Origin of the sequence: Rhodococcus sp. 15-2388-1-1a (genome assembly GCF_002259145.1) — a bacterium.
Taxonomy (GTDB): domain Bacteria; phylum Actinomycetota; class Actinomycetes; order Mycobacteriales; family Mycobacteriaceae; genus Rhodococcoides.
Genome location: NZ_NPFP01000008.1, coordinates 288358 through 518484 on the forward strand (window position 1 = coordinate 288358; position 230127 = coordinate 518484).

Annotated in this window: 223 protein-coding genes and 4 tRNA genes (2 of these 227 cut by a window edge); 134 read left to right on the top strand and 93 right to left on the bottom strand. The window is 65.3% G+C overall.

Going from position 1 to position 230127, the window contains the following annotated elements; genetic code table 11:
- Nucleotides 1–484, top strand: the final stretch of a protein-coding gene (locus CH302_RS05855) for a cobyric acid synthase (protein WP_037189616.1). The gene continues 1052 nt to the left of window position 1, outside the view; only the last 484 of its 1536 coding nucleotides appear in the window; its start codon lies off the left edge, out of view; it ends in the stop codon at nt 482–484.
- Here CH302_RS05855 and CH302_RS05860 read toward each other — a convergent pair.
- The 3 genes from CH302_RS05860 to CH302_RS05870 are packed head-to-tail and all read right to left on the bottom strand — an operon-like array spanning nt 468 to nt 2436.
- A complete protein-coding gene (locus CH302_RS05860; RefSeq protein WP_037189615.1) occupies nt 468–1163 on the bottom strand; it encodes a hypothetical protein in 696 nt (231 codons plus the stop codon). The two genes, CH302_RS05855 and CH302_RS05860, sit on opposite strands and share 17 nt — an antisense overlap.
- Nucleotides 1160–2077, bottom strand: a complete 918-nt coding sequence (locus CH302_RS05865) for an ABC transporter ATP-binding protein (RefSeq protein WP_037189614.1) — start codon at nt 2075–2077, stop codon at nt 1160–1162. The genes CH302_RS05860 and CH302_RS05865 overlap by 4 nt, the downstream gene beginning before the upstream one ends.
- Nucleotides 2074–2436, bottom strand: coding sequence for a GntR family transcriptional regulator (locus tag CH302_RS05870; protein ID WP_037189613.1), 363 nt, complete (start codon nt 2434–2436; stop codon nt 2074–2076). Before CH302_RS05870 ends, CH302_RS05865 begins: the two co-directional genes overlap by 4 nt.
- Before the next feature lie 106 nt (nt 2437–2542).
- Between CH302_RS05870 and CH302_RS05875 the strand changes: the two genes are divergently transcribed.
- On the top strand, nt 2543–3109 hold the full coding sequence (locus tag CH302_RS05875; protein ID WP_037189612.1) for a hypothetical protein: 567 nt from the start codon (nt 2543–2545) through the stop codon (nt 3107–3109).
- 6 nt (nt 3110–3115) lie between these two features.
- Here the strand turns inward: CH302_RS05875 and mtr are convergent, their stop codons facing one another.
- Together mtr and CH302_RS05885 are read right to left on the bottom strand one after the other, a co-directional pair.
- Nucleotides 3116–4501, bottom strand: coding sequence for a mycothione reductase (mtr, locus tag CH302_RS05880; RefSeq protein ID WP_037189611.1), 1386 nt, complete (start codon nt 4499–4501; stop codon nt 3116–3118).
- The gene (locus tag CH302_RS05885; RefSeq protein WP_037189610.1) at nt 4498–5538 is read right to left on the bottom strand and encodes an alpha/beta hydrolase; all 1041 of its coding nucleotides are present in this window, start codon (nt 5536–5538) and stop codon (nt 4498–4500) included. The genes mtr and CH302_RS05885 overlap by 4 nt, the downstream gene beginning before the upstream one ends.
- A gap of 191 nt (nt 5539–5729) precedes the next feature.
- On the opposite strand from CH302_RS05885, the gene mqo reads away from it, so the two are divergent.
- From mqo to CH302_RS05940, 11 genes are all read left to right on the top strand, one after another.
- Entirely contained in the window at nt 5730–7250 is a 1521-nt protein-coding gene (gene mqo / locus CH302_RS05890) for a malate dehydrogenase (quinone) (RefSeq protein ID WP_037189608.1), read from the top strand.
- A gap of 11 nt (nt 7251–7261) precedes the next feature.
- Nucleotides 7262–7738 (top strand): GNAT family N-acetyltransferase, encoded by a 477-nt coding sequence (locus CH302_RS05895; protein ID WP_037189606.1) that lies wholly within the window; start codon nt 7262–7264, stop codon nt 7736–7738.
- A 242-nt stretch (nt 7739–7980) separates the two neighbouring features.
- Nucleotides 7981–9921 carry a magnesium chelatase subunit D family protein gene (locus CH302_RS05900; RefSeq protein ID WP_176460648.1) on the top strand — a complete coding sequence of 647 codons (1941 nt, stop codon included), beginning with the start codon at nt 7981–7983 and terminating at the stop codon, nt 9919–9921.
- Nucleotides 9922–9931: 10 nt separating this feature from the next.
- Nucleotides 9932–10552, top strand: coding sequence for a cob(I)yrinic acid a,c-diamide adenosyltransferase (gene cobO / locus CH302_RS05905; protein ID WP_037189604.1), 621 nt, complete (start codon nt 9932–9934; stop codon nt 10550–10552).
- On the top strand, nt 10546–11940 hold the full coding sequence (locus CH302_RS05910) for a cobyrinate a,c-diamide synthase (RefSeq protein WP_037189602.1): 1395 nt from the start codon (nt 10546–10548) through the stop codon (nt 11938–11940). Before cobO ends, CH302_RS05910 begins: the two co-directional genes overlap by 7 nt.
- Nucleotides 11941–11952: 12 nt before the next feature.
- On the top strand, nt 11953–12339 hold the full coding sequence (locus CH302_RS05915; RefSeq protein WP_052047520.1) for a cobalamin biosynthesis protein: 387 nt from the start codon (nt 11953–11955) through the stop codon (nt 12337–12339).
- Between the two features lie 2 nt (nt 12340–12341).
- Nucleotides 12342–13358, top strand: a complete 1017-nt coding sequence (locus CH302_RS05920; protein ID WP_037189600.1) for a zinc-binding alcohol dehydrogenase family protein — start codon at nt 12342–12344, stop codon at nt 13356–13358.
- A gap of 57 nt (nt 13359–13415) precedes the next feature.
- Nucleotides 13416–15083, top strand: coding sequence for a DUF7800 domain-containing protein (locus CH302_RS05925; RefSeq protein ID WP_037189599.1), 1668 nt, complete (start codon nt 13416–13418; stop codon nt 15081–15083).
- Nucleotides 15084–15136: 53 nt separating this feature from the next.
- The gene (locus CH302_RS05930) at nt 15137–16819 is read left to right on the top strand and encodes an ABC-F family ATP-binding cassette domain-containing protein (RefSeq protein WP_037189598.1); all 1683 of its coding nucleotides are present in this window, start codon (nt 15137–15139) and stop codon (nt 16817–16819) included.
- The gene (cobA, locus tag CH302_RS05935; protein WP_052047519.1) at nt 16786–18066 is read left to right on the top strand and encodes a uroporphyrinogen-III C-methyltransferase; all 1281 of its coding nucleotides are present in this window, start codon (nt 16786–16788) and stop codon (nt 18064–18066) included. Before CH302_RS05930 ends, cobA begins: the two co-directional genes overlap by 34 nt.
- Nucleotides 18067–18073: 7 nt before the next feature.
- A complete protein-coding gene (locus tag CH302_RS05940; protein WP_037189596.1) occupies nt 18074–19561 on the top strand; it encodes an MFS transporter in 1488 nt (495 codons plus the stop codon).
- A 13-nt stretch (nt 19562–19574) separates the two neighbouring features.
- On the opposite strand, the gene mgtE is transcribed toward CH302_RS05940, so the two are convergent.
- The 3 genes from mgtE to yaaA are packed head-to-tail and all read right to left on the bottom strand — an operon-like array spanning nt 19575 to nt 22915.
- Nucleotides 19575–20921, bottom strand: a complete 1347-nt coding sequence (gene mgtE / locus CH302_RS05945) for a magnesium transporter (protein ID WP_094649900.1) — start codon at nt 20919–20921, stop codon at nt 19575–19577.
- A gap of 42 nt (nt 20922–20963) precedes the next feature.
- A complete protein-coding gene (locus CH302_RS05950; protein ID WP_037189595.1) occupies nt 20964–22175 on the bottom strand; it encodes a DUF2786 domain-containing protein in 1212 nt (403 codons plus the stop codon).
- Complete coding sequence (gene yaaA / locus CH302_RS05955) at nt 22172–22915, bottom strand: peroxide stress protein YaaA (protein WP_037189594.1); 744 nt, start codon at nt 22913–22915, stop codon at nt 22172–22174. Before yaaA ends, CH302_RS05950 begins: the two co-directional genes overlap by 4 nt.
- A 69-nt stretch (nt 22916–22984) precedes the next feature.
- Here yaaA and CH302_RS05960 point away from each other — a divergent pair, with 69 nt between their 5' ends.
- Together CH302_RS05960 and CH302_RS05965 are read left to right on the top strand one after the other, a co-directional pair.
- Nucleotides 22985–24736 carry a proline--tRNA ligase gene (locus CH302_RS05960; RefSeq protein ID WP_037189593.1) on the top strand — a complete coding sequence of 584 codons (1752 nt, stop codon included), beginning with the start codon at nt 22985–22987 and terminating at the stop codon, nt 24734–24736.
- A 60-nt stretch (nt 24737–24796) separates the two neighbouring features.
- Nucleotides 24797–26536 carry an acyl-CoA dehydrogenase family protein gene (locus CH302_RS05965; protein WP_037189592.1) on the top strand — a complete coding sequence of 580 codons (1740 nt, stop codon included), beginning with the start codon at nt 24797–24799 and terminating at the stop codon, nt 26534–26536.
- 9 nt (nt 26537–26545) lie between these two features.
- On the opposite strand, the gene CH302_RS05970 is transcribed toward CH302_RS05965, so the two are convergent.
- Entirely contained in the window at nt 26546–27154 is a 609-nt protein-coding gene (locus CH302_RS05970; RefSeq protein WP_037189591.1) for a TetR/AcrR family transcriptional regulator, read from the bottom strand.
- An 82-nt stretch (nt 27155–27236) separates the two neighbouring features.
- Between CH302_RS05970 and CH302_RS05975 the strand changes: the two genes are divergently transcribed.
- Nucleotides 27237–28691: an MFS transporter gene (locus CH302_RS05975; RefSeq protein WP_037190152.1), complete on the top strand. Its 1455-nt coding sequence runs from the start codon at nt 27237–27239 to the stop codon at nt 28689–28691.
- Here CH302_RS05975 and CH302_RS05980 read toward each other — a convergent pair.
- Entirely contained in the window at nt 28654–29094 is a 441-nt protein-coding gene (locus CH302_RS05980) for a ferritin-like domain-containing protein (protein WP_037189590.1), read from the bottom strand. The genes CH302_RS05975 and CH302_RS05980 overlap by 38 nt on opposite strands.
- Complete coding sequence (locus CH302_RS05985) at nt 29091–29594, bottom strand: hypothetical protein (RefSeq protein ID WP_037190151.1); 504 nt, start codon at nt 29592–29594, stop codon at nt 29091–29093. Before CH302_RS05985 ends, CH302_RS05980 begins: the two co-directional genes overlap by 4 nt.
- A gap of 168 nt (nt 29595–29762) precedes the next feature.
- Here CH302_RS05985 and rimP point away from each other — a divergent pair, with 168 nt between their 5' ends.
- The 8 genes from rimP (at nt 29763) to CH302_RS06025 (ending at nt 38245) form a co-directional block, all read left to right on the top strand.
- Entirely contained in the window at nt 29763–30338 is a 576-nt protein-coding gene (rimP, locus tag CH302_RS05990; protein ID WP_037189589.1) for a ribosome maturation factor RimP, read from the top strand.
- Nucleotides 30335–31342 (top strand): transcription termination factor NusA, encoded by a 1008-nt coding sequence (nusA, locus tag CH302_RS05995; RefSeq protein WP_037189588.1) that lies wholly within the window; start codon nt 30335–30337, stop codon nt 31340–31342. Before rimP ends, nusA begins: the two co-directional genes overlap by 4 nt.
- A 96-nt stretch (nt 31343–31438) precedes the next feature.
- On the top strand, nt 31439–31771 hold the full coding sequence (locus CH302_RS06000; protein ID WP_176460650.1) for a YlxR family protein: 333 nt from the start codon (nt 31439–31441) through the stop codon (nt 31769–31771).
- Between the two features lie 97 nt (nt 31772–31868).
- Entirely contained in the window at nt 31869–34772 is a 2904-nt protein-coding gene (gene infB, locus CH302_RS06005) for a translation initiation factor IF-2 (RefSeq protein ID WP_037189587.1), read from the top strand.
- Nucleotides 34773–34926: 154 nt separating this feature from the next.
- Nucleotides 34927–35217, top strand: coding sequence for a DUF503 domain-containing protein (locus CH302_RS06010; RefSeq protein ID WP_032377081.1), 291 nt, complete (start codon nt 34927–34929; stop codon nt 35215–35217).
- A gap of 103 nt (nt 35218–35320) precedes the next feature.
- Entirely contained in the window at nt 35321–35920 is a 600-nt protein-coding gene (gene rbfA / locus CH302_RS06015) for a 30S ribosome-binding factor RbfA (protein WP_082323619.1), read from the top strand.
- 1 nt (nt 35921) lies between these two features.
- Nucleotides 35922–36920, top strand: coding sequence for a DHH family phosphoesterase (locus CH302_RS06020; RefSeq protein ID WP_037189586.1), 999 nt, complete (start codon nt 35922–35924; stop codon nt 36918–36920).
- Nucleotides 36917–38245 (top strand): MATE family efflux transporter, encoded by a 1329-nt coding sequence (locus CH302_RS06025; RefSeq protein ID WP_037189584.1) that lies wholly within the window; start codon nt 36917–36919, stop codon nt 38243–38245. Before CH302_RS06020 ends, CH302_RS06025 begins: the two co-directional genes overlap by 4 nt.
- On the opposite strand, the gene CH302_RS06030 is transcribed toward CH302_RS06025, so the two are convergent.
- From CH302_RS06030 to CH302_RS06045, 4 genes are read right to left on the bottom strand one after another with little or no spacing between them, the layout of a single operon-like run.
- Nucleotides 38246–39346, bottom strand: coding sequence for a sulfate/molybdate ABC transporter ATP-binding protein (locus CH302_RS06030; protein ID WP_094649901.1), 1101 nt, complete (start codon nt 39344–39346; stop codon nt 38246–38248).
- Nucleotides 39343–40173: an ABC transporter permease gene (locus tag CH302_RS06035; protein ID WP_037189583.1), complete on the bottom strand. Its 831-nt coding sequence runs from the start codon at nt 40171–40173 to the stop codon at nt 39343–39345. The genes CH302_RS06030 and CH302_RS06035 overlap by 4 nt, the downstream gene beginning before the upstream one ends.
- Nucleotides 40170–40967, bottom strand: a complete 798-nt coding sequence (gene modA / locus CH302_RS06040) for a molybdate ABC transporter substrate-binding protein (RefSeq protein ID WP_037189582.1) — start codon at nt 40965–40967, stop codon at nt 40170–40172. Before modA ends, CH302_RS06035 begins: the two co-directional genes overlap by 4 nt.
- A gap of 10 nt (nt 40968–40977) precedes the next feature.
- On the bottom strand, nt 40978–41376 hold the full coding sequence (locus CH302_RS06045; protein ID WP_037189581.1) for a TOBE domain-containing protein: 399 nt from the start codon (nt 41374–41376) through the stop codon (nt 40978–40980).
- Between the two features lie 242 nt (nt 41377–41618).
- On the opposite strand from CH302_RS06045, the gene CH302_RS06050 reads away from it, so the two are divergent.
- The 3 genes from CH302_RS06050 to truB are packed head-to-tail and all read left to right on the top strand — an operon-like array spanning nt 41619 to nt 44172.
- Entirely contained in the window at nt 41619–42542 is a 924-nt protein-coding gene (locus CH302_RS06050; protein ID WP_032397841.1) for a metallophosphoesterase family protein, read from the top strand.
- Nucleotides 42539–43204 carry a 4'-phosphopantetheinyl transferase family protein gene (locus tag CH302_RS06055; protein ID WP_037189580.1) on the top strand — a complete coding sequence of 222 codons (666 nt, stop codon included), beginning with the start codon at nt 42539–42541 and terminating at the stop codon, nt 43202–43204. Before CH302_RS06050 ends, CH302_RS06055 begins: the two co-directional genes overlap by 4 nt.
- 35 nt (nt 43205–43239) lie before the next feature.
- Complete coding sequence (truB, locus tag CH302_RS06060; RefSeq protein WP_037190147.1) at nt 43240–44172, top strand: tRNA pseudouridine(55) synthase TruB; 933 nt, start codon at nt 43240–43242, stop codon at nt 44170–44172.
- A gap of 14 nt (nt 44173–44186) precedes the next feature.
- On the opposite strand, the gene CH302_RS06065 is transcribed toward truB, so the two are convergent.
- From CH302_RS06065 to CH302_RS06080, 4 genes are read right to left on the bottom strand one after another with little or no spacing between them, the layout of a single operon-like run.
- On the bottom strand, nt 44187–44939 hold the full coding sequence (locus tag CH302_RS06065) for a metal-dependent transcriptional regulator (RefSeq protein WP_052047518.1): 753 nt from the start codon (nt 44937–44939) through the stop codon (nt 44187–44189).
- Between the two features lies 1 nt (nt 44940).
- Nucleotides 44941–45813: a metal ABC transporter permease gene (locus CH302_RS06070; RefSeq protein WP_037189579.1), complete on the bottom strand. Its 873-nt coding sequence runs from the start codon at nt 45811–45813 to the stop codon at nt 44941–44943.
- 3 nt (nt 45814–45816) lie between these two features.
- On the bottom strand, nt 45817–46644 hold the full coding sequence (locus CH302_RS06075) for a metal ABC transporter ATP-binding protein (protein ID WP_052047517.1): 828 nt from the start codon (nt 46642–46644) through the stop codon (nt 45817–45819).
- Nucleotides 46641–47603 (bottom strand): metal ABC transporter substrate-binding protein, encoded by a 963-nt coding sequence (locus CH302_RS06080; RefSeq protein WP_037189578.1) that lies wholly within the window; start codon nt 47601–47603, stop codon nt 46641–46643. Before CH302_RS06080 ends, CH302_RS06075 begins: the two co-directional genes overlap by 4 nt.
- Before the next feature lie 103 nt (nt 47604–47706).
- Here CH302_RS06080 and CH302_RS06085 point away from each other — a divergent pair, with 103 nt between their 5' ends.
- The 4 genes from CH302_RS06085 to CH302_RS06100 all read left to right on the top strand — a co-directional run bounded on the left by CH302_RS06085 (nt 47707) and on the right by CH302_RS06100 (nt 53078).
- A complete protein-coding gene (locus tag CH302_RS06085; RefSeq protein WP_170946035.1) occupies nt 47707–48675 on the top strand; it encodes a bifunctional riboflavin kinase/FAD synthetase in 969 nt (322 codons plus the stop codon).
- Nucleotides 48676–48797: 122 nt separating this feature from the next.
- Nucleotides 48798–49067: a 30S ribosomal protein S15 gene (rpsO, locus tag CH302_RS06090; protein ID WP_027496764.1), complete on the top strand. Its 270-nt coding sequence runs from the start codon at nt 48798–48800 to the stop codon at nt 49065–49067.
- A 395-nt stretch (nt 49068–49462) separates the two neighbouring features.
- Complete coding sequence (locus CH302_RS06095; protein ID WP_037189574.1) at nt 49463–51724, top strand: polyribonucleotide nucleotidyltransferase; 2262 nt, start codon at nt 49463–49465, stop codon at nt 51722–51724.
- A 67-nt stretch (nt 51725–51791) separates the two neighbouring features.
- Entirely contained in the window at nt 51792–53078 is a 1287-nt protein-coding gene (locus CH302_RS06100) for a M16 family metallopeptidase (RefSeq protein ID WP_052047575.1), read from the top strand.
- Here CH302_RS06100 and CH302_RS06105 read toward each other — a convergent pair.
- Entirely contained in the window at nt 53059–53286 is a 228-nt protein-coding gene (locus CH302_RS06105; RefSeq protein WP_037189573.1) for a WHG domain-containing protein, read from the bottom strand. The genes CH302_RS06100 and CH302_RS06105 overlap by 20 nt on opposite strands.
- A 6-nt stretch (nt 53287–53292) precedes the next feature.
- Between CH302_RS06105 and CH302_RS06110 the strand changes: the two genes are divergently transcribed.
- A complete protein-coding gene (locus CH302_RS06110; protein WP_217903108.1) occupies nt 53293–54060 on the top strand; it encodes an SDR family NAD(P)-dependent oxidoreductase in 768 nt (255 codons plus the stop codon).
- Here the strand turns inward: CH302_RS06110 and CH302_RS06115 are convergent.
- Nucleotides 54003–54746 carry a polyprenol monophosphomannose synthase gene (locus tag CH302_RS06115; RefSeq protein WP_037190141.1) on the bottom strand — a complete coding sequence of 248 codons (744 nt, stop codon included), beginning with the start codon at nt 54744–54746 and terminating at the stop codon, nt 54003–54005. The genes CH302_RS06110 and CH302_RS06115 overlap by 58 nt on opposite strands.
- Nucleotides 54747–54843: 97 nt before the next feature.
- Nucleotides 54844–55608: a 2-phosphosulfolactate phosphatase gene (locus CH302_RS06120; RefSeq protein WP_037189571.1), complete on the bottom strand. Its 765-nt coding sequence runs from the start codon at nt 55606–55608 to the stop codon at nt 54844–54846.
- Between the two features lie 66 nt (nt 55609–55674).
- Between CH302_RS06120 and CH302_RS06125 the strand changes: the two genes are divergently transcribed.
- Nucleotides 55675–56106 carry a hypothetical protein gene (locus CH302_RS06125; protein ID WP_037189569.1) on the top strand — a complete coding sequence of 144 codons (432 nt, stop codon included), beginning with the start codon at nt 55675–55677 and terminating at the stop codon, nt 56104–56106.
- Nucleotides 56107–56111: 5 nt separating this feature from the next.
- Here the strand turns inward: CH302_RS06125 and CH302_RS06130 are convergent, their stop codons facing one another.
- On the bottom strand, nt 56112–56387 hold the full coding sequence (locus tag CH302_RS06130) for a hypothetical protein (protein WP_037189568.1): 276 nt from the start codon (nt 56385–56387) through the stop codon (nt 56112–56114).
- 100 nt (nt 56388–56487) lie between these two features.
- Between CH302_RS06130 and CH302_RS06135 the strand changes: the two genes are divergently transcribed.
- Together CH302_RS06135 and CH302_RS06140 are read left to right on the top strand one after the other, a co-directional pair.
- Entirely contained in the window at nt 56488–57141 is a 654-nt protein-coding gene (locus CH302_RS06135) for an AMIN-like domain-containing (lipo)protein (protein WP_037189567.1), read from the top strand.
- A 79-nt stretch (nt 57142–57220) separates the two neighbouring features.
- The gene (locus tag CH302_RS06140) at nt 57221–57670 is read left to right on the top strand and encodes a hypothetical protein (RefSeq protein ID WP_052047516.1); all 450 of its coding nucleotides are present in this window, start codon (nt 57221–57223) and stop codon (nt 57668–57670) included.
- Between the two features lies 1 nt (nt 57671).
- Here the strand turns inward: CH302_RS06140 and CH302_RS06145 are convergent, their stop codons facing one another.
- Nucleotides 57672–58385, bottom strand: coding sequence for an aquaporin (locus CH302_RS06145; protein ID WP_037190139.1), 714 nt, complete (start codon nt 58383–58385; stop codon nt 57672–57674).
- A 289-nt stretch (nt 58386–58674) separates the two neighbouring features.
- On the opposite strand from CH302_RS06145, the gene CH302_RS06150 reads away from it, so the two are divergent.
- The 14 genes from CH302_RS06150 (at nt 58675) to nuoN (ending at nt 74280) form a co-directional block, all read left to right on the top strand.
- The gene (locus tag CH302_RS06150; RefSeq protein ID WP_032397854.1) at nt 58675–59034 is read left to right on the top strand and encodes an NADH-quinone oxidoreductase subunit A; all 360 of its coding nucleotides are present in this window, start codon (nt 58675–58677) and stop codon (nt 59032–59034) included.
- A gap of 72 nt (nt 59035–59106) precedes the next feature.
- A complete protein-coding gene (locus CH302_RS06155; protein ID WP_032397855.1) occupies nt 59107–59661 on the top strand; it encodes a NuoB/complex I 20 kDa subunit family protein in 555 nt (184 codons plus the stop codon).
- Nucleotides 59658–60320 carry an NADH-quinone oxidoreductase subunit C gene (locus CH302_RS06160; RefSeq protein ID WP_037189566.1) on the top strand — a complete coding sequence of 221 codons (663 nt, stop codon included), beginning with the start codon at nt 59658–59660 and terminating at the stop codon, nt 60318–60320. The genes CH302_RS06155 and CH302_RS06160 overlap by 4 nt, the downstream gene beginning before the upstream one ends.
- Complete coding sequence (gene nuoD / locus CH302_RS06165) at nt 60320–61618, top strand: NADH dehydrogenase (quinone) subunit D (RefSeq protein ID WP_037189564.1); 1299 nt, start codon at nt 60320–60322, stop codon at nt 61616–61618. The genes CH302_RS06160 and nuoD overlap by 1 nt, the downstream gene beginning before the upstream one ends.
- On the top strand, nt 61615–62508 hold the full coding sequence (nuoE, locus tag CH302_RS06170; RefSeq protein ID WP_037189562.1) for an NADH-quinone oxidoreductase subunit NuoE: 894 nt from the start codon (nt 61615–61617) through the stop codon (nt 62506–62508). Before nuoD ends, nuoE begins: the two co-directional genes overlap by 4 nt.
- A 1-nt stretch (nt 62509) precedes the next feature.
- Entirely contained in the window at nt 62510–63811 is a 1302-nt protein-coding gene (nuoF, locus tag CH302_RS06175) for an NADH-quinone oxidoreductase subunit NuoF (protein ID WP_037189561.1), read from the top strand.
- Nucleotides 63808–66375 carry an NADH-quinone oxidoreductase subunit G gene (locus CH302_RS06180; RefSeq protein ID WP_082323589.1) on the top strand — a complete coding sequence of 856 codons (2568 nt, stop codon included), beginning with the start codon at nt 63808–63810 and terminating at the stop codon, nt 66373–66375. The genes nuoF and CH302_RS06180 overlap by 4 nt, the downstream gene beginning before the upstream one ends.
- Nucleotides 66372–67682 (top strand): NADH-quinone oxidoreductase subunit NuoH, encoded by a 1311-nt coding sequence (gene nuoH / locus CH302_RS06185; RefSeq protein ID WP_037189560.1) that lies wholly within the window; start codon nt 66372–66374, stop codon nt 67680–67682. Before CH302_RS06180 ends, nuoH begins: the two co-directional genes overlap by 4 nt.
- Nucleotides 67675–68232, top strand: a complete 558-nt coding sequence (gene nuoI / locus CH302_RS06190; protein WP_037189559.1) for an NADH-quinone oxidoreductase subunit NuoI — start codon at nt 67675–67677, stop codon at nt 68230–68232. Before nuoH ends, nuoI begins: the two co-directional genes overlap by 8 nt.
- On the top strand, nt 68229–69005 hold the full coding sequence (locus tag CH302_RS06195) for an NADH-quinone oxidoreductase subunit J (RefSeq protein WP_037189558.1): 777 nt from the start codon (nt 68229–68231) through the stop codon (nt 69003–69005). The genes nuoI and CH302_RS06195 overlap by 4 nt, the downstream gene beginning before the upstream one ends.
- Nucleotides 69002–69301, top strand: a complete 300-nt coding sequence (gene nuoK / locus CH302_RS06200) for an NADH-quinone oxidoreductase subunit NuoK (RefSeq protein ID WP_008717020.1) — start codon at nt 69002–69004, stop codon at nt 69299–69301. The genes CH302_RS06195 and nuoK overlap by 4 nt, the downstream gene beginning before the upstream one ends.
- Nucleotides 69302–69314: 13 nt before the next feature.
- The gene (gene nuoL / locus CH302_RS06205; RefSeq protein ID WP_176460651.1) at nt 69315–71186 is read left to right on the top strand and encodes an NADH-quinone oxidoreductase subunit L; all 1872 of its coding nucleotides are present in this window, start codon (nt 69315–69317) and stop codon (nt 71184–71186) included.
- Between the two features lie 35 nt (nt 71187–71221).
- Nucleotides 71222–72721: an NADH-quinone oxidoreductase subunit M gene (locus CH302_RS06210; protein WP_052047574.1), complete on the top strand. Its 1500-nt coding sequence runs from the start codon at nt 71222–71224 to the stop codon at nt 72719–72721.
- A complete protein-coding gene (nuoN, locus tag CH302_RS06215; RefSeq protein ID WP_037189555.1) occupies nt 72718–74280 on the top strand; it encodes an NADH-quinone oxidoreductase subunit NuoN in 1563 nt (520 codons plus the stop codon). Before CH302_RS06210 ends, nuoN begins: the two co-directional genes overlap by 4 nt.
- A gap of 11 nt (nt 74281–74291) precedes the next feature.
- On the opposite strand, the gene CH302_RS06220 is transcribed toward nuoN, so the two are convergent.
- On the bottom strand, nt 74292–74771 hold the full coding sequence (locus CH302_RS06220; protein ID WP_037189554.1) for a DUF4188 domain-containing protein: 480 nt from the start codon (nt 74769–74771) through the stop codon (nt 74292–74294).
- Between the two features lie 79 nt (nt 74772–74850).
- On the opposite strand from CH302_RS06220, the gene CH302_RS06225 reads away from it, so the two are divergent.
- Nucleotides 74851–75444 (top strand): TetR/AcrR family transcriptional regulator, encoded by a 594-nt coding sequence (locus tag CH302_RS06225; RefSeq protein ID WP_037189553.1) that lies wholly within the window; start codon nt 74851–74853, stop codon nt 75442–75444.
- Here the strand turns inward: CH302_RS06225 and CH302_RS06230 are convergent.
- Together CH302_RS06230 and CH302_RS06235 are read right to left on the bottom strand one after the other, a co-directional pair.
- Nucleotides 75438–76316 carry a YdcF family protein gene (locus tag CH302_RS06230; protein WP_141216604.1) on the bottom strand — a complete coding sequence of 293 codons (879 nt, stop codon included), beginning with the start codon at nt 76314–76316 and terminating at the stop codon, nt 75438–75440. The genes CH302_RS06225 and CH302_RS06230 overlap by 7 nt on opposite strands.
- Before the next feature lie 168 nt (nt 76317–76484).
- Nucleotides 76485–76739 carry a hypothetical protein gene (locus CH302_RS06235; protein ID WP_032378219.1) on the bottom strand — a complete coding sequence of 85 codons (255 nt, stop codon included), beginning with the start codon at nt 76737–76739 and terminating at the stop codon, nt 76485–76487.
- Between the two features lie 266 nt (nt 76740–77005).
- On the opposite strand from CH302_RS06235, the gene CH302_RS06240 reads away from it, so the two are divergent.
- The 6 genes from CH302_RS06240 (at nt 77006) to CH302_RS06265 (ending at nt 87384) form a co-directional block, all read left to right on the top strand.
- Entirely contained in the window at nt 77006–78484 is a 1479-nt protein-coding gene (locus CH302_RS06240; protein WP_371828437.1) for an aldehyde dehydrogenase family protein, read from the top strand.
- Between the two features lie 24 nt (nt 78485–78508).
- The gene (locus CH302_RS06245; RefSeq protein WP_037190132.1) at nt 78509–80020 is read left to right on the top strand and encodes an APC family permease; all 1512 of its coding nucleotides are present in this window, start codon (nt 78509–78511) and stop codon (nt 80018–80020) included.
- A gap of 12 nt (nt 80021–80032) precedes the next feature.
- Entirely contained in the window at nt 80033–81580 is a 1548-nt protein-coding gene (locus CH302_RS06250; protein ID WP_037189552.1) for a GMC family oxidoreductase, read from the top strand.
- Nucleotides 81581–81650: 70 nt separating this feature from the next.
- On the top strand, nt 81651–83492 hold the full coding sequence (locus tag CH302_RS06255) for a putative nucleotidyltransferase substrate binding domain-containing protein (RefSeq protein ID WP_176460666.1): 1842 nt from the start codon (nt 81651–81653) through the stop codon (nt 83490–83492).
- Between the two features lie 24 nt (nt 83493–83516).
- Entirely contained in the window at nt 83517–86195 is a 2679-nt protein-coding gene (locus CH302_RS06260; RefSeq protein ID WP_230596222.1) for an MGH1-like glycoside hydrolase domain-containing protein, read from the top strand.
- An 82-nt stretch (nt 86196–86277) separates the two neighbouring features.
- Nucleotides 86278–87384, top strand: a complete 1107-nt coding sequence (locus tag CH302_RS06265; RefSeq protein WP_037189550.1) for an alcohol dehydrogenase catalytic domain-containing protein — start codon at nt 86278–86280, stop codon at nt 87382–87384.
- 24 nt (nt 87385–87408) lie between these two features.
- Here the strand turns inward: CH302_RS06265 and CH302_RS06270 are convergent, their stop codons facing one another.
- Nucleotides 87409–88197 (bottom strand): ABC transporter ATP-binding protein, encoded by a 789-nt coding sequence (locus CH302_RS06270; RefSeq protein WP_037189549.1) that lies wholly within the window; start codon nt 88195–88197, stop codon nt 87409–87411.
- A gap of 94 nt (nt 88198–88291) precedes the next feature.
- On the opposite strand from CH302_RS06270, the gene dapB reads away from it, so the two are divergent.
- From dapB to CH302_RS06290, 4 genes are read left to right on the top strand one after another with little or no spacing between them, the layout of a single operon-like run.
- A complete protein-coding gene (dapB, locus tag CH302_RS06275) occupies nt 88292–89050 on the top strand; it encodes a 4-hydroxy-tetrahydrodipicolinate reductase (RefSeq protein WP_037189548.1) in 759 nt (252 codons plus the stop codon).
- Nucleotides 89051–89100: 50 nt separating this feature from the next.
- Complete coding sequence (locus CH302_RS06280) at nt 89101–89520, top strand: hypothetical protein (RefSeq protein WP_052047573.1); 420 nt, start codon at nt 89101–89103, stop codon at nt 89518–89520.
- 5 nt (nt 89521–89525) lie between these two features.
- Nucleotides 89526–89978, top strand: a complete 453-nt coding sequence (locus CH302_RS06285) for a flavodoxin family protein (RefSeq protein WP_052047509.1) — start codon at nt 89526–89528, stop codon at nt 89976–89978.
- Nucleotides 89979–89994: 16 nt separating this feature from the next.
- Nucleotides 89995–90900, top strand: coding sequence for an alpha/beta hydrolase (locus CH302_RS06290; RefSeq protein ID WP_037189544.1), 906 nt, complete (start codon nt 89995–89997; stop codon nt 90898–90900).
- Between the two features lies 1 nt (nt 90901).
- On the opposite strand, the gene CH302_RS06295 is transcribed toward CH302_RS06290, so the two are convergent.
- Complete coding sequence (locus tag CH302_RS06295; protein WP_230596221.1) at nt 90902–91345, bottom strand: hypothetical protein; 444 nt, start codon at nt 91343–91345, stop codon at nt 90902–90904.
- A 136-nt stretch (nt 91346–91481) separates the two neighbouring features.
- Between CH302_RS06295 and CH302_RS06300 the strand changes: the two genes are divergently transcribed.
- The 4 genes from CH302_RS06300 to zwf all read left to right on the top strand — a co-directional run bounded on the left by CH302_RS06300 (nt 91482) and on the right by zwf (nt 95721).
- Complete coding sequence (locus tag CH302_RS06300; RefSeq protein ID WP_037189540.1) at nt 91482–92843, top strand: OFA family MFS transporter; 1362 nt, start codon at nt 91482–91484, stop codon at nt 92841–92843.
- Nucleotides 92840–92956 (top strand): MFS transporter small subunit, encoded by a 117-nt coding sequence (locus CH302_RS30975; RefSeq protein ID WP_441347073.1) that lies wholly within the window; start codon nt 92840–92842, stop codon nt 92954–92956. Before CH302_RS06300 ends, CH302_RS30975 begins: the two co-directional genes overlap by 4 nt.
- Nucleotides 92957–92991: 35 nt before the next feature.
- On the top strand, nt 92992–94200 hold the full coding sequence (locus tag CH302_RS06305) for a winged helix-turn-helix domain-containing protein (RefSeq protein WP_037189538.1): 1209 nt from the start codon (nt 92992–92994) through the stop codon (nt 94198–94200).
- Between the two features lie 66 nt (nt 94201–94266).
- Nucleotides 94267–95721: a glucose-6-phosphate dehydrogenase gene (zwf, locus tag CH302_RS06310; RefSeq protein WP_037190126.1), complete on the top strand. Its 1455-nt coding sequence runs from the start codon at nt 94267–94269 to the stop codon at nt 95719–95721.
- A 6-nt stretch (nt 95722–95727) separates the two neighbouring features.
- Here zwf and CH302_RS06315 read toward each other — a convergent pair whose 3' ends face one another.
- On the bottom strand, nt 95728–96207 hold the full coding sequence (locus CH302_RS06315) for a hypothetical protein (RefSeq protein WP_037189535.1): 480 nt from the start codon (nt 96205–96207) through the stop codon (nt 95728–95730).
- A gap of 140 nt (nt 96208–96347) precedes the next feature.
- Here CH302_RS06315 and thyX point away from each other — a divergent pair, with 140 nt between their 5' ends.
- The 3 genes from thyX to CH302_RS06330 all read left to right on the top strand — a co-directional run bounded on the left by thyX (nt 96348) and on the right by CH302_RS06330 (nt 99971).
- A complete protein-coding gene (thyX, locus tag CH302_RS06320; RefSeq protein ID WP_037189533.1) occupies nt 96348–97100 on the top strand; it encodes an FAD-dependent thymidylate synthase in 753 nt (250 codons plus the stop codon).
- A 100-nt stretch (nt 97101–97200) separates the two neighbouring features.
- Nucleotides 97201–98109, top strand: a complete 909-nt coding sequence (gene dapA, locus CH302_RS06325) for a 4-hydroxy-tetrahydrodipicolinate synthase (protein WP_037189532.1) — start codon at nt 97201–97203, stop codon at nt 98107–98109.
- Nucleotides 98110–98216: 107 nt separating this feature from the next.
- Nucleotides 98217–99971: a ribonuclease J gene (locus CH302_RS06330; protein WP_037189531.1), complete on the top strand. Its 1755-nt coding sequence runs from the start codon at nt 98217–98219 to the stop codon at nt 99969–99971.
- Between the two features lie 31 nt (nt 99972–100002).
- Here the strand turns inward: CH302_RS06330 and CH302_RS06335 are convergent, their stop codons facing one another.
- Entirely contained in the window at nt 100003–100782 is a 780-nt protein-coding gene (locus CH302_RS06335; protein WP_037189530.1) for a sulfite exporter TauE/SafE family protein, read from the bottom strand.
- A 96-nt stretch (nt 100783–100878) separates the two neighbouring features.
- On the opposite strand from CH302_RS06335, the gene CH302_RS06340 reads away from it, so the two are divergent.
- Entirely contained in the window at nt 100879–101502 is a 624-nt protein-coding gene (locus CH302_RS06340; RefSeq protein ID WP_037190125.1) for a TIGR03085 family metal-binding protein, read from the top strand.
- Nucleotides 101503–101571: 69 nt separating this feature from the next.
- Nucleotides 101572–104259, top strand: coding sequence for a DNA translocase FtsK (locus CH302_RS06350; RefSeq protein WP_176460652.1), 2688 nt, complete (start codon nt 101572–101574; stop codon nt 104257–104259).
- A gap of 83 nt (nt 104260–104342) precedes the next feature.
- Here CH302_RS06350 and CH302_RS06355 read toward each other — a convergent pair whose 3' ends face one another.
- Together CH302_RS06355 and CH302_RS06360 are read right to left on the bottom strand one after the other, a co-directional pair.
- Nucleotides 104343–104627 carry a YciI family protein gene (locus CH302_RS06355; protein ID WP_037189527.1) on the bottom strand — a complete coding sequence of 95 codons (285 nt, stop codon included), beginning with the start codon at nt 104625–104627 and terminating at the stop codon, nt 104343–104345.
- Nucleotides 104628–104668: 41 nt separating this feature from the next.
- Complete coding sequence (locus CH302_RS06360) at nt 104669–105256, bottom strand: amino-acid N-acetyltransferase (RefSeq protein ID WP_230596219.1); 588 nt, start codon at nt 105254–105256, stop codon at nt 104669–104671.
- Between the two features lie 140 nt (nt 105257–105396).
- On the opposite strand from CH302_RS06360, the gene pgsA (CH302_RS06365) reads away from it, so the two are divergent.
- From pgsA (CH302_RS06365) to CH302_RS29945, 5 genes are all read left to right on the top strand, one after another.
- On the top strand, nt 105397–106089 hold the full coding sequence (gene pgsA, locus CH302_RS06365) for a CDP-diacylglycerol--glycerol-3-phosphate 3-phosphatidyltransferase (protein ID WP_371828425.1): 693 nt from the start codon (nt 105397–105399) through the stop codon (nt 106087–106089).
- 252 nt (nt 106090–106341) lie between these two features.
- On the top strand, nt 106342–106683 hold the full coding sequence (locus tag CH302_RS06370) for a helix-turn-helix domain-containing protein (protein ID WP_032397883.1): 342 nt from the start codon (nt 106342–106344) through the stop codon (nt 106681–106683).
- A 144-nt stretch (nt 106684–106827) separates the two neighbouring features.
- Nucleotides 106828–107637, top strand: coding sequence for a PspA/IM30 family protein (locus tag CH302_RS06375; RefSeq protein ID WP_037189526.1), 810 nt, complete (start codon nt 106828–106830; stop codon nt 107635–107637).
- Nucleotides 107638–107749: 112 nt separating this feature from the next.
- Nucleotides 107750–108550 (top strand): phage shock envelope stress response protein PspM, encoded by an 801-nt coding sequence (gene pspM, locus CH302_RS06380; RefSeq protein WP_179274655.1) that lies wholly within the window; start codon nt 107750–107752, stop codon nt 108548–108550.
- A gap of 98 nt (nt 108551–108648) precedes the next feature.
- On the top strand, nt 108649–108822 hold the full coding sequence (locus CH302_RS29945) for a hypothetical protein (RefSeq protein ID WP_037190120.1): 174 nt from the start codon (nt 108649–108651) through the stop codon (nt 108820–108822).
- 14 nt (nt 108823–108836) lie between these two features.
- Here CH302_RS29945 and CH302_RS06390 read toward each other — a convergent pair whose 3' ends face one another.
- Nucleotides 108837–109733 carry a diacylglycerol kinase gene (locus CH302_RS06390; protein ID WP_037189525.1) on the bottom strand — a complete coding sequence of 299 codons (897 nt, stop codon included), beginning with the start codon at nt 109731–109733 and terminating at the stop codon, nt 108837–108839.
- A 223-nt stretch (nt 109734–109956) separates the two neighbouring features.
- Here CH302_RS06390 and CH302_RS06395 point away from each other — a divergent pair, with 223 nt between their 5' ends.
- The 5 genes from CH302_RS06395 (at nt 109957) to CH302_RS06415 (ending at nt 113835) form a co-directional block, all read left to right on the top strand.
- Nucleotides 109957–110595, top strand: coding sequence for a TetR/AcrR family transcriptional regulator (locus tag CH302_RS06395; protein WP_230596218.1), 639 nt, complete (start codon nt 109957–109959; stop codon nt 110593–110595).
- A 68-nt stretch (nt 110596–110663) separates the two neighbouring features.
- On the top strand, nt 110664–111836 hold the full coding sequence (locus tag CH302_RS06400; RefSeq protein WP_141216605.1) for a glycosyltransferase: 1173 nt from the start codon (nt 110664–110666) through the stop codon (nt 111834–111836).
- Between the two features lie 10 nt (nt 111837–111846).
- Complete coding sequence (locus CH302_RS06405; protein ID WP_037189524.1) at nt 111847–112038, top strand: DUF3046 domain-containing protein; 192 nt, start codon at nt 111847–111849, stop codon at nt 112036–112038.
- A 195-nt stretch (nt 112039–112233) separates the two neighbouring features.
- Complete coding sequence (recA, locus tag CH302_RS06410) at nt 112234–113271, top strand: recombinase RecA (protein ID WP_037189523.1); 1038 nt, start codon at nt 112234–112236, stop codon at nt 113269–113271.
- A gap of 12 nt (nt 113272–113283) precedes the next feature.
- On the top strand, nt 113284–113835 hold the full coding sequence (locus CH302_RS06415) for a regulatory protein RecX (RefSeq protein WP_037189522.1): 552 nt from the start codon (nt 113284–113286) through the stop codon (nt 113833–113835).
- A gap of 106 nt (nt 113836–113941) precedes the next feature.
- Here CH302_RS06415 and CH302_RS06420 read toward each other — a convergent pair whose 3' ends face one another.
- The 4 genes from CH302_RS06420 to CH302_RS06435 all read right to left on the bottom strand — a co-directional run bounded on the left by CH302_RS06420 (nt 113942) and on the right by CH302_RS06435 (nt 117182).
- The gene (locus tag CH302_RS06420; protein WP_037189521.1) at nt 113942–114814 is read right to left on the bottom strand and encodes an amino acid ABC transporter permease; all 873 of its coding nucleotides are present in this window, start codon (nt 114812–114814) and stop codon (nt 113942–113944) included.
- Nucleotides 114814–115491, bottom strand: a complete 678-nt coding sequence (locus CH302_RS06425) for an amino acid ABC transporter permease (protein ID WP_094649903.1) — start codon at nt 115489–115491, stop codon at nt 114814–114816. The genes CH302_RS06420 and CH302_RS06425 overlap by 1 nt, the downstream gene beginning before the upstream one ends.
- Before the next feature lie 79 nt (nt 115492–115570).
- Nucleotides 115571–116401 carry a glutamate ABC transporter substrate-binding protein gene (locus CH302_RS06430; protein ID WP_037189519.1) on the bottom strand — a complete coding sequence of 277 codons (831 nt, stop codon included), beginning with the start codon at nt 116399–116401 and terminating at the stop codon, nt 115571–115573.
- A 52-nt stretch (nt 116402–116453) separates the two neighbouring features.
- A complete protein-coding gene (locus CH302_RS06435; RefSeq protein WP_176460667.1) occupies nt 116454–117182 on the bottom strand; it encodes an amino acid ABC transporter ATP-binding protein in 729 nt (242 codons plus the stop codon).
- Nucleotides 117183–117446: 264 nt separating this feature from the next.
- Between CH302_RS06435 and miaB the strand changes: the two genes are divergently transcribed.
- Complete coding sequence (gene miaB / locus CH302_RS06440; protein ID WP_082323616.1) at nt 117447–118982, top strand: tRNA (N6-isopentenyl adenosine(37)-C2)-methylthiotransferase MiaB; 1536 nt, start codon at nt 117447–117449, stop codon at nt 118980–118982.
- Nucleotides 118979–119566 (top strand): Rv2732c family membrane protein, encoded by a 588-nt coding sequence (locus CH302_RS06445; RefSeq protein WP_037190114.1) that lies wholly within the window; start codon nt 118979–118981, stop codon nt 119564–119566. The genes miaB and CH302_RS06445 overlap by 4 nt, the downstream gene beginning before the upstream one ends.
- 73 nt (nt 119567–119639) lie before the next feature.
- Here the strand turns inward: CH302_RS06445 and CH302_RS06450 are convergent, their stop codons facing one another.
- A complete protein-coding gene (locus CH302_RS06450) occupies nt 119640–121127 on the bottom strand; it encodes a DUF349 domain-containing protein (protein WP_230596217.1) in 1488 nt (495 codons plus the stop codon).
- Between the two features lie 151 nt (nt 121128–121278).
- On the opposite strand from CH302_RS06450, the gene CH302_RS06455 reads away from it, so the two are divergent.
- The 5 genes from CH302_RS06455 to CH302_RS06475 all read left to right on the top strand — a co-directional run bounded on the left by CH302_RS06455 (nt 121279) and on the right by CH302_RS06475 (nt 126544).
- Nucleotides 121279–122001 (top strand): class III extradiol dioxygenase subunit B-like domain-containing protein, encoded by a 723-nt coding sequence (locus CH302_RS06455; RefSeq protein ID WP_037190110.1) that lies wholly within the window; start codon nt 121279–121281, stop codon nt 121999–122001.
- On the top strand, nt 121994–122923 hold the full coding sequence (miaA, locus tag CH302_RS06460; protein WP_037189517.1) for a tRNA (adenosine(37)-N6)-dimethylallyltransferase MiaA: 930 nt from the start codon (nt 121994–121996) through the stop codon (nt 122921–122923). The genes CH302_RS06455 and miaA overlap by 8 nt, the downstream gene beginning before the upstream one ends.
- Nucleotides 122924–122947: 24 nt before the next feature.
- Nucleotides 122948–123817, top strand: coding sequence for a diaminopimelate epimerase (gene dapF, locus CH302_RS06465; protein WP_037189516.1), 870 nt, complete (start codon nt 122948–122950; stop codon nt 123815–123817).
- A 79-nt stretch (nt 123818–123896) separates the two neighbouring features.
- Nucleotides 123897–125447 (top strand): GTPase HflX, encoded by a 1551-nt coding sequence (hflX, locus tag CH302_RS06470; protein WP_037189515.1) that lies wholly within the window; start codon nt 123897–123899, stop codon nt 125445–125447.
- Nucleotides 125448–125452: 5 nt separating this feature from the next.
- Nucleotides 125453–126544: a hypothetical protein gene (locus CH302_RS06475; protein ID WP_037189512.1), complete on the top strand. Its 1092-nt coding sequence runs from the start codon at nt 125453–125455 to the stop codon at nt 126542–126544.
- A gap of 30 nt (nt 126545–126574) precedes the next feature.
- Here the strand turns inward: CH302_RS06475 and CH302_RS06480 are convergent, their stop codons facing one another.
- Genes CH302_RS06480 through CH302_RS06495 form a run of 4 tightly spaced genes read right to left on the bottom strand, consistent with a single transcriptional unit; the run spans nt 126575 to nt 130715 of the window.
- Entirely contained in the window at nt 126575–126832 is a 258-nt protein-coding gene (locus tag CH302_RS06480; protein WP_032377711.1) for an HPr family phosphocarrier protein, read from the bottom strand.
- Nucleotides 126833–126873: 41 nt separating this feature from the next.
- Complete coding sequence (locus CH302_RS06485; RefSeq protein WP_037189509.1) at nt 126874–128931, bottom strand: PTS fructose transporter subunit IIABC; 2058 nt, start codon at nt 128929–128931, stop codon at nt 126874–126876.
- 9 nt (nt 128932–128940) lie between these two features.
- A complete protein-coding gene (locus tag CH302_RS06490) occupies nt 128941–129951 on the bottom strand; it encodes a 1-phosphofructokinase family hexose kinase (RefSeq protein ID WP_037189506.1) in 1011 nt (336 codons plus the stop codon).
- Nucleotides 129948–130715, bottom strand: a complete 768-nt coding sequence (locus tag CH302_RS06495; RefSeq protein WP_037189503.1) for a DeoR/GlpR family DNA-binding transcription regulator — start codon at nt 130713–130715, stop codon at nt 129948–129950. The genes CH302_RS06490 and CH302_RS06495 overlap by 4 nt, the downstream gene beginning before the upstream one ends.
- 172 nt (nt 130716–130887) lie before the next feature.
- Here CH302_RS06495 and ptsP point away from each other — a divergent pair, with 172 nt between their 5' ends.
- The 3 genes from ptsP to CH302_RS06510 all read left to right on the top strand — a co-directional run bounded on the left by ptsP (nt 130888) and on the right by CH302_RS06510 (nt 135206).
- The gene (gene ptsP, locus CH302_RS06500) at nt 130888–132618 is read left to right on the top strand and encodes a phosphoenolpyruvate--protein phosphotransferase (protein WP_052047506.1); all 1731 of its coding nucleotides are present in this window, start codon (nt 130888–130890) and stop codon (nt 132616–132618) included.
- A gap of 21 nt (nt 132619–132639) precedes the next feature.
- Nucleotides 132640–133911, top strand: coding sequence for a uracil-xanthine permease family protein (locus tag CH302_RS06505; protein ID WP_176460653.1), 1272 nt, complete (start codon nt 132640–132642; stop codon nt 133909–133911).
- 152 nt (nt 133912–134063) lie between these two features.
- Nucleotides 134064–135206 carry an acyl-CoA dehydrogenase family protein gene (locus CH302_RS06510; RefSeq protein ID WP_037189498.1) on the top strand — a complete coding sequence of 381 codons (1143 nt, stop codon included), beginning with the start codon at nt 134064–134066 and terminating at the stop codon, nt 135204–135206.
- A 78-nt stretch (nt 135207–135284) separates the two neighbouring features.
- On the opposite strand, the gene lexA is transcribed toward CH302_RS06510, so the two are convergent.
- A complete protein-coding gene (lexA, locus tag CH302_RS06515; protein ID WP_037189497.1) occupies nt 135285–135968 on the bottom strand; it encodes a transcriptional repressor LexA in 684 nt (227 codons plus the stop codon).
- Between the two features lie 385 nt (nt 135969–136353).
- Between lexA and CH302_RS06520 the strand changes: the two genes are divergently transcribed.
- Nucleotides 136354–136764 carry a hypothetical protein gene (locus CH302_RS06520; RefSeq protein WP_037189495.1) on the top strand — a complete coding sequence of 137 codons (411 nt, stop codon included), beginning with the start codon at nt 136354–136356 and terminating at the stop codon, nt 136762–136764.
- Nucleotides 136765–136864: 100 nt separating this feature from the next.
- Nucleotides 136865–137329 (top strand): transcriptional regulator NrdR, encoded by a 465-nt coding sequence (gene nrdR / locus CH302_RS06525; protein WP_008716872.1) that lies wholly within the window; start codon nt 136865–136867, stop codon nt 137327–137329.
- A gap of 12 nt (nt 137330–137341) precedes the next feature.
- On the opposite strand, the gene hrpA is transcribed toward nrdR, so the two are convergent.
- Nucleotides 137342–141238, bottom strand: coding sequence for an ATP-dependent RNA helicase HrpA (gene hrpA, locus CH302_RS06530; RefSeq protein WP_037189494.1), 3897 nt, complete (start codon nt 141236–141238; stop codon nt 137342–137344).
- A gap of 70 nt (nt 141239–141308) precedes the next feature.
- Between hrpA and CH302_RS06535 the strand changes: the two genes are divergently transcribed.
- Entirely contained in the window at nt 141309–141983 is a 675-nt protein-coding gene (locus tag CH302_RS06535) for a Pr6Pr family membrane protein (protein ID WP_052047505.1), read from the top strand.
- 3 nt (nt 141984–141986) lie between these two features.
- Nucleotides 141987–143246: an aminotransferase family protein gene (locus CH302_RS06540; RefSeq protein WP_037189493.1), complete on the top strand. Its 1260-nt coding sequence runs from the start codon at nt 141987–141989 to the stop codon at nt 143244–143246.
- Here CH302_RS06540 and CH302_RS06545 read toward each other — a convergent pair.
- The gene (locus CH302_RS06545; protein ID WP_037189492.1) at nt 143230–143460 is read right to left on the bottom strand and encodes a hypothetical protein; all 231 of its coding nucleotides are present in this window, start codon (nt 143458–143460) and stop codon (nt 143230–143232) included. The two genes, CH302_RS06540 and CH302_RS06545, sit on opposite strands and share 17 nt — an antisense overlap.
- 38 nt (nt 143461–143498) lie before the next feature.
- On the opposite strand from CH302_RS06545, the gene CH302_RS06550 reads away from it, so the two are divergent.
- Nucleotides 143499–144173, top strand: a complete 675-nt coding sequence (locus CH302_RS06550) for a hypothetical protein (protein WP_037189491.1) — start codon at nt 143499–143501, stop codon at nt 144171–144173.
- On the opposite strand, the gene CH302_RS06555 is transcribed toward CH302_RS06550, so the two are convergent.
- From CH302_RS06555 to CH302_RS06565, 3 genes are all read right to left on the bottom strand, one after another.
- A complete protein-coding gene (locus CH302_RS06555) occupies nt 144163–144834 on the bottom strand; it encodes a PhzF family phenazine biosynthesis protein (RefSeq protein ID WP_037189490.1) in 672 nt (223 codons plus the stop codon). The two genes, CH302_RS06550 and CH302_RS06555, sit on opposite strands and share 11 nt — an antisense overlap.
- A gap of 77 nt (nt 144835–144911) precedes the next feature.
- The gene (locus CH302_RS06560; RefSeq protein ID WP_037189489.1) at nt 144912–145451 is read right to left on the bottom strand and encodes a carboxymuconolactone decarboxylase family protein; all 540 of its coding nucleotides are present in this window, start codon (nt 145449–145451) and stop codon (nt 144912–144914) included.
- A 1-nt stretch (nt 145452) separates the two neighbouring features.
- Nucleotides 145453–146040: a peroxiredoxin gene (locus tag CH302_RS06565; RefSeq protein ID WP_037189488.1), complete on the bottom strand. Its 588-nt coding sequence runs from the start codon at nt 146038–146040 to the stop codon at nt 145453–145455.
- A gap of 149 nt (nt 146041–146189) precedes the next feature.
- On the opposite strand from CH302_RS06565, the gene CH302_RS06570 reads away from it, so the two are divergent.
- Nucleotides 146190–147128 carry a hydrogen peroxide-inducible genes activator gene (locus tag CH302_RS06570; protein ID WP_052047504.1) on the top strand — a complete coding sequence of 313 codons (939 nt, stop codon included), beginning with the start codon at nt 146190–146192 and terminating at the stop codon, nt 147126–147128.
- Here CH302_RS06570 and CH302_RS06575 read toward each other — a convergent pair.
- The 4 genes from CH302_RS06575 to sthA form a co-directional block, all read right to left on the bottom strand.
- Entirely contained in the window at nt 147115–149631 is a 2517-nt protein-coding gene (locus tag CH302_RS06575) for a DEAD/DEAH box helicase (RefSeq protein ID WP_037189487.1), read from the bottom strand. The two genes, CH302_RS06570 and CH302_RS06575, sit on opposite strands and share 14 nt — an antisense overlap.
- A 62-nt stretch (nt 149632–149693) precedes the next feature.
- Nucleotides 149694–150677 (bottom strand): alpha/beta fold hydrolase, encoded by a 984-nt coding sequence (locus CH302_RS06580; protein ID WP_082323615.1) that lies wholly within the window; start codon nt 150675–150677, stop codon nt 149694–149696.
- A 285-nt stretch (nt 150678–150962) separates the two neighbouring features.
- Nucleotides 150963–151907, bottom strand: a complete 945-nt coding sequence (locus CH302_RS06585; RefSeq protein ID WP_037190100.1) for a proteasome assembly chaperone family protein — start codon at nt 151905–151907, stop codon at nt 150963–150965.
- 203 nt (nt 151908–152110) lie between these two features.
- Nucleotides 152111–153526, bottom strand: coding sequence for a Si-specific NAD(P)(+) transhydrogenase (gene sthA / locus CH302_RS06595; RefSeq protein ID WP_037189486.1), 1416 nt, complete (start codon nt 153524–153526; stop codon nt 152111–152113).
- A gap of 164 nt (nt 153527–153690) precedes the next feature.
- On the opposite strand from sthA, the gene CH302_RS06600 reads away from it, so the two are divergent.
- The 4 genes from CH302_RS06600 to CH302_RS06615 all read left to right on the top strand — a co-directional run bounded on the left by CH302_RS06600 (nt 153691) and on the right by CH302_RS06615 (nt 157495).
- The gene (locus tag CH302_RS06600; protein ID WP_037190098.1) at nt 153691–154776 is read left to right on the top strand and encodes an S-(hydroxymethyl)mycothiol dehydrogenase; all 1086 of its coding nucleotides are present in this window, start codon (nt 153691–153693) and stop codon (nt 154774–154776) included.
- Nucleotides 154773–155405, top strand: coding sequence for an MBL fold metallo-hydrolase (locus CH302_RS06605; RefSeq protein WP_037189484.1), 633 nt, complete (start codon nt 154773–154775; stop codon nt 155403–155405). The genes CH302_RS06600 and CH302_RS06605 overlap by 4 nt, the downstream gene beginning before the upstream one ends.
- A gap of 112 nt (nt 155406–155517) precedes the next feature.
- Nucleotides 155518–156228: a DUF5642 family protein gene (locus CH302_RS06610; RefSeq protein ID WP_141216606.1), complete on the top strand. Its 711-nt coding sequence runs from the start codon at nt 155518–155520 to the stop codon at nt 156226–156228.
- Nucleotides 156229–156379: 151 nt separating this feature from the next.
- Nucleotides 156380–157495, top strand: a complete 1116-nt coding sequence (locus tag CH302_RS06615) for a DUF4192 domain-containing protein (RefSeq protein WP_037189483.1) — start codon at nt 156380–156382, stop codon at nt 157493–157495.
- A 40-nt stretch (nt 157496–157535) separates the two neighbouring features.
- Here CH302_RS06615 and galE read toward each other — a convergent pair whose 3' ends face one another.
- Both galE and CH302_RS06625 read right to left on the bottom strand, forming a co-directional pair.
- On the bottom strand, nt 157536–158516 hold the full coding sequence (galE, locus tag CH302_RS06620) for a UDP-glucose 4-epimerase GalE (RefSeq protein WP_037189482.1): 981 nt from the start codon (nt 158514–158516) through the stop codon (nt 157536–157538).
- 46 nt (nt 158517–158562) lie between these two features.
- Nucleotides 158563–159249 (bottom strand): metal-dependent transcriptional regulator, encoded by a 687-nt coding sequence (locus tag CH302_RS06625; protein WP_037189481.1) that lies wholly within the window; start codon nt 159247–159249, stop codon nt 158563–158565.
- A 185-nt stretch (nt 159250–159434) separates the two neighbouring features.
- On the opposite strand from CH302_RS06625, the gene CH302_RS06630 reads away from it, so the two are divergent.
- On the top strand, nt 159435–160703 hold the full coding sequence (locus CH302_RS06630) for an acetoin utilization protein AcuC (RefSeq protein WP_052047503.1): 1269 nt from the start codon (nt 159435–159437) through the stop codon (nt 160701–160703).
- Nucleotides 160704–160767: 64 nt separating this feature from the next.
- Complete coding sequence (locus CH302_RS06635) at nt 160768–163425, top strand: bifunctional acetate--CoA ligase family protein/GNAT family N-acetyltransferase (protein WP_094634565.1); 2658 nt, start codon at nt 160768–160770, stop codon at nt 163423–163425.
- A 134-nt stretch (nt 163426–163559) separates the two neighbouring features.
- On the opposite strand, the gene CH302_RS06640 is transcribed toward CH302_RS06635, so the two are convergent.
- The 3 genes from CH302_RS06640 to CH302_RS06650 form a co-directional block, all read right to left on the bottom strand.
- Nucleotides 163560–164531: a sigma-70 family RNA polymerase sigma factor gene (locus tag CH302_RS06640; protein WP_032377730.1), complete on the bottom strand. Its 972-nt coding sequence runs from the start codon at nt 164529–164531 to the stop codon at nt 163560–163562.
- A 178-nt stretch (nt 164532–164709) separates the two neighbouring features.
- Nucleotides 164710–166203: a N5-glutamine methyltransferase family protein gene (locus tag CH302_RS06645; protein WP_037189479.1), complete on the bottom strand. Its 1494-nt coding sequence runs from the start codon at nt 166201–166203 to the stop codon at nt 164710–164712.
- Nucleotides 166204–166236: 33 nt separating this feature from the next.
- Entirely contained in the window at nt 166237–166605 is a 369-nt protein-coding gene (locus CH302_RS06650; protein WP_032397916.1) for a DUF3099 domain-containing protein, read from the bottom strand.
- Between the two features lie 93 nt (nt 166606–166698).
- Between CH302_RS06650 and CH302_RS06655 the strand changes: the two genes are divergently transcribed.
- Nucleotides 166699–166935 carry a DUF3039 domain-containing protein gene (locus tag CH302_RS06655; RefSeq protein WP_037189478.1) on the top strand — a complete coding sequence of 79 codons (237 nt, stop codon included), beginning with the start codon at nt 166699–166701 and terminating at the stop codon, nt 166933–166935.
- Here CH302_RS06655 and CH302_RS06660 read toward each other — a convergent pair.
- Nucleotides 166908–168020 carry a YihY/virulence factor BrkB family protein gene (locus CH302_RS06660; RefSeq protein WP_052047502.1) on the bottom strand — a complete coding sequence of 371 codons (1113 nt, stop codon included), beginning with the start codon at nt 168018–168020 and terminating at the stop codon, nt 166908–166910. The two genes, CH302_RS06655 and CH302_RS06660, sit on opposite strands and share 28 nt — an antisense overlap.
- Nucleotides 168021–168210: 190 nt before the next feature.
- Between CH302_RS06660 and CH302_RS06665 the strand changes: the two genes are divergently transcribed.
- Nucleotides 168211–169950, top strand: coding sequence for a DEAD/DEAH box helicase (locus CH302_RS06665; RefSeq protein WP_037189477.1), 1740 nt, complete (start codon nt 168211–168213; stop codon nt 169948–169950).
- A gap of 113 nt (nt 169951–170063) precedes the next feature.
- Here the strand turns inward: CH302_RS06665 and CH302_RS06670 are convergent, their stop codons facing one another.
- Complete coding sequence (locus tag CH302_RS06670) at nt 170064–170258, bottom strand: DUF7455 domain-containing protein (protein WP_027496884.1); 195 nt, start codon at nt 170256–170258, stop codon at nt 170064–170066.
- A 233-nt stretch (nt 170259–170491) separates the two neighbouring features.
- Between CH302_RS06670 and CH302_RS06675 the strand changes: the two genes are divergently transcribed.
- Both CH302_RS06675 and CH302_RS06680 read left to right on the top strand, forming a co-directional pair.
- On the top strand, nt 170492–171421 hold the full coding sequence (locus CH302_RS06675; protein ID WP_037189476.1) for an EamA family transporter: 930 nt from the start codon (nt 170492–170494) through the stop codon (nt 171419–171421).
- Between the two features lie 28 nt (nt 171422–171449).
- Nucleotides 171450–171809, top strand: coding sequence for a DUF952 domain-containing protein (locus tag CH302_RS06680; protein ID WP_037189475.1), 360 nt, complete (start codon nt 171450–171452; stop codon nt 171807–171809).
- Nucleotides 171810–171885: 76 nt separating this feature from the next.
- Here the strand turns inward: CH302_RS06680 and CH302_RS06685 are convergent, their stop codons facing one another.
- Both CH302_RS06685 and ppgK read right to left on the bottom strand, forming a co-directional pair.
- Nucleotides 171886–173217 (bottom strand): RNA polymerase sigma factor, encoded by a 1332-nt coding sequence (locus CH302_RS06685; RefSeq protein WP_037189474.1) that lies wholly within the window; start codon nt 173215–173217, stop codon nt 171886–171888.
- A gap of 159 nt (nt 173218–173376) precedes the next feature.
- Nucleotides 173377–174198 carry a polyphosphate--glucose phosphotransferase gene (ppgK, locus tag CH302_RS06690; protein ID WP_037189473.1) on the bottom strand — a complete coding sequence of 274 codons (822 nt, stop codon included), beginning with the start codon at nt 174196–174198 and terminating at the stop codon, nt 173377–173379.
- A gap of 202 nt (nt 174199–174400) precedes the next feature.
- On the opposite strand from ppgK, the gene CH302_RS06695 reads away from it, so the two are divergent.
- Entirely contained in the window at nt 174401–175273 is an 873-nt protein-coding gene (locus tag CH302_RS06695) for an inositol monophosphatase family protein (RefSeq protein WP_052047568.1), read from the top strand.
- A gap of 15 nt (nt 175274–175288) precedes the next feature.
- Here the strand turns inward: CH302_RS06695 and cei are convergent, their stop codons facing one another.
- Nucleotides 175289–175969, bottom strand: a complete 681-nt coding sequence (gene cei / locus CH302_RS06700) for an envelope integrity protein Cei (RefSeq protein ID WP_037189472.1) — start codon at nt 175967–175969, stop codon at nt 175289–175291.
- Nucleotides 175970–176516: 547 nt separating this feature from the next.
- Here cei and CH302_RS06705 point away from each other — a divergent pair.
- Complete coding sequence (locus tag CH302_RS06705) at nt 176517–176819, top strand: DUF4193 domain-containing protein (protein ID WP_027496891.1); 303 nt, start codon at nt 176517–176519, stop codon at nt 176817–176819.
- Between the two features lie 72 nt (nt 176820–176891).
- Here the strand turns inward: CH302_RS06705 and CH302_RS06710 are convergent, their stop codons facing one another.
- Nucleotides 176892–177356 carry a DUF3093 domain-containing protein gene (locus CH302_RS06710; protein WP_037190090.1) on the bottom strand — a complete coding sequence of 155 codons (465 nt, stop codon included), beginning with the start codon at nt 177354–177356 and terminating at the stop codon, nt 176892–176894.
- Nucleotides 177357–177576: 220 nt separating this feature from the next.
- Here CH302_RS06710 and dut point away from each other — a divergent pair, with 220 nt between their 5' ends.
- Nucleotides 177577–178029 carry a dUTP diphosphatase gene (gene dut, locus CH302_RS06715; protein ID WP_037190089.1) on the top strand — a complete coding sequence of 151 codons (453 nt, stop codon included), beginning with the start codon at nt 177577–177579 and terminating at the stop codon, nt 178027–178029.
- Between the two features lie 64 nt (nt 178030–178093).
- Nucleotides 178094–178954, top strand: a complete 861-nt coding sequence (locus tag CH302_RS06720; RefSeq protein WP_037189471.1) for a DUF3710 domain-containing protein — start codon at nt 178094–178096, stop codon at nt 178952–178954.
- Here the strand turns inward: CH302_RS06720 and CH302_RS06725 are convergent.
- The gene (locus CH302_RS06725) at nt 178936–179658 is read right to left on the bottom strand and encodes an alpha/beta fold hydrolase (RefSeq protein WP_037190087.1); all 723 of its coding nucleotides are present in this window, start codon (nt 179656–179658) and stop codon (nt 178936–178938) included. The genes CH302_RS06720 and CH302_RS06725 overlap by 19 nt on opposite strands.
- Before the next feature lie 121 nt (nt 179659–179779).
- Here CH302_RS06725 and CH302_RS06730 point away from each other — a divergent pair, with 121 nt between their 5' ends.
- Both CH302_RS06730 and CH302_RS06735 read left to right on the top strand, forming a co-directional pair.
- Nucleotides 179780–180157 carry an OB-fold nucleic acid binding domain-containing protein gene (locus tag CH302_RS06730; RefSeq protein ID WP_032397922.1) on the top strand — a complete coding sequence of 126 codons (378 nt, stop codon included), beginning with the start codon at nt 179780–179782 and terminating at the stop codon, nt 180155–180157.
- A gap of 121 nt (nt 180158–180278) precedes the next feature.
- Nucleotides 180279–180932, top strand: a complete 654-nt coding sequence (locus CH302_RS06735) for a DUF3159 domain-containing protein (RefSeq protein ID WP_037190086.1) — start codon at nt 180279–180281, stop codon at nt 180930–180932.
- On the opposite strand, the gene CH302_RS06740 is transcribed toward CH302_RS06735, so the two are convergent.
- The gene (locus tag CH302_RS06740) at nt 180906–181565 is read right to left on the bottom strand and encodes a potassium channel family protein (RefSeq protein WP_037189469.1); all 660 of its coding nucleotides are present in this window, start codon (nt 181563–181565) and stop codon (nt 180906–180908) included. The two genes, CH302_RS06735 and CH302_RS06740, sit on opposite strands and share 27 nt — an antisense overlap.
- Nucleotides 181566–181614: 49 nt before the next feature.
- On the bottom strand, nt 181615–182280 hold the full coding sequence (locus tag CH302_RS06745; protein ID WP_037190085.1) for a potassium channel family protein: 666 nt from the start codon (nt 182278–182280) through the stop codon (nt 181615–181617).
- A gap of 176 nt (nt 182281–182456) precedes the next feature.
- On the opposite strand from CH302_RS06745, the gene CH302_RS06750 reads away from it, so the two are divergent.
- Both CH302_RS06750 and CH302_RS06755 read left to right on the top strand, forming a co-directional pair.
- Entirely contained in the window at nt 182457–184454 is a 1998-nt protein-coding gene (locus tag CH302_RS06750) for an APC family permease (RefSeq protein WP_037190084.1), read from the top strand.
- A complete protein-coding gene (locus tag CH302_RS06755; RefSeq protein WP_037189468.1) occupies nt 184451–185722 on the top strand; it encodes a class I SAM-dependent RNA methyltransferase in 1272 nt (423 codons plus the stop codon). Before CH302_RS06750 ends, CH302_RS06755 begins: the two co-directional genes overlap by 4 nt.
- Nucleotides 185723–185738: 16 nt before the next feature.
- Here the strand turns inward: CH302_RS06755 and CH302_RS29950 are convergent, their stop codons facing one another.
- The gene (locus CH302_RS29950) at nt 185739–185900 is read right to left on the bottom strand and encodes a hypothetical protein (protein ID WP_176460654.1); all 162 of its coding nucleotides are present in this window, start codon (nt 185898–185900) and stop codon (nt 185739–185741) included.
- A gap of 25 nt (nt 185901–185925) precedes the next feature.
- On the opposite strand from CH302_RS29950, the gene CH302_RS06760 reads away from it, so the two are divergent.
- Nucleotides 185926–186447, top strand: coding sequence for a CGNR zinc finger domain-containing protein (locus tag CH302_RS06760; protein ID WP_037189466.1), 522 nt, complete (start codon nt 185926–185928; stop codon nt 186445–186447).
- A gap of 24 nt (nt 186448–186471) precedes the next feature.
- Here the strand turns inward: CH302_RS06760 and CH302_RS06765 are convergent, their stop codons facing one another.
- Entirely contained in the window at nt 186472–187311 is an 840-nt protein-coding gene (locus CH302_RS06765; RefSeq protein WP_037189465.1) for an ABC transporter permease, read from the bottom strand.
- Nucleotides 187308–188372, bottom strand: a complete 1065-nt coding sequence (locus CH302_RS06770) for an ATP-binding cassette domain-containing protein (RefSeq protein ID WP_082323587.1) — start codon at nt 188370–188372, stop codon at nt 187308–187310. Before CH302_RS06770 ends, CH302_RS06765 begins: the two co-directional genes overlap by 4 nt.
- Before the next feature lie 181 nt (nt 188373–188553).
- Here CH302_RS06770 and CH302_RS06775 point away from each other — a divergent pair, with 181 nt between their 5' ends.
- Nucleotides 188554–189309: a sigma-70 family RNA polymerase sigma factor gene (locus CH302_RS06775; RefSeq protein ID WP_037189464.1), complete on the top strand. Its 756-nt coding sequence runs from the start codon at nt 188554–188556 to the stop codon at nt 189307–189309.
- Nucleotides 189306–190064 carry an anti-sigma factor gene (locus CH302_RS06780; RefSeq protein ID WP_037189463.1) on the top strand — a complete coding sequence of 253 codons (759 nt, stop codon included), beginning with the start codon at nt 189306–189308 and terminating at the stop codon, nt 190062–190064. Before CH302_RS06775 ends, CH302_RS06780 begins: the two co-directional genes overlap by 4 nt.
- A gap of 42 nt (nt 190065–190106) precedes the next feature.
- Here the strand turns inward: CH302_RS06780 and glsA are convergent, their stop codons facing one another.
- Entirely contained in the window at nt 190107–191933 is a 1827-nt protein-coding gene (gene glsA / locus CH302_RS06785) for a glutaminase A (protein ID WP_037189462.1), read from the bottom strand.
- A gap of 178 nt (nt 191934–192111) precedes the next feature.
- Between glsA and dxs the strand changes: the two genes are divergently transcribed.
- A complete protein-coding gene (gene dxs, locus CH302_RS06790; protein WP_037189461.1) occupies nt 192112–193992 on the top strand; it encodes a 1-deoxy-D-xylulose-5-phosphate synthase in 1881 nt (626 codons plus the stop codon).
- Here the strand turns inward: dxs and CH302_RS06795 are convergent.
- Nucleotides 193979–195241, bottom strand: coding sequence for an MFS transporter (locus CH302_RS06795; RefSeq protein WP_052047501.1), 1263 nt, complete (start codon nt 195239–195241; stop codon nt 193979–193981). The genes dxs and CH302_RS06795 overlap by 14 nt on opposite strands.
- 288 nt (nt 195242–195529) lie before the next feature.
- Between CH302_RS06795 and CH302_RS06800 the strand changes: the two genes are divergently transcribed.
- Nucleotides 195530–196903, top strand: a complete 1374-nt coding sequence (locus CH302_RS06800) for a glycosyltransferase 87 family protein (protein WP_052047500.1) — start codon at nt 195530–195532, stop codon at nt 196901–196903.
- Here CH302_RS06800 and CH302_RS06805 read toward each other — a convergent pair.
- The 8 genes from CH302_RS06805 to CH302_RS06840 all read right to left on the bottom strand — a co-directional run bounded on the left by CH302_RS06805 (nt 196873) and on the right by CH302_RS06840 (nt 205899).
- A complete protein-coding gene (locus tag CH302_RS06805; protein WP_037189460.1) occupies nt 196873–197142 on the bottom strand; it encodes a YciI family protein in 270 nt (89 codons plus the stop codon). The genes CH302_RS06800 and CH302_RS06805 overlap by 31 nt on opposite strands.
- A 1-nt stretch (nt 197143) precedes the next feature.
- The gene (locus CH302_RS06810) at nt 197144–198541 is read right to left on the bottom strand and encodes a sugar porter family MFS transporter (protein WP_037189459.1); all 1398 of its coding nucleotides are present in this window, start codon (nt 198539–198541) and stop codon (nt 197144–197146) included.
- Between the two features lie 222 nt (nt 198542–198763).
- Nucleotides 198764–199510: an SDR family oxidoreductase gene (locus CH302_RS06815; protein ID WP_037189458.1), complete on the bottom strand. Its 747-nt coding sequence runs from the start codon at nt 199508–199510 to the stop codon at nt 198764–198766.
- A 94-nt stretch (nt 199511–199604) separates the two neighbouring features.
- A complete protein-coding gene (gene sigJ, locus CH302_RS06820; RefSeq protein ID WP_037189457.1) occupies nt 199605–200465 on the bottom strand; it encodes an RNA polymerase sigma factor SigJ in 861 nt (286 codons plus the stop codon).
- 97 nt (nt 200466–200562) lie between these two features.
- On the bottom strand, nt 200563–202668 hold the full coding sequence (locus tag CH302_RS06825) for a 3-hydroxyacyl-CoA dehydrogenase NAD-binding domain-containing protein (RefSeq protein ID WP_037189456.1): 2106 nt from the start codon (nt 202666–202668) through the stop codon (nt 200563–200565).
- Nucleotides 202665–203891, bottom strand: a complete 1227-nt coding sequence (locus tag CH302_RS06830; protein ID WP_037189455.1) for a thiolase family protein — start codon at nt 203889–203891, stop codon at nt 202665–202667. The genes CH302_RS06825 and CH302_RS06830 overlap by 4 nt, the downstream gene beginning before the upstream one ends.
- Nucleotides 203892–203963: 72 nt before the next feature.
- Nucleotides 203964–205259, bottom strand: a complete 1296-nt coding sequence (locus tag CH302_RS06835; protein ID WP_037189454.1) for an HRDC domain-containing protein — start codon at nt 205257–205259, stop codon at nt 203964–203966.
- Between the two features lie 40 nt (nt 205260–205299).
- Nucleotides 205300–205899: a DUF3000 domain-containing protein gene (locus CH302_RS06840; RefSeq protein ID WP_037189453.1), complete on the bottom strand. Its 600-nt coding sequence runs from the start codon at nt 205897–205899 to the stop codon at nt 205300–205302.
- 125 nt (nt 205900–206024) lie between these two features.
- On the opposite strand from CH302_RS06840, the gene hemE reads away from it, so the two are divergent.
- The 5 genes from hemE to CH302_RS06865 are packed head-to-tail and all read left to right on the top strand — an operon-like array spanning nt 206025 to nt 212169.
- Nucleotides 206025–207098: a uroporphyrinogen decarboxylase gene (gene hemE / locus CH302_RS06845; RefSeq protein WP_037190079.1), complete on the top strand. Its 1074-nt coding sequence runs from the start codon at nt 206025–206027 to the stop codon at nt 207096–207098.
- Nucleotides 207095–208450 (top strand): protoporphyrinogen oxidase, encoded by a 1356-nt coding sequence (locus CH302_RS06850; RefSeq protein ID WP_037189452.1) that lies wholly within the window; start codon nt 207095–207097, stop codon nt 208448–208450. Before hemE ends, CH302_RS06850 begins: the two co-directional genes overlap by 4 nt.
- A 4-nt stretch (nt 208451–208454) precedes the next feature.
- Nucleotides 208455–209150 (top strand): hydrogen peroxide-dependent heme synthase, encoded by a 696-nt coding sequence (hemQ, locus tag CH302_RS06855; protein ID WP_037189451.1) that lies wholly within the window; start codon nt 208455–208457, stop codon nt 209148–209150.
- Nucleotides 209147–209851, top strand: coding sequence for an HAD family hydrolase (locus CH302_RS06860; protein WP_037189450.1), 705 nt, complete (start codon nt 209147–209149; stop codon nt 209849–209851). The genes hemQ and CH302_RS06860 overlap by 4 nt, the downstream gene beginning before the upstream one ends.
- On the top strand, nt 209848–212169 hold the full coding sequence (locus CH302_RS06865) for a molybdopterin-dependent oxidoreductase (protein WP_176460655.1): 2322 nt from the start codon (nt 209848–209850) through the stop codon (nt 212167–212169). The genes CH302_RS06860 and CH302_RS06865 overlap by 4 nt, the downstream gene beginning before the upstream one ends.
- On the opposite strand, the gene CH302_RS06870 is transcribed toward CH302_RS06865, so the two are convergent.
- The 6 genes from CH302_RS06870 to CH302_RS06895 form a co-directional block, all read right to left on the bottom strand.
- Nucleotides 212147–212605 (bottom strand): MaoC family dehydratase, encoded by a 459-nt coding sequence (locus CH302_RS06870; RefSeq protein ID WP_045195371.1) that lies wholly within the window; start codon nt 212603–212605, stop codon nt 212147–212149. The genes CH302_RS06865 and CH302_RS06870 overlap by 23 nt on opposite strands.
- Nucleotides 212606–212691: 86 nt before the next feature.
- Nucleotides 212692–213504 (bottom strand): polysaccharide pyruvyl transferase family protein, encoded by an 813-nt coding sequence (locus CH302_RS06875; protein WP_052047499.1) that lies wholly within the window; start codon nt 213502–213504, stop codon nt 212692–212694.
- Nucleotides 213505–213630: 126 nt separating this feature from the next.
- Complete coding sequence (msrB, locus tag CH302_RS06880; protein ID WP_037189448.1) at nt 213631–214059, bottom strand: peptide-methionine (R)-S-oxide reductase MsrB; 429 nt, start codon at nt 214057–214059, stop codon at nt 213631–213633.
- A gap of 27 nt (nt 214060–214086) precedes the next feature.
- On the bottom strand, nt 214087–215325 hold the full coding sequence (locus tag CH302_RS06885; RefSeq protein WP_037189446.1) for a glycosyltransferase family 87 protein: 1239 nt from the start codon (nt 215323–215325) through the stop codon (nt 214087–214089).
- Nucleotides 215326–215388: 63 nt separating this feature from the next.
- Complete coding sequence (locus CH302_RS06890; protein ID WP_037189444.1) at nt 215389–216951, bottom strand: alpha/beta hydrolase; 1563 nt, start codon at nt 216949–216951, stop codon at nt 215389–215391.
- Nucleotides 216952–216997: 46 nt separating this feature from the next.
- On the bottom strand, nt 216998–217786 hold the full coding sequence (locus tag CH302_RS06895) for a pyrimidine reductase family protein (protein WP_037189443.1): 789 nt from the start codon (nt 217784–217786) through the stop codon (nt 216998–217000).
- Nucleotides 217787–217820: 34 nt separating this feature from the next.
- Between CH302_RS06895 and zapE the strand changes: the two genes are divergently transcribed.
- On the top strand, nt 217821–218834 hold the full coding sequence (gene zapE / locus CH302_RS06900; RefSeq protein WP_037189441.1) for a cell division protein ZapE: 1014 nt from the start codon (nt 217821–217823) through the stop codon (nt 218832–218834).
- A 7-nt stretch (nt 218835–218841) separates the two neighbouring features.
- Here zapE and CH302_RS06905 read toward each other — a convergent pair whose 3' ends face one another.
- From CH302_RS06905 to CH302_RS06920, 4 genes are read right to left on the bottom strand one after another with little or no spacing between them, the layout of a single operon-like run.
- Nucleotides 218842–219369, bottom strand: coding sequence for a GNAT family N-acetyltransferase (locus tag CH302_RS06905; protein WP_037189440.1), 528 nt, complete (start codon nt 219367–219369; stop codon nt 218842–218844).
- Nucleotides 219366–219818, bottom strand: coding sequence for a hypothetical protein (locus CH302_RS29555; protein ID WP_052047498.1), 453 nt, complete (start codon nt 219816–219818; stop codon nt 219366–219368). The genes CH302_RS06905 and CH302_RS29555 overlap by 4 nt, the downstream gene beginning before the upstream one ends.
- 16 nt (nt 219819–219834) lie before the next feature.
- Nucleotides 219835–220542, bottom strand: a complete 708-nt coding sequence (locus CH302_RS06915) for an alpha/beta hydrolase family protein (protein ID WP_037189439.1) — start codon at nt 220540–220542, stop codon at nt 219835–219837.
- A complete protein-coding gene (locus CH302_RS06920; protein WP_230596216.1) occupies nt 220535–220819 on the bottom strand; it encodes a hypothetical protein in 285 nt (94 codons plus the stop codon). The genes CH302_RS06915 and CH302_RS06920 overlap by 8 nt, the downstream gene beginning before the upstream one ends.
- Before the next feature lie 214 nt (nt 220820–221033).
- On the opposite strand from CH302_RS06920, the gene CH302_RS06925 reads away from it, so the two are divergent.
- Nucleotides 221034–221903, top strand: coding sequence for a bile acid:sodium symporter family protein (locus CH302_RS06925; RefSeq protein ID WP_037190071.1), 870 nt, complete (start codon nt 221034–221036; stop codon nt 221901–221903).
- Nucleotides 221904–221982: 79 nt separating this feature from the next.
- Here the strand turns inward: CH302_RS06925 and CH302_RS06930 are convergent.
- The 3 genes from CH302_RS06930 to CH302_RS06940 all read right to left on the bottom strand — a co-directional run bounded on the left by CH302_RS06930 (nt 221983) and on the right by CH302_RS06940 (nt 222254).
- Nucleotides 221983–222057, bottom strand: a tRNA-Val gene (locus CH302_RS06930).
- 37 nt (nt 222058–222094) lie between these two features.
- Nucleotides 222095–222165, bottom strand: a tRNA-Cys gene (locus CH302_RS06935).
- A gap of 17 nt (nt 222166–222182) precedes the next feature.
- Nucleotides 222183–222254, bottom strand: a tRNA-Gly gene (locus tag CH302_RS06940).
- A 243-nt stretch (nt 222255–222497) separates the two neighbouring features.
- On the opposite strand from CH302_RS06940, the gene CH302_RS06945 reads away from it, so the two are divergent.
- The 9 genes from CH302_RS06945 to pdxS form a co-directional block, all read left to right on the top strand.
- Nucleotides 222498–222569: transfer RNA gene (locus CH302_RS06945), tRNA-Val, on the top strand.
- A 116-nt stretch (nt 222570–222685) separates the two neighbouring features.
- Entirely contained in the window at nt 222686–223087 is a 402-nt protein-coding gene (locus CH302_RS06950; protein WP_037190070.1) for a TIGR02611 family protein, read from the top strand.
- Nucleotides 223088–223189: 102 nt separating this feature from the next.
- Complete coding sequence (thrS, locus tag CH302_RS06955; RefSeq protein ID WP_037189438.1) at nt 223190–225250, top strand: threonine--tRNA ligase; 2061 nt, start codon at nt 223190–223192, stop codon at nt 225248–225250.
- 2 nt (nt 225251–225252) lie between these two features.
- The gene (locus tag CH302_RS06960) at nt 225253–225795 is read left to right on the top strand and encodes an HIT family protein (RefSeq protein ID WP_037189437.1); all 543 of its coding nucleotides are present in this window, start codon (nt 225253–225255) and stop codon (nt 225793–225795) included.
- 25 nt (nt 225796–225820) lie between these two features.
- Nucleotides 225821–226504 carry a phosphatidylinositol phosphate synthase gene (gene pgsA, locus CH302_RS06965; RefSeq protein WP_037189436.1) on the top strand — a complete coding sequence of 228 codons (684 nt, stop codon included), beginning with the start codon at nt 225821–225823 and terminating at the stop codon, nt 226502–226504.
- On the top strand, nt 226501–227406 hold the full coding sequence (locus CH302_RS06970) for a phosphatidylinositol mannoside acyltransferase (RefSeq protein WP_037189435.1): 906 nt from the start codon (nt 226501–226503) through the stop codon (nt 227404–227406). The genes pgsA (CH302_RS06965) and CH302_RS06970 overlap by 4 nt, the downstream gene beginning before the upstream one ends.
- The gene (locus CH302_RS06975) at nt 227403–228527 is read left to right on the top strand and encodes a glycosyltransferase family 4 protein (RefSeq protein ID WP_037189434.1); all 1125 of its coding nucleotides are present in this window, start codon (nt 227403–227405) and stop codon (nt 228525–228527) included. Before CH302_RS06970 ends, CH302_RS06975 begins: the two co-directional genes overlap by 4 nt.
- A complete protein-coding gene (locus tag CH302_RS06980; RefSeq protein WP_037189433.1) occupies nt 228527–229552 on the top strand; it encodes an NUDIX hydrolase in 1026 nt (341 codons plus the stop codon). Before CH302_RS06975 ends, CH302_RS06980 begins: the two co-directional genes overlap by 1 nt.
- A 184-nt stretch (nt 229553–229736) precedes the next feature.
- On the top strand, nt 229737–230127 hold the start of the coding sequence (pdxS, locus tag CH302_RS06985; RefSeq protein ID WP_082323586.1) for a pyridoxal 5'-phosphate synthase lyase subunit PdxS. It continues 551 nt past the right edge of the window; 391 of the gene's 942 nt are visible here — the first part of the coding sequence; its start codon is at nt 229737–229739; its stop codon lies beyond the right edge, outside the window.

Here is a 230127-nt window from a genome sequence, read left to right on the forward strand (position 1 = left end):
CGACACCGTCGAATCCGGAGCCGGTGCAGTTCGGGGTCTCGGTCTGCTCGATCTCTCGGTCGAGTTCGCGGCCGACAAAGTGCTCGCGCAGGTGGCCGGGCGATCGATGCAGTTCGGCTCGGATTCGGTGTCGGGCTACGAAATTCACCATGGACGGGTTGCGCGGAACGGCGACGACGCGTTGTTGACCTCCGCGTCGGGTATCTCCGAAGGCAGCCTACGCGGCAGCGTTCTCGGTACCCACTGGCACGGATTGCTCGAGTCCGACGATTTCCGGCGATCGTTGCTCACCTGGGTGGCGGAGAAATCGGGTCGTACGGGATTCGAGGTGGCATCCGACACGTCGGTTGCGGCGTTGAGGGAGCAACAGTTGGACTTGTTGGCGGATCTGGTGGAGCACAACGTGGACGTCGACGCCGTGCTCGACCTCATCGAGCACGGCGTCGATCCCGCGGCGAAAAAGGTTGTCACGCAGATGCTTTGAGGAGACCGAACCAGCTCGCCGCCGACAGTGCGCCGGTGATGGCCAAGGGAATGACAACCAGCAGAAGGATGCGTGGAGTGTCGGTGAAGAAGGTGCCGATGTTGGGCCACCAATTCTGCCAGGTCACCAGAATCGATCCGCCGCCGAAGAATACGAGCGTACCGAGTCCGAGGGTGAACAATCCGTTGACGCGGTACCGCCGATAGACGACGCCGATGAATGCGCCGATGCCGCCGATCACCAGCAGTCCGGTCACGAGTGCCGCCCATTGAAGCACAGGATTGTCGGTGGCAGAGCGGGCAATTCCGAACATTCTGATCTTCTTGCCGAAACCACCCGTCGCGGACTCGATGGTCGACAGCGCGTAGATGATCGTGCCGATCGCGACGGATTGTGCGATGCCCACCAATGCTGTTGCCGTGAGGAATTCGCGCCGAGTGATGCTCAAGCCCAGCGCGTACGGAAACACCTGAGTGATGGCAGAGAGGTAGAAGGCGAGTGCGAAGCCGTACACCGCGAAGACTCCGCCGGTGAAATTGGATTCCGATTCGGTGTCCGGAACAACGGAGAACAGGCCGTACGTGACGACGAACACTATGGCGAGAATGCCCAGCGGCCACGCGAATGTGGTTGCCCAGGAGGTGTTGTGGATTCGTGCGACATTCAGTATTCGTTTCATGACTTTGCCTCCTCGGTTCCGGCTGTGGTGCGTTCGATGATCAACTGCTGCAACGGAATGGCCTCGATGGTGAGGCCCGCTGCGGCACCGTCGGATTTCTGCTGCTCGTCGAGCCGGCCGTCGATGGTCGTCCGTGCGCTGGCTCCGAGTGCGGTGCGGTGCAACGTCCGGTGTTCCGCCGCGAACGAATCAACAGCCCGGGTCGGCCCGGTGATCTCGAATGCGCTCTCGCGCAGGGTATCCGACTCGTCGTTGAGCACGATCCTGCCCTTGTCGATGAGGATCACGTGTTCGATCAGATCGCTGACCTCGTCGATCAGGTGGGTGGACAGGATCACCGTCCTGGGGTTCTCCGAGTAGTCGGCCAGCAATCTGTCGTAGAACAGGTGTCGCGAGACTGCGTCGAGTCCGAGGTACGGCTCGTCGAAGAAGGTCAGTGGCGCCCGTGACGCGAGTCCGATGACGATTCCGAGAGCCGACGTCATTCCGCGGGAGAGCTTCTTGATCTTGCGGCCGAGGGGCAGGTCGAAATCGCGTAGCAATTCGGCGGCGAAGTCACCGTCCCAGTGCGGAAGGATATGCGAGGCATGCGAAACGGCGTGCTTGACCTTCAGGTCGTCGGGGTACTTCTGGCTCTCCTTGACGAAGCACACGTGACTCAGCGCGAACGGGTTCTCCCACGGAGCTCGCCCGAATACCGAGACCTCGCCCGCGCTCTGGCGCATCTGCGCGGTCATCATCTGCATGACGGTGGTCTTGCCTGCGCCGTTGCGACCGAGGAAGCCGTAGATCTTGTTCTGCTCGATCTCGAAGCTCACGTCGTCGACAGCGGTGAACGAACCGAACTTCTTGGTCAGGTGGTTGGCCGACGCGACGACGCGGCCGGGGATCGAATCGAATTCGTGGACGCTCATCGCGGCACCTCCCAGTTGTCGAGCATGGTCTTGAGTTCGTCGACTGTCATGCCGAGCTTGCGCGCCTCGGTGACGAGCGGGTCGATGTACTGACGAGCGAAGAGGTCGCGGCGACGAAATCGAAGAGCGTCCCGAGCGCCTGTGGTGACGAACATTCCGATTCCTCGTTTCTTGTAGACGACTCCGTCGGCGACGAGCTTGGCGAGTCCCTTACCGGCGGTGGCCGGGTTGATTCGATGGAATGCGGCCAGTTCGTTGGTCGACGGGACCTGCTCTTCCTCTGCCAGGGAGCCGTCGATGATGGAGTTCTCGACCATCTCGGCGATCTGCAGGAAGATCGGCCTGCCCTCGTCCATCAGAACCGCCGCCGATGCGTCGAGGTTGTTTGCCTCGCTGGTTCATTACTCATGTAACTAACCATAGAACCGATGCGTGGTCGGCGCAAGAGGCAGTACCGTCGTCCCCATGGAGTTCACGCATGTGAGTGCTGCGGGTGGGCAATGTTCGGTGCGAGTCGCAGGCCCGGACAGCAGGCACGCCGTTCTCTTGCTTCCCGATGCAGGCGATCCGGTGGATGTGTACGACGCGGTCAGCGAACGGTTGCACAATTCTGATCTGAAAACAGTTGCGCTGGAAAGCATCGACGGCGTCGGTGACGAGGCGATCCTGACGGTTCTCGACGAGCTGAAACTGTCGTGGGTGCACCTCGTCGGCAGCGGCGCGGGTGCGGAGTCGGCATGGACGTTGGCTGCCAAGACTTTCGGACGCTTCGCCAGTCTGATCGCGGTGAACCGTTGTCACCCCGCGATCGCGGACGAGCAGGGCACCGTACGCGCGGCGGATTGCCCGCCCGTCGAGTTACCGACGACGCTGATCGTCGGGTCCTCGTTGGGCCGCGCATCCGCCGACGCGAGCGGTCGGTTCGTCTACTCGGACTTCCGCGTGGTCCAACTCGACGGCAGCGCGAATGTCGTCGCCGACGAACCGGCTGCGCTGGCGACGGAAATCGTCCTCCGCACCAGCCCCTGGTAACCGGAACTACAGTTCGAGCCCCAGCAGGGCGTTCTCGACCACCTCGGGCAAGCCGGGGTGAATCCAGTACTGGCCACGTGCCATGTCCTGGGCCGACAACCCGAAGCTCATCGCCTGGATGAGGGGCTGAATCAGGGTCGGGGCCTGCGCACCGATGATGTGCGCGCCGAGGATCTTTCCGGTGCCCTTCTCGGCGATGATCTTGCACAGACCTTCGCTGTCCTCCATGGCCCAGCCGTAGGCGACATCTCCGTAGTTCTGGACCTTGACGGTGATGTCCAGGCCGGCGTCGCGGGCTTGCTCTTCGGTCATGCCCACCTCGGCGATCTGGGGATCGGTGAACACCGCCGCGGGAACGAACCGATGGTCGTTGGTTCGTAGGGCCGAGGTATCGCCGTGCCACGCGTCCTGCAGCAGGTTGTACTGGACGACCCGAGCTTCCTGGTTGGCCACGTGCTTGAGCTGGTACGGAGACGAGACGTCGCCGAGCGCGAACACACCCTCGGCCGTGGTGCGTCCGAATTCGTCGACCACGATGCGGCCGTCGTCGTCGAGCTCGATGCCTGCGGTGCCGAGATCCAGACGGTCACCGTTGGGCTCGCGGCCCACGGCGACGAGGAAGGCGTCGCCGAGAACCTTGGTGCCGTCGGCCAGTTCGACGCCGTGCAGCGCGCCCTCGGACACTGCGCGGGTATCACCGGAGTCGAGATGGACGTCCCACTTGGCGCGGGCGAGATCGGTGAACCGCTTCGAGATGTCGGCGTCCAATGCGCGGAGCAAGGTGTCCTTGCGAGCGACGAGCGAGACCTTCGAGCCGAGTGCCGAGAACACGTGCGCGAATTCTGCTGCGATGTAACCGGATCCGAGAATCACCAGATGCTCGGGGAGCTCGGGCAGACGCATCACATCGCTGTTGGTGTGGTACGTCACGCCCGAATCGGCGATGGACTGCGGCACCACCGGCCGCGATCCGGCGGCGATGACGACCTGGTCGGCGGTGATGACGGAACCGGTGCCGGTGTCGATGGTGCGTGGGCCGACGAAGGTGGCATGCCCCTCGAACAGGGTGACGTTGGGGCTGCCTTCGGCGCGGTAGCGCTTGCCGCCCTCCGAGATGGGGTCGATGCGGCCGAAGACGCGGTCGACGATGTCGGGCCAGCGCACGCCGTCCACGTGGGCGTCGACGCCGTATTTTGCGGAATCGCGCACCGTGCGAGCGACTTCGGCGGCGTAGACGAACATCTTCGTGGGAATGCAGCCGACGTTGAGGCAGGTGCCGCCGAAGGTGGAATTCTCTTCGAGCAGAGCGATCTTCTTGTCCTCGAAGCGCGAATCGGCGATGGAGTTGCCCGATCCTGAGCCGATGATCGCGATGTCGAAATGCTCGGTCATGAAATGTGCCCGCTCTCGGTATGGTCTTTGCCCGACGCGTGGTCGGTGCTCTCGCTTCGATGCAACCACTCGATCCACTCGTCCATTTCCTCGAACGCCCGCGCGCGTGGAGCCTCGGTGGACAGGAAGACGTCGTGCCGAGCACCCTCGATGGGCACGATCGTGGTGCGGTCGCCCAGGCAGCCGGCCCACCGGGCGATCTGGCGAACGTCCAGTACGGCGTCTGCGGCGTCGACTGCGGAACTGTACCGGCGTGAGAAGTGCGTCACTTTCGAGCGCAGAATCAGTGCCGGGATACCGATGTCGAGGCCGCGATGGAGTTCGGCATGACCGTGGCGCACGGCGCGGATCCAGCCGAAGGTGATGGGGAAGCCGGCGAGTGGCTTCCAGTCGAGGTCGTAGTCCCATTCGCCGTTCTCGGACGCAGCGAGCGACAGTCCGTAGGTGTCGAGGCCGCCGCCGGGGACCTGTGTCTTGGACCTGAATCGGCCGATGACGTCGATCGCTGCGGTGCCGACGCTGCGAATGGCGGGTGGGCCCTGCAGGTCGAACCAGGGGCTGTTGAGGACCACGCCTGCCAGGCCGAGACCGGCCGAGCCACCTTCCCGGCGGTTGAGACGGTTGAGCCACAGCGGCAACACGAGACCGCCGGTCGAGTGCGCCATGAGCAGCACCGGGGCACCTGCGCGTTCTGCGCGGACAAGGGCGAGAGCCTCGTTCAGCTCGGTGTCGTACATCGCCAGATCGGTCACGAAGTGCGCGGTCTGACCTTCGCGGCGCGAGCGTCCGCACTTGCGCAGGTCCAGCGCGTAGAACGCGTACCCCTTCGCGGCGAAGTGCTCGGCGATGTGTCGCTGGAAGAAGTAGTCGGTGAAACCGTGGACGTAGATCACCGCGCGCTCGAAGTTCGCGGCGCCCGACGGTTGATATCGCACGAGAGTGGCCTCGACCTGCCCCTCGCCGTCCGGATCGTCACCGAGTGGAATGGTCGTCTGTTCGTAGCCGTCGCCGAGGACATCGGGCACCCAGGTAGTCACAGATCACAACTGTAGTGGGCGCCGCGGACGGCGTCCGAGGAGCACAATCGAGACCGGGTTGACGTGGTGTCCGATGGGGTAGGCCCAGCTAGTAACCTGACCGCATCGGGTGAGTAGCCCTCTACAGCAGAGTTCTCCGGTCGATACCGCCACCGGCCGAGACCTCCACAGACAAGGAAGTCGATTCTCCAGTGTCCAAAGATGAGCAGGGTAAGCGGATCAAGACCGACGTCGTTCTGGTCGGTGCCGGAATCATGAGCGCCACCCTCGGTGCGCTGCTCCGTCAGCTCGAACCGAACTGGTCGATCGACGTCTACGAGCGGCTCGATGCGGCCGCGGCCGAGAGCAGCGACGCGTGGAACAACGCGGGCACCGGCCACTCGGCACTGTGCGAACTGAACTACACGCCGCAGAACAAGGACGGCAGCGTCGATATCGCCAAGGCGCTCAACGTCAACGAGCAGTTCCAGGTCTCGCGTCAGTTCTGGGCACACGGCATCGAGACCGGCGTGCTCTCCGACGCCAAGAACTTCATCAACCCCATTCCGCACGTGAGCTTCGTGCACGGGGCCGAGAACGTGAAGTACCTGCGGGCGCGGTACGAAGCGCTCGTGGGCAACCCACTGTTCGCAGGCATGGAGTACATCGACTCCAAGGACGAGTTCTCGGCGCGACTGCCGTTGATGGCCAAGGGCCGTGACTTCTCCGACCCCGTGGCACTGAACTGGAGTCAGGAGGGCACCGACGTCGACTTCGGTGCGCTCACCAAGCAGCTGCTGAACTACCTGTCGTCCGCGGGCGGCACCGTGCACTTCGGACACGATGTGCGCAACATCACCAAGCAGTCCGACGGCAGCTGGGACGTCAAGGTTGCCAACCAGCGCACCGGCGTCAAGAAGACCGTCAACGCCAAGTTCGTGTTCGTCGGCGCAGGCGGCGGCGCACTGCACCTGCTGCAGAAGTCCGGGATCGCGGAGATCAAGGGATTCGGCGGCTTCCCGGTCAGTGGCGAGTGGTTGCGGTGCACCGATCCCGCACTGATCGAGCAGCACTCGGCCAAGGTGTACGGCAAGGCCTCTGTCGGCGCTCCTCCCATGTCGGTGCCGCACCTCGACACCCGCGTGATCAACGGCCAGCAGGGTCTGTTGTTCGGCCCGTACGCAGGCTGGTCGCCCAAGTTCCTCAAGCAGGGCAAGATCACCGACCTGCCCTCCTCGGTCAAGCCCGGCAACCTGATGTCGATGCTCGGAGTCGGCGTGACCGAGCTCGGACTCGTCAAGTATCTGGTCAGTGAGCTGGCTCAGTCGCAGGCGGATCGTGTCGAGACGCTGCGCGAGTTCGCGCCCTCGGTGCTCGGCGAGAACTGGGAGCTCGTCACCGCGGGTCAGCGCGTCCAGGTGATCCGCAAGAAGGGTCGCGGCGGCGTGCTCGAGTTCGGTACCGCCGTGGTCAATGCTGCGGACGGCACGATTGCAGGTCTGCTCGGTGCCTCTCCCGGCGCATCCACCGCCGTTCCGGCCATGCTGGACGTGCTGCAGCGGTGCTTCGGAGACAAGTACGACGCATGGCAGCCCAAGCTCAAGGAAATGGTCCCGTCGCTCGGGGTCAAGCTGGCTCAGAACAGCTCGTTGTTCGACGAGGTCTGGGGCTGGACGTCCAAGACTCTGGAACTCGAAAATGCTCGTGAGCTCGCACAGCCCACGGGTGTGTGATAGCAAAAGGTATGAATACGCAAGCAGCAGCTCTCAAACGATCATGGGCACTAGACCTGTCCAACAGCACGTTGTACGACCTGTTGAAGCTGCGTGTCGAGGTGTTCGTGGTCGAGCAGGCATGTGCGTACCCGGAGTTGGACGGGCGTGACCTGCTGACCGAGACACGGCACTTCTGGCTCGAACGGGACGGCGAAGTGGTGTGCACACTTCGCCTGCTCGAGGAGCACGACGACGGTGAGAAGGCGTTCCGTATCGGCAGGCTCTGCACGCAGCGCTCGGCCAGGGGACAGGGCCACACCACGCGGATTCTGCGAGCCGCGCTTGCCGAGGTCGGTTCGGCTCCGTGTCGGATCAACGCTCAGAGCTACCTCGTCGACATGTACGCCAAGCACGGCTTCCTGCCCGACGGCGAAGAAGTTCTCGAGGACGGCATTCCGCACACGCCGATGCGTCGTGGCGGCGGCACTGCCTGGAGCGAGGGCTGACCTTCCGCAGTACTCGATCGACGAATGCCACACCCGGTCCATACCGTGTGTGGCATTCGTTCGTTCGGCGGTAGTGTTCGGTTCGAAGTCGGTCGCGGAGAAGTCCTGTGTCAATCAGGCGCGGTCCCGCCACTGTGTTCAGGGGATTCTTCGAGCAGAAGATTCCCCTGTCAGCCAGATCGCCGCTCGGCTTCGCGTATCTCGACCGAACGTCCGGCGCGGAACTCCGGGCACGAAGGGAATTGGCTGTGCAGCGAAGTGGGAGTGTTCCCGAACCGGGATATCCGTTCAGTGCGATCGTCGGTCAGGATCAGCTGAGGTTGTCGTTGATCCTGTGTGCCGTGCACCCCGGTATCGGCGGTGTACTGGTGCGAGGGGAAAAGGGCACCGCGAAATCGACGGTGGTGCGTGCCCTCGCGACACTGCTGCCCGCCGTGGAGGACGACGACGGGTCGCGCCCGGCGAAGCTCGTCGAACTCCCGGTGGGAGCGACCGAGGATCGAGTGGTGGGGTCCATCGACCTCGAGAAGGTTCTGCGCGACGGCGAACGTGCGTTTCAACCCGGTCTTCTCGCCGCTGCGCACCGTGGTGTTCTCTACGTCGACGAAGTGAACCTGCTGCACGATCATCTGGTCGACGTGCTGCTCGACGCGGCCGCGATGGGTCGAGTTCACGTCGAGCGTGACGGTGTATCGCATTCACACCCAGCGCAATTCGTCTTGGTCGGCACGATGAATCCCGAGGAGGGCGAGCTTCGTCCGCAGCTGCTCGACCGGTTCGGTCTCGCAGTGGAGGTGACGGCGTCCCGCGATGTGGACGTCCGCATGAACGTCGTCCGCCGCCGGATGAACTACGAGCGTGATCCGCATGCGTTCGCCGCCCGGTTCCGCGACGACGATATCGCCGTGGCCGAGCAGATTCTGGCCGCCCGGAAAATTCTCGACGACGTGGTGTTGAGCGACAAGGAACTTCGGCGTATCGCTGCGCTGTGTGCGTCGTTCGACGTCGACGGTATGCGCGCCGATCTGGTGCTGGCCCGTACCGCCTCCGCGCACGCCGCGTGGCGGGGCGCGAGCGAGGTGACCGAGGAAGACGTGCGGGTTGCCGCCGAACTGGCTCTGCCGCACCGGCGTCGGCGCGATCCCTTCGACGAGCCGGGCATCGACGACAAGCAGTTGGACGAGGCCATGCGGGACGCGGCCGAGCAGGCCGAGCAACAACCCGACCCGGAGCCCGACCCCGACGGCGGCGGGGGAGCGCCCGATCCCGAGGCTCCCGACGACGCCTCCCAGTCCCCGTCCTCCGACACACAGTCCTCCGATTCGCACGACGAGCCGGCGCAACCACCGCCGTCCTCGGGGACCGGCAGCGAGAAGCAGGCAGGTACTCCAGGAGCGCAGTTCAGAGCGCGATTGCTCGAGGTTCCCGGAGTGGGCGAGGGCGCGCCGGGTCGACGCTCGCGGTCACGGTCCTCGCACGGGCGGTCGGTACGGCCCACCGTCGAGGCAGGTAAGGGTCTGCACCTGGTGGGCACTCTGTTCGCCGCGGCCGAGCAGCAGGTCGTCCGCGGCCGTACCTCCGGCCGGTTGAAGCTCGAGCCTGCGGATCTGCGGGGTGCGATCAAGGAGGGGCGCGAGGGCAACTTGATCGTGTTCGTCGTCGACGCCTCGGGTTCGATGGCTGCGCGAGATCGACTGTCCGCGGTGACCGGTGCGGTGCTGTCGCTGCTGCGCGATGCGTACCAGCGCCGCGACAAGGTCGCCGTGATCACCGTGCGCGGCACGGAAGCCGAGACGGTATTGCCGCCGACGTCCTCGGTTGACGTGGCCGTGACGCGATTGCGAAAGATGAAGACCGGTGGCAGATCCCCACTGGCGCAGGGCTTTCTGCAGGCACGTGAACTCGTTCTGCGAGAGCGTGTTCGGGACCCGCTGCGGCGCGCGCTGGTGGTCGCGCTGACCGACGGACGGGCCACCGGAGGTACCGACCCTGTCGGCCGGGCCCGGATCGCCGCGGGACGCATCGCGTCGGACAAGATCGCCTCCGTGGTCGTCGACTGCGAATCGGGAATGGTCCGCCTCGGACTCGCCGCAGATTTCGCGGCGTGCCTCGGCGGCGGTTACGTGGCCCTCGCGGATCTGTCGGCGGAGCAGGTCGCTGCCGTCGTTCGCGCAGCGGCGTAGGGGGTACGCGATGCCTCAGGGTGTACCTGCTCCCGGAACCGTTCCGCAGGACGGCCTCACGACGCGTCAGCGCCGCAATCTGCCCGTCCTCGCCGTGCACACCGGCCCGGGCAAGGGGAAATCGACCGCCGCATTCGGCATGGCGTTGCGGGCCTGGAATCAGGGTTTCGACGTCGGAGTGTTCCAGTTCGTCAAGAGTGCCAAGTGGAAAGTCGGCGAGGAAGCGGCATTTCGCACCCTCGGCGAACTGCACGAGAGCACCGGGGTCGGCGGAGCCGTCGAATGGCACAAGATGGGCGAGGGCTGGTCGTGGACTCGCAAGAAGGGCAGCGATGTCGACCATGCCGAGGCTGCGGCAGAGGGCTGGCGGGAGATCGCTCGACGAATCGAGCAGCAGTCGCACCGGTTCTACGTGCTGGACGAGTTCACCTATCCACTCAAGTGGGGGTGGGTCGACGTCGCCGAGGTGGTCGACGTCCTGACCCACCGACCCGGCAATCAGCACGTCGTCATCACCGGACGCGACGCACCCCGTGAACTGATCGAGGCGGCCGACCTGGTCACCGAGATGGCCAAGGTCAAGCATCCGATGGACGCGGGACGCAAGGGTCAGCGAGGCATCGAATGGTGAACGCGTCCTGTCCCGCAGTGGTGATCGCGGCCCCCGCGTCGGGCAGCGGAAAGACGACGGTGGCCACCGGACTGATGGGTGCGCTGCGCAATGCCGGTCGCACCGTCGCACCGTTCAAAGTGGGGCCGGACTACATCGACCCCGGATATCACTCGCTCGCGGCCGGGCTCCCGGGCCGCAACCTCGACGCCGTGATGGTCGGTGCCGACCGCATCGGGCCCCTGTTCCGACACGGCAGTCGAGGATGCGACATCGCGGTCGTCGAGGGCGTCATGGGACTGTTCGACGGCAAGATCGACATGACCGGACCGGGGGAGGCCTCCGCCGAGGGATCGACCGCACGAGTGGCCGCGATGCTCGGTGCCCCGGTGATCCTGGTGGTCGATGCCCGCGGACACAGTCAATCGCTTGCCGCTGTGCTGCACGGCTTCTCGACGTTCGACGCCAGCGTCCGCATCGGCGGAGTGATTCTCAATCGCGTCGGCAGTCAGCGGCACGAGGACGTGTTGCGCCAAGCGTGCGAACGGGTGGGTGTTCCGGTACTCGGCGCGTTGCCGCGCATGAGCGAACTGGTCGTCCCGTCACGGCATCTGGGGCTGATCACCGCAGTCGAACACGGTGGTGCCGCAACCGATGCCGTCGACGCGATGAGCGCCCTCGTCTCCCGGTTCGTCGACATCGAGGCAGTGAGCGCCCTGGCTCGATCGTCGGTGACAGCGCCGCAGTGGTCCCCGGAGAACGAGGTACACAGCTCCGATGGATCGCCCGTCGTCGCGGTTGCCGGTGGCCCCGCATTCACCTTCGGATACACCGAACACGTCGAACTGCTCCGCGCAGCCGGGGCCGACGTGGCCGTGTTCGATCCGCTGCGTGACGGATTGCCGCCCGGCACAGCAGGAGTCGTTCTTCCCGGTGGATTCCCGGAGGAGCATGCGGCCGCACTGTCGGCGAACGAACTACTGCTCGCGGACGTTCGAGCAGCGGCGGCCCAGGGATTGCCGATCCACGCCGAATGCGCCGGATTGCTCTATCTGGCACGGCGATTGGACGGCCATGCCATGGCCGGAGTCGTCGACGTGGACGCGGAATTCGGGAACACCCTCACTCTGGGATATCGCGACGCGGTTGCCCTCGAATCGTCGACACTGTTCGACGCGGGCACCCGCGTCACCGGCCACGAGTTCCACCGCACGAAGCTCGTCGCAGTGCGCGAGGCGGCGTCGGCTGCCTGGGGCTGGCACAAGCAGAGCCCCGACGGCAGAACCGCGGCGCGCGAGGGCTTCGTACAGGGCGGCGTCCACGCGTCGTACCTGCACACCCATGCCGCGGGCAATCCCGAGTCGATCACCCGATTCGTCTCCGCTGCCATCGACTACGCGCGCGTGTAGAGCCGGCCCAGAATGCGGGTGGTCGTCGGAATAGGTGCCCGAGCCGGCGTCGATGCCGCCGACGTCGTGGTCGCGATCTCCATAGTGCTGCAACCGGACTGGCATGTCGAGGCCATCGCCTCGATCGACCGAAAAGCAGAACTGGTGGCCGCGGTGGCGTCGAGCATGGGGGTTCGGGGCGTGACCTACTCGGCGAGTGAACTGTCGACCGTCGTCACGCCCACCGTGTCGGTCCGGGTGCTCCGTGCCGTCGGAAGTGCCAGCGTCGCCGAAGCAGCGGCGCTGCTGGCCGGCCGTTCGACGGAGTTGGCGGTACCCAGGTTCGGTCTGGACGGTGTCACCGTTGCCGTTGTCGCGCTCTGCCTTGACGGTGGACCGGGGGTTCGGGCCATCCTGTAGGTATGACCGAGACGATGAAAGCCGTTGCCTACACCCGCTCGCTTCCGATCGACGATCCCGCCAGTCTCACGGATGTGGTCATCGACGTGCCCACCGCGGGGCCGCGAGACCTGCTGGTCGACGTGAGAGCGGTGTCGGTGAACCCGGTGGACGTCAAGGTCCGTGCCGGCAGCGATCCGCAGGGCGTCCCGAAGGTCCTCGGGTTCGACGCCGCAGGTGTGGTGCGCGCCGTCGGTGCCGACGTCACCATGTTCGCACCGGGGGACGAGGTCTACTACGCGGGAGACATCGGCAGACCCGGGACCGACTCGCAGTTCCATGCGGTGGACGAACGCATCGTGGCGAAGAAGCCGACGACCCTCGATTTCGCACAGGCCGCGGCGTTGCCGCTCACCGTGATCACCGCCTGGGAAGGACTGTTCGACAAGCTCCGCATCACTGCCGAGACCACCGGAACATTACTGATGGTGGGAGCCACCGGAGGTGTGGGATCTGTTGTGCTGCAGCTGCTTCGGACCCTCGTTCCCGGCGTACGCGTGATCGCGACGGCAGCGGACGAGGACGCCGTGGAGTGGGTCCGTTCTCTCGGTGCAGCCGACGTCGTGAATCACCGCCGCGATCTTCGCGACGAAGTACGTCGAGTGGCACCGGACGGCATCGACTACGTGTTCACCGCCCATTCCTCCGGGCAGGTCGAGATCTACGCCGACCTGTTGACGCCGTTCGGACAGATAGTCGCGATCGACGATCCCGAGACGCTCGACGTTCTCCCGCTGAAGACGAAGGCGATCTCGTGGCACTGGGAGTTCATGTTCGCGCGTCCGATGCACGACACACCGGATCTGATTCGCCAGCACGAGCTGCTGACCAGGGTGGCCGAGCTCGTCGATGCGGGTTCGGTGCGCACCACCGCCACGACGGTTCTGTCTCCGATCGACGCCGAGCAGCTACGCGAAGCGCATCGGTTGGTCGAGGCCGGGCACGTACGGGGCAAGGTCGTCGTCGCTGCCCGCTCGTGAGAACCGATCCGCGCCACTGACTGGCGAAAGCGGGCCGACGCGGGCAATGTGGAACCAATGACTTCCGACAGCACCGTCCTACTCGGCCCGATCGTTCGGTACGTCGGTACCGAGACGGCGACCCTGTGGTTCGAGATGGCCGAATCGGCGACGATTTCGGTCGTCACCGACGCCGGCGTCCGGGGTTCCGAGCGGACGTGGGGAGTGCACGGCCACCACTACGCGCTGGTGCCGCTCGAGGGACTACCGGCCAACGCCACGGTGACCTACGAGGTGTTCGTCGAGGACCGTCGCGTGTGGCCGCCGGAGGGTCGGACGGCCGCCATCCACACCGTCGACGCCGAGGGACCTGTCACCCTCGCTTTCGGATCGTGTCGACGGGGCGACAACTACAGCGACGAATCCTTGAAGCAGATCGGGGCCGACGCCTTGGCCGGGCTGGGGAACGCGCTGATCGAGCAGGATCCGAGTCGGTGGCCGCAGGCGTTGCTGCTCCTCGGTGACCAGGTCTACGCCGACGACCCGTCACCGGAGATCGTCGAACGGCTCCAGGCGCGCCGACGCTCGGGCGAGGGTCCCTCCAGCGCGATCGGGACCGACGCCGAGAACGAGATCTGCGATTTCGAGGAGTACTCCTGGTTGTACCGGGAATCGTGGGGACTCGAGCCGGTACGGACTCTGATGGCGAGTATCCCGTCGTGCATGATCCTCGACGACCACGATCTGCGCGACGACTGGAACTCGTCCGCCTCGTGGCGTCGCGACATCGTGACACGGCCGTGGTGGAACGATCGCGTGGTCGGCGCATATTCGTCGTACTGGGTGTACCAGCACCTGGGCAACCTCTCGCCCAAGGAGTTGGCGCAGGACGAGATGTACGCCGCGGTTCGGTCGGCCGACACCGACGCCGAACGAGAGAAGTTGTTGTCCGACTTCGCGATACGGGTCGACCGCAAGCCCGAAACCGGACGCTGGAGCTTCTATCGCGACTTCGGCGACACGCGGCTGATCATGATCGATTCGCGCTGCTCTCGAAACCTGGATCCGGACAACAGAGAAATGGTCGACGAGAAGGAGTGGGCGTGGGTACGCGACCGCGCACTCGAAGCCAGCCCCCGGCACCTGCTGTTCGGGTCGTCGTTGCCCTACCTCATGCTGCCCGCCCTGCATTACCTCGAACAGTGGAACGAGGCTGTGGCGCAGGGCAGTTGGGGGTCGATGCCGGCCAAGGTGGCCGAGAAGATGCGGATCGGCCTCGACCTCGAACACTGGGCTGCCTTCACCAACTCGTTCAACGACATGGCGGCGTTGACGCGTGAGCTCTCCCGCGGCGAGAACACACCCGCCTCGATCATGTGGCTCTCGGGCGACGTCCACTGCTCCTATGTGGCGAACGCGGACTTCGGGGTCGGCGGGCGCGCGGTACCGGCCACGTATCAGCTCACCATGTCGCCGTTCCGCAATCCGCTCGATCTGCCGATTCGTGCGGTCAACAAGTTGGCCATCAAGCGTCCCGCCGCCCGAATTCTCTCCAAGCTCGCGCGAGCGGCGCACGTGGGCCCGTCCGGTGTCGAATGGGAGGCCGAGGCCGGTCCGTGGTTCGCCAACGGCGTCATGCTGCTGACCCTGCACGGCGACTCCGCGCGGTTGCGGGTGCACCACGCCCACGTCGACGATGCGGGCAAGCAGGTGCTCACCGAGACGTCGACCCTGGCCCTTGCCTAGTGTTCGAGTAAACGATTGGCCATCGCCGGGCCGATGAGGTTGGCTGGTTCGTTGTGGCCCACCTCGAACTGAACGACATCGTCTACTTCCTGCCCGACGGACGGCAGCTGCTCAACGGTGTCGGGTTTCGGGTCGGCGACGGTGCCAAGACCGCCCTGATCGGGCCCAACGGAACCGGGAAGACGACGCTGACGCGGATCATCGCGGGTGACGAGACCCCCGACGAGGGGGCGGTGTCGAGCTCCGGTTCGCTCGGGGTGATGCGGCAGTTCGTCGGCCAGCTGCGCGACGACTCGACCGTGCGTGATCTGTTGCTGTCGGTCGCGTCCCCGGCCGTGCGAACGGCCGCGGCGGCGCTGGACGCAGCCGAGAACACGATGATCGAGGTCGACGACGAGAAGACCCAGATGAAATACGCACAGGCCCTGTCGGATTGGGGCGATGTCGGCGGTTACGACCTCGAGCCGTTCTGGGACAAGGTCACCACGGCAGCACTCGGAATGCCGTTCGACCGCGCGAAGTGGCGCGCTGCGTCGACCCTCAGTGGCGGTGAGCAGAAACGCCTCGTACTCGAAGCGTTGTTCGCCGGCACCGACAATCTGTTGCTTCTCGACGAGCCGGACAACTACCTCGATGTGCCGGGCAAGCGCTGGCTCGAAGCGACCATTCGCGATTCCGACAAGTCCGTCCTGTTCATCAGCCACGACCGGGAGCTCATCGCCAACGCCGCGAATCGGATCGTGACACTGGAACCGGGCGTCAGCGGTGCCACCTCGTGGGTGCACGGCGGCGGGTTCGCGACGTATCACGCTGCGCGTGAGGACCGGAATGCTCGGCTCGACGAACTGCGACGGCGGTGGGACGAGGAACTGGTCAAACTCCGGGCACTGGTGCTGCGCCTGCGGGAGAAGGCCAAGTTCAACGACGGGGTCGCTGCTCGCTACCACGCGTCCCAGACTCGGTTGGCCAAGTTCGAGGAGGCCGGACCGCCGGAAGCGGTGCCGTTGAAGCAGCACGTCACCGTTCGTCTGCGTGGCGGCCGAACAGCCAAGCGCGCATTGGTGTGTACGGCTCTGGAACTGACCGGACTGATGAAGCCCTTCGACACCGAGATCTGGTACGGAGACCGCGTTGCGGTGCTGGGTTCCAACGGTTCCGGCAAATCGCACTTCCTGCGGTTGCTCGCCAACGGTGGTACGGATCCGGAGAAGGAACACGAGCCGGTCCAGGAACTGGCTCTCGATCCGGTTCCGCACACCGGCACCGCGGTGCTCGGCGCTCGTGTTCGGCCGGGCCTGTTCGCGCAGACTCACACTCGGCCGGATCTCGCGGGCAACACGCTCCTCGACATCTTGCACATGGGCAACGAACACCGCGACGGCATGGGCCGGGAGGCCGCCGGCCGGGCACTGGACCGCTACGGTCTGGCCCGAGCCGCCGAACAGTCGTACGACAATCTCTCCGGCGGCCAGCAGGCGCGCGTGCAGATTCTGCTGCTCGAACTCTCCGGTGCCACCCTGTTGCTGCTCGACGAGCCGACCGACAACCTCGACCTGATGTCCGCAGACGCACTCGAAGACGCGATCTCGGCGTTCGACGGCACCGTCATCGCCGTGACCCACGACCGGTGGTTCGCTCGCAGCTTCGACCGATTCCTCGTGTTCGGCAGCACCGGTCAGGCCTACGAATCCGACGAGCCCGTATGGGACGAAAAGCGGGTGCAGCGCGCGCGGTAGCGTTTCCTCTCGTGAACGCGACTGACTCTCCCTATCTGGTCGGCCTCAATCTGGAAGGTCGACGCGTCGTCGTGGTCGGTGGCGGCACCGTCGCGCAGCGTCGATTGCCGTTGCTGATCTCCTGCGGTGCAGAGGTACACGTCATCACCCGGGAGGCAACGCCCGCTGTGGAGGCGATGGCGACGGCCGGTCAGGTGAGCATGGAGTTGCGCGACTATCGCGAGGGCGACCTCGCCGACGCCTGGTACGCCGTCGCGTGCACCGACGAGGCCGAGACCAACATCGCCATCGTCGCCGAGGCCACCGCGTCCAAGATTTTCTGCGTGCGAGCCGACATCGCCAAGGACGGCACCGCGGTCACCCCGGCGTCGGCCGAATGGGACGGGCTGACCCTCGGTGTCCTCGCGGGCGGCGAACACCGTCGATCGGCCGCGGTACGCAATGCTGTCGTCGAAGCTCTGCAGTCCGGTGTGGTCGCCGACTCGGCCCATGCGCCGTTGACGGGCGTTGCGCTGGTCGGTGGCGGACCCGGCGATCCGGACCTCATCACGGTCCGCGGGCGCAGGCTGCTCGCCTACGCCGACGTCGTGGTGGCCGATCGGCTCGCACCGCCCGAGCTGTTGGCCGAACTGGGCCCGCACGTGGAGGTCATCGATGCCTCGAAGATTCCGTACGGCCGCGCGATGGCGCAGGAGGCGATCAACCAGGCGCTGATCGACGGCGCGAAAGCAGGCAAGTTCGTCGTCCGGCTCAAGGGCGGCGATCCCTACGTGTTCGGTCGGGGATACGAGGAGCTCGAAGCGCTGGCTGCCGAGGGAATCCCGGTGACCGTAGTGCCTGGTATCACCAGCGCCATCTCGGTGCCCTCGTCCGCAGGCATCCCGGTGACGCATCGCGCCGTCACTCACGAGTTCGTCGTCGTCAGCGGCCACGTGGCACCCGACCATCCCGATTCGCTCGTCGACTGGAACGCGCTCGCCAAGCTCAAGGGCACCATCGTGTTGCTGATGGCCGTCGAACGCATCGGGAAGTTCGCCGACGTTCTCATCGCCGGTGGCCGGCCGTCCGACACCCCGGTGATCGTCGTTCAGGAAGGCACCATGCGCACCCAGCGTGAAGTTCGTGCGACTCTGAGCACCGTCGCCGATGCGGTTCGCGATGCGGAGATCAGGCCTCCGGCGATCGTGGTCATCGGAACCGTTGCCGGTTTCTCTGTACACGCCGGTAACGTGAACGCCCGTGCCTGAATCATCGATGTCCGATACCTCCAGTACCGAGGTCAAGTACCCGGTGACGACCCGAGCGTTCGGGTTGGCGATCATCGTCCTGAGCGGCCTGCAGTTGATGGTGGTGCTCGACGGTACGGTCGCCAACCTCGCTCTGGCACCGTTGCAGGCCGATCTTGGTCTGTCCGATGCCGGACGCAACTGGGTGCTCACGTCGTATGCCCTCGCTTTCGGTGGGCTGATGCTCCTCGGTGGCAGACTCGGTGACGCTTTCGGTCGAAAGAAGATGTTCCTGGCCGGCGTTGTTCTGTTCACCGTCGCATCCCTGCTGTGCGGGCTCGCGGTCAACGAGGCGACGTTGGTAGCGGCGCGCGCGCTCCAGGGGGTGGGTGCCGCGGTGGCGTCGCCGACGGCGTTCGCGCTGGTGGCGACCACCTTCGCGCCGGGCCCGGTACGAAACCAGGCCATCGCGATCTATGCGGCCATGACCGGTGTCGGCTCCATCGCCGGGCTCATCATCGGCGGTGCGTTGACCGAGGTGTCCTGGCGGTGGATCTTCCTGATCAACGTGCCGATCGGTGTCGTCATCGTGGTGCTCGCGGTCGTGTCGCTGCAGGAGACGGTGGGGGCGAAGCTACCGCTCGATGTGCCGGGAGCGATTCTGGCGACGCTCGGCTGCACCGGCGTGGTGCTGGCATTGAGCGAGGGCACCGAACTGGGCTGGACCAATCCGATCGTCATCGTCTCGCTGATCGCCGGCCTGCTCTTCCTCGGGCTGTTCCTGATGGTCGAGCGACGCGCCGACAACCCGTTGCTTCCGTTCTCGCTGTTCGGCAGCCGAGACCGAGTGGCGACGTTCGTGGCCATCTTCTTCGCCGGTGGCGTGATGTTCTGCCTCGCCGCGTACGTGGCTCTGTTCGTTCAGGACATCCTGGGATACAGCCCGTTGCACGCGGGCCTGGCGTTCGTGCCGTTCGCCTTCGGGCTCGGTGCCGCCGCATTCCTGGCCTCGCAGCTGGTGACCCGCATCGCCCCACGGTGGCTGATTCTGAGCGGTGCCGTGATCATGGTCGGGTGGCTGATGGTGTCGGTCGCGACGATGAACGCGGATTCGTCGTACTTCCCCGGACTGTTCTTCCCCGTCATCGGCATCGGATTCGGCGTCGGCCTGACGGTCGTGCCACTCCCGCTGTGCGCCATCGCCGGAGTGAGCCCCACCGAGATCGGCCCGTTGACCGCTATCGCCCTGGTTGCTCAGACCCTCGGCGGGCCGCTCGCGCTGGCCGTCATCGGCGCGCTGGTGACCTCGCGCACCCTGTCCCTGGGCGGCATCTCGGGACCGGCGACGCTGATGAACGACACCCAGCTCGATGCGTTGAGCTCGGGCTACATGTTCGCGTTGTTCTGCTGCGCCGTCTGCGCCGTGGTCGCGGGAATCGCTGCGGTGTTCATTCGTTTCACCCCGCAGCAGGTCGCTCAGGCCCAGGCTGCGCAGGAAAGCGCCCAGAAGGGCTGACGAGCAGGGGCGATCACACGCCCAGTACGGCCTTCGCGATGAGGAAGTAGACGATCAACCCCGTCGCATCGCAGAAGGTGGAGATGAAGGGCGTCGAGAAGACCGCCGGGTCCACCCCGATCTTCTTCGCGATCAGCGGCATCGCGCCGCCGACCGTGGCCGCGAGCGTGCAGATCGACAGCAGCGTCGTTCCGATGACGACTCCGAGGTGCCAGTCGTAGACGAGTCCGGCGATGACGAAGCCCAAGGTGCCGAGCATCGCACCCATCGTCGCTCCGACCCGAACCTCGCGAAAGAGCACCGCGGCGATGTCCCGCGGTCGCACGTCACCCAGCGCGAGCGCCCGCGTGACAGTGGTCGCGGCCTGCGAGCCGGTGTTGCCGCCGGTTCCGGTCAGCAGCGGAATGAACAGCGCGAGAGTGACGACTGCGGCGAGCGCGTGCTCGAAGATCTCGAGTACCTGCACCGTGAGGATGGCCGACAGCGCGAGCACCAGCAACCACACCACGCGAGAGCGAACGATGGACAGCACCGGCGTCGACAGATACGGCCGACGCAGCGGCTCGGAGCCACCCGCGCGAGCGGCGTCCTCGTCCTCGGCTTCTTCCAGGATTCGAGAGGACTGCTCGAGTGTGAGAATGCCGATCAGCCGTTGCTCGGAATCGACCACCACCACCGCAGGACTACGGTGCTCGAAGCACAGCCGTGCAGCCTCCTCCGCCGACGAATCGGCCTCGACCACCGGATGATCCGAGTACAGATCGCCGACCGGAGTGCTCGGTGCCGCCGTCGCCAGATCGGCGAGCGTCACCACCCCCAACAGAGTGCGGTGATCGTCGGTGATCGGCAACAGGTACACCGACTCGGCGTCCGAGCCGGTACGACGCACGGCATCGAGGGCGTCGCCGGCGGTCGCAGCGGTCCGTAGCCGAACGAACTCCGGACTCATGCGGCGGCCGACCGATCTGCGGTCGTATCCCAGCATGGGGGCGGTGAGTGCGCGTTCGTCGGGGGACAAGCCCACCAGCAGTCGATGCGCGACGTTGGAGGGGAGTTCGTCGAGCAATTCGACACGGTCGTCCGGGTCGAGTTCCTCGAACAGAGCGATCACATCGTAGCTGCGAAGACTCTCGAACAACTCACCGCGAACGGTGGCGTCGAAGCGCTCGAAGACCGCCACCGCCTCGTCCTTGGGCAGAAGGCGAAACAACACCGCGCGTCGGGACGAGTCGACACGCTCGAGCACGCGCACCGCATCGGTCGTCGACAGCTCGGCCATCAGAGTGGACAGTGCGGCCATGTCACGGTCGGTCAGGAGTTCGGACGTTCGCGTCATGATGTCGTCGAGAGTTTCGGGCACAGAACCATTTTGCCTTGCGAACGGGCGGTCGACTCACATACCTCAGCGCGAGAGATCCGCACGATCCGCCGCGGCCTGGCCCGAATCCCATCCCTCGGCGTCCAGGCGTGGACCGCGCATCGGCTTCGCCGTAGGGAACAATCGATCGAATTCGGCTTCGACGGCGACGGTCTGCGCGGCGAGAATCGGTAGCAGATCACCGGATTCGTGACGCGCCTCCTCCAGCGCGTGCGCGTCGGCGTCGGTCAGACGGTCTCCGATACGGATGGCGTACGCGTACAGGAATGCCTTGCCGAACGCTGCCGATCCGGCCTTCTTGCGCTTCTTCGCCTGCGGCGAATGTCCGAGGGCGCGCGTTGCCTGAACCAGCAGAGAGGTGAACAGCAACTCGGTCTGTTCCACGTCCACCGGAGCTCCGACCAAGGTGGCGACGGCGAACTCCGGATCCCAGATCGCCTTGACGCGGTTGGCGGTTCCGACCACGTGCAACAGCTGCGCCTTGGCCGGGGCATGCGGGCCGTCGACATGAACGCGTCGGCCGTGAATATCGATATGGCCCTGGGAGAGCAACATGGTGTCGATGGAGTAGCGCGTCATCAACTCCTGCGCCTTGGCCGTGAGCGTCTCGGCCTCCTCCTCGAAGTCCGTGGCGTCGGCCTTGGCCAGTAGACCGCGAATCTTGCTCAGCATCTTGGTGTTCGGGGAGTCGGAGCCGGCGACACCCGACACCGTGGGACGAGTGCGCGGCCACTGAGACGGCTTGGGGCCGAGCTGAGGCCACCGGGGGAGTGTCTGCCATTGACCGAGCAGGGTGAGTACGTCGAGCCACTGATCACTGGCCGCGATGTAATCGGTCTTACCGGAGGACGTCAGGTACGCGGTGAGGAAATCGGGCGTGGCCTCGACCCGCGCAGCAACCTTCGGGAACTGCTCACAGACCGTGGACATCTGATCCACCCAGTCCTGTGGGGCCCGAGAGGCGGCGTCGGTGAGATCGGCCTGATGCAGCAATACCGCGGCAGCGAGATTGGTCACGGCCACCGTGTGCTGACGCCGCACGACGTGCACGAGATCCATCGGCTGCCAACCATTTTCGTACATCGTCTCGATCATGTTCGTCAGCGCCCGAGAGCCGAGTTCGGTCGCGTCGAGCGAGACCAGCCGATCTGCGACGTCGTCGGCGACGCGTTGGCTCTTGGTCTTGCCGACCGAGGCGTCGGCACCGCGGCGGAGGAGTCCCGGAATCTCGGTCATTCGGTGAGCACGATCAATTCGGTGCTCGACGCCACTTCGACGCGCAGTCCGGCCTTGGACGCCACGCGCGCAACGGCTTTGACGTCCTTCGGCTCGGCGGTGGTCAGGGTCAACGCGCGCGCGAGCAGGCCCTTGTGATGCTTGTTGAAGTGGCTCACCACCGATCGGCTGCCGTCGGGCTTCTCGGTGAGCACCGTTGCGGTGATCGCGCCGGGGACGGGCCCGAGCTGCTGATAGGTGCCCGATCGGAGGTCGACGACGATCCCCTCGTCCTCGGCGTCGATGGCGTCGGAGAGTTCGGGCTTCCAGTGTGATCGCAGCGTCCCGAAGTTCGGCACGGTCGATCCACCGGAGAGTCGGTAGGACGGAATCGGATCGGAGGCACGGACGGCCCCGAACAGGGCCGAGCCGATCCACAGCCTCGCGTCCGCTCGGGCACGACCGGCCCGGGTGAACGACGCCGCGTCGAGGGCGTCGTAGAGCACGCCGGTGTAGCGCTGCAGCGCAGGTGTGGTGGGTGAGGTCCACAACCGGGCGTTGCGTTCGATCTCGTCCACCTGGGTGGGGCCGAGGCCGAGCGCCGCGATAGACGCGTCGACGTCGCCGGAGAGTTCCACCAGCGCATCGGCGAGCTTTCGGCGGAGCGGTGTCAACGTGGGCAACGACAGTCGGTCCAGATCGAGAGGTGCTCCGGAACCGCCGTCGGACTTCGTCTCGGAGGGAGGCAGCAGAATCAGCACGGGCTCGAGGCTACTCACTGTACGGCCGCCTGCTCACAGGCACTGCGGGAGCGACTAGTCTGACAACCCGTGATCACCCGTCTTTCGCAGTTGTTCCTTCGTACCCTTCGCGACGACCCGGCCGACGCCGAGGTCGACAGCCACAAGCTGTTGGTCCGCGCCGGCTACGTTCGTCGTATCGCTCCGGGCGTCTACTCCTGGTTGCCGCTGGGTCTGCGGGTGCTGCGGCAGGTCGAGCGTGTCGTGCGCGAGGAGATGAACGCCATCGGTGCGCAGGAGATATCTCTGCCCGCGCTGCTGCCGCGCGAGCCGTACGAGACCACCAATCGGTGGACCGAGTACGGCGACGCGCTGTTCCGGTTGCAGGATCGCAAGGGCAACGACATGCTGCTCGGTCCAACCCACGAGGAACTGTTCGCGCTGACGGTCAAGGCCGAATACAACTCGTACAAGGACCTGCCGGTCACGCTGTACCAGATCCAGACCAAGTACCGCGACGAGGAGCGTCCCCGGGCCGGCATTCTGCGCGGCCGCGAGTTCGTGATGAAGGACTCGTATTCCTTCGACATGGACGAGGACGGACTGAAGAAGTCCTACGCCGCCCACCGCGAGGCGTACCAGCGCATCTTCGCCCGCCTCGGTGTCAGCTACGTCATCGTCGCCGCGACGTCCGGTGCCATGGGAGGCAGCGCCTCCGAGGAATTCCTGGCCGAGAGCGACATCGGTGAGGACACCTACGTGCGCTGCATCGAATCGGGATACGCCGCCAACGTCGAGGCCGTCACCACTCCGGCACCTGCACCGCTGCCCATCGAGGGGCAGCCCGCTGCCGTCGATCACGAGACCGGCGACACCCCCACCATCGCGACTCTGGTGGAGTGGGCCAACTCTGCGGATCTCGGACGCACCGTCACCGGCGCGGACACGCTGAAGAACATTCTGCTCAAGGTGCGTAACGCAGAAGGGGAGTGGGAACTGCTCGCCGTCGGCCTGCCCGGTGACCGCGAGGTCGACGAGAAGCGCCTCGAGGCGTCCCTCGAGCCTGCCGAGTTCGCTCTGCTGACCGACGCGGACTTCGCTGCCAATCCCTTCCTCGTCAAGGGATACATCGGGCCTCGCGCATTGCAGGCCAACGGGGTTCGCTATCTCGTCGATCCGCGGGTGGTCGACGGTACGTCGTGGATCACCGGCGCCGATGTCAAGGGCAAGCATGTGGTGAACCTCGTCGCCGGTCGCGATTTCGTTCCCGACGGCACCATCGAAGCAGCCGAGGTGCGTGACGGCGACATGTCTCCCGACGGTCGCGGGCCGCTGGTCAGTGCGCGCGGAATCGAGATCGGGCACATCTTCCAGCTCGGTTACAAGTACACCGATGCGTTCTCGGTCGACGTCCTCGGTGAGACCGGCAAGCCGGTTCGCCTGACTCAGGGTTCCTACGGTGTCGGCGTCTCGCGTCTGGTCGCTGTGATCGCCGAGCAGATGCACGACGACAAGGGTCTGCGGTGGCCGTCGGAGGTTGCACCTGCCGATGTCCACCTGGTGATCGCGAACAAGGACGACGCTGCTCGCGCGGGCGCGGAATCGATTGCGACGCAACTCGATACACAGGGCATCGAGGTTCTGTTCGACGATCGCAAGGCCTCGCCAGGAGTGAAGTTCAAGGACTCGGAACTGATCGGTGTTCCGCTGGTGGTCGTCATCGGCCGCGGCTGGGCCGACGGCAAGGTCGAGATCCGCGATCGTTTCACCGGTGAGAGTCGCGAACTCGACATCGACTCGGCGGTCGAGGAGATCGTGAAGGCTGTGCGGCACACACCGTAGGGGAGTCTCGCGATCTCTCTGCACTGTCGTTTACCCGCTGGTAGCTTCGGGTCAACGACTATGAGAGGTCACCACGTGTCTCACTATGCGCTGTTCGATCCAACAACGTTCGATCCGGCCGAGCTCGACGACGACTCTCGCCGACAGCTGCGCGCCTTGATCGAGTGGTTCGAGAATCGAGGCAAGACCAGGCTGCTCGCGGACGATCTCGATGCAGTCTGGCCCGCGGAGTTCATCGAGTTCGTCGCCGAGCAGAAGCTGTTCGCAACCTTCTCCACGCCCGCTGCCTATGCGGACGGATCGCCGAACACGCGCTGGGACGCTGCTCGTAATGCTGCGCTGAGCGAGGTTCTCGGGTTCTACGGTCTGGCCTACTGGTACACCTGGCAGGTCACCGTGCTGGGTCTCGGCCCCATCTGGATGAGTGCCAACGACGACGCCAAACGCCGCGCAGCACGCGAGCTGGATCGCGGCGGTGTGATGGCGTTCGGTCTGTCCGAGCGCGCACACGGAGCCGACGTCTACTCCACCGACATGCTGTTGACGCCCGCGCCCGAGGACTCCGAGCTCGAGTTCACCGCGTCGGGGGAGAAGTACTACATCGGGAACGGCAACGTTGCCGACATGGTCTCGGTGTTCGGGCGACGCACCGACGTCGACGGACCCGATGCGTACGTGTTCTTCGTGGCCGACAGTGCACACCCCGCGTATCAGCTGCGTGAGAGCGTCGTCCACGGGCAGATGTACGTCAGCACGTTCGCGCTCGAGAACTACCCCGTCCGGCAACAGGACATCCTGCACACCGGTGCCGACGCATTCTCGGCCGCGCTCAACACGGTCAACGTCGGGAAGTTCAACCTGTGCACCGGATCCATCGGCATCTGTGAGCACGCGTTCTACGAGGCGATCACACACGCGAACAACAGGATCCTGTACGGCAATCGCGTCACCGACTTCCCGCACGTCCGCAGTGCGTTCGTCGACGCATACTCCCGGCTGATCGCCATGAAGCTGTTCAGCGCGCGGGCGCTGGACTATTTCCGTGCCGCGGGACCCGAAGACCGGCGCTACCTCCTGTTCAACCCGATGACCAAGGCGAAGGTGACCTCCGAGGGCGAAACGGTCGTCCGTCTGTTGCACGACGTCATCGCGGCCAAAGGGTACGAGAAGAACACCTACTTCCGTGAAGCCGCCCAGCTGATCGGAACACTGCCCAAGCTGGAGGGCACGGTGCACGTCAACGTGGCGCTGATGCTCAAATTCATGCCTGCGTACATGTTCTCGCCCACCGACCACCCGGACGTCGGTACCCGAACCGAGCCGGTCGACGACAGCTTCTTCTTCGCGCAGGGGCCGGCCCGTGGCGCGAGCTCGGTCCGGTTCCACGACTGGAACCCGCTGTACAGCAAGCATTCCGGGATTCCCAACGTGGGACGGTTCTACGAGCAGGCACAGGCGTTCAAGTCGTTTCTCCAGGACTGTGCGCCCGACGAAGCGCAGCAGAAGGATCTCGATTTCCTTCTCGTGGTGGGGCACCTGTTCTCGCTCGTCGTCTACGGCCATCTCGTGCTCGAACAAGCCGACGAGATCTCGGCCGAGATGATGGACCAGATCTTCGACTTCCAGATACGAGACTTCTCCGGCTATGCCGTTGCGCTGTACGGAAAGCCGTCCTCGTCTGCGGCGCAACAGCAGTGGGCCCTGGACGCGATCCGCAAGCCGGTGGTCGATGCGGGTCGATTCGACGCGGTGTGGAACGAGGTCGCCTCCTACGACGGCCGGTACGAGATGCGTCCCTAGCGCCGACGCTCAGCCGGGATCGGCCGGAATCAGATTGGTTCCGAACGCGCACACCGTCATCTCGTGCAGCCCGGCGCTGTCGTTCGGATGCTCGAGCGCCTGCATCGACATCAGGACGTTGAGCAACATCCCGTGCGCGATGAACTGCCGTGCCTGGTCCTCGGAACAACCTGTGCCCTCACGTATCCGGCTGTAGATGGCACCCATTCCCTCCCGGGCCGCCCGGCCTATCTCGGGTACCGAGCCTGCGCCGAATCCGTGCATCATCACCATCAACAGGTCGCGATCGGCCACCAGATCGGCGTAGGCGGAACCGAGATCTGCCCAGGTGCCGTCGTCGTCGGGGTCGAGCGGGCCCGCCGCCAGCACGGCATCGAACGCGGCCATGATGCCGTCGACCGAGCGTTGGAACACCAGTCGAAACAACTCGACCTTGGTGCCGAACATACGGACCACATACGGCTGAGAGACGCCCGCTTCCTTCGCGACGGCGTCGGTACTGGTGCCGGCGTAACCCCCGCGCGCGAACGCGCGCATCGCCGCGTCGAGGACGAGCTCTCGGCGGTCGGCCGCATCCATGCGGGTGGCTTTGGGCTTGGGCGCTGACGGGTCGGACATGTTGACAGGTTATCAGTCGATAACTTACGGTCTCAGATAAGTAATCATTCGATGCTTACAAGCGTGAGACGGGACGACCGCAATGACCGCCACAGCCTCTCCACCAGCAATGCAGGCCGCCACTCGGAACGTTCCCGTGTGGCTCGGCATCCTCGCAGTTTCCCTGCCGATGTTCATGGCAACCCTCGACAATTTGGTGATGACCAGTGCACTCCCGGTCATCCAGCAGGACCTGAACGCCTCCGTCGGACAGCTGCAGTGGTTCCTCAACGCGTACACCCTCAGCTTCGCCACCTTCATGCTGACGGCGGCGACGCTCGGCGACAGATGGGGCAGACGCACGGTGTTCCTCGGTGGGATCACGGTCTTCACCGCCGCCTCCGTGGCCAGCGCGCTCGCTGCGAGTCCAGCGATGCTCATCGCGGCGCGTGCCGTGCAGGGAATCGGTGCAGCCGCGATCATGCCGTTGTCCCTGGCGTTGCTCGCCGCGGTGGTGCCGGTGGGTAAGCGCGCAATGGCGATCGGGATATGGGGTGGAGTCTCCGGACTCGGCGTCGCGCTGGGACCGGTGGTCGGCGGAGCCGTCGTCGACGGGATTTCCTGGCAGGCGATCTTCTGGATCAACGTTCCGGTGGCCCTCGTCGCAGTTCCGCTGGCGTACGTCGCGCTGAAGGAAACAGCAGGGCGCATCCAACCGCTCGATCTGCCCGGCGTTGTCCTCGCAGGCGGCGGTGTCTTCCTCCTGGTGTGGGCGGTGGTCCACGGCAACGACGACGGGTGGGCGTCGGCCACGGTGCTCGCCGGCTTCATCGGCTCGGCGGTGCTGCTCGTCGTGTTCGTGCTGCGCGCCTCGCGCACCCGGCACTCGGTACTGCCGCTCGCACTCTTTCGTTCGCGCAGCTTCACCCTCGCCAACATCATCGGAATCACGTTCTCGCTCGGCATGTTCGGGGCGGTGTTCCTCCTCGCGCAATACCTGCAGATCGTGATGAACTACACGCCGTTCCAGGCAGGCCTACGCACGCTGCCGTGGACTGCAGCACCGATGGTGGTCGCACCGATCGCAGGTCTGCTCGCCGAGCGCGTCGGACTGCGCGGCTTGTTGGTCGGCGGCCTGTCGCTGCAGTCGGTCTCGCTCGTGTGGATGGCGCTGATTCTGGGACCCGACACCGAGTATTCGTCGATGGTCCCGGCCCTGCTGATGGCGGGCGTGGGCATGGGGCTGACGTTCGCTCCGTCCGCCACCGCAGTGCTGCGGGACATGAAGGACGACGATCACGCCACCGCGAGCAGTGCGAACTCCACTGTGCGAGAGGTGGGTATCGCGCTCGGCATCGCGGTACTGACAGCGGTGTTCATCGGAGCCGGTGGATCACTGACACCCACCGGTTACACCGACGCCTTGGCACCCGCTCTGCTCGTCGGCGCTGGCGCAGTGGCGATCGGACTGGTGGCGGCGCTGTTCATGCCGGGGAGTTCCGTCGGACCGGAACAAGCGCTCACGGTTGGCCGGGAAATGCCGTCGACGACGGACTGACGCCCAGAATTTGCTGCCACGTCGCGAGGCGAACCGCGGCGTCGGTCAGCGCCTGCACCCCCATGTCGCGGGTCGCTCCCGACCGGCTGCGTTCGATCAGCGAACGCCACGCGATACTCGTGTCGATCTCGGCCTGTGCGGCCAACTGTGCAGCCGAGATCGCGTCGGTCACCGGGAACGGGGACGCATATGCCGGATCGGGCAGCGGCACTGTGACACTCGCCGCCTGGAGTGCATCGATGGTCGCGTCTCGGCGGGCGCGGTGAGCGGCAGTGTTCGAAGCCACCACGTCGGCGCGCGTGGGGTTGGAGAACGCCGCGACGACGCCGTAGGCGAACACCGCCGCGTACTCGGCATGGAGTGCATCGACGAGGCCTTGCTGTTCCGGGCCGAGATCGCTCATGCCAGAACCACCAGGGCCGAGACCGTGCACGAGGCACTGATGGAACCGAGAAGGCCTGCCCGGTAACCGCTTTCGTTACGAGCGGCATCTGCTGCGCTGCGAGCGGAGGAAGTCAACATCTCCCGTACGGCGGCGAGATCGGGCGGCGGCGTCGTGGGAGCGGGTGTCGTGGTGGCCGGGGCCGACGACGTCTCGGTCGAGGCGCCGGTGGCGCGCGCGATCTCGGTGTCGAGCGCTTCGGCGTGCTCGGTGCGCTGCGCCGCGACGATCCCCAGTGCGGCTGCGTAGTCGGTGATCACCGTCGCGGCCGCGGTGGCATCTGCGGCATCGGCGCGGGCAGCGCGCAACTGCGCTGTGAGGGTGTCGAGGGCAGGACCCGAGATCGTCTCCTGGCCGCAGGCCGCAACAGTCGACACGGTGGCCGCGGACAGAGCAGCGACACCGGCGAGTCGGAACAACCCGCGGCGATTGAGCGCGAAGGGGACGGTCGGCGTTGGCACTCCGATATCGTGCCAGACCGCAGCGCTCGCACGTGCCGTGCCCGCGTGTCGCGTCGGCCGATCGTGGTCACGAGCACTGTCTGCGGGGCGGTAGGCTGTTGGTTCACCAAACGCAGTCCGGCTGTCGTACGCCGGATCGCCCACAACTACACACGAGGAGTTCGCGACATGCCTGTTCCGTCCAAGGAAAGGGTTGTCGAACTGCTCGCCGACCTCGTTCGAGAACGGGGCTACGACCTCGAAGACGTGAACGTCGTCGCCGCAGGCAAGCACAGTGCAGTGCGGATCATGGTCGATCGCGAAGAGGGAATCGACCTCGACGCGCTCCCGGAACTGAGCCGCGAGATCTCCGACGCCTTCGACGCCGTGACGGATTTCGGGGAAGCTCCGTACACGTTGGAAGTCACCACTCCCGGAATCGACCGCCCGCTGACCGAGGCACGGCATTGGCGTCGGGCCCGCGGACGCAAGGTGCGCATCGAACTCGCCGACGCCAAGTTCGACGGTCGCGTCGGTGTACTCGACGACGATTCGGTCACCGTGGTGATCAAGGAGAAGGGTGTGCTGTCGACCCGCTCCGTCGCACTGTCCGATGTTGTGAAAGCTGTTGTGCAGGTGGAGTTCTCGCGGCCCAGCGCCGAAGAGATGGACCTGGCGGGTGGCGTGGTCGGCAGTAGGCCGTCACCCGCGAACACCGATGAGATCGTGGACGTGGAAGCACCGGAAGAAGGGTCGGACAAGTGAATATCGACATCGCCGCATTGCGTGCCATCGAGGCGGACAAGGGAATTCCGATCGAGATGGTGATCTCGACGATTCAGACCGCATTGCTGACGGCCTACCGGCACACCGAGGGGCATCAGTCCAACGCGTGGATCGACGTCGATCGCAAGACCGGCTCCGTTCGCGTGATGGCCAAGGAAATCGACGCCGACGGCAATGTGATCTCCGAGTGGGACGACACCCCGGAAGGCTTCGGACGCATCGCGGCGACCACGGCGCGTCAGGTCATCCTGCAACGCCTACGCGACGCCGAGCACGAGCGATCGTTCGGCGAGTACTCCACCCACGAGGGTGAGATCGTCAACGGTGTCATCCAGCGCGACACGCGGGCCAACGCCAAGGGCACCGTCATCGTCCGCATCGGCAGTGACGCCAACGGAGCCGACGGCCTCCTGCCGCCCGCCGAGCAGGTGCCGGGTGAAAGCTACGAGCACGGCGAACGCATCAAGTGCTACGTCGTCGGAGTCGCCCGGGGCAACCGGGGCCCGCAGATCACGCTGTCGCGCACCCACCCCAATCTGGTGCGCAAGCTGTTCGCCCTCGAAGTGCCCGAGATCGCCGACGGATCGGTCGACATCGTGGCAGTGGCCCGCGAGTCGGGGCACCGCTCCAAGATCGCCGTCGCGTCCACCGTGTCCGGTCTCAACGCCAAGGGCGCCTGCATCGGACCGATGGGGCAGCGCGTGCGCAACGTGATGAGCGAACTGGCAGGCGAGAAGATCGACATCATCGACTTCGACGAGGACCCGGCCACCTTCGTCGGGAATGCTCTGTCCCCATCGAAGGTTGTGTCGGTGACCGTCGTCGACGCAGCTGCTCGTGCGGCCCGTGTCGTCGTTCCCGAGTACCAGCTCTCTCTGGCCATCGGGAAGGAAGGGCAGAACGCTCGACTGGCCGCTCGGTTGACCGGTTGGCGCATCGACATCCGCAGTGATGCGGCGGCACCCGAGACGACCAGCGCGTAGGGCCGGAATGCGGAGTTCGGGGCAATACAGCGGTAGAGTGGTCGATGGTTCGGTAACGACCTCTTCGCTCAGAGGCATGAACGTGAGTATCCGGTAGTGACAAGCCGGCCGATTCGTACATGCATCGGGTGCAGGGAGCGAGTGCCGGCCACCGATCTGTTGAGGATCGTGGTTCGAGAAGCTGGTTCGCACGAATTCGCTCTCGTCCCCGACATCCGGCATTCGATGTCCGGTCGTGGTGCGTGGTTGCACTACAGCCGAGAATGCCTGCACAATGCGGAACGACGCCGAGTCTTCGGTCGTGCGTTTCGGATATCGGGAAATGTGGAATCGTCCGCAGTGACAGCCGTGCTCGACGAGCACGAACAGCTGCAGGCCGAGGACACGACAAGAGCAGCACCCGTCGACAAGAACAGGCAACAGCACTGATGAGCACACCGTGAAGCACCAACGATGAACGTCCATCGGAGATAACCCGAGGTCGTGCGGGCACCAAGCCTCGCTCGGCCTCTCAGTGAGGAGAGCAGTGGCAGGCAAGGCCCGCGTGCACGAGTTGGCAAAAGAACTCGGTGTCACCAGTAAGGAACTACTCGCACGGCTCAAAGAGCAAGGCGAGTTCGTCAAGTCCGCATCATCCACAGTCGAAGCCCCCGTGGCACGTCGACTGCGTGAATCCTTCCCGTCCGAGAACGCGGAGGCGTCGGCACCCGCCGCAGCTGCACCGAACGGTCGCGCAGCGGCCGATCGTGCAGCAGGCAGCACGGCGAAGCCGGGCGCAGCGAAACCGGGCGGACCCCGTCCCGGCCCCAAGCCGGTACCGCGTCCGGCAGAGCCGGAAGCACCCGCAGCACAAGCTCCCGTGGAGGCAGCACCGGCTGCACCCGCAACTCCGGCTGCCGCACCGGCTCCGGCCCCGGCCGCGCCCACCCCGGCGCCTGCAGCTCCGGCCGCTCCGGTCGAACAGGCTCCGGCCGCGTCGGCCACCACCAGCGACGCTGCACCCGCCCCGGCAGCTCCCAAGCCCGCAGGTCCCGGCCCCAAGCCCGGCCCGAAGGCTCCGCGTGTCGGTAACAACCCGTACTCCTCGGCTCCCGTGGAGCGACCGGCTCCCCGGCCCGCTCCCGGTGCTCCGCGTCCCGGTGGCGGACGACCCGCTCCCGGACAGGGTGGGCCTCGTCCCGCAACACCGTCCGGTGGCAGTCGTCCGGCTCCCGGTCAGGGTGGGCCTCGTCCCGCACCGGGCCAGGCCGGACCTCGTCCGAGCCCCGGCTCTATGCCTCCTCGCCCCAACCCCGGTGCCATGCCGACCCGTTCGGCACGTCCCGGCCCCGCAGCAGGTCGTCCCGGTCGTCCCGGTGGCGCTCCGGGCGGACGCCCAGGCGGCGGCGGTGGCGGTGGCTACCGCGGCGGCGGCGCTCCCGGCGCTCCCGGTGGTGCCCCCGCAGGCGGCGCTCCCGCAGGTGGTTTCCGCGGTCGTCCCGGCGGCGGTGGACGCCCCGGTCAGCGCGGCGCAGCAGCAGGTGCATTCGGTCGTCCCGGCGGAGCAGTTCGTCGTGGCCGCAAGTCGAAGCGGGCGAAACGCGCCGAGTACGAGAGCATGCAGGCTCCCGCAGTCGGCGGCGTCAGGCTGCCCCGCGGCAACGGTGAGACCATCCGTCTCGCCCGCGGCGCATCGCTGTCGGACTTCGCGGACAAGATCGACGCGAACCCGGCCGCACTGGTGCAGGCCCTGTTCAACCTCGGTGAGATGGTCACCGCGACGCAGTCCGTCAACGACGAGACGCTGGAGCTTCTCGGCGGCGAGATGAACTACGTCGTTCAGGTCGTCAGTCCCGAGGACGAAGACCGTGAGCTGCTCGACTCGTTCGATCTCACCTACGGCGAGGACGCCGGCGGCGAGGACGATCTGGAACAGCGTCCCCCGGTGGTCACCGTCATGGGCCACGTCGATCACGGTAAGACGCGACTGCTCGACTCGATTCGCAACACCACGGTGCGCGAAGGCGAGGCAGGCGGAATCACGCAGCACATCGGTGCTTACCAGGTGCTGACCGAGCTCGAAGGCAACGAACGTCTCGTCACGTTCATCGACACCCCCGGTCACGAGGCCTTCACGGCCATGCGTGCCCGTGGTGCCAAGGCCACCGACCTCGCGATCCTGGTGGTCGCAGCCGACGACGGCGTCATGCCGCAGACGGTGGAGGCCATCAACCACGCCCAGGCAGCCGACGTGCCGATCGTGGTCGCGGTGAACAAGATCGACAAGGAGGGCGCGAACCCGGACAAGATCCGGCAGCAGCTCACCGAATACGGTCTGGTCGCCGAGGAATACGGCGGCGAGACGATGTTCGTCGACATCTCCGCCAAGCAGGGCACCAACATCGATGCCCTCCTCGAAGCGGTGCTGCTGACGGCCGACGCGTCGCTCGACCTGCGCGCCAACCCGGACATGGACGCTCAGGGTGTCGCCATCGAGGCGCACCTCGACCGTGGTCGTGGCCCGGTCGCGACCGTGCTCATCGCTCGCGGAACGCTCCGCGTCGGTGACTCGATCGTCGCCGGTGATGCATACGGACGTGTCCGTCGCATGGTCGACGAGCACGGCGAGGACGTCACCGAAGCGATGCCGTCTCGTCCCGTGCAGGTCATCGGCTTCACGTCGGTGCCCGGTGCAGGCGACAACCTTCTGGTGGTCGACGAGGACCGAATCGCTCGACAGATCGCCGACCGTCGAAATGCGCGCAAGCGCAATGCTCTGGCAGCCAAGAGCCGCAAGCGCATCAGCCTCGACGATCTCGATGCAGCTCTGAAGGAGACTTCGCAGCTCAACTTGATCCTCAAGGGTGACAACTCGGGAACCGTGGAAGCGCTCGAAGAGGCGCTGCTCGGTATCGAGATCGACGACGAGGTCGAACTGCGCGTCATCGACCGCGGTGTCGGCGGCGTGACGGAGACCAACGTCAACCTGGCGTCGGCATCCAACGCGATCATCATCGGCTTCAACGTTCGAGCGGAGGGCAAGGCCACCGAGCTGGCCAACCGTGAAGGCGTCGACATCCGGTACTACTCGGTGATCTACCAGGCCATCGACGAGATCGAGAAGGCCCTCAAGGGCATGCTCAAGCCGGTGTACGAGGAGGTTGCCCTCGGGCAGGCCGAGATCCGCGCGCTGTTCCGTTCCTCCAAGGTCGGAAACATTGCCGGTTGCCTCGTCACCTCCGGTACGATCCGTCGCAACGCCAAGGCACGACTCATCCGAGACAGTGCCGTTGTTGCGGAAACCGTCACGATCTCCTCGCTCCGCCGCGAGAAGGACGACGCGACGGAGGTCCGTGAGGGCTACGAGTGTGGTTTGACGGTGACGTACTCCGACATCAAGGTGGGCGATGTCATCGAGGCGTACGAACTCCGTGAAAAGCCGCGCGACTAGAACAGGTGCGGAGCCACTCGGCTCCGCATCCGGTCGCGTCGGCTCGGTGGTGAAGCCAGGGGAGTGACACTGCGCTCCGACTTTCGAGCCGGTGGTGGTACGACATATGTACCACCACCGGCTTTGTTGTCGAAGCTGATCGAAGGACGTCAGCGTGTATCTGGGTGCTCTGGAGTTGGACGTGTTGTTGGGGGATGTGCGTTCGCTCGCCGAGAAGCGGTCGATGATGGAACCGGTCCTCGGTGATCTGCAACGGCTGGGTGTCTCCGCTGCCGAAACGGGTGAGCGAGAACGTATTCGGCGATCCCTGCTGGGGGTTGCCGCGGCCGGTACCGATGTCGACCTGTTGCACGACAAACTGGACGAGTGCGAACGGCATGTCGCCGAACGCCACGATCTGGAACTGTTGGCAGTACGCCGGAGAATCTTCGGACCCGAGGATTGATCCGGGATGTCCGCCGAGCACTGCTCGGCAGACGTGAAGTGCACAACCGCCGCTACGTCGTATCGAAATCGACGTTCGGCCATGAAAGAGGAGTGTGATTGTCGTGGTGGATCAGGCCAGGGCTCGTAAGTTGTCCAAGCGAATCGCCGCAATCGTTGCAACGGCGATCGATCACGAGATCAAGGATCCACGGCTGGCATTCGTGACCATCACCGACACCAAGGTGACGGCCGACCTGCACGACGCCACGGTGTACTACACCGTGATGGGTGAAGACCTCGATACGCCGCCCGATCTTCAGGCGGCCGCGGCAGGACTCGAGAAGGCCAAGGGCGTGCTGCGCTCGAAGGTCGGAGCCGGGACGGGTGTGCGGTACACACCGACCTTGACGTTCGTGACCGACACGGTGCCCGACACCGCGCGCCACATGGAAGACCTTCTCGAGCGTGCCCGCGTGGCCGACGAGGAACTGGCCCGCGCCCGTGCGAACGCCAAGCCCGCCGGGGATCCGGACCCGTACAAGGCTCCGCGCGAAGTCGCAGACACGGATGGTCATTCCGCAGGCTCCACTCCTGCACTGGATGGTCATTCCGCAGGCTCCACTCCTGCACTGGATGGTCATTCCGCAGGCTCCACTCCTGCACTGGATGGTCATTCCGCAGGCTCCACTCCTGCAGACGTCGAGCCCGCCGAAGCCGACTGACATGTCCGATGGTTCGGGGTCGGTGCCGGAGACCGACGAGGATTTGGCGCAGGCGATCGAGATGCTCGAACGTGCATCCTCGGTGACCGTGCTGTGTCACGTCCAGCCCGATGCCGACACGATCGGCAGTGGGCTCGCGCTCGGTTCGGTGCTCGAACGTCGCGGCGCGACCGTCCAGGTGGCGTTCGCTGCACCGGCGTCCCTGCCGGAGTCGATGGACGAGTTGCCCGGTAGGCATCTTCTGGTCGACGCCGACCGGGTCACCGAGACCGTCGACCTGGTGGTCACGGTCGACGCCGGAAGTCGGGGTCGGTTGGGTTCGTTGGGCGACCGGCTCGATACGGCGTCGGCCAGCCTCGTCATCGATCACCACCGCAGCAACACTCGCTTCGGAACGCTGAACGTGGTGCATGCATCCGCCGAGTCCACCACCGCCGTGATCGCGCGTCTGCTCGACCGGTGGGGCGTCGAGATCGACGCCGAACTCGCCCACCTGCTGTTCGCGGGCTTGGTCACCGACACCGGTTCGTTCCGCTGGGTTCGCCCGGGTTCTCATCTGCTGGCCGAGAGACTGTTGGCCACGGGGATCGACGGCGCTCACATCGCCCGCAAGCTGCTCGACACCCACCCGTTCGACTGGCTGCCGATGCTCGGGTCCGTGCTCGGTTCGGCATCCTTGATTCCCGACGCAGCCGGCGGACGAGGGCTGGTGTACGCCGTCATCCGGAGCGAGGATTCCGCCGGACTGCGGTCCGAGGAAATCGAGAGCGTGATCGACATCGTGCGCACCACCTCCGAAGCAGAGGTGGCCGCAGTGCTCAAGCAGCAGGACTTCGGCTCGGTCTGGGTGGTCTCCCTGCGCTCGAAGACCGAGGTCGACGTCTCGGCGGTGGCATGCGAACTCGGCGGCGGCGGGCACCGCAACGCGGCCGGCTACACCGCGACCGGCGATCTGCCCGACGTGATCGAGGCGCTGCGCGGGGCACTCTCGGCGTCGTGAGCTCCACTCCGGTCACCGCTCGAAAGATTCTCGGCCTGTCGCTGCCCTCCCTCGGCGTCCTTGCCGCCGAACCCCTCTACCTGTTGTTCGACGCCGCCGTGGTCGGCAGGCTCGGTGCCTTGGCGCTCGCGGGTCTGGCGATAGGCGGACTCGTTCTGGCCCAGGTCAGCACCCAGCTCACTTTTCTGTCCTACGGCACGACCGCCCGTGCGGCTCGTATGCACGGTGCCGGTCGCGAACGTGATGCCGTCGGTGAGGGTGTGCAGGCAACCTGGTTGGCCTTCGCGATCGGCATCGTCATCGTCGCGGTGATGCAGCTCGCGGCCGAGCCCGTGGTGTCGGTGCTGACCGGCGGCGGTGACATCGCCGCCGAGGCCGTCGCGTGGCTGCGGGTGGCTCTGCTCGGTGTGCCGTTCATTCTGGTGTCGCTGGCCGGAAACGGATGGATGCGCGGAGTCCAGAACACGGTGACACCACTGCGTTTCGTCGTGTTCGGCTTCGCAGTGTCGGCGGTGTTGTGCCCACTTCTGGTCCATGGGTTGCTCGGATTCCCACGGCTGGGGCTGGTGGGATCGGCTGTGGCGAACGTGATCGGTCAGGGCGTCGCCGGTGCGCTGTTCGTCGTCGCAGTCGTGCGGGCGAGCACCGAATTGCGACCGCGCTGGTCGGTGATGCGCGCGCAACTGGTGCTGGGCCGCGACCTGATCGTGCGGAGTCTGGCGTTTCAGGCCTGCTTTCTGTCCGCTGCTGCGGTCGCGTCGAGGTTCGGCGCGGCCTCGGTCGCCGCCAACCAGGTGGTATTGCACATGTGGAACCTGGTGTCGTTGATGCTCGATTCGCTGGCAATCGCCGCTCAGACCCTGGTCGGAGCCGCCCTCGGCGCAAGCAGGATCGAGGATGCGCGCGCCCTGGCGTGGCGATTGACGGCATGGTCGACGGTGTTCGCGGTCGTCCTCGCCTGCGTGTTCGCCGTCGGGCGATCGTTCGTCCCGGAGCTGTTCACCACCGACGCGTCGGTCATCGACGAGATGCACGCGATCTGGTGGATCTTCGTCGCGATCATCCCCATCGCCGGGGTGGTGTTCGCGTTGGACGGTGTGCTGCTCGGCAGTGGTGACGCTGCTTTTCTGAGGAACGCCACCATGGCCTGCGCCGTCGTGGGTTTTCTGCCGTTCATCTGGTCGGCTCTGGTGTTCGACTGGGGGTTGGTCGGGATCTGGACAGGGCTCGGCGTCTTCGTTGCCCTGCGCATGCTCGCCGTCGCGGGCCGGGTGCTGTCCGGTAAATGGCTCGTGATCGGCAGCGACCGCCAACTACGCCACTGACTATCGGTCGGGCTGGGACGGCAACGCGGGGTGCAGTGCCACCTCGTGGCTCTTGACGACGAAGAACACCCGGCGTCCGGGCTCGAGCCCGAGATCCGATACCGCTGCAGGGGTGATGTCGGCGGCCATGCCGGGAGACCCGTCGGGTTGCGGACGTGACCTGACACGGATGCCGGAGCCCTGTACCTCCATCTCCTCGATCACCACCTCGAACACGTTGCGGGGGCTGGCGTGTGGGGCAGTCGGGTGTACCGACACAGCGGCGGGGGAGAAGACCGCCACCAGTGGAGTTCCGGTGGCGTGCCGCCCGGAGCCGTGGACCGTCACTCCCCAATTCGTATCCAGGGAGGTCGAGTCGTCGGCGTCGACAGCCCGTCCCGAGAGCAGGTTCACCCCGGCGATGCGGGCACCGAATTCGCTGCGAGGCGCGGTCAGGACCTCGGTGACCGACCCGCGCTCGACGACGCGTCCACCGTCGACGACCACGACGGAATCGGCGAGTGCGACGACGTCGAGCAGATCGTGGGTCACGATCAAGGCCGTACGCCCGCTCTCGCGCAGCACCGTGCGCAGCACTCGCCGAATGCCCGGTGCCGTATCGACGTCCAGTGCAGCCAGGGGTTCGTCGAGCAACAGCAGTCGTGGATCGGCCGCAAGAGCGCGCGCGATGGCGATACGTTGAGCCTGACCGCCGGACAACTGTGCAGGGCGGCGGTCGGCCAGGTGGGAGGCTCCGACCGCGTCGAGCCAGGTATCGGCCACGGCTCGCGCGGTGGCGCGGTTCGCGCCGGTGCTCCGTGGTGCGAAGGCCACGTTCGCGCGAGCGTCCATGTGGGGAAACAACAGAGCTTCCTGAGCCAGGGTCGCGACGCCCCTGGCATGAATGGGCACGACGGTGTTCGAGGCGGTGTCGGTCAACACGTCCTCGCCGAGTCGGACGATTCCGTCGTCGGGTGCCACCACGCCGGCGACGATCTGCAGCAGTGTCGATTTGCCTGCCCCGTTCGGCCCGAGGACCGCGACCGTCTCTCCCTCCCTGGCGTCGAGTTCGAGATCGATTCCGCGGACGCCGAGGGTGGCCCGGAGGTACAGCGAGTTCACAGCGTTCCCGACGATCGAGTGCCGCGCGCGGTCACGACGACGAGTGCCGCGACGAGAATCAGAACCATCGACAGCGCCACGGCGGCATCGGGGTCGCTCTCGCGCTGCAGATAGATCTCCAGCGGCAGCGTCCTGGTCACGCCCTCCAGGGAGCCGGCGAAGGTCAACGTCGCTCCGAATTCTCCGAGTGCGCGAGCGAAGGCGAGAACGGTTCCTGATATCAGTCCGGGAAGTATCAGCGGAACGGTGACTCGCCGTAGGACGGTGGTGGGGGTGGCACCCAGGGTTGCAGCCACCACGTCGTAGCGGTCACCGGCCGTGCGCAACGCGCCCTCGACACTGACGACGAGGAACGGCAACGACACGAACACCTGCGCCAACACGACGGCCGAGGTGGTGAACGCAATCCGAATCCCGAACGCATCGAGATGTTCGCCGAGTAGCCCTTGGCGTCCGAAGGTGTAGAGGAGCGCGATGCCGCCGACCACCGGGGGCAGGACCAAGGGCAGTACGACGAGCGAGCGAAGGATCGAGAGCCCTCTGATCGAGCTGCGTGAGAGCACGACGGCCATCGGCACGCCGAGAAGCACACACACCACGGTGCTTGCCGTCGCCGTCTTCAGGCTGAGAACCAGCGCCGCGACAGCGGATTCGGAGGTGACGAGGCCGAGAAAATTCGACCAATCGATGCGGGTGAACATCGCGGCCAGCGGCAACACGACGAGTAGTGCGCCCACGGCGGCCGGTGCGAATATCCACAGTGGTACTCCGACGGTCGGACGGGGCCCGGCCGAGGACCTTCCGCCTTCGGCGACTCGAGCGGTCACGGTGCGGCGAAGCCGGCTCGACCGAGTACGTCCCGTCCGACGGGTCCGGTGACGAACTCGGTGAAGGCGCGAGCTGTGTCCGGGTTGCCGGAACCGCTCAGTGTCGCGATCGGGTAGGTGTTGACGGCCTCGCTCGACTCCTCGAAGGGCACCGCGGTCACGGCCTCGCCTGCCCCGGCAGCGTCGGTGACGTAGACCAGCCCGGCATCGGCCTGCCCCGAGGTGACCTTGCCCAGCACGTCGGTGACCGAGGATTCTTCGCTCACGGCCGGGACGGAAGTGCCCGTTGCAGTTTCGACCGAGGCCGTCGCCGCGCCGCACGGCACCTGGGGTGCGCAGATCACCGTGAGAAGGTCGGGATTCGCGAGATCGGCGAACGATGTGATGCCGTCCGGGTTTCCGGGGGCGGTCACGATGGTCAGAGTGTTCGACGCGAAGTCGACGGGATCGCCCGCAACCAGGCCCTCGTCGACCGTCTCGGTCATGTTCTTGGTATCCGCGGAGGCGAAGACGTCGGCAGGAGCGCCGGAGATCAGCTGCGCGGCCAGATCGGATGAGCCCGCGAAGCTGAACTCAACCGAGGTGCCGGGGTGTTCGGCCTCGAATCGAGTACCGAGATCGGTGAACGTCGCGCGAAGCGATGCCGCGGCGAAGACCGTGATCTCTCCTCGGACCGCGCTACCGTCCGAGGGTCCATCGGGCGCGGTCGAATCGGACTGCGCACTGCACCCGACCAGAATCAGGGTGGCTGCAACCACGAGCGCGGATACCGAGTGCACTGTCTTCACGAACATCTCCTGCGTTCTAGGGTGTCTCGACGATGACGGTCGTGGCCTTGACAACGGCGGTGGTGACCTTGCCGGGCTCGAGCCCCAGTTCACGAACCGATCGGGTGCTCATCAGGGACACGATCGTGAACGGCCCGCACTGCATGCTCACCTCGCTCATCACTGCGTCCGAGACGACCTCGGTGACCAACCCCACGAGTCGGTTGCGGGCAGAGCTGCCGCCCGGCGAGTTCTCCGGTGGGGGGACGGCGTGTTCGCGTGCGTAGTCGGCGAGGTCGCGGCCGGCGATGACCTTGCGCCCGGTCTCGTCCTCGAGCGCCGGGAGCGCTCCGCTGTCGATCCATCTGCGCACGGTGTCGTCACTGACACCGAGGAGTGCCGCGGCATCTCGAACGCGGACCGGGGGCACCGTCATCGAGACGCCACCCGAGCAATCATCCGCAAACAAGTCATGGACGGCACCATATACCCGAATCTGCGGGTGTTTCGACCCAATCCGGTTTTCGGTGAGCCGTACCGTCCCACCGTCGACCTCGGTGCCACTTCACCCCGCCCGGATACGTCGCGGAATCTGCATGGAGTATTGGACGTTGGTACGTTCTCGGACGGTTCTGGCGATTCGACGCCGGCGGCCGAGCGCATCGGAAGGAATTTTCAGTGGCAGCGAAGCTGTGGGCAGTGAGCGACATTCACGTCGGACATCGGGGCAACCGGCCCGTGACCGAGGACATCTTTCCCGAATCGCCCGACGACTGGCTGATCGTCGCCGGTGACGTGTCGGAGAAGACCGACGACATCAAGTGGGCGCTCGAATTGCTCCGTAGCCGTTTCGCGAAAGTCATCTGGGTTCCCGGAAACCACGAGCTGTGGACGACGGTGAAAGATCCCGTGCAGATCCACGGTGCTGCTCGATACGAGTACCTGGTGAACCTGTGCCGCGAGATCGACGTCGTCACCCCGGAGGACCCGTATCTGCGGTGGGAGGGGGAGGGAGGCCCGGCCACGATCGTGCCGATGTTCCTGCTCTACGACTACACGTTCCTGCCGCAGGGAGCGAGAGACAAGGAACACGGACTGGCGATCGCACGCGAGAAGAACGTCGTTGCCACCGACGAGTTCCTGCTGTCCTCGCAGCCGTACGCGACGCGAGATGCCTGGTGCCACGCGCGGATCGACGCCACCCGGGAGCGTCTCGATGCGTTGGACACCTCCGTTCCGACCGTGTTGATCAACCACTTCCCGATGGTCCGGCAGCCCACCGAGGTGCTGTTCTACCCGGAGTTCGCGCTGTGGTGCGGGTCCACTCTGACGGCGGATTGGCACACGCGGTACAACGCGATCTGCTCGGTGTACGGGCACCTGCACATCCCGCGGACGACCTATTACGACGGCGTTCGCTTCGAGGAGGTGTCGGTGGGCTACCCGCGTGAATGGCAGCGCCGCGGCCTGCCGAAGAACGTTCTGCGCCAGATTCTTCCGGTCCCCGAGTACCCGCCGGGCGCGCTGAACAAGTGGGGCGGGCACTTCACGGTGACGCCCGAGATGGAGGCAGAGGTAGAGAAGATGAGGGCAGGCAAGTGATCGAATACATACTTCCCAACGGTGTCGTCTCGGCCGAATTGTTCGCGGACCCACCGGGTCTGACCCCGCATCCGCTCGAAGCCCCGCTGGTGGCCAAGGCGGTGGACAAGCGCAAACGTGAGTTCACCTCGGCTCGACACTGCGCGCGGGTGGCGATGGAGAAGCTGGGTGTGGAGCCGGCACCGATCATGCGCGGTAAGTCCGGTGCCCCGCAGTGGCCGAAGGGTGTGGTCGGATCGTTGACGCACTGCGACGGCTATCGCGGTGCGGTGTTGGCCTATTCGATGCAGGTGCGTTCGGTGGGAATCGACGCGGAGCCGCACGGGCCCTTGCCCGATGGAGTACTCGGGGCAGTGAGCCTGGAGGCCGAACGCGAGTGGCTCGCGACCGTGGGCCGTGAAGACGTGCACTGGGATCGAGTCTTGTTCTGCGCCAAGGAAGCGACGTACAAGGCCTGGGAGCCGTTGACGGGACGCTGGCTCGGTTTCGAGGACGCACACATCACCTTCGAACGCACCGGCTCCGGTGACGACATTTCCGGAACGTTCCATTCCGAGCTGCTGGTGCCAGGAGACACGGTGTCCGGACCGCCGTTGCGGGCCTTCGACGGTCGATGGATGGTTGCGGGAGGCCTGGTGATGACCGCGATCTCGGTGATGTGACGACCCGTTCCGCGAGCCTGGCACAATGCTCTCTCGTGAGTGCTCGCGAAAAGATTTCGTCCGGTCTCGTCGGTGCCGGCCTGCTTGTGGTCGACAAGGGTCCGGGAGTGACGAGCCACGATGTGGTGGCGTCGTGCCGAAAACTGTTGCGCACCAGAAAGGTCGGCCATGCGGGGACTCTGGATCCCATGGCGACCGGCGTGCTCGTGCTCGGCGTGGAGCGTGCGACCAAGATGCTCGGATTGCTCTCGCTGACCACCAAGTCGTACACCGCAACCATCCGGCTCGGCCGGAGCACGACGACCGACGACGCCGAGGGTGACGTTCTGGCCGATGTCTCGGCCGCGCATGTCTCCGACCCCGAGATCTCGACCGCGATCGCCGCCCTGACCGGCGATATCGAGCAAGTGCCCGCCAGTGTCAGCGCCATCAAGGTCGACGGGCAACGCGCCCACAAATTGTCCCGCGCAGGTGAGGAGTTCACACTCGCCGCCCGCAAGGTCAGCGTCACCCGATTCGACTTGACGGCCAGGCGCGATGTGGCGGAGAACGAAGCCACGTTCGTCGACCTCGATGTCGAGGTGGACTGCACGTCGGGGACGTACGTGCGCGCGCTGGCCCGAGATCTCGGTGCAGCGCTCGGCGTCGGCGGTCACTTGACCGTGCTGCGCCGCACCCGCGTCGGACCCTTCACCCTCGACCACGCCCGGACACTCGAAGAACTGGCCGAGGATCCGGCCGTGAGCCTGGACATCGACCAGGCGGCGCGAACGGCCTTTCCGCACCGGCAGATCGACGCGGGTGAAGCGGAATCGTTGAGCCAGGGACGGTGGCTGGATCCGGTCGGGATCGACGGGGTGTACGCGGCGGTCGATCCCACGGGTCACACCATCGCTCTGCTTCAGGAGAAGGGCAAGCGCGCCAGTTCGGTCATGGTCGTACGGCCCGCGACCTTGCGCGGGCACTGACGCGATCCCGGCGATCAGGTAGCCGGAACCATCCAGATCGCCTCGGCGGCGCGATGGCCCAGGTCGATGGAATCGGTGGCGTCGGTGCGGGCCAGCTCGATGGCGACGGTGCCGGCGTAGTCGCGTCGTTCGACCACCGTGATCGGCAGGTCCAGCGTGATACCCACGGAATCGAAGTAGCGGAGCATCGCCGGGTCGGAGTCGGAAATTCTGGCGACTCGGCCGGACTGTCCGTCGAGGTACTCGCTCAGGCGGGTCGCGGACGGAGTCTCGATCGCACCGTCGACCGACGGAATCGGGTCGCCGTGCGGATCGCGTTCGGGATGGCCCAGTTTGGCGTCGATCCGATCCATCATCAGATCCGAGACGGCGTGTTCGAGGATCTCTGCCTCGTCGTGCACTTCGTCCCAGCCGTAACCCAGTTCGCGAACCAGATAGGTCTCGATCAGTCGGTGCCGACGCACCATGCCGATGGCAGCCAGGCGGCCCTTCTCGGTCAGTGAGATGGCCCCGTAGCGGGCGTGGTCGACCATGCCCTGGTCGGCGAGCTTGCGAATCGCCTCGGACACCGTCGAGGCGGAGACACCGATGCGTTCGGAGAGCATCTTCGTGCTGACGGAGTCCTCGCTCCATTCACTGGCCGTCCAGATGACCTTGAGGTAGTCCTGCGCAACCGCGGACAGCTGGACGCCCTCGTCGGCCGGTGCGGAATCGGTTTTTTGTTGCGCCACGTCGCCGAGCTTAGGCAATCCAATGGAAAAAGACATCTCACCCGGCCGGAGCCACCGGCACCTGTCCGCGTTGCCGCAGGGCGCGAATGACGATGCCCTGTGACGGGCTGAAGAGGTAGGCAAGGACGAAGACCAGGCCCTGGGTGAGCACCACGCTGCCGCCGGAGGACACGTCGAGGTAGAAGCTGGCGTAGATCCCCACCAGCGCGCAACCCACCGAGACGATCGGTGCCAGCACGAGCATGCGGCCGAAGCTGTGCGTGAGCAGATAGGCGGACGCACCGGGAGTGATGAGCATCGCCACCACGAGGATGACGCCGACGGCCTGGAGTGCGACCACGGTCGTCAGGGCGAGCAGAGTCAGCATCACGGCCGAGATCACCGTCGGATTGATGCCGACGGCGCGGGCCTGGGTACGGTCGAACGCGAAGAGAGTGAAGTCGCGACGCTTGACGATCATGACGGCCAGCGCGATACCGCCGAGGACGAACACCTGGACCATGTCGGCCTGCGAGACTCCGAGCAGATTGCCGAACAGGATGTGGTTGAGGTCGATCTGGCTCGGAAACTTGGAGATCAGGACGACGCCGAGCGCGAACAACGTGGTGAAGACGACTCCGATGGCGGCGTCCTCCTTGACGATGGTGGTGTTGCGGACGACTCCGATGGCACCGACCGCGATGAGGGCGAACAGCAGCGCTCCGATCGCGAACGGTGCCCCGAACAGGTAAGACAGCGCGACGCCTGGAAGAACTGCGTGCGAGACGGCGTCGCCCATCAACGACCACCCGATGAGGACGAGCCAGCAGCTCAGGACCGCGCACACGATCGAGGCGGTGACGGTCACCAGGAGGGCTCGCTGCATGAAGGTGTATTCGAGTGGGTCCACCAGAAAATCGATCAGGTACACGGTTCAGCTCGCTTCCGTGGTTCGGGTGGCTGGAGTTCGGGTGCCCGCACCGAGTTGGTCGACCTTCGACGGGTCGATACCGAAGGCCAGCGCCAGGTTCTCCGGGCGCAGTACTTCGGCTGGACTGCCGTGCATGAGCACCCGTTGCTGCAGCAGGATCGCCTCGTCGCACAGCTCCGGTAGGGCATGGAGATCGTGCGTGGACACGAGAACCGACGCGCCGTGTGCTGCGAGTTCGCGGAGCAGGCGGGTGATGGTGGCTTCGGTCTTCTTGTCCACGCCGGCGAAGGGCTCGTCGAGCAACAGCAGCGACGCCTCCTGGGCGATGGCGCGAGCGACGAACGCGCGCTTGCGTTGACCGCCGGAGAGCTGGCCGATCTGTCGGTTCGCGAGTTCGGTGAGGTCGACGCGCTGCAGAGCCTCGTCGACGGCCAGTCGATCGGCTGCCCGTGGAGTGCGGAGAAAATTCTGCTTCCCGTATCGGCCCATCATGACCACGTCGCGCACGCTGATCGGGAATGTCCAGTCGACGGATTCCGCCTGGGGCACGTAGCTGACCGTGCCGGCCTTACGCGCCTGCGCCGGGTCGCCGCCGAACACGGTGATCGAGCCGGAGTTGGGCTTGACCACTCCCATGACGGCCTTGAACAGCGTCGACTTGCCCGATCCGTTCATGCCGACCAACCCGCACACCCGGCCGGGTGCGAGGGTCAGGCTGGCATCGGTGAGGGCCACGACATCGCGGTAGCGGACATTGACGGTATCGACCGTCAGCGCCGCCCCGTTCTCGTGCACGGCCCTGTGGTTCGGGGCCCCAGTGTGCTGGGTCATCGTTCTCCTACCAGTGCGTCGGCGATCAACCGTGCGTCGTAGCGCAGTAGATCCAGGTACGTGGGGACGGGGCCGGCTGCATCGCTCAGTGAATCGACGTAGAGCTGTCCGCCGAACCGAGCTCCGGTGTCCTCGGCGACCTGCAGCTGCGCCTTGTCCGAGACGGTCGACTCGCAGAACACGGCGGGTACGTTGTTGTCACGAACGAAATCGATGGTGCGTACCACCTGCTTCGGCGTCCCCTCCTGCTCGGCGTTGACCGGCCACAGGTAGGCCTCCTGCAGATCGAAGTCGCGGGCCAGGTAGCCGAATGCGCCTTCGCAGGTGACGAGCGCGCGTTGACGAGCGGGCAGCCCGGAGAGATCGGCGGCCAGTTCGGCTCCGACCTCGCGGAGCTGTCCGATGTACGCGGTTGCGTTCGCTCGATAGTCGTCGGTGTTGGCGGGGTCCAGGGCGACGAACGCCTCGGCGATGTTCTCCACGTACGTCTCGGCCACGACGGGGGACATCCACGCATGGGGGTTCGCTTTCCCCGCGTAGGCGTCGTCACGGATGTAGATCGGGTCCACGTTCGCACTCACCACGGCGTGCGGTGCGGGGATGCGCTCGACGAACTTCTCGAACCAGGCCTCCAGCCCCAGCCCGTTGTCCAGGATCAACTCGGCCTGCTCCGCGGTGCGTAGGTCTCCGGGTGTCGGCTCGTAGCCGTGGATCTCGGCTCCGGCTTTTGTGATCGATTCCACTCGAAGGTGGTCACCGGCGACATTGGCTGCCATGTCGGCGAGGACGGTGAAGGTCGTCAGAACCAGGGGTCTGCCGTCGTCGAGCACAGTCGGATCGTCCTCTCCGACAGCCCGCGCGCAGCCGGTCGACGCTGCTACCAGTAGTCCCACCACGGCCCAGCTCGCGAGAATCCGCCGGGCGCGAGATCCGCGCTGGCGAAGAAATAAGTTAGGCACCCCGAAATATTTACCGTGGGGATACCTTTTTGTCCATACCTGCCGCGCGCGACACGCCTGGCCGAGAGTGACCGAGCGGCCGTCGGGCCGTAGGCTTCGCGGTGTGCAGAGATGGCGAGGTCTCGACGATGTACCTGCCGACTGGGGTCGGTGCGTGCTCACGATCGGCGTCTTCGACGGCGTTCATCGCGGACACGCACAACTGATCGGGAGAGCGGTGGCCGCTGCGAAGAAGCGCGGCGTTCCCAGCGTGCTCATGACGTTCGATCCCCATCCGATGGAGGTCGTGCGGCCGGGCAGCCACCCTGCTCAGCTCACGACCCTGACGAGGCGAGCCGAACTCGCCGAGGAACTGGGAATCGACGTCTTCTGCGTGATGCCGTTCACGCCCGAGCTGATGAAGCTCACTCCCGAGCGATACGTGCACGAGATCCTGATCGAACGCCTGCACGTCGCCGAGGTCGTCGTCGGCGAGAACTTCACCTACGGGAAGAAGGCGCTCGGCACCGTGCCCATGCTGCGCAAGATCGGCGAGCGGTCCGGATTTGCAGTCGACGGGGTCAACCTGCTCGCCGAGCATGCCGTGACGTTCTCCTCGACGTACATCAGATCGTGCGTGGACGCCGGTGACGTCGCTGCGGCCACCGCCGCGCTCGGGCGACCGCACCGTGTCGAGGGTGTCGTTGTGCACGGAGACGGTCGAGGTCGCCAAATGGGTTATCCCACAGCCAATGTCGCGCCGCCCATGTACTCGGCCATCCCCGCCGACGGTGTGTACGCGGCATGGTTCACCGTGCTCGGGCCGGGTCCGATCATGGGGACGGTCACTCCGGGGGAGCGGCATCCGGCTGCTGTGTCGGTGGGCACCAATCCCACGTTCTCGGGTCGTACCAGAACCGTCGAGGCGTTTGTCCTCGACGGTGAGGCCGACCTGTACGGGCAGCATGTGGCAGTCGACTTCGTCGACCGACTGCGCGGCATGGAGAAGTTCGACTCGATGGAAGCACTCGTGGAGGAAATGGGGCGCGACGCCGAGCGGGCCCGCTCGATTCTGGCGGCGAGCACGGCCTGATAGGCTGGACCCTCGGTGCTCGCTGCGGTCCGTGGCGGCTGTACCGGCTTCGATTCCGTGGTCTCGACCACAGGGTGCGTTGCTTCCTTTCACGCGGACGTCATTGATCAGGAGTAGTACCAGTGGCATTGACCACCGAACAGAAGAAGGCCGTTCTCGGCGAGTACGGCTTGCACCCCACCGACACGGGCTCGCCCGAGGCGCAGGTTGCAATGCTCACCAAGCGCATCGTCGACTTGACCGAGCACCTCAAGATGCACAAGCACGACCACCACTCCCGCCGCGGCCTGCTGCTGCTGGTCGGACGTCGTCGTCGCCTGCTCAAGTACATCGCGAAGGTCGACGTCACCCGCTACCGCTCGCTCATCGAGCGTCTGGGTCTGCGTCGATAATTCGCATCGACGCGAGGATGTCACCGATGCACGGTTCGACGCGCCGGTGCGCACCCGACTCGCAGCAATAGTGCAGTAGCCAACGAGGCAGTGCTTAGACTGTTCCTCGTTGGCTATCTGTGTTTGTACCGCAAGAACAGTTACGTCAGCACGAGAAAGCGGATGCACGGCATCCGCACACCGCCGTGTATGCCTGTCACGCCGTGGTGACGGTCTTCGGTAGTGGCCTTTCGGATACGAGATCCGATGGGCTTCGATCGATGGCCGCCTCCGCGCAGCCGCGTCCCGAGAGAAGCTCTCGTCGGATGGACGGCACAGGTATGCCGCCACAGCCAGGAGGGCTCGTGGTGTGTCCGCGCGGGCACGGCAAAGACGAGAGGACGAGAAGAGAACCTATGACAGAGACAACGACCGTGGACGTCGAAGAAGGCGTCTACGAAGCAACTGCGATCATCGACAACGGCACGTTCGGCAAGCGGACCATCCGCTTCGAGACCGGCCGCCTCGCACAGCAGGCCGCAGGCGCAGTCGCCGCGTACCTCGACGAGGACACCATGCTGCTGTCGGCAACGACCGCAGGCAAGCACCCCCGTGAGGGATTCGATTTCTTCCCGCTGACGGTCGACGTCGAAGAGCGCATGTACGCCGCGGGCCGTATCCCCGGATCGTTCTTCCGCCGCGAGGGCCGTCCGTCCACCGACGCCATCCTCACCTGCCGCCTGATCGACCGGCCGTTGCGTCCGACGTTCGTCGACGGACTGCGCAACGAGATCCAGGTCGTCATCACGGTGATGAGCCTCAACCCGGCCGATCTGTACGACGTCGTCGCGATCAACGCGGCATCGGCCTCGACGCAGATCGCCGGACTGCCGTTCTCCGGCCCGATCGGCGGCGTCCGCGTCGCACTGATCGACAAGCAGTGGGTCGCGTTCCCGACCAACGAGCAGCTCGAGAAGGCCGTGTTCAACATGGTCGTCGCCGGCCGCATCGTCTCCGGCTCCGGTGCCGACGCAGACGTCGCGATCATGATGGTCGAAGCCGAGGCCACCGAGAACGTCATCGAGCTCATCGAGGGTGGTGCAACCGCCCCCAACGAGTCGGTCGTCGCCGAGGGCCTCGAGGCTTCGAAGCCGTTCATCGCAGCCCTGTGCACCGCACAGCAGGAGCTCGCGTCCAAGGCCGCCAAGCCGACCGGCGACTACCCGGTCTTCCCGGCGTACCAGTCGGACGTCTTCGAGGCCGTCGAGAACGCCGCGAAGATCCCGCTGAACGAGGCACTGACCATCGCAGGCAAGGCCGAGCGTGAGAGCAAGCTCGACGAGGTCAAGGCTCAGGTCCTCACGTCGGTCGGAGACAGCTTCGCCGGCCGCGAGAAGGAGATCGGTGCCGCATTCCGCGCACTGACCAAGAAGTCGGTTCGCCAGCGCATCCTCACCGATCACTTCCGCATCGACGGCCGTGGCATCACCGACATCCGGTCGCTGTCCGCCGAGGTCGCGATCATCCCCCGTACCCACGGATCGGCCCTGTTCGAGCGCGGCGAGACCCAGATCCTGGGCGTCACCACCCTCGACATGGTCAAGATGGCGCAGCAGGTCGACTCGCTCGGGCCCGAGACGTCCAAGCGCTACATGCACCATTACAACTTCCCGCCGTACTCGACCGGTGAGACCGGCCGCGTCGGTTCGCCGAAGCGTCGCGAGATCGGGCACGGCGCACTCGCCGAGCGCGCCCTGCTGCCGGTGCTGCCGAGCCAGGCCGAGTTCCCGTACGCCATCCGTCAGGTCTCCGAGGCACTGAGCTCCAACGGCTCGACCTCGATGGGCTCGGTCTGCGCATCGACTCTGTCGCTGCTCAATGCCGGTGTGCCGCTGCGTGCCCCGGTTGCCGGTATCGCGATGGGCCTCGTGTCCGACGAGGTCGACGGCGAGACCCGTTACGTCGCACTCACCGACATCCTCGGTGCCGAGGACGCGTTCGGTGACATGGACTTCAAGGTCGCCGGAACCAAGGACTTCGTCACGGCGCTGCAGCTCGACACCAAGCTCGACGGCATCCCCTCCAAGGTGCTCGCCGGCGCGCTGTCGCAGGCCAAGGATGCTCGCACGACGATCCTCGAGGTCATGGCCGAGGCCATCGACACCCCGGACGAGATGAGCCCGTACGCACCTCGCGTCACCGCGATCAAGGTGCCGGTCGACAAGATCGGCGAGGTCATCGGGCCCAAGGGCAAGATGATCAACTCCATCACCGAGCAGACCGGTGCCAACATCTCGATCGAAGATGACGGCACTGTCTACGTCGGTGCAGCGGACGGCCCGTCCGCACAGGCCGCGATCGACATGATCAACGCCATTGCCAACCCGCAGCTGCCGAAGGTCGGCGAGCGATTCCTCGGAACCGTCGTCAAGACAACGGCTTTCGGTGCATTCGTCTCGCTGCTCCCGGGCCGCGACGGACTGGTGCACATCTCCAAGCTCGGTAACGGCAAGCGCATCAACAAGGTGGAGGACGTCGTCAGCGTCGGATCCAAGTTGCGCGTCGAGATCGCCGATATCGACAACCGCGGCAAGATCAGCCTCGTTCCCGTCGAAGACGACAACGCTGCTGCTCCCGCCGACGCTCCCGAGGCTCCCGCCGAGGCCAGCGCTGAGTAAGAAGCAACCGAGCCGAACGGTACGTCCCCTCGGGACGTACCGTTCGGCCGTTCCAGAGAGCACCGGCATCGACACGGGCGTGCAACGCACCACTCTGCCCGGCGGTCTTCGGATCGTCACCGAGTTCGTGCCCGGCGTTCGCTCGGCTTCGGTCGGTGTGTGGGTCGGGGTCGGTTCACGGGACGAGCAACCCAGTGTTGCCGGTGCCGCACACTTCCTCGAACATCTGCTGTTCAAGTCGACTCCTACGCGCAGCGCGCTCGAAATCGCCCAGGTGATGGACGGTGTCGGGGGAGAGCTGAACGCGTTCACCTCGAAGGAGAGCACCTGCTTCTACGCGCACGTGCTCGACGAGGACGTGGCGCTCGCCATCGATCTCGTCAGCGATGTGGTGCTTCGTGGCCGGTGCCGCTCGGCAGATGTCGACGTCGAGCGACAGGTGGTCCTCGAAGAGATCTCCATGCGCGACGACGATCCCGAGGATCTGCTCGGAGATGCCTTCCTGGAAGCCATGTTCGGCGATCATCCGATCGGACGCCCGATCATCGGTTCCGTCGAATCCATCGAGTCGATGACCCGTGCGCAATTGCACTCGTTCCACGTTCGCCGCTACACGCCGCAGCGCATGGTCGTTGCCGTCGCGGGCAACGTCGATCACAAGCAGATCGTCTCGCTCGTGCGCCGAGCGTTCTCCGGCCATCTGGTCAAGGGCGCACGGCCGGCCGAACGACGCGGTGGCACAGCGCGATTGCGCAATGCTCCCACGTTGAGCCTGACCACTCGTGACAGCGAGCAGGCGCATCTGTGCCTGGGCGTACGGGCGTTCGGTCGACACGAAGGGCATCGCTGGGCGTTGTCCGTGCTGAACTCCGCAGTGGGGGGCGGGCTCAGTTCTCGTCTGTTCCAGGAGATCAGGGAAGAACGTGGTCTGGCGTACTCGGTGTACTCGTCGGTGGATACGTTTGCCGACAGTGGTGCCTTCTCCGTCTACGCGGGTTGTCAGCCGGAGAACTTGGGCGAAGTGACCACGGTGATCAGGGAAGTGCTGGCCAAGGTTGCCGCCGAGGGGATCACCGACGCGGAGTGTGCGCGGGCCAAGGGTTCGTTGCGTGGCGGTTTGGTTCTGGGACTCGAGGATTCGGGCTCTCGGATGAACCGGATCGGTCGCAGTGAACTGAACTACGGCAATCACCGCGACATCACCGATACGTTGGCGAGGATCGACAGCGTCGGCAACGACGAGGTACGCGAGGTCGCTGCCGTGTTGCTCGACCGTCCTTTCGGTGCCGCGGTGGTAGGCCCCTACAAGAACGTCCGCCAGCTGCCGGCGTCGGTCAAGTCCCTGGTTCGGTAGCGTCGGCGATCACGTCGCGCACTGCGCGGCGGGTCAACTCCGTCACCGCCGACAGGTCGGTGACCGGCTCGAATGCGTGGGTGGAGTTGAGCGCCGCTATTCCGTGCACGGAGGTCCACAGTCGCAGGGCGATGAACTGTGGATTCTCCGGCGCGACGGCACCGACCGCGCATTCGACGTTCGACGTGCATGCCCGTACGGTCGACAATTCAGCATGAACAGTGATGGGCGTACCGTCCTCGTCACCGGTGTGGGTCGACGCCTCGGTATCGGCTATGCCATCACCCGCAGGTTGCTGCAGGACGAGCGCGCCCGCGTCTTCGCGCAATCATGCGATGCCTGCGACGTGAGCGAACCGTGGGGAGCGGGGACGCCGGGAGCAGTGCAGGTACTCGCCGAGTTGTCCACCGCGCCAAGCAGGCTCGGGCATCTGGACATCGATCTCTCCGATGTCGAAGCGCCTGCAGCCCTGTTCGATGCTGTCGAATCCAGGTTCGGTGCCGTCGACTCGTTGGTGATCAACCATGCGCGATCACAGCTGGGCGAACTGGGTTCTCTGACGACAGAGAACCTCGACCTGACGTGGGCGGTGAACGTGCGCGCGTCGTTGCTTCTGGTGCAGGAATTCGCGCAACGGTACGTCGATCATCCTGACGGCGGACGCGTCGTGCTGTTCACGTCCGGGCAGGGAGAGGGGCCGATGCCGACCGAGATTCCCTATGCGGTGACCAAGGGTGCCATCGCCGCGATCACACCGACCGTGGCCGATTCCCTGATCGAACGTGGTGGAACTCACCGGACGAGGCCGCAGCGGTCGTGGCGATGTTGCTGTCGCCCGATTCGGGCTCGATCACCGGTCAGGTCATCGGCGCCGAAGGCGGATTCCGACGCTTCACGCCGTGATCACGGCGTGGCGCGCCTCGGTCAGAGCTTCTTCTTGTTCAGCAACAACTTCCAGGGCACCAATGCCGACTCGAGCTGAACCGACAGGCTCATCTTGGATTCGCCCTCGCTGCGCTCCTCGAAGGTGATCGGCACTTCGGCGAGAGTGAGGCCGTGCTTGACCGTTCGGTAGTTCATCTCCACCTGGAATGCGTACCCGTTGCTCTCGACCGAGGCCACGTCGATGGTGCGCAGGGTGCGCGCGTCCCACGCCTTGAATCCCGCTGTCGCATCCTTGACTCCGAGGCGCAGGATCGTGTTGACGTAGAAGTTCGCCCACGCCGAAAGGGCCTTGCGGTGCCAGGGCCAATCGGCGGCGACCGCTCCGCCGGGTACGTATCGCGATCCGAGCACCACGGCCGCGTCGGTGGCGTTCAGCTTGTCGATCATCGCCGGGATCACCTCGGTGGGGTGCGAAAGATCGGCGTCCATCTGAATGACGATGTCCGCACCCTCGTCGAGCGCTCGCGTCATGCCTGCGACGTATGCGCGTCCCAGCCCGTTCTTCTCGGTGCGGTGCAGAACGCTGACGTCGATGGGGCCGTCGATGGCCAACTTGTCGGCGACGTCGCCGGTGCCGTCGGGTGAATTGTCGTCGACGACCAACACACCGAGCCCCTCCACCTGCAACCCGGCCAGCAGCTCGACGAGCTTGGGGAGGTTCTCACGTTCGTTGTACGTCGGTACAACGACGGTGGTCTTCGGGGCGACTCGTTCCGTACTCACCACCGTATGATCCGTGATTAGGGGTTCCGATCCAAATATCGGACACGGTCGGCCGTGTCGGGTCGGCATCGTGGGTCGTTTTCGAGCGTCCGTCGCCTCATGACCGAGTCGCGTCGACGAATATGCCGTCGCGCAGAATCGGGACGCAGGAGCTCGAATCGACCTCGGCCGCAATGGCCACGTCTTCCGGGTGTCCCATCCCGGCCAGTTCGCGACCGGAGCCACATTGCCGCAGCTCCGAGCCCACGTCTCGCTCGACGGCTCGCCACGCGGCCGCGGCCGTTCTCGCCTCCGGGGAGGCATCGGTAGCTCCGGCATCGACGAGGGCGGCGATGACTGCACCGGCACCCCACAGGTCCTCGACGGCAGGCCGGAGGGATCCGTCCGGCCACCGTTCTCCGGCCGCTATGACGGTCGTCACGGCATTTCGGTTGTCGGCACGTATCCACCGCGCTACCGCGGATGCGTTTCTCAGCGACGCTCCCACACACAGCGGGGCCGTGCTCGCGAGATCGTGGGCGATGGTGGACCCGTTCGGTGACGGCAGCACCAACCGTGGCGGGGCGGGCGCGGCCCGTACGGTGGCCGGGCACAAGCTGATCAGGCCCGGTGACGCGGCCGACCGCCCCACGGCGAGAACCGCGTCGAACTGCTCGGCCAACTGCGCGGCCCGGTCGTCGCGCCACCGACTGGGGATGACGTCGATGCCCGCGTCCACAGCAACCGTCAGAGTCGTCGTGAACGACAGGACGTCCACGACGACGGCGATGTCTGCGCCGTCGACGATGGCGTCGGCTCCACACAGGCCCCAGTCGAAGCGGAGACCGAATGCGTTCTGGGACAGTACGGGGTCGGCCGGCATTGCGGAACGGTATCAAGTCCGGTGCCGGTGATACCTTCGGCGCGGGATCGAGTGGGGGAGTGGGACATGCAGTTGGAGCCGGACACCAAGGTGATCGTCCTCGTGGCCGGTCTACTGCTGCTCTGGGCACTGGGGTTGGGGGTGGTCAAGTATCACCAGATGTCGACATCGGCGGATGGCACCGCGCATCGTTATGTCGACATCGCTCATCGGGCAGCGTTGATGTACTCGTTCGCCGCCCTGGTTCTCGCTGCGCTGGCGCAGTTCAGCGCGTGGTCGGTCACGGTGGATCTGATCGCCGCATCGGTGGTGCTGGTGTTCTTCGTCGCTGCCATCGTGAGCTACACCGTGCACGGGTTTCGTCGAGATACCGAGAACCAGTTCGTGAATCCCGTCCGGGGGACGCACCTGTTCATGGTGTCGTTGATCGTCGGCGAAATCGGCGGTACAGCGGTGCTGGTGGCCGGTTTCGCATTCGCGCAGTTCGGTCCGAGCTGAGAGAGCTACCGAGGATCCAGGTACAGCTCGGCAGTCTCGGTGGCGACCGCCGACACGGCAGCGGCAAGACCGGGCTCGAGGTCCAGCGCGGCTGTGAGTCGATCTCCGCGCAGCCCCTGCGTTCGGAGCAGCTCCCAGGCTTGTTCGACCAGGCGAACCGAGGTGGGATGGTCCAACTCGGGGCGGTTCGAGCGCAATGCGGTCGCAGCCCAGTCCGCGTCGAAAGTCCCGTTGGGCGGCCCGAACACACGCTCACCGGACGAATAGCTCTTCGGCTCCATACCCTCCGACGCTAGCAGGATCGGAGGGCGGCGCAATCGTGACCGAATCGGGTCGAGACAGCACTATCGAACCGATCGGTTTCTTCAGTACGGTATCGCAATGTACGACGGCCACCGCAGAGCTCGAGTCGCGCTCTCGGTCGTCGGATCACTGCTGTTCGGTGTGCTCGCGGGCTGTTCCGGCGCGGACGGCAGCGGCCGGGTCGACGAGGTCCCGGCCGCCGCGAACTACACCACGGTCACGGGGTCGTTGGTGGTCGGTGATCCTCTATCCGGTCCGGGAACGCCCACCGAAGCGCCGACTGCGGTACTGCCGGTGGTACCGGAGCTCCCTGACAGTCTCGACGGTGCGCGGTTCCCGAGCAGGTCGCCGGTCGGCGTCACCGACGTGGTGCTCGAAGGGGCGTCGACGGTCGTATTCAGGTTGGCAGGCAACGGCCCGGTGTCCTTCACGGTCCGGTATGTGGACGAGGCCATTCGCTACGGCACCAGTGAACCGCTGGCAGTGCCGGGGAGATCCGTGTTGCAGGTGGACCTGTCGGGTACGTCGACGGACTCCGACGACACATTCTCGCCGTATGCCGGGCCCGAGCGTGTCCGAGGCGGTGCTGATTCCGCTGTCGCCTCGGTCGATTTCCTGGCCGATCCCGGCGGTATCTCACAGTCCTTCATCGGAGTTGCGGCCGATCGACCCGAGTTCACGGTGACCGCCACCGAAGAACCCGCCGCGGTGATCGTCACCGTCGAGTCCTGACCGGCGCTGGAACGTCGAATGCACTTCGGCCGTGGCTGTTTCGATCCGTTTACCGGGGAACCCGCGGTAGCATCGCGATGTGTCCGACGCCACAGCGGGAGAGAGCCCATCCGGGCGTGTGCGCGTGCTCGTCTACAGCAGCAATGCCGCGACCCGCGCCCAGGTTCGGTCTGCGGTGGGAACTCGACCGGATCCCGCACTCGGTGACATCGAGTACGTCGACATCGCCACGGCAGCCGTCGTCATCGAGCACATGGATGCTGGCGGTGTCGCGTTGGCAATTCTCGACGGCGAGTCCTCGCCCGTAGGCGGGCTGGGCCTGGCGAAGCAGCTGAAGGACGAGATCTTTCACTGCCCACCGGTGTTGGTGCTCATCGGACGTCCGGACGACGCATGGTTGGCCGAATGGTCGCGCGCCGAGGCTGCGGTTCCGCACCCGCTGGATCCGATCCGGCTCGGGCGCGCAGTGGTCGATCTGCTGAAGCAGCATTCGGTACGCGTCGGTGCCCGGGTCACTCGATCGCGGTAGATCAGACCGTTTTCTCCGATGCGGGCACCGTCAGCACGAATCGGTGGATCGAGCCGGCGATGACAGCACCGAGCACGGGGAACACCACGAACACCCACAGTTGTGACAGGGCAGGTCCGCCGGCGACGAGGGCTGGGCCGAGGGACCGGGCAGGGTTGACCGAGGTGGAATCGATTCCGATGCCCAGCAGGTGAACCACAGTCAGGGTCAGGCCGATCGGGATGCCGGCCGCCACGACGGGGTGAACGGTGGGGGCCGTGGTGGCCAGCACGACGAGGACGAGCAAGCCGGTCGCGATGGTCTCGAACACCGCCACCGACACCAGCCCGTATTCTCCGGGCGAGGAGCTGCCGAATCCATTGGTGCCCAGACCGTCCGACGAGATGTCGTATCCGGGACGGCCGGACGCGACGAACAGTACGATCAGCGCGCCGATCACGGCACCGACGGCCTGGGCGGCGATGTAGAACGCAGCCTTGATCGGGGTGATCGCGCGAGCGATCAGGGCTCCGATCGTCACGGCCGGGTTGATGTGGCATCCCGAGATCGGGCCGATCGCGTAGACGAGGGCGAGCAGTGTGAGCCCGAATGCCAGGGCGATGCCCGGGGTTCCGACGGTGTCGCCCGCGATGACGGCGGTGCCGACGCCGAAGATCACGAGCAGGGCAGTTCCCAGTCCCTCGGCGGCGAGCGCCGAGACGGAAATCGACTTCATCATTTCTCCTGTTTCATGTCGGCGGCCTCGTTCGGCCGGCCGGAATCGTCGGGAGGTTTGTCGTTTTCCTCGGAGCGGAGCGTATGGGGCGATCGAGTGATCTGAGTCACAGTTGCCCGGGTGGCCGGGATCGGGTGCCCCATGCGCGTCAACGGATTACGAAACTGGACTCCTCGAAATCCCGCGAGATCGACACCGAACCCATACTGTGTGGTTCAGGTCACATTGGTACGGCCGTCGCATTTATTACGCGCCGGCGCGGTAGTCGATCGAGGGAGCAGATGCCGGGATGAACGCCTACGTTCCGATCCTCGTTCTCGGTGCCATTGCGGTCGTGTTCGCGGTGTTCTCGGTGATGGTCGGAACGATGGTGGGACCCGCGCGGTACAACCGAGCCAAGTTCGACGCGTACGAGTGCGGCATCGAGCCCACGATGCATGCGCCCACGGGCCAACGATTTCCGGTGAAGTTCTACCTGACCGCCATGCTGTTCATCATCTTCGACATCGAGATCGTATTTCTCTATCCGTGGGCCGTCCATCTCGATGTTCTCGGCGCGTTCGGGCTGGTTGCCATGGCGCTGTTCGTCGTCAACGTGTCGGTGGCCTACGTCTACGAGTGGCGGCGAGGCGGGCTCGGATGGGATTGACGTCCGAACACTGATCGGCGACGGCACGATGCACGGTTCTCACCTTCAGCGGATGCGGAAAGAGTGTGATCGATGGGACTCGAAGAGAAGCTACCCAGTGGATTTCTGCTGACCACCGTCGAGGGGCTGGCCGGCTACGCCCGCAAGGGTTCGTTGTGGCCCGCGACCTTCGGTCTCGCGTGCTGCGCGATCGAGATGATGGCCACCACGTCCGGCCGGTTCGATCTCGCGCGATTCGGCATGGAAGCGTTCCGTGCGTCTCCGCGCCAAGCGGATCTGATGATCGTCGCAGGCCGTGTCAGCCAGAAGATGGGGCCCGTACTGCGGCAGGTGTACGACCAGATGGCGGAACCGAAATGGGTCCTGGCCATGGGAGTCTGCGCGTCCTCGGGCGGGATGTTCAACAACTACGCGGTGGTTCAGGGTGTCGATCACATCGTTCCGGTCGACATCTACCTTCCCGGTTGCCCACCCCGACCCGAGATGCTGCTCAACGCAATCCTGGAGCTGCACAAAAAGATTCAGGAGATGCCGCTGGGTGTCAATCGAGAACAGGTGCGCGCGGCTGCCGAGGCTGCAGCGCTGGCCTCCACCCCGACCATCGACTTGAAGGGGCTGCTGCGATGACAGCGGACGGAACCCGTGGGATGTTCGGTGTCCGGGGGAGCGGTGACACCTCCGGCTACGGCCGGTTGCAGCCGCCGTTGGCATCGGCGGACACGGCTGTTCGGCCCTACGGCAGCTACTTCGACGCCCTGGTCGATCGATTGGCCACGGTTCTCGACACCGGTGACGTGGCCGTGCCGTTCGAGGACGCCGTCGAGCGTGCCGTGATCTTTCGTGGGGAACTGACGCTGCATCTCTCGCGGGAGCACGTGCCCGCCGTGGCCCGTGCTCTCCGTGACGACGAGGAACTGAGATTCGAATTGTGCACGGGGGCATCGGGTGTGCACTATCCGGATCAGGTCGGCCGGGAATTGCGTGCGGTCTACCATCTGGTGTCCATCACCCACGGACGCCGCCTCCGACTCGAAGTGGCTGTACCCGATGCAGATCCACACACACCCTCGCTCTGCGCGGTGTATCCGACCAACGACTGGCACGAGCGCGAGGTCTACGACTTCTTCGGCATCGTGTTCGACGGTCATCCGGCACTCACGCGGATCGAGATGCCCGACGACTGGGTCGGTCACCCGCAACGCAAGGACTATCCCCTGGGCGGAATTCCCATCGAGTACAAAGGCGCTCGGGTCGCGCCTCCCAACGAGCGCAGGTCGTACAACTGATGAGCGCAACGGACGAAACCATCTATGCAGTGTCGGGCCAGGACTGGGACGACGTGGTCGAACTGGCGCGCGGGTCGACCACGGAACGCATCGTGGTCAACATGGGTCCGCAACACCCGTCCACCCATGGTGTGCTGCGGTTGATTCTCGAGATCGAAGGCGAGACCGTCACCGAGGCCCGATGTGGAATCGGCTACCTGCACACCGGAATCGAGAAGAATCTCGAATATCGCAACTGGACTCAGGGCGTCACGTTCGTCACTCGGATGGACTATCTGTCGCCCTTCTTCAACGAGACCGCGTACTGCCTGGGGGTGGAGAAGCTACTCGACATCACCGACGACATTCCCGAGCGCGCGACGGTCGTCCGGGTGATGTTGATGGAGCTCAATCGGATCTCGTCGCACCTCGTGGCATTGGCCACGGGTGGAATGGAATTGGGTGCCGTGACGGCGATGCTGTTCGGCTTCCGGGAACGCGAACTGATTCTCGACGTCTTCGAGGCCATCACCGGACTTCGCATGAACCACGCCTACATCCGTCCCGGTGGTTTGTCTCAGGATCTGCCCGCCGACGCGATCGACAAGGTCCGCGAGCTGCTGCGGGTTCTTCCCGGACGGCTACGCGATCTCGAACTCATGCTCAACGACAACCCGATCTGGAAGGCCAGAACCGAGAACGTCGGCTACCTGGACCTCACCGGGTGCATGGCCCTCGGCGTCACCGGGCCGGTGCTTCGATCGACCGGACTTCCCTACGATCTGCGCCGGTCCGATCCCTACTGCGGGTACGAGAACTACGAGTTCGATGTCGTCACCGACACCGGATGCGACTGCTACGGGCGCTATCTGATTCGCGTCGAAGAGATGAAGGAATCGCTCAAGATCGTCGAGCAGACTCTCGATCGTCTGCGGCCAGGACCGGTGGTCATCGACGACAAGAAGATCGCCTGGCCGGCCGAACTGGTCTCCGGCCCCGATGGTCTCGGTAATTCTCAGGACCATGTGCGCACCATCATGGACACCTCGATGGAGTCGTTGATCCACCACTTCAAGTTGGTGACCGAGGGGATGCGGGTACCGGCAGGGCAAGTGCTGTCCACGGTGGAATCGCCGCGAGGCGAACTGGGTGTGCACATCGTCAGCGACGGCGGAACCCGGCCGTACCGAGTGCACTTCAGAGACCCCTCCTTCACCAACTTGCAGGCGGTCGCCGCCATGTGCGAGGGCGGCATGATCTCCGACGTCATCGCTGCCGTCGCGAGTATCGATCCGGTGATGGGCGGGGTGGACCGATGACCGCGCCACGCTCGGAGCCGGTGCTCGTCCAACTCGGAGCACGCCCCGAGGAAGCCGTGCAACTTGTCGGCCCCGACGCACGCGCGTCCTATCCCGCCGACGTCCGTGCCCGCCTACGCGCCGACGCCGACATCGTCCTCGCTCGTTATCCGCAGGCCCGATCGGCGTTGCTACCGCTGCTGCACCTGGTGCAATCCGAGGACGGCTATCTGACGCCGGCCGGAATCGAATTCTGTTCCGACGTACTCGATCTCACCGGTGCAGAGGTGACCGCGGTCGCGACCTTCTACTCGATGTACCGCCGCGAGCCCACCGGCGACTACCGCGTCGGAGTGTGCACCAACACCCTGTGCGCCGTCATGGGCGGCGACGCCATCATGGACGCTCTGCGGGATCACCTCGAGATCGACCACGGCGAGACCACCGCCGACGGCAGCATCACCCTCGAGCACATCGAATGCAACGCCGCGTGCGATTTCGCGCCGGTGATGATGGTGAACTGGGAATTCTTCGACAACAGAACACCGGCGTCGGCGCGGGATTTGGTCGACGCGCTTCGTTCCGGTGCGCAGGTGACCCCGACCCGCGGCGCTCCGTTGTGCACGTTCCGCGAGACCGAGCGCATTCTGGCCGGGTTCGCCGACGACCGATCTGGGGCACTCGAATCGTCCGGCAGCGCAGGCGAAGCCAGTCTCGTCGGCCTGAGGTACGCCCGAGAGCACTCGATGTCTGCTCCCCAGGTCGTCACCGGCTCCCCGGACGGGCATCCCGACCTGGGTGCCGAGGCCGTGGCGGAGACGGTGCGCGAGAAACCGGCTCCGGCTCCCTCTGCGACCGTTCCACCGCAGCCGAACACCACCGAAACCGATCCATCGACGAAGGGGAAGTGACATGGCCCTGACGCCGGTGCTGAGCGAGTTCTGGGACGAGAAGGACTCGTGGACACTCGACACCTACCGCAGTCACGACGGATACCGGGGGCTCGAGAAGGCCCTTGCCATGGACCCCGACGATCTCATCGCATTCGTCAAGGATTCCGGCCTGCGCGGCCGTGGCGGCGCGGGATTCCCCACCGGAACGAAATGGAGCTTCATTCCTCAGGGTGACGGGAAAGCTCACTATCTGGTGGTCAACGCCGACGAGTCGGAGCCGGGCACCTGCAAGGACATGCCCTTGATGATGGCGAGCCCGCACACGTTGATCGAAGGAATCGTCATCGCGGCCTACGCAATACGTGCATCGCGCGCATTCGTCTACGTTCGCGGCGAAGTGGTACCGGTGCTGCGCAGACTGCAGGCCGCGGTTGCCGAGGCATACTCCGCGGGCTACCTGGGCAAGAACCTGCTCGGATCGGGGTTCGACCTCGAGCTGGTGATCCATGCCGGGGCCGGGGCCTACATCTGCGGCGAGGAGACGGCGCTACTCGATTCGCTGGAAGGGCGACGAGGTCAACCCCGACTGCGTCCACCGTTTCCCGCGGTTGCAGGCCTGTATGCGCGCCCAACGGTGGTCAACAACGTGGAATCGATAGCCAGCGTCCCGGTGATCCTGCGCAAGGGAATCGAATGGTTCCGATCGATGGGAAGCGAGAAGTCACCCGGCTTCACCCTCTACTCGATGTCCGGCCACGTGTGTCGGCCCGGCCAGTACGAGGCCCCGCTTGGCATCACCCTGCGGGAGCTGCTGGGCTACGCGGGTGGCATCCGTCCCGGCCACGAGCTGAAATTCTGGACACCGGGAGGATCGTCGACGCCGATGTTCACCGGCGAGCACCTGGACGTGCCACTCGACTACGAGGGCGTCGGCGCCGCCGGATCGATGTTGGGTACCAAGGCCTTGCAGATCTTCGACGACACGACGTGCGTCGTGCGAGCGGTGCTGCGATGGACGGAGTTCTACGCACACGAATCCTGCGGCAAATGCACGCCGTGCCGCGAAGGAACCTACTGGCTGGTGCAGATACTGCGTCGCCTCGACGGCGGAACCGGCACCGAGGCGGACCTCACCACACTGCTCGACATCGCAGACGGCATCGCTGGAAAGTCGTTCTGCGCGTTGGGAGACGGAGCCGCAAGCCCGATCGTGTCCTCGCTGAAGTACTTCCGCGACGAATACATCCGACATGTCACCGAACAGGGATGCCCATTCGATCCACACCGATCGACCCTGATGGCAAAGGAGCTGACGGCATGACGGCACCAGCAGATGGTCGTTCCGCAGGCTCCACTCCTGCACCCTCTGGTCGTTCCGCAGGCTCCACTCCTGAACCCTCTGGTCGTTCCGCAGGCTCCACTCCTGCCCCTGAACAGTCGGTCACTCCGGTCGACATGGTGACACTGACCATCGACGACCACGAGATCAGTGTTCCGAAGGGCACGTTGGTGATTCGAGCCGCCGAGCTGATGGGCGTGCAAATTCCGCGCTTCTGCGATCACCCGTTGCTCGATCCGGTGGGGGCGTGCCGGCAATGCCTGGTCGATGTCGAGGGTCAACGCAAGCCGTTGGCGTCCTGTACCACGACCGTGGCCGAGGGCATGATCGTGCGCACTCAGGTGACGTCGGAGTCGGCGGAGAAGGCGCAACGCGGCGTCATGGAGTTGCTGCTGATCAATCATCCGCTCGATTGCCCGGTGTGCGACAAGGGCGGTGAGTGTCCGCTGCAGAACCAGGCGATGGCCGCGGGTCGGTCCGAATCCAGATTTGTCGAGACCAAGCGCACGTATCCCAAGCCGATTCCCTTGTCGGCCGAGATTCTGCTCGACCGCGAGCGGTGCGTCCTGTGTGCGCGATGCACTCGTTTCGCCGCCCAAGTGGCCGGCGACCCGTCCATCGATCTCCTCGAACGTGGTGCCGTTCAACAGGTCGGCATCTTCGGTAACGAGCCGTTCGACTCCTACTTCTCGGGCAACACCGTTCAGATCTGTCCGGTCGGTGCGCTGACCAACACCGAGTATCGGTTCCGGGCGCGCCCGTACGACCTCACCTCGTCGCCGAGCGTGTGCGAGCACTGCGCAGGGGGCTGCGCTCAACGCACGGACCATCGACGCGGCAAGGTCCTTCGCCGGCTGGCGGGGGACGACCCCCAGGTCAACGAGGAATGGAACTGCGACAAGGGACGGTGGGCGTTCAAATACGCCACCGAACCCGATCGCATCACCGCGCCGATGATCCGCGACGAATCGGGGGAGTTGATCGAGACGTCGTGGTCGGCTGCGCTGGCTGCCGCGGCGGCCGGACTGGCCGGATCGGTCGGCCACGCCGCGGTACTCGTGGGCGGACGATCGACTCTCGAAGACTCCTACGCGTACGCCAAGTTTGCTCGAACAGTGCTGCACACCAACGATATCGACTTCCGCAATCGCAGCCACAGCGCCGAGGAAGCGGATTTCCTGGCCGGTCGAATCGCGGCGACCGGGTTGGGGGTCACCTACACCGACCTCGAGAACGCCCCGGTGGTGGTGCTCGTCGGGTTCGAGCCCGAGGAAGAGTCACCACTGGTGTTCCTGAGGCTTCGGAAGGCGCACCGCACGCGCGCAGTGGTGGTGGCCTCGATCGCGCCGTTCTCCACCCGGGGCCTACGAAAGCTCGACGGCGTCCTGCTGCAGTCGATTCCCGGTGACGAGCCGGGGTGGCTCGATGCGTTGCACGTCGGCGATCGTGGCACCGAATCGATCGCACACCTCCTCCGAGAGCCCGGTGCGATCGTTCTCGTCGGTGAGCGGCTCGGTTCCGTTCCCGGGGGTCTGGCGGCGGCTTCGAAACTGGCGGACGACACCGGGGCGAGCCTGGCCTGGATTCCGCGACGTGCCGGCGAACGCGGTGCGCTCGACGCAGGGGCGCTGCCGAACGTTCTGCCCGGCGGGCGTCCGGTGGCCGATGCGGCTGCGCGCGCCGAGGTGGCCGCGGTATGGGGAGTGCCCGAGCTACCGGAGGAGGTGGGCCGCGACACCGCTACGATCCTCGCCGACGCAGGACCGAATCGCGCCCTGGTCACTGCCGGAATCGATCTCGACGATCTTCCGGACCCCCAGGAGGCGCTCGACGCCGTGGACAGATCGGCGTTCGTGGTGAGCCTCGAGCTGCGCCACAGCGCGGTCACCGAGCGGGCCGACGTGGTGTTCCCGGTGGCACCGGTGGTCGACAAATCGGGAACTTTCGTCGACTGGGAAGGACGACCTCGCGCGTTCGACACTGCACTCGGTGCCGGCGCGGTGATGCCGGATCAACGCATCCTCGACGCCATCGCCGCGCAGATGGGAGTCGAACTGGCCGTCCCCGACGCGGCGGCGGCACGCGCCGAGTTGGCTCGCCTCGGTGTGTGGAACGGCCCGCGCACCGCGGTGGCCCGGGTCGCTCCCCGCGCGGATGTTCCGACCCTCGGGCCGGGGGAATCGATTCTGGCCACGTGGCGGATGCTCATCGATGCGGGACGGATGCAGGACGGTGAGGACAACCTCGCGGCGACCGGTCGCACACCCACGGTTCGGTTGTCGGCGACGACGGCCTCGGCCATCGGTGCGGAGACCGGTGACCTGGTGAGCGTCGTGACGGACCGCGGCTCGATCACGTTGCCGCTGACGATCACCGACCTGCCCGACACCGTGGTCTGGGTACCGATGAACTCGCCCGGTTCGGCGGTGTACCGCTCGCTGGGGGTGCAGTCGGGCGAGGTTGTGCGACTTCGGCGTGGGTCTGCGGAACGACCCGAAAATTCAGGAGTGGAGCCTGCGGAGCGACCCGAAAGTGGGCAGTCATGATCGTGGCCGCGCCGACCGATCTGTCGATGTTCGGCAACGACCCGTGGTGGTTGGTCGTCGGGAAGGCTTTGGCGGTCTTCGTCTTCCTGGTATTGACGCCGCTGGTCGCGATCTACGCCGAACGCAAGATCATGGCGTGGATGCAGATGAGGGTGGGGCCCAACCGGGTGGGCCCGTGGGGTCTGCTGCAGTCGCTCATGGACGGGATCAAGCTGGCACTGAAGGAGGGGATCACTCCGACCGGCGTCGACAAGCCTATTTACGTTTTGGCTCCGATCATTTCGGTGGTTCCTGCGTTCATGGCCTTCGCCGTGATTCCCTTCGGTCCCGAGGTGTCGGTGTTCGGTACGACGACACCGCTGCAGATGACCGACCTGCCGGTGGGGGTTCTGTACATTCTCGCGGTCACGTCGGTGGGTGTGTACGGGATCGTGTTGGCGGGGTGGGCGTCGGGCTCGACGTACCCGCTGCTCGGGGCGCTGCGTTCGACGGCGCAGGTGATTTCCTACGAGGTCGCGATGGGCCTGTCGTTCGCGGCTGTCTTCGTGTACGCGGGGACCATGTCGACGTCCGGAATCGTTGCTGCGCAACAGAACACCTGGTACGTGTTTCTGCTGCTGCCCTCGTTCCTGGTGTACGTGACGGCGATGGTCGGCGAAACCAACCGCGCTCCGTTCGATCTGCCCGAGGCGGAGGGTGAGCTGGTGGGCGGATTCCACACGGAGTATTCGTCTCTTCGTTTCGCCATGTTCATGCTCGCCGAGTACATCAACATGGTCACCGTGTCGGCACTCGCGACCACGCTGTTCCTCGGCGGCTGGCAGGCTCCGATTCCATTGAGTCTGTGGAGCGGTGCCAATTCGGGGTGGTGGCCGGTGCTGTGGTTCACCCTCAAGGTCTGGGTGTTCCTGTTCGTGTTCATCTGGCTGCGTTCGACGCTGCCGAGGCTGCGCTACGACCAGTTCATGAACTTCGGCTGGAAGATTCTCATTCCGGTTGCCCTGATCTGGGTGATGGTGATCGCGACGGTGCGGGTACTCGGGGCCGATCGGTACGACGTACCGCTGGTCACGTTCGGCGTGTCGATGATCTTCGCGGTGGCCGTGCTGGGTGCACTGCTGCTGATGGTGCGCAGGCGTGCACGGGAACGGAACGTGCCGCCTCCTTCGCCCGTCGCCGAGTTCGATGCTGTGGCAGGCGGATTCCCGATACCTCCAATCCCTAAGCAGGGCTCGACTTTCCCGAGCCGGCACGCCGGTGTGCGCTCACCCGCCGCCAGGTCACCGAAGGAGAACGCCGATGCCTGAATTTCTCGGTCCCATAGCCGGTTTCGGGGTCACCTTCGCGACGATGTTCAAGAAGGCCGAGACGGAGCTGTACCCGGAGGAGAAGAAGCCGACCGAGGTTCGCTACCACGGTCGTCATCAGCTCAATCGGTACGCCGACGGTCTCGAGAAGTGCATCGGCTGCGAGCTCTGCGCGTGGGCCTGCCCGGCCGACGCCATCTACGTCGAAGGAGCCGACAACACCGAGACCGAGAGGTTCTCTCCGGGCGAGCGCTACGGCGGGGTCTATCAGATCAACTACCTCCGGTGCATCGGGTGCGGCCTGTGTGTGGAGGCCTGTCCGACACGCGCTCTGACGATGACCAACGAGTACGAGCTGGCCGGTGACAACCGAGCCGATCTGATCTACGAGAAGGACTCGCTGCTGGCACCGCTGGAGCCGGATATGACGGCACCGCCGCACGCGATGGCACCGGGCCTGTCGGCCGAGGACTACTACCGCGGAACCGTCACCGGCCACGAGTCACCGGCCGAGTCCCCAGCCGAACCCGAGGGCGGTTCGGTGCGATGAGTGCACAGGATGCTGCTGTGCAGCTCGCCCTCGATGTCACGTCCACCGGTGAGGCCGTGCAGTTCTGGACCCTGGGTGTCGTTGCCGTCATCGGTGCGCTCGGCGTGGTGATGAGCACCAAAGCCGTCTACTCGGCGTTGTTCCTCGCCGCCACGATGGTGGTACTGGCGACCTTCTACATGGCGCAGGGTGCGTTGTTCCTCGGTGTCGTGCAGATCGTCGTCTACACCGGCGCGGTCATGATGCTGTTCCTGTTCGTTCTGATGCTCGTCGGAGTCGACACCTCGGAGTCGCTGACCGAAACCTTGCGTGGGCACCGCATCGCGGCCGTCGTGATCGGAATCGGCTTCGGACTGTTGATCATCGGGGTACTGCTGCGCGATGCAGCCCAGGGCGGTCGGCTCGACTTCGCCGGTCTCGACGCCGTCAACTCCGCCGGAAACGTCGAGGGCCTGGCAGAGCTGATCTTCGTCGAGTACGTGTGGGCGTTCGAGTTGACCGGGGCACTGTTGATCACTGCCACCATCGGGGCGATGATCCTGGCGCACCGGGAAGCTCTGGGGCCGGTCAAGGGTCAGCGAGAGATGGCGCAGGATCGATTCCGCGACGGTTCGAGGGTGACGCCGCTGCCGAGCCCAGGGGTGTACGCCAGACACAACGGGGTCGATCGCCGCGCTCTGTTGCCCGACGGAACCGAATCCGAGTCGTCCGTCAACGCCATGTTCGCCGATCAACGGAGCCAGTACAGGGTGGACGGGGGTGACGAGCGATGAATCCGGAGAACTATCTCTACCTGTCCGTTCTGCTGTTCACGATAGGCGCGGCAGGCGTCATCGTCAGGCGCAACGCCATCATCGTGTTCATGTGCATCGAATTGATGCTCAACGCAGTCAATCTCGCGTTCGTCACCTTCTCCCGCATGCACGGCAATCTCGACGGGCAGTTGTTCGCGTTCTTCACCATGGTGGTCGCCGCCGCCGAGGTGGTGGTGGGCCTGGCCATCATCATGGCCATATTCCGTTCTCGTCGGTCGATTTCGATGGACGAGAACTCCCTGATGAAGAATTGACGGGGGCGCAGAAATGATGTCGATACTGTGGCTTCTTCCGGCTCTGCCGGCGTTCGGTGCGGCGTTCCTGCTGCTCGCCGGCAGGCGCACCGACGGGTGGGGGCATCTCGTCGCGACGGCAGCGGCAGTGTCCTCGTTCGTGGTGGCCGCGGTGGTGTTCGCATCGATGCTGGGCCGTGCAGAATCGGGCCGGGCCCTCACCCAAACCCTGTTCCGATGGGTTCCGGTCGACGAATTGCAGGTCGAGTTCGGCTTGCGCGCAGATCAATTGTCGATCTGCTTCGTCCTGCTGATCACCGGGGTCGGGTCGCTCATTCACGTGTACTCCATCGGCTACATGAGCCACGACGCCGAGCGGCGACGCTTCTTCGCGTACCTCAACCTGTTTCTGGCAGCCATGCTGTTACTGGTCCTGGCCGACAACTTCCTGGGCTTGTATCTGGGGTGGGAGGGTGTCGGACTGGCGTCGTATCTGCTCATCGGCTTCTGGCAGCACAAGCCGTCGGCTGCGTCGGCTGCCCGAAAAGCGTTCGTGGTCAACCGAGTCGGCGACATCGGCCTGGCCGTTGCGCTGATGATCATGTTCGTGAACTTCGGCTCCGTGCAGTACGACGACGTGTTCGCCGGAATCGGCGAGGCGAGCGAATCGGTGGCCACCGCCATGGCGCTGATGCTGCTGTTGGCGGCGTGTGGAAAGTCGGCGCAGGTGCCGCTGCAGTCCTGGCTCGGTGACGCCATGGAGGGCCCGACACCGGTGTCGGCATTGATTCACGCGGCCACGATGGTCACGGCAGGGGTGTACCTCATCGTGCGCTCCGGACCGGTGTTCGAGGCGTCGCCCACCGCTCGCGCGGCCACCGTCACCGTCGGGGCGGTCACCTTGCTGTTCGGTGCCGTCATCGGTTGTGCGAAAGACGACATCAAGAAGGCGCTCGCGGCGTCGACGATGAGTCAGATCGGGTACATGGTGCTCGCGGCCGGGCTCGGCCCCTCCGGGTACGCCTACGCCATCGTGCTGTTGATCTCGCACGGCTTCTTCAAAGCGGGCTTGTTCCTGGGCGCGGGCTCGGTGATGCACGCGATGAACGACGAGACCGACATGCGACGGTTCGGTGGACTCCGCGCCGCGATGCCGATCACGTTCGTCACGTTCGGCCTCGGCTATCTCGCCATCATCGGACTGCCGCCGTTCTCCGGCTTCTTCGCCAAGGATCCGATCATCGAGGTCGCATTCGCCGCCGATGGAGTGTCAGGTCCGATTCTCGGCTGCGTGACATTGCTCGGTGCCGGCCTGACGGCCTTCTACATGACTCGCGTAATGCTGTTGACCTTCTTCGGTCCGAAACGCTGGTCCGCGCAAGCACATCCGCACGAGGCATCGGCGACGATGACTGCCCCGATGATCGTGTTGGCCGTCGGCTCGGTGGCGTCGGGAGCCTTCCTTGCGGTGGGCGGACGCCTCGAGACGTGGCTGGAACCCGTCGTGGGTTCGGCACCCGAGGAGCACGCGATTCCGGCCTGGGTGGTCACCGTCGCCGTCCTGGTGGTCGTGCTGGTCGGCGCGAGCGTCGCCTACCGTAAGTACATCGCGAACGAGGTTCCGCCGACACCACCCGAGGATGTGTCGCCCCTGACCCGAGCTGCACGTGCCGATCTCTACGGAGATGCCGTCAACGAGGCCGCATTCATGCGGCCGGGACAGACACTCACGCGCGCATTGGTGCACGCCGACAACGGGATCGACGCCGTCGTGGACGGGGTGGGGAGCTCGATCGGAGGCGCATCGACGCGGTCTCGGCGACTGCAGACGGGCTATGTACGGTCCTACGCGTTGGCGATGTTCGCGGGAGCCGTTCTCGTCGTACTGATGGTGGTGGCTCTGTGACGACTCCCTGGTTGACCGTCCTGTGGGTACTCCCGATGCTCGGTGCGATCGTGGTCGCCCTGGTGCCCGCCGCTCGCCCGACCTCCGCACGCAGTGTCGCAGTGGGCTTCGCTGCCGGGACCTTGGCCGTGTCGGTCGCACTGGCGGTGTCGTTCGACTCCGGTGGTGATCGGTACCAGTTCGTCGAAGACCATTCGTGGATAGCGGCTTTCGGTGCGCGGTACACCCTCGGTCTGGACGGAATCGGCCTCGTCCTGGTGTTGCTCACCACCGTTCTCACACCCTTGCTGCTCGTCGCGGGCTGGTACGACGGCAGTCGCGTCGCGAACTACGGCTCCCGTCGGGTGTCGCACACGTACATGGCGTTGATTCTGGTGGTCGAGTCGATGGTGCTCGTGTCGTTCCTCGCGTTGGACGTGTTGTTGTTCTACATCTTCTTCGAGGCGATGCTGATTCCGATGTACTTCCTGATCGGTGGCTTCGGGGGAGTACATCGCACGCGCGCCGCGGTGAAGTTCCTGTTGTACAACCTGTTCGGCGGTCTGATCATGTTGGCTGCCGTCATCGGCCTCTACGTGGTGACCGCGCGACCCGACGGGCCGTTCGACGGCGGGACGTTCGATCTGCGCGCGATCGCCGACGCGGCGTCGTCGGGCGGACTCGGTGTGGATCCGATGGTTCTGAACGCACTGTTCCTCGGCTTCATGTTCGCGTTCGCGATCAAGGCACCGTTGTGGCCGTTCCACTCGTGGCTACCCGACGCCGCAGTGCAGTCCACACCCGCGACTGCGGTGCTGATGATGTCGGTGGTGGACAAGGTCGGCACGTTCGCGATGCTGCGGTTCTGTCTCGAACTTTTTCCCGGCTCGTCGCAGACGTTCGCGCCGTCGATCATCGCTCTCGCGGTCATCGGCATCGTCTACGGCGCGATACTGGCGATCGGCCAGACCGACATGATGAGACTGATTGCCTACACGTCGATTTCGCACTTCGGATTCATCATCCTCGGCATCTTCGCCATGACCGGTCAGAGTCAGGCCGGTGCCACGCTGTACATGGTCAATCACGGAATCTCCACGGCCGCACTGTTCTTGATCGCGGGCTTCCTCGTGTCGCGTCGAGGGTCACGAGCGATCGCCGACTACGGCGGTGTGCAGAAGGTGGCACCGGCACTTGCCGGAACGTTCTTGATCTCGGGGCTTGCCACGCTCTCGCTACCCGGCCTCGCCCCGTTCGTGAGCGAATTCCTTGTGCTGATCGGCACGTTCGGTCGATACGGAGTCGCCGCGATCGTGGCCGCTGGAGCCCTCGTGCTGTCGGCGATCTACATACTGTGGCTCTACCAGCGCGTCATGACCGGGCCGGTCCGGGAGGGCAACGAGACGGTGCCCGATCTCGTTCGCCGCGAGCTGGCCGTTGTGGTGCCGTTGATCGCGTTGCTGATCGTGCTCGGGGTGTATCCGAAACCCGCGCTCGATGTCATCACTCCGGCAGTGCAATCCACGATCGTCGACAGTTCAGGAGGTCAGCGATGACCACACCCGAGGTGCAGTACGGTCTGCTGGCACCGATGCTGATCGTGTTCTCGGTCGCAGTTCTCGGTGTTCTCGTCGAGGCGTTCGTGCCGCTGCGGGCCCGCCGGATCACGCATCTGGGCCTGGCTCTCGCGGGACTGGTGGCGGCACTGGCGGCAATTCTCGGTCTGGCCGGCACCGAGGCGTCGGCGATGTCCGGCGCGGTCGCGATCGACGGGCCCACCCTGTTTCTACAGGGAACCATTGTGCTGGTGTCGATTCCGGCCATCGCGTTGATGGCCGAGCGCACCGTTGCAGTCACCTCGGCCGGTGCCGAGCGTCGCATCGATTCGTTCACCCCGCAGGCATCGACCACTCCGGGCAGCGTGGCGGAGAAGGAGGCCATCGACGCGGGCGTCGCCCAGACCGAGGTGTTTCCTCTCGCGATGTTCGCGATCGGTGGCATGTTGCTTTTTCCGGCGGCCACGGATCTGCTGACGATGTTCGTGGCGCTGGAAGTGCTGTCCTTGCCGCTGTATCTGCTCTGCGGACTGGCCCGTCGACGGCGCTTGCTCTCGCAGGAAGCAGCTCTCAAATACTTTCTGCTGGGCGCGTTCTCGTCCGCATTCTTCCTGTTCGGGGTCGCCTTCCTGTACGGATACGCCGGAACCGTTCGGTTGGACGGCATCGCCGACGCCATCGCGGCTGACGGTCAGGGCAGATCGCTCGCGCTGATCGGAACCGCCCTGCTCGCGGTGGGTCTGCTGTTCAAGGTCGGTGCCGTGCCGTTCCATTCGTGGATTCCCGACGTCTACCAGGGCGCCCCCACGCCGGTGACGGCACTGATGGCCACAGTGACCAAGGTTGCGGCGTTCGGAGCGATTCTGCGCATCTTCGGGATGGCGCTGCCCGGTCTCGAATCGAGTTGGCGACCGATGCTGTGGGTCGTCGCCATCGCGACGATGGTGGTGGGATCGGTTGTCGCGGTGACGCAGACCGATATCAAACGGATGCTGGCGTACTCGTCCGTCGCGCACACCGGATTCATCCTCACCGGAGTGACGGCACTGGGTAGTTCGGGTGCCGTGGGTGATTCGGGTGTGTCGGCCACGATATTCTATCTGTTGGCGTATGCCTTCAGCACTCTCGGGGGGTTCGCGATCATCGGGTTGGCGAGAGACGAACGCGGCGAGGTGAGCGATCTGGAACGGTGGGCCGGAATCGGTCGTCGGTCACCGCTGGTGGCGGCGGTGTTCGGGTTGTTCCTGCTCTCGTTCGCCGGCATTCCGCTCACCAGTGGGTTCATCGGCAAGTTCGCGGTGTTCAGCGCTGCCTCGGGTGCCGGGGGAGCGGCGCTGGTCGTGGTCGGGGTGGTGTGCAGCGCGATCGCAGCGTTCTTCTACGTACGGGTGATCGTGCTGATGTTCTTCACCGATCCGGGAGAGCGGACCGCCACGATCGTGCGCCCGACGGCGTCGGTGTCGTGCGCGATCGGGGTCTCGGTGGTGGTCACCGTGGCTCTCGGAGTCTTCCCGCAGCCCGTTCTCGACCTTGCTGCGCGTGCCGGAGCTTTCCTGTAGCCGTCGAGCCGTTACTGCGCGGACTTCATTCGCTGCTTCCACGTGTGCGAGCCGGTCCCGACAGGGAGTCCACCGATGGCACCCGCGAGTCCGAACGCAGGCATGTTGACGTAGATCGCCTCACTGTTTCGCGCTGTCGCGGTGTAGGTCTCGTGCCACACGCCGACATGGCGGGTTGCAGCCACCGATCGGTTGAAGGCGCGCCAGGCCGGTGCGTGTGGTGCATCGGGATCGGAGGCGAATCGTGTCAGGTCCTCGGCATTGCGCCAATAGCTGACCAGCATGGTGGTTCGTCCCAGCCACGAGTGGTAGCCGAGCAGTCCGGAGGCGGGATCCCTCTCGAGATGGCCGAGCATTCGCGGCATCGCGCGCACCGCGGGTAGCCAGGAGCGAACGGCCACCGGATTGTTGATGCGCATCCCGATGAGGAAAACCGTCACGGTGTCGCGGTCGGCCTCGACCGTGGTGCGGCCGTCGATGATGGGTGGCATGGGAGGTCCTTACTGGTTCGAGGGCTGGAACAGACTTACATGACACTGTTATAAAACACCGTTGTGGTAGGTTCCGCAAGTGGCGAGACCAAGAATTCACGATGCGGAGTTGCGCACCCGGCTCCTCGAGGCCGCGGCGGAAACCGTTGCGCACCAGGGTGTCGACTCGTTGTCACTGCGCAAACTCGCGGCCGCGCAGGGCACCTCGACGACAGCGATCTACTCGCTGTTCGGCGGACGTGCCGAGTTGCTCGTAGCTCTGTTCTCCACGTCGTTCGCGAGTTTCGGGGACGCGCAGCGCCGGGTTCCGGTCAGCGGCGATCCGGAGGTCGATCTGCGGGAACTCGCCGCCTCGTACCGAGACTGGGCACTACGTAATCCGCATCTGTACGCGGTGATGTTCGGCGGTGTGCTCGGTTCGGTCGATGTATCCGAAGAGGCGCAACGTGCTTCCGCAGCGATGGACCCGCTGCGGTCAGCGGTGGCGAGCGCAGTCGCGGCGGGAACCATGGCCGGGGCGTCGGTCGAGTTGATCAGCCACTCGTTCTGGGCGATCGTGCACGGGTTGGTGTCGCTGGAGTTGGCGATGCCCACCGCCAACGACGACGAGATTCGTCGGGCGATGTTCGATGCCGGGACGGAGTCGGTGCTACGCGGGTGGATGCGTCAGTAGGTGCGCGGTATCCCGAGGATCTTGGTGGCGTCGACGGTCATACCCAGCCGCGCTGTCGGAGCGAGCGCAGGTAGGTCCGGGAGATCGTCGGGGGTGGATGTGGCAGCACCGATCACGTCGGCACCGGCGATCTCGAAGTCGGAGATCGCTCGCCGCAGGTGACTGGAAGTCGTGGCCAGGACCAAATTCTCGACGTCGATCTCCGCTGCCAGGGCGGTGGTGCGCTGTGCGTTCTGCACCGTCGAATTCGCGGTCGTTTCGGTGTGAATGCGGTCGGCCGCGATGCCGTCGTCGACGAGCCACTGCTGCATCGCGTCGGCCTCGGTGATGCCGCTCTGCGGGTTCCCACCGGTGACGATGATGGGGGACTCGGGGGAGCGCTCCGCCGCGGCGACGGCCGAGCGGAGACGTGCCACCAACTCCGGGGCCATACTGCCGTCGCCGTTCAGGCCCAGACCGAGTACCACGATCGCAGTGCGGGGTCCGTCGGTGGTCGGTGCAAAATCGATTGTCTCCGTTGCGGCGTCGTCGATGACTGCGATCGCTCGATCGACTGCGTCGGCGAGGGTGGGAGACAGGGTGCGTAGACGAGCCGAGTGTTGCGCACGGGCATCGGTGTCAACGGTCGCGTTGGCATAGAACGTCTGCAGCGCTGCCACATTGGCGTCGTCCGGGGCGGCAGTAGCGAGCGCGTCGAGGGCGGCGAAACCGTCGTCGTAGCGACCCTTCACCAACGCATCCTGCGCGTCGTTGTACTGCTCTGCGTCGGCCGACCGGACCGTCTCGGCGACGGTTACCGGGGCCGACGCCGCGGGCTCGGCCGTCGCCGTGATCGAGCCGAAACCGACAGCGAGCACAGCGGCACAGGTCACGACAGCACCGCGAACGGTCGGGTGTACTCGGCCTTGTCGCACTACTGACGTCCTTCCGAGCGGTGACGGGTTTCCGCCACCCTAGCTCAGTTCGGTGCCAGTGTGACTGGTGTGAGCAGAGTTGTTCGAGTTACATGAATGTACTTCTGAGCAGGGACTCTCCTGTCGTCACAGAGTGACGGGGGCACGTCCGCGATCGGCGGGTTCGATGGTCACCTCGGCATCGGGAAGGAAAACCCGCTCGGTCGTCGTGGTTCCGTCGACGCCATCGGTCACCGTCACCGCTACGCTCTCGGCAACTTGGCCTGCGCTTTCGATGAACCCGGTCGCGACGCCCTCTTCGATGAGCAGGTGATCGCCCACCAGGAGAAGAAGCTCGTCCGCCGTCACCGTTCGTCTGCCGCCCACATCTTCGATAGTCATGTTTCCCACCGTAATGCGCTGCGCTGCACAGTGCCGTCGCATGTTCGACAATCGCAGCACGAAATGTGCGGGGCCGATACCGCACGTCGGCGAGGACGATAGTTCTGTGTGATGTCCCGCAGCAACACGCGGTTCGCGAACGGATCGATGGAGTCATCGGCCGCTGAGGGCATAGCGTAGACACACGACCCGACCCCCAGACGGAAGAAGGAGTTTCAGTGACCGACTCCGATGCAGTATTCGACCCGACCTCGCTACGGCCGTCGTTGTTCGTCGACGGGCAGTGGCAGGGATCCGGTGACGGCGGAACCCGAGACATCGTGAACCCCGCGGACGGCAGCACGGTTGCCGTCGTGGACGAGGCCACGCCGGACGACGCTCTGCGCGCGGTGGCCTCGGCGCGGGCGGCGTTCGACGACGGGCCGTGGCGCTCGGTGACGGTGACCGAGCGCAGCGATCTGCTGAACCGCATCGCAGATCTGCTCCAGAGGGACAAGGCCGAGCTCGCGCGTATCGAGACTCTCGATACCGGTAAGACGTTCGGCGAGAGCGAAATCGACATCGACGATGTCACGTCGGTCTTCCGCTTCTACGCCGATCTCGCAGTGGTGCAGGCAGATCGCCTGATCGACGTCGATCGACCCGAAATCCTCAGCCGCGTGGTCCACGAGCCGATCGGCGTCTGCGTGATGATCGCACCGTGGAACTATCCGCTGCTGCAGATCTCGTGGAAGATCGCCCCCGCTCTGGCGGCCGGCTGCACGATGGTGCTCAAGCCGAGCGAGGTGACTCCGCTGAGCACCATCGCGTTCACCAAGCTGGTGGAAGAAGCCGGAGTGCCGGCCGGTGTGGTCAACTTGCTGCAGGGCAGCGGGGCGGTTCTCGGAGACGCGCTCACCAGGAACCGTGACGTCGACTTCATCTCGTTCACCGGCGGACTGGCGACGGGCCGGCACATCTTGGCCGCTGCGGCCGAGAATGTCACCAAGGTGGCCGTCGAACTCGGTGGCAAGAATCCACACATCGTGTTCGCCGACGCGGTGGCCGACGATCAGGCATTCGCAGACTCCGTCGACAACGTCCTGACCGGAGTCTTTCTGCATTCGGGTCAGGTGTGTTCGGCCGGCACTCGACTCATCATCGAAGAATCGGTCGCCGACCGCTTCGTCGCAGCCGTGGCCGAACGCGCGAAGACCATCGTGATCGGTCCTGGGATGGACCCGGCGAGCGAGACCGGTCCACTGGTGTCGCAGGCGCAGCGCGAGAAGATCGAAGCTTTCGTCGCGGGCGGCATCGAGGAGGGCGCAACATTGGTCATCGGCGGAACGAAACCGGACAATTCGGCTCTGGACGAGGGTAGCTATTTCCTACCGACGATTTTCGACCACTGCAATCGGTCCATGAATATCGTGCAGGAGGAGACATTCGGGCCCATACTCACTGTGGAGCGCTTCGACACGGAGGCCGAAGCACTGCTGTTGGGCAACGATACGAATTACGGTCTCGCCGCGGGAGTTCGGACATCCGACGCCGCACGAGGCGAAAGAATGGTACGTGGGCTGCGCCATGGCACGGTGTGGCTCAACGACTTCGGTGTTTACACGGCGGCCGCGGAATGGGGCGGCTTCAAACAGTCCGGGAACGGACGCGAGCTCGGCCCGTCCGGAATGTCCGAATATCAAGAAGCGAAGCATATTTGGCACAACACCTCACCCACGGCGGCGGGGTGGTTCGGTACCCGATAGAGCACGATGGGAAAGGCCACAGGCATGGCAATACTGAACGACAACTCGAGCGGGATGGACGATTTCGGCTACAAGGAGTCTCTCGATCGAAGTCTCGGCAAATTCGCCAGCTTCGCCGCGGGCGTCAGCTACATCTCCATTCTCACCGGCACGTTCCAGCTGTTCTACTTCGGTTTCGGGACCGCCGGGCCGGCGTACCTGTGGTCGTGGCCTGCGGTCTTCGTCGGTCAGCTCTGCGTGGCACTGTGCTTCATGGAGCTGGCCGCGAAATACCCGGTGGCGGGATCGGTGTACAACTGGGCGAAGCTGTTGGGCCGCAGGATCGTCGGTTGGTCGGCGGGCTGGTTGATGCTCACGGCATCGATCGTGACACTGGCCGCCGTTGCCCTCGCTCTACAGCTGAATCTGCCACGCATCTGGAGCGGATTCCAGATCATCGGTGACGGCTCGGGTGCCACCGACTTCGCGGCCAACGCAGTGCTGCTCGGTGCGATCCTGATCGCCATCACCACCACGATCAACGCGCTCGGCGTTCGACTGATGGCGATGATCAACAGTGCGGGTGTGTTCATCGAACTCATTGCGGCCGTCCTCATCGCGATCCTGCTCGCCGCCAACATCACTCGCGGGCCCGAGGTGTTCTTCTCCTCCAACGGCTACGGTGCCGGTGAGAGCGGCGGTTACCTGGGTGCCTTCCTGGTCGCGTCGCTGGCGTCGGGCTACGTCATGTACGGATTCGACACCGCGAGCTCGCTCGGGGAAGAAACCGTCGAACCTCGCCGCACCGCCCCCAAAGCGATCTTTCGCGCCATCCTCGCGTCGTTCGTCATCGGCGGAGCCATCCTGGTGTTCGCCGTCATGGCCGCGCCGGACCTGAACGATCCTTCGCTCGGCAGCCCCGACGGCAGCCTGCAGTCGATTGTCGAATCGGTGATGTGGGGCCCGCTGGGCACCGTCTTCCTCATCTGCATCGTCATCGCGGTCTTCGTCTGCTCACTGGCAGTGCACACCGCGGCGATCCGGCTCACGTTCGCCATGGCGCGAGACAACGCGCTGCCCTTCGGTGAGAGTCTGGCCAAGGTGAACCCGAAGACCCAGACCCCGGTGGTGCCCGCAGTGACCATCGGCGTGCTGGCCATCGTCATTCTCGTCGTCAACATCGGTCAGCCGCAGATCTTCACGGTCCTCACCTCGATCGCGATCATCATGATCTACCTCGCGTATTTGATGGTCACCGGGCCGCTGTTGGTCAAACGAGTCAAGGGTGAGTGGCCGCCGGCAGATCTGAAGCCCGGCGGGTACTTCACGATGGGCAGGTGGGGCCTGCCGGTCAACATCGCGGCAGTGGTGTGGGGCGCAGGGATGGCGATCAACCTCGCATGGCCACGCGAGGCCGTGTACGGAACCCCCTGGTACAACACGTTCGGTGCGTTCGTCTACATCGGCGGCATCCTGGGCGTAGGCCTGCTGTGGTACGCAGTCAAGGGACGCAAGCACATCGGCACTCTGAAATCACATGCCTCCACGGGCGACTAGAAGGAGCGTGCAGTGACAGACACCCAGTTCGATTACGTCGTCGCAGGTGGCGGGACGGCGGGGTGTGTCCTCGCTGCGCGGCTGAGCGAGGACCCCTCCGTCAGTGTCTGCCTCGTCGAAGCAGGTCCGACCGACGTCGGCGACAAGGCAATTCTCGAACTGGTGGAGTGGATGCATCTGCTCGACTCCGGCTACGACTGGGACTATCCCGTCGAACCGCAGGAGCGCGGCAACAGCTTCATGCGGCACGCGCGGGCGAAAGTGCTCGGTGGCTGCTCCTCGCACAACTCCTGCATCGCCTTTCACCCGCCTGCGGAAACCCTCGACGACTGGGCCGCTGCGGGCGCGACGGGGTGGGGCGCGTCGGACATCCTGCCGTTCGTGGCGCGAGTGGAGAACAACGACACCGGCCGTGGCCACGACGGCCCCGTGCGAATCCGCGACGTGCCACCGAACGATCCGTGCGGTGCGGCAGTGCTCGAATCGGCCGCCGGGATAGGTCTTCCCACGGTCGCATTCAACCGCGGAACGCCCGTACTCAACGGTGCCGGTTGGTTCCAGATCAATGCGGGTGAGGACGGCTCGCGGATGTCGACCTCGCATGCGTACCTGCACCCGATCATCGGCTCGCGCCCGAACCTGGAGGTGCGTACCGACTGCTGGATCAGCGAGATTCTGATCGACGAATCGCGCACTGCGACCGGAGTTCGGTACCAACGTCCCGATCTCACCGGCTACGACACGGTGTCCGCGCGCCGCGAGGTGATCGTGACCGCCGGAGCCATCGACACGCCGAAGCTGTTGATGCTCTCCGGAATCGGACCGGCAGACCAGCTCCGCGAGATGGGCATCACGGTGCGAGTCGACTCGCCCGGAGTGGGTGAGAACCTCGACGACCACGTCGAAGGGCTGGTGTTCTGGGAGGCGAGCAAGCCCATGGTCACCACGTCCTCGCAATGGTGGGAAATCGGTGTGTTCGCGCAGACCGACTCCTCACTGAACTATCCCGACGTCATGATGCATTACGGCAGTGTGCCGTTCGACATGAACACCCTCCGATGGGGCTACCCGACCACCGACAACGGATTCTGCCTGACGCCCAACGTGACCCAGGGGCGCTCGCGTGGCACTGTTCGCCTGCGCAGCAGAGACTTTCGTGATCGGGCGAAGGTGGACCCGCGCTACTTCACCGACCCCGACGGCCACGACGACGCGGTGATGCTTGCCGGTCTGAAGCTGGCTCGTCGAATAGCAGCCGACGGACCGATGGCCGAGTGGATCGAACGCGAACTCGCCCCCGGACCCGAGGCCGTCACCGACGACGATCTGCTCGACTACGTGCACAAGACGCACAACACGGTCTATCACCCGGCAGGCACTGCCCGGATGGGCTCGGTGGACGACACCATGGCCGTGCTGGATCCCGAGTTGCGCGTCAAGGGCATCTCGAACCTACGAGTGGTCGACGCGTCGGCGATGCCGAAGCTGCCGTACGTCAATCCCAACATCACGGTGATGACCATGGCGGAGAAATGCGCCGACCTGATCCGTGGCGGATAGACAGGAGACGGCCGATTTTCTCGGCGCGCATCCACCGTTTCAGGGCGCGCCACCGGCAGTGCTGGCCGAGATGGCCGCAGCAGCCGTCGAACGCGAGTACGGCAGTGGCGCATGGGTTGTGGACCGTCCACAGATGGACGCCTCGGCCGATGCCGACACCGTGTGGGTGGTGCGTACCGGACGCGTGGTGATCACGCACCCGGACGACACCTCGCGCACCGACGTTCCCATCGACACGATAGGTCCCGGTGGGGTGTTCGGATTCTCGGCGCTGCTCTCGGGTGGAACCGTCGAATTCTGCGCGCGGGCAACCGAACCGACTGTCGTCCTGCAGTTGCCCGGTGCGCTGGTTCGGCCGTTGTTCGCAACGCCAACCGGTCTGGCGTTCCTGGCCGATGCCGTCAACTCCTCCTCTGCATACCGTGGGGGACCGGTGGAGGGCAGTGCCGGCCGGACCGTCGGTGAATTGGTCTCTACGCCTGCGGTGTTCACGCCTGTCGGAACCACGGTCCGAGATGCCGTCCGGCACATGACCGAGCAGGGCAGCTCGTACGTTCTGATTCCGCTCCGGGGATCGCGCCACGGCATCTTCACCGACCGCGACCTCCGAATTCGTGTGGTGGCCGCCGGTATCGGCATCGATACTCCGATCGAGCAGGTCATGACGTCGCCCGCCGAGACCGTCACGGCGGACCGGTTGGCCGGCACCGTGCTGATGGACATGCTCGAGCGAGGCTTGCGGCACATGCCGGTGGTGTCGACCCGCGGTGAGGTACTCGGCGTCGTCGAGGATTCGGATCTGCATGCCGCATCCACCCGACGCAGTTTTGTGGTCCGCCGAGCTGTGGCATCGGCGTCGACCCCCGCCGAACTCGCCGACGCAGGCAGACTCGTGCCCCGCCTGGTGGTGGATCTGTTCAAGGGCGGAACCGATGCGATGGCGGTGAGCGCGATTCTCTCCGTCGTGGTCGACAGCCTCGTCCGCCGGGCCGTCGAGATCGAATGGACCGCACGTCCGGACGTGCCGCGTGACCACTTCGCCTGGATCACTCTCGGCAGCGTGGCACGTCGAGAAGCCATGCCCTCCTCGGACGTCGACAGTGCATTGACCTGGGCGGATGCCACCGCCGACCCGGATGTACGAGGAAAATCGAACGCGGTGTCGTGGACCCGCGACGAGGCGCTGATGGACTTGGCCACTCGCGTCCACGTGAGCCTCGACGCTGCCGGACTACCGTCGGACAGCAACGGCGCGGTTGCGAGCTCGCCCCGATTCGCACGCTCTGCCGGTCAATGGGAAAGGGCCGCGGCCCACTGGCTCAGCAACCCCTTCGGTGAACGTGGCAATCCGGCAGAGGACTCGGGCCTCATCATGTCCTCGCTGATGATCGACGGCAGAGTGGTGTGGGGCCCGAGGGAACTGCACACCGTGCCCGAGGCCTACCGTCGACTCCTGCTCGATCACCCCGACGCATTGCGGTTGCAACTGCGTGACGCGCTCGCCGGCCGCGCCCGATTGCGTTCGCTGCGAGACGTGCTGGCTCGGCGAGGCGGGACGTTCGACCTCAAGGCCCATGCACTGACTCCCATCGTCAACCTCGCTCGGTGGGGTGGGTTGTCGGTCGGCATCGCCTCGTCCTCCACCCCCGCGCGGCTCGCCGCGGCGTCGGGCAACGGCATGCTCTCCGAACGCGATGTCGCCACACTGACCGAAGTGTTCGCCCTGTTGCAGCGGCTCCGACTGTCGCATCAGATCGACCAGATCACAGCGGGCCACCGCCCCGGCGATGTGCTGATCATGGCCGATCTGTCGCCGCTGGAACGGAGTCTGCTCACCGACGGGATCCGCGAGATCGCCGCGGTGCAGCGCCGCGTCGGATACCTTGCGGCCAATGTCGGCGTGCATCGCTGACCGCCAACGACCAGACTGTGTGCTGTGACCACCAATCCCGTGAGCGTTCCCACCCCGTCGACCGTCGAACACAATCGGTTGGCCGAATCGCCCGGAGTCAGCGGCCCGTGGCGTCAGTGGGGTCCGTACCTGGCGGGACGGCAGTGGGGCACAGTGCGCGAGGACTACTCGGAAGACGGAAACGCCTGGGCGTCGTTCCCGTTCGATCAGGCACACAAACGGGCATACCGCTGGGGCGAGGACGGTATCGGGGGAATCTGCGACCGCTTCGGGTTCCTGAATTTTTCGTTCGCACTGTGGAATCGCAAGGATCCGATCCTCAAGGAACGGTTGTTCGGTCTCGCCAACGAAGAGGGCAATCACGGCGAGGACGTCAAGGAGTACTTCTGGGCGGTCGACGGAACGCCGACGCACAGCTGGATGCAATGGCTCTACCGCTATCCGCACGCGGAGTATCCCTACGCTCACCTGCGAGAAGAGAATGCCCGGCGCGGGCGTGACGACCGCGAATACGAGCTGGCCGACACCGGCATTCTCGACGAGAACAGATTCTTCGACGTCCAGGTCACGTACGCCAAGGCCTCACCCGACGACATCTGCATCACCATCTCCATCACCAACCACGGCCCCGAGGCGGCATCGGTCGACCTTCTGCCGCACCTGTGGTTGCGCAACACCTGGTCCTGGGGACGCGACGAGCGGGGCGGAACACTGGCGCAGCTGAGCCCGCCGGACCTCATGGCAGGTGGACTCGAAGCCATCGCCGTCGACCACGGATTTCTCGGTCGCTACTACCTCAGCGCCGAAGGAACGCCGGTAGTTCTGTTCTGCGACAACGAAACCAATGCCGAAGCCCTGTGGGGGCAGGAGAACATCTCGGCCTACCCCAAGGACGGCATCGGCCGCCGGGTCGTCGACGGGGAGCTCGATGCGGTCAACCCCGAGCAGACCGGTACGAAGGCTGCGTTCTGGTACCGCTTCGACGACATCGCCTCCGGTGCAACGGAATCGGTCCGACTGCGGTTGTCGCCCAACCGACCGGACGAGCAGACGTTCGGGGCCGGGTTCGATGCCGTCAACGTCGATCGCCAGGCCGAGGCCGACGAGTTCTACGGCGCCGTGATCGGCTCCGACCTCACCGACGTCGACCGGCACGTGGCGCGGCGCGCCTACGCGGGCTTGCTGTGGACCAAACAGCTCTATCGATACGACGTGGAGGAGTGGATCGAGGGCGACAAGGTCGGTGCTCCGGCACCGGACTCGAGGCAGAACCCGGGTGGGCGCAATGCGCACTGGCGTCACCTGGCGTTGGCCGACGTCATCTCGATGCCCGACGAGTGGGAGTACCCGTGGTTCGCGGCCTGGGACCTGGCTTTTCACGCGATTCCGTTGGCGCACGTGGACGCCGATTTCGCCAAGGAGCAGTTGGTGCTCATGTGCCGGGAATGGGCCATGCACCCCAACGGCCAGCTGCCCGCGTACGAGTGGGAGTTCGGTGACGTCAACCCACCCGTGCACGCCTGGGCGGCATGGCACGTCTACCGCATCGACGGCTACCGGGATCGCGAGTTCCTGGTGCGGGTGTTCACCAAGCTGCTGCTCAACTTCGCCTGGTGGGTCAACCGCAAGGACTCCGAGGGCTCGAACATCTTCGAGGGTGGATTCCTCGGTATGGACAACATCGGATTGTTCAACCGATCGGCACCGCTGCCTCCCGGCTTCCGGCTCGAGCAGTCCGACGCGACGAGTTGGATGGCGTTCTACTGCCAGCAGATGTTCAAGATCGCACTGGAACTCGCGCGGCACGACAGCGCCTGGGACGACGTCGCGACCAAGTTCTTCTCGCACTTCCTCTCGATCGCGAAGGCGGTCAATTCGTTCGGTTCTCAACACATTTCGCTGTGGCACGAGGAGGACGGCTTCTTCTACGACGTCCTCGTGCAACCCGAGGGCGATGCGGTACCGATGCGGGTTCGGTCGATGGTGGGTCTGCTTCCGATTCTCGGGGCGACCGAGATCCCGCCGTGGGTCGAGGAGGAATGCCCGGACCTCACCGCCCGCCTGCGTTGGATTCAGCGTCGACGGCCGGAGATGGTCAGCCCGCTGCTGGCTCGGCGTGAGGGTGGCGAGGTGCGCATGCTGCTGACGCTCGTACAGCCCGAGCGGCTCAAGCGCATCCTGGCCCGCATGTTCGACTCCGAGGAGTTCTTGTCGCACTTCGGGATTCGTTCGCTCTCGGCCTCGTACCGAGAACCGGTCACGTTCGACGTCGACGGCCGTAGCCTGTCCATCGAATACGAGCCGGGGGAGTCGCGCACCGGCATGTTCGGCGGCAACTCCAACTGGCGCGGCCCGGTGTGGTTCCCGGTGAACGTGCTGCTCGCCGACAAGCTCCGCGCCTACGGCCGGTACTACGGCGACTCGTTCACCATCGAGATCCCCACCGGCTCGGGCAACCACCGCACCCTCACCGACGCCGCCGATCTGATCGACAACGGTCTCGCCGGACTGTTCCGACCGGTCGACGGCAAGAGACCCGCGGACGGCGAGCGCATCGAATCCAGCCTCGACCCACTGTGGAGCCGGCATCCCAGTTTCAACGAGTACTTCGACGGGGACACCGGCGAGGGACTCGGGGCCACGCACCAAACCGGGTGGACGGCACTGGTTGCGCACCTGCTCAGGCCGCGTCTGCCGCTGTAGTGCGCTACGCGCAGTGGTGCAGTTGAGTGCCCCCCACGGCACTTTTCCACACCACTGCAGCGGAGCCGCATAGTCTGGCGGGATGAAGATTCGCGGCGCAGTACTCGAAGAAATCGGCCGATCTCGTCCCTTTGCGGACTCGCATCCCATCACCGTCTCCGACCTCGAGCTCGGCTCGCCCGGAGACGGCGAACTGCTGATCCGGATCGAAGCCGCGGGGCTGTGCCACTCGGATCTGTCGGTGGTCGACGGCAATCGAGTTCGTCCGGTCCCGATGCTGCTCGGCCACGAGGCCGCAGGCCGCGTCGAGGAAGTCGGCCCCGGTGTCGACGACATCGCGGTCGGCACTCGTGTCGTCATGACGTTTCTCCCGCGCTGCGGCGAATGCGCCGGGTGCGCCACCGACGGCCAGATGCCCTGCGTCACCGGCAGTGCGTCGAACAATGCCGGGACGCTGCTCGGCGGCGGCATCAAGTTGCACCGTGACGGGGAAGAGGTCAAGCATCACCTCGGAGTCTCCGGATTCGCCACACACGCGGTGGTCAGCCGAAAGTCGGTGGTGCCGGTCGAGGACGACATCCCGGCCGACATCGCAGCAGTCCTCGGTTGTGCGGTACTGACCGGCGGCGGCGCGGTGCTCAACGCCGGTACTCCGAAGCCCGGGCAGTCGGTGATGGTGGTGGGCCTCGGCGGCGTCGGCATGGCAGCTGTTCTGACGGCCGTGTCGGTGGGTGCCGGTGAGGTGATCGGAGTCGACGGGGTCCCGGACAAGCTCTCCACCGCAACCGATCTGGGTGCAACGCAGGTATATTCGCCGGCCGAGCTCGCCGAGAAGGGAATCAAGGCCGATATCGTCATCGAGGCCGCCGGCAACGCCCGAGCCTTCGAAACTGCCGTCGCTGCAACGGCTCCCGGCGGCAAGACCATCACCGTCGGTCTCCCCGCACCCGACGCCCGATCATCCATCTCGCCGCTGGGCCTGGTGGCGGAGGCGCGCACGATCATCGGCAGCTACCTCGGCTCGGCGGTGCCTGCACGCGACATCCCGACCTACGCCCAGATGTGGCGTGAGGGACGGCTTCCCGTCGAGAAGCTGATCTCGTCGAGAATCACGTTGGACGAGATCAACCGCGGCATGGACGAATTGGCCGACGGTAACGCGATCCGTCAGGTCATCGTCTTCGACTGAGTTTCAGCTGTCTTCGACCGAGCATCAGCGGTGGGCCGCCGTGGCGACCCACCGGCCGCGTTGCTTCGAGATCTCGATGGGATGGTCGAAACACTCACTGATGTTGTCGGTGGTCAGCACCGCGTCGACGGCTCCCTGCGTCTGCACTCTTCCGTCACGGATGAGCAGAGCGTGGGTGGTCGAGGTCGGGATTTCCTCGAGGTGATGAGTCACCAGAATACTGGCCAAACTCGGATGTTCGGCGCGCAGCGAGTCGAGTGCACTCAGGAGTTGTTCGCGGGCAGCGAGATCGAGCCCGGTGGCGGGCTCGTCGAGCAGCAGCAACGCCGGGTCGGGAAGTAGAGCGCGCGCGATGAGCGCTCGGCCCCGCTCACCTTGCGAGAGCGTGTGCCACGACGCGTCGAGTCGATGGGCGACACCGAGGGACTCGACGAGTCGGTGAGCCCGGGCGGTTTCGCTGTCGGTGGCCGACCATCTCGGGATCAGATCCGGTGTGTTGGTCAGTCCGGTCAACACGACCTGGAAGAGTGTCAGCGGAGCCTCGACCCTCAGTCGTGGATCGACGTGGCCGATGTGCGTCCGCAACTCGCGCATGTCCACACGCCCGAGGCGATGGCCCAGAACGTGCACGGAACCGTGAGTGGGATGAACGAGCGCGCCGAGCAAGCTGAGCAGGGTGGATTTGCCCGCGCCGTTGGCGCCGAGCAATACCCAGTGCTCGCCCTCCTCGACCCGCAGCGTTGCATCACTGAGCAGGTATCGGCCACCGCGGACGAGATCGACTCGGTCGGCGAACAGGACGCTGGATGTCACCGGACGACCGTAGCGGCCGGGGCGGACCGTGGAGAAGTAGGCTCTGAAGTCGGTAGAAGCGACAAGACGACGACGAAACGAGTGTGGGTACGACGTGAGTGCAACGGCACCTGTTCGAGTAGGGGTACTGGGGTCACGCGGCAAGGTAGGTCAGGCCATCTGTGCCGCCGTCGAGGCAGCCGACGATCTCGAGCTCGTGGCGACCGTCGACCAGGGCGATCCGCTGGCGAACTTCGTCGACGCGAACGCCCAGGTGGTCGTCGATTTCACCCATCCCGACGTGGTGATGGACAACCTGCAGTTCCTGATCGAGCAGGGCATCCATGCAGTGGTCGGCACCACCGGATTCGATGAGCAGCGCCTCGAACAGGTTCGCGAATGGCTGGCGGGATCGCCGCAGACGGGTGTGCTGATCGCGCCGAACTTCGCCATCGGCGCGGTGCTGTCGATGCGGTTCGCACAGCAGGCCGCCCGGTTCTTCGACTCGGTCGAGGTGATCGAACTGCACCACCCCAACAAGGCCGATGCGCCGTCGGGAACGGCGTACCGGACTGCCGCGTTGATTGCCGAGGCACGCGCCGCCGCAGGCACTCCGCCGAGCCCCGACGCGACGACGACCGAACTCGACGGCGCACGTGGTGCCGACGTGGACGGAGTGCGTGTGCACTCGATCCGGCTCGCGGGACTCGTTGCGCATCAAGAGGTTCTGCTGGGCACCCAGGGGGAGACGCTGAGTATTCGGCACGACTCGCTCGATCGCACGTCCTTCGCGCCCGGAGTCCTTCTCGGAGTTCGCGAGATCGCCGGGCGACCCGGGTTGACCGTCGGTCTCGATCCGCTGCTGGATCTGTGAGCTGATCGACGGTGAACAAAACGACGAAGGTGCTCGCCATCATCACGGTGATGGTGCTGATTCTCGGCTTCTACTTCTTCCTGCTCGGCCAGCGCGGTGTGACGCTGATCCAGAACGGCGGCGTGGCCAGTATCTCCTTGGGGATCGGGGTCCTGCTGCTGCCGATACTCGGGTTGTGGATCGTGTGGGCCACCCTCAAAGCCGGCTTCGACCACCAGAGGCTGGCCTCGCGCATCCACGAGGAGGGCCTCGAACTCGACGTCGCGGATCTTCCGCGTAGGCCGTCGGGACGGATCGAACGCGATGCCGCAGACGAGTTGTTCCAACAGGTCAAGACCGAATGGGAGAAGGATCCGGACAACTGGCGAAACTCCTATCGTCTGGCTCGTGCCTACGACTACGCCGGTGACCGCGGGCGGGCCCGCGAGACGATGAAACGTGCTGTGGCACTGGAACGCGCAGAGAACTGACACCGGTGACGCGCACCCTTCTGGTCGTTCATCACACCCCGAGTCCGCTCACTCGTGAGCTGCTCGAGGCAGTTCTCGACGGCGCGCACGACCCCGAGATCACCGGCGTGGACGTGCGCAGTGTGCCTGCACTCGGCGCTACCGTTCCCGATGTGCTTGCCGCGGATGGGTTTCTGTTCGGAACACCGGCGAATTTCGGCTACATGAGCGGTGCTCTGAAACACTTCTTCGACACCGTGTACTACCCGTGCCTCGGTGCCGTTACCGGAAAGCCCTACGCCGCTTGGGTTCACGGCAACGACGACACAGTGGGCGCCGGACGGGCCATCGAGAAGATCGCGACGGGTTGGGGCCTCGAGAAGGTCTTCGGCACCGTGCACCTCGCCGAGAGCGGCAAGCCCGCACGTGAACGCTGCTACGAACTCGGCGGAACTGTCGCAGCGGGGCTGTCGGTCTGACGGATACCGTGTGCCCATGAACGTCGACCGATATGCCCGATTCCTGCCCGCGCAGTATCGGCTGGTACCAGGGGAGAAGCCCGAGTCGACGTTCTGGATGTGGCGCGACACGCGCGTTCACATCGCCCGCGCTGCGCGGCCCGAATCGAAGGTCCGTGTCATGGCCCTGCACGGTGCCGGGGGTTACTCCGGTCTGCTGTGGCCGTACGCCGCTGTCGCCGTTCGAGAGGGCGTCGAGGTGATGTGCCCCGACCTGCCTCTCTACGGAGACACCGTCGTCTCGGACCCCGCGTCCGTTCGCTACCGCTACTGGATCGATCTGCTGTGCGAGCTCGTGGTTGCCGAGAAGTCTCGCGACGGCCGTCCTCTCGTCCTGTTGGGCGCAAGCATGGGAGGCATGCTCGCGTACGAGGTAGCGCACCGAACGGGGCTGGTGGACAGGGTGATCGCCACCTGTCTGCTCGACCCGGCCGATCCCGGCGCCCGCCGTGCTGCGGCGAGATTCGACGTGCTCGGCGGGCCCGCACCACAGCTGCTTCGGCTGCTCGCCGGCGTCGCGAGCCGAGCACGCATTCCCGTCAGGTGGATGGCCGACATGGCGAACATGAGCCTGGACGCGGAGCTGTCCGGCCTGTGTGCACGTGACCCCAGAGGCGGCGGAGTGCGTGTTCCGATCGGCTTCCTCGCGAGCTTCTTCGGCTACTCGCACACCCGACCCGAGGACTACGACGGTCCGCCGATACTGCTGACCCACCCCGCCGACGACCGGTGGACGCCACCGGAGGTCAGTATCCGCTTCCTGGAACGCATTCGGGCCGACACCGAGATCGTCATGCTCGACGGGTGCGGTCACCTACCCGTCGAGGAACCCGGTCTGACCCAACTTGCCGACACCATGAGGTCCGTTCTGGGACGCTACTGACTCAGTCGGAATTCTCGGGGGAGTCCGGGCGCAGAATGTCATCGGCCGGGATCGGTAGCGGAATTTCGAGCAGGCGTTCCGGCCAACTCGGATATGCGGGCCGAATCCACACTCGGTTGTCGTCGAGTTGCGTCATCAGCACCCGCCGCCACGGCCAATCCTCCTGCGGTGCAGACAGATCGGTCTCGGATTCCAATGGCAGGGGTGCCTTCGTCCAGTGTGGAGCCGACAGCGATGCCAGACCGCGATCCTCGAGGTGCGCGATGGCGGTCTCGATCGGAACGCCCTGCGCAACGGTGATTCCGGCGGGATTGACGGCATCGACCACATAGCCGTCGTCGTACTCGTCCTGCGCACTCGTGCCGTGCCCGACGGTCCACCCGATCACCTCGCCGTCGGAGGCTCGTCTCACCGGCAATCTGCTGCGCCACCGCTCGATATCCACTGCCCCGAGGATACGCGGGTCAGAATGTGAGTTCGGTGAAGAAACTATTCGCGGTTGTGAGCGAGTAGAGCGGTGGCCGTGTTTGACTGCAGGGGATAGTGCAATTTTGTACCGAATTCTATCGCAAGGGATTTCGATGACCCTCCGCATTCTCGACCGCTCTGCCATCGTCGCGACACCAGAGTGGAGCCGCTGGTTGATACCACCGGCCGCGCTGTCCATTCACCTCGCGATCGGGTCCGCCTACGCGTGGAGCGTGTTCAAGAACGCCATCTCGCAGCCCGACGCACTCGGGCTCAGCGGCACCGTCACCGCCATTCCGTTCCAGCTCGCCATCGTGATGCTCGGCCTGTCCGCGGCGATCTTCGGGACCCGCGTCGAGAAGAACGGCCCACGATGGGCCATGGCCGTCTCTCTGGTCTTCTTCGTCTCCGGACTGCTGCTGTCCGCGCTCGGCATGGCCCTCGGACAGTTCTGGCTGGTGATCTTCGGCTACGGATTCGTCGGCGGTATCGGCCTCGGAATCGGCTACATCTCACCCGTCTCGACCTTGATGAAATGGTTCCCGGACAGGCCGGGAATGGCCACCGGTATCGCCATCATGGGATTCGGCGGCGGCGCACTCATCGCGTCCCCGCTCACCAGCCAGCTGATGGTGAACTTCGGCGGTTTCACCGACGGTTCCATCGCCAAGACGTTCCTCACGCTGGGCGTCGGATACGCGGTGTTCATGGCGCTGGGAGTCGTTCTCATTCGAGTGCCCGCCGAGGGGTGGACACCGGCAGGGTGGACCCCGCCCGCGTCGTCGTCGATGATCTCGACGCACAACGTCTCGGCCGCGAACGCAGTGAAGACACCGCAGTTCTGGCTGCTGTGGGTCGTCCTGTGCTTCAACGTCACTGCCGGAATCGGCATTCTCGAACGTGGATCGGGCATCTATCAGGACTTCTTTCCCGACGCCACCTCGCCCGAATCGCTCGCCGCGGCTGCGGCCGGTTTCGTCGCGTTCCTCTCCCTGACCAACATGATCGGACGGTTCGTCTGGTCTTCGGTATCCGATGTGGTGGGGCGTAAGAACATCTATCGGATGTACCTCGGTATCGGTGCACTGCTGTACCTCTACATCGCCTTGTTCACCAACACCAACAAGATCCTGTTCATGGTCTCGGCCCTGCTGATTCTCTCGTTCTACGGTGCGGGTTTCGCGACGGTTCCGGCCTACCTCAAGGACCTCTTCGGTACGTATCAGGTGGGCGCGATCCACGGACGACTCCTCACCGCGTGGTCGGTGGCCGGTGTGCTGGGGCCGCTGATCGTCAATGCCATCGCCGACGCCGGCGAGCCCGGCACCACCGGCCGATATCTGCCGGCGTTCTACGTGATGATCGGTCTGCTGGTGGTCGGGTTCCTGGCCAACGAAGCCATCAAGCCGGTTGCCTCGAAATACCACGAAGCCGATCCGGCGAAGGCCGCGACGACCACAGGAGCGAAGGCATGAGCGGCGGACAGAGGCAGGTCACGATGGCGGTCGCATGGGCCTGGGTTGCCGTGCCGTTCGCCTACGGGCTGTACGAATTGATCCTCAAGGCGGCGAACCTGTTCAGCACCTGAGTCGATGTGTCGGTGGGCCGTGACAGGCTGATCCGATGCAGGAGATGAGTGCCGCCGCCGCTCGTCGTACCGCGCTGGCCGCCCAAGGGCTGGCATCGAGACGGTCGCGAACTCGGCCGGCGAGCAAGACCGCAGTTCACGCAGCCATCGACACCACCGGGTTGTTGCAGATCGACTCGGTGTCGGTGGTGGTGCGCGCGCACTACGCACCGGTGTTCAGTCGCGTCGGTGCCTACGACCGCACGATCGTCGACGACGCCGCATGGACCGACACCGCGCGTCGGCCTCGTCGATTGGTGGAGTACTGGGCCCACGAGGCCGCACTGCTGCCCGTCGAGGACTGGCCGCTGATGCGGTGGCGAATGGAGTTGTATCGACACGGGCGGTGGGGCGGAGCCGCCCACATTCTCGATCGCGAACCGACTCTCGTCGACGACGTCCTCGCGGTGATCGGCGACAACGGTGCGGCCAGCGCCGGTGACATCGAGAAGCACCTCGAGGTGGACACACCCGGTCGTAAAGGGCCCTGGTGGGATCGCAGCGATGTCAAGGTCGTCTGCGAACAGCTGTTCGCGGCAGGCGTGGTGACCGTGCCGGCACGGACGGGATTCGTGCGCCGGTACGAGCTCAGTGAACGAGTGATCCCGGAAAACGTTCTGCACAGGCGCGTCGACGAACCGGAGGCGGTACGTCGACTCATCGAAAAGTCCTCGCGGGCACTGGGAATCGGTACCGAGCCGGATCTGAGGGACTACTACCGGCTCTCGCAGAAGCAGGCGAAGGCGGCGATCGGCGAACTGGTCGAGGACGGTGTGCTCGACCAGGTGACCGTCCGAGGCTGGAACGCACCGGCATACCTGCACCGCGAGGCGAGAACACCGCGAACGGCCACCGCCGCCGCACTGCTGTGCCCGTTCGATCCGATGATCTTCTACCGGCCGCGGGTGCAGCGAATTTTCGATTTCCACTACCGAATCGAGATATACACCCCACAGCACAAGCGAGTTCACGGCTACTACGTGTTTCCCTTTCTGCTCGACGGGCATCTGGTGGCCCGCGTCGATCTCAAGGCAGTGCGAGCGCAGTCCGAACTGCACGTGATCGCGGCGTACGTCGAGGGCGACCGCAACGCCGGTGACATCGCGCCTCGACTACGAGAGGTACTGCGAGAGATGGCGGATTGGCTCGAACTCGAACGCGTGGTGGTGGGGGACCGGGGAGACCTCGTCGCCGCATTGCGTTGACGCCTGCCGGCCTGGTCGAATCCTGCCGAAGTGCACTCGGGCAGGATCGGTGCCACTATTCGAACCGTGACTTCACGCCGGACGGACACCGCCACGGAACTCCCACCCCAGGTCGTCGTCCTGTTCGGGGCGACAGGAGACCTGGCCAAGCGAAAACTGTTGTCCGGGATGATGCATCTGGCGCTGTCCGATCTCGCGCCGAACATCCGGGTCGTCGGCACATCGCTGGAAGAGCTGTCGACCGACGAATTCCGCGCTCTCGCTCGCGAATCGATCAACACCCACTCGAGTCGCAAGGTCGGCGACGAGCAATGGAGTCGTTTCGCCTCGCGACTGACCTACGTGTCGCAGAAGGCAGGACCGGCGGCGCTGGGGGAGGCCGTGGCCGAGGCCGAGATCGAGCTCGGAGGAAGCGCCAAACGGCTGCACTACTTGTCGGTTCCCCCGAGAGCTGCTCTGGCAGTGGTGGATACGCTCGCGTCGGCAGATCTGGTGAAGCGCTCCCGGATCATCATGGAGAAGCCGTTCGGCACCGACCTCGAGAGCGCGATCGCACTGAACGCCCGGGTTCACGAAACGTTCGACGAGGATCAGATCTTCCGAATCGATCACTTTCTCGGCAAGGAGCCCGCGCAGAACATCCTGGCCTTCCGCTTCGCCAACGGGTTGTTCGAGCCGATCTGGAACCGAAACTTCATCGATCACGTCCAGATCGACATCCCGGAGAAGCTCGCCCTGGACGGGCGCGCCGGATTCTACGAATCCACCGGTGCGTACAGGGACATGGTGGTCACCCACCTGTTCCAGGTGCTGGCGTTCATGGCGATGGAACCGCCGACGGCGCTCGAACCCCGCGCCATCAGCGAGGAGAAGAACAAGGTCTTCCGATCCATGATGCCGCTGGACCCGAAAAACGTTGTGCGAGGCCAGTACACGGGCTATCGCTCGGAGGAGGGGGTGGCTGCCGATTCCGACACCGACACCTTCGTGGCACTCAAGTGCGAGATCGACAATTGGCGCTGGGCCGGAGTGCCCTTCTACCTGCGCAGCGGAAAACGCCTCGCCGAGGGGCAACGCATCATCTCGATCGCCTTCAGGGAACCACCGAAGAGCATGTTCCCGGTCGGCTCGGGCGTGGGTGCGCAAGGTCCCGACCACCTGACCTTCGACCTTGCGGACGCCTCGAAGGTGTCACTGTCGTTCTACGGTAAGCGCCCCGGTCCCGGAATGCGCCTGGACAAACTCAGCATGCAGTTCGCAGTTCACGAAACCGAACGAGTCGGCGACGTCCTCGAGGCCTACGAGCGGCTGATTCTCGACGCCATGTACGGCGACCACACGCTGTTCACCACGGCCGAGGGCATAGAGCGGCTATGGAAAGTGTCCGAACCGCTGCTCGCCGACCCGCCCCCGGTTCGCCTGTACGCACCGGGCTCGTGGGGGCCCAACGCCATCCATCAACTCATCGCTCCACACGCATGGCGGTTGCCGTTCGAGCGGGAGTGGCGCGAGAAGAAGTAGTGCCGATCAGTTGTTCCAGCCGCGATCCTTGCGCATCTGATCGCGCAGTGCGCCCTGAACCGCTTGCGACAACCACGAATTGAGTGACACTCCGCTGTTGTTCGCGGCGTCCTCGGCGCGTTCCTTGATCTGTTCGACCAGCCGCAGCGTCACCCGTCGGACCTCACCGGACACGTCGTCCATGGTCGGGTAGTCCTCGGTGACGGGCTCCGCCGGATCGCCGTCGTGCAGGCCGGGAACGGGGCTTTCGCGTCGAACATCCGCGTGCGCCTGCGTACCGTCGAGGCGAACGCTGACCGTATGTCCGTCCAGGTCGTTCGATACCTCTGCTGCGAAGTCCGACAGCGCCGTGAGCAGCATCAATCTGGCCGAGGCTTCCGCAGTCTTGCCGAGTGCTTCGGCCGTCTGGCGGGTGTGCTCGTCTCCCAGAGCGGCCGCCGCGAGTAGATCCGTGCGTAGCGACGCGGTGTACTTGTCCAGTTCCATGACGTCAGTGTGGCGTCATATTTGACGTCGGTCAAGCACCCCTGGTGACGTCATACGACAGCGTCGTGACGTCATCGTTCGCCGGGCATCGGTGCCGCGTTTAGGGTTGTGCGGTGTCAGCAGAAAACGAAGGTAGAGCTGTGCCGCGGACGGTTGCGCTGAGAGTGCAACTGGTTGCCCGAACCGAGTTCGTTCCGCCGGTCGACATTCCCTGGGAAACCGATGCGGACGGCGGGCAGGCGTTGGTCGAGTTCGCCGGACGTGCCTGCTATCAGAGCTGGTCCAAGCCCAATCCCCGGACCGCGACCAATGCGTCGTATCTGCGTCATCTGCTCGACGTCGGACACCTCTCGGTTCTCGAACACGCGAGCGTGAGCTTCTACATCACCGGAATCTCGCGATCGTGCACGCACGAGCTGATCAGGCACCGGCACTTCTCCTACTCGCAGCTCTCGCAGCGATTCGTTCCCGAGCACGACGCCAACGTGGTACTTCCGCCGGCTGTCGAGGGTGATCCCGAGCTCGAGGCGTTGTTCGCATCGGCGACCGAGGCGAGCCGGGCGGCGTACACCGAGCTGCTCGGTGCGCTGGAGGGAAAGCTGGAATCGGTCACCAATGCCGCCCTGCGGGGCAAACAGGCGCGGCAGGCGGCCCGGTCGGTGTTGCCGAACGCGACCGAGACGCGCGTGGTGGTGAGCGGAAACTACCGTGCATGGCGGCATTTCGTGTCGATGCGTGCCTCGGAGCACGCAGACGTGGAAATTCGCCGTGTTGCCGTCGAATGTCTGCGTAAGCTCGTGGGAGTGGCTCCGGACGTGTTCGGCGACTTCGAGATCTCGACGCTGCCGGACGGCACGGAAGTGGCCCGCAGCCCGTTCGTGACCGAGGTCTGACGGCGAGGTTCGGTTGCGGCCGAGACCGGGTACACGTGGCGAGTGTCGGCGGGGAGTCCCGCTGCGCGAGAGTGGGTAAAGCACCGGGTAATCTGCTGCCATGACCTACGGTGACGCCGCTCCTTCCGTTGCGCCTGTGTTCGGTACGGTGCTCACCGCCATGGTGACCCCGTTCACAGCGGACGGTAAGTTGGATATCGATGCGGGCGTTCGGCTGGCACACCATCTCGTCGAGCAGGGCAACGACGGCTTGGTTCTGGCCGGAACGACGGGCGAATCGCCCACCACCACCGAGAACGAGAAGCTCGAACTGCTCCGCGCGGTAATCGCTGCGGTCGGCCATCGAGCTCGCATCATCGCCGGGGCAGGCAGCAACGACACCGCGCACAGCGTCGAACTCGCTCGTGACGCCGCCCGTGCAGGCGCACACGGTCTTCTGGTCGTCACCCCGTACTACTCTCGGCCACCACAGGCCGGCTTGTACGCACACTTCACCGCGGTCGCGAACGCCACCGACCTGCCCGTGATGCTCTACGACATTCCGCCGCGGTCGGTAGTCCCCATCGAGACCGAGACGTTGCGTCGGCTGGCCGAGCACCCCCGGATCCTCGCGGTCAAGGACGCCAAGGGAGATCTGAACGCAGGCGCGGAACTGATCGCCTCGACAGGCCTGCAGTTCTATTCCGGCGACGATCCACTGAACCTTCCCTGGCTCTCGGTCGGGGCGACGGGCTTCGTCAGTGTCATCGGCCACCTCGTTCCCTCTCGCCTCCGTGAGCTGCACACCGCCTTCATGATGGGTGACATCGCGCGGGCGCAGGCGATCAACGTCAGCCTCATTCCGGTCATTCGCTCGGTCGCACGCCTCGGCGGCGTCAGCGCCTCGAAGGCCGGCCTCCGCCTCATCGGAATCGATGTCGGCGAACCACGACTTCCCCAGGTGCCACCGAGCATCGACCACATCGAATTGCTCGCAGCAGAGCTGCGGGCGGCAGGAGTTCTTGTATGACACGACCGAACAGATCGCGCGGACGCGCAACCCGAAACGCCGGACCCCCCTCCGAGCGTCCGGCCCCGAAGCAGGGCCAACCGGCAGGGGCCAGGCAGGGCAAGCCGATGGTGCAGAACTCGGCGCGCACTCAGCGTCCCGACAAACGTCGTGAATTCGACCCGACGGAGCGTCTGGGTACACCTCCGAAGGCCCCGTTCAAGGGCCTGCGAGTGGTCGCGCTCGGCGGTATCGGCGAAATCGGTCGCAACATGACGGTGTTCGAGCATCAGGGCAAAATGCTGATTATCGACTGCGGCGTGCTCTTCCCCGAGGACCAGCAGCCGGGTGTCGACCTGATCCTGCCCGACTTCCGGCACATCGAGAACCGCATGGCCGACGTCGAGGCCGTGGTTCTGACACACGGTCACGAGGACCACATCGGTGCTGTCCCGTTCCTGCTTCGACTGCGTCCCGACCTGCCCGTCGTCGGATCCAAGTTCACCCTCGCGCTCGTCGCGGCCAAGTGCCGTGAGCACCGGTTGCGGCCGAACCTCGTCGAGGTCATCGAAGGTCAGCACACGCAGCACGGACCGTTCGACTGCGAGTACTTCGCGGTGAACCACTCGATTCCCGACGCGCTCGCCATTGCCATCAGAACCGACGCCGGTCTGGTGCTGCACACGGGTGACATCAAGCTCGATCAGCTGCCGCTCGACGGCCGGCTGACGGACCTGGCCGGCTTCTCGCGGCTCGGCGACGAGGGCGTCGACCTGTTTCTGGTCGACTCCACCAATGCCGAGGTGCCCGGATTCGTCACGCCCGAACGTGAGATCGGCGGAGTGCTCGACACCGTCATCGGCAAGGCGAAGCAGCGCGTCATCGTCGCGTCGTTCGCCAGTCACGTGCATCGCATCCAGCAGGTCATCGATGTCGCCGAGCGGTACAACCGTCGGGTGGCATTCGTCGGTCGGTCGATGGTCCGCAACATGCAGATCGCTCAGGATCTCGGCTATCTGCGTGTGCCCGACGGCCTCGAGGTCAATGTCGACACTGCCGCAACGCTTCCCGACGACCGGTTGGTACTGATCTCCACCGGTTCGCAGGGCGAGCCGCTGTCGGCGCTGTCCCGGATGGCTCGCGGCGAGCATCGCCAGATCAACGTCAAGGCTAACGATCTCGTGGTGCTGGCGTCCTCGCTCATCCCGGGCAACGAGAACTCGGTGTTCGCGGTGGTGAACGGCCTCGCCAAGCGTGGTGCGACCGTTGTGACGCAACAGAATGCGAAGGTTCACGTCTCGGGCCACGCCTCGGCCGGTGAGCTGCTGTACCTGTACAACGCGGTTCGACCCACCAATGCCATGCCGGTACACGGCGAGTGGCGTCACCTGCGCGCCAACGCGGCACTGGCCAAGGCGACGGGTGTCCCCGAGGAGCGTGTGGTGCTGGCCGAGGACGGCGTGGTCGTCGACATGGTCGACGGTCTCGCCGAGATCGTCGGACAGGTGCCCGTGGGGCATGTGTACGTCGACGGCCTCTCGGTCGGTGACGTCGGCGATTCGACGCTGTCCGATCGACTCGTACTGGGCGAGGGCGGATTCATCGCGATCAGCGTCGCCGTCGATTCGGCCACCGGACGTGCAGTGACCGCACCCGAGGTGTCCGGTCGCGGATTCTCCGACGATCCGGCCGCACTCAAGGAAGCCGGTCAGCTCGTCGAGTCGGAGTTGCAGCGTCTGGCGTCCGACGGCGTGTCCGATACGCACCGCATCGCGCAGGCTGTGCGTCGTGTCGTCGGTCGGTGGGTGGCGGACAAGTATCGCCGCAAGCCGATGATCGTTCCGACGATCATCGCGGTCAAGCCGCAACCGCAGTCGAACTAGGCGCGCCCGCAGCCGAACTGGACGCGATCGTCTAGACGAGTAGTCGCCAGAGTCCGATCAGACCGAGAACGACGATGGCACCACGCAGGGCCGCCGGCGAGAGCCGGCGGCCGTAGCGTGCTCCGACGGCTCCACCGATCAGGGAGCCGACCGCGATCAGTCCGGCTGCCTGCCAGCTGATGTCGTCGAATCGAAAGATCGTGTACGTCACCGCTGCAACGACATTGACGACCAGCGACAACAGATTCTTGGCTGCGTTCATCCGTTGCATGGTTTCGGGGAGCAGTGCACCCATCACTCCGATGAGCAGAATGCCCTGTGCCGCAGTGAAATAGCCGCCGTAGATTCCCACCAGCAGAGTGCCGCCGGTGACCAAGGCCATCCTGGTCCGGCTGATGTGGTTTGCGGCCTTGCCGGCGGCCTCCGATCGCCGCTTGGCCCAGGCCTGGATTCTCGGTTGTGCGACAACGAGAATCAGCGCACCGATGAGCAACACCGGGACCACTGCGGCGAAGACGGTTTCGGGTAGATGCAACAGCAGCCAGGCCCCGCCGAGGGCTCCGAAGAACGAGGCGGGCAACTGCCACCGCAGTCGATGCCACTGCCCGCGCAGTTCGCGGCGATAGCCCCACGTGCCCGAGACGCTCCCCGCGACCAGTCCCACCGCGTTGGACATGGTGGCGACCACCGGGGGGTAGCCGAATGCGACCAACGTCGGAAACGTGATCAACGTCCCGGAACCGACGACGGCGTTGATTGCTCCGGCTCCGAGTCCGGCGAGCAGGATGACGAGAATTTCCGATACCGGCACTGTTGGGAGGCTACCGACGCCTCGGGCGCGTCGAACATCGGGGAGTGTGGGGCCGGCGGGATGCCGTCGGTCGGCTCGGGACGTACCGTGGTCGGTGTGAGCCTTGCCCAGGATGAACGTTCTCAGCTGGTCCAGACCCTTCTCGACGTGGGTCCCGATGCGCCGACGCTGTGCGGTGAGTGGACAGCGGCAGATCTCGCAGCGCATCTCGTCGTCCGCGAGCGACGCCTGGACGCATCGCCTGGCATTTTTCTTTCTCCGCTCGCGGGGTACACGGAACGCGTCCAGCGTTCCGTGGCGAACAAGCCGTTCACGACAGTGGTGGAGGACGTGCGGACGGGGCCGCCCATCTGGTCGCCGTTCGCACTGCTGGATCCGCTGATCAATCTCGGCGAGATGTTCGTTCATCACGAGGATCTGCGCCGGGCAGGCGAGAACTGGACTCGGCGAGTGTTGCCCAGTGCGGTGGAGACCCGGCTCTGGCCACAGGTTCGTCTGGTGGGTCGGGGCGGTCACCGCTCCTCGCCCGTACCTGTCCACGTGCGCACTCCCGATGGCCGACGGGCGACGTTCAAGGGCGGCTCGGGTCCCGGCGTGACCGTGGTGGGGGAGCCGTCGGAACTACTGCTCTACGCGTTCGGACGCGACCGGATCGAGGTGCTGTACGAGGGTTCGGCAGACGACGTCGCTGCTGTGAAGGCGCTCGATCTGAGCTTCTGACACATTCACCTCCGCTGTTACTGGTGTTGCGGATGGTTTCGACGGGGCTGTTGCGACTAGCCTGGGGGCATGGCAGGAAAGACCAGCACCTCCACCGCCAGGGCCGGGTCCAGCGGATCCGGCTCCGCGCGCGCGTCCGGCACCGCCCGTAAATCCGGCGGCGGCCGTACCGCGCGCACCGTCACGACGCCGAAGAAGCCCACCGCGCCGCGCAACCCGGCGACGTCCCGCGCGAACGCATCCTCGCGTGGCAAGGCCCCCGCCAGGGGCGCGTCGACGGCTCGGCGGCCTGCGGCGAAGAAGAAGTCACGCGGTGCCCTCGACGCGATCGGGCGGGGCATCGCGTCCACCTGGTCGATGGCGGCGCGCGGAGTCGGTGCCACGACTCGGACGGTGAGCAAGGCCGCCGACATCGAACACGGCCACCGGCGGGACGGAATCGCCCTCGGACTCATCGCCGTCAGTGTTGTCGTCGCCGCGAGTGTGTGGCTGAGCGCCGGGGGACCGGTCGGCGAATGGATCGAGGTGGGCATCCGCGCCGTCATCGGTGAAGCCGGTTACGTCGCGCCCGTGCTCGGTGTCGCAATCGCTGTCGTTCTGATGCGCTCCGAACCACATCCCGAGGTACGGCCGCGCCTGGTCCTGGGATCGATTCTGCTCGGCCTGCCGATCCTCGGGCTGTGGCACATGGCCGCTGGTTCACCGACCGATGCCGCCGGCCGATCCGAGGGCGCAGGCTTCGTCGGATACGTGGCGGGTGGGCCCATCGCCGACGGCCTCACCGTATGGCTGGCCGTGCCGTTGTTGCTGCTCGCTGGGCTGTTCGGAGTACTTCTGCTCACCGGCACCACCGTCCGCGACGTACCCGATCGGATGCGTGCACTGTTCGGCACCGACAGTCGCGGCGACGAATACGACGAGTACGACCCGGCCGACTTCGGCTCCGAGTTCGGTGACGAGGGCTACGGCGACTACGACAGCAACTTCGACGCCGACGGGTATCCGGTCCACGGCGGCGCGGATCCCTACGACAACTACCCGACCGAGGAATACATCCCGGTCGCCAAGCCGCCACGCGCGCGCAAGACCCCACCACCCGAGGCCGCCACCGAGGTCATCACGCCTGCCGCGGCCGTTCCCACACCTGCCCCCGAGCCGGTCGCGCCCCCGCGGCCCAAGCCGAAGCCCATCGTGAAGGTCGCCGAACCGAAGCAGGCAGCCGAGGACGACAAGATCGTCGTCGATCGCGTCGTCGACGGGGATTACACGCTTCCGTCGCTGTCGCTACTGATCGACGGTGACCCGCCCAAGACCCGCAGCCAGGCCAACGACGCCATGATCGAGGCCATCTCCGAGGTACTCGAGCAGTTCAAGATCGATGCCGCGGTCACCGGTTTCACCCGCGGGCCCACGGTCACTCGCTACGAGGTGGAGCTGGGTCCCGGCGTCAAGGTCGAGAAGATCACCGCACTCGCACGCAACATCGCCTATGCGGTCGCGACCGACAACGTGCGCCTGTTGGCACCGATCCCGGGGAAGTCTGCGGTCGGTATCGAGGTGCCCAACTCGGACCGTGAGATGGTCCGCCTGGCGGACGTGCTGACTGCGCCGTCGACGCGAAAGGATCACCATCCACTGGTGATCGGACTCGGTAAGGACATCGAGGGCGACTTCGTCAGTGCCAACCTCGCGAAGATGCCTCACTTGCTGGTGGCCGGATCCACCGGTTCCGGTAAGTCCAGCTTCGTGAACTCGATGCTCGTCTCGCTGCTCGCACGGGCGACGCCGGACGAGGTCCGGATGATCCTGATCGACCCGAAGATGGTGGAGCTGACGCCCTACGAGGGCATTCCGCACCTCATCACCCCGATCATCACGCAGCCCAAGAAGGCTGCCGCGGCGCTGGCGTGGCTCGTCGAGGAGATGGAGCAGCGCTACCAGGACATGCAGATCAACAAGGTCCGTCACATCGACGACTTCAACAAGAAGGTGCGCTCCGGCGAGATCACCGCACCCCTGGGCAGCGAACGGGTGTATCGGCCGTACCCGTACATCCTCGCGATCGTCGACGAGCTGGCCGATCTCATGATGACCGCTCCCCGGGACGTCGAGGAAGCCATCGTGCGGATCACGCAGAAGGCGCGCGCAGCCGGCATCCACCTGGTGCTCGCCACCCAGCGTCCCTCCGTCGACGTCGTCACCGGTCTGATCAAGACGAACGTGCCGTCGCGTCTGGCCTTCGCCACCTCGTCGCTGACCGACTCCCGCGTCATCCTGGACCAGCCGGGCGCGGAGAAGCTGATCGGCATGGGCGACGCGCTCTTCCTGCCGATGGGTGCCGGTAAGCCGACGCGTCTGCAGGGTGCGTTCATCACCGACGAGGAAATCGCCGCCGTCGTCGACTTCGCCAAGAACCAGGCCGAGCCCGAGTACAACGACACTGTCACCGCAGCGAAGGTCTCGGACAAGAAGGACGTCGACCCCGACATCGGCGACGACCTCGACGTGCTGTTGCAGGCGGTCGAGCTGGTCGTGACGAGCCAGTTCGGTTCGACGTCGATGCTGCAGCGCAAGCTTCGAGTCGGCTTCGCCAAGGCCGGGCGATTGATGGACCTGATGGAGAATCGCGGAGTCGTCGGCCCGAGTGAGGGATCGAAGGCCCGCGAGGTGCTCGTCAAACCGGACGAGCTCGACGGTCTGCTGTGGTCGATCAAGGGCGGCGACCCGGACGAGCAGCCCGCGTCGGACGAGTTCTGACGCTCCCGGTCGGGGTGAATGGACCATTGCAGCCGTCTCGGCGGTGCAGTGGTCCATTCACGCGAACCGGGTGATCGGAAAGATCAGGACGTGAAGGTGCCCATGACGGGCGTCCACTCGTGGAACGTCGCCGACTCGATCAGGTTCTCCACCGCGAACGGGTCCTGTGCGAACAGCGTTTCGACGGTGGCGGCATCCGGGCCGTCCACCAGCAGCAGCGCCCCGCTGCCATCGGCGTACGGTCCGCTCGACACCAGGGTCTTCTGCTCGAGCAGATCGGCCAGCCAGGCGCGGTGGGCTGCGCGATGTGTGTCGCGTCCGTCCGTGGTGGTGGGTGAGTAGGTGTAGCTGACGGCGATCAGGGGCATGGAGCTCTCTTCCGGATTCGAGGGGTGATCCAAGAATTCTGTCAGAGCGACAGCAGCATCCGCGTGTTGCCCAGAGTGTTCGGTTTGACGTAACTCAGGTCGAGGAACTCCGCCACGCCGGTGTCGTACGAACGGCACATCTCCGCGTAGACCTCGGCCGTCACGGGGGTTCCGTCGATCTCGGCAAACCCGTGTCGGGAGAAGAAGTCCACCTCGAACGTCAGCACGAACACCTTCTGCAGTGCCAGATCACGAGCGACCTCGATCAGTTTGGCGACGATCAGGTGGCCTGCACCGTGCCCCTTCGCGGCGGGATCGACCGCGACCGTGCGAACCTCGCCGAGATCGGCCCACAGCACGTGCAACGCACCGCAGCCGATGATCTCGCCGTCACGCTCGGCGATCCAGAACTCCTGCACCGCCTCGTACAGGGTGACGAGATTCTTCTCGAGCAGAATGCGTCCGGCGTAGATGTCGATCAAACGCTTGATCTCGGGGATGTCAGAGGTCCTGGCGCGACGCACGACGAGGGTGCCGTCGCCGGCGGAGCCACGGTCCGCGATGTCGGAATGCACGTCGGATTCGGGGTCTGCGATGTCGCGACTCGCCCGATTCGGCCCAGAAGTCATGGGGTGAACAGTAGTCAGTACCTCAACCGATAAACTTTTCGTGTGTCGCTTCGTGAGCTGTGTCCCCGTCTCGGCGGATCGGTGCTGCGCAAAAGCCGACACACCGACCGGTACGTCTTCGACGGTTCGCGGGTGTGCCGATGAGTGGGCCGGTTGCGCCTGGTCACGGCGTTCCATCCAGTGGTGAGATCCCGAACGATCGCGCCTCCGGCACAGGGGAGACTCCGCGCAAGTCGGGGCTGCCCCACGGCAATGCCATCTCCGGTGGACCGGACGAAGTGCCGTTGCTCAACATCGCGAACGTTCTCACGGTGCTCCGAATCGCACTGGTTCCGGTTTTTCTCGCAGCGCTGTTCGTCGGCGACGGCCAGGACACGTCGTGGCGACTGGCGGCAACCGCGATCTTCGCCGCTGCTGCCATCACCGACCGGATCGACGGTCAGTTGGCCCGCAAGTACGGTCTCGTCACCGATTTCGGGAAGATGGCCGACCCCATCGCGGACAAGGCGCTGATCGGTGCCGCGCTCGTCGGACTGTCGATGTTGGGCGATCTGTCGTGGTGGGTGACGGTGATCATCGGGGTGCGGGAGATCGGTATCACCGCCGTGCGGTTCGCCGTCATCCGGCACGGCGTCATCCCCGCAGGCCGCGGCGGCAAGGTGAAGACTCTGGTGCAGACGTTCGCGATAGGGGTGTACCTGTGCCCACTGCCGAGCGTCGTGGACCCGGTGGCGGTTGCGTTGATGGCGCTGGCGGTACTGCTCACGGTGTACACCGGCCTGGACTACGTGGTGCAGGCCGTTCGCCTGCGCCGAGGCGTGACCTCGACGTGAATCGTCCCGACGTGACCTCGACAGCGGCCATGTCGAACGGGAGCGAGCAGGCCGACGATTCGGCGAGATACAGTCTTGGCAGCCGTGTCGGAGCAACTTCGGCGCGTGTTGGAGTGAACGGGCATATAGGGTCGGGAACCAATCGGACCGGCTGGGACGTTGAACATCGTGACGGCTCCGGACGAACGAGATATGAACGTTGTCGTCTCGACGGCACAGACGTCGGCACGAACACCAACGAGGAGGAGCGAGATGGCGCTGCTATTGCGTGAAGCACTCGGCGACAGTTTGCGGCGTACTCGCGTCGCACAGAGCCGAACCCTGCGTGAAGTCTCGAACACCGCACGCGTCAGCCTCGGATACCTCTCCGAGGTGGAACGCGGTCGCAAGGAGGCGTCGAGTGAACTCCTCGCCGCGATCTGCGACGCCCTCGCCGTCCCGCTCTCGGACGTCATGAGCGATGTCAGTGTGACACTGTCCGACGCCTCCACCGCCGCCGCGCGGCTCGACGAGGCAGCGGTCGCCACCCGCATCGACGGCGATACTCGCGTCGTGATTCCGGCACCTGCTGCCAGAGCTCTCGCCGCCGCCTAAGATCGGAAAAGTACTCAGTTTCCACTCCTGATCCAGACCACGCACCCGACTTTCACAGCACGGACAGGTTCATTTCGGTCACTGCGAGAGCAGCCGACCCGTACGCGGCCACCGCGGCGCAACAGATGGAGGCAGGACCACCCCATGGCTAATCCTTTCGTCAAAGCCTGGAAGTACATGATGGCGCTCTTCAATTCCAAGATCGACGAGAAGGCCGACCCCAAAGTTCAGATTCAGCAGGCGATCGAAGACGCGCAGCGGCAGCATCAGGCACTGTCCCAGCAGGCCGCGTCCGTCATCGGTAATCAGCGCCAGCTCGAGATGAAGCTCAGCCGGCAGCTGGACGAGGTCGAGAAGCTCAACGCCAACGCACGGCAAGCGGTGACGCTGGCCGATCAGGCCGCCACCGCGGGCGACATCGAGAAGGCCACGCAGTACACGAACGCAGCCGAGGCCTTCGCCGCGCAGTTGGTCACCGCCGAGCAGAGCGTCGAGGACCTGAAGGTCCTGCACGACCAGTCTCTGCAGGCGGCCACTCAGGCCAAGAAGGCCGTCGAGCAGAACGCCATGGCTCTGCAGTCGAAGGTCGCAGAACGCACCAAGCTTCTCAGCCAGCTCGAGCAGGCGAAGATGCAGGAAAAGGTCAGCGAGTCCCTGCGGTCGATGGACAGCACCCTGTCCGCGCCCGGAAACACCCCGAGCCTCGACGCCGTACGCGACAAGATCGAGCGTCGCTACGCCGATGCCCTTGGATCGGCGGAGCTGGCTCAGAACTCGGTCTCCGGTCGCATGATGGAGGTCCAGCAGGCATCCGTGCAGATGGCGGGCCACAGCCGCCTGGAGCAGATCCGCGCTTCGATGGCAGGCGACTCGCTGCCGTCCGGCAACGCCGCGGCGAAGCCCTCGATTGCCAAGTCCCCGGACGCGACGCCCGAGCCTCCGGCTCAGGCGTAGATCGACCTGACGAACAGCTCGGTCGTCCGACAAGAGCGTCGACATGGGTAGAAGAGAACACGAATCCGGCCGGTCGCGTAAGCGGCCGGCCGTTTCGCTCGATCGAGAGGCCGTGACCTCAGCCGTCACCGAGTCCGGCGCGGTGGTGAGGTCTCTGGCGGAATCCGCTCGTAGTGTCGGTACCTCGATTCTCGACGCCGCCGGACGTCGAAGAGACCCGCGCGTCAAGCATCTGAAGAAGATTCGCCGCGCCAGACGACGCGGAATCAGGTTCGGTGCCGCGTCCACGACGACCGCGGTGGGAACTGCGGGGATGGCCGTGCTGTCGGCCCCGGAGTGGACATTGTTCGTGGGCGGCGGTAGCGCTGCCCTGATGGCCGTACCGGCGGCATTCGCGGTGACGCGGTTGCGGCGTCTTCGAGCCCAACCGGTCCCCGTTGGCCTACCGACCAAGCGTGTGTCGCCGCAGCGCGGATCCGCCGCGTACGAGTCGATGACTCGACTGGCCGGTGCCGAGCAGAGTCTGTTCGAGTTGTTGGGGATCCTGGCGAGGTCCGAGACGATCGGTGCCGACGACGTCGAGGAGATGATCGGTGTGACGTCCGATGCAGCCCGCGGTCTCGAAGGAGTGGCCGTGGACATCGCCGCTCTGGAACGTGCGGGGGCAGCGAGCGCTGTGACCCGCGAGCATCTGCGCGGCGGAATAGCCTCGGCTGCAGCCGAACTCGCTACCGGGGTCGATCAGTACGAGCAGCTCGTCGCTGCGGCCGCGCGGATGACCGGACCAGCTGGATCGGTGTCGGCGACGGTCGTGGAATCGCATCGACGCGAGCTGCTGTCGGCGACGGATCGATTGCAGGGATGGGCCGAGGCGCTCACCGAGATCGACGCTATCCGGGCCCGACACCGCTGAGACAATTCAGGGTTCACCCCGATGTGCTCGTCGCGCTCGGGTGCCAGTATCGAAGTACGCGATACGACACGGTGCGCGGCGACACGGTAGGAGCACTCATGTTCTGGAAAGTACTGGGATTCATCGTTCTGATCTGGATTGCGCTTGCGCTTCTGGGCACCATCATCAAGGGTGTCTTCTGGCTCGTGGTTGCAGGCGCGATCGTGTTGGGGCTGGTGTGGCTGTACAAGGCAATCTCCTCGAACGACGACCGTTCGTCGCTGAAGTTCTGACCCAGCCGTCAGGTTCACCCTCGAGGTGCAGAACCCCGATCGACGAACACTCGAAGTGCCCGCGGTACGCAGCGAGCGGTGACAGGTAGTTCCGCGACGCGCTCACCGTCCGCGTAGGCGATGATTCCGTCGCACCGCAGGGTGACCTGCGTCGAGGTGTATGTATCGACCTCGGGCAGGTCGATGTGTGTTCCCCGATAGAGAGTCGGCGACAGAGTGAGCAGTCGCGTCCGACTCACCCCGCGAACGACGGTGACATCGAGCAGACCGTCGTCCACCCGCGCGGCAGGGCACACGACCATGCCGCCTCCGTAACTCCTGCCGTTTCCGACCGCCACCAAGGTGGCGTCCAGACGAAGCTCGGCATCGTCCAGTTCGATGACGTACGGGAGCTTTCGGAGTGACGCCAGCTGCAGCATCATGGCCGCGTTGTACCGGAGAGGTCCACGCGGCCAGCGCAGTCGAATGGCCCTCTCGGTGACCAGCGAGTCGAAACCACTGGAGAGGACGGTGGCGAACCAGCGCTCGCCTGTTCGTCCGAGATCGATTGCGCGCGTGACATTGTCGGCAACGATGTCGGCTGCGCGAGCAGGATCGTCGAGAGGCAGTCCCAGGGTTCGTGCCAGATCGTTGCCGGTGCCGGCCGGGATCAGGCCCATCGGGACATCGGTGTCGGCGAGCACTTGAACGACGAGATTGACGAGCCCGTCGCCGCCGACCGCGACCACGGCCTCCGTACCGCTGCCGACGGCCTTCTCCAGCAATGTCAACGCGTCCCCGGGGGTGCGGCCCTCGATGGTCGTCACGTGCAGTTCCCGCTCCCGCAGTCGCGCCACGGCGCTCCGTCCGGCATGCCCTGCCCGCCCACCGCCGGCCATCGGATTGGTCAACACCGTCACCGATCGGGTCATGGCCGCACCGATTCGTCTGTCACATCGATCAGCTTGCCAGGGTTGACGATTGCCGTGGTGGTGACCGAGGCGATTCGTGGCCGAATGCCTCCGGCATGCATCGCGCATGCGTGATATCGGTGACTTTCGGGCCGAATGTGCGTGTAACCGTGAGGTACTGTAACGAAAGAGACTGTTGTCGCTTGAAGTTCAGTACTTTTGTCCGAATTGCGAAGGGTGGCACGTGATCGAGCAGCCGGTGTCGAGTCTTGCCTCGTCCGAGCCCCCCCAATCGTCTTCCCGAACCGATGCTCCCGAGAAATCGGTCGAAGACACCGTTCTCGACGCGGCCAAGTCCTGCATCCTCGAACACGGAGTGAAGCGCACGACCTTGGCAGAGATCGCGCGTCGCGCCAAGGTCAGCAGGCCCACCGTGTACCGGAGATGGGCCGATACACGAGCAGTGGTGTCGAGCCTGCTCACTCGTGAGATCGGTGCCCTGATCCCGAGTTTCGACGCCACCGCGTCGGCTCGCGATCAGCTCGTGACTGCCGTCGGTGAAGTAGCGGACCGCATTCGGCTCCATCCGCTGTTCGTCAAGATTCTGCGTTCCGATTCCGACGTACTCGCCACCTACATTCTGCATCGACTCGGAACCAGTCAGGCCCTGATCATCGACGCACTGTCTTCCTTGGTCGTTGCCGGACAACGTGATTCCTCGATCCGTGCGGGGGATCCCACCACGCTGGCCACGCTGGTGCTCCTGATGGTGCAGTCCGCGGTGCAGTCCGCGGAGATGGTGTCCGAGCGTGTCTCCGGTAGCGAGGTGACCCGCCAGATGGCGTATGCAGTGGACAGTTACCTCCGGCCCGAGACTGCGTGAACGAGGCTGCGTCGACCTGATCTCGGCACACGTCGAGCAGTACGGCTCGAGTGTGGCACGCTGGGTTCGTGCGAGTAGCAGTGGTGGCCGGGCCCGATCCGGGGCATGCCTTTCCGGCAATCGCGCTGTCTCTGCTCTTCCGTGCGGCGGGCGACGAACCGATCCTCTTCACCGGTAGCCGGTGGGTACCCGACGCGCACGCCGCGGGGCTACGTGCGCTTCCTTTGGGTGGTCTTGCGCCGCGGCCGGAAGACGACGATCTCGATGCCGGACAACGTATCCACTCACGGGCGGCGTTCGTCTCGACCGAGTTGCTGCCCGACCTCGAGCGGGAGAACGTCGATCTCGTCGTGTCCGACATCCTGACCGCAGGGGGCGGCATGGCGGCCGAGCGGCTCGGTATCCCCTGGGTCGAGCTCTCGCCCCATCCACTGTATTCGCCCTCGAAAGGGTTGCCTCCCATCGGAAGTGGCCTGGCTCCGGGTACCGGTGTTCGTGGCAGGCTGCGCGATACCGTGATGCGTGCGTTGACGGCACGCTCGATCGCTCAGGGGCGAGCTCAGCGGTCCACAGCGCGGACGAGCATCGGGCTGCCTGCCGAGGATCCGGGCCCGGCGGCTCGGCTCGTCGCCACGATCCCGGCGCTCGAGGTGCACCGCCCCGACTGGCCGAAGGACGCACACGTGGTCGGCCCTCTGCTGTGGGAACCGACGGACGACCTGCTCGATACTCCGGACGGCTCGTCAGCGCTGGTGATGGTCGCGCCGTCGACAGCGTTCACCGGAGCGGAAGGAATGCTCGAGATGGCGTTGAAAGGGTTGGACGGCAGGGGAGTCCGGGTCGTTGCCTCCGTTCTCGACGGCGGCCCCGACGTACTCCCGAGCTGGGCGAACGCAGGTCTGGGCCGGCAGGACGAACTGCTGCGCCGTGCCGATGTGGTGGTGTGCGGCGGTGGTCACGGCATGCTGGCCAAGGCGCTCATTCACGGTGTTCCGGTGGTGACCGTACCCGGCGGTGGTGATCAGTGGGAGCTGGCGAATCGGGCTGCCCGGCAGGGGAGTGCCGTCATCGTGCGGCCCCCGACGCCGACCTCGATCGCCGACGCGGTGGCCACCGTACTGTCCGATCCGCGCTTCTCCCGGGCGGCGGAGACGGCGGCGGACGGGGCGAAGTCCGTCGAGGATCCGGTGTCCGTCTGCCATCGGGTGCTCGCCCGCAGCGCTCCACGGCGCGGGCGTTAGGGTTGTCGTTGTGCGTCTGACCGAATTTCGTGAACTGCTCACCGAGGAGTTCGGCTCCGTTCGAGGCAATTCCTTGCTGACCGATCATGTGCTGTCCGGGATCGGACGGACCGGGGCTCAGGCCATCGAGGAGGGCGTCGACCCGAGAGAAGTGTGGCGCTCGATCTGCTACGAGTTCGACGTTCCGAAAGAACGCTGGTAGCTCCGTAGGTTGGATCGAGTTCGATCGGCGTGTCGAACGTCGCGGTAGTTGACTCGAACACGTGTTCCCCTATGCTGGTGTCAACGGTTGCTGAGCGGTCCAGAGAAACTTCTTGTCGGTACCCCGTTCTAGCGTTACCGACGACAAAGCTGATCGACACGACACAGCTGAACGACACGACACAGGGAGCTCACGATGGCTGCATACGATCGCGACAAAGCGCTCGATCTCGCACTCGCGCAGATCGACAAGAACTTCGGCAAGGGTTCGGTGATGCGCCTCGGTGACGAGGTCCGCCAGCCCATCGCCGTCATCCCCACAGGATCGATCGCGCTCGATGTGGCACTCGGCATCGGAGGGTTGCCGCGTGGACGTGTCATCGAGGTCTACGGCCCGGAGTCCTCGGGTAAGACCACCGTTGCCTTGCACGCGGTGGCCAGTGCTCAGCGGGCAGGCGGCATCGCTGCCTTCATCGACGCGGAGCACGCACTGGATCCGGACTACGCGAAGAAGCTCGGTGTCGACACCGATGCACTGCTGGTCTCACAGCCCGATACCGGTGAGCAGGCTCTCGAGATCGCTGACATGCTGATCCGTTCGGGTGCACTCGATATCCTCGTGATCGACTCGGTGGCCGCACTCGTACCGCGCGCCGAGATCGAAGGCGAGATGGGTGACAGTCACGTGGGTCTGCAGGCCCGCCTGATGAGCCAGGCGCTGCGCAAGATCACCGGCGCGATGAGCAACTCCGGTACCACCGTGATCTTCATCAACCAGCTGCGCGAGAAGATCGGCGTCATGTTCGGTTCTCCCGAAACCACCACCGGTGGTAAGGCATTGAAGTTCTACGCCTCGGTTCGCCTCGACATCCGCCGCATCGAGACCCTGAAGGACGGAACCGACGCCATCGGTAACCGCACCCGTGTCAAGGTGGTCAAGAACAAGGTCGCGCCGCCGTTCAAGCAGGCCGAGTTCGACATCATCTACGGCAAGGGCATCAGCCGCGAGGGCTCGTTGATCGACATGGGCGTCGAGCACGGCTTCATCCGTAAGTCGGGTTCGTGGTTCACCTATGAGGGCGATCAGCTCGGCCAGGGCAAGGAGAACGCTCGCAAGTTCATGCTCGAGAACCCCGATGTGCGGGACGAGATCGAGAAGAAGATCATGGAGAAGCTGCAGATCGGCGCGGACGTCACCGCAGAGGATCCCGCAGCTGCTCCGGTCGACTTCTAGCCTGTCGTCGCTGTGCAGCAGCGAGACGAAGGCGGCGGCACCGAAGCGCAGGCGAAAGATGTCTGCCTTCGGTTGCTGACCGACCGAGCGCGTAGCAGGCACGAACTCGAAGCCAGCCTGGCCAAGAAGGGATTCACCACCGAGATCGCCAACGCCGTTCTCGACCGGCTCGAGAAGGCCAAATTGGTCGACGACGAGTCGTTCGCGCAGCAGTGGGTCCAATCTCGGCACAAGTACTCCGGCAAGGGAAAACGTGCACTGAGCATGGAGCTCCGCAACAAGGGAGTCAGCAACGAACTCGCAGTGCACGCACTGGATCTGATCGATGCCGACGACGAGCGCCACCGTGCAGGTGAACTGGTACGCAAGCGATTCCGCACGCTGCAGCTGCCGAACCCGAGTGGGCCGGATGCCCGCGCTGAGCGGGACAAGGTGGTCCGAAAACTGGTCGGTATGCTCGCGCGCCGTGGCTACTCGCAAGGAATGGCATTTGCGGTGGTCAAAGAAGAACTCGACCGCGCAGGTGCAGACACCGAAGACTTCGACGGCCCCGACACGATGTGATCGTCCACCTCGAGCCGGTGCCGTCGAGAAACAGTAAGGCCCGCAACACCATCGGTGTTGCGGGCCTTACTCGTCGAAGGCTTACTCGGTTGCCGCCGACGCGAGGTCAGGCTGCCTGACCACCGTCGAGAGCCGGCACAACAGCAGTCGCCCCCGCCTTGCGCTTACGAGAACGCAGGCGACGTTCGACCACGGTGGCAAGCTTCGTCAACCCAGAGTTGATGATGATCATGATCACGGCGACGATGATCAGCGACGGCAGGTAGTTGCTGTAGAACGCACCCACCTGTTGACCCGACCGCACCACTTCGACGTAACCGATCACGTAGCCCAACGCCGAGTCCTTCAGCGCGACCACCATCTGCGAGATGATCGCAGGCAACATCGCGGTGACGGCCTGGGGGAGCAGAACCAGCAACATGACCTGGCTCTTGCGCATTCCGAGAGCCGACGCTGCTTCCCGCTGACCCTTGGGCAACGAATTGACACCGGCACGCACGATCTCTGCGATGACGGAACCGTTGTACAGCGTCAGGCCCGTGACCACTGCAGCCAAGGCAAGGTACTTGACCTTGAAGACCTCGTAGTCGGCGTACACCGCGTACAGGAAGATCATCAGAATCAGCACGGGGACAGCGCGGAACAATTCGACGATCGCGCCGCTGACGATGCGTACCGCGCGGTGATCCGAGAGGCGGCCGATGCCGAGGACAGCACCGAGAATCAAAGCGAACACGATCGACAGCGCGGCCGCGACGAGAGTTCCCTGAATGCCGGGCAACAGATACGTTGTCCACGTGGTCGATTCGAGGAACGGATCCCACTTCTCCGCGGTCAACTGCCCTTTGGAATCGAGTGCCCGGTAGATCAGAAACGCGATTCCCAGTGAGACGACGGCAACGACCACTGTCAGAATGCGGTACCGCAGTACTGCTTTCGGCCCTGGAACGTCGTACAGAACTGCTACTGCATCACTCATCATGACACCGCCAATCGCTTGCTGATGTAGCCGAACAGCAACCCGGTCGGGAGCGTCAGGATCATGAAACCGAGCGCGAAGATGCCGCCGACCACGAAGATCGCGGCCTCGTTCTCGATCATGTTCTTCATCAGGAACGACGCCTCGGCGACGCCGATGACCGATGCGATGGTCGTGTTCTTGGTCAACGCGATCACGACGCTGCCGAGAGGTCCGACCACGGCTCGGAATGCCTGTGGAAGAACGACGATGGAGATGTTCTGGGTGAACGTCATGCCCAGCGATCGGCCCGCTTCGGCCTGACCGACCGGGACGGTGTTGATTCCCGACCGCAGAGATTCGGCGACGAACGATGCGGTGTAGATGCTCAGACCGAGGACTGCCAGACGAAAGTTGTTGTCGTCGAGGCCCGTCGGGGACGACTGAGATGCCAGAGAGACACCCATCGTCTGGAACAGGCCGAACGAGGTGAAGAGGATGACCAGGGTCAACGGGGTGTTACGAAAGATGGTGACGTACGTCGCGGCTATGCCACGTGCGATCGGGATGGGAGACACCCGCATCGCGGCAACGATCGTTCCGATGACCAGCGCGCCGACGAGGGAGGCCAACGTCAGGTAGATGGTCGAGAGGAACGCGTCGATCAATTGATCGCCGTACTTGCTCAATAGGTTCACGGTGCTTGTTGATCCTCACGGCTCGGCGAGATCGAACCGTCGTGTTCCGCGTGCACGCGGAACACGACGACAGGGTCGATCAGTAGCGGTCGACGGTGGGCGGGGTCGGCAGCGGGTAGCCCGACGCGCCCACGGTGTCGTTGAACGCCTGCTCCCAGGCACCGCTCGAGACCATCTCTTCGATGGCGTCGTTGATCTGGTTGCGTCCGTCGGTGTCGTCCTTGTTCAGGCCGATGCCGTAGTTCTCGGTCGTGAACGGCTCGCCGACCACCTTGAACTGACCCGGAGACTGCGCGGCGTAGCCCGCGAGGATGATGTCGTCCGTGGTGACGGCGTCGACAGTGCCGTTGCGCAGTGCTTCCACACAGGCGGAGTAGGTGTCGAACGGCTGGAGCTGCACACCCGGGTACTCGTCGGCGATGTTCTGGGCCGGGGTGGAGCCGGTGACGGAGCACAGACGCTTGCCCTCGAGCGAATCGGCACCGGTGATGTCGGTGTTGTCCTGGCTGACCAGCAGCGACTGGCCCGCTACGAAGTACGGTCCGGCGAAACCGACCTTTTCCTTGCGGGTGTCGGTGATCGAGTAGGTGGCGACGATGTAGTCGACCTCACCGTTTTCGATCAGGGTCTCGCGCTGAGCGGAGGGAGACTCCTTGAATTCGATGTTGGCCTCGTCGACACCGAGCTGACCGGCGACGTACTTGGCCACCTCGACGTCGAATCCGCTGAACGTGCCGTCCGGATTACGGAGACCGAGGCCGGGCTGGTCGAATTTGATGCCGACGATGAGGTTGCCGGATTCGGCGCTGGTCGAGATGGTGCGTGCTTCCTCGCCGCCGCCGCAGGCAGTGGCGACGATGGAAAGAGCGGCGATGGCGACACCGAAGCGAAGCGGTCGGGTGATTCTCACAGTGGATGTCCTTCGGTTGAGTCGTGTGTACGGGGACGAGCGGTGAATCGGGTCAGTGGCCGAGGATCTTGCCCAGGAAGTCCTTGGCTCGCTCGGACTTGGGGGATTTGAAGAACGTCTCCGGATCGGTGTCCTCGACGACGGCTCCGTCGGCCATGAAGATGACGCGGTCGCCTGCCTTGCGGGCGAAGCCCATCTCGTGGGTGACGACGAGCATCGTCATGCCCTCCCTGGCGAGCGAGGTCATCACGTCGAGTACCTCGTTGACCATTTCGGGGTCGAGTGCCGAGGTGGGCTCGTCGAAGAGCATCACCTTGGGATTCATGGCGAGTGATCGCGCGATGGCGACGCGCTGCTGCTGACCACCGGACAGCTGAGCGGGATACTTGTCTGCCTGGTTGGCGATGCCCACGCGCTCGAGGAGGGCCAGGGCGCTCTTCTCTGCCTCGTCCTTCTTCTGCTTGCGCACCTTCATCGGCGCGAGCATGACGTTCTGCAGAATGGTCTTGTGCGCGAACAGGTTGAACGACTGGAACACCATGCCCACGTCGGCACGCAGTGCGGCCAGGGCCTTGCCCTCGGCGGGGAGCAGGTCTCCGTCGACTTCGATGGCACCGGAGTCGATCGGCTCCAACCGGTTGATCGTCCGGCACAGGGTCGACTTGCCCGATCCGGAAGGACCAACGACGATGACGACCTGTCCGGCCGGCACTTCCAGGTTGATGTCCTTGAGGACGTGCAGATCACCGAAATGTTTGTCGACGGATTTGAGCGAGATCATCGAGGGTGCGCCCGGCGGGGGTGTCGATGCCGGCGCGTCGGTGGCGTGCGTCATAGATCGAAACCCTATGCGTAGTTTCCTCGCTGACCGGTGTTTTCGCCCGTCATCTTCGATTATGTAATGGAAACTTTACTGACGGTCTGCATCGGCCCTGGACAGTCTCCGGTGGGGCTCTCGACCCCGGCGTGTCGGTCGGTGCGATGGACGTACCCTGGAGGGGTGCAAACGAGTGTTTTTCCGACCGTGGACGTGACCGAGCACGGGGTGTCCGAGCCCGTACCGTTCACCGACGGGTCGGCGACGAGTCCCCGCAGCTACGAGGTGCGTACGCACGGTTGCCAGATGAACGTCCACGATTCGGAGCGGTTGTCCGGGTTGCTCGAGGAAGCCGGCTACGTTCCTGCGGACGCAGGGACCGACGCAGATCTGGTCGTGTTCAACACGTGCGCGGTGCGCGAGAACGCCGACAACAAGCTGTACGGCAACCTCGGTATGTTGAGGCCTGCGAAGACGCGGAACCCCAACATGCAGATCGCCGTGGGCGGTTGCCTGGCGCAGAAGGACCGCAACACCGTCGTGGAGAAGGCACCGTGGGTCGACGTCGTCTTCGGTACCCACAACATCGGGTCGCTGCCGGTACTGCTCGAGCGCGCCCGGCACAACGAACAGGCGCAGGTCGAGATTCTCGAATCCCTCGAGGCCTTCCCGTCCACCCTGCCCGCGAAACGAGAATCGACATACGCGGGTTGGGTGTCGATCTCGGTGGGCTGCAACAACACCTGCACGTTCTGTATCGTTCCGGCCCTGCGCGGCAAGGAGATCGACCGCAGGCCGGGCGACATCCTGGCCGAGGTACAGGCATTGGTGGATCAGGGCGTGCTCGAGGTGACGCTGCTCGGCCAGAACGTCAATGCATACGGTGCCTCGTTCGCCGATCCGGACATGCCCCGTGATCGCGGCGCGTTCGCCTCGCTGCTGACCGCATGCGGTTCGATCGAAGGTCTCGAGCGCGTGCGCTTCACGTCTCCGCACCCGGCCGAGTTCACCGACGACGTCATCGAGGCGATGGCGTCGACCCCGAACATCTGCCCCACCCTGCACATGCCGCTGCAGTCCGGATCGGACCGAATCCTCAAAGCGATGCGCAGGTCCTACCGGCAGAGCAAGTTCATGGGCATCATCGACAAGGTCCGCGAGGCCATGCCCCACGCGGCTGTCACCACCGACATCATCGTCGGTTTCCCGGGTGAGACCGAAGAGGATTTCCAGCAGACCCTCGATGTGGTGCGCCGCGCGAAGTTTGCCAACGCCTACACCTTCCAGTACTCCAAGCGTCCGGGCACCCCGGCCGCCGACATGCCCGACCAGGTACCCAAAGAGGTTGTGCAGGAACGGTATCTACGCCTGATCGCGTTGCAGGAAGAGATCGTTCTCGCTGCCAACCAGGCGCTGATCGGTACCGAGGTCGAACTGCTCGTCGCCACCGGTAAAGGCCGGAAGAACGCGGCAACGCATAGGATGAGCGGCCGAGCACGGGACGGTCGACTCGTACACTTCGCCGTCGACGCCGACAGGGCGAGCGGGATTCGCCCGGGTGACGTCGTCACGACCACGCTGACGGCCGCCGCTCCGTACCACCTCATCGCCGATGCCGGCGTGCTCACCCACCGCCGTACGGCAGCTGGAGACGCCCACGAACGCGGAGTGATGCCCAAGACGGCACCGATCGGCGTCGGCCTCGGACTTCCCTCGATCGGCGCACCGGCGCCGCTACCGGTAGAGACAGGATGCACCGCATGACCAACACAGACGGACCCGATCGCGTCGTACCCTCTCGATCCGCAGAGGAACTCGGACGAACGGAAAGAGCGGTGATGACCGAGCTGGACCCGGGAGCCCGGGCCATGGTCGTGGCCGGGCTGGTGCTGGTCCTGCTGGTCACGTTCGCGTTGCCGCACACCGGATCGGCCAGCGGGTTCGACGTGCTCACGGGCAGCGATGCCGCAGTTGCAGAATCAATCGCGCTGCCGTCGCGCGTCTTCGTGATGCTGGTGCTGACGTTCGGCGTGGTGATGTCGGTGCTCGCGCTCGTCACCCGTATATGGGCGCTGGCCTGGGCCGCCCTCGCTGGGTGTGCGGTGTCGTCGGTGTACGGAATGTTCTCGATCTGGACGCGGCAGACCGTGCCGGACAACCTGCAAGGTGCCGGACCGGGGATCGGCCTGATCATCGCGTGGATCGCCGTCATCGCACTGACGTTCCACTGGCTCAAGGCCGTGTGGAACAAGACGAACGCCCAGCTCGCCGCTCAGGAGCAGCGACGCATCGCCGCCGCGTCGGGTGAGCAGAAGTTGCGACTGTGGGACGGCCACTCGGCCCCGTAGGCCCGAACGGCCGCCCCCGGCCAGGAGTGGAGTCAGCGAAACGACTCCGGCCGAATCGAGCGCGACCGGCGAATCACAACTCGTCGACGGCGCTCTCGGCTGCGTCGGCCCACTCGCGCCACTGCTGCGCCTGTGCAAGCGCACGCTCGGCGTCCTTGGTCTTGCCTGCTGCAGTCGCCTTCGCGGCCTGATCCTCGAACTGAGCCACCCGCTCGCGGAACTGCGCGGCGCGGGCGACGGCCTCGGGGTCGGAACGACGCCACTGCGACTCCACCGCGTCGTGGACGGACTTCTCGATCGCCCTCAGCTTGCCTTCGAGTTCCTGCATCTTCTCGCGCGGAACCTTGCCGATGGCATCCCACTTGTCCTGCAGGTCGCGCAGTGCCGAACGAGCAGCATCGAGGTCCTTGCTCGGATCGATGTGAGTCTTGGCCAGCAGGGCTTCCTTGGCCTCGGCGTTGGACTCGAACTCGGCGTCCCGCTCGGACGCCGCAGCGTTGCGGGCAGCGAAGAACACGTCCTGCGCGGCCTTGAAGTTCTTCCACAGTGCGTCGTCGGCATCGCGTGGGGCGCGACCGGATGCCTTCCACTCCACCAGTAGATCGCGGAACGCGGCTGCGGTGGGACCCCAATCCGTGGACGACGACAAGGCCTTGGCCCGCTCGACCAGTTCTTCCTTACGGGTCTTGGCCGCACCGCGCTCACGATCGAGATCGGCGAAGTGTGCGCCGCGGCGACGGTTGAAGTTCTCCCGTGCCTTGGAGTAGCGCTTCCACAGAGCGTCGTCGATCTTGCGGTCGACCCCGCGGATCGTCTTCCACTCGTCGAGGATTTCGCGGAGTCGATCTCCCGCGTGCTTCCACTGGGTCGATTCGCTGCCGATCTGCTCGGCTTCGACTGCAAGTGCTTCCTTGCGTGCAGTGTGCTCGGCGCGTTCGAGCTCCTTCTCGTGCTTGGCCACCGCTGCTGCAGCGTCCGAATGCTCGACGACCGCGTCGAGTCGCCTGGCGAGCAGATCGAGGTCGCCGATCACCGCCGCCGTGGGCAGGCTCTCGAGGAGTGCGGACGCTGCGGCCTTGGTCTTCTTGGCATCGCCCGTACCGGAGGTCAATCGGGCTTCGAGCAGACCGACCTCGGTGGCCAGATCGTCGTAGCGCCGACCGAAATGCGCGAGTCCTTCCGCTGCGTCTCCGGCCTGCCAGGACCCGATCTGCCGTTCGCCGTCGGAGGTGGTCACCCACGCGGTGCCGTCGTCGTCGACTCGGCCGAACTTGCTGGGATCACTCGCCGGGGCGACCGTCGGGATCGCGGTGGGGACGTGGGAGGGGGTCGGGTGAGGTTTGGCACCGGCCGAACCACCGGGACGCGGAGCGCCTGTACCAGGGCCGCCGGGCTTGGGTCCACCACCTGGCTTCGGTCCACCGCCCGGCTTGGGTCCACCTCCGGGCCTTGGTCCGCCGTGGCTCACCGCATCGGGCGCGGTGGCACCGGGGTTCTGGGCGGGTGCGTCCGAGGGTGCAGCCTCGGGGGTGGTGGGGGTGCCGGCGTTCGGGTCGGTCATTGTTCCTCATCTCTGCCGCGCGTCACGGCTGCCTCAATCGCGATCTGGACACCATTGAACTAGGTGACGACCGATCGGACCATTGAAACAGCTCAGACGACTCGAGGTGGACTCGTCCGGCCAAGTCGCGTCACCGACTAGCGTGGTGCTCGTGTTTCGTGTCGCGGCCCTGGTGCCCTCTCCACCGTTGCTGGTCCCCGAATTGATGGGCGCGAGGGCGGCCGAAACAGCCGATCTTCGGACCGCCGCCGTCGGCGCGACGACACACCTGGCGTCGACGGTCGACCGCTGGATGGCAGTCGGCGTCGATCGCACGTCCTCCACGTACGGCGAGGCCACGGTCGGCACGTTGCGGGGCTTCGGAGTCGACGTGGCGGTGGGACTGTCGGGCGGCACAGCGCAGACTGCAGCAGACCCGGATCTGCCGCTGGCCGTTCTGATCGCCGGGTGGCTACGAGGAGTGGCTGCGCCCGACGATGCGGTCGAGGTCCGCACGATCCCGGCCGATGCGAGTACCGGGTGGTGCGCCGAGTTCGGCGAGGAGCTGCGCCGAGAGCTCGACGCATCTGCGGAGAGCTGGGGCGTTCTGGTGCTGGCAGACGGGGCGAACACCCTGACTCCGAAGGCCCCCGGATCGTTCGACGAGCGCGCGGAGGAGCTCCAGCGCAGCATCGACGATGCCCTCGCGACGGCCGACGTCGATACTCTGGCGGGTCTGGATGTGGACCTGTGCGCATCGCTCGGTGTCGGCGGCCGAGCGGCGTGGCAGGTGCTGGCAGCGCTCGCCGGAACCGATGCGACCACGACGACCGAGCTCTACCGCGGTGCGCCCTTCGGGGTCGGATACTTCGTGGGGACCTGGTCTCGTGACTGACGGGGCGAGCGATCGTGCCACGACTCCGATCGCGATCATCGGGCCGACGGCCACGGGAAAATCCGATCTGGCTCTCGATCTGGCCGAGGAATTCGGCGGCGAAATCGTCAACATCGACGCGATGCAGCAGTACCGGGGGATGGACATCGGCACCGCGAAACTGCCCGTCGCGGAGCGGCGAGGAATTCCGCACCATCAACTCGATGTGCTCGAGGTCACCGACATCGCTACCGTCGCGCGGTATCAAGAAGCTGCGGTCGCCGACGTCGAGGACATCAGATCGCGCGGATTGCGACCGATCGTCGTCGGCGGATCGATGATGTACGTGCAATCGCTGCTCGACGAGTGGGCCTTTCCGGCCACCGACCCCGTCGTCCGAGCGAAATGGGAAGCAGTCCTCGAACGCGACGGTGTCGAGGAGATCCATCGCGCGTTGACGGCGGCCGACCCCGAAGCCGCCGCGTCCATTCTGCCCACCGACGGTCGTCGCATGGTCCGCGCGCTGGAGGTGGTGGAGCTGACGGGGCAGCCGTTCGCGGCGTCGGCACCGAAGATCGGTGAACCACGTTGGGGCACAGTGATATTGGGTGTCGATCGCGACACCGTCGAACTGGACGAGCGGATCGCCGAGCGCACTCGGCTGATGTTCGAGACCGGACTGCTCGACGAGGTGGACGGGCTGCTCGCCCTGGGACTGCGTGAGGGCGTCACCGCGTCGCGCGCGATCGGGTACGCGCAGGCTCTCGATGTGCTGGCGGGGGAGTACGACGTCGAGTTCGCTCGCGAACGGACGTTCATCGGAACCAGACGCTACGTGCGACGCCAACGATCGTGGTTTCGCCGCGACGAACGCGTCCGTTGGCTCGACGGCACCTCGCCCACGCTGATGTCGGACGCCCTGTCCGCGATCGACCCCTCGTAGCCGAGCCCACGTAGACTCGCGGCCATGGAATTCGCCAAAGGCCACGGAACTCAGAACGACTTCGTCGTACTGCCGGATCCGGCAGCCGAGCTCGAACTCACCAGGTCGGCGGTCTCGGTGTTGTGCGATCGACGCCAGGGTCTCGGTGCCGACGGCATTCTGCGCGTCGCGCGGGCCGGTGTGCTCCGAGATGCAGGCGTACTCGATCGAATTCCGTCGGGTGTCGAGCCCGACGACTGGTTCATGGACTACCGCAACGGCGACGGCACCATTGCCGAGATGTGCGGTAACGGTGTCCGTGTGTTCGCGCACTACCTTCGGGTGCGCGATCTCGAACAACGCGACCAGTTCGTGGTGGGTTCACGGGCCGGCGCACGCGCTGTGACCGTCCACTCGTTCGACGACACCGACGCCGATGTCACCGTGGCGATGGGCGACGTCACGCTGATGGGCTCGAGCTCGGTGACGCTTGCAGGCGGAACGTACGAGGGCGTCGGCATCGACGTCGGGAATCCTCATCTGGCCTGTGTCGACGGTGCGTTGACGCGCGAATCTCTCCGCGCTCTCGACTTGTCCGCGCCGCCGACACTGGACTCCGAGTTCTTTCCCCACGGTGCGAACGTCGAGATCCTGACCAGGCTCGACGACGGCGGCGTCGAGATGCGCGTGTTCGAGCGCGGTGTCGGGGAGACGCGATCGTGTGGCACCGGAACAGTGGCGGCGGCCGCGGCCGCTCTGTCCTTCGAGGGCCTCGAGACCGGTGAGGTGAGTGTCGGTGTGCTCGGCGGTCGGGTACGTGTGAACATCGATCACGTCGGGGCCACCCTGCGCGGACCATCGGTGCTGCTGGCCCGCGGTGAGATCGACGACCGGTGGCTGAAGGCGCAGTCCTGACGATCGCACGGACCTCGGTCTCGGCGTGGACCGAAACCCGCGTGCATACGCTGGGGTTTTCGTGGATCATGGAGCTCGTATGACGAACTCACATGAAACATCCCCTGCGGGCGAACCGGTCGACGACAGTCGTGACGAGGTCGACGGTGCTCCCGATACCGAATCCGCCTGGACTCGTGAAGAGTCCGACGCGTGGTCGAGGCGACTGGCTCGGTCTCCGCTGAACGACGAGAACTCGCCATCCTCCGGCGACATGCAGCTCGAAGACCGCACCGCGCTTCGTCGAGTGGCCGGACTGTCCACCGAGCTCACCGACGTCACCGAGGTCGAGTACCGGCAGTTGCGCCTCGAACGCGTCGTATTGGTCGGAGTCTGGACGACCGGCACGGCCGCGCAGGCCGAGTCCAGCATGACCGAATTGGCTGCTCTGGCCGAGACCGCCGGCTCGGAGGTACTCGAAGCGCTGATGCAGCGACGCGACAAGCCCGATGCCGCGACGTACATCGGTTCCGGTAAGGCCAAGGAGGTACGCGATATCGTCCTCGCGACCGGTGCCGACACGGTGATCTGCGACGGTGAACTGACGCCTGCTCAGCTCAATGCGCTGGAGAAGGTGGTCAAGGTCAAGGTCATCGACCGCACCGCGCTGATCCTCGACATCTTCGCCCAGCACGCGACCTCGCGAGAAGGCAAGGCGCAGGTCGCCTTCGCGCAGATGGAATACATGTTGCCCAGGCTTCGCGGCTGGGGCGAATCCATGTCGCGGCAGGCCGGTGGACGCGCAGGCAGCAACGGTGGTGTGGGTCTGCGCGGACCGGGTGAGACGAAGATCGAGACCGACCGTCGACGCATCCGTGAGCGAATGGCCAAGCTGCGCCGCGAGATCAAGGGCATGAAGCAGGCCCGCGACACCAAACGCGAACAGCGCCTGAGCGGTACGGTGCCGTCCATCGCGATCGTGGGGTACACGAACGCAGGCAAATCCAGTCTGTTGAATGCGCTGACCGGATCCGGGGTGTTGGTTCAGAACGCATTGTTCGCCACCCTCGATCCCACCACGCGCAAGTCGACGCTCGAAGACGGCCGCGAGATCGTGCTGACCGACACCGTCGGCTTCGTTCGGCATCTGCCGACTCAGTTGGTCGAAGCGTTCCGCTCGACGCTCGAGGAAGTCACCGACGCAGATCTGCTGCTGCACGTGGTCGACGGATCGGATCCTCTTCCTATCGATCAGATCAAGGCCGTGCGCGAGGTGATCACCGAGGTGGTTCGCGAGCAGGATGCGAAGATGCCGCCGGAGTTGTTGGTGGTCAACAAGATCGACGCTGCCGATCCGGTGCAGCTGACCCAGCTGCGCGGACTGCTCGACGGCGCGCGGTTCGTCTCGGCCAAGACCGGCGAGGGCATCGACGCCCTGCGCGATCACTTGGCCGAGATCCTCTCCGAGCCGGACGTGCTGGTCGACGTCCTCGTGCCCTACACGCGTGGTGATCTGGTCGCGCGAATCCACACCGACGGCCGGATCGTGAAATCGACCCATGAGGAAGAGGGCACGCGCGTGGAAGCTCGTGTGCCGCAATCGCTTGCGGCAGCTCTCGTCGAGTTCACGGCGACCGTTCCCAGCGTCTGAACTCGGTGGGGCCACGGCTGGTGGTGTGCGGAGCGGCCGCGGCTGCGGTCGCTACGACGATCGCGTTCTCGGGAACTGCCTTCGCTGCGCCGATCGAGACCGAAACGTACTGTCGACCAACCGATCCTGGCCTCGTCGAGTTGTCGGGGCTGACCTCGATCGACGGGGTCCTCTACGCAATCGGAGACAGCGGAGCCGATGATCGGGTCGCTGTGCTCGGTGCCGACTGCGCCGTCGAGCGATGGATCGACGTTCCCGTCGACCCGTACGACGTGGAGGACCTGACTTCGTACGACGGCTCGCTGTGGTTGGCCGACATCGGCGACAATCAGATGCGCCGCGACACAGTGGCACTGACGCGGATGGACCCGGCATCGGGTGCGGGCGAGCTGTACCGACTGACCTACCCCGACGGCCCGCACGACGCCGAGACGATACTGATCGAGCCCGGTGGTAGGCCGGTGATCGTCACCAAGGAGCTTTCGGGCGTGAGCGGGGTGTACGTACCTGCCGGCGACGAGTCCGTCGCCGATCTGGACAGCCCCGGGCCGACGCCGATGCGCAAGGTCGGAGATCTGGCGTTCACCGCAACGGACACGGTCGGTGGGCCGCCGTTCGTGGTCGGCTCGATTCTGGCGACCGGGGGAGCGGTGAGCGCCGACGGCACCGTCGCCGCGGTGCGCACCTACACCGACGCCTACCTCTTCCGCCCGTCGGACGGGGACATCGCGTCGGCATTGGTCGATCCGACAGCGTCTCGTGCCGTGGTGCCACTGCCCGATCAGCCGCAGGGCGAGGCAGTGGTGTTCACCGACGACGGTTCCTTGCTGATCGCATCCGAGGCAGGATTCGGCCCCACAGAGGCTGCGCTTCCGCCCATTCTGAGGATCCCCGACGCGGTAGCACTCGATATGTCCGCCCCCGAACCCGTTGCCGTGGTTCCGGTATCGCCGACCGTCGTTCCCGAACAGCCGGCGCAGACGCCGACAGCGACGGACTACTCGGAATGGGGATTCCGAGCGGCCGTCGCTGCCGGGGTGGTGCTGATCGTCGGAGCGGTGGGATTCACCGTCCGGCGATCGATGCGTTCTCGTTAGGCGTCGCAGGAGTGGAGCCTGCGGAACGACCTATGCATCCAAGTCTGCTTCGACGAGTGCGACCACCTTGTCGAGTGCTGCCTGGTCGTCGCTGGTGACCGTGACTTCGGTGCCCTTGGTGGCTCCGAGCGTCATGATCATCAGGGCCGAACCTGCATCCACCGGCTCCGAGTCGGCCACTGCGAGGGTGACGTCTACTCCGGCTTCGGCGACGGCGTCGGCGATCAGTGCTGCGGGGCGGGCGTGCAGACCGATCGAGGATCCGACGGCGACTGTGGTGCTGGGCATGGTGCTCCTTCGTAGTGGGGTTGTTGCGATCGTAGCGAGTGTCAGACGGTGGCGAGTGCGGGATCGAGTTCGGCGTCCGACGGGGCGTTCTTACCCTTGACGAACTGCTTGGCCGAGACGACCAGGAACGCGGAGACGATGGTGCCCGCTGCCAGCGAAAGGACGAACCACAGGATGTTGCCGATCGCGAAGAACACGAAGATTCCGCCGTGGGGTGCGCTGAGGGTGACGTCGAACGCCATGATCATCGCGCCGGTCACGGCGCCGCCGGCCATCATCGAGGGGATGACGCGGAACGGATCGGCCGCGGCGAACGGGATTGCGCCCTCGGAGATGAATGCAGCTCCCAGGAACCATGCAGCCTTGCCGTTCTCGCGCTCGGCTTCGGTGAACAGGCGTGCGCGAACGGTCGAGGCGAGTGCCATGGCCAGTGGCGGCACCATTCCTGCGGCCATGACCGCTGCCATGATGCGGAGCGATGCGGTGTCGGTGACCGACAGGCCTGCCGTTGCGAATGCATAGGCTGCCTTGTTGACCGGTCCGCCGAGGTCGAAGCACATCATCAGGCCGAGAATGATGCCGAGGATGATGACCGAGGAACCGCTGAGGCCGTTGAGCCAGTCGGTGAGTCCACTGGTGATCGCGGCGAGGGGCTTGCCGAGCAGCAGGAACATGATTGCGCCGACGATGAGTGTGGCGAACAGCGGAATGATGACGACCGGCATGAGGCCGCGCAGAACTGCGGGGATCTTCCACTTGCTGATCCAGAGTGCGACGAAGCCGGCGATCAGACCACCGACGAGACCGCCGATGAAGCCTGCACCCACCAGAACGGCCACCGCTCCTGCGGTGAATCCTGGTGCCAGACCCGGTCTGTCGGCAATGGCGTAGGAGATGTAGCCGGCCAGTGCGGGCACCAGGAAGCTGAAGGACAGCGCGCCGATCTGGAAGAGCACGGCACCGAGGTAGGCGGCGATTCCACCTTCGGGCAGCGAGGTGATGGAGTTGTTGACGACGATGTCCTCGGCAACTCCGGAGATCTCGTATCCGCCGAGCAGGAAGCCGAGAGCGATCAGCAGACCACCGGCAGCGACGAACGGGATCATGTAGCTGACGCCGGTGAGCAGGATCTGGCGGATGCGAGTGCCCCAGCCGAGTTCACCTGCGGAGTCGTTCGAGCCGGCGGCCACTGCGGTACCTCCGACGCGAGCTGCGTCCGGGTTCAGTGCAGCGCGCAGGGCTTCGGTGAGCATGACGTCGGGCTCGTTGATGGCGCGCTTGACGCCGGAGGAGATCACGGGCTTGCCGGCGAAACGCTCGCGGCCCTTGACGCCCACGTCGGTGGCGAAGATGACTGCTTCGGCTCCGGCGATGATCGAGGGGTCCAGCGGCGTGCTGCCGCTCGAGCCCTGGGTCTCGACGTGAACGGTGACTCCGGCGCGCTCGCCTGCGGCGACGAGCGAGTCGGCAGCCATGTAGGTGTGCGCAATTCCGGTGGGGCAGGCGGTGACTGCGACGATGTGCTTGGGGGCAGTCGACGCCGACGCCTCGGCCGGGGTGGCGGCAGCGCTGTGCTTGGCGGTGGACACAGGGGCTGCTGCTGCCGGAGCCGCCGCGGCGGGCTTTGCAGCGGGGTTGATGACGCCGTCGACGAGCGAGACGATCTCGGCTGCCGAGGACGCGTTGCGCAGCGAGGTGACGAACTCCGGCTTGACCAGTGCGCGCGCCAGGCTCGAGAGCAGCTTCATGTGGGCCGAACCGGCACCGGCCGGCGCTGCGATGAGGAAGACGAGGTCGGCGGGGCCGTCGGGGGCACCGAAATCGACCTTGGGGTTCAGGCGGGCGAAGCCGAGCGAAGCGCTCGTGACCGCTTCGGAGCGGCAGTGCGGGATGGCGATTCCGCCGGGCAGGCCTGTTGCCGACTGCGCTTCGCGGGCCAGAGCGGCGTCGCGCAGACCATCGGTCTCGGTTGCGCGACCCGCGGAAGCCAGAACGCCTGCGAGGCGTTCGATGACGGCTTCCTTGGATTCGCCGAGATCGGCGTCGAGGAGGATCAGATCCTCGGCGATGATCTGCTGATCTTCGGTGGGGGTGGACATTGCAGACTCCTAGAGACGATTCGAAGAAGGGGAGAGCGTGGATTGGGTGACGGACGTGGGGATGTCGAGCGCACGGACCGTCACCGAATTCGGGTGGGTCTGCTCGGGCAGTGGAAGCGTGGTGCCTGGAAGCGCGGTGGCTGCCGTTCCGTAGGCGACGGCGCGGCGAAGTTTGTCTGCGTCGGAGCAGTTCTCGGCATCGGCGAGGATGTAGCCGGCGAGCGAGGAATCGCCTGCGCCGACCGTGCTGACCGCGGTGATCGGGGGCGGGCTGGCGTACCAGGAACCGTCCTCGGTGACCAGTACGGCTCCGGCACTGCCGAGAGTGGCCAGTACCGCGCCGACGCCTCGGCCGAGAAGGATTGTGCTGGCGGCGATTGCGGCAGTGGGGTCACCCTGTGCTGCAGCGCTTTCCAGCTCCTCGGAATCGTAGCCGGTCAGTTGGGCAAGTTCCTCGGAATTGGGTTTTATCAAGTCCGGAGCAGATGCCGGGAACGCCGACGCGAGAGCGAGGAGCGGCTCGTCGGAGGTGTCGACGGCGACCTTCGCAGAGGTGGCCCGCAGTGCAACGACGAGCTCGGCGTACCAGTCGAGGGGCAGACCGGGCGGAAGCGAACCGGAGAGCACCACCCATTCGGCATCGACTGCGAGAGAAAGGATTCGCTCCCGCAGCTCGGCGCGGGTCTGTTCCGACACCGTCGCACCGGGCTCGTTGATCTTGGTGGTGGTGCCACCGACCTCGCTCACCGTGATGTTGGTCCGTGCCGGCCCCGACGTCGGAACCGCGGAATACCGCACTCCCTTCGCGGCCATCGCGTCGAGCAGGGGGTCGCCGACGTTGGCAGGGAGAACGGCCAACGCCTCGACTCCCGATCCACCGAGGACGCGAGCGACGTTGACGCCCTTGCCGCCCGGATCGGTGGCCGACGTCGATGCCCGGTGTACTCCACCGCGGACGAGCGGTGCGTCGAGTGTGACCGTGCGGTCCATGCTCGGGTTGGCCGTGAGTGTGACCATCATGCGATCACCACCTCGATTCCTTTGTCGCTGAGATTCTTACGGTCGTTTGTCGAGATGTCGCTGTCGGTGACGATGACGTCGATGGATCCAACTCGGGCGAAGCTCACCAGATGCTCGCGGCCGATCTTCGACGAATCTGCGAGCACCACAACATGATTGGCCGCTTCGACCATGGCACGTTTGACCGCTGCCTCGTCACTGTCGGGTGTGGACAATCCGTGTCCGACGCTGATGGCATTGGTGCCGATGAACGCCACGTCCACGCGGAGCCATTCGAGGGCGCTCAGAGCTTCGTCGCCGACGGCGGCCTGGGTGGTACCGCGTACACGCCCGCCGAGCAATCGCAGGCTGACGTTCGACATCGTCGCGGCGCGAGCGGCGATCGGGACCGAGTTCGTCACCAACGTCAGCTCACGATCGTGGGGAAGCAAACCGGCGAGCCGGCCCGTTGTGGTGCCGGCATCGAACACGGCGCTACCGCCGACCGGAGGCAGGAAGGACAACGCCGCGGCTGCGATCGCGTCCTTCTGATCCGCGCGGGTGAACTCTCGCTCCGAGACGCCGGGCTCGAGTGTGGTCAGTGCGGATGCGGGTACTGCTCCACCGTGGACGCGACGGACGACTCCCATTCGGTCGAGAGTGGCGAGGTCGCGCCGCACGGTTTCGGTGGTGACGCCGTACGTGGCGGACAGATCGTTGACGGAGACGCGGCCGTGCGTACTGATCAGTTCGGCAATCGCGTGCTGTCGTTCTTCGGCGTACACCTGCGTCTCCTTCCCGGTTGATGTTGCTTTATGTTGTTTTACGCCCGTGTGTGTTGACATGTCAAGGCTTTGGAGTAATCTCGGTCACAACACAGGCAAGCGATTGAGTGCGCCACAGCTCGCAGAACAGATGCGATGACCTTTTGTTCACGCAGGATTCGAGGAGGATCACATGACGGGATCGGTTAGCACCGCGTCGACCGGACACGCAGACACGACAGTCGACGCTGCCGGGACCGGAGCAGCGCAGACGACACTGCGCGGCACGCCCGTCGTGCCCGGTGTCGGATACGGTCCCGTCATTCGTCCCGGTGCCCGTCCGTCCATTCCCGCCGATACCGGCGAGGTTGCCGAGGCCGATCGGGAGTCGGAGAAGGCTGTGTTCGATGCCGCGGCAAACGCCGTCGCCACCCGATTGCGCGGCCGCGCAGAACTCGCGACCGGCGCTGCGTCGGAGGTTCTGTCCGCCAACGCCGCGATGGCAACCGATCGCGGGTGGCTCGGTGCCGCTCGCTCCTCGATCGCCAAGGGCAGTTCTGCCGTCACCGCAACCGCTGCGGCCACGGAGAAATTCGCTGCCATGTTCACCCAACTCGGCGGTCTGATGGCCGAGCGAGTGACAGACCTACGCGACATCCGCGACCGCGTCATCGCCGAGATCCTGGGTGTTCCGGAGCCCGGTGTTCCCGTGCCGGACGAACCGTCGATCCTGTTCGCGGACGACCTTGCGCCGGCCGACACCGCGGGCCTCGATCCCACCCTGATCGTCGGACTGGCGACCTCGCTCGGAGGTCCGACCAGCCACACCGCGATCATCGCCCGCCAGCTCGGCATCCCGTGCATCGTCGCCGTGGCAGGGCTCGACGACATCGCTGCCGGTACGAACGCATCGGTCGACGGAACCAGCGGCCGCATCGACCTCGAACCCGATGCCGACTCGGCCCGCGCTGCCGTCGTGTCTGCCCGCGACGAGCTCGACCGGGTATCGCAGTGGGTCGGTCCCGGTACCACCGCCGACGGCCATGCAGTCGACATTCTCGCCAACGTCCAGGACGGTGCCGGTGCTCGCGCAGCGCGGTCCAGCGCAGCGGACGGCGTCGGACTGTTTCGTACCGAACTGTGCTTCCTCGACCGCGACTCCGAACCCACCGTCGACGAGCAGGCCGAGATCTACGCCCAGGTACTCGACGCGTTCGCAGGCAAGAAGGTCGTCGTGCGGACTCTCGACGCCGGCTCGGACAAGCCGCTGAGGTTCGCCACCCATCCCGACGAGGCCAATCCGGCCCTCGGCATTCGCGGCATCCGTATCGCCGAGGCCGACCGCGGGATTCTGTACCGCCAACTCGACGGCATCGCAGCAGCCGCGAAGGCGACCGATTCCTCCCCGTGGGTGATGGCTCCGATGATCGCAACCGCGCTGGAGGCGAAGGATTTCGCCGCCGACGTCCGTGAACGAGGACTGACGCCCGGTGTCATGATCGAGGTGCCCGCAGCCGCGCTCCTCGCCGAGCACATCCTCGAGCACGTGGACTTCCTGTCCATCGGCACCAACGACCTGGCGCAGTACACGATGGCCGCCGACCGCATGTCTGCACAGCTCGCCGGTCTCACCGATCCGTGGCAGCCGGCCGTGCTGGCACTGGTGGCCCACACCGCTGCCGCGGGTGCCAAGGCAGGCAAGCCGGTCGGAGTCTGCGGCGAGGCCGCTGCCGATCCACTGCTGGCCTGTGTGTTGGTCGGGCTCGGCATCACCTCTCTGTCTGCAGCGTCGGCCGCCGTCGCGCATGTGGGTTCCAAATTGGCCACGGTCACGCTTGCTCAGTGCAAGGAAGCGGCCGCCGCAGCGCTGAAAACGGACAGCACCGCCGCTGCCCGTGAGGCAGTGAGCGCGATCCTCGGCTGACGCAATAGTCTTTTTCCCATCATGAGAAATCTGGGTTGGGCGCTGCACGGAAACGGAAAGACCGTCGAGGCCGGAGCGGTGGTGGCACCGGACGAGCGATTGACGTGGCCGCGCACCGTCGGCATCGGGATGCAGCACGTCGTCGCCATGTTCGGTGCCACGTTGCTCGTTCCGACGATCACCGGCTTCCCGGTGTCGACGACTCTGCTGTTCTCGGGCATCGGAACGGTGCTGTTCCTGATCATCACCCGGGGGCGGGTGCCGAGCTACCTCGGATCGTCCTTCGCATTCCTGGCTCCGCTCGGTGCCACCCAGGCGAACGGCCCGGCCGCGCAGCTCGGTGCCGTTCTGTGCGTCGGTCTCGTGCTCGCGGCCATCGGCGTCGTGGTCAAGATCGCCGGTCGGCGCGTACTCGACGCCGCCATGCCGCCCGTGGTGACCGGTGCCGTGGTCGTGTTGATCGGGCTGAATCTGGCCCCGGCCGCGACGACGTCGTTCGAGGCGCAGCCGCTCATCGCCGCAGTCACGCTGGTCGCCATCCTGTTGGCCACGGCGATCGGACCCGGACTGCTCGGGCGACTGGGAATTCTGGTCGGTGTCGTCGTCGGTTGGGTGTTCGCCGCTGTCACCGGCGGAATCGCGCAACCACGCCTCGACGCGCTGAGCGCGGCGAACTGGATCGGCCTGCCCGAGTTCCGTGGACCGTCGTTCGAGCTGTCGGTGATCCTGGTGGCGCTACCGGTGGTGATCGTCCTGGTCGCCGAGAACGTCGGACACGTCAAGGCCGTCGCGGCGATGACCGGCAAGAACCTCGACGACGTGGCCGGTGACGCACTGATCGCCGACGGGTTGGCGACCACCCTGGCCGGAGCCGCCGGTGGCTCGGGCACCACCACGTACGCCGAGAACATCGGGGTCATGGCCGCCACCCGCGTCTATTCGACGGCCGCGTACTGGGTCGCGGCCTTCACTGCGATAGTGCTCGCGTTCTCGCCCAAGTTCGGAGCCCTGATCTTCACCGTGCCCGACGGCGTCATCGGGGGAGCAACCCTGGTGCTGTACGGACTCATCGGGCTACTGGGCGTTCGTATCTGGACCGACGCGAAGGTCGACTTCACCGATCCGGTCAATCTCATGGTCGTTGCTGCGGCGCTCGTCGCCGGCATCGGTGACCTGACACTGGCTGTCGGATCGGTCGAGCTCGGCGGTATCGCGTGGGGTTCGGTCGGCATCCTCGTCGGCTACCCGATCGTCTCGGCGCTCGCGAGGAGTGCAGGCAAACGAGGTCGTTAGCGGGGTCGGTCACGGATCGCGCGCGTTTTGGTCATCGACCGCCTCGACACCGCGGACGTAGTGTTTGCCTGTGACGTCAGTCGTACCGGCGACCGAGATCCGTAGAGATTTCGCGTGGTCGCTGTCGGTATGCACCGAACAAGGAGACATTCGTGGAACGCACACTTTTCGAGCCCGAGCACGAGCTGTTCCGGGAGTCGTACCGGAAATTTCTCGATCAGCACGTGGCACCGAACCACGCGAAGTGGGAAGAGCAGAACATCGTCGATCGCGGTGTCTGGGTCGAGGCCGGTAAGCAGGGCTTCCTCGGAACGGCAGCGCCCGAGGAATTCGGCGGCGGCGGAGTCAAGGACTTTCGCTACAACGCCATCGTCACCGAGGAAACCACTCGCGGCGGCTACAGCGGCATCGGCTTCACCCTGCACAACGACGTCGTCGCGCCGTACTTGATCGAGCTGGCCAACGACGAGCAGAAGCAGCGTTGGCTCCCCGGATTCTGTTCGGGTGAGCTGATCACCGCGATCGCCATGACCGAGCCGGGTACCGGAAGCGACCTGCAGGGCATCAAGACCAAGGCCGTTCGCGACGGCGACGACTGGGTATTGAACGGCTCGAAGACGTTCATCACCAACGGAATCAACGCCGATCTGATCATCGTCGTAGCCTGCACCGACCCCGAGAAGGGTGCCCAGGGCTTCAGCCTGCTGGTCGTCGAGCGCGACATGCCCGGTTTCGAGCGTGGCCGCAATCTCGACAAGATCGGTATGAAGGCCCAGGACACAGCCGAACTCAGCTTCACCGACGTTCGCGTGCCCGCGGCCAACCTGCTCGGTGAAGAAGGCATGGGCTTCATCTACCTCATGCAGAATCTTCCTCAGGAACGGCTCTCGATCGCTGTTGTCGCCGCTGCGGCCATGGAATCTGCGCTGGACATGACGATCCAGTACTGCCGCGATCGCAAGGCCTTCGGAAAGTCGATCGGCAAGTTCCAGAACACCCGATTCGTGTTGGCGGAGTTGGCGACCGAGACCACCGCCACCCGCATCATGGTGGACAAGTTCATCGAACTGCTCAACGCGGGCACCCTGACCGTCCAGGAAGCCGCGATGGCGAAATGGTGGACCACCGAGAATCAGGTCAAACTGATCGACCGGTGCCTGCAGCTGCACGGCGGCTACGGCTACATGAAGGAATACCCGATCGCCAAGGCGTACATGGATTCTCGTGTGCAGACCATCTACGGCGGCACCACAGAAATCATGAAGGAGATCATCGGCCGCGGATTGAATCTGTGATCCGCTGATCCGAAGAACACGCGAAGGGCCGCAGCACACTGTGCTGCGGCCCTTCGCGTGTGTCTTCGGTGACGATCCCTACAGCTTGCGCATCACGGTGACGACCTTGCCGAGGATCGCGGCGTTGTTGCCCGGAATCGGCTCGAACAGCGGGTTGTGCGGCAGCAGCCACACCTCGCCCTTGGACCGCTTGAACGTCTTGACGGTGGCCTCGCCGTCGATCATCGCAGCGACGATGTCGCCGTTGTCGGCCACGGACTGCTGACGAACCACCACCCAGTCACCGTCGCAGATGGCCGCATCGATCATCGACTCGCCGACCACCTTCAGCAGAAACAGCGAACCCTGACCGACCAGCTCGCGGGGGAGTGGGAACACGTCCTCGACGGCTTCCTCGGCCAGGATGGGACCGCCTGCGGCGATCCGGCCCAGTACCGGAACGAACGTCGGGGTCGGCAACCGATCCTGTTCCTCGGACGCCGACGAACCGTCGACCGCGGCGGCAGCCTGATCGGCCTGCACCTCGTCGAGACCGCGGACGTCGACGGCTCGGGGACGGTTGGCGTCGCGCCTGAGGAAGCCCTTGCGTTCGAGGGTGCGCAGCTGGTGGGCAACGGAGGAGGTCGAGGTCAGACCGACCGCGTCTCCGATCTCCCGGATGCTCGGCGGGTAGCCGCGCTCGGTGACCGACGCGCGAATGACCTCGAGTACCTTCCGCTGCCGCTCGGTCAGACCCGCACTGATATCGGTGCCGACCTCCATGGCCTTGGAGGTCGGTTCCGCGGCCGGCTTTCCCGCCGCGGCCTTGGTGGCGGTCGCCTTGGCTCCGGTCGTCCTGGAACCCGTCGTCGTGGAACGCGTGGTCGACCTCGTCGAGGTCTCGTCCTTCATGCTGTCGGCCTCCTGCTGGTGTCCTGGGATCCGGTCTGCGTGGTAGGTCTGCGCGGACTGGAGTTGATGGTGTCGACTCGTGTGGCGTGTGGTTTCTGACACGAATCTAGCGTGTATCAGCTGTTGAATCAAACATCTGTTCGACTCGTGTCGCGTTTTCTGCAGACTTTGTCGGAGGCTCGTGATAGAACTTCGAACAAGCGTCCATCGAACGCCTGATCGAACAATCGATCCAACGAGCGAAGTCGAGGTTCCGATGACCATCATCACCGATCGCCCCACCGCCGCCGGTGTCCGTGCCCGGTCCACTGTCGTCGAGCGTCGTCGCCGGGCGCGTCCCGTTCTGCAGAGTCCCATCGGGATGCACGGCGTCACGGCACCCCGTACGCAGAGCGCACCGTGCCTTCCGGTCCTCGATCCGTCGTGGACCGACGTCACCGATCGCGAGGAGGCCGATCGCGAGTTCGACGCGACCTCCGCGCACTTCGCGGGCCAGCCGGTTCGGCTGCGATCGCTCGTGCTGACGGTGTTGGCGGTCCTGGTCGTCGCAGGTGGCCTGATCGGCATCGCGAACCTGCGGGCGGCTGCTCCCGATGCAGGTGCGCAGCCGGTCGGTGTGGTGGAAGTGCACGACGGAGCTCTCGTCGAGTACACGCCCGGCAGATGACCACCGGCCCCGTCGGGTTCGCGAGGACTGAGTATCCTCGACAGACTGCCCCGATGTGCGTGCTCGTCGTCGGAGCATCGGCTACGACGGAGGACCCCTCATGCATTGCCCGTTCTGCAGGCATCCCGACTCACGCGTGGTCGACTCGCGTGAGATGGACGAGGGCCAAGCAATCCGGCGTCGTCGCTCCTGCCCGGAGTGCGGCCGTCGATTCACCACCGTCGAGGCCGCAGTGCTCGCGGTCGTGAAGCGCAGCGGCGTGACCGAGCCGTTCAGCCGCGAAAAGGTCGTCAAAGGAGTCCGACGCGCCTGCCAGGGCAGAGACGTCGACAACGACGCGCTGAACCTGCTGGCGCAGCAGGTCGAGGACGCCATCCGTGCCGCGGGATCCGCGGAGATCCCCAGCAACGAAGTGGGGTTGGCCATTCTCGGTCCGCTCCGTGATCTCGACGAAGTGGCCTACCTGCGCTTTGCTTCGGTCTACCGCTCGTTCAGTTCGGCCGAGGACTTCGAGAAAGAGATCCACGAACTGCGCAAGCACCGCGAGTCCGCCGACATCGACTGACAATTCCGTCCGTCAGCGACTCTGGTCCGAGATCGCCTTCTCGATGCGCTTCTCCGAGACCGGATACGCCGTACGAATGCCTTGGGCGAACAATCCCACCCGCAACTCCTCGATCATCCAGAACAGTTCCTGTACCCCGGAACTGTTCTTTCTGCTTTCCGGAAGCGAATCCAACAGTCGTCCGTACGACGCGTACACCCGATCGAGTACATCCATCGCCGCCGCATCACGGCCCGCGCTGCTCGGCAGGGTTGCCAAACGCTTCGTCGCAGCCGCGAGGTAGCGCGGTAGGTCTGCCAATCTGCGAGAACCGAACTCGGTGACGAACCCGCGAAAGATCAAGCCGTCGAGCTGTTCCCGAACATCGTCGGCCGGCTCACCCGAGGAGGACTGGAGTTGCGCGGACAGTGCCAGGGCAGCGGTCAGCACAGGGCGAACCAGGGCGAGCACCGCGGCGGTGCGCTGCGGAACCTCCGCGTGGACGAGCGCCCTGAGCTTGTCGAAAGCCTCGGGATCTCGAACCGGTCCACCGTGCGCATCCATTGCCTCCTCGACCGCGAGAACCCGGCATTCCTCGAGGAGCGGATCGACTCCGCCGTACGGATTCTGGCCGAGGGCAAGACGTTCGGCGGTCGGCAGCCCGGCCAGCAGTGCCTTGGTTCCCTTCGGTGCCGTCGACAGCAGCAGAGCTCTGGTTCCCGACCTCATCGCTGCTCGCTGTTGGGCGGGGGTGCTCAGGACTCGAACCGCGACGCCCGGTCCTTCCGGCACCAACGCCGGGTACCCGGTGACCTTCTGTCCGCCCACATCACGGGTGACGGTCGACTCCAACCGCCCCAGAGTGCTCGAGGTCCATGCCAGGGACGGCGCACGCTCCGCGTCACCGACCGCGCTCGCGACCTGGCGACCGACCTCCCCGGACAATCCGGTGCGTAGAGCAGCGAGATCTTTGTTGCTGCCCAACACCTTTCCGGACGGATCGACGGCCGCGAACGTCATCTTCAGGTGCTCGGGCAGTGCCGCACCATCGAAGTCCTTCGCAGTGATGTGGCACTGCGCAGCCCGCGAGAGTTCACGTGCCAGGGCCGTCATCAGGGTTTCCGCGCGTGGCTTCATGACGGCCAACGCCGCGGCGGCGAAGTCCGGTGCCGGAACGACATTGCGCCGCAAGGCTTTCGGCAGTGTCTTGATCAGTGCCGTGACCAGCTCCAGTCGCATCCCGGGAACCAGCCAGTCGAAGCCCACCGGCTGTACCTGAGCGAGGAGGGCAATCGGAATCCGCGCGGTGACACCGTCGGCCGCAGTGCCGGGCTCGAACTGATAGGTCAGGGGGAATTGGATCTCGCCCTGTCGCCATGCGTCGGGATATGCACCGGTGAGGACGGAGGCCGCGTCGGAGTTGACGACGGTGTCGGTGGTGAAGTCGAGCAGGTGCGGGTCCTGTCTGCGGGCCTTCTTCCACCAGGTGTCGAAGTGCCGTGCCGAGACGGCCTCCGGGGCGATGCGGGCGTCGTAGAAGTCGAACAGAGCGTCGTCGTCGACGACGATGTCGCGCCGTCGAGCGCGATGCTCGAGTTCGCCGACGTCGTCGAGCAGCGCCCTGTTCTTGTGGAAGAAGGCATGCTGGGTCTTCCATTCGCCCTCCACCAGCGCGTGTCTGATGAACAACTCCCGCGACGCCTCGGGGTCGATGCGGTGGTAATTCACCGGGCGTTGCGTCACCAGGGGAATGCCGTACAGCGTCACTCGTTCGTAGGCCATCGCCGATTCACGCTTGATCGACCAATGCGGTTCCGAGTAGGTCCGCTTGACCAGGTGGGGTGCGAGTCGTTCGGCCCATTCCGGTTCGATGCGGGCGGCCATGCGGCCCCACAGGCGTCCGGTCTCGACCAGTTCGGCGGCCATGACCCAGCGCGGCGGCTTCTTGAACAGACCCGAGCCCGGGAAGATTGCGAAGTGCGCACCGCGCGCGCCGAGGAACTCGCGCTTGTCACCCTCCCTGAGCCCGACGTGCGAGAGCAATCCGGACAGCAGCGACTGATGCAGGGCGGTCTCGGTGGAGTCGGCGTCGGGCACCGTCCACCCGAGCCCGCGGGTGATCTGACGCAGTTGGCCGTGCAGATCCTGCCACTCACGAATGCGAAGGTAGTGCAGGAACTCGGTTCGGCACATGCGTCGGAACTGGTTGGAGGACAACTCGTTCCGTTGCTCTCGCAGATAGGTCCACAACTTCACGTACGCGAGGAAGTCCGAGTTCTCCACCGCGAAACGCGCATGCTTCTCGTCCGCCGCCTGCTGATGCTCGGCGGGTCGCTCCCGAACATCCTGAATGGACAGCGCCGCCACGACCACCAGCGCGTCGCGAAGAGAGCCGTTGCCGTTGGCCTCGACCAGCATCCGAGCCATCCGAGGATCGACCGGCAGCGCCGAGAGCTCCCGGCCGATCGGGGTCAGTTCTGCAGTGCCCTCCTTGGTGGCCGGCTTCAGCGCCCCGAGTTCTTCGAGCAGCCCGATGCCGTCTCTGATGCTGCGCGGATCGGGCGGTTCGACGAAAGGGAACGCGTCGATCTTGCCCAGCCCGAGGGCGGTCATCTGCAGGATGACCGACGCCAGGTTGGTACGCAGAATCTCCGGCTCGGTGAACTGCGGCCGCGACTCGAAATCCTCCTCGGAATACAACCGGATGCAGATACCGTCGGCCACGCGGCCACAGCGGCCGGCCCGCTGCCGCGCCGATGCCTGTGAGATCGGTTCGATGGGGAGGCGTTGAACCTTGGTGCGCAACGAGTATCGCGAGATGCGGGCCGTACCCGGGTCCACCACGTAGCGGATGCCGGGGACAGTCAGCGATGTTTCCGCAACGTTCGTCGACAGCACCACGCGTCGGCCCGAGTGTGGTGAGAACACTCGATGCTGTTCGGCCGCAGAGAGTCTCGCGTACAGCGGAACGATCTCGGTGTTGCGGAGGTTGCGGTCGTTCAGAGCATCGGCGGTGTCGCGAATCTCGCGTTCACCGGACAGGAACACCAGAATGTCCCCGTCGCCCTCGGCCATCAGTTCGTCGACCGCCTGACAGGTCGCGTCGACGGGGTCGAGATCGATCGTCGTGTCTCCGGCATCGACGGTCAATGGCCGATAGCGCATCTCGACCGGGAACGTGCGGCCCGAGACCTCGATGATCGGCGCGGGCACGCCGTCCCGCGCGAAATGCTGGGCGAACCGTTCGGGATCGATCGTCGCCGAGGTGATGACGATCTTCAGGTCAGGACGTCGGGGGAGAAGCTGCGCGAGGTAGCCGAGGATGAAGTCGATGTTGAGACTGCGTTCGTGGGCCTCGTCGATGATCAGGGTGTCGTACTGGCGCAGCAGTCTGTCTCGCTGGATCTCCGCCAGCAGGATGCCGTCGGTCATCAGCTTGACGAGCGTCGAATCCGAGGACTGATCGGTGAATCTCACCTTGTAGCCGATGGATTCACCCAGGGGTTCGCCGACTTCCTCGGCGATGCGCTCGGCCACCGTGCGCGCTGCGAGCCTGCGCGGTTGGGTGTGACCGATCGACCCGCGAATTCCGCGACCGAGTGCGAGACAGATCTTCGGAATCTGAGTGGTCTTACCCGAGCCGGTCTCACCGGCGACGATGACGACCTGATGTTCGGCGATGGCGGCAGCGATGTCGTCCTTGCGGAGACTGACCGGAAGCGACTCGGGAAACTCGAGGGTCGGCACCGCGGCCCGGCGGTTGGCCACAACCGTCTCGGCACGGGCGACATCGCGTTCGAGGGCTGCGAACGCGTCGTCGGTGCGGGCCTTGTCCAATCGACGCCGCAGCCGGTTCTCGTCGCGGATGGTGACGTCTGCCAGACGTGTGGCGAGAGATTTTCGCTGACCGGACGGATTCGAGGTAGACATACTCACATCAGGATATCCGTATCGACGCAACCGTCGTGAATGCCGGCCGCGACTGTGCCAGGATCGGCGAATGAGCATCTCGCACGATGTCACTGTCGAACCGCGTACGCCGGTACCGATCAGGACGCTGCGGGTGCTGTTCGCTGCGCTCACCGCCGCGGCGCTCGTCTCGATCGTCGTGGACGGACTTGCCACCCCGACGTTCTCGTTGGTCAACTACTTCAGCTACTTCACCGTGATCAGCAACGTCCTGACGGTGCTCGTGCTCGCGATCGGCGGCGTGATCGATCCGCGGTCTTCGGGATGGCAACTCTTCCGTGGAGCGGTGACGCTCTACATGGTGATCACCGGGATCATCTACGCGGTGTTGCTCTCGAACATCGATGTCGGTGTGGCGGATCCGTGGACCAACAACGTGGTGCATCGCATCATGCCCGTGGTCCTTCTGCTCGACTGGATCCTCGCTCCACCGCGGCGGCACATCTCGGAGTCGCGCAGCCTGACGTGGTTGCTCTTCCCACTGCTCTACGGGACCTACACCCTGATTCGCGGACCCGTCGTCGACTGGTACCCCTACCCGTTCCTCGATCCACGTTCGCAGGGATACCTCGCGCTCGTCATCGGTCTGGTCGTGCTGACCGTCGCTTTCGCGCTGATGGCGCTGGCAGTCAACGCTCTCGGACGGCTCGCAGGACGGTGGAGGTACGGATCGGACTCGATCGAATCGGACTCCACTACTGTGTAGCGCATGTCTTCCGACCTGGATCCAGCCGCCACCACACACTCGTCCGCGCTGTGGCACGGCTTCGCCGACATGGGCGCCGTCACCGCCAGCGGGCCGTTCGTCGTTTCGCGAGGCGAGGGCGCGTACATCTTCGACAACGAGGGAACGAAGTATCTCGACGCGACCGCCGGTCTGTGGTTCACCAACGTCGGTCACGGCCGACGCGAGATCGCCGATGCCGTTGCCACACAGCTGAGCTCGATCGCCCACTACTCGAACTTCGGCGACTTCGTTCCCGAGACCACGCTGGCCTTGGCCGACCGTCTCGCCGCCATCGCGCCGGTGCCGGGAAGCAAGATCTTCTTCACCTCGGGTGGATCGGACTCCATCGACACCGCCGCGAAACTCGCGCGCCGCTACTGGGTCGAAATGGGACAACCGGCCAAGAAGATCATCGTCGGCCGGCAGAAGGCCTACCACGGCATGCACGTCGCCGGCACCGCGCTGGCCGGTATCCCGGTGAACAAGGAGAACTACGGCGAGCTGATGCCCGACGCCAGGACAGTGGCGTGGGACGACGCGAAGTCACTGCTGGCGCTGATCGAGGAGGTCGGTGCAGAGAACGTGGCTGCCTTCTTCTGCGAGCCGGTGATCGGAGCAGGCGGAATCTACTTGCCGCCGGAGGGCTACCTGCGCGAGGTTCGGCAGATCTGCCGCGACAACGACGTGCTGTTCGTCGCGGACGAGGTGGTCACCGGGTTCGGCCGCATCGGCGGCAGCTGGTTCGCCTCCACCCGATTCGAGCTCGAACCCGACCTGATGACGACCGCCAAGGGGCTGACGTCCGGGTATGTACCGATGGGTGCTGTCTTCATCGCCCCGAAGATCGCCGAGCCCTTCTTCGCGGGCGGCGTCTGGTGGCGGCACGGATACACCTACGGCGGTCACGCAGGCGCGGCCGCCGCGGCGATGGCAAACCTCGACATCATCGAGCGCGAGGAGTTGCTCTCTCACTCCAAGCGCATCGAAGCGGCGTTGCACACCCACCTCGCGCCACTGGCCGCACACGAACGAGTGTCGGAGATCCGCAGCGGGATCGGTGCTGTTGCCGCCGTGCAGCTCGCCGATCCGGCCGAGGCACTGCCCTTCGTCAAAACGCTGCGAGCACACGGGGTCTCCGGCCGCGCGGCCGGTCAGGGTGCGATGCAGATCTCGCCGGCATTCGTCATGACGGACGCCGAGATCGAAGAGCTGGCCGCGCGGATCCTCAGCGCGCTCGGCTGAACCGAAGTCTGCCGAGCAGCTGCTTCCCCCGCGAGGGCGGGGGAGCAGGTGCCGGTACGGGCTCGTCGGAGACGGCTGCGAAACGTCGATGCAACTGCTCGCGGACTTCCTCGGGCGCATAGGCACGACGCTTGCGCTCGGATCGAACCACCAACGCCCCGGTGGCCGCGACACCGACCATCCCGGCGAGACCGAGAGCCTTCCACACGTTCATCCGGCCACCGTACCGTCACGAGATCTAGGGTGTGGACCATGAATCCGTCGCGAATCAGCCTCGATACCGCAGTCGAGGCCACCAGAACGGGCGACATCTGGATCTTCCGCGGCCAGTCGAGCTCCGATCGGGCAATCCAGGCACTGACCAACAGTCCTGTCAATCACGTCGGAATGGCCGTCGTGATCGACGACCTGCCGCCGCTGATGTGGCACGCCGAACTGGGAAAGTCGTTGCAGGACATGTGGACCGGAAACTTCCAGCGCGGCGTGCAGCTCCACGACCTGCGTGCGGCCGTCACCCAGTGGTCCACGAAGTACCAACAGCGTTGTTGGCTGCGGCAATTGGGCGGAGACCTGGATCGTTCCGCAGGCTCCGCTCCGGCAGTGACGAAGGAGCAGGAAGACGCCTTGCTGCGCACCATCGCCCGCATGGACGGAACAGCCTTTCCGACGACGGCGGCGCTCGCCGGTCGATGGTTCCGGGGCCGAGTCCCCGCACTGCGGCGCAGCGAACGCGAGGAAGCAGCCCTCGAAACCGCCTACTGCGCTGAGGTGGTCGCCATGACCTACGACGCGATGGGTCTGCTCACGGGCAACAAGAAAGCCAACTGGTTCGACCCGGGTAAGTTCTGGAGCGGCGACCGGCTCCCACTCGCCGCCGGTGTGCGTCTGGGCGAGGAGATCGAAGTGGACGTGCCCGTCACACGCTGATCGACGCGTCCGCCGCGGTGCGTCCGCCCAATTCAACCCAGTCGCCGTCGATGGTGGTGCGCAATCGAGATCCGGCTCCCTGCACGATGTTCAGGCTCCGACCGAGTTCGCCGGTCAGCCGGACGGCGGCAGCACCGGTCGCTTCGTCCTCGACGATACCCATCATCGGTGCGAACATGCGCGATCGCAGCGCGCCGTGCTCTTCGTCGGTCCAGGCCCAGACATAGTGGTGCCCGCTGTCGTAGGCACTCGGGTCTGCTGCCGCCACCTCGGCCGCATCGCGGACCTGATGGAAGGTGAAGTGCGGAGTCCACTCCGCACGGGCGCGAACCCAGGTGTGGTCCCCGTCGTAGCGGATGTTCAACGGTGCGGCAGGGACGGTCAGGACATCGACCGGGTGTCCCTGCTCGCGCAGCCACCACGAGAGTCCGACCGTGGGATGCCCGGCGAATGGCAGCTCGACGGCGGGGGTGTAGATGGATGCCGAGGCCGTACCGGATTCGCTGCGATCGACGAACACCGTCTCGCTGAAGCCGAGCTCGGCGGCGAACTGCTGCCTGTCCGCCTCGTCGACGTCATCCGCGGTCACGATGCCGAGGGGGTTGCCGAATCTGCCTTCGGCATCGGTGAACACTCGGACGACGGACACGTCGGTAGCCATGCCCGGACGCTACCAAACGCCGAACGAGGGACCCGCGACCGCGAATCCCTCGTTCGACGTACAGGTCGAGTCGACGCTCAGACGGCGGCACCGTCGAGGATTCGTCCTGCTTCGATCGCCTGCGCGACACCCGCGACGATCGACGCGGCGCGGATGGCCTCGAAGATCTTCTCGCGGTCGACGCCCTCGGCGCGCAGAGTCTTCTCGTGTGCCTCCAAGCAGTGGTTGCACCCGTTGACGGCAGACACCGCGAGCGACCACAGCTCGAAGTCGGCCTTGTCCACACCGGGGTTGCCGATGATGTTCATGCGCAGACCGGCGCGAAGGTCGTCGTACTTGCCGTCCAGGTAACCCTTGGTTCGGTAGAAGACGTTGTTCATGCCCATGATCGACGCGGCACCGAGGGCCGCGTTGTACGCCTCGGCCGACAGCGAATCGGCTGCGTCCTCGGCGATCTCCTTCAACGTCGTCGCGGACTTCGACGCTGCGGCCACCGACAGCAGGGTGCCCCACAGCTGCTGCTCGCTGAGCACCGTGGAACGGGCGATGGAACCGAGATTGAGCTTGAGGTCCTTGGCGTACTCGGGTACGGCGTTCTTCAGGTTGTCGATCGTCATGTCAGACGCTCGCCGTCAGCAGTTCGCCTGCGTCGATGGTGGGATCACCCTTCTTCCAGTTGCAGGCGCACAGCTCGTCGGACTGCAGGGCATCGAGAACTCGCAGGACCTCGTCCACGTTGCGCCCCACCGATCCTGCCGTGACCGACACGAACTGGATCTCGTTGTTGGGGTCGACGATGAACGTGGTGCGATCGGCAACGCCGTCGGCATTGAGAACGCCCGTGGCAGCAGCCAATTCGCGCTTGAGATCGGACAGCATGGGGAAGGGGAGCGTCTTGAGCTCGTCGTGCTGCGCCCGCCACTGGAAGTGAACGAACTCGTTGTCGACGGACGCGCCGAGGACCTGTGCATCGCGGTCCTCGAACTCCTCGTTCAGCTTGCCGAACGCGGCGATCTCGGTGGGGCAGACGAACGTGAAGTCCTTGGGCCAGAAGAAGACGATGCGCCACTTGCCTGCGTGATCGTCACTGGTGACGGTGGTGAAGTAGTCGTCGGGCTGCTGTGCGTTCACCTTGGACAGATCTCCGCCGATGACGGCGGTGAGGTTGTATGAAGGGAACTGATCGCCGATTGTCAGCAGTGCCATGTGTTCTCCTCGTGTCGAATGACTGTGTCGGTTTCGTATGTGGGCGGTCCGGTGGCGTGTGAACAGCCGCGCGGGCCCGGCCGACCGGTACGAGTGTGCCAAAAATGTCGTGAAAGGTAAACGTGATGAGTGGCACTAGACTGATAGGCGTGACCGATCGAAGCTATCAGCCGACCCTGTCGCATCTGCGAGCCTTCGTGGCGATCGCGCAACATCGCCATTTCGGCACTGCGGCAACACGATCGAACATCAGTCAGCCGTCTCTGTCGCAGGCCCTGGCTGCGCTCGAGCAGGGGCTGGGGGTGCAGTTGATCGAACGCAGCACCCGCAGGGTGTTGCTGACGTCGGCCGGCAGTCAGTTGCTCGGTCGTGCGACTGCGGCACTCGACGCCGTGGACGGATTGGTCGCTGCCGCAGCGGGATTGGGCGGCCGTCTGACCGGCGGCCTGCGGCTCGGGATCATTCCGACGGTGGCACCGTACGTGTTGCCGACGGTGCTTCCTGCCATGCGGGCCGAGTTTCCGGACCTCGTGCCCCGAATCGTCGAGGATCACACGGCCAGACTGCTCGACGCACTCCGGTCCGGTGCGATCGACGTCGCCGTTCTCGCTCTCCCCATCGCCGATCCGGGCATGATCGAAATATCCATGTACACCGAGGATTTCGTGCTCGCACTACCTGCCGAGCATCCCCTCTCGGGGCGCCGGGATCTGACGGTCGCCGACCTCCGCGGCCTCCCTCTGCTCCTGCTCGACGAGGGGCACTGCCTGCGCGAGCAGACCCTGGACCTGTGCCGCTCGGTCGACATCGCGCCCGATGCGAGCGATACGCGGGCAACGTCGTTGACCACGGTGGTGCAGTGCGTTGCAGGAGGGCTGGGCCTGACGTTGCTGCCGCGCCGCGCCGTCGATGTCGAGGTCGCTCGCGCGGGCCTGTCCACCGCCGAGTTCGCACACCCTGCTCCCGGCCGCACCATCGGTCTCGTGTACCGAGCCTCGAGTGCGCGCTCGGCCGAATACAGTGCGCTGGCAGGTCTTCTCGCCGCAGAGGTTCTCACCGACAACGCAGGTGGCCTCAGCCGGGCGTGATCACGATCTCGTCGAACACGATCTCGCCTGCCGCGTCGGACTCCGGCACATCGACGACGGCGTCGAGCGACCAGCCGTGGTCACCGTCGGGATCCTCCAACACCTGACGCACCGTGGTGGACTCCGCACCGACGCTCAGGGTGAACAACGCAGGGCCCCGGGCCGACGGGCCCGTTCCGATCGAGCCGTACTCGGCGAAGAACGGTTCCAGTTCCGCCTCCCAGTCGGGGCCGTCGTCGAGGTCGTCGAGAGTATTCCACTGTCGGCGCGCCGCCAGGTCCACCCGGCGGAAGATCGCGTTGCGCGCGAGAATTCGGAAGGCCCGCGGGTTGGCCGAGATCGGACGTGGCACATCGGATCCGTACGCCTCCACGAGCGCTTCCGGCTCGGCACCGGGGTCCGTCAGGTTCTCCCACTCGTCGAGCAGGCTCGAATCCACCTGCCGGACGAGTTCACCCAGCCACTCGGTGATGTCCTGTACCTCTTCGGTTCGAGACTCGGGCGGAACCGTCTGGCGCAGTGTGCGATAGGCGTCGGCGAGATAACGCAGGACGAGTCCCTCGGACCGCATCAGGCCGTAGTGGCTGATCAACTCTGCGAAGGTCATCGCGCGCTCGACCATGTCTCGTACCACGGACTTGGGGGAGAGGCCGACCTCGGAGAGCCACGGATGGGTGCCACGATAGATCTCGAACGCCGGAACGAGCAGCTCTGCAAGAGGTTTCGGCCACGTGACCTCCTCGAGCAATTCCATTCTCTCGTCGTACTCGATGCCGTCGGCCTTCATCTGCGAGACCGCTTCGCCGCGCGCGGCGTGCTGCTGCGCCATCAGGATCTGACGCGGATCGTCGAGGGTCGACTCGATGATCGACACCACATCGAGGGCGTGGGTCGGTGATTCGGCGTCGAGCAGATCGAAGGACGCGACCGCGAACGTCGACAGCGGCTGATTGAGCGCGAAGTCCGGTTGCAGGTCCACCGTCAGTCGAGCATGTCGACCGTCGGCGTCCGGCTCGTCGAGTTGCTCGACGATGCCCGCATCGACGAGACCGCGGTAGAGCGAGAGTGCTCGCAGGATGTGCTTGCGCTGAGCGGGCCGGGTCTCGTGGTTGTCCTCGAGCAGGTGGCGCATGGCATGGAAGCAATTGCCGGGCCGGGCAATGACATTGAGCAGCATGGCGTTGCTCACCGAGAATCGGGACGTGAGCGGCTCCGGACTCGCGGCGATGATCCGCTCGAACGTCGGCTCGCCCCACGAGACGAAACCGTCGGGTGCCTTCTTGCGCTGCACGCGCTTGAGCTTCTTCGGATCGTCCCCGGCCTTGGCCACCAGACGGGCGTTCTCGATGTCGTGTTCGGGGGCCTCGACCACAACGGTCCCGAGGGTGTCGTAGCCGGCCCGTCCCGCACGACCGGCGATCTGATGGAACTCGCGGGCCCGTAGCTTGCGAGTGCGAATGCCGTCGTACTTGGTCAGTCCGGTGAACAGCACGGTGCGAATCGGGACGTTGATTCCCACACCGAGGGTGTCCGTTCCACAGATCACCTTCAGCAGTCCGTCCTGCGCCAGCTTCTCCACCAACCGTCGATATTTGGGCAGCATGCCCGCGTGGTGCACGCCGATGCCGTGCCGAACCAACCTCGACAGCGTCTTACCGAAACCGGTGGTGAAGCGGAAGTTGCCGATGGCCTCGGCTATCTCGGCCTTCTCCTGCTTGGACGCGACGTTGACGCTCGTCAGCGCCTGGGCTCGTTCGAGTGCCGCGGCCTGCGTGAAATGCACGACGTACACCGGCGCGAGATGCGTTTCCACCAGTTCTTCGATGGTCTCGCTGATCGGAGTGGTGACATACGAGAACATCAGCGGAACAGGACGCTCGGTGCCCGAGACGACAGTGGTCGTCCGTCCGGTGCGTCGGGTCAGATCGTCCCGGAAGAACGAGACATCGCCCAGGGTTGCAGACATCAACAGGAACTGGGCGTGTGGCAGCTCGATCAACGGCACCTGCCAGGCCCACCCTCGATCGGGCTCGGAGTAGTAGTGGAACTCGTCCATGATCACCTGGCCGATGTCGGAGCCGGCACCCTGACGCAGGGCGAGGTTCGCGACGATCTCGGCGGTGGCGCAGATGATCGGGGCACCGGAATTGACCGACGCGTCGCCGGTCATCATGCCGACGTTCTGCGCACCGAAGATCTCGCACAGGGCGAAGAACTTCTCGCTGACGAGTGCCTTGATCGGCGCGGTGTAGAAACTACGAATGCCTGCGGCCATCGCGGCGTAATGGGCTCCGATGGCCACCATCGACTTGCCCGATCCCGTCGGCGTCGCCAGGATGACGTTGGAACCGGAGACCAGCTCGATGAGAGCTTCCTCCTGTGCGGGATACAGGGTGAGACCGCGATCGGCAGTCCAGGTGGTGAACGTGTCGAACAGGACATCCGGGTCCACGCCGTCGGACCGATCGGCGGAGGCATCGGGAATCAGTTCGGTGAGAAGCACCTCTACAGGCTATGTGGAATGGACGGCCGGACCCGCATCGACACCGAGCCTCCGGTGCCGAGTCAGGTAGCGCTGCGCTCGTCCGAACCCATCGCACCGAGAACGGCCATCCGGGTACTGGCGCTTCCGGTGATCATGTCCTCACCGACACCGGTGATGAGCAGGTTGCGCCACCGCACCTCGTCGAAGGTAAGCGACGGTGTGGAATCGATGAAGTCCTCGACGACCTGCAGGAAGCGCATCGGATCGTCCCGGAACGGGAAGTGTCCGGAATTCTCGAACACCTCCAACGTGGAACCGGGCATGGCCGAGTGCGCGAGGCGCGCATGACTGACCGGAATCACCGAGTCCTGATCACCCCAGACGAGCAGGACGGGAAGGTTCTCGGTGAGATAACACCGATCCAGCATCGTGACCACCTGGCCACGCCAGTCCACGACGGCGCGCAGGGTCCGCAGATACGCCTCGTACGTCGTCGGGGCCGGGAGCTCGCTCAGCACTCGGATCAGATCCGGAGTGTCGTGCAGAAGCGAACCGGGTCGCAGGGGAGAGCTGTGCAGTTTGCTCAGGAGGCCGCCTGCCAACTTCACCGCGGGGATCGCGCCGGGCAGGCGGAGCAGTTTGACCGCCTCGCTCAGGAACGGCATGGACGCCAGTCGAAGAATGGGGTGTACGTCCTTGGTGACGCCACCGGAGGACACCAGAGCCAACCTGTCGACCATGCCCGGGAACTGGTAGGCGAACTGCATGGCGACGCCGCCGCCCAGTGAGTGCCCGACGACGGTGACGTGCTCGATGCCCAGCACCGACAGCAGGTCACGCATGCCGTTGGCATACGCGGCGACGGAGTAATCCGCACGCGGCTTGTCCGAGCGACCGTGCCCCAGCAGATCCGGAGCGATGACGGTGTAGTTCTTCGCCAGGTGTGGGATGACTTCGTTCCACGTCTCGGAGTTGTCGCCGATACCGTGGATCAACAGCAGAACGGGACCTTCGCCGGCCATGCGGAATGCCCGCCGGTACCCGTGAATGGTCCGGAAGATCAGCCGTGGTTCTTCGTCGGGAACCGGGCGGAGCTTGCGACTGCGCGGATTGGTGCTCACCTGCGCCTCCTGAAATTCCCTGGTGCACCGCGCGCGGCGGCACAGAACGGCGACGCCGTGCACGAGTGTGTAGACGTACGTACCGGAGTACGTGTTGCTACGACTCTTGCACGAGATCGCGCTCGGGGCAGAACATCGAGCGTATTTGCGGTTACAGGTATGTTTCGATCGGCCCGGGCTGTCCGATATGCCCGCCGAAGCGATCGAGTTCTGTGACCACTCACACTGTTACCGCTCGGTGGTGTCCTCTCCCTCGTCGAGACCTGCCTGCTCGGCGAGGAAGCGCTCGAACTCTGCGCCGAGCTCGTCGCCGCTGGGCAGTGGTTCGTCACTGGCCAACAACGTCGACTGCTGCTCCTGCGCGGCAACGTAGGTGTCGTACTGACGCTCGAGCGCCTGCACCACCGACTGCACTTCCTCGTTTCCGGTGATGTGCTCGTTCACCTGTTCCCGGACTCGCGCCGCGGCCTCACCCAACGCGGCCAGCGGGAGATCCAACTCGGCGGCCTCGCTGACGTTCTCGAGCAACGTCTCGGCTGCACCGGGGTAGTCCGTCTGGGCGAGGTAGTGCGGGACGTGCACCGAGAAGCCCATCGACTCGTGACCGTGCTGCGCCATCCGAAGCTCGAGCAGGGAGGAGGCGCTGCCGGGTACCTGCAGGTCGCCTGCCCAGCTGTTGCCTTCCTTGACCAGCTCCTTGTCGCTGGCGTGGGCCGTCACACCGAGTGGCCGGGTGTGCGGAATGGCCATCGGGATCGAGCCGAGGCCGATGGTCCGACGAACGCCGAGCTGCTCGGCCAGCAGGCGCACAGCGGTGGTGAACTTCTCCCACCGCAGATCCGGTTCCATACCGGCCAGCAACAGGAACGGGGTGCCGGTTCGGTCCTTGACGGCATAGAGGTTCAGCTCGGGAGCGTCGTAGTCCGAGAAATGGTCGGACTTGAACGTCATCGTGGGCCGTCGGGACCGGTAGTCGATCAACTCGTCGACGTCGAACGACGCGACCAGCTCCGATTCCAGGCTCTCGCGCAGATGAGTCGTCGCCAATTTGACCGCGTGACCTGCGTCGGAGAAGCCCTCCAGGCCGTGCACGAGGACGGGTCCGACGCCGTCGTCGGAGAACGTTTGCGGTGCCGGAAACTCCAGCTCGTACATCTTCGACTGTTCGGTCATGGCCGGGCCCCTTTCGGATCGACTCGTCGGTACCTCGACGCGAGATTCGAGCCAGAATACGCCGACCATCGGCTCGCGCCGTGTACGCGCCGACGTCGAACGTGGCGAATCACTACCCGAGAAGAACAACCGGTTGCCCGCGGTTCATTCCCCGACGGTCGTTCGAGCTGCCGTCGCGTCGCTGCTCGGTGACACCGAGACGATCAGCGGTCGAAGTTCGCCAGCGCGCGGATCTTGTTGGTGACGTCGAGAGCTGCGACCTTGTAGGCCTCGGACAGCGTCGGGTAGTTGAACACGGCATCGACGAGGTAGTCGACGGTGCCGCCGCACCCCATCACCGCCTGACCGATGTGCACCAGATCCGTCGCACCCGACCCGAAGATGTGCACGCCCAGAATGGAGCGGTCCTCGGTGGAGACGAGCAACTTCAACATTCCGTACGAGTCGCCGGCGATCTGACCCCTGGCGAGTTCGCGGTACCTCGACACCCCGACCTCGTAGGGGACCGATCCCTTCGTCAGGTCGACCTCCGTGGCTCCGACGTACGAGACCTCGGGAATGGAGTAGATGCCGATGGGCTGCACGTCGGTCAGCTTGGCGCTGGACTCGCCGAACGCGTGGTACGCCGCCAACCTGCCCTGGTCCATCGACGTCGCGGCCAACGCCGGAAAGCCGATGACATCGCCGACCGCGTAGATGTGATCGACCTTGGTCTGGAAATGCTCGTCGACGAAGATGCGGCCTCGCGCGTCGGCCTCGAGACCGGCGTTCTCGAGATCGAGTGCAGTCGTCAACCCCTGACGCCCGGCCGAGTACATCACCGTCTCCGCAGGGATCCGCTTGCCACTGGCAAGCGTCGTCACCGTTCCGTTCGGGCCGACGTCGACAGCGGTCACCGCCTCCCCGAATCGGAACGTCACCGCGAGATCGCGGAGGTGGAACTGCAACGATTCGATGATCTCGCGATCGCAGAAGTCGAGCATCGAATCACGCTTCTCGACGACGGTGACCTTCGTGCCCAGGGCTGCGAACATCGATGCGTACTCGATTCCGATGACACCGGCCCCCACGACCACCATGGATGCCGGAATGAACTCGAGGTTGAGGATTCCGTCCGAGTCGAGCACTCGATAGTCGTCGAACGCGATGTCGGCCGGACGGGCGGGAGCGGTGCCGGTGGCGATCACCACGTTGGCGGCCTTGACCGTGATGCGTTCTCCCCGCATCTCGTCTTCGATCACGATGGTGTGCGCGTCGAGGAACTTGCCGACGCCGGTGATCAACTCGATGCGGTTGCGCAGCAGTTGCGAACGCACCACCTCGATCTCCTTGCCGATCACGTGCTGGGTTCGGGCCAGCAGATCGGCCGGAGTGATATCGGCCTTCACTCGGTAACTCGCCCCGTACAGCTCACGTTGATTCATGCCCGTGAGATACAGAACGGCCTCGCGCAGTGTCTTGGACGGAATGGTGCCGGTGTTGACGCAGACCCCGCCGAGCATGTGGCCCTTCTCCACGATCGCCACTCGCTTGCCGAGCTTCGCAGCCGCAATGGCCGCCTTCTGGCCACCGGGGCCGGAGCCGATGACCACCAGGTCGTACTCCATGGGTTCAGACATTCGTCATAGGTACCGCTCGTACGCAAAGACTGCGTGCCCGCCCGGTCACAACCTTGTGAACTCCGCGATTCGGTGCATCGAACCCATGCAGATGTCGCCACGTGCTGATGCGTTGTGCAAGGCTGAACAGAGCACGAAACACCCGATTTACAGTGGAGGAACACATGCCGCAGCAGGTCCGCGCCGTCGTCGCCAAGAGCAAGGGCGAGCCCGTCTCCATCGAGACGATCACCATCCCCGATCCCGGGCCCAACGAAGTCGTCGTGAAGATCCAGGCCTGCGGGGTGTGTCACACCGACCTGCACTACCGCGAGGGCGGCATCAACGACGAATTCCCGTTCCTGCTCGGACACGAGGCAGCCGGAATCGTCGAGACCATCGGCGACCGCGTCGAGCACGTCGAGGTCGGAGACTTCGTCGTGCTGAACTGGCGCGCAGTGTGCGGCGAATGTCGAGCCTGCAAGCGCGGCACCCCGTGGTACTGCTTCGACACCCACAACGCAGCACAGAAGATGACCCTGGAGGACGGCACCGAGCTGACACCGGCGCTGGGCATCGGAGCCTTCGCCGAGAAGACCCTGGTGCACGAGGGCCAGTGCACCAAGGTCGCCGCAGACGCCGATCCCGCTGTCGTCGGACTGCTCGGCTGCGGAGTGATGGCCGGGCTGGGCGCAGCGATGAACACCGGCCACGTCTCACGCGGAGATTCGGTGGCCGTGATCGGCTGTGGTGGCGTCGGTGATGCCGCGATCGCCGGAGCACGCCTGGCCGGCGCATCGACGATCATCGCGGTCGACCGTGACCCGGGCAAGCTCGAATGGGCACTCGGTCTCGGAGCCACCCACACCGTCGACTCCTCGCAGGTCGACGCCGTCGAGGCCGTCCAGGAGCTCACCGGAGGCTTCGGTGCCGACGTGGTCATCGATGCAGTCGGCCGTCCGGAGACCTGGAAGCAGGCGTTCTACGCCCGCGACCTCGCCGGAACCGTGGTGCTCGTCGGCGTGCCGACACCCGAGATGACCCTCGAGATGCCGCTGATCGACTTCTTCTCCCGTGGCGGATCGCTGAAATCGTCCTGGTACGGAGACTGCCTGCCCGAGCGCGACTTCCCGCAGTTGGTGGATCTGTACCAGCAGGGCCGTCTGCCGCTCGAGAAGTTCGTCACCGAACGCATCACCATCGACGACGTCGAAGCCGCGTTCGAGAAGATGCATCAGGGCACCGTCCTGCGTTCGGTGGTGGTCCTGTGAGCGGGACCTTCCGCGTCCAGAACGTCGTCACCTCCGGAACCTTCAGCCTCGACGGTGGCACCTGGGACGTCGACAACAACATCTGGCTGATCGGTGACGACGACGAGGTGGTCATCGTCGACGCAGCACACACCGCGGCCCCGATCGTCGACGCGGTCGCCGGCCGCACCGTCAAGGCGATCGTCTGCACCCACGGACACAACGATCACGTGACCGTCGCCCCCGAACTCTCGGACACCCTCGACGCGCCGATCCTGCTGCACCCCGCCGACGACATGCTGTGGCAGCAGACGCACCCGGGCGTCGGGCACTCGACGCTCGAGGACGGTCAGCGCATCACCGTCGCCGGAACCGACATCCTGGCGCTGCACACGCCGGGACACTCACCGGGATCGACGTGCCTGTACCTGCCGGAAGCGGGGGAGTTGTTCAGCGGCGACACCCTCTTCTCCGGCGGCCCAGGCGCCACCGGACGGTCGTACTCGGATTTCCCGACCATCATCGGGTCCATCCGCGACCGGCTCTTCGCCCTTCCCGTCGACACCCGAGTCAACACCGGCCACGGTGACGGGACCCGCATCGGCGACGAAGCACCGCACCTCGAGGAGTGGATCGCCCGCGGCAGCTGAATTCACGACACCGCGGCGGGTCGCCTGCCGCGTTCGAGGTGGTCGGAATGAGACAGTGGTGGGACGCCGGAGCGTGTGCTGCGGCGTCCCACCGACCCGAAGAGGACGTCTTGTGAGCCCCGCCGCACGCAGAACCCGCCTGTCCATCGCCGCGACCTCGGCAGCGATCGCAGCTCTCGTGCTGGTCGGCTGCAGTTCCACGGTCACCGGCACTCCCGAGCCAAGCGCGGGTACCCCCACTTCGCCGTCGCAGTCCGGCGTGGATCTGAACACGTTGCTGATCGACCCGTCCAGCTTCCCGGCCCCGTACGACGCCCTGGTGCTGCCCCAGCAGGCGATCTCGCAGGCCGCACCCGATCTCAGCGGAATACCTGCCGGTGCCGAGGTCAGCCCGGCGGGCTGCAAACCCGCCGACCAGGATTTCGGCCCGACGGGCACGGCCATGATCGTCGGCACCGACAACGACAGTCGGTCGACCATCTCGATCGAATTGACCGCAGTGGACGAACCGCTCTCGGCGCGCAAGGAGCAGCTCGAACAGTGCGGCGAGGTCACCGCAACCAAGTCCGGCGCGACCTCGACGGTGACCTCCACTCTGACGCCTGCACCGCCCATCGATGCGGACGACACCTTGGCCGTCCGGCAGACCGTTGCATCGGGGGCCGGCGGCGACGCCGTCACGCAGTCGATGCTGACGTTGATGGCCCAGATCGACGGAGTGCGCGTGTCGGCCACGTTCATGTCGTTCGGCTCGGGCACGCCCGATGCGATGACCCTCGACGAGCTGTTCACCGCGGCAGTCCAGAAGGTCGGCCAGAGCTGACGCGGCTCTAGCAGACGGCACCGACGCGAATCGGTCGTCCACAGCTCCGGCGACACGATCGATCCACAGCACGGCGGTTCTCCACAGGGCAGTACGAAAGCCCAGGTCGAGACGCGATCGGTCGTCGGAACCCCGGCCAGGATTCTTCGGTATGTACACACCGACGAATTCTCACGACAACTTCGACTCGCGCCATCGCGTGCGCCTCGGCCACGCGAGCGACCTGATGGCAGCCGTACCGGCCATGCTCGGGTTCCACCCGCATCGATCGATGGTGCTCATCGCAGTCAAGGACGGCGGTGCCAGCGTGGGACCCACGATGCGTCACGACCTCGTCCTGGCAGGCGAACACGTCGATCGGCGCGCCGGCGGTCACACCCGCGCGACCCCGGAGATGATCGACGTCATCGGCTACCTGGCCGGGTACTGCGCTACGGAGAACATCCCCGCGGTCATGGCCGTGTTCGTCGACGACAGGCTCGATCGAACCGTCAGAACGCCGCATCTGCTCGACGTGGAAGCGTTGGTGATCGAACTCGACGCCACACTCGCATCGTTCGGAGTGCAGCTCAGCGAGGCCCTCGCGGCATCGGAGATCGCCGATGCCGCCGACTGGTGGTCGTTGCGCGGACCGCAGCGGCACGGCCTGATATCGGATCCGTCGGCGTCGCCGATGACCGTCGCCCGCGTGCTCGACGGCTACTCCGTCCGACGGTCCAGGTGCGAGCTGGCCGAGACCGTAGCGCCGGGCCCCGACGCGACCGTGCGGGCGGTTGCCGCCGAGATCTCGCGACTACGACGGGACGGCGGCCGGTCTCGTGGCGACGAGCTGACGTCGGTGCTGTCGTACGTCGCGCGGGGACCGTACGACACCGAATTGGACCCGACCGACATCGCTCGGATCGCGCTCGCGATCGGCCACGTCCAGGTGCGTGACGCACTGCTGGCTCTGACCCTCGGCGACGACGCGGGATTCGTCGAAGAGTTCTGGGCGACGATGTCCCGCGTCCTGCCGAAGTGCGAACGCGCCATCGCCGCAACACTTCTGGCCTTCAGTGCCTACGTGCGCGGAGATGGGCCGATGGCCCGTATCGCGATCGATGCGGCACTGGAAGCCGACGAGACCTACTCGTTGGCGCGACTGCTGGACAGATCGCTCAGCGCAGGCGCAGGTCCCGAACTCGTTCGCGAAGTGGCCGAGAGCGGCTTCGCATGTGCACGTGCCTGCGGAGTTCGGCTGCCCGGCGACCCGTTCGGTCGACGGTGACGGCCCGTTCGCGGCAATGATGATCGGCCGCCGACGTGGGTCAGCGCGCTGCGTGCGACCGATCGCCGAGGTGCTGGAGGAATGCCCACGCGTCGGCCACGATCCGATCGAGATCGGTCAGCTTCGGCGACCACTTCAGTTCCTCCATTGCTCGCGCGCTGGAGGCGATCAGGACGGCCGGATCCCCGGCGCGACGGGGTGCGTGTTCGACGGCGATGGGCAGGCCGGTGACGCGCTCGCAGGACGAAATGACCTCGTGGACGGAGAATCCGGTGCCGCTGCCGAGGTTGTAGATGGTGTGCTCGCCCGGTTGTGCCGCGTCGACGGCGAGGATGTGTGCCTCGGCGAGGTCGGCGACGTGGATGTAGTCGCGCACAGCCGTACCGTCCGGAGTAGGCCAGTCGGTACCGAACACCGAGATCTTCTCGCGCTGTCCGAGAGCGACCTGAAGCACGAGCGGAATCAGGTGGGTCTCGACGACGCGATTCTCGCCGAAACCGTTGTAGGCACCGGCGACGTTGAAGTACCGGAGGCTGGTGGCGGCAAGGCCGTAGGCGGCGGCGTACGACGTGATCGCATGATCGATCGCGAGTTTGGTGGCGCCGTAGGGATTGGTGGGGCGGGTGGGCGCGTCCTCGGTGATGGGAGTCTTCTCCGGCTCGCCGTACGTGGCGGCGGTCGAGGAGAACACCAGCTTCGCGGTGCCGGATGCTCGGATGGCATCGAGCAACGCCAGCGAGGTGACGACGTTTCCGCTCCAGTACTTGTCCGGCGAGACCACCGACTCGCCCACGAGAGATTGCGCTGCGAAGTGCAGGACGGCGTCGAAGCCGCCGCCGATCAGCACGTCCGCGGCTACGTCCTTGATGTCACCTTCGACGAAGGTGGCACCACCGGGCACGGCGTCCCGGTTACCGGTGGACAGGTTGTCCACGACGACGACCTCGTGACCACGCTCGACGAGCACGGCCGCGCAGACGCTGCCGACGTATCCCGCACCACCGGTAACCAGAAGCTTCACTGTTCGTTCTCCCTCACACGCGTCCAACGCCGTCGTCGGTGTGAGGTCAGACCTTCTTCACCTGGACGGCGTGCGCCATTTCCTCGGATATGTCGACACCGCTGTGTCCTGGCACCGTGATCGTGACCGATCCGGGCTTGGCCTCGACTGTAACCCGAGCATCGGGGACCACGCCCGCTTCGCGAAGCTGCGCGATGACCTCGGGGTCGGACTGAACGTGCTCGGCGAGGCGTCGCACGACCACCGCAGTCGGCTGGCCCACAGGCACATCGGTGAGGCGGATGAGAGCCTCCGGTGCCAGAGTCGACCGGCCGAGACCGAGTTCCTCCAAACCGGGGATCGGGTTGCCGTACGGCGAGGTGGTCGGGTTGTTCAGCACGGTGACCAGACGCCGCTCGACTTCCTCGCTCATCACGTGTTCCCAGCGGCATGCTTCGGCGTGCACGTCTTCCCAACGCAGACCGATGATGTCCACGAGCAGACGCTCGGCCAGGCGGTGCTTGCGCATGACCGCAACCGCCAGGCTTCGGCCCTTCTCTGTCAGCTCCAGGTGTCGGTCGCCCGCGACGGACAACAGCCCGTCGCGCTCCATCCGAGCAACGGTCTGGCTGACGGTGGGACCACTTTGTTCCAGTCGTTCGGCGATTCGCGCGCGGAGCGGAATCACGCCCTCTTCTTCCAAATCGTAGATCGTCCGGAGGTACATCTCCGTGGTGTCGACCAGATCCTTCACACTCAACCCCTTCGTCGGGTTCGATCCTACCGTCAGCGCCCCGAAATAGGCGCTGCACCCAGACGCAGCGGGCGCGGCGCACCACAACGGTGGACGTCGTTTGCCATGGCTTCTCACAAGGGGACTCTCGGGACAACACCGGAACCCGGCAACACCATCCCGCCCGACAACGTAGTTTTGTCCCTATGTCTGATCAGGCGACACGCGCCGCCGCGTCCATCCCGAACCGCCCCGAGGACATCGTCGTGTGGAGCGCGGACTACCTCGGCTACCGGTGGAGCGACGACCACCCGATGAACCCGACTCGACTCGATCTGACGATGGCGCTCGCCACCGACATCGGCCTGCTCGAGGGCATCGAATTGGTCGAGCCTGCCGCTGCACCGGATTCCGAGCTCCTCCGGTTTCACACCAGCGCCTACATCGAGGCAGTCAAACAGGCACCGTCCCAGGGCCCGGCCCTGCGCGATCCCGACGCCGTCGTCCACGGACTCGGTTCCGACGACAACCCGGTGTTTCCGCAGATGCACGAGGCGAGCGCCATGCTCGCCGGTGGCTCGCTGGCCGCCGCTCGCGAAATCGCGTCGGGTCGTGCCCGACGGGCAGTGAGCATCGGTGGCGGCATGCACCACGCGATGGCCGACTGGGCTTCGGGCTTCTGCGTCTACAACGACGCCGCGATCGCCATCTCGTGGTTGCTGGACAACGGGTTCGACCGTATCGCCTACATCGACGTCGACGCTCACCACGGTGACGGCGTTCAAGCGGCCTTTCTCGGTGACCCGAGAGTGCTCACCGTCTCGTTGCACCAACATCCGGCAACGCTGTGGCCGAACACCGGATGGTCGACCGAGGTGGGAACCGAACGCGGTGAGGGAACCTCCATCAACGTTCCGCTGCTTCCCGGCACCGCAGATCGATTGTGGTTGCGCGCGTTCCACGCGATCGTGCCCGGCGCGATCGGCGCGTTCAGGCCGCAGATCATCGTCAGCCAATGCGGTGTCGACAGCCACCGCGAAGATCCTCTCGCGGATCTGGCGCTGACCGTCGACGGTCAGAACGCTGCGTTCCTGGCCATGCGTGATCTGGCGGACCAACATTCCGAAGGTCGGTGGTTGGCCGTCGGCGGTGGCGGGTACGGCTTGGTGCGCGTCGTTCCACGGTCGTGGACGCACCTCATCGCTGCCGCTCTCGGTCGCGACATCGACCCGATGTCGGCGCTGCCGGACACGTGGCGCGAGCGAGTAAGGACCATGGCGCCGAGTGTCGACCTGCCGCAGACCATGGGTGACGGGGGAGACGTCGACTATCCCGCCTGGGACGGACCCGGAGGATCTCTCGCCGGGACCGACGGCACCGACAGGGCGCTCGAACGCGTCGACTCGGCGATCATCGCCACCCGTCGAGCAGTGTTTCCACTGCTCGGACTCGATCCGGAGGACCCGCGTGACTGATCCGACCGACAGCCCCTCGGCCGAAGAGCCGGCCGTCGCGGCGTCGGACCCGACCGACAAGGACCTGGCCCGAGAGCGAGCCGAGACATCCTTTCCGCGGCACTGGGTTGCCGACGTCCTGACCTCCGACGGCGGTGTGGTGCACCTACGCCCCATCGTCCCGTCGGACTCCGAGCGCATCGTCGCGTTCCACGGCAGGCTGTCCGAGCGGACGAGATACCTGCGATATTTCGGTCCCTACCCCACGATGCCCCAGCGCGACGTGCTCAATTTCACCACGGTCGACCACCACGACCGGGTGGCGTTCGTTGCGGTGCTCGGTGACGACATCATCGCGGTCGGCCGATACGAACGACTGCCCGAGGGGGACGGCAACTCAGCCGAGGTGGCCTTCGTCGTCGCCGACGCGCACCAGGGCCGCGGTCTGGGGCCGATCCTGCTCGAACACCTTGCGGGAGCGGCCGCCGAGAACGGGGTGAACATGTTCGTCGCCGAGGTGCTCGCCGAGAACCGGAACATGGTCACCGTCTTCCGTGAAGCGGGGTATCAGGTCAGCAGGTCCTTCGAGGGTGGTGTGCTGCGACTGGAGTTCGCCATCGACCCGAGCGAAGCTCTGCTGTCGGTACGCAATTCGCGTGAGCGTGCCGCCGAGGCCCGCAGTGTGCGCAACGTGCTCAGCCCACGATCGGTGGCCGTGATCGGTGCATCGACGGACAGCTCGAAGGTGGGCAACGCGGTTCTCGCGAATTTGCTGGCCGGCAACTTCACCGGCCCGGTCTATCCCGTCAACGCCGACCATCGTTCCGTCCGCGGGGTCCGCGCCTACGCCACGGTGCACGACATCCCGGATCCGGTCGATCTGGCGATCGCCGCGGTACCGGCCGATGCGATCGACGCGGTACTCGACGACTGCCTCGACAAGGGCGTCAAAGCGCTGCTGGTGGTGTCGGGTGGGTTCGGCGAGACCGGACCCGCGGGGCAGGAGAGCGAGCGCAGGCTGGTGCTCGCCGCGCGGGCACACGGTATGCGGCTGATCGGGCCCAATGCGCTCGGTGTGGCGAACACCGATCCCGAGTTCGGCCTGAACGCCACGCTGGCTCCGCATCTGCCCACTCCGGGCAACGTCGGGTTCTTCTGTCAGTCCGGTGCCCTCGGCATCGCCATTCTGGACGAGGCCGCCAACCGTAGGCTCGGGCTGTCGACGTTCGTCTCGGCCGGTAACCGCGCCGACGTGTCCGGAAACGACCTACTGCAGTACTGGGATTCGGACCCGGCCACCGAGGTCATTCTGCTGTACCTCGAGAGCTTCGGTAATCCCAGGAAGTTCACCAGGATCGCCCGACGGGTGGCGCGCACCAAGCCCATCATCGCGGTCAAGAGCGGCCGTGGGGCCGTGCCGCCCGCACACGCGATCGGTGCCGACATCGACGACTCGATCGTGCGCGCACTGTTCGCGCAGGCCGGGGTCATCCAGGTCGACACCATCTCCGAACTGTTCGACTGCGCCGTCCTGTTCGGAAATCAGCCTCTTCCGGTCGGCCCGAGGGTTGCCGTGGTGGGAAATTCGACGGCTCTGGGTGTGCTGGCAGTGGACGCGGCGCGAGCCAAGGGCCTGCATGCGAGCAATCCGACCGATGTCGGCCCGCAGGCGGGACCCGAGGAATTCGCCGCAGCCGTGTCGTCGGCGCTGGCCGCGTCCGACATCGACGCCGTCATCGTCGTGTTCGTGCCACCGGTCGCGGTCGAGGTCGAACCGTTCGCGGCCGCGCTCGGCAACGCCGTCCGTGGATCCGACAAGCCCGTACTGTCGACGTTCCTCGCTACCGAGGGCATTCCGGACGTCTTGGCGGTCCGCGGACCGGGGGGACATCCCGTCCGTGGTTCGGTGCCGTCGTACTCGAGTCCGGAGCGTGCCGTTGCGGCACTCGCCGCGGCGTGGCGTTACTCGTCGTGGCGTTCGCGGCCGGTGTCGAATCTCGTCCGTCCCAAGAGCATCGACTCCGACCGTGCCAAGCAGTTGGTCGAGGGATGGCGTTCGACCGGCAGTCACGGACGGTGGCTGTCGGACTTCGAGACCGCAGAATTGCTGGGCTGCTACGGCCTCGACGTGGTGGCCTTTCGGACCGTGACCGACGAGGACGAGGCCGTCGCCGCAGCAGACGAACTGGGCTATCCGGTGGCGGTGAAGGCGACCGGCGAACGGTGGCGGCACCGGCCGGATCTCGGCGGAGTACGCCTGGACATGGCCGACGCGTCCGCGGTGCGGGTGGCGTATCGGAATCTGGCGGCGGACTCGGGCGAGCCGCTACTGCACGTACAACGCATGGCGGTCAAGGGAATCGGCTGCGTCGTACGCGTGCAGGACGATCCGTCGTTCGGATCGCTCATCTCGTTCGGTCTGGCCGGGGTGATCTCGGACTTGTTGGGCGATCGTGCCTACCGGGTGCTGCCGCTGACCGAGGACGAGGCCGCGCAGCTGATCGACGCGCCGAAGGCGGCTCCGCTGCTGTCCGGGTATCGCAACGCAGTGCCCGTCAACAAGAATGCCCTGATCGACCTGGTTCAGCGGATTTCCGCACTGGCAGAAGACATCGCGGACATTCGCGAGATCTCGTGCGAGCCGGTTCTGGCGTCCGCCCACGGAGCACAGATCACCGATGCGCGGGTGCGCATCGGGCCCGAACCGACCAAGGCCGACCTGGGTCCACGGCGCTTGCGCTGAGCCCGCATCGGACCGGATGCAGAAATGCGGCAGCCGAGTCGACGTCCCGAGGGGGAGAGAACGTCGGCTCGGCTACCGCGTGAGGTGGCGCGAACAGGGATGGTCACTGCTGCTCCACCGGTCGGTGGCTGTACTCAGCTGGCGTAGGACCGCAGCTTCTCGGCGCGGTCGCCCTGCCGAAGCTTGACCATCACCTCGCGCTCGATCTGACGAACACGCTCGCGGGAGAGCCCGAAGAGCTTGCCGATCTGATCGAGGGTGCGGGGCTGTCCGTCGTCCAAGCCGTAGCGGAGACGGATGACCTGCTGCTCCCGCTCGTCGAGAGTGCCGAGGACGACGCGGACGTCGCTGTGCAGCAGACCGGCGATGACGGCATTCTCGGCGGACGTCGCCTCGGAATCCTCGATGAAGTCTCCGAGAGGTGCTTCCTCGTCGCTGCCCACCGGCATGTCCAGGCTGACCGGGTCGCGGCTGTGGTCGAGCAGATCGGCGATCTTCTCCACCGCGATACCCGATTCGCTCGACAGCTCCTCGTCCGTGGCCTCGCGGCCGAGTTGCTGATGCAACTCACGCTTGATCCGAGCCAGCTTGTTGACCTGTTCGACCAGGTGGACGGGCAGCCGGATCGTGCGGCTCTGATCTGCCATACCGCGGGTGATGGCCTGACGAATCCACCACGTCGCGTAGGTCGAGAACTTGAAGCCCTTGGCGTAGTCGAACTTCTCCATCGCGCGGATGAGCCCGAGGTTGCCCTCCTGGATCAGATCGAGCAGGGGCATCCCGCGACCGGTGTAGCGCTTGGCGAGAGAGACGACCAGGCGAAGGTTCGCTTCGAGCAGGTGGCTGCGCGCCGCACTGCCGTCGCGAACGATGATGGCGAGATTGCGCTTCTTGACCGCACTCAGCCGCTTCGTGTTCTCGAGAACCTGCTTCGCGTAGAGACCAGCCTCGATTCTCTTGGCCAGATCGACCTCTTCGGCAGCCGTCAGCAACGCGGTGCGGCCGATGCCGTTGAGGTACACGCGAACGAGATCGGCTGCTGGGCTCTGGGCGTCCAGATCGGCATCGGTGGGCCGTGGACGAATCGTGGTGCTGGGGCTGGTCATGACTTGCCTCCTGGTCGGTGGTGTCTCACAGGGTTCAACGCTCGGGAGACTCCGATAAGTTCCCACGCCGATCCTGGAGATACCCGCGTGACCAGCGATTACGTCATGTTCGTCCTGAGAAGTTGCTGAGAAGTGAAGCCGCCGGGAACGGTCGCTCTCGTGGGGCGATGTCGGGGACTCATCGGGCCGGCAGAACCAAGCCGTGCCGGACGAGACCCTGCATCATCGTCACCGCATGCATTGCCAGTTCCTCGGCGTCCTCGTCGTGCGCTGCAGCGAGCAACTCCACCAGTTCACCGACCGGCAGGCCATCGGGTCGGAGCCCGGCGAGCAGAGCCGCACCGAGTTCGTCGACGTCGTGCTGCCACTGCGGGCCGTTCCCGCGATGAACTCGTACCGCCACCGGAGCCCAGCCCTCGTCGCCGGGTAGGTAGACGCGTTCGAGTGCGGTGTTCGGGTCGAGAGTGAGCATCGAGTCGAGGATGTCGTGCTCCCGCAGCCAGTCGAGCCGCTCGAAGTACCCAATCGATTCGTTGCCCAGGGGGTCGGAGAAGCCGTGTGTGAGCTCCTCGGCGAGAAGATCGGTCGGCGCATCCGTTCTGCGGAGATAGACGAACCCGAAGCCGATTCCCTCCACGTCTGCGGCGGCGAAGTGGTCGAGCCAGGACTGTGCCACCGCGGCCGCGTCGGGATCGCGGGGATCGAGTCCGCCGTCGCGCATCCATGTGCCCACGTAGAGAGCGGGATCGGCCACGTCACGCTCGACGACCCAGGCGTCGACTCCGTGCGCGGGAAGCCACGACGCCACCCGCGCGCGCCAGTCCTGACCGCGGACGTGCACCCACGACGCCAGGATGGCAGCGGTGCCGCCGAGCGTCAGGTGGTCCGGGGCCCCGCCGATCATCAGAGCGCTCGCTCCATCGAGATCGAGCCCGGAATCGCGGTAGGAGTGCACCACTTCGGCGCGGCCGACGACGAACGGCGGGTTCGCGACGATGCGATCGAATCGACGCCCGGCAACCGGCTCGAACCACGAACCGTGCAGCAACTCGACGTCGAGGCCGTTGAGCGCCATCGTCGCCGCCGCGAGGTCCATCGATCGCGGACTGATGTCGGTAGCGGTCACCTGCGCCGCGTAGCCGCAGGCGTGGACGGCCTGGACACCGCAGCCGGTACCGACGTCGAGAACGCTGGTCACCGGGGACGTGGGTGTTCCGCGCAACAGCGACAACGAGGCCTGCCCGACGCCGAGCACGTGGTCGGGAGCAGTCTCGGCGGCGCGCATGCTGCCGTCCGGATCCGAGACGATCCACCGGGTTCCGTGCCCGGCGTCGAGCGGTCGAATGTCGAGCAGCGTCCGTACTGTCGATCCCGACCGGGTGAGAATCCCGGCTGCGACGGCGTCGGCCACCGACAGGGGCGCGATGGCGTCGGCGACATCGGATTCGGGGCAGTCGTCGACGAGGAGGAACAGGCGTACCAGTACGCCCAGCGCACCCCCGTCCCTACTGGCGTTGCGTACCGGCACCGGCTCGCTGCGACCCAGGGCAGCGTGGGCGTCGTCGCCGAGCAGTGTCAGTACACCGTCGGCGTCGTACCCCGCCCGCTCGAAGGCATCACGAAGAGCGAAGCAGGCGACGACGAGCGGGGACGTGGAATCGGGTGCAGTCACGACGCAAGTGTCGCATCGGCGACATCCACAGGGTCAGTCGTCGCCCGGTTCGATCACCCGGTGGTTGCTCGATTCCAGCTGCGGCCTGTCCACGGTTCGGTAGTCGTATCGACTCATCTCGTCCTTGGTACGGGGCGGCCGATCGTTGGCGATCAGCACCGCCATCCATGGCAGTGGGATGGACGCTCCGACTATCGCCATGGAGATCCACGGATTCATCCACATTCCGTACGCGATGGCAGCCAACACCAACGCCGGGATGCGGAACGACATGATGAACATGTATTTGCGGACGCGAGCTTTGTGCTGCTCCTCGACCGACTGTTGCGCCTCGGTGATCAGGACGGGCCCATCCGGCGAGTCGCTGTACGCGCTTCCGTCGAACCCTGGGGTTCTCGTCATACCTCCACTGTGGCACTACTGCTCACAGAATGCATACGACGAGCTGTGGAACCGGTTACCCCTCGCTGTGGATGTTCGGATTAATCTGTGTTCATGAGCACTCAGACGAAGGACCGTCCCGAAATTGCACCGGACGAAACCACCGAGGACGACCGGCCGAAGTTCTTCCACTACGTGAAGAAGAACAAGATCGCCGAGAGCGCGGTGATGGGTACGCACGTCGTCGCACTGTGCGGCGAGGTGTTTCCGGTCACCAAGTCCGCGAAGCCCGGATCACCGGTGTGCCCGGACTGCAAGAAGGTCTACGAGGGCCTGAAGAAAGGCGACTGACCGCCGTCTCCCTGGTGTCGGTCGGGGGTCGGTTCCGGGTGATCCGAACGGGCTCGGTCGCCGGACAGTTTGATCGGCCCCGTGGCGAGCCGCCGGGCAACAGCGGTCACCGGCCCCGACGGCTTGTCGTCGGTGGCGGCCTGCGCCGCGATCCACTCCCGCATCTGGTCCAGTCGTGTGGCCCGAGCGGGCGAGAACTCCTGGATCGTCGCGTTGAACTCGGCACCGAGAACGATGGCGAAGCCGAGAAAGAACGTGAACAGCAGAAACGCGATCGGCGTCGCCAGCGCGCCGTAGGTGTACCCGGTGCTCGTCACCCAACCGAGGTACCGGCGCAGCACCGCGCTCGCGATCATGAAGAACACCCCGGCCAGCAGAGCTCCACCGAGCAAGCGATGCCACGGCAGCGAGGTGTGCAAGGCCACCTTGTACAACGTGGTCAAACCGACGATCAGCAACAGCCCGACGGCCGGGTAGTAGAAGAAGTCGACGACTTCGCTGCCGACGGTGATCCACGAATCCGGCAGAATCTGCTGGACGTACACCGGGCCGAGTGCGACGAGCGGAAGCACGAAGACGGCGATCACCAGGAAACCCACGTAGAGCAGCAGCGCGAAGAACCTCTGCCAGACGGGATGTCGAGCGTCGGCCTGCCCGTGCGCTTCGACGATGGAGTCGACGAACGTCGAGATCGCAGACGACCCGGCCCACAACGAGAGCAGAAAGCCCACGGACACGATCTCGCCGCTACCCTGGGCGAGTACGTCCTTGACCGTCGGAGCGATGATCTGGTCCACGACGCTGCCGCTGAACAGGGTGTTGCTGAAGGTGATGATCTTGGACTCGATGATCTCGACGGTGTTGGGACCGAACCAACCGCCGACGAGTCCCAGACTGCCCAGCACACCGAGCAGCAGTGGTGGCAGCGACAGCGTCTGCCAGAACGCGGCGGTTGCTGCCTTGCTGAAGATCGAGTCGTCCCACGCTTTGCTCAGAGTGCGCAGAGTCACTTTCCACACCGCGTGTAGCGGCCTTCTCGCCGACAACCGTTCCGGTGGTGGAGTTCCGCCTGCAGACTCGCTCATGGTTCCTCCAGCATTCCTGACGAAAGGCGACTTCGCCTAACAGCCGACTCGCCGTGTCGCATCCGACTCACCCCAGCGATGCGGGATCGGTCGGTGCGGAGCGATAGGCTCCTCCGCGGACACTGCAGGGCTACCGAGAGCGCGAGGAATTTACATCGATGCCAGGAACCGGCGGCCAGTGAGCGCTGACATGTTCGATCCGACACCACCATCCACCGAGCAGACCCCCGCTCCCGCGAGCGGGGGAGCACCGCTGCGCGCATGGCAGCGACGGGCGCTGACGAAGTACCTCGTCGCCTCGCCCAAGGACTTCCTCGCGGTCGCGACGCCCGGCGCAGGCAAGACGACCTTCGCGCTGCGGGTGGCTGCAGAACTGCTCGCCCATCGGACTGTCGATCAGGTCACCGTCGTCGCACCCACCGAACACCTCAAGCACCAGTGGGCGGAGTCGGCGGCCAGGGTCGGCATCGCGTTGGACTCGCGCTTCTCGAACTCGACCGGTCAGACCTCGAGCGACTATCACGGCGTGGTCGTGACGTATGCGCAGATCGCCTCGCACCCGTTCAAGCATCGGGTGCGCACCGAATCGCGCAAGACCCTCGTGATTCTCGACGAGATTCACCACGGCGGCGACGCGAAGAGCTGGGGTGAGGGAATTCGCGAGGCGTTCGGAGACGCCACCCGACGTCTCGCACTGACCGGTACGCCGTTCCGCAGCGACGACAGTCCCATTCCGTTCGTCAACTACGAACCGGATCAGGACGGGTTGATGCGGTCCAAGGCCGATCACGCGTACGGCTACTCCGACGCTCTTGCGGACGGCGTCGTCCGTCCGGTCGTGTTCCTCGCGTATTCCGGTGAAGCGCGCTGGCGAGACAGTGCCGGTGAGGAGTACACGGCTCGGCTGGGTGAGCCGCTCAGTGCCGAACAGACCGCGCGGGCATGGCGCACCGCACTGGATCCGCAGGGTGACTGGATGCCCGCAGTGCTGCTGGCCGCCAACACGCGGCTCGCTCAGCTGCGTGCAGGCGGCATGCCCGATGCCGGCGGTCTGGTGATCGCAACCGATCAGACGGTGGCTCGGGCCTACGCGAAGTTGATCGAGGTGATCACGGGGGAGACGCCGGCGATCGTGCTGTCGGACGACCCCACGTCCTCGGCTCGGATCGCCGAGTTCGGCAAGAGCGATCAGCGTTGGATGGTTGCCGTTCGCATGGTGTCCGAGGGCGTCGACGTTCCGCGTCTGGCCGTCGGGGTCTACGCGACGAGTGCGTCGACCCCGCTGTACTTCGCGCAGGCCATCGGCCGCTTCGTGCGGTCCCGGCGCAAGGGTGAGACGGCGAGCGTCTTCCTGCCGTCGGTACCGGTGCTGTTGGATCTGGCGTCGCAGCTCGAGGCGCAGCGCGACCACATCCTCGGCAAGCCGCACCGGGAGAAGGACGGCTTCGACGACGAGTTGTTGGCCGACGCCAACAAGCAGAAGGACGAACTGGGCGAGGAAGAGAAGGCGTACACCTCGCTGGGTGCGGATGCAGAACTGGACCAGGTGATCTACGACGGTTCCTCGTTCGGTACCGCGACGTTCTCGGGCAGCGACGAGGAAGCCGACTATCTCGGTCTGCCCGGCTTGCTCGACGCGACGCAGATGCGCGACCTGCTCCGCCAACGCCAGCAGGAGCAGATCGACAAACCGCCTGCAGGCCCGGCGGTTCCGGCACCTGCAGTCGTCAACGACAGGGCCACCAGTGCGGGCCAGCTGGCCGGCCTGAGGCGTGAACTGAACAGTTTGGTCGCGGTGTACCACCACCGCACCGGGAAGCCGCACGGGGTGATTCACGGCGATCTGCGACGTATCTGCGGTGGCCCACCGACGGCGATGGCCTCGGCCGATCAGTTGGGTGAGCGAATCGCGCAGTTGCGCAAGATGTAGAACTCTCCGGGTGGATCCGGGCACGAAAAAGACGGACGGTCAGGTGACCGTCCGTCTTCTTCGTGTTGTTCGTCGATCGCGGCGAACCTGTTTCCCCCGACCCGAAAGGTGGGCTACACCGTGGAGTCCGATTCGGTCATCACCGTTGCGTTCACTTCACGCAAACGGGCTTCGTGCTCGGTGGCGTGGTGACCGCAGAAGAGAAGTTCTCCACCGGTCGAGAGCACGACACGCGCGCGAGCCCCTGCACCGCACCGGTCGCACCGGTCCGCTGCTGTCAATTGTGGGCTGGTCAATGTTCCGGGCATGACTCCTCCGTACTGGCTTGCGGGTTGTCCCGTTCGCCTGGGGCCGGTCCGCCGCGTCGGTATGGCGCGGTTCGTTCACTCTGTCAGACGTATGGCGGTCACGCGTTGTTCCCGAGCGCGTTTCTTTGTGTTGTCACTAACACGAAACATGCCTCACGAGCTGGAACGTCGTGAAATCTGTTCGCTGAGAGCAGACACGGTTCGCCGTGAGTCGCGGCAGTAGGGTTCCCTGTGTGGCTTCGACTTCTACTTCGCTCTCCGGCGCATCGAAGCTGGGTATTCCGTCGTTGTTCGTGATCGGCGCGGTGTGCATGTACGTCGGTGCGGCGATCGGTGTGTTCTTGTTCGACACCGTCGATCCGGCCGCGGTGGCGTGGCTGCGCGGGTTCGGTGCGGCGCTGGTGTTGGTGCTCTGGCGACGGCCGTGGCGGCACCGCGCCGGTGCGGGCGGCGCGTGGACCGTGCGACGGGTGATCACGGCTGCCGCGTTCGGCGGTGCGACGATCGGTATGAACGCGATGTTCTACGAGGCGATCGCCAGGCTGCCACTCGGCGCGGCGGTGGCCATCGAGTTTCTCGGGCCGATCGCGGTCGCTGCTGCCGGGTCCAGAAAGCCTGCCGATGTGTGCGCGCTGCTCCTGGTGGTGGCCGGCGTCGGTGCCATCGCTTCCGCGCAGTTCGAGGGCGGCGAGGTGGGCCTCGTAGGAATCGCATTCGCGCTGGGCTCGGCGGCCTTGTGGGCCGCCTACATCGTCCTGGGTAAGTCCGTTGCCGACGCAGGCCAGGGGCTCGACGACATGGCTGCCGGGTTCGCAATCGCGTCCGTTCTACTGGCCGTTCCGCTGTTCGGACCGTTCGCGGCCGCGCACTCGGATGCATTGGGAGACTGGCGGATCTGGGTTCTCGGATTGGGCGTCGGGCTGTTGTCGAGTGTGGTTCCCTACGTTCTCGATCAGTACGTCCTGGTGCGAGTGGGCCGGGCCCGCTTCGCGTTGCTGCTGGCTCTGCTCCCGGCGACGGCGACGGTGGTCGGTGCCGTGGTGCTGACCCAGATTCCGACGGCCCTCGAGGCTCTCGGAATCGTGGCCGTCATCGCGGCCGTGGTGGTCGGCGGCCTGCCGGCGCGAAGAGATCGCGGCGTTGCCGACATTCCACCGCCCTGACGCGCACTCGACACTGCAGAATGGAACTGTGACCAGCAAGCAGGACGACCTCGTTCACATCTGTACGGCAGGGGAGTGGCTCGCGATGCGTGGTCGGGCCGACTACACCCCCGACTCGTACGATTCCGTGGGGTTCGTGCACCTGTCCACACCCGAGCAAGTGCACTTGCCCGCGAATCGGCTCTTCTCCGGCCGCACCGATCTGGTGTTGCTGCGCGTGGATCCGGCTCGTCTGACCGCACCCGTTCGGTGGGAGCCCGGGGTGCCGACCGATCCGGAGTCCATGCTCTTCCCACATCTGTACGGACCGCTGCCGATCGCGGCCGTCACCGCGGTCCTCGACTATCGGCCGGGGCCGGACGGAACGTTCGGGGTGCCCCAGGTGTGACGGCATCGACGAAGCACAGAACAACGACCGCCGATCACTGTGATCGGCGGTCGTTGTTCGAGATGGAGCGAACGAATCAGTCCAGGTAGTCGCGCAGTACCTGAGAACGCGACGGGTGACGCAGCTTGGACATGGTCTTGGACTCGATCTGACGGATTCGCTCGCGCGTCACACCGTAGACCTGACCGATCTCGTCGAGGGTGCGGGGCTGACCGTCGGTGAGGCCGAATCGCAGACGAACCACGCCCGCCTCGCGCTCGGACAGCGTCTCGAGTACCGACTGCAGCTGATCCTGGAGCAGCGTGAACGACACGGCGTCCACGGCGACGACTGCCTCGGAGTCCTCGATGAAGTCACCGAGCTGGCTGTCGCCCTCGTCGCCGATGGTCTGGTCGAGCGAGATGGGCTCACGCGCGTACTGCTGGATCTCCAGCACCTTCTCCGGCGTGATGTCCATTTCCTTCGCGAGCTCTTCGGGGGTGGGTTCGCGACCCAGATCCTGGAGCAGCTCACGCTGGATGCGTCCGAGTTTGTTGATGACCTCGACCATGTGCACCGGGATACGGATGGTGCGAGCCTGGTCGGCCATGGCCCGGGTGATCGCCTGACGGATCCACCACGTGGCGTACGTGGAGAACTTGTAGCCCTTGGTGTAGTCGAACTTCTCGACCGCGCGGATCAGACCGAGGTTGCCCTCCTGGATGAGGTCCAGGAACGCCATGCCACGGCCGGTGTAGCGCTTGGCCAGGGAGACGACGAGTCGAAGGTTCGCTTCGAGGAGGTGGTTCTTGGCGCGGTTGCCGTCACGGCAGATCCACGTCATGTCGCGACGCTGCGCAACGGGGAGCTTTTCGCCCTTCTCCGCGGACTCGCGCATCTTCTCGACCGCGAAAAGGCCTGCCTCGATGCGCTTGGCCAGTTCGACTTCCTCTTCGGCGTTGAGGAGGGCGACCTTGCCGATCTGCTTGAGGTACGCGCGGACGGAGTCGGCGGACGCGGTGAGCTCGGCATCCTTGCGGGCCTGGCGGAGCGCCTCGGATTCCTCTTCGTCCCAGACGAAATCGCCGGACGCCTTGTCCTCGGCAGTCGGCTCGGCGGTGGCGTCTTCCTCGGTGTCGTCACCTGCGGCGACCACCTCGACGACATCGTTGGCGGCAGCGGCGAGGTCGCCCTCGGAGATGTCGATGTCTTCGATCCCGGGAGTGCTCTCGTCGGCATCGTCCCCGGACGCCGGTGTTGCTGCTGTCTTCTTGGCTGCGGCCTTCTTCGCCGGTGCCTTCTTGGCCGCGGCGCGCTTGGCCGGTGCCTTCTTTGCCGGTGCCTTCGCAGCGGGTGCCTTGACAGCAGGTGCAGGTGTCGCAGACTCGGTTTCGGAATCTACGGTCTGACGGATATCGGTGGCTGCCACGTACGCCCTTTCGTGACGAAGTCGTGCGGCGTCACGCCAGAGTTGTTTCCGGCGGAGAGGTCTTCGGATTCGGCCGGCTGCGTACCGGCACACACCATTGTAACGACCTCTCAGGAGTTTGTTACCGACCCTCGCCATACGCAGGTGGCAAGCCGCGTGTCAGTCCCTCGATCCCGCGGACGTACCGGTCTCGGCGGAGGGCACGGCGGAGTCCGCTGCGAGTGCGGCACCGACGATCCCGGCAGTGTTCAGCAGGGTTGCCGGAACCACGGGGGTGCGATTGGTCAGGTGTGGAATCCACTTCTCGCTCTTGCGGCTGATGCCGCCGCCTGCGATGAAAAGATCCGGCCACAGCAGCGCCTCGAACGTCTCGAGAACCTTCGAGACCTCCTTGGCCCACTCCTTGTAGGACAGCCCCTGGTTCTCCTTCACCGACGATGCCGCACGATGCTCGGCTTCCTTGCCGCCGATCTCCATGTGGCCGAATTCGGTGTTGGGAAGCAGAACTCCGTTGTGCAGCACGGCAGAACCGATTCCGGTGCCGAACGTCAACAGCACGACGACGCCGTCCTTGCCCTTGCCGCCGCCGTACTTGTCCTCGGCGACTCCGGCCGCATCCGCGTCGTTGAGCACGGTGACGTTCTCGGTGCCGATGGCCTCGGCGAACAGCGCGCGGGCGTCGGTGTCGATCCAGGACTTGTCGATGTTGGCGGCCGAGCGAGCGACACCGTTGGTCACCACGGCAGGCAATGTGACGCCCACCGGGCCGGTCCACTCGAAGTGCGCGACGATCTCGGCCACGGTGCGCGCGACGGCAGCGGGGGTCGACGGCTGCGGCGTCTCGATCTTGTGGCGGTCGCCCACGAGCTCTCCGGTGCTCAAGTCCACGATTCCGCCCTTGATGCCGCTGCCGCCGACATCGACGCCGAACCCGTGGCGCGCTGCCGCTGCGGTGGTGTTGTCCGAACCTGCCTGTGTCATGTGGATGCCGCTCCTGGCGTGATCGAATCCGTGTGGTGCCGTCGCTTCCGAACAATAGTGCGTTTCGGCGTTTGCGGGACGGTGACGTCACCGTCGGTCGCTGCGGTGGTGCTCGGACGCCGGTGTGTGTTGCGATGTACGCGTGCCGAAACCAGATGGATCGCAGACCGACACCGCCAGTACACAATTGCCGGAAGCGCCGGTGGCAGCACAGGGATCGACCACACGCGAGGTGGGCGTGCTGCGCGAGGTCGCCGTACGGGTCGCGACGCGAGCCGCCGAGCACGTCAGGCGACGTCGCCCGGAGGTCTTCGGCGGCGATTCGAGCGAGGGTGACGGCGCGGTGCAGTCCAAGAGCACGCCGACCGATCCGGTGACCGTCGTGGACACCGAAACCGAGCGTGTCCTACGCGAGATGCTGGCGCAGCTGCGGCCCGAGGATGCGATTCTCGGAGAAGAGGAAGGCAGCGAGAACGACTCGCTCGACGGCGTGCGATGGGTGTTGGACCCGATCGACGGAACCGTGAACTTCATGTACGGAATCCCGGCGTACGCGGTCTCGGTCGCGGTCCAGATCGACGGTGTCAGTGTTGCCGGGGCCGTGATCGATGTCGCCCGCGAGCTCGTCTACTCGGCCGCTCTGGGGCGTGGGGCGACGGTGGAGCGGGCGGACGGTACCCAGGAGCAGCTGCACTGTTCCGGTGTCACCGATGTGTCGATGACGTTGTTGGCCACCGGATTCGGCTACGGATCCGGGCGTCGCGCGGTCCAGGGCGCGATCATCTCCGAACTGCTGCCTCAGGTGCGCGACATCCGCCGGATCGGTTCGGCCGCTCTCGATCTGTGCATGGTCGCGTCCGGAGTGGTCGACGCTCACTTCGAGCACGGGCTCAGCCCGTGGGATTGGGCGGCGGGTGCGCTGATCGCGGCCGAGGCAGGCGCAGTGATCAGGCTGCCTGCTGCCAACAGCACCAGTGCGCAGGGTGCGGTGACGGTGGCAACTGCTCCGGGGATCGCGGACGCCTTCGTGGCCGTACTGCGCAGCGCGGGTGCCCTGGATCCGATTCCGGGCTGACGCGGCGCTACTGCGTCAGCAACGCGATTCGCGTGCTGCCGAGAGCAGATCGGCATCGAGTGGCGCAGGCGCGGCACCGGGTGCGGCTCCGGCGAGCGTGCGCAACACTTCCTCGGCGTCGTCGTTGGGCTGGATCTCGCTGAAGTAGGTACCGAGTGCCAGATCGACCGAGTCGTCGGTGCGGGCATCTTGGATGAGCTCGGCGCATGGCGCGACCAGTGACACCGCACTCGCTGCCGCCAGGCCGGCCGGGCCGAACCGAATCTGGCCCTGGCACTGCATGTTCTGATCGACGTAGACCGGATCGTTGCCGACCTGGACGTCCGGTGCGCTGGCGAAGCCGTAATCGATGAGCTGGGCCGCGACCAGAGCCGCCTGTCCGCGCTCACCGTTCGCGTTGAAGACACGCACCTTCGTTGCGGACAGGGCAGCAGGCTCGACGTCGAGCAGCGTCGTCGGGTCAACTTCCTCGCCGAGCGCTACGGGCTGCGTACCGTCTGTCGCGGCGGTGGTGGTGGGCACATTGCATTCGGCCGTTGCCGAGGTGGCCTCGGAGGTGGTGAACACCTTGACCCACACCAGCACTCCGAGCAGAGCCAGCACCGAGAAGACAGCGATGATCGGAAACGCGCGGCGGCGACGGAACGGACGACCTCGACCGTCGACCGAATGGCCTTCGGTGATCAGAGAAACCACAGTTGATCTTCGCCTTTCCGTCGGCAGTCGCCGAGACCGGTCCACAGAGTCGGTTCACACCGACGCGGTGCCTACTGTAGATGGCCGCGGTGCGCGGGGGCGGCACACTCGGCCGGACCCTTCTTCGATCGAGTGCGCGATGCCCGATTCGGAGCCCGAAACCGGCGGCGAGAATTGTTCGGTGACGCGCGGAATGAAGCCGACCATCGCGGTGTTGATGCGGCGTGCACCCAGGTGATGGACGTGTCGGCGATTCGGTTTCTGCTTTGCGACCGGCTTCGGCTATTGTCTGGCGGCCGCGGTGCTTCGAGAATAGGACGCCGGTGCATCAATCGATCTGGTGAGCGAGGTCTCGATCGGGTTTCAACCGGCGAGTTCTGGGAACTACCCGGTGTAGTTTCGGGCACCGCGCGACGACGAACGATTTTCGAACAGATACGAACTCGGTGGGAGCGAGCAAGCGCCCTCTTCACAGCCGACGGCCACAAGCCGACCACACCGGCAGCTTCCACCACACACACGCACGAAGATGAGGGGTACGAAGACAATGGCAACCGACTACGACGCACCGAGAAGAACAGAATCCGACGACGTGTCGGAGGACTCGTTGGAAGAATTGAAGGCCCGACGCAACGAGGCCCAGTCCGCCGTGGTGGACGTGGACGAATCCGACACCGCGGAGTCCTTCGAGCTCCCGGGTGCAGATCTGTCCGGCGAGGAGCTCTCTGTTCGAGTGGTTCCCAAGCAGGCCGACGAGTTCACCTGCTCCAGCTGTTTCCTGGTCCATCACCGCAGCCGACTGGCCAGTGACGCCAACGGTGTACTGATGTGCCGCGACTGCGCGGCGTGACCTTCTCCGCACAGACCTGATCGATCGCGTCAGGTCTGTGTCGACGGTTTCGACCGTCGACCGAGCAGTAGGTCAGCGCGCTTCGACGCCGTGCGCGGTCAGCACCGCCAACAGCTCCTCGGGGTGTTTGGTGCTGATCAGCCAGTAGGGCGTCGGGTCGTTCGCGTCGTCGAGGACCACGATCACCATCTGCTTCACCCAGGTGCGGTGCTGCACGAAGGCCAGCGGATCGAGCTGCCTTCCCAGCGCCGCACTTTTTGCTGTCGCGGGAACGACGGCAGCCTTGGATGCCACATCGAGTGGCAGATGAGCAGACCCGACGCGTAACTCGGCACCGGTGGTACCGGCGACCACCTCGACGCGCAGCCTGCTGAAGGCGAACAATGCCCACGCGATCAGCGGGAGCAGCACGACGTAGGGGAGCCAGGCACGGATGCCGGGCGCACCCATGTGGATCTCCGCAGCCAGCAACACCGCCACGGCCGCGCCGGCCGCCCACCACCAGATCGGCACCCAGAGTCGCTCGGAGTACAGCACCGAGTTCGCGGGTGCTGTGGAACTCGTGTGGGGAGTGGAGTCGCCGGACTCCGACGCGTGTTCGGCCTGTCGATCTGCAGTCACGGGTCCCAGGGTAGTCGCCACACCGAGACGGAAGCCGGCCAGCGTAGTCTCGTTCGACGTGAGCGACGAAGTCACCGAGTCCGGCAACGAACCGTCCGTCGACAGACCCCCCGCCCCGCGCCGGCCCTCCGATCCGTTGTCCGAGGTCCGGGTGCGCCGACTCGACCCCGAGCTTCCGGTGCCGACGCGTGTGCACGAGGGTGACGCCGGCGTGGATCTGCGAATCACGGCTCCGGTGACGATTGCGCCGGGCGAACGCGTACTGGTGGGCACCGGAATTGCGATCGCTCTCCCGTTGGGAACCGTCGGGCTGGTGCATCCGCGTTCGGGTCTGGCAGCGAAGTCGGGCCTGTCGGTGGTCAACACCCCTGGCACGATCGATGCCGGCTATCGCGGCGAGATCAAGGTCTGTCTGATCAACCACGACCTGCACACTCCGATCGAGCTCGAGCGAGGCGACCGCGTTGCCCAATTGATCGTGCAGCGAGTCGAACTGGTGACGTTCGTCGAGGTCGACGAGTTGGACGACACCGTTCGAGGGGCCGGTGGTCACGGTTCGACCGGTGGCCATGCGAGTCTGAAGCAGTGAGTTCCGCCACGACGTTCGCCGGTGGCAGGCACAGTGGAAGCAACCGAGAAGAAGAGAGCTGAACATGTTCGGACGGCGTAAGAAGAACGACGCCGGCAGTGCCTCCGCGCCCGGTGCGGAGCCATTCGTCGACAGCGTCGAAGACGAAGACGACGATGTCGAGGCCGCGGACACGACCGCCGACGGGCCCCACGATCTCGCGGACCTCGACGACGATCGCGAGGCCGTCGCCAAGACGCGACTCGACCTCGGTTCGGTGCTGATTCCACTGCCGGAGGGCGGACAACTCCAGGTCGAGATGTCGCAGGCAGGCAGCCCACAGGCAGTGCACATCGTCACGCAATTCGGACGCATCACCATCGCTGCCTACGCGGCACCGAAATCGCCCGGTCAGTGGCGCGAGGTGGCAACCGATCTGGCGACGTCTCTGCGCAACGACAAGGCCGAGACGACGGTCGAGACGGGTCCGTGGGGACGCGAACTGCTCGGTGTCACGGCCAACGCCGACCTGCGCTTCATCGGCATCGACGGCTATCGCTGGATGGTCCGTTGCGTGCTGGCGGGTCCGTCGGGTGCGGTGGGCGAGGGCCAACCGCTCGTCCAACTGGCACACACGATCCTTCGGCAGACCGTGGTGGATCGAGGCACCGACCCGCATCCCGTTCGGACGCCGCTACCGGTGGTGTTGCCGCAGGTGCTGGCCGAACAACTTGCTGCAGCTGCACAGCAGCAGGCAGCTGCGCAGCAACAGGCGGCGGCTCAGCAGAGCGCACCGCAACAGGCTGCGCAGCCCCAGGCTGCGGCACCCGATGTGGAACCTGTTGCACCGCAACAGGATTCGACTCCGCAGCCGACCGCTGCCGAGCGTGATCGAGCACCGCGTCGGGGCGCGTCGGGATCGGCGATTCAGCAGCTGGGCGGCTGAGCCGACCGCTGATCGAGACCGTCGACGGCCGCTCGGCCGAGGCATCCCGGGTCGCTCCCGATGCCGTCCAGGGTCACGGTGCGCAGCGCGCAGTTCGGCAGCGCCCGTGCCCACTGTCGAGCCACCTCGATCGGATGGACGGCGTCGTCCACTGCTCCCACGACAACGGCGGGCAGCTGTATTCGAGCGAGCTCGTCGAGTCCGAGGCTGTGATGGCGAGCGGCCTCGTCCAGCGCATCGGGAAGGTCGGGCCATTGTGCGGCCCACGACCTCTGCAGAGTGCGCGCGAGCCACGGCGGGCTCGACGCTGCCATTGCCGCGGTGACGGCGTCGAGCCCCTGTTCGCGCAGGCTTCGGGCGGTGAACTCCGCGCTCAGGGCCGCGGGGGAACCGGCCGGGTCTCCGGTCCACGCCGGCAGCGCGAGTGCGAGAGCTGCGGTGTTCGATGCGTGGTCGGCGGCCCATCGAACCGCGACGGCGGCACCGAGGGATATCCCTGTGACCACGAGGCGTCCGTGTCGATCGGCCGCTTCGTCGAGGGCGGACAGGTAGCTCTCGATCACATCGGCCGGGTCGGGTTCGACCGCGACGGTGGTCAATCCCACACTGTCGAACGCAGCCGAGAACGCGTCGGCGGCGAACCGGGCATCGGACCCCGTCCCCGGTAGAACGATCGCGGTGCGAGTGTCGAATCGGCTGTGCACGACACGATTGTGCACGCCCTCCGACACCTCGGTAGCAGCGGTTGGTTTGCGTGACACTTCGGGTCTACAGTGGCGAAGTACCCACCCGACGAGGGAACGACCCACATCTCTGGAGCGCACAATGGCACCCGCTGCCGCAGGATACTTTCGCCGTTTGACGCGGAAGTTGACAGAGGACATCGATCAACTCGATGCCGAGGAGATGGCCGAAACCTCCGAAGCCTCCGGAGCTCGCCGGGCGTGCGACTGCTCGCGAGGCGAGGAAGTCACGATGCTCGGTCGTTTGCGCAGCGTCGAAGCCTGCTCCAAGGCGGCCAATGCCAACATCGAGGCCGAGTTCTTCGATGGCACCGACACGGTGACGCTGCTCTGGATCGGGCGCCGCAAGATCGCCGGAATCGAGCCCGGCAAGACTCTGCTCGTTCGCGGACGCGTCGGCGAACGCGACGGACGCAAGATCGTCTACAACCCCTACTACGAACTGCGCGACGACAGCTGATCGTCCCCGGTATGGCACTCTCGTTGTCGTGACCAACAGCGACGATTCCGTGCCGCCCCCGCCGACATCGAACACGCCGGAACCCACCACCGACGCTTCGACCACGGCCGGTGCCGAGAAGGTGGCTCCCACCGTCCTCGAACAGCTCGGCGGTCTGAGCGGGCTCGTCTACTCGACCTTGCCCGTCCTCGTTTTCGTTCCGGTGAACAGTTACGTCAACCTGGCCGTCGCCCTGTGGTCCGCGCTGGGAGTCGCCGCCGGCGTGTTGGTGTGGCGGTTGGTTCGTCGCAGCCCGATTCAGCCGGCCATCTCGGGATTCTTCGGGGTCGGGATCTGCGCGTTCATCGCATACCGGACGGGAGATGCCAAGGGCTACTTCCTGTTCGGCATCTACACGTCGCTCGCCTACGGCGCGGCGTTCGTGTTGTCGGTACTCGCGCGTTGGCCGTTGGTCGGCATCATCTGGGGGTACCTCAACGGCACCGGGACGTCGTGGCGCAGGGAGCGGTCGGCTGTGCGCTACTACGACGTGGCCACGATCGCCTGGGCGTCGGTGTTCGGTGCGCGATACATCGTTCAGTCACAGCTCTACGACTCCGACCAGACGGGCTGGCTCGCCGTAGCCCGTATCGGCATGGGCTGGCCGCTGACGGGAGTGGCACTGTTGGTCACGCTCTGGGCCGTGCGTGCGGCCGATCGCGCGCTCGACGCAGCATCGAGCGCGGACCGCAGCCGGAATCAGCTGCCGTCAGATCAGTCCGACAGCGGAGCGTAGTTCGTTCTCCACCTCTTTCGCCGCGACGAACAGCAGTTCGTCGCCGCCCTCCAGCGGATCGTCGTGCTGGGGAACGATCACTCGACCGCCGCGCAGAATCGTGACCAGCGCTGCGTCCCTTGGCAACTGGAGCTTGCGGACCGGCTTGCCGGCCAGGGGAGTGTTCTCCGGCAGCGTGATCTCGACGAGGTTGGCCTGACCCTTGCGGAACGTCATCAGGTGAACGAGGTCGCCCACCGATACGGCCTCCTCGACCAGGGATGCGAGCATTCGCGGCGTCGACACTGCGACATCGACACCCCAGGCAGCGTCGAACAGCCATTCGTTGCGCGGATCGTTGACCCGGGCCACCACGCGGTTGACGCCGAACTCGGTCTTGGCCAGCAGGCTGAGCACCAGGTTGGCCTTGTCGTCTCCGGTGGCAGCGATCACCACGTCGTACTCCTCGAGGTGCGCGGCTTCGAGCAGACTCAACTCGCACGCGTCGGCCAACACCCATTCCGCTTCGGGGATGGCGGCCTGATCGACGTGATCGAGTTTGCGTTCGAGGAGCATCACATCGTGTTCGCTGCGGATCAGCTCGCGTGCGATGGATCTGCCGACTGCGCCGGCTCCGGCGATAGCGACTTTCATGGCTTCCCGTTCGGGTCGATGGGGGAGGTGGGGAACGTGCGCTCGTGCATCAGTCGTCCGAGGGCGGCGGGTTGCCGGCCAGCGCAATGGCTTCGGCGACGGTTCCCGAGACCGCGGCGACGTACACCTCGTCACCGGCTTGGATCACGGTTCGCTTGTCCGGTAGCAGTCCGCTGCCGAACCGGATGACGAACGCGGCCCGCGAGTTGGTGGCCTCTTCGAGTACCGAGAGCTTCTTGCCGATCCAGGCGTCGTGGAAGTCGAGCAGGACGACGGCGACGCTGCCTGACGGATCGCGCCACTTGGTGGTGGGGTCGTCGCGCAACAGGTTGTGCAGAAAACGATCGGTGGCCCAGGGGACCGTGGCGACCGTCGGGATGCCGAGGCGTTCGTAGACGGCCGCGCGCTTGGCGTCGTAGATCCTTGCGACCACTTTGTCGACGCCGAACGTCTCTCGAGCGACGCGGGCGGAGATGATGTTGGAGTTGTCGCCGGACGACACGGCCGCGAAGGCCTCGGCCTTCTCGATTCCCGCGCTCACCAACACATCTCGGTCGAAACCCATGCCGACGACGCGATGCCCGGCGAAGTCGGGGTCCAGGCGCAGAAAGGCTGTTTCGTCGCGGTCGATGATCGCTACCTCGTGTCCGATGCGTTCGAGCGCCCCGGCCAGCGATGCGCCGACGCGGCCACATCCCATCACAACTACGTACAACGCCCAGCTCCGTCCCGATCTCGATGGTCGACCACTGCCGACCGACACTGCCACGACCGGCAGGCGTGCACCAACGTATCGGGGGATCGGTCACCGTACCGACCGAGGGTGCGCTCCGACGCAGTTTCGGGCGCGTGGTTGAGACGTCCGCAGGAGGACGGCCTACGCTTCTGTGCGTGTCCAAGGTCTCGACTGCCGCCAAGCGGCTAGTGCTCGGTAAGCCGTTCCGCAGCGACAAGCTCGGTCATACGTTGCTTCCCAAGCGGATCGCGTTGCCGGTGTTCGCCTCGGACGCCATGTCGTCGGTTGCCTATGCACCGGAAGAGATCTTCCTGGTGCTGTCGGTGGCGGGCATCTCGGCAGTCGCCTTCACCCCGTGGATCGGTCTCGCCGTCTGCGTGGTGATGGCCGTCGTCGTGGCCAGCTATCGACAGAACGTGCACGCTTATCCGTCCGGCGGCGGCGACTACGAGGTCGCGACCACAAACCTGGGCCCTGCGGCCGGATTGACGGTCGGCAGCGCACTGTTGGTCGACTACGTGTTGACCGTGGCGGTGTCGATCTCGGCGGCGGCGTCGAACATCGGATCTGCGGTTCCGTTCGTGGCCCAGCACAAGGTGCTGTTCGCCGTCGTGGCCATCGTCCTGGTCACCTCCGTCAATCTTCGGGGCATCCGCGAGTCCGGAGCTGCGTTCGCGATCCCGACGTATGCCTTCATGGGTGGCATGTTCCTGATGTTGGCGTACGGCCTGTTCCGGGTCTACGTTCTCGGCGACGACATTCATGCAGAATCGGCAACCTTCGATCTGAAGGCAGAGGATTCGCACCTGTACGGAATTGCGTTCGCGTTCCTCATCGCGCGCGCCTTCTCTTCCGGTTGTGCGGCGCTGACCGGGGTGGAGGCCATCAGCAACGGGGTACCCGCATTCGAGAAGCCGAAGTCGCGTAACGCCGCGACCACACTGTTGCTGCTCGGAGCCATCGGCATCACATTGCTGATGGGCATCATCGTGCTCGCACAGAAGATCGGCATCAAGTACGCCCTGGATCCCGATATTCAGCTGATCGGCGCGCCGGAGGGGTACCAGCAGAAGACGTTGATCGCGCAGCTCGCGGAGGCGGTGTTCAGCGGATTCCCCGCTGGATTCTTCTTCATCACGACCGTCACGGCCCTCATCCTGGTACTTGCGGCCAACACCGCGTTCAACGGCTTCCCCGTTCTCGGTTCGGTTCTGGCCCAGGACCGGTACCTGCCGAGGCAGCTGCACACTCGTGGCGACCGTCTTGCCTTCAGCAACGGCATCCTTTTTCTGTCCGGAGCTGCGATCGTCTTCGTCGTCGCGTTCGGTGCCGAGGTCACCAAGCTCATTCAGCTCTACATCGTCGGGGTGTTCGTCTCGTTCACCCTCAGTCAGACCGGCATGGTTCGGCACTGGACGCGGCTGTTGGCCACCGAGACCGATCCCGAGCAACGGCGACGCATGCACCGCTCACGGGTGGTCAACGGAGTCGGTCTCGGCATGACCGGAACGGTGCTGGTCATCGTGTTGATCACCAAGTTCGCCGCCGGCGCGTGGATCGCGATCGTGGCGATGGTGGCGATCTTCGTCCTGATGCGCATGATCAGAAAGCACTACGACACCGTGGCGCGCGAGCTCGAGAACGAGGAATGGGACGGAGTTCTGCCCAGCCGCACACATTCGATCGTGTTGGTCTCGAAGCTGCACATGCCGACCCTGCGCGCGTTGGCGTACGCCCGAGCAACCAGGCCCGACACCCTCGAGGCCGTGACCGTCAACGTCGACGAAGCCGATACTCGCGCACTGGTTCGGGAGTGGGAAGCCAGTGACGTCTCGGTGCCGCTCAAGGTCGTCGAGTCGCCCTACCGAGAAGTCACCAAACCTGTCCTGGACTACGTGAAACGGGTTCGACGCGACTCGCCTCGGGACGTCGTCACGGTCTTCATTCCCGAGTACGTGGTCGGTCACTGGTGGGAGCAGGTTCTGCACAATCAGAGCGCGTTGCGACTCAAGTCTCGCCTGCTGTTCCAGCCGGGCGTGATGGTCACCAGCGTGCCGTGGCAGCTTCGGTCGTCCGAGAAGGCCAAGCGTGAGGTGCTCGGCAACGCGCCCGGTGCGTCGCGACGCGGCTACGAGCCTCCGGCGGGCAAGTGAGCGAGAGCTGGTTCGGGCTGCTGCTCGAGGTCGAACTGGGCGCGCCGGGGCACGGTGGGTTCTGTGTGGCCCGCCACGACGGCCGGGTGATGTTCGTGCGTCACGGATTGCCCGGTGAACGGGTCGTGGCCAAGGTGACCGAAGATCGGGGCGGGTCGTTCTGTCGCGCCGATGCAGTCGAGATCCTGTCGGCGTCTCCGGACCGGGTGGACGCGCGCTGTCCCATCTCCGGACCCGGCGGCTCGGGCTGCTGCGACTACTCCCACGCCAGTGCCGAAGCCGGACGGCGACTGAAGTCCTTCGTCGTCGCCGAACAGCTTCGCCGCGTCGCCGGAATCGAGCGCGAGGTGCGCGTGGAGGAACTGCCGGGGTCCGGTGACGGCACCGGGTGGCGAACCCGAGTGCGACTCGCCGTCGACTCCGGTGGACGGCCGGGCTATCACCGCTATCGCAGCAGCTCGATCGTCACCGAACTGACCTGTCCGCAAATGGATTCCGCGGCCTTCGATGGTCTGCCGGATCAGCAATGGCGGCCGGGTGCCGAGCTGCAGGTGGTGCTCGACGGTGACGGTGAGCGGCACGTGGTGGAGATCGCGCCGGCGCAACTCTCGCCCACCGGACGCCGATCTCAGGGTCGTCGTGGGGCGTCCGCGCGTCGGGCGGCGTCGTCGCGGTCCCGGCCCGAGAAGGCCGTGATCGGATCGGGTCGCGCGACCGAATACGTCTCGAACAGGGCGTGGACCCTCGACGCCACCGGGTTCTGGCAGGCCCACCGCGGTGCGCCGCAGGTGTACACCGATGTGGTGTCGGAGTGGGCGGACGCCTCTCCCGGTGACGGTGCATGGGATCTGTACGGCGGTGTCGGTGTGTTCGCTGCGGCCCTCGCCGCCGGTGTCGGATCGGACGGACATGTGACCAGCGTCGAGTTCTCCCGGCGTGCAGCCGAGGACGGCCGCTCGGCTCTGCACGACTTGCCTCAGGTGTCGTTCGTGCCGGGACGCGTCGAGCGTTCGATCGATGCGTTGGCCGACCCGGTGTCGGTCGCGGTCCTCGATCCACCTCGGGCGGGGGCAGGCCGGGACGTGATCGACGCCCTCGTCGTCAGGTCTCCCCGCTCGGTGGTGCACATCGGATGCGATCCGGCCTCGTTCGCGCGGGATGTGAGCGTGTATCGAGCTGCGGGATACGAGCTCGACGACATGCGCGCGTTCGATGCGTTTCCCCTGACCAGTCACGTCGAATGCATCGGCCGTTTCGTTCGTCGGTAACGGCTGCCACGACCGATCAGGCCCGGTGCGCAACTTCGGCGACCGGGGAGAAGGTGTGCGTGGGAACGGTCACGATGCGCTGGGCCCCGCACCGGCAGCCCTGATAGCCGACGAGTCCCTCGCTCGTGTTGTGGGTGGAATGGGTGGTCCAGGTGTGTGTGGTGTGTTCGGTGTGCATGTCACCATCGTGATGTAATGGTCTTGTGCACATCAACCCTTACGGCGAATATGCGGTGAAACTCGGTATCGACCTGCTCAATTCACCGCCCACGTCGGCGACCGAACTGGGTGCCCGATGCGTGGACGCCGGCCTCGTACCGGACTGGACCGCAACCGATGCCGACCTTCTCGACACCCTGCAGTTCCTGCGGGACTGGGCTCGAGTGGTGGACGCGACAACCGAAAACGATCGGGCCGACAAGCTCAATGCTCTGCTGGCACAGGCGTCGGCCTACCCGCGGTTGACCAACCACGCCGACGACGGCTGGCACATGCACTACCGCGACCCCAACATCGAACTCGGCGGCGTCATCAGGGCCCTGGTGAGCGTCGGCACAGCGTTGCATCTGACGGGACGCGGAATGTCTCGCCTCGATCGCTGCGCCGCCGCCGACTGCACACTCGCGTTCGCCGACACCTCGAGAACCGGTAGACAGCGATACTGCGGAACGGTGTGCTCCAATCGCGACGCGGTACGCAGACATCGAGCACGCGCAGCCTCGTGATCGAGGCGATGCGCACCGTGTCCGCTAGGACTTTCGGTTGTACAGGCGCATGGTTATCGGTCCGAACACCGCCAGCAACACCGCACACATCACCAGTGTCACTCCCAGGTGACCTGTGTCGACATCACCCTGCATCAGGCCGCGCAGTGACGTGACCAGGAAACTGACCGGGTTGACGTCCACGAACGCGCGCAGCCAACCGGGCATCGTGCTGGGGTCGACGAAGATGTTGCTCGCGAACGTGAGCGGAAACAGGATGAACATCGACACGCCCATCACCGCAGCCTCGGTGCGCACGATCATCGCGATCATGGTCCAGATCCAGGACAGGCAGAACGAGAACACCAGCAGCAGAGCGATGGAGGCCACGACGCCGACGACGCCACCCTGCGGCCTGAAGCCGAGGACCAACCCGAGGATCAGCACGATCACCGAGGCCAGCGTGTAGCGAACGACGTCACCGAGCAGCGCACCGACCAGGGGAGACGGACGCCAGATGGGCAGCGAACGGAATCGGTCGAACACGCCCTTCTCGATGTCCTTGTTCATGGTCACGCCGGTGTACATCGTGATCATCACCACGGTCTGCACGAGGATGCCGGGGAGCAGGAACTGGATGTACGCCTGGGTCGACCCGGCCAATGCGCCACCGAACAGGTAAGTGAACAGCAACGTGAACATGATGGGAAAGGCCGTCACGTCGAACAACTGCTCGGGAACGTGCTTGATCTTGAGCAGCGCTCGCCACCCGAAGCTCAGCGACGTCGACAACGACGACGGACGCGCCGGACGCGGCCCGGCCGCACCGAGCACATCGATGATGGTCGACGCCTGTGGCGTCGACTGCTGGGCTTCCGCGGTCATGACGCAACCTCCTTCTCGGAATCAATTGTGGTGCCGACCTGAGGGGTCGTTCCTGCAGGCACTCCCGCCCCTTGGGTCGTTCCCGCAGGCTCCACTCCCGCCCCTTGGGTCGTTCCCGCAGGCTCCACTCCCGCCCCATGCCCGGTGAGGGCGAGAAACACCTCGTCCAAGCTCGGTTGTCCCAGCGTGAACGACGCGATGGGGATGCCTGCGGTCTCGAGTGCAGGCAGCACGGGTGCGGCCTGTGCCGGGTTGTCCAACCGTGCGGTGACGGTCGACGGATCCGGATCCTCGGTGACGTTGCCGCCGACCAGCTCTCGCAGGATCTGCGCGGCGGCCGTTCGCTGGGACGCCTCGAGAACTCGCAGGTGCAGTGAGTTCGATCCCACCGACGCTTTCAGCTCACCCGTCGTCCCCTCGGCGATCACCTTGCCGCGATCGATGACCGCGACACGCCCGGCCAGCTGATCGGCCTCGTCCAAATACTGTGTCGTCAGTAACACCGTCGTTCCGCCCGCGACCAACGCACGGACGATCTCCCACACGTGGTTTCGGCTGCGGGGGTCGAGCCCGGTGGTGGGCTCGTCGAGGAAGATCAGTTCGGGAGTGACGATGATGCTGGCGGCGATGTCGATGCGACGGCGCATGCCGCCGGAGTAGGTCTTGACCTGTCGGGGGCCGGCGTCGGCGATGTCGAACGCCGTCAGCAACTGCTCGGCTCGTGATCGGGCGGCGGGCCGAGAGTAGCCGAGCAGTCGAGCGAGCAGCACCAGATTCTCCGTACCGGTGAGATCCTCGTCCAGAGAGGCGAATTGTCCTGTCAGAGCGACTTTCTGCCGTACGGCCTCCGGTTCGCTCGCCACGTCGTGACCCAGGACCCGGGCACTGCCTCCGTCGATCGGAAGGAGGGTGGCCAACATCCGGATGGTCGTCGTCTTCCCTGCGCCGTTCGGCCCGAGTACGCCGTAGACACCACCGGACGGGATCGAGAGGTCGACTCCGTCGACAGCGATGTTCGTGCCGAAACGTTTGACCAGACCGTGTGTCTCGATCGCCGCCATGTCTCTCGTTTCCTCCGGTGGGCCGGTTGCCCGATTCCCCACGATTGTCCGATTCTCCACCAAGGATGAAACGCGGTCCACATCTGCGCAAACGAATTTTCGTCCCGAACCATCCTCCGGTCGGTTTGTTCCGAATATGTACTGCGGCGGGAAAACGCGGAGGTTTCGATATGAGAGCGATATGACCACTAGTGTCGTGATCGATGAACTCGATCATGAACCCGTCTGTTGGGACGACTTTCCGATGAGCGCGCCGTTGTCGGGTGCGTCCGGATCGTCGGATGCCGGCCGTGACCGGACGACATCCGATGCCTCGGAGAACTACGCGGCAGAGGATGCGGTGTGTGCTGTTCCCAGTCCACAGCTCAAGAACCTCCGTGCCGACGAAGCGGATCGTCTCCGTCGGTTGATGGCGTCGATCGCGCAGGGCGATCGGGCGGCATTCGCCGAGTTGTACGACGCGACCTCGTCGCGGGTCTACGGCATGGTGCTGCGGGTGCTTCGTGACCCGGGGTACAGCGAGGAGACCGCGCAGGAGGTGTTTCTCCAGATCTGGCGTGCGGCACCGAACTACGACCCGAACCAGGGCAGTCCACTGGCCTGGATCATGACGCTGGCGCACCGTCGAGCCGTCGATCGCGTTCGGAGCGAGCAGTCGGGTACCGACCGTGAGGCCGCGTACGGCGCAGTCAGTCACACACCGGAGCACGACGAAGTGCTCGAGACGGTGACGCAGCGGCTCGAATCGGAAGCCGTGGTCGCCTGTCTCGAAACTTTGACCGATACGCAGAGCGAGTCGGTCCGAATGGCCTATTACAGCGGTTACACCTATCGCGAAGTTGCGGAGCGGCTCGGGGTCGCGGTTCCTACCATCAAATCGCGCATACGAGACGGATTGATCAAATTGAAGACATGCCTGGGGGTGATCCCGCAATGAACGAATCGTCACGACAACGACTGCTCGACGACGCGGAGGTCTATGCCCTGCACGCGACCACCGAAGCCGAACGACGCGACATCGAGACAGAACGGTTGCGCGTCGACGACACCGCACGCGCCCAGTTCGACGTCCTGGTGGGCGAGATCCACGAGACGCTGGCCCTGGCAGCGGCGTCCGACGCCTCTCCCGCGCCCGAGTCCCTTCGGCAACGGGTGCTCGATCAGGTCGCCGTCAGCGATCAGGAGCCCACGGTCCACAAGCTGCCACCGAACGTCACACCGCTGCACAGGCATCGGCGCGAACGCTCGAAGGCCTGGCGGTACTCGATGGTCTCGGCTGCGGCCGCGGTGGTCGTCGCCGTCGGTGGCGTTGTGGTCGTCAGTCAGACCATGGGTACCGATGCGCAGCCGTCTCAGGCGGACCAGATCGTGGCCGCGCCCGATTCACGACAGGTGACGGCGGAGTTCCCCGGTGGCGGCTCGGCGACCGTGGCGTACTCGCTGGCCCGGAACGCGGTCGTCGTCGATCTCGATGGAGTTCCGCAGCCACCGCCGGGCCGCGTCTACCAGATGTGGTTCGTGGACGGTTCGCCTCGCTCTGCCGGTGTGGTGACCGAGGATCAGCTTTCCTCCGAGGACGGCACGGTGATCGACGGTCTCGGGGCGTCGACGAACTTCGCGTTCTCACTCGAACCCGCAGGCGGGTCGGCGCAGCCGACAGAGGTGCTCACGATGCTGACGTTGGGCGCCTGAGAGCAGCACACGCACAGTCGCCTCGGGCGGTTCGACGTTCGGTCAGATGCCGATGTCGAACCGCCCGAGCGTTCTGATCACCGCGGCCATCTGGCCGTAGGCTCCGGTGGCGAGATTTTCCAGCAGCGCCAGCTTGATCTCCGGTGCATCGCGCGTGAGCGCCTGGAAGTGCGCCGCCGACACCACCACGAGATCGACCGGTGTGTCGGCGACCATGTCGAGCAGGAACGGTACCGACATCAGCAGGGGCATCTCACCGAAGCTCATGCCGGGGGAGAGTGTCGTGATGCGGTGCTTGCCGCCGTCGGCGGCGACGGCCGTGGACGTCACCTCACCGCGCAGCATCAGGAACAGGCCGGCAGCCGCATCACCCTGGCGAACGATCACGTCTCCGCGCGCGTAGTGCCGCTTCTCCAGATACGGAGTGACGGCCTCGAACTGTGCGGCGGACAGCCCGGCCAGCAGCGGATGCTCGGCCGTGGTGACGACCGTCGGCTGTCGCACACCCGCGCAATGGCGATCGAGCAACAGATTCTCGGCCCACTGGATGGCCGCACCCAGGCTCGAGTAGGTTCGGCCCGCGGGGTCGGCCGGGTCGAGACTCGACGTCGTGTGACCCATGATCGCTCTCGGATCCACCAGACCCACCACACAGCCGTGCTCCGCGAGATCCTGACGGAGATCCTCGAACATGGTCCGGGCGATGTCACTGACCTCGTCGACGCCTCGCACATCGATGACGAGGGCGTCCAGTTCCCGATCGAGGTCGCCGATCTCACGGACGGCAGTCTCGGCACCGGAGAAGAGCAGATCCCCGTGCAGTTCGTACACGCGGGCTCGATCGCCCACGGCAGCCAAGGTGTTCTGTTCCACGTCCGATCGCCGTTTGCGTGACGGTGCCTCGGTGACCACGTATCGGCGCCGGATCGAGGACTTCGCAGCTCGGGTGACGTGCAGGAAGTGCAGTTCGAGGCGTTTCGAGAGTTCTCGGCAGGCGGCGACTCCACGGACGCTGTTCCCGTGCGAATCGAGCCGCGGGGAGTAGACGGCGATGCCCATCTGCCCCGGGAGTACCGCCAGGATCCCGCCTCCGACCCCGCTCTTGGCCGGCAGGCCGACCCTCGCGACCCAGTCGCCCGCGCCGTCGTACATCCCACATGTCGTCATGACCGACAGCACTCGTTCGACCAGAGCCGGTGCAAGTGCACGTTCACGGGTGCGCGGGTTGACGCCGTTGTTGGCCATCGTGGCCGCCATCATGGCGAGGTCCGCGGCGGTGACGTCGATAGAGCACTGGCGGAAGTACAGATCGACGGCGGCGTCGGGATCGTGGTCGATGATGTCGAACGAACGGAGCATGTACCCGATTGCGCGGTTGCGATTGCCGGTGCGGGCCTCCGACCGGTAGACGGCGTCGTTGAACGTCAGAGTCCTCCCTGCATACCGCGAGTACGAGGCTCGAATGCGCTCGAATCGATCCTCGGCACTTCGCCCGGCGATCAGCGACGCCGACGTGATGGCACCGGCGTTGATCATCGGGTTGCGCGGTCGCTCGGTGACGGGGTCGAGACTGATCTCGTTGAACGGCTCACCGGACGGTTCGACGTCGACCTTGCTCGCGACGACGTCCAGTCCCCGGTCGGCCAACGCCAGTGCATAGGTGAACGGCTTGGAGATGGATTGAATCGTGAAGGGGACTCGAGTGTCGCCGACCTCGTAGACGTAACCGTCCGTGGTCGTCAGCGCGATACCGAACCCGTCCGGCGTGACGGCGGCCAGTTCGGGAATGTAGTCCGCCACCTGCCCGGACGTGTCGTCTCTGCATAATTCGTGAACTCGGCGCAGGATGGCATCGACCACGTTGCTCATAGGCCACACTGTATGTGTGATGTCCGATTCGTCTCCGCCGAGGTTAGGGGCGGCTGGCCCAGGGCACCTCGATGTTCGACGGTACTGTCGGCGTGACGATGCTGGGCGGAGCAGCAGTGCACGGTAACTCCGTAGACTGAAATTTCATTGTGTTTTCCGGCCGGAGGGAGCGATCTCGTTGGGTGTCCTAGCTCGAATTCAGACGCCCGAGGACTTGCGCGACCTCGGCAGTGCGGAGCTGGCCGAACTGGCTCGCGAGATCCGTGCGTTCCTCGTCGAGAAGGTGTCCGCTACCGGCGGCCACCTCGGTCCCAATCTCGGTGTGGTGGAACTGACATTGGCGATTCATCGCATCTTCGACTCCCCGCGTGATCCCGTCATCTTCGACACCGGTCATCAGGCGTACGTACACAAGATGCTGACCGGGCGCACCGGTCTGTTCGACACGCTGCGTAAGCAGGGCGGCCTGTCGGGCTACCCGTCACGGGTCGAGAGCGAACACGACTGGGTCGAGTCCTCGCACGCGTCGGCGTCCCTCTCCTACGCCGACGGCCTGGCCAAAGCGTTCGCCCTGAAAGGCGAAACCGACCGGCACGTGGTCGCAGTGGTCGGCGACGGTGCGCTCACCGGCGGAATGTGTTGGGAGGCCCTCAACAACATCGCCGCAGGCCGCGACCGATCCCTGGTGATCGTCGTCAACGACAACGGTCGCTCGTACGCCCCGACCATCGGGGGCTTGGCCGATCATCTGGCTGCCCTACGGCTCCAGCCCGGGTACGAGAAGGTGCTGGACAACGGTCGCCGCATCGTTCGTCGCATTCCGATCGTCGGGCCCACGGCCTACGCGATGTTGCACGGCATGAAGGCCGGAGTGAAGGACGCCATCAGCCCGCAGGTGATGTTCACCGATCTCGGAATCAAATACCTGGGTCCGGTCGACGGCCACGACCAGCACGCGATGGAATCGGCTCTGCGTCGAGCCAAGGCATACGGCGGCCCGGTCATCGTCCACGCGGTGACGCGCAAAGGCATGGGTTACGTTCACGCCGAGAACGACGTCGCAGATCAGATGCACGCCACCGGGATCATCGATCCGTTGACGGGACTGGCGCGGTCGAAGTCGGCACCGGACTGGACGTCGGTGTTCTCGGCGGCCCTGATCGAGCAGGGCGAACAGAACGAGGACGTCGTGGCAATCACCGCTGCGATGGCCGCGCCCACCGGTCTCGCCGCGTTCGGAGTTCGCTTCCCCGACCGGTTGTTCGACGTCGGAATCGCCGAGCAGCACGCGATGACGTCGGCTGCCGGACTCGCACTGGGCGGCATGCATCCGGTGGTCGCGATCTACTCCACCTTCCTCAATCGAGCGTTCGATCAATTGCTGATGGACGTGGCGCTGCTCGGACTGCCGGTCACCGTGGTGCTCGACCGCGCCGGTGTCACGGGGGCCGACGGTGCCAGCCACAACGGCATGTGGGACATGTCCCTGCTCGGCATCATCCCCGGCATGAGGGTGGCGGCGCCACGAGATGCCGAGACACTGCGAGAAGAGCTGGCCGAGGCGATCGCAACGTCCGACGGACCCACCGCGCTGCGCTTTCCGAAAGGCGCGGTGACCGAAACCGTGCCCGCAGTGCGCAGACTCGACGGAATCGTCGACGTACTGACCGAGCCGTCCGGTGCCACGGGCGATGTGCTGATCGTGGCCGTCGGAGTGTTCGGTCCGCTGGCCGTGCACGCCGCGGAGAAGCTCCGACAGGACGGCATCTCGGCGGCTGTGGTCGACCCCAGATGGGTGCTGCCCATCCCGCAGGCGCTGCTGAAATTGGCGGAGGACTATCGGATGGTGGTCACCCTCGAAGACAGTGGCCTGCACGGTGGTGTCGGCTCGACCCTGTCCGCGGCTCTTCGCGCGGCAGGCGTCGATACTCCGTGTCGTGATCTCGGTGTGCCACAACGATTCCTGGATCACGCATCACGCGAACAGCTGCACCACGAACTCGGTCTCACCTGCGAGGACGTCGTACAGCGGGTCTCGCACTGGGTCAAGAGCCTCTGACGCCGGTCTCCTGCCGGACGTCGCCGCCGTAGAACGCGCGGCGTCCGGCCACCGCGCCCGCGACTGCCATCGGAGCCGTCATCACGAGCAGGAAGAGCACCGACGGTTCCCACCGTTGCGTTGCCGAATGTACTGCGCCGCACACCACCGGGCCGCAGGCTGCCAGCATGTAGCCGACCGTCTGTGCCATCGAACTCAGCGATGCAGCATCACGTGCCGTCGCGGCCCGCAGATTCATCAGCGTCATCGCCAAGGACAACTGCCCACCTTGGCCGAGTCCGAGCAACACGGCCCACAGCAGCGCCCATGAATCGGCCGAGGACAGCACTCCCAGCAAGCCGGCAACCGTGGGCAACACCACCGCGACGGCCAGAACGCTCTGCCTCGACAATCCGGTGGCCACGTTCGGCACCGTCAGCGCCGTCACGACACTGCTGACCGACAGAGCCGTCAACAGCAATCCGGCCGCGGCGGCGTCCACACCTCGATCCTGGTAGATCGTGGGCAGCCACGCGATCAACGAATACGCCATGAGTGACTGCACACCCATGAACGCCGTCACCGCCCACGCGACGGGGGAGCGCAGCACGCCCGAACTGCCCTGCGATCCCACGGAACCGGACACCGCCGGCGACGACCCCGTCCTCGCGAACATCCGGGACAGCAGTGCCATACACAACGCCGCGATCACCACCGGGACCGCCCACAACCCGAGCACCCACCGCCACGCGCCGTCGAGCGACTCGGTCAACGGAACCGAGACCCCCGACGCCACACCGGCACTGGCGCTGATCACGGCAGTCAACACACCGGTCAACAACCCCAGCCGGCGAGCCGACACCGCCGGACTCTCCGGTCGTGCCCGCAGGCTCCACTCCTGCACGATCACGCGCACCAGTACCGGCCCCAACACGTTCGCCACCGCAATACCCGCAGCCGCCGCGAGGGTTCCCGCCACCAGTACCGGCCAGGACGGCACCGCGCGCACCGCGGTGCCGACCGCAACGAGAATCAAGCACCCGACGAGCACGTGTGTGACCCGCGCGCGACGCAGCAAAGAACCTGCAGCGGCAGCGCACACACCGAGGAAGATCACCGGTCCCGTCGTCAACAGCGCCATCGAGACGGAACCGGCAGAGTAGAACGCCGCAATATTCGAGGTGAGAGCCGAGGTGCTGCCGAACAGCAGACGCAGTCCGAGACCGAAGACCACGACGGTGAACACAGCGAACACGGTTCGGGACTTCATGGCCTGCTTTCGGCGTCCGGTCGACGGATTGTTTCTATCCCTCACAATGCACTACCGGTCATGTGAGAACCTTCTCGACCTGGCTGCAGGTTCGGTACCGAGAGCAACACCGAACTCTCGGATTTCACGAACGAGTGATCGACGAATGCAGCGAGGAGTACGGAATCGATCGCGTCGTGACATCGAGTCCATTCACGCCGAGTGTCGATCATTTTCTTTGCGAATATGTGACCTGCGTGGCTGGTGTGTCGTTGTTGTCCAAACCGTGACGACTGGCATGTTTTGTCCATGACCCTCGTCTTCGACGGTAGAACCGACGTCTCGGACAGCCGAAGCGATCCGGCTCTCGGCGACGGCGACTCCGACTGGGCCGCCGTCGAGTCCGTGGATGGCACCCCGCCGCGGGATTCCCGGAACGACGGGATCGAGCGACGGCATTCGCGATGGTTCGTGGCGATGTCGGCAGTGATCGGTGTGGTGGCATTCGCAGCACACGATCGTTTGCTGTCTTTCGACTCGTTGTACGGGTTGTTCGGCAACGGTGTCGACGCTCTCGTCTACCGACACGGCGGCGCAACCGTACTCGGTAGCGAAGAGCTGTACTCGTTTTCGTTGTTCGGCACGCTGCCGTTCACGTATCCGCCGTTCGCTGCTGTGCTGTTCGCACCCCTGGGCTTGCTCTCCGATACTGCGACCGGATTGCTGGTGAACATATCCAATGTCGTGTTGCTCTACGGCGTCGTCCATCTCAGTTGGCGACGACTCGGATACGAGAATTGCACGCGGACCAAAGTGGTGAGTGTGGGTCTGGCAGTGGTTTGCTCGTGGCTGGAGCCGGTGCGCATGTCGCTGTGGTTGGGCCAGATCAATCTGTTGTTGCTCGTGTTGGTGCTGTGGGATCTCGGCCGGCCCGAGGGCAGTCGGCTTCGCGGGGTCGGCGTCGGAATCGCGGCAGGTCTGAAGCTGACACCCGGCCTGTTCATCGTCATGTCGATCGCGCAGAAGCAATGGCGAGCGGCATGGACTGCGGCCGTCACCGGTCTGGTCACGGTGCTGATCGGATTTGTGGTCGTGTTCTCCGACGCGTGGCGCTATTGGACCTCCGCGATCCTCGCCTCGGACCGAGTGGGGTCGACCACGTCTCCCGCGAACCAGTCGGTTCGGGGGGTGGTGGCGCGGGCGTGGGGAACCGAGCATCCGCCTGTGATCGTGTGGTTGCCTGCGGCCTTGATCGTCCTTGCTGCGGGGATGTGGGTGTCGTATCGAGCTCACCGTGCGGGGAGAACACTGCTGGCGATGACGCTGTGCGGTCTCACGGCGCCGATGGTGTCGCCGTTCTCCTGGGGCCATCATTGGGTGTGGTGCGTTCCGCTGTTGGTGATCGGACTCGATGCATGTGCGAGCTCGCGGACGAGCGTGCGCGGCCGCACGCTGCGCATCCTCGGATTGCTCGCCGCCACAGCTCCTTTCGTGGCCTGGTATCGCACTCAGGCCGACGTGGTGGTGATCGGCACGTTCATGCAGTCCGTATCGCCGATCCTCGACGAAGGACTGCGGAACGCGTATTGCGTTGTCTACGTGATCGTTCTGGTGGTAGCGGCGATAGGACTGCGGAAGGACTCGACTGTCCGCTACGTCCCTGCCACCCACTCTTCGATCTGAACGCGATCTATCAGATGGGCCAGGGCGAAGGGATCGTGTGCGAACATCCGCTCCACACTCGCCTTGTCGGTGCCGTCGACGATCATCGTGGCACCACTGTGATCGGCGAGTGGGCTCGACGATCGGAGGATCTTGCGGCGCTCGAGTTCGCGCAGCCAGGCGCGGTGGTCGGTGCGGTGATCGTCACGGCCCGAGGATGTTTCGGGGGTGTACGCGTATTCGACGACGAACATCGGCATGTCAGATCTCCATGTCCTCGAGCTCCATTCCTTTGGTTTCCGTGATCTTGTACTTGACGAAGAAGAAAGACAGGATCGCGAAGAACGCAAAGAACGAATAGATGAATCCGAGTCCGATGGTGTCGGACAACGGCGGAAATGCGAGTGTGATGGCGAAGTTGGCAATCCAGTTCGCGGCAGTACTGATACCGAGAGCGACGGCTCGCATTCGGTTGGGGAACATCTCCCCGAGCATGACCCACATGATCGGTCCCCAGGTTGCGGCGAAGAAGACCACGAAGAGGTTCGCTCCGACGAGAGCGACCGGTCCCCACGGGGACGGCAATTCGAGTTGGTCCCCGCTGCCCACTGCCTGAGTGAACGAAACTGCCGCCAGTACGAGGCCGACGAACATACCTATCGAGCCGATCATGAGCAGATTTCGTCGGCCGAATCGGTCGACGAACAAGATGGCGACGAATGTCATCGAGACATTGATGACAGAGGTGATCACCGAGGTGACGAAAGATTGGTTCTCGCTGAAACCGACGGATTTCCACAGGGTCGTCGAGTAGTAGAAGATCGCGTTGATGCCGACGAACTGCTGCAGAATCGCCATCGTGATGCCGACCCAGACGATCGGTTGCAGACCGAACTTGGGTCCACGGATATCGGCGAAGGACGATTTCGATTCCCGACGCAAGGTCAGTCGGATCTCTTTGACCCTTTCGTTCGGGTTCACCTCTCCGGTGATGTCTCCCAGAATGCGAGCCGCTTCCTCGTCGAGATGTTTTCCGACGAGGTATCTGGGCGACTCGGGAATCAGCGTGGCGAGAAAACCGTAGACGAGTGCCGGTGCCACGCCGACCAGGAACATCCATCGCCAGGCTTCGAGCCCGAACCACAGGTCGTTCGACGGCCCACCTGCCGCGTTCTGCAGCACCGCGTCCGACAGCAGGGCGGCGAAAATTCCGATGGTGATGGCCAGCTGCTGCAGCGAGGCCAATCCACCTCGATAGCGCGCCGGGGCAATCTCCGAGATGTAGGCGGGCGCGATGACCGATGCGATGCCGATGCCGAGGCCGCCGAGTACACGCCACAGCATGAGATCCGGGACGCTGAACGCGAACCCGGATCCCACCGACGAGATGGTGAACAGTGCGGAACCGAGTAGCATCACCTTCTTTCGGCCCCAGCTGTCGGCGAGCCGGCCGGCGAACCAGGCACCGACCGCACAACCGAGAAGCGCGATGGCCACGGCGAAGCCGGTGACGAACGACGACAGTGCGAAGTTCTCCTGGATGGAGTCCACCGCGCCGTTGACGACGGACGAATCGAACCCGAACAAGAAGCCGCCGACAGCGGCGGCAATCGTGACTCCGATGACTTTGGCAGTGTGCCGATCGGTGGATTGCGTCATCACGTGACCCAGCTTTCGAAGTGAACCAGCATCCTTGGTGGTCGATCGCCATCATCGTCCTCGCACCGGCGGATTGGGAGCGAAATCGACTCGATATTCGAGGCGTGCGGAAATCCGCTCACCGAAAAAGGTGAATTGTCCGATATTCCGCCTGTCGAACTCGAAGTTGCGGACGGAAATCTGCCGAAAGTCGTCCATGGCTTCGAGTTCGGCGGCAGGTGGCTATCGCGCCTGGGCGGCGGCCCACTGACCGAAGGTCTGGAGACCGTGATCCGCATCGGTCGTGGTGACCAGCGTTCCGTCTCGCATCGCGCGACCGTATGCGCCGGGAATCGGGACTTCGAGCACCAGGCCGCGAGTACCGATGGCCCGTGCGTAGCGCCGAACCATCTCGGCCATGCGTTCTTCACGCGGTCCACCCAGGTCTGCGACTCGGCCGGCCGGGGACCGCTCCGCCAGGTCGATCAGTCGTTCGGCGACCTCGCGGGCGGCGATCGGTTGCGAGACCATCTTCGGGATGATGCTCACCGGACCGAACGAGGATCGTGCGCGAATCTGGCCGGCGAACTCGTGGAACTGGGTGGCTCGAAGAATGGTCCACGGCACTGTGCCGGCTCGAATGATTCTCTCCTGCTCGACCTTGCCGGCGTAGTACGAGTGTGGAGCCCTGTCTATCCCCACGATCGACAGCGCCACGTGATGGCCGACACCGGCCGCGCCCTCTGCCGTCAGCAGGTTTCGCGTGACAGCGGCGAAGAACGACATCGACTCCTTCGCCGAGATCGTCTGCGTCGACGCGACGTCGACCACCGCGTCGACTCCGGCCAGGGCGTCGGACAGACCCGACCCGCTGACGAGATCCACACCCGCAGATCGCGATAGAACGACCACCTCGTGTCCGCGTTGACGGGCGACCTCGACGACATGCACTCCGACGGTTCCGGTTCCACCGGCTACGGCTAGCTTCATCGCGTATCCACCTGATTCTCGAGAGCTGATGCGGACCGCACGGCGCGGCCCTCCACTCTCTGACGACACAGCCGTGCCGAATGTATGGCGAGTGTCAGGGCCAATGTCGGAGTTTGTCCGGATTGAGCACGATCCAGATGTCGGCCACCACCCCGTCCGCTGTGTCGAACCCGATGACGCCGAACACCTGTCCGCCGCGTCGGATCACGATGCCGGACAGGCTGTTGACGGCCTCGATGGACCAACTGAGGTCCGCGGACTTGGCGGTGATGCCGCGAACGAAACGAGCGACTCGGTCGGAGCCCACAACAGGGTTGCGGGCCGCCGAGACCTGCCCGCCTCCGTCGCTGATCAGGGTGACATCGGGGGCGAGCAACGAGACGAGCGTCGCAAGGTCTCCGTCTCCCGAGGCCATCGCGAAGGCGCGCACGACGCGATCGTGCTCGAGGGGGTCGGCAGAGGTGAGATGGCGGCCGTGCACGTGTTTTCGGGCGGCAGACGCGAGCTGGCGGCATGCGGCAGGGGAGCGGTCGAGCACGGCCGCGATGTCGTCGAACGGAACGGCGAAGGCATCGTGCAGCACGAATGCGACTCGCTGCGCAGGACCGAGCGATTCGAGAACGACGAGCAAGGCGAGAGTCACCGAATCCTGTTGTGCGACTCGATCAGCCGGGTCGGCGGCCGTCGAGTTCACCGAGTGCAGGCCGCAGACGGGTTCCGGCAACCATTGGCCGACGTACTTCTCGCGGCGGACGCGGGCCGATCCGAGCAGGTCGAGGCAGATGCGGCCGACCACCCGGGTGAGCCACGCAGCAGGGACGTCGACGGCGTCGCGTTCGGCGTCGGTGAGTCGGTACCACCGAACGAGAGCCTCGGACGCAGCGTCTTCGGCGTCGCAGTAGGAACCAAGCATGCGATAGGCGATACCGATCAGCCGACCGCGTTCCTCGTTCATGGCGTCAGACCTTATCGCGACACAACGATGCCGAGTTCGAGGTGATGGACGAAAATCCGGAGAATTCCGTCCACAACCTCGAACTCGGCGGGCAATGCTAGACGCTGGCTACGCCCGGAGCGAGGAAGCGCTGACCGGTTGCGGCCTCGGAGGCTCCGCTGCGGTCCAGGTACGGGGTGATGCCGCCGTTCCAGAAACCGAAGCCGCCGCCGAGCAGCAGGCAGAGGTCGATGTCCTCGGCTGCTGCCACGACGCCCTCGTCGAGCATGATCTTGATCTCGTCGGCGATCGCGTTGCGGGTGCGTTCGAGCACCTGCTCGGCGGTCGACGGCGAATCACCTTGCGGCCACAGTGCGGCAACCTCGGGGTCGACGACCTGGCCCTCGGGGCCGTAGGTCCACACACCCGGCTTCTTTGCCTCGACGAGTGCACGGAATCCGGGGGAGTCCTTGAATCGATCCGGGTACGCCTCGGCAAGCGTCTCCGCGGTGTGCAGAGCGACGGCCGGTCCGACGAGTGCCAGCAGTGTCAGCGGACTCATCGGCATGCCGAGTTCGCCCACTGCGCCGTCGGCGACCTCGAACGGGGTGCCCTCGTCGATCGCGCTGATGATCTCGTTCGACGCGCGGGTGACGAGACGGTTGAAGACGAATCCGGGGAGATCCGCCGACAATACTGCCGACTTCTTCAGGGTCTTGGCCGTCGCGAATGCCGTTGCGAGGGTGGCATCGTCGGTCTTCTCGCCCTTGACGACCTCGAGCAGTGGCAGGACCGCAACGGGGTTGAAGAAGTGGAAGCCGACAACGCGCTCGGGGTGCTTCAGATCGGCCGCCATCTTGGTGATCGACAACGAGGAGGTGTTGGTCGCGAGAATCGTTTCGGCAGAAACGAATTCCTCGACCTCGGCGAACACCTTCTTCTTGACGTCGAGGTTCTCGAACACGGCCTCGATGACGAAGTCGGTGTTGGCGAACGCAGACTTGTCGATCGAGCCGGACACCAACGCCTTCAATCGATTCGCGGCGTCGGGGGACAGGCGCTTCTTGCCGAGCAGCTTGTCGATCTCGCCGTGGACGTAGCCGACGCCCTTGTCGATGCGCTCCTGATCGATGTCGGTGAGGATCACCGGCACCTTCAGCTGCCGAACGAACAGCAGTGCGAGCTGGCTGGCCATCAGACCGGCACCGACGATGCCGACACCGGAGATCTTGCGCGCCAACGACTTGTCGGGTGCACCGGCGGGACGCTTCGCGCGCTTCTGCACCAGATCGAAGGCGTACAGCCCGGCACGCAATTCGTCCTTGACCAGCAACGTGGACAGGGCCTCGTCCTCGGCCGCGAAGGCTTTGTCGAGCGAGGCCGAGTCGGTGATGTCGGTGTTCTTGGCGAGCTCGAGCAGCTCCACCGCGGCGACGGGGCCGGGGGCGAAGTTGTTGGTCTTGCCCGCCACGATTCCCTTGGCGCGGGCGATGGCGTCGTCCCAGGCCTGCCCGCGGTCGATCTCCGGACGGGCAGGGGTGATCTCGCCCTTGATGACCTGAGCAGCCCACGAGAGGGACTGCTCGAGGAAGTCGGCTCCGCCGAAGAGAGCGTCTGCGATACCGAGGTCGAGTGCCTGCTGCGGCTTGAGGACGCGGTTCTGGTTCAGTGCGTTCTCGATGACGACGGTGACCGCGTTCGAGGCTCCGATGATGTTCGGCAGCAACTGAGTTCCGCCCCATCCCGGTACCAGCCCGAGGAAGGCCTCGGGTAGTCCGAGCGCGGCAGCGTTCTCCGCGACGGTCCGGTAGTGCGAGTGCAGTCCCACTTCGAGACCACCGCCGAGTGCGGCACCGTTGATGAAGGCGAACGTCGGAATCGTGCTTTCGCGCAGGCGACGGAAGACCTTGTGGCCGTGCTGCCCGATCTGCAGCGCCTCGTCCTTGGTCTTGATGTTCGGCACACCGTTGAGGTCGGCACCGACGGCGAAGATGAACGGCTTACCGGTGACGGCGATGGCCACCGGGTTCGCTGCGAAGGCCTCGTCGAGGGCGGCGTCGAACTTGGCGAGTCCGCCGGGACCGAAGGTCGACGGCTTGGTGTGATCGAAACCGTTGTCGAGCGTGACGAGGGCGATGGAGCCGTCGAGTCCCGGTACGGAGACGATCTTGGTGAAGGCGTTCGTGACTACCTCGTCTTCGAACGCTGTGGTGATGTCACTCATTTGGCTGCTCCCGAGTAGTCAGCGTGGTTGGGGTTCTCCCAGATGACGGTGCCGCCCATGCCGAGACCGATGCACATGGTCGTCAGGCCGTAGCGGACGTCGGGCTGCTGAGCGAACTGGCGGCTCAGCTGGGTCATCAGGCGCACGCCCGAGGACGCGAGAGGGTGGCCACACGCGATGGCACCGCCCCACTGGTTGACGCGGGGATCGTCGTCGGCGATGCCGTAGTGCTCGAGGAAGGCGAGTACCTGGATGGCGAAGGCCTCGTTGATCTCGAACAGGCCGATGTCTTCGATGCTCAATCCAGTTCGGCCGAGCAGCTTTTCGGTGGCAGGAACCGGGCCGATGCCCATGACGGCCGGGTCGACGCCTGCGAAGCTGAAGCCGACCATGCGCATGCCGATGTTCAGGCCGAGCTCGTGCGCGGTGTCCTCGCCGGCGAGGATCGCGGCGGTGGCACCGTCGTTGAGTCCCGCAGCGTTGCCTGCGGTGACGCGACCGGCAGGACGGAACGGCGTCTTGAGCTTGGCGAGGTCTTCGACGGTGGTGCCGGGGCGAGGCGGCTCGTCCTCGGTGGCCAGGCCCCACCCGGCGGCGGACTTGGTGGCGACGGGCACGAGAGTGTCGGCGATGAAGCCGGCCTTCTTGGCCGCGTCGTACTTGTTCTGACTGGCGACGGCGTACGCGTCGGTGCGGTCCTTGGTGATGCTCGGGAACCGGTCGTGCAGATTCTCGGCGGTGTTGCCCATCACCAGTGCGCTGGGATCGACGAGCTTGTCGGCGAGGAAACGCGGGTTGGGGTCGACGCCTTCACCCATCGGGTGGCGGCCCATGTGCTCGACGCCACCGGCGATCACGACGTCGTACTGGCCGAAGCCGATGCCCGATCCGGTGGTGGTGACCGAGGTCATTGCGCCTGCACACATGCGGTCGATCGCGAATCCGGGGACGCTGCGGGGGAGACCGGCGAGCAGGGCGGACGTACGGCCGATGGTCAGGCCCTGGTCACCGGTCTGCGTGGTCGCGGCGATCGCGACCTCGTCGATGCGCTCGGGAGGGAGGTTGGGGTTCTTGCGAAGGAGTTCGCGGATTGCCTTGACGACCAGGTCGTCTGCGCGAGTGTCGGCGTACATGCCCTTGGGGCCTGCTTTGCCGAACGGGGTACGGATGCCGTCGACGAAGACAACATTCCTCTGTGAGCTGGTGGACGCGGGTACAGACACGCTTTTCGATCCTCCCGACAGATGCGGACGACTCGCCCGGGTACCCGGACGCGACCCCTACTGTAGCGGGTATTACCCGTCGGTAACTTGGGAAGGGTGCAGTGCCTTCGTCAGTACCGGCACCACCAGTGTCCGCTGCCAGGGTCGGGCCCCGCCGTCGGCCAGTCGGGCCTCGATCAGCTCGGCCGGGTCGACGTCGGGATCGGCCGGATTCTGCCAATCCCACACCAGGCGGCGCAGCAGATCCGGCATCAACAGATTCTCGACCGGCACTGCAACCGATTCGCTGAGCTCGGTCATCGCGGCCCTGACGTCGGCGAGTCGCGCAGCTGCATCGGGATCGCGTCGAGCCCACCGATTGACCGGGGGCGGACCGTCGAAAGACGCTGCCATCGAGGGCAGTTCGGACGTCGGAAGCGCTCGCGCACGGGTCAGGGCGGAGGCCCACAGTCGGGACGATCTGCGCTGACGCGGACCGCCGAAGACCGGCAGTTGCTCGAGCTCCCGCGAGGACTTCGGGTCCGCCGTTGCGGCTGCGACGATCGCCGAGTCGGGCAACACCCGGCTCGGTGCCACATCACGCTTGGCCGCCAATTCGTCTCGGGTGGCCCACAATTCGCGGACGGCAGCGAGGGTGCGGGGAGATTTGATCGCATGGATCCCCGATGTCCGACGCCATCTGTCGGTCTTGGGTTTGGGCGGTCCGAGAGTGAGGATGTGGGCGAATTCCTGTGCTGCCCAGTCCGTTTTACCCTGCTGTTCGAGCTCCGCGGCCATTGCGTCACGCAGTTCGAGCAGAACTTCGACGTCGAGTGCGGCGTAGTTGAGCCAGGTGTCGGGTAGTGGCCGGGTGGACCAGTCGGCAGCTCCGTGGCCCTTCTGCAGGGCAAGGCCGAGAGTGCGTTCGACAATGGCGCCGAGCCCCACTCGGTCGAATCCGGCGAGGCGGCCTGCGAGTTCGGTGTCGTAGAGCGTCGCGGGTACCAGGCCGAGTTCGGCGAGCCCGGGTAGGTCCTGATCGGCGGAGTGCAACACCCATTCGAGCGGGTTGATCACCTCGGCGAGTGGAGCGAGGTCGCCGGTGACGGGGATCGGATCGAGCAGAACGGTCCCTGCGCCACGCCGACGGAACTGCAGAAGGTAGGCACGCTGGGAGTACCGAAAGCCCGACGCGCGTTCGGCGTCGACTGCGAGAGGCCCGTGACCTGCCGCGAGGAGCTTCGCGGCCACGAGAACGGCATCCGGTGTGTCGACGACATCGGGTACACCGTCAGCCGGGGCGAGCAACGGAACGGCGACCGGCTCGTTGACCGGCGCGTCCGACGGGGCGTCGTCCGACGTGGTGTCGGGGGAACTCTCGGCTGACATGGACAGTGACTCTAAGCCCTACGGGTGGAAGGGCCGCCCACTATGTCCGGCTGGAACTGCGCTGACCGAGGGTGGTGATGCCCGCGGGAGGCAAACCGGCCGCGTAGGCGAGCACCTCACAGAACGCTTCGACGTGCGTCGAGAGGTCCTCGGACGTGGCCGTCCACGAGGCGCGCAGTTCGAGCTGGTGGGCCTTGGGCGGCCCGGCGATGTCGCCGTAGCGCACCGAACTGGTCGAGGTGACAGTGCCGCCGAGTGCGTTGAGCGGCTCTGACCGTGACTCCAGCGCGTCGACCAGCCAACTCCACCCGACCTCGGGGAGCAGGGGATCGTCGGCGAGGGATTCGTCGACGTCCGCCTGGATGTACGCGACCAGTCGAAGGGTGCCGTTCCATGCCTCGGCACCGTCGGGGTCGTACAGCAGGATCAGGCGGCCGAAGGCGTCGCCGTCACTCTGTTCGTCGACCTGGTCGGAATCGGGATGCTTGACCTCGGCCCCGATCGCATAGCTGTAGGGGGCGAGACGCTGCGGCGGCCGGATCGGACCGATTTCGATCGCCGGGTGTACCTGAGCCCGATGCATCGCGTCGATGGCGGCGCGGAACGGCGCAGGTTCGGCGGTGGATTGGGATTCGGTCACGTCACCGGACGTTAGACGCGTCACGTTGCGCTCAGGCGGAGGCGCGCCGAGCCGTGATGGAACCGAAGTGGGTGTGTCGCCCTTGGTGGCAGGAGCTTTTCTCCCGCGTGGCAGCATGGAAGGCGATGAACGCCGAACCGCACGCCACAGCCCCCGCCCGTCGAGAACTCCCGGACGCGCCGTTCCTGGCCGCGATCGCAGGTAGAGCTCCCTCGCGTCGGCCGGTGTGGTTCATGCGCCAGGCCGGTAGGTCGCTGCCGGAGTACCGCAAGATTCGCGCCGGCATCGGCATGTTGGATTCCTGCTTCCGGCCCGACCTCGTGGCCGAGATCACCCTCCAGCCTGTTCGTCGGCACGACGTGGACGCGGCAATCCTGTTCTCGGACATCGTCGTTCCGCTCAAGGCCGCCGGTATCGATCTCGACATCGTCGCAGGTACCGGACCGGTCGTCGCGCAGCCGGTGCGGTCGGCTGCCGATGTCGCCGCACTGCCGATCCTGACCGCCGATCAGGTGGAGCCGGTGGCCGATGCGGTGCGGATCCTCACCCGTGAACTGGCCGGTACGCCGCTCATCGGTTTCGCTGGCGCACCGTTCACCCTCGCGTCGTATCTGGTCGAGGGTGGCCCGAGCCGCAATCACGAGAAGACCAAGGCGCTCATGCGGTCCGATCCGGCGACCTGGCATGCCCTGCTCGACGCACTGGCCACCACGACGATCACCTTCCTGCAGGCTCAGCTCGCCGCAGGCGTCGACGCAGTGCAGGTGTTCGACTCCTGGGCGGGTGCGCTGTCCCTCGCCGACTACCGCGAGTACGTGCTGCCGCACTCGACGCGAGTGTTCGACGCCGTGTCCTCGGCCGGTGTACCCAAGATCCATTTCGGTGTCGGAACCGGAGAACTGCTCGGGGCGATGGGTGAGGCCGGTGCCGACGTGGTCGGTGTCGACTGGCGTATTCCGCTCGACGACGCCGTGCACCGGGTCGGCGGCGGCAAGGTGCTGCAAGGAAATCTCGATCCCGCGGTGCTGTTCGCCGGCTGGGATGCCGTCGAGGCCGAAGTTCGCCGTATCGCCGCCGAAGCGGACCGCGCGGTGGCGGCCGGTGCGCGCGGACATGTGTTCAACCTCGGACACGGAGTGCTCCCCGATACCGATCCCGAGATTCTGACCCGCGTGGTGTCGCTGGTGCATTCGTTGTGACGGTGCGGCGGTACGCCGTGGTCGGCGGCGGAATCTCCGGCCTCGTCGCGGCGTATCGCCTCCGACAGTCCTGCGGACCGGATGCTGAGATCACTCTCGTCGAGGCCTCGTCGCGCATCGGTGGCACGCTGCGCACCACGGCAGTCGGAACGGACTCGTTGGACGTCGGTGCGGAGGCCTTCATCGGTCGTCGTCCGGAAGTGCCGGCTCTGCTCGCCGAACTCGGCCTGTCGGATCAGCTGGTGCACCCCTCGTCGGCGCGTCCACTGGTCTACTCCGGCGGTCGGACGCATCCCCTCCCGCTCGGCACCTTGATGGGGATACCGTCCTCGGCCGATTCGGTACGGGATCTGGTGGACGGTGAAGACCTGCGCCTCATCGAGACCGAGACCGCGCGGCCCTTCGCCTGGACCGCGGGTTCGGACGTGAGTGTGGCCGATCTCGTGGGCACCAGGTTCGGCTCCCAGGTCGTGAGCCGTTCGGTGGACCCGCTGCTCGGCGGCGTGTATTCCGGCTCGGCGAGCTCCATCGGCGTCCGTGCGGCTCTGCCCACGTTGGCTGCCGCGTTGGACGGCGGAGCGGCGAACCTGACCGAGGCAGTGCTGGCAGCACTGCCCACTCCGTCGCCGGGACCGGTCTTCGGCGGACTGAGCGACGGTTATGCGGTGCTGCTCGATGCTCTCGTCGCTGCGACCGATGCCCACACGGTCGTCGGAGCAGGCGTCGGTGAGATTCGCCGCGACGCCGGCGGGTGGTTCGTCGAGGGCGTCGGACTCGTCGACGGCGTGGTACTGGCGGTCCCCGCGCCGATTCTCGGTCGACTCATCGCCGAGGTGGCACCCGCGGCGGCGCAGGCCGCGCGGGATATCGAACTCGCGTCCTCGGTCGTCGTCGCGCTCGCGTTCCCCAAGACCACCGAACTGCCGCAGAACTCGGGAATCCTGGTGGCCACGGACGCGGGCCTGGACGTCAAGGCATTCACGTTGTCGAGTCGTAAGTGGCCGCACCTGGAGGAGCGTGACGCGGTACTGCTACGGGCCTCGCTCGGCCGCTTCGGTGACACCACGGCATCGGACCGATCCGACGCGGAGTCGATCGAGACGGCACGCGCGGACCTCGCGGCGGTGGCGAACATCGATGCGCAGCCGCTCGCCGCGACCCTGCAGCGCTGGCCGGGAGGTCTGCCGCAGTACGCCCCGGGGCACCTCGATCGCGTCGCCGCCATCGAGGCCGGAGTGGCCGACCTACCCGGCCTCGAGGTCACCGGGGCCTGGCAGCGCGGCGTCGGAGTGCCCGCGTGTATTGCGTCCGCCACCACCGCTGCCGCCCGTCTGATCGAAGTGGCACGATAGGGCCATGGCACGCCTCGATTACTCAGCGCTCAACTCGACTCTTCGCTACTTGATGTTCTCGGTCTACAAGGTCACGCCCGGCGTTCTCGGCGAGGATCGGGCCGCGGCTGCCAAGGAAGCGAAGGTGTTCTTCGAAGGTCGTGAAGACAAGGGCGTCGCAGTGCGAGGGGTCTACGACATCGCCGGTATGCGCGCCGACGCCGACTTCATGGTGTGGACGCACGCCGAGCGCATCGAGGATCTCCAGGCCACGTACTCCGATTTCCGCCGCACCACCGCGCTGGGCAGGGCGAGTACTCCGGTGTGGAGCAACACCGCGCTGCACCGCCCGGCCGAGTTCAACAAGAGCCACGTCCCGGCGTTCATCGCAGGTGAGGATCCGGGCGCGTACATCTGCGTCTACCCGTTCGTCCGCTCGATCGATTGGTACCTGCTACCCGACGACGAGCGTCGCACGATGCTCGCCGACCACGGCAAGGCCGCACGCGACTACAAGGACGTGCGCGCGAACACCGTGCCCTCGTTCGCACTCGGCGACTACGAGTGGATCCTCGCCTTCGAGGCTCCCGAACTCGATCGCATCGTGGACCTGATGCGTGACCTGCGGGCCACCGAGGCGAGGCGTCACGTGCGCGAGGAGACCCCGTTCTTCACCGGCCCTCGGGTCGAGGTGGACGCGCTCGTCGAATCTCTGCCGTGACGACGACGGGCACACCCGCGATCGAGGCCGTCCTGTTCGACTTCTCGGGCACGCTGTTCAGGCTCGAGGAGCACCCCTCCTGGTTCGACGGGATTCACGATGCCGATGGCACCCCCGTCGACGGTGCGGGAGCCGCGGAACTGATGCGACGCATGACGGCACCGGTGGGGGAGACGGTCGAGTTCGACGACGCGACGCGTCATGCTTGGCGGAACCGAGATCTCGATCCGGCGCTGCACCGGCAGGCCTATCTGCATGTGCTCGCGCAGTCCGGTGTCACCGATCCGGCGCACGCAGAATCCGTCTACGGTCGCGTGATCGATGCGGATTCCTGGACGCCGTACCCGGATACCGAAGCGGTGCTCAAAAAGCTTGCTGCCGAATCGATTCGGATCGGGGTCCTGAGCAACATCGCATTCGACATCCGTCCCGCGTTCGTCGATCGCGGTATCGACAGGTTCGTCGACGAATTCGTACTCTCGTTCGAGGTCGGTCACGTCAAGCCGCAGCCCGAGATCTTCCGGCACGCGGTAGCGGCGTTGGGCGTCGACCCCGCGGTGACGCTGATGGTGGGCGACAGCGACGAGGCCGACGGTGCCGCTCGAGAGATCGGGTGTCGCTTCGCTCTCGTCGATCCGGTGCCGACGTCGCAGCGCCCCGATGCTCTACTGAAGGCGCTGCGCGAGTTCGGAATTCGATGACCGGGGTGGCCGGCGTTCAACACATGGGCCACTGGGGCATGTTTCGTGCCGAGTCGGACGGGCACGATGTCACCGCGATTCATCCCCAGGTGACGGACAGCAATCCCTCCCCGGTGTTGGGCAACCTCGTCGGGTCGGTGACCCATCGATCCCGCGTCACCGCACCGGCGGTGCGCAAGGGCTGGCTCGAGCACGGGCCGGGGCCGACCGACAAGCGTGGCAGCGACGAGTTCGTCGAGGTCTCGTGGGACGAGTTGACCGACCTGCTGTCCAACGAACTACGCAGAGTGATCGACACATTCGGCAACAACGCCGTGTACGGCGGGTCGTACGGGTGGGCGAGTGCCGGACGCTTCCATCACGCGCAGAGTCAGGTGCATCGCTTTCTCAACTGCATCGGCGGTTACACGCGATCGGTGCACAGCTACTCACTGGGTGCGACCGGCGTCATCATGCCGCACGTCCTCGGTGCGCATTGGAAGATGTTCTCGCGCTCCACCTCCTGGAACGTGATCGCCGCACACACCGAATTGTTGGTGGCGTTCGGCGGAGTTCCGGTGAAGAACACCGGCATCAATCACGGCGGTACGTCGGACCACCCCACCGTCGATTCGCTCGACGCGATGCGCGCCCGCGGTGGGCAGATCGTCACCGTGAGTCCGCTTCGCAGCGACATGAACGGCGACTCGCGCTGGATCGCTCCGCGGCCCGGTACCGACGTCGCGATGATGCTGGCGCTCGCATACGTGCTCGCCGACGAAAAGCTGCACGACACAGCATTTCTCGACACATACTGCCAGGGCTATCCGGAGTTCGAGCGATATCTGCTCGGCATCACGGACGGCACACCCAAGACCCCGCAGTGGGCCTCGGCGATCTGCGGCATCGAGGCCGCGGAGATCGCGGATCTGGCCCGGGAGATGGCGTCGAAACGCACGATGGTGACGGTCACCTGGTCACTGCAGCGGACGCGACACGGCGAGCAGGCTCCGTGGATGGGCGTCACGTTGGCGTCGATGCTCGGTGGGATCGGCGATCCTGGTGGCGGATTCGGGCACGGTTACGGGTCGATGAACGAGCCGGGCCTGGCCCCGGTGCCGTATCCGTTGCCGACTCTGCCCCAGGGAATCAATCCCGTTCCCGATCTGATTCCGGTCGCTGCTGTCTCGGACATGCTTCTGAATCCCGGTGGTGAATTCGACTACGACGGTAGACGATTGACCTATCCCGATATCAAGATCGTCTACTGGGCCGGCGGAAACCCTTTCCACCACCACCAGGATCTGGGGCGGCTACGTCGCGCTCTCGGGAGAACCGACACCGTCGTGGTGCACGACCCGTACTGGACACCGATGGCCAAGCACGCCGACATCGTCGTCCCGTCGACCACATCGTTGGAGAGGTCGGATCTGAGCTGCACGCGCAACGATCCCTTGCTCGTCGCGATGGCCCCGGCCGCCGCGCGGTTCGCCGATTCCCGCGACGACTACGACACGTTCGCCGAGCTGGCGACTAAACTCGGTGTGGGCGAGCAGTTCACCGAGGGGCGTAGCTCGCAGCAGTGGGTCGAGCACCTGTACGAGCAGTGGCGCGGATATCTACGCGCCGGGGGCGTCGATACTCCCGAATACGACGATTTCGTGCGTGCGGGCTCGTTTCGGATGAAGACCGAGGACGATCTGACGTTCTTCGAGGACTTTCGACGCGACCCGGTGGGCAACGCGCTGCGCACCCCGAGCGGCAAGATCGAAATCTTCTCGTCGACGGTGGCGGGGTTCGACTACGAGGACTGCCGTGGGCATCCGATGTGGTTCGAGCCGCAGGAATGGCTCGGTGGACCGCGAGCGCAGCAGTTCCCGTTGCACCTGATCGCCAATCAGCCACGCACCAGGCTGCACAGTCAGCTCGATCACGGTGCGGTGAGCCGTAACTCGAAGGTTCAGGGCCGCGAGCCGATACGAATGCACCCGTCGGCGGCCGGGGTCAGGGGAGTGTCGGACGGCGACATCGTACGGGTGTTCAACGACCGCGGTTCGTGTCTGGCCGGTGTGGTTCTCGACGACGCGATGCTGGAATCGGTCGTGCAGTTGTCCACCGGAGCCTGGTACGACCCGCTCGATCCGGCGGATCCCGATTCGATGTGCGTACACGGCAGCGTGAATGTGCTCACCGCGGACGAGGGCTCGTCGGCGCTTGCGCGCGGCTGCACCGGCCAGCACGTGTTGGTGGAGATCGAACGCTACGACGAGCCGTTGCCGCCGATCACAGCGTTCGATCCACCTGTTCGATCCGAGGTCAGAACACGACGCGAGAGATGATTTCGGCGACCAGCGCCGGCTTGTCCTCGCCCTCGATCTGCAACGTTCCCGCCGTCACCATCTGCAGTGCCCCGCCGGATACCTCTTCGACGGAGACGAGGGTGGTCTGCAGGCGCACGTGGGCACCGACCTTCACCGGGTTGATGAAGCGAACCTTGTTGGAGCCGTAGTTGATTCCGAGCTTGGTGTTCTCGATGGTGTAGATCTGCCAGTTGAGCATCGACACCAGGGACAGGCTCAGAAATCCGTGGGCGATGGGTGCGCCGAACGGGCTTTCCTTCTTCGCCCGCTCGACGTCGACGTGGATCCACTGATGATCGCCGGTGGCGTCGGCGAAGGTGTTCACCCGTTCTTGGGTGATCTGCAGCCAGTCACTGGTGCCGAGGTCTTCGCCGACGGCCGCTTTGATCTGCTCTGGTGAGGTGAAAGTGCGCATGCTCACAGTATGCACTTTCGCAGCAGGACGCTCGAGGGCGAACGAGTGGGCGAACGAAGTTCGGCTCTGTTCTCGGCCTGCGGAATTCAGGCCGCGCAGCGCGGAGTGAACGGAAAAGCGGCAATCAGATCGTCTTGGATTTCCGTCAGATTCGGAATCGGGCGATAGTCCTTCCGAAGTTGCGCGATTTTCTCGTGATCCCGCGCAAGGTCCGACGAATGCTGGAGTGCTTGTCGGTCGAAAGCGGAGTAGTAGTCGTCGAATTTGTATCCGTTGCCGCCGATGTCCTGCGTCAGCTTTATCCACGCATTGGGGACTCCGTACGAGTCTGCGACGATCAAGCCGTGCAGACTCGTCGACATCACGAACTCACATGCAGTGATGTCCGCGATGACAGCAGCGGGATGTCTGGACGGGTCGATCAACGTCACGTTCTTCTCTCGCGCGAGCGCTTGCACTACGGGATCTTTCTTGTGCACCCAGTGGTAGACAAGGCCGATTCGACCGGGTACGCGCGGAGAGCGTGAGTAGACCCTGTTCGCCAAGAGCCCGGGGTCCCCGACCGCGACCTCGCGGTCGGACTCGATACGACTCAGCGACAGATGTCCGCGCACAGCATAGAAATCGAAGTCGGGGTAGCTGAAGTCTTTTTCGTGGGCAGTGTCGCTGAGCATGAATCCTGAACCCCAGACCTTCAGGCTCTTCCGTGCCTCCATGAGCTGGACCATTTCGAGGGTGGAACCCGCCCCGATCATGTCGCTCCGCTTCGCACGACGCCAGGAACACTTCAGCCCGAACAGTGATCTCACCAGTCCGGGCGTCAATTCGTCGCCGAAATTGGGTTTGACGCCGGTGAGTTTTACCTGACGCCACCAGAAAGTTTTGATCGACGTGGCCATGACCGTAAATTTACCTTATGCATAGGTAATCAAAGGTAAATCTACCGAGTTTTGGGCTCTGTTTCGACGGATCTGCAGCTCATGACGCGCGCTACTGCGCGGCGATCTCCGGGATTTCCTGGTCGATCAGGATGCAGGCTTCAGTGTCAACGAGATCGAGTTGATGCAGTACCGCTGATCGGTCGGGGTGGGGTAGCCCTCGCCCTCGAAGACGTGCCCGAGGTGGCTGTGGCAGGTCCGGCAGACGACCTCGACGCGGCGCATTCCCAGTGTGGTGTCTTCCTTCAGGATGACGGCGTCGCTGTCGGCCGGGTCGAAGAAGGACGGCCAGCCGCAATGCGATTCGAACTTTTCGGTGCTGCGGAACAGTTCTGCTCCGCAGGCGCGGCATTCGTAGATGCCTTCGGTGGTGGTATCGGTGTATTCGCCTACGCCGGGACGTTCGGTGCCTGCCTGGCGGAGCACCGCGTATTCCTCGGGGGTCAGCTTCTCGCGCCACTGCGCGTCGGTGAGCTGGACGGCCGGGGCGGAGTTTTTGTCGGTAGCTGAACTCATGCTTACACGCTAATACGATTTGCCGGGCTATGCCGTTTTCGCTGGTGGAGCGCTCGGCAACAGGTAGCTCGGTTCGATTCCGTCGTCGAGTCGCCCTTCGCTTCGGGCGGCGAACCAGCGTCCGACGAGCACGCCGAAGATGACGACGATCAGCAGGGCCCAGCCGAAAGTGGTGCGGAGATAGTCCAGCGCGCGCCCGGTTTCGATCCATCGCCCCGAGAGCCATCGGTCGTAGTTCATGAACCCGTAGATCGCGAGCCAGGCAGGCCAGTTTCGCAGCAGCGAATTCTTCAACACGACGGTCATGAGCAGCGGGAACAGCATCATCGAGTAGTACATCTGGCCGAGCGAGCCCAACAGCCAATGCGCGGTGAGGATCAAGCCCGAGGTGGTCGCGAAGAAGAACAGTCGGTCCTCGCGGCAGTACCGGTAGAGCAGCCACAGCGAGATCAGAACCATGATTCCCAGGACCGCGCGGATGCCGAGAGTGAGCAGTTCGGGAACACCGTAGTAGCGCCCGTTACCCACGACAGCACTGTTGAAGTAGTCGCGAGTCTGCAGCAGATACGGCAGCGTCCTGTCGATGAAGTTCATCGGGTCCACCGACAGCGGCCAGGCGATGGCCATCATGACCACGGGGATCGCGATCGAGGTGATGAACACCTTCCACTGACGCGTCATCAGGGGAAGCAGCAGCAGCGGCGCAAGCATGGGCTTGATCGCCAGAGTCAGACCCATGGCAACGCCGGCCGACAGGTCTTTGCGCTGGAGGAGGAATCCGAGGAAGGCGACCTCTCCGAGAAGCACGAAGCCGTTGAAGTTGGTGAACACCAAGGTGTTGGTCACCGTTTCGCTGACGAAGGCGGCCAGCAGGAGTGCGGGGGCTGCAACCGAATCGAGGCGGAATCCGAAGATGCGCAACAGGATGTACAGCGCCAGCAATATCGCGATCGTGCTGGCGATGATGAACAGCCAGCGGGATCGCTCGGGATCGATGACGGCAATGGGGGAGAGCAGCATCGTCGCGCTCGGCTGATACAGGTAGTGCGGATCGACCGAGTCGAAATTCGCCGTGTACACCGGCTGGCGGTTGAGGAATGCCAGGGCGGCGCTGTACACCGGGTTGAAATCGTTGGTGATGTCTCCGTTGACCGCCTTGATCACCACCCGCTGGATGACGGTCATGATGGCGATCGGCCACAGGGCGTACTTGATTACCTCGGCGGTCGTCCGCCCTGACCGCGGCTCCAGAAAGCTAAGTGACACCCGGGAACGGTACCCGAGGCGGGGACCGCACCGGCGAAGGACACCCCGCGATGGGTGGCCGACTCAGGCGGGGCAGACGGTGCCGTCGATCGGAAGTGCGCTGTCGCGTGCGTAGTTCACCGCAGCGCTCTGCAGACACTGCGATCCGCCGAGGCTCGGATGCCCGCTGCCCTGCCACGCGGCCGACGCGACTCCTGCACCGGTCGCCCCGACCAACCCCGTGACCGAGGACAGACCGCCGTTGCCCACGATCGGATCGCCTGCATTGGACAGGACCAACACCGGAACCTCCAGCGAAGTGGGCAGCGGTGTGGACGGAGCCGTCGGCCACGACGAGCACAGCAGCGCCGTCAGAGCGGCGTCGGTGCCGTAGATCGGGTAGCGGTCGTTCCACTGCGACGACAGGTCGCGAACGCCCTGCGGCGACGGCCACTGCTGCCCGTCCGTGCACCGAGACACGAACTGACCGTCGGTGCTGTAGGCGTTTCGGCCGCGTTCGGCGAGGGCCGCCAGCGCGGTGGTGTCGGAATCGGCAGCCGAGGACAGGGCTGTGGAGAGCCCCGTGGCCCGAGACGAGGCGTCGCCTGCTGTCGATGCCAGGGCGAAGGTGATGCCGTCGAGAATCTCGTGGGTGGACAGCGGTGAGAACTCGCCGCCGGCGGCGCGTCGGAGCAGCTCGGCGACGGCGGCCGTCGGATCGCTGCCGAGGGAGCAGTTCAGCGCGACGCATCGCTGCGCGAACGCTCTGAAGGCCGCTTCCTTGCCCTGCGTGCGCTGCTCGGCCAACGTGATCTGATCGGTGCCGACACCGGTCGGCGAATCGAGGATCAAGCGCGAGATGTTGGCCGGGAACTTCGCCGCGTACGCCAGCGCGGTGAGCGCGCCGTTGCCCGATCCGATCAGGCCGATCTGTTCCACACCCCACAGTTGCCGCAGACGGTCCAGATCGTCAGCCGCGTAGGTGGTTCCGAACGCGAGCTCCTGCGGTTGCAACGTGTCGGTGCACTCGATCGTGGCGTCACGACCGGCGTCGACAGCGCGGTCGACCGTGTCGGCATCGGATCTGGTGAACTGCCCCAGCGCGTCGACGGCGGGTCCGGTGACGTCGTCGATGCAGTCCACAGCGGTGGATCGGCCGATTCCGCGTCGATCCACCGCGACGATGGGATGCGCCTCGAGCAGCGTCGCGAGCGGACCGGCGGCCATCGTGGCCAACGTGGCAATCGAGGACCGATCCGAACCGGACGTGAACACCAGCGGTCCTGCATCGGCTGGCGTTCTGTCGAGCCGCGCTCGCAGCGCCCCGACGGCGAAGGTGCCGAACATCTGCCCACTCGCATCCACGTCGGCTTCGTATTCTGCGCATTCGAGTGTCAGGCCGGGGGTGGTGGAGGTGAGCCCGAAGGTCCCGAGTGTTGCTGCGGTGCAGTCGGCCCAGGCGAGATCGGTGGCCGGAACGGCGAGTGCGACCGGTTCCGGTGGCGCGTCTGCCGAGGACTCGGCGGGCGCACCGGGGGAGCGTTGTTCCACCGCGACGTCGGGTCGGATCGACGGGCCGGCACCGCAGGCCGCGCACATCGTGGCGAGGACGAGGACCGCGGCGAGCAACGTTCGTTTCTGCGTCACTGTGCGAGGCTATCGACTTTTCGATCGACGGCGGTCCGCGCGCTGCTCATCGCTGACGCACCCAGCGCGTGAGCAGCGTTCCGTCCGTATCTCCCAGGACGTGTGCCCGGTGCATGGGCGCGTCGGACGCGTCGGATGCATGGGCGATACGGCCCGCCTCTCCGGCGACCAGCGTCGGCGAGATCGTCAGACACAGATCGTCCGCCGCCCCGTCGGAGACGAGTTGCCCGAACAGTCCTGGTCCGCCCTCACACAGGATGCGACGGAATCCGAGGTCGCCCAGCGTCGCAACGATGTCGTCGGTCGACACCGATTCGCCGGAGACCTCGAGCACCGTCGCTCCCGCCGAACGAAGCGCTGCCACCTTCGAGCCGTCCGCCGCCGCCGAGGTCAGCACCACCGGCTGCACGTCGGTGTCGGTGATCAATCGAGAATCTGCGTCGATCGACCCGGAGGCGGTGACCACCACGATCGTCGGAACCGGTGCCAGTCCGCCCGCCACCCGCCGTGCCTTTGCTTCGGCGGACAGCGAGACGCCGCCGTAGTTCTCGGCGCGCGCGGTACCGGCCCCGACCAGGACGGCGTCGCACAGTTCTCGGAGAATGCCGAACAGTCGGGCATCCGCGGGGGTTCCCAGGCCCGCCGACTTACCGTTCGCGGTGACCGATCCGTCGATGCTGGCGACGAAGTTCGTGCGGATCCACGGTCGGTCGAGGTCGGCCGGGTACGCGTGCAGGGCGCGGACGGCATCGTCGTCGAGTGTCGATCCGACGGTGAGCACGGACTCGGTTGCCTGCTCCGATGTGAAGTAGGTCCCAATATGGAGAAGCTGCATGAGAGAGATCAGACCACGTCGTTACGCTCGACAAATGCCCGCACGCCTTGTCGACCGAAATCCCGTGGTCCCCTCCGATCAGCTGATCGCGCAGATGGTCCCGCCGGCGATGTTCGACGACGTCAGTTTCGCCTCGTACATTCCCGACCCCAAGGAGCCGACGCAGGCTGCTGCGGTCGCGAAGGCCGAGGAGTTCGCGAACAAGGTGCAGAAGATCCGCGGCAAGGGCAAGCGCGGCCTCTTCGGCAAGAAGACCCCGGCCATCGGTGCAGGCCTGTACCTCGACGGTGGCTTCGGCGTCGGCAAGACCCACTTGCTCGCCTCGATCTACCACAGCGTTCCCGAGCCCAAGGCGTTCGGCACGTTCGTCGAGCTCACCCACGTGGTCGGTGCCCTCGGCTTCAACAAGGCACTCGAAGAACTCTCGAACCACAGCGTGTTGTGCATCGACGAGTTCGAGCTGGACGATCCCGGCGACACGATGTTGGTCTCGCGGTTGCTCTCCGAGCTCTCGCAGCGCGGAGTGTCCATCGTCGCGACCTCGAACACCTTGCCCGGGCAGCTCGGTGAGGGTCGCTTCGCTGCCGAGGACTTCATGCGGGAGATCAAGAAGCTCGGTTCGATCTTCGAGTCCATCCGCGTCGACGGCCCCGACTACCGCCACCGCGATCTGCCCCCGGCTCCCGAGCCCACGTCCGAGTCCGAGCTGATCGACCGCGCCGATACTGTCGAGGGCGCAACTTTGGACGATTTCGACGAGCTGCTGGCGCATCTGAGCACTCTGCACCCCTCGCGCTACGGCAAGTTGCTCGACGGCATTCCTGCGGTGTTCTTGAAGAACGTGCACCCGGCATCGGATCAGGCCATCGCCCTGCGCCTGGTCGTTCTCGCCGACCGCCTGTACGACGCGGGCATCCCGGTGACGGCCTCGGGCGGCAAGCTCGACGAGATCTTCACCGAGGAGATGTTGGCCGGCGGCTACCGCAAGAAGTACCTGCGCGCCACCTCGCGTCTGCTCGCGTTGTCCCGTTTCGCTGCAGTCGGCTGAGCTGTCGTCACAGCCGCACCTGCATGACGTAGTCGTCGTGCGTCTGGACCCCGACGACGAACGTCTTGGTGCCCACGATCTCGAAGCCGTGTTTGGCGTAGAACTTCTGGGCCCGCACGTTCTGCTGATTGACACCCAACCATGCTGTCGCACAACCGGAGTCACGTGCATGGGCGAGCGATGACGTCATCAATCGCCCTGCTGCTCCGCTGCCGTGCTGGGTCGGCCGCACATAGAGTTTGCTGATCTCCGTGGTCGGATGGTGCGAGAGGGTCGCGCGAATGTCCGGGTCCGTAGGAGTTCCCGACACGAGCATCGCATAGCCAACGACGTCGGCATCGACGGTTTCGTCGACGAGGACCGTCCGGGCAGCGTCGGCGATGTAGTTCTCGAAGTGCTCGGCCGACAACACGGTGGAGATGAACTGCTCGATGTCCTCGGGCCGGGTTCCCGGCGGGCAGGCGAGCGGAAAAGTCGACGCGGCCACCTCGGCGACGCGATGTGCATCGGCGAGTGCTGCCACGCGCACGGTCACAGCAGATCCACCGCGTTCTTGGCATCGCTCAACGACAGACCGGTTCGGTCGCGAAGCAGCTTGATCGCCGAGATCGCTTTGCCCTCCGATTTCAGTGACTGCAATCGCGGGATCAGATCGTCCCAGGGTGTCGGACCGGAGTGAGCGGCGTCGACGATGGTGGCCGAGGACGGAAAGGGCTCGCCGCGTTGGACGCTTTCGATCGCGTTCTTCGCGTCGAGGAGACCGGCACCTGTCCGTTGACGAAAGACCTTGATGGCCTGGATCTTCTTGTTCGCGGCAAGCAGCCGATGAATATCTGCGCGGGCACCCTCGTCGAGACCGACGAGCCCGATGGTGTGCGAGCCCGCCGGGGACGTGCCGGGCTTCTTGCGGGCCAGCAGCCACGCTGCCAGCACTGCGGCGTCGACGAGGACCAACGCCACGATGAACCATCCCCAGGTCGGCATGCCTTAGTAGACCACTTCAGCGCGACGGGTCGAAGAGCGGGACGACAACCGACGAATCGGACGTCGGGCCACCGAACAACGAGGAGGCACCGGCAAGGGTCTTCGTGGCTGCGTCGTACTTGATCGGAGCAAGGTCGTGGCCTGCACCCTCGATGTCGACAAGCAGTGTGGGGGCCGGGACGAGCGCGAGCGCAGCGATCGATTCGGCAGTGGTGCCGAAGGGATCCTTCGTGCCGTGCACCATCACCGTCGGTGTTCGCAGTTCGGGCAGGTGCTGGGTACGAGCTTTCTCCGGCTTGCCCGGCGGGTGCAGGGGATAGGAGGTCAGAACGAGTCCGTCGACGAGACCTGGTTGCTCGGCCGCGATCATCGACCCTTGTCTGCCACCGTAGGAATGCCCACCGAATGCGATGAATCCGCCGGTCTCGGCGCGAAGGCGGTCGACGGCAGCGGCGATGCCCAGCCGGTCCTCGGCCGACCGGGACGGGTGCGGCGGCCCCTTGGGCTTGCGTACTCGGAAAGGAAGGTCGAAACGCAGCACCGTGAAGCCGGCTGCTGTCCATACCGACGCCATGCGCTGCAGCAGAAGCGACTCGCAGTTGCCGCCCGCACCGTGCGTGAGAGCGAGGCCGCCCCGTGACGGCATCGAGGGGGTGTGCAGAAAGGCGACGCCCCCGCCGAGATCGATGTCGGCGGGGGCGTCGGGACCATCGAGTTCAGGCATCGTTCGAGGACGTTACCTTTTCCTGGGTGTCGGCGTGATCCGTGTCAGTAGGGCTGTCGGAGTCGGTGGAGTCCTGGTCATCGGCGTCCACCATCTCACCGTTGTCGTCGACCATGTCCGCGAAGGCGGTCCCGGCGACGGTGCCGTTGGTTCCCGGAAGGGCCACGGTGGGCCGGGCACCGGGGCGATACCGGTCGTCGAGGCCCTCGACGGACTTCTTCGCTTCCTCCAGGGTGGCGTCGTCGACTGTGGGTTCGCTCTGAGCATCGTCCGACACGTGAGTGTCCTTCCATCGAAGTGTGTGCGTCATCTCCACTGTGCACTTCTATGGCGTGAATCACCACAATTGATTTCGGGATGCGCGCCGATGACCCGTCGCAAAGGTCGAATCGACCGCCGAACAACTCATTTCCATTCTCTTCGTCGAACTCTCGCCAGAAACGGACGAATGCCGCACACTCATGTCACGTTTCCCGCACCAGAAGGAATCCATGGACGACTCGGTATTGATCTCGACGTTTCTGCCCATCGCACTCGCGATCATCATGTTCGGACTCGGACTGTCGCTGACCGTCGAGGATTTCCGACGCACCGCGCGCACGCCGCGGGCCGTTGTGATGGCCCTGGCTCTCCAAATCTTGGTTCTTCCCGTTCTCGCATTCGGACTGATTCTGCTGTTCGACCTGCCGCCATTGCTGGCTGTCGGAGTGATGCTGCTGGCCGCCTCGCCGGGCGGGACCACCGCGAACCTGTTCTCGCACCTGTTCCGTGGGGACGTCGCGCTCAACATCACATTGACTGCGGTCAATTCGGTTCTGGCGGCCGTGACCATTCCCGTCATCACCAACTTCGCCATCGCTTACTTCGATGCAGACGGTGAATTGGGCCTGCAGTTCGGCAAAATAGTGCAGGTCATAGCCATCGTGCTGATTCCGGTGGCACTCGGAATGCTGGTGCGCAGTCGCTCCGTGGCGTTCGCCGAACGCGCGGATCGACCGGTGCGGATCTTCTCGATCGTCATCTTGGTGTTGGTGGCGGTCGGCGCTCTTGTCGGCGAGCGATCCAACGTTGTCGGTTACCTCGAACAGGTCGGACTGGTGACGGGGTTGTTCTGCTTCGCAAGCCTGGCCATCGGTTACGGTGCTGCGCGACTGCTGAAGATGGGTGAGCCGCAGTCCATCGCGATCTCGATGGAAATCGGAATCCATAACACCACCGTTGCCCTCACGGTCGCGTTGAGCGTGCTCGAAAGCACCGAGGTGGCGATACCGGCCGCCGTCTACTCGTTCCTCATGTACGTATTGGCCACAGCATTCGGCTATCTGGTCACCGGACGGACCCGCACACGGGTCTCGTCATGACGTCGGGCAGACGGATCGAATGCGACTCCAGCACAAACAAGTCAGGCCCCCTCGAAAGGGGGCCTGACTTGTCTTGCTGTGGTGCGCGATACTGGGATTGAACCAGTGACCTCTTCCGTGTCAGGGAAGCGCTCTCCCGCTGAGCTAATCGCGCGTGTCCTCGCATCGATCTTGCAACCGATGCACTAGCGAGGTGGAGACGGGAATCGAACCCGTGTGCACGGCTTTGCAGGCCGTTGCCTCACCACTCGGCCACTCCACCATGGGTCGAGACCCTCGAGCGGATGACGGGATTCGAACCCGCGACCCTCACCTTGGCAAGGTGATGCGCTACCACTGCGCCACATCCGCATACCCCGGAGGCGCTCACTGCTGGGCAGTTGTTGTCTCCGTGGTGCGGGGAAAACATTAACCCAACGGGAGTGAAACTCACAAATCTCGTGGTCAGGCATCGAATTCGGTAGATCGGCGCGTGTGAAAGGTGTGAAAGCAGAGGCGAGAGCAGCCCTGCGGAGGCAGTCCGTCGACGTGTTCGGCGATCGGATAGGCGATTCGGTTCGCCGCGGCACCTCGTGTTAATGTTTTGCCTCGTTCGGTCCCGTGGCTCAGTGGGAGAGCGTCCGCTTCACACGCGGAAGGTCGCTGGTTCGATCCCAGCCGGGACCACAGAAAAGAAGGCCCGCACCGCCAGTCGGTGCGGGCCTTCTTTCGTTCGAGGCCGGTAACCTGAGCCGGTGAGCACCGAACAGTCGAAGCCCCGGGTCGTCGCCGACCAGGGTCCGATGGACACAGCCAAGGTGAAGCACCGGCGTTTCCGGGCGCGCATCGCCGAGAACAAGTCCCTCGATCTCGCGTACCGAATAACGGTCGGCGTGGTCGGAACAGTCGTGTTGGTGCTGGGCGTACTCGCCATTCCGTACCCGGGGCCCGGCTGGCTGATCGTGTTCGCAGGCCTGGGCATCCTGGCGTCGGAATTCGCGTGGGCCAAGAGTGCGCTGCGGTTCGTCCGCAAGAGATACGACGCCTTCATGGCGTGGTTCTCGAAGCAGTCCATGTTCGTGAAGGGTCTCGGCGTGCTGTTCACCACCGTCGTCGTGCTGGCAACACTGTGGTTGCTGGGCACGTTCGCGTTGGTCGGGGGCTGGATCGGGCTCGACTGGACGTGGCTCGAAAGCCCGATCTGACGTCACTCGTCGCGCTGAGGCCAATCGAGTGGACTGTTGCCGATAGGCTGTCGGAGGCCTTCCTGGCCAGAAGAACCGATCGAGGAGTACATCGCTGTGAGCATGCCCGTTGTCGCCGCTGTTTCGCCCGCCCGCATCATGGTGCCGGCCGGAACCACGGCAGGTACGGCGCTCCGCGACACCGGCCTGCCGAACAAGGGACCCGACGCCATCGTCGTCGTGCGCGATCCCGACGGCAAGCTCCGTGACCTGTCCTGGGCACCGGAGGACGACACCGAGGCCGAGCCCGTTCCGGCGAACACCGAGGACGGACGAAGCGTCATCAGGCACTCGGCTGCGCACGTGCTTGCGCAGGCCGTTCAAGAGCTCTTCCCCGACGCCAAGCTGGGCATCGGACCGTTCATCAAGGACGGCTTCTACTACGACTTCGACGTGAAGCAGCCATTCACTCCCGAGGATCTGACGGCACTCGAGAAGAAGATGAAGCAGATCGTCAAAGCCGGACAGCGTTTCTCGCGTCGGGTGTACGAGTCGGTGGAGCAGGCCCGCGAGGAGTTGGCGAACGAGCCGTACAAGCTCGAACTGATCGACGACAAGTCCGGCATCGACGATCCCGAGGTCATGGAGGTCGGTGGGGGAGAGCTGACCGCCTACGACAACCTCAATCCCCGGACCGGCGAGCGCATCTGGGGCGACCTGTGCCGCGGACCGCACATCCCCACCACCAAATACGTGCCCGCGTTCAAGCTCACCCGCAGTTCGGCTGCGTACTGGCGCGGCAATCAGGACAACGCCGGACTGCAGCGCATCTACGGAACTGCGTGGGAGTCCGCCGAAGCACTCGACGCTCATCTCGAACTGCTGGCGGAGGCGGAACGTCGCGATCACCGCAAGCTCGGATCCGAGCTGGACCTGTTCAGCTTCCCCGACGAACTGGGCTCGGGTCTTCCGGTGTTCCATCCCAAGGGTGGCGTGATCCGCAACGAGCTGGAGAATTACTCGCGCCAGCGGCACATCGAAGAGGGCTACGAGTTCGTCAACACCCCGCACATCACCAAGGGCCATCTCTACGAGGTCTCCGGTCACCTCGACTGGTACCGGGACGGCATGTTCCCGGCGATGCACCTGGACGCCGAACTCGACGAGAACGGCGACGTGCGCAAGCCCGGCCAGGATTACTACCTCAAGCCGATGAACTGCCCGATGCACAACCTGATCTTCCGTTCCCGCGGCCGCTCGTACCGTGAACTGCCGTTGCGCCTGTTCGAGTTCGGCTCGGTCTACCGCTACGAGAAGTCCGGCGTTATCCACGGTCTGACCCGCGTGCGCGGCATGACCCAGGACGACGCACACATCTTCTGCACCCGTGAGCAGATGCGCGGCGAGCTCACCAGCACCCTCGAATTCGTTCTCGGGCTGCTCAAGGACTACGGCCTCGACGATTTCTACCTCGAACTCTCCACTCGCAACCCGGAGAAGTCGGTCGGCAGCGACGAGGTCTGGGAAGAAGCGACCAACACCCTCGCCGAGGTAGCGGCGGCGTCGGGCCTGAACCTGGTGCCCGATCCGGGTGGTGCCGCGTTCTACGGACCGAAGATCTCGGTGCAGGCCAAGGATGCTCTGGGGCGCACCTGGCAGATGTCGACCATTCAGCTCGACTTCAACCTGCCCGAACGCTTCGAGCTCGAATACACCGGCTCGGGCGGAACCAAGGAACGCCCGGTGATGATTCACCGCGCGCTGTTCGGTTCCATCGAACGCTTCTTCGGAGTGCTCACCGAGCATTACGCGGGCGCCTTCCCGGCCTGGCTCGCACCGGTCCAGGTCGTCGGAATCCCGGTTGCCGAGGTCTACCAGGACCACTTGTTCGCGGTGGTGAACGAGCTCAAGAAGCGCGGAGTGCGCGCCGAGGTCGATGCCAGTGACGACCGTATGCAGAAGAAGATCTTCAACCAGACCGCCCAGAAGGTCCCCTTCATGCTGCTCGCCGGCGAACGCGACGTCGAAGCCGGTGCCGTGAGCTTCCGATTCCGGGACGGCACTCAGGTCAACGGCGTCCCCGTGGCACAGGCCATCACTGTCGTCACCGACTGGATCTCCCAGCGCAACAACGCATCACCGACCGCCGAGCTCGTGCAGACCGAACCCGCAGGAGTGAGCTGATCATGTCGGAACAGGACGAGTCGATCGTCGTCACCGGAGCCGGTGAGCCCGATCGGCTGCAGCGACTGTGGACACCGCACCGGATGTCCTACATCGCCGAGGCTCCCCAGGGGTCGGCGAAGTCGAACGAGCCCTTCACCGACATTCCGAAGATGAGCGACGAGGACGGTCTCGTCGTCGCACGAGGCGAGTCGGTGTACGCGGTCCTCAACCTGTACCCCTACAACCCCGGCCACGCGATGATCGTCCCGTATCGCCGCGTCGCAGCACTGGAAGACCTCACGCCCGCGGAGAGCGCCGAGTTGATGGCATTCACTCAGCAGATGATTCGCGTCATCAAGCGGGTGTCACGTCCGCACGGTTTCAACGTGGGACTCAACCTGGGCGCAGCCGCGGGCGGGTCGTTGGCCGAGCACCTGCATCAGCACATCGTGCCCCGGTGGGGCGGCGACGCGAACTTCATCACCGTGATCAGCGGCGCAAAAGTCATGCCGCAGTTGCTCCGAGACACTCGGGCCCTGCTCGCGTCGGCCTGGAACGAATGAACCACAGGCGAGAGGAGCACGCGCCGTGCTGAGCATTTTCGGCCGTGCGCCGGTCTCGAAGGTGACCGCCCCGCTCGGGCGTGCCCTCAACAGCACCGGGCTGACCCCCAACTCCGTGACGATCATCGGCACCGTCGTCACCATCACGGCCGCGGTCACGATGTACCCCGCCGGCTACCTGTGGTGGGGTTCGGTCGTCATCACCCTGTTCGTGTTGTTCGACATGCTCGACGGTGCCATGGCGCGGGCTCGGGGCGGTGGGACGAAGTACGGTGCCGTCCTCGATGCGACGTGCGATCGAGTGGCCGACGGTGCGATCTTCGGCGGCCTGGCCTGGTGGGCGGTGTACTCCGAGCAGGACAAGCTACTGCTCGTTGCCACCCTGATCTGCCTGGTCACCTCCCAGGTGATCTCCTACGCCAAGGCGCGCGCCGAGGCCAGCGGACTCTCGGCCGACGGGGGTTGGATAGAACGCCCGGATCGCTTGGTCATCGTTCTCGTCGGTGCCGGATTCACCGGCGTCGGACGGCATTTCGACATCCCGTGGCTGGACAGCGTGATCTACCCGGCGATGTGGATTCTCGCCGCCCTGAGCATCGTGACCGTGTTCCAGCGCGTTCTGGCAGTCCGTGGATCCGAGGGTGCTCGCGACATCATCGTGCCTCCGGTGGCACCGGCATCCGACGACGGCGACGTGGCCGCGTCGTGAACGTCTCGGAAAGAGCCAGCGACCTCGGGTACGCAGCCGGGTGGCGACTTGTCCGATCGCTGCCCGAGGGTGTGGCGAGAAGTCTCTTCGATCGAGGCGCGGATTTTGCGTCCACCCGAAACGGTGGCCCAGACCAATTGCGCCGCAATCTCGCTCGTGTCCTCGGGACCACTCCAGCCGAAGTGCCCGACGAGCTGATACGCGACAGTGTTCGCTCCTACGCCCGGTACTGGCGTGAGGCGTTTCGGTTGCCGTCGATGGATCTGGCTGCGCAGGCCGCCGTCATCGATCGGTGCGTGAACGGCAAGGAACATCTCGAGGGTGCGCTCGCAGCCGGTAAGGGAGTGGTGCTGGCGTTGCCGCACAGCGGCAACTGGGACATGGCCGGAATGTGGCTGGTGCGCACGCACGGTGGGCTCTCGACCGTTGCCGAACGGCTGAAGCCGGAGTCCCTGTACCAGCGATTCGTCGCCTATCGGGAGAGCCTGGGCTTCGAGATCTTTCCACTCAGCGGCGGTGAGCAGCCGCCTCTTCTCGCGCTGTCCGAAAGGCTGCGCCAGAACAAGGTCGTCTGCCTGCTCGGCGAGCGAGACCTCGCCAAGCACGGAGTACCGGTCACCTTCTTCGGCGAACCGACCCGGATGCCCGCGGGCGCCGCGAAACTCGCGATCGACACCGGAGCGACTTTGCTGCCGGTGCACGGCTATTTCGACGGCGACGGCTGGGGCTTCGACATCTCGCCCGCCGTGGACGTCTCGGCCGGAGTCGGCCCCGCCACCCAGACGTTGGCCGACCATTTCGCTGCCGGAATCCGAGCCCATCCGGCGGACTGGCACATGCTGCAACCCCTGTGGATGAGCGACTGGTCGGCCGAGCGACGCGCCCGAATCGAGGGCGCGTGAAGATCGGCATGGTGTGCCCGTACTCGTTCGACGTTCCCGGTGGAGTGCAGGCGCACGTTCAGCAGTTGGCCGAGGTGTTCATCGAACGCGGACATCGCGTCAGTGTGCTGGCTCCGGCGTCGGAGGACGTCGAGTTGCCGGACTTCGTGGTGTCGGCGGGCGAGGCACTCGCCATTCCGTACAACGGATCCGTCGCGCGCCTGCGATTCGGACCGGTCACTTATTCTCGAATCCGTAAGTGGATCTCCGACAACGATTTCGACGTGCTGCACATCCACGAACCGAACGCGCCGAGCCTGTCGATGTTGGCGCTCAAGGCCGCCGACGGCCCGATCGTGGCAACCTTCCACACCTCGACGACGAAGTCCTTAATGCTCAGCACCTTTCAGGGTGTGCTGCGTCCGTACCACGAGAAGATCAGCGGCCGAATCGCCGTGTCCGAACTCGCCCGACGCTGGCAGGTCGAGGCCCTCGGCTCCGACGCCGTCGAGATCCCCAACGGAGTCGACGTGCCCGCGTTCGCCGATGCCCCTGTGCTGGAAGGCTATCCACGCGCCGGTCGCACGGTGCTCTTCCTCGGCCGTTTCGACGAACCGCGCAAGGGAATGGCCGTCCTGCTCGGTGCCCTTCCCACGCTCGTCGAATCCCATCCCGACATCGAGATCCTCATCGTCGGGCGCGGCGACGAGGACAAGCTACGCAAGGACGCAGGCGCACTCGCGTCGCACCTGACGTTCCTGGGGCAGGTGGACGACGCGACCAAGGCATCCGCGATGCGCAGCGCCGACGTCTACTGTGCACCCAACCTCGGCGGTGAGAGCTTCGGCATCGTCCTCGTCGAGGCCATGGCCGCCGGAACTCCAGTGGTGGCAAGCGAACTCGACGCATTCCGTCGAGTTCTGCGGGACGGCACCTGCGGGCTGCTGGTCCCGATCGACGATTCCGATGGCGTTGCCGCCGCAGTGACCTCGATCCTCTCCGACGACTCCGTTCGTGAGCGCCTGGTCGACGCCGCCTCGGTGGCCGTGGCCACCTACGACTGGCCCGTCGTCGCCGAGCAAATCCTGCGCGTCTACGAAACCGTCACCCTCGGGGGCCAGAAAGTGCGGGCGGCGAACTGATGACCCTCTCGGCGCTCACGATCCTGGTACTCGGGCTGGTCGCGGTACTGATCCTCGTCGTCGGCCTGTGGGCGTACGGAACGGCGAACCGACTCGACCGCCTCCACGTGCGCACCGACCTCGCCTGGCAGGCTCTCGACGCAGCACTCGCCCGCCGTGCCGTCGTCGCGCGAGCGGTGTCCGCTGCCACCCGAGACTCGGCCCCGTCGAGCAGAGAACTTGCCGCACTGGCCGATCGGGCCGAGCGCGTAGACCGGTCGCAGCGCGAAGAGGCCGAGAACGCGGTGTCCATGGCTCTGGCCGTCGTCGAACCGAACGCATTGCCGCCGCAACTGGTGGCCGAACTCGCCGACGCCGAGGCCCGCGTGCTGATCGCACGGCGTTTTCACAACGATGCCGTTCGCGACACCCTGGCGCTGCGCGTCAGACGCCCGGTCCGCTGGTTGCACCTCGGCGGAACCGCGGCCCTGCCGTCGTATTTCGAGATCGCCGAGCGGTCTGCTGCCGCGGCGTTCGGCAGCGAGAACCGCGCCACTCCGAGAACGTCTGCGCGGGTGGTGCTGCTCGACGAGCGTGGCCGCGTCCTGCTGCTGCGCGGACACGATCCGACGGTTCCCGACACGTTCTTCTGGTTCACCATCGGTGGGGCAGTGGAGAAAGGCGAGTCGCTCCGCGAGGCTGCGGTGCGTGAGGTACACGAAGAGACCGGCCTGACCGTCGCCGCGGCCGATCTGCGCGGTCCGCTGTGGCGCCGGGTTGCGACGTTCCCGTTCAACGGAACCCTGATTCGCTCCGAGGAACTGTTCTTCGCGCATCGAACGCAGGAGTTCGAGCCGCAGAGCGCCGGCTTCACCGACTTCGAGCGTCGCACCGTGACCGGCCACCAGTGGTGCACCGAGGCCGACATCCGTGCGCTGAGCGCCGTCGGCGAGAACGTCTATCCCCAGGATCTGGCCGAACTGCTCGACGAGGTCAACGTGGCTCTCGCTCGACGCGGCGACCCGGACGTGCGCGCTATCCGCTAGCAATCTGGACCCTTTTCGAGCAGTCCAGCAATCGTCAAGTGGTTATGGGGAACAGCCGCGTCGAGGCCTACAGTTCTGGGCGCGACTTCGCGCCGCGCGCAATCGTCCGCTCGTGCGCGGCCGGACGTGGTCGCACGTATCAATCCGGAGCACCACGAACGGTGCCCAGAACACAGGAGTTGGCTTGAGTACCCCACACGCATCCACTACACCCGCTGGATCGGCCGAAGGCGGGTCGAGCGAGAACGGAATCGGCACCGCGCGCGTCAAGCGGGGCATGGCCGAGATGCTCAAGGGTGGCGTCATCATGGACGTGGTCACCGCCGATCAGGCCAAGATCGCCGAAGACGCCGGAGCAGTGGCCGTCATGGCACTCGAGCGCGTCCCCGCCGACATTCGCGCTCAGGGTGGGGTGTCGCGCATGAGCGATCCCGACATGATCGACAGCATCATCTCCTCGGTCAGCATCCCGGTGATGGCGAAGGCCCGCATCGGCCACTTCGTCGAAGCGCAGATCCTGCAGAGCCTCGGCGTCGACTACATCGACGAGTCCGAGGTGCTCACCCCGGCCGATT

What these genes read in the sequence shown, in the direction of transcription:
- CH302_RS05860 (WP_037189615.1), bottom strand. Translation starts at nt 1,163, where the DNA reads ATGAAACGAATACTGAATGTCGCACGAATCCACAACACCTCCTGGGCA.
- CH302_RS05865 (WP_037189614.1), bottom strand. Translation starts at nt 2,077, where the DNA reads ATGAGCGTCCACGAATTCGATTCGATCCCCGGCCGCGTCGTCGCGTCG.
- CH302_RS05875 (WP_037189612.1), top strand. Translation starts at nt 2,543, where the DNA reads ATGGAGTTCACGCATGTGAGTGCTGCGGGTGGGCAATGTTCGGTGCGA.
- mtr (WP_037189611.1), bottom strand. Translation starts at nt 4,501, where the DNA reads ATGACCGAGCATTTCGACATCGCGATCATCGGCTCAGGATCGGGCAAC.
- CH302_RS05895 (WP_037189606.1), top strand. Translation starts at nt 7,262, where the DNA reads ATGAATACGCAAGCAGCAGCTCTCAAACGATCATGGGCACTAGACCTG.
- cobO (WP_037189604.1), top strand. Translation starts at nt 9,932, where the DNA reads ATGCCTCAGGGTGTACCTGCTCCCGGAACCGTTCCGCAGGACGGCCTC.
- CH302_RS05910 (WP_037189602.1), top strand. Translation starts at nt 10,546, where the DNA reads ATGGTGAACGCGTCCTGTCCCGCAGTGGTGATCGCGGCCCCCGCGTCG.
- CH302_RS05915 (WP_052047520.1), top strand. Translation starts at nt 11,953, where the DNA reads ATGCGGGTGGTCGTCGGAATAGGTGCCCGAGCCGGCGTCGATGCCGCC.
- CH302_RS05920 (WP_037189600.1), top strand. Translation starts at nt 12,342, where the DNA reads ATGACCGAGACGATGAAAGCCGTTGCCTACACCCGCTCGCTTCCGATC.
- CH302_RS05925 (WP_037189599.1), top strand. Translation starts at nt 13,416, where the DNA reads ATGACTTCCGACAGCACCGTCCTACTCGGCCCGATCGTTCGGTACGTC.
- cobA (WP_052047519.1), top strand. Translation starts at nt 16,786, where the DNA reads ATGGGACGAAAAGCGGGTGCAGCGCGCGCGGTAGCGTTTCCTCTCGTG.
- CH302_RS05940 (WP_037189596.1), top strand. Translation starts at nt 18,074, where the DNA reads ATGTCCGATACCTCCAGTACCGAGGTCAAGTACCCGGTGACGACCCGA.
- CH302_RS05950 (WP_037189595.1), bottom strand. Translation starts at nt 22,175, where the DNA reads ATGACCGAGATTCCGGGACTCCTCCGCCGCGGTGCCGACGCCTCGGTC.
- CH302_RS05965 (WP_037189592.1), top strand. Translation starts at nt 24,797, where the DNA reads ATGAGAGGTCACCACGTGTCTCACTATGCGCTGTTCGATCCAACAACG.
- CH302_RS05970 (WP_037189591.1), bottom strand. Translation starts at nt 27,154, where the DNA reads ATGTCCGACCCGTCAGCGCCCAAGCCCAAAGCCACCCGCATGGATGCG.
- CH302_RS05975 (WP_037190152.1), top strand. Translation starts at nt 27,237, where the DNA reads ATGACCGCCACAGCCTCTCCACCAGCAATGCAGGCCGCCACTCGGAAC.
- CH302_RS05980 (WP_037189590.1), bottom strand. Translation starts at nt 29,094, where the DNA reads ATGAGCGATCTCGGCCCGGAACAGCAAGGCCTCGTCGATGCACTCCAT.
- rimP (WP_037189589.1), top strand. Translation starts at nt 29,763, where the DNA reads ATGCCTGTTCCGTCCAAGGAAAGGGTTGTCGAACTGCTCGCCGACCTC.
- CH302_RS06020 (WP_037189586.1), top strand. Translation starts at nt 35,922, where the DNA reads ATGTCCGATGGTTCGGGGTCGGTGCCGGAGACCGACGAGGATTTGGCG.
- modA (WP_037189582.1), bottom strand. Translation starts at nt 40,967, where the DNA reads ATGTTCGTGAAGACAGTGCACTCGGTATCCGCGCTCGTGGTTGCAGCC.
- CH302_RS06045 (WP_037189581.1), bottom strand. Translation starts at nt 41,376, where the DNA reads ATGACGGTGCCCCCGGTCCGCGTTCGAGATGCCGCGGCACTCCTCGGT.
- CH302_RS06065 (WP_052047518.1), bottom strand. Translation starts at nt 44,939, where the DNA reads ATGTCTTTTTCCATTGGATTGCCTAAGCTCGGCGACGTGGCGCAACAA.
- CH302_RS06075 (WP_052047517.1), bottom strand. Translation starts at nt 46,644, where the DNA reads ATGACCCAGCACACTGGGGCCCCGAACCACAGGGCCGTGCACGAGAAC.
- CH302_RS06095 (WP_037189574.1), top strand. Translation starts at nt 49,463, where the DNA reads ATGACAGAGACAACGACCGTGGACGTCGAAGAAGGCGTCTACGAAGCA.
- CH302_RS06110 (WP_217903108.1), top strand. Translation starts at nt 53,293, where the DNA reads ATGAACAGTGATGGGCGTACCGTCCTCGTCACCGGTGTGGGTCGACGC.
- CH302_RS06120 (WP_037189571.1), bottom strand. Translation starts at nt 55,608, where the DNA reads ATGCCGGCCGACCCCGTACTGTCCCAGAACGCATTCGGTCTCCGCTTC.
- CH302_RS06125 (WP_037189569.1), top strand. Translation starts at nt 55,675, where the DNA reads ATGCAGTTGGAGCCGGACACCAAGGTGATCGTCCTCGTGGCCGGTCTA.
- CH302_RS06130 (WP_037189568.1), bottom strand. Translation starts at nt 56,387, where the DNA reads ATGGAGCCGAAGAGCTATTCGTCCGGTGAGCGTGTGTTCGGGCCGCCC.
- CH302_RS06135 (WP_037189567.1), top strand. Translation starts at nt 56,488, where the DNA reads ATGTACGACGGCCACCGCAGAGCTCGAGTCGCGCTCTCGGTCGTCGGA.
- CH302_RS06145 (WP_037190139.1), bottom strand. Translation starts at nt 58,385, where the DNA reads ATGAAGTCGATTTCCGTCTCGGCGCTCGCCGCCGAGGGACTGGGAACT.
- CH302_RS06150 (WP_032397854.1), top strand. Translation starts at nt 58,675, where the DNA reads ATGAACGCCTACGTTCCGATCCTCGTTCTCGGTGCCATTGCGGTCGTG.
- CH302_RS06155 (WP_032397855.1), top strand. Translation starts at nt 59,107, where the DNA reads ATGGGACTCGAAGAGAAGCTACCCAGTGGATTTCTGCTGACCACCGTC.
- CH302_RS06160 (WP_037189566.1), top strand. Translation starts at nt 59,658, where the DNA reads ATGACAGCGGACGGAACCCGTGGGATGTTCGGTGTCCGGGGGAGCGGT.
- nuoD (WP_037189564.1), top strand. Translation starts at nt 60,320, where the DNA reads ATGAGCGCAACGGACGAAACCATCTATGCAGTGTCGGGCCAGGACTGG.
- nuoE (WP_037189562.1), top strand. Translation starts at nt 61,615, where the DNA reads ATGACCGCGCCACGCTCGGAGCCGGTGCTCGTCCAACTCGGAGCACGC.
- nuoF (WP_037189561.1), top strand. Translation starts at nt 62,510, where the DNA reads ATGGCCCTGACGCCGGTGCTGAGCGAGTTCTGGGACGAGAAGGACTCG.
- CH302_RS06180 (WP_082323589.1), top strand. Translation starts at nt 63,808, where the DNA reads ATGACGGCACCAGCAGATGGTCGTTCCGCAGGCTCCACTCCTGCACCC.
- nuoH (WP_037189560.1), top strand. Translation starts at nt 66,372, where the DNA reads ATGATCGTGGCCGCGCCGACCGATCTGTCGATGTTCGGCAACGACCCG.
- nuoI (WP_037189559.1), top strand. Translation starts at nt 67,675, where the DNA reads ATGCCTGAATTTCTCGGTCCCATAGCCGGTTTCGGGGTCACCTTCGCG.
- CH302_RS06195 (WP_037189558.1), top strand. Translation starts at nt 68,229, where the DNA reads ATGAGTGCACAGGATGCTGCTGTGCAGCTCGCCCTCGATGTCACGTCC.
- nuoK (WP_008717020.1), top strand. Translation starts at nt 69,002, where the DNA reads ATGAATCCGGAGAACTATCTCTACCTGTCCGTTCTGCTGTTCACGATA.
- nuoL (WP_176460651.1), top strand. Translation starts at nt 69,315, where the DNA reads ATGATGTCGATACTGTGGCTTCTTCCGGCTCTGCCGGCGTTCGGTGCG.
- CH302_RS06210 (WP_052047574.1), top strand. Translation starts at nt 71,222, where the DNA reads ATGCTCGGTGCGATCGTGGTCGCCCTGGTGCCCGCCGCTCGCCCGACC.
- nuoN (WP_037189555.1), top strand. Translation starts at nt 72,718, where the DNA reads ATGACCACACCCGAGGTGCAGTACGGTCTGCTGGCACCGATGCTGATC.
- CH302_RS06220 (WP_037189554.1), bottom strand. Translation starts at nt 74,771, where the DNA reads ATGCCACCCATCATCGACGGCCGCACCACGGTCGAGGCCGACCGCGAC.
- CH302_RS06235 (WP_032378219.1), bottom strand. Translation starts at nt 76,739, where the DNA reads ATGACTATCGAAGATGTGGGCGGCAGACGAACGGTGACGGCGGACGAG.
- CH302_RS06245 (WP_037190132.1), top strand. Translation starts at nt 78,509, where the DNA reads ATGGCAATACTGAACGACAACTCGAGCGGGATGGACGATTTCGGCTAC.
- CH302_RS06255 (WP_176460666.1), top strand. Translation starts at nt 81,651, where the DNA reads ATGGCCGCAGCAGCCGTCGAACGCGAGTACGGCAGTGGCGCATGGGTT.
- CH302_RS06265 (WP_037189550.1), top strand. Translation starts at nt 86,278, where the DNA reads ATGAAGATTCGCGGCGCAGTACTCGAAGAAATCGGCCGATCTCGTCCC.
- CH302_RS06280 (WP_052047573.1), top strand. Translation starts at nt 89,101, where the DNA reads ATGGTGCTGATTCTCGGCTTCTACTTCTTCCTGCTCGGCCAGCGCGGT.
- CH302_RS06290 (WP_037189544.1), top strand. Translation starts at nt 89,995, where the DNA reads ATGAACGTCGACCGATATGCCCGATTCCTGCCCGCGCAGTATCGGCTG.
- CH302_RS06300 (WP_037189540.1), top strand. Translation starts at nt 91,482, where the DNA reads ATGACCCTCCGCATTCTCGACCGCTCTGCCATCGTCGCGACACCAGAG.
- CH302_RS30975 (WP_441347073.1), top strand. Translation starts at nt 92,840, where the DNA reads ATGAGCGGCGGACAGAGGCAGGTCACGATGGCGGTCGCATGGGCCTGG.
- CH302_RS06305 (WP_037189538.1), top strand. Translation starts at nt 92,992, where the DNA reads ATGCAGGAGATGAGTGCCGCCGCCGCTCGTCGTACCGCGCTGGCCGCC.
- CH302_RS06315 (WP_037189535.1), bottom strand. Translation starts at nt 96,207, where the DNA reads ATGGAACTGGACAAGTACACCGCGTCGCTACGCACGGATCTACTCGCG.
- dapA (WP_037189532.1), top strand. Translation starts at nt 97,201, where the DNA reads ATGACCTACGGTGACGCCGCTCCTTCCGTTGCGCCTGTGTTCGGTACG.
- CH302_RS06330 (WP_037189531.1), top strand. Translation starts at nt 98,217, where the DNA reads ATGGTGCAGAACTCGGCGCGCACTCAGCGTCCCGACAAACGTCGTGAA.
- CH302_RS06350 (WP_176460652.1), top strand. Translation starts at nt 101,572, where the DNA reads ATGGCAGGAAAGACCAGCACCTCCACCGCCAGGGCCGGGTCCAGCGGA.
- CH302_RS06355 (WP_037189527.1), bottom strand. Translation starts at nt 104,627, where the DNA reads ATGCCCCTGATCGCCGTCAGCTACACCTACTCACCCACCACCACGGAC.
- CH302_RS06360 (WP_230596219.1), bottom strand. Translation starts at nt 105,256, where the DNA reads ATGACTTCTGGGCCGAATCGGGCGAGTCGCGACATCGCAGACCCCGAA.
- pgsA (WP_371828425.1), top strand. Translation starts at nt 105,397, where the DNA reads ATGAGTGGGCCGGTTGCGCCTGGTCACGGCGTTCCATCCAGTGGTGAG.
- CH302_RS06370 (WP_032397883.1), top strand. Translation starts at nt 106,342, where the DNA reads ATGGCGCTGCTATTGCGTGAAGCACTCGGCGACAGTTTGCGGCGTACT.
- CH302_RS06375 (WP_037189526.1), top strand. Translation starts at nt 106,828, where the DNA reads ATGGCTAATCCTTTCGTCAAAGCCTGGAAGTACATGATGGCGCTCTTC.
- CH302_RS29945 (WP_037190120.1), top strand. Translation starts at nt 108,649, where the DNA reads ATGTTCTGGAAAGTACTGGGATTCATCGTTCTGATCTGGATTGCGCTT.
- CH302_RS06390 (WP_037189525.1), bottom strand. Translation starts at nt 109,733, where the DNA reads ATGACCCGATCGGTGACGGTGTTGACCAATCCGATGGCCGGCGGTGGG.
- recA (WP_037189523.1), top strand. Translation starts at nt 112,234, where the DNA reads ATGGCTGCATACGATCGCGACAAAGCGCTCGATCTCGCACTCGCGCAG.
- CH302_RS06420 (WP_037189521.1), bottom strand. Translation starts at nt 114,814, where the DNA reads ATGAGTGATGCAGTAGCAGTTCTGTACGACGTTCCAGGGCCGAAAGCA.
- CH302_RS06435 (WP_176460667.1), bottom strand. Translation starts at nt 117,182, where the DNA reads ATGATCTCGCTCAAATCCGTCGACAAACATTTCGGTGATCTGCACGTC.
- CH302_RS06445 (WP_037190114.1), top strand. Translation starts at nt 118,979, where the DNA reads ATGACCAACACAGACGGACCCGATCGCGTCGTACCCTCTCGATCCGCA.
- CH302_RS06450 (WP_230596217.1), bottom strand. Translation starts at nt 121,127, where the DNA reads ATGACCGACCCGAACGCCGGCACCCCCACCACCCCCGAGGCTGCACCC.
- dapF (WP_037189516.1), top strand. Translation starts at nt 122,948, where the DNA reads ATGGAATTCGCCAAAGGCCACGGAACTCAGAACGACTTCGTCGTACTG.
- hflX (WP_037189515.1), top strand. Translation starts at nt 123,897, where the DNA reads ATGACGAACTCACATGAAACATCCCCTGCGGGCGAACCGGTCGACGAC.
- CH302_RS06480 (WP_032377711.1), bottom strand. Translation starts at nt 126,832, where the DNA reads ATGCCCAGCACCACAGTCGCCGTCGGATCCTCGATCGGTCTGCACGCC.
- CH302_RS06485 (WP_037189509.1), bottom strand. Translation starts at nt 128,931, where the DNA reads ATGTCCACCCCCACCGAAGATCAGCAGATCATCGCCGAGGATCTGATC.
- CH302_RS06490 (WP_037189506.1), bottom strand. Translation starts at nt 129,951, where the DNA reads ATGATGGTCACACTCACGGCCAACCCGAGCATGGACCGCACGGTCACA.
- ptsP (WP_052047506.1), top strand. Translation starts at nt 130,888, where the DNA reads ATGACGGGATCGGTTAGCACCGCGTCGACCGGACACGCAGACACGACA.
- CH302_RS06505 (WP_176460653.1), top strand. Translation starts at nt 132,640, where the DNA reads ATGAGAAATCTGGGTTGGGCGCTGCACGGAAACGGAAAGACCGTCGAG.
- lexA (WP_037189497.1), bottom strand. Translation starts at nt 135,968, where the DNA reads ATGGAGGTCGGCACCGATATCAGTGCGGGTCTGACCGAGCGGCAGCGG.
- CH302_RS06520 (WP_037189495.1), top strand. Translation starts at nt 136,354, where the DNA reads ATGACCATCATCACCGATCGCCCCACCGCCGCCGGTGTCCGTGCCCGG.
- nrdR (WP_008716872.1), top strand. Translation starts at nt 136,865, where the DNA reads ATGCATTGCCCGTTCTGCAGGCATCCCGACTCACGCGTGGTCGACTCG.
- hrpA (WP_037189494.1), bottom strand. Translation starts at nt 141,238, where the DNA reads ATGTCTACCTCGAATCCGTCCGGTCAGCGAAAATCTCTCGCCACACGT.
- CH302_RS06535 (WP_052047505.1), top strand. Translation starts at nt 141,309, where the DNA reads ATGAGCATCTCGCACGATGTCACTGTCGAACCGCGTACGCCGGTACCG.
- CH302_RS06540 (WP_037189493.1), top strand. Translation starts at nt 141,987, where the DNA reads ATGTCTTCCGACCTGGATCCAGCCGCCACCACACACTCGTCCGCGCTG.
- CH302_RS06545 (WP_037189492.1), bottom strand. Translation starts at nt 143,460, where the DNA reads ATGAACGTGTGGAAGGCTCTCGGTCTCGCCGGGATGGTCGGTGTCGCG.
- CH302_RS06550 (WP_037189491.1), top strand. Translation starts at nt 143,499, where the DNA reads ATGAATCCGTCGCGAATCAGCCTCGATACCGCAGTCGAGGCCACCAGA.
- CH302_RS06555 (WP_037189490.1), bottom strand. Translation starts at nt 144,834, where the DNA reads ATGGCTACCGACGTGTCCGTCGTCCGAGTGTTCACCGATGCCGAAGGC.
- CH302_RS06560 (WP_037189489.1), bottom strand. Translation starts at nt 145,451, where the DNA reads ATGACGATCGACAACCTGAAGAACGCCGTACCCGAGTACGCCAAGGAC.
- CH302_RS06565 (WP_037189488.1), bottom strand. Translation starts at nt 146,040, where the DNA reads ATGGCACTGCTGACAATCGGCGATCAGTTCCCTTCATACAACCTCACC.
- CH302_RS06585 (WP_037190100.1), bottom strand. Translation starts at nt 151,907, where the DNA reads ATGACCGAACAGTCGAAGATGTACGAGCTGGAGTTTCCGGCACCGCAA.
- sthA (WP_037189486.1), bottom strand. Translation starts at nt 153,526, where the DNA reads ATGTCTGAACCCATGGAGTACGACCTGGTGGTCATCGGCTCCGGCCCC.
- CH302_RS06600 (WP_037190098.1), top strand. Translation starts at nt 153,691, where the DNA reads ATGCCGCAGCAGGTCCGCGCCGTCGTCGCCAAGAGCAAGGGCGAGCCC.
- CH302_RS06615 (WP_037189483.1), top strand. Translation starts at nt 156,380, where the DNA reads ATGTACACACCGACGAATTCTCACGACAACTTCGACTCGCGCCATCGC.
- CH302_RS06630 (WP_052047503.1), top strand. Translation starts at nt 159,435, where the DNA reads ATGTCTGATCAGGCGACACGCGCCGCCGCGTCCATCCCGAACCGCCCC.
- CH302_RS06640 (WP_032377730.1), bottom strand. Translation starts at nt 164,531, where the DNA reads ATGACCAGCCCCAGCACCACGATTCGTCCACGGCCCACCGATGCCGAT.
- CH302_RS06650 (WP_032397916.1), bottom strand. Translation starts at nt 166,605, where the DNA reads ATGACGAGAACCCCAGGGTTCGACGGAAGCGCGTACAGCGACTCGCCG.
- CH302_RS06655 (WP_037189478.1), top strand. Translation starts at nt 166,699, where the DNA reads ATGAGCACTCAGACGAAGGACCGTCCCGAAATTGCACCGGACGAAACC.
- CH302_RS06660 (WP_052047502.1), bottom strand. Translation starts at nt 168,020, where the DNA reads ATGAGCGAGTCTGCAGGCGGAACTCCACCACCGGAACGGTTGTCGGCG.
- CH302_RS06665 (WP_037189477.1), top strand. Translation starts at nt 168,211, where the DNA reads ATGTTCGATCCGACACCACCATCCACCGAGCAGACCCCCGCTCCCGCG.
- CH302_RS06670 (WP_027496884.1), bottom strand. Translation starts at nt 170,258, where the DNA reads ATGCCCGGAACATTGACCAGCCCACAATTGACAGCAGCGGACCGGTGC.
- ppgK (WP_037189473.1), bottom strand. Translation starts at nt 174,198, where the DNA reads ATGACACAGGCAGGTTCGGACAACACCACCGCAGCGGCAGCGCGCCAC.
- CH302_RS06705 (WP_027496891.1), top strand. Translation starts at nt 176,517, where the DNA reads ATGGCAACCGACTACGACGCACCGAGAAGAACAGAATCCGACGACGTG.
- CH302_RS06720 (WP_037189471.1), top strand. Translation starts at nt 178,094, where the DNA reads ATGTTCGGACGGCGTAAGAAGAACGACGCCGGCAGTGCCTCCGCGCCC.
- CH302_RS06730 (WP_032397922.1), top strand. Translation starts at nt 179,780, where the DNA reads ATGGCACCCGCTGCCGCAGGATACTTTCGCCGTTTGACGCGGAAGTTG.
- CH302_RS06740 (WP_037189469.1), bottom strand. Translation starts at nt 181,565, where the DNA reads ATGAAAGTCGCTATCGCCGGAGCCGGCGCAGTCGGCAGATCCATCGCA.
- CH302_RS29950 (WP_176460654.1), bottom strand. Translation starts at nt 185,900, where the DNA reads ATGCACACCGAACACACCACACACACCTGGACCACCCATTCCACCCAC.
- CH302_RS06765 (WP_037189465.1), bottom strand. Translation starts at nt 187,311, where the DNA reads ATGACCGCGGAAGCCCAGCAGTCGACGCCACAGGCGTCGACCATCATC.
- CH302_RS06770 (WP_082323587.1), bottom strand. Translation starts at nt 188,372, where the DNA reads ATGGCGGCGATCGAGACACACGGTCTGGTCAAACGTTTCGGCACGAAC.
- CH302_RS06775 (WP_037189464.1), top strand. Translation starts at nt 188,554, where the DNA reads ATGACCACTAGTGTCGTGATCGATGAACTCGATCATGAACCCGTCTGT.
- CH302_RS06780 (WP_037189463.1), top strand. Translation starts at nt 189,306, where the DNA reads ATGAACGAATCGTCACGACAACGACTGCTCGACGACGCGGAGGTCTAT.
- glsA (WP_037189462.1), bottom strand. Translation starts at nt 191,933, where the DNA reads ATGAGCAACGTGGTCGATGCCATCCTGCGCCGAGTTCACGAATTATGC.
- CH302_RS06795 (WP_052047501.1), bottom strand. Translation starts at nt 195,241, where the DNA reads ATGAAGTCCCGAACCGTGTTCGCTGTGTTCACCGTCGTGGTCTTCGGT.
- CH302_RS06800 (WP_052047500.1), top strand. Translation starts at nt 195,530, where the DNA reads ATGACCCTCGTCTTCGACGGTAGAACCGACGTCTCGGACAGCCGAAGC.
- CH302_RS06805 (WP_037189460.1), bottom strand. Translation starts at nt 197,142, where the DNA reads ATGCCGATGTTCGTCGTCGAATACGCGTACACCCCCGAAACATCCTCG.
- CH302_RS06810 (WP_037189459.1), bottom strand. Translation starts at nt 198,541, where the DNA reads ATGACGCAATCCACCGATCGGCACACTGCCAAAGTCATCGGAGTCACG.
- CH302_RS06815 (WP_037189458.1), bottom strand. Translation starts at nt 199,510, where the DNA reads ATGAAGCTAGCCGTAGCCGGTGGAACCGGAACCGTCGGAGTGCATGTC.
- sigJ (WP_037189457.1), bottom strand. Translation starts at nt 200,465, where the DNA reads ATGAACGAGGAACGCGGTCGGCTGATCGGTATCGCCTATCGCATGCTT.
- CH302_RS06825 (WP_037189456.1), bottom strand. Translation starts at nt 202,668, where the DNA reads ATGAGTGACATCACCACAGCGTTCGAAGACGAGGTAGTCACGAACGCC.
- CH302_RS06835 (WP_037189454.1), bottom strand. Translation starts at nt 205,259, where the DNA reads ATGTCAGCCGAGAGTTCCCCCGACACCACGTCGGACGACGCCCCGTCG.
- hemE (WP_037190079.1), top strand. Translation starts at nt 206,025, where the DNA reads ATGAACGCCGAACCGCACGCCACAGCCCCCGCCCGTCGAGAACTCCCG.
- hemQ (WP_037189451.1), top strand. Translation starts at nt 208,455, where the DNA reads ATGGCACGCCTCGATTACTCAGCGCTCAACTCGACTCTTCGCTACTTG.
- CH302_RS06865 (WP_176460655.1), top strand. Translation starts at nt 209,848, where the DNA reads ATGACCGGGGTGGCCGGCGTTCAACACATGGGCCACTGGGGCATGTTT.
- CH302_RS06870 (WP_045195371.1), bottom strand. Translation starts at nt 212,605, where the DNA reads ATGCGCACTTTCACCTCACCAGAGCAGATCAAAGCGGCCGTCGGCGAA.
- CH302_RS06875 (WP_052047499.1), bottom strand. Translation starts at nt 213,504, where the DNA reads ATGGCCACGTCGATCAAAACTTTCTGGTGGCGTCAGGTAAAACTCACC.
- msrB (WP_037189448.1), bottom strand. Translation starts at nt 214,059, where the DNA reads ATGAGTTCAGCTACCGACAAAAACTCCGCCCCGGCCGTCCAGCTCACC.
- CH302_RS06895 (WP_037189443.1), bottom strand. Translation starts at nt 217,786, where the DNA reads ATGCAGCTTCTCCATATTGGGACCTACTTCACATCGGAGCAGGCAACC.
- zapE (WP_037189441.1), top strand. Translation starts at nt 217,821, where the DNA reads ATGCCCGCACGCCTTGTCGACCGAAATCCCGTGGTCCCCTCCGATCAG.
- CH302_RS29555 (WP_052047498.1), bottom strand. Translation starts at nt 219,818, where the DNA reads ATGCCGACCTGGGGATGGTTCATCGTGGCGTTGGTCCTCGTCGACGCC.
- CH302_RS06915 (WP_037189439.1), bottom strand. Translation starts at nt 220,542, where the DNA reads ATGCCTGAACTCGATGGTCCCGACGCCCCCGCCGACATCGATCTCGGC.
- CH302_RS06925 (WP_037190071.1), top strand. Translation starts at nt 221,034, where the DNA reads ATGGACGACTCGGTATTGATCTCGACGTTTCTGCCCATCGCACTCGCG.
- CH302_RS06950 (WP_037190070.1), top strand. Translation starts at nt 222,686, where the DNA reads ATGGACACAGCCAAGGTGAAGCACCGGCGTTTCCGGGCGCGCATCGCC.
- thrS (WP_037189438.1), top strand. Translation starts at nt 223,190, where the DNA reads ATGCCCGTTGTCGCCGCTGTTTCGCCCGCCCGCATCATGGTGCCGGCC.
- CH302_RS06960 (WP_037189437.1), top strand. Translation starts at nt 225,253, where the DNA reads ATGTCGGAACAGGACGAGTCGATCGTCGTCACCGGAGCCGGTGAGCCC.
- CH302_RS06980 (WP_037189433.1), top strand. Translation starts at nt 228,527, where the DNA reads ATGACCCTCTCGGCGCTCACGATCCTGGTACTCGGGCTGGTCGCGGTA.